Origin of the sequence: Exiguobacterium sp. SL-10 (assembly GCF_004337025.1) — a bacterium.
Taxonomy (GTDB): domain Bacteria; phylum Bacillota; class Bacilli; order Exiguobacteriales; family Exiguobacteriaceae; genus Exiguobacterium.
Window position 1 is genome coordinate 1 of sequence record NZ_SJUP01000001.1, and the last position, 230,686, is coordinate 230,686.

Annotated in this window: 230 protein-coding genes, 1 other RNA gene, 2 pseudogenes and 4 other annotated features (1 of these 237 cut by a window edge); of the genes and pseudogenes, 167 read left to right on the top strand and 66 right to left on the bottom strand. The window is 50.8% G+C overall.

All coding sequences use genetic code 11. The annotated features are described in order from the left end of the window. Both EVJ33_RS00005 and trhA read right to left on the bottom strand, forming a co-directional pair. Window positions 1-849 (bottom strand): transposase (locus EVJ33_RS00005; protein WP_131433327.1); only part of this gene is annotated, 849 nt, incomplete at its 3' end. A gap of 342 nt (window positions 850-1,191) precedes the next feature. Further along, a complete protein-coding gene (gene trhA, locus EVJ33_RS00010; RefSeq protein ID WP_021066766.1) occupies window positions 1,192-1,836 on the bottom strand; it encodes a PAQR family membrane homeostasis protein TrhA in 645 nt (214 codons plus the stop codon). Between the two features lie 124 nt (window positions 1,837-1,960). Between trhA and EVJ33_RS00015 the strand changes: the two genes are divergently transcribed. Beyond that, window positions 1,961-2,485: a DUF1836 domain-containing protein gene (locus tag EVJ33_RS00015; protein ID WP_131433328.1), complete on the top strand. Its 525-nt coding sequence runs from the start codon at window positions 1,961-1,963 to the stop codon at window positions 2,483-2,485. A gap of 39 nt (window positions 2,486-2,524) precedes the next feature. Here EVJ33_RS00015 and EVJ33_RS00020 read toward each other — a convergent pair whose 3' ends face one another. The 4 genes from EVJ33_RS00020 to EVJ33_RS00035 form a co-directional block, all read right to left on the bottom strand. Continuing rightward, window positions 2,525-2,803: a hypothetical protein gene (locus EVJ33_RS00020; protein ID WP_131433329.1), complete on the bottom strand. Its 279-nt coding sequence runs from the start codon at window positions 2,801-2,803 to the stop codon at window positions 2,525-2,527. A 14-nt stretch (window positions 2,804-2,817) separates the two neighbouring features. Beyond that, the gene (locus EVJ33_RS00025; RefSeq protein WP_131433330.1) at window positions 2,818-3,432 is read right to left on the bottom strand and encodes a PH domain-containing protein; all 615 of its coding nucleotides are present in this window, start codon (window positions 3,430-3,432) and stop codon (window positions 2,818-2,820) included. A 13-nt stretch (window positions 3,433-3,445) separates the two neighbouring features. Further along, window positions 3,446-4,279 carry an aldo/keto reductase gene (locus EVJ33_RS00030; protein WP_131433331.1) on the bottom strand — a complete coding sequence of 278 codons (834 nt, stop codon included), beginning with the start codon at window positions 4,277-4,279 and terminating at the stop codon, window positions 3,446-3,448. 63 nt (window positions 4,280-4,342) lie between these two features. Next, window positions 4,343-5,254, bottom strand: coding sequence for an MBL fold metallo-hydrolase (locus EVJ33_RS00035; RefSeq protein ID WP_131433332.1), 912 nt, complete (start codon window positions 5,252-5,254; stop codon window positions 4,343-4,345). 363 nt (window positions 5,255-5,617) lie between these two features. On the opposite strand from EVJ33_RS00035, the gene abc-f reads away from it, so the two are divergent. The 3 genes from abc-f (at window position 5,618) to EVJ33_RS00050 (ending at window position 9,123) form a co-directional block, all read left to right on the top strand. Further along, on the top strand, window positions 5,618-7,312 hold the full coding sequence (gene abc-f, locus EVJ33_RS00040; protein WP_131433333.1) for a ribosomal protection-like ABC-F family protein: 1,695 nt from the start codon (window positions 5,618-5,620) through the stop codon (window positions 7,310-7,312). A gap of 12 nt (window positions 7,313-7,324) precedes the next feature. After that, complete coding sequence (locus EVJ33_RS00045) at window positions 7,325-8,101, top strand: hypothetical protein (RefSeq protein ID WP_131433334.1); 777 nt, start codon at window positions 7,325-7,327, stop codon at window positions 8,099-8,101. 113 nt (window positions 8,102-8,214) lie between these two features. Further along, window positions 8,215-9,123 (top strand): cation diffusion facilitator family transporter, encoded by a 909-nt coding sequence (locus tag EVJ33_RS00050; protein ID WP_131433335.1) that lies wholly within the window; start codon window positions 8,215-8,217, stop codon window positions 9,121-9,123. A 42-nt stretch (window positions 9,124-9,165) separates the two neighbouring features. On the opposite strand, the gene EVJ33_RS00055 is transcribed toward EVJ33_RS00050, so the two are convergent. The 3 genes from EVJ33_RS00055 to EVJ33_RS00065 form a co-directional block, all read right to left on the bottom strand. After that, entirely contained in the window at window positions 9,166-10,305 is a 1,140-nt protein-coding gene (locus EVJ33_RS00055) for a zinc-dependent alcohol dehydrogenase (protein ID WP_131433337.1), read from the bottom strand. Window positions 10,306-10,411: 106 nt separating this feature from the next. Continuing rightward, on the bottom strand, window positions 10,412-11,269 hold the full coding sequence (locus EVJ33_RS00060; RefSeq protein WP_131433339.1) for a metallophosphoesterase: 858 nt from the start codon (window positions 11,267-11,269) through the stop codon (window positions 10,412-10,414). Window positions 11,270-11,364: 95 nt separating this feature from the next. Beyond that, entirely contained in the window at window positions 11,365-11,778 is a 414-nt protein-coding gene (locus tag EVJ33_RS00065; RefSeq protein ID WP_131433341.1) for an organic hydroperoxide resistance protein, read from the bottom strand. Window positions 11,779-11,896: 118 nt separating this feature from the next. Between EVJ33_RS00065 and EVJ33_RS00070 the strand changes: the two genes are divergently transcribed. Both EVJ33_RS00070 and EVJ33_RS00075 read left to right on the top strand, forming a co-directional pair. Beyond that, window positions 11,897-12,343: a MarR family winged helix-turn-helix transcriptional regulator gene (locus EVJ33_RS00070; RefSeq protein WP_131433343.1), complete on the top strand. Its 447-nt coding sequence runs from the start codon at window positions 11,897-11,899 to the stop codon at window positions 12,341-12,343. Between the two features lie 20 nt (window positions 12,344-12,363). After that, window positions 12,364-13,290 carry a CAP domain-containing protein gene (locus tag EVJ33_RS00075; protein WP_131433345.1) on the top strand — a complete coding sequence of 309 codons (927 nt, stop codon included), beginning with the start codon at window positions 12,364-12,366 and terminating at the stop codon, window positions 13,288-13,290. Window positions 13,291-13,332: 42 nt separating this feature from the next. Here EVJ33_RS00075 and EVJ33_RS00080 read toward each other — a convergent pair whose 3' ends face one another. Further along, entirely contained in the window at window positions 13,333-13,806 is a 474-nt protein-coding gene (locus EVJ33_RS00080) for a glutathione peroxidase (protein ID WP_029595900.1), read from the bottom strand. Between the two features lie 162 nt (window positions 13,807-13,968). On the opposite strand from EVJ33_RS00080, the gene EVJ33_RS00085 reads away from it, so the two are divergent. Both EVJ33_RS00085 and EVJ33_RS00090 read left to right on the top strand, forming a co-directional pair. After that, entirely contained in the window at window positions 13,969-14,490 is a 522-nt protein-coding gene (locus tag EVJ33_RS00085; RefSeq protein ID WP_131433347.1) for a VanZ family protein, read from the top strand. A 290-nt stretch (window positions 14,491-14,780) separates the two neighbouring features. Continuing rightward, window positions 14,781-16,082 (top strand): murein hydrolase activator EnvC family protein, encoded by a 1,302-nt coding sequence (locus EVJ33_RS00090; protein ID WP_131433348.1) that lies wholly within the window; start codon window positions 14,781-14,783, stop codon window positions 16,080-16,082. A gap of 36 nt (window positions 16,083-16,118) precedes the next feature. Here EVJ33_RS00090 and EVJ33_RS00095 read toward each other — a convergent pair whose 3' ends face one another. The 3 genes from EVJ33_RS00095 to EVJ33_RS00105 all read right to left on the bottom strand — a co-directional run bounded on the left by EVJ33_RS00095 (window position 16,119) and on the right by EVJ33_RS00105 (window position 18,514). Continuing rightward, window positions 16,119-16,325, bottom strand: coding sequence for a hypothetical protein (locus EVJ33_RS00095; protein ID WP_131433350.1), 207 nt, complete (start codon window positions 16,323-16,325; stop codon window positions 16,119-16,121). 42 nt (window positions 16,326-16,367) lie between these two features. Continuing rightward, a complete protein-coding gene (locus EVJ33_RS00100; RefSeq protein ID WP_131433352.1) occupies window positions 16,368-17,213 on the bottom strand; it encodes a GNAT family N-acetyltransferase in 846 nt (281 codons plus the stop codon). A gap of 86 nt (window positions 17,214-17,299) precedes the next feature. After that, window positions 17,300-18,514 carry a dicarboxylate/amino acid:cation symporter gene (locus EVJ33_RS00105; RefSeq protein WP_131433354.1) on the bottom strand — a complete coding sequence of 405 codons (1,215 nt, stop codon included), beginning with the start codon at window positions 18,512-18,514 and terminating at the stop codon, window positions 17,300-17,302. Between the two features lie 211 nt (window positions 18,515-18,725). On the opposite strand from EVJ33_RS00105, the gene zapA reads away from it, so the two are divergent. The 11 genes from zapA (at window position 18,726) to EVJ33_RS00160 (ending at window position 28,128) form a co-directional block, all read left to right on the top strand. Continuing rightward, window positions 18,726-18,947, top strand: a complete 222-nt coding sequence (zapA, locus tag EVJ33_RS00110) for a cell division protein ZapA (protein WP_021066785.1) — start codon at window positions 18,726-18,728, stop codon at window positions 18,945-18,947. Window positions 18,948-18,955: 8 nt separating this feature from the next. Further along, window positions 18,956-19,492: a CvpA family protein gene (locus EVJ33_RS00115; RefSeq protein ID WP_034776712.1), complete on the top strand. Its 537-nt coding sequence runs from the start codon at window positions 18,956-18,958 to the stop codon at window positions 19,490-19,492. Between the two features lie 69 nt (window positions 19,493-19,561). Further along, a complete protein-coding gene (polX, locus tag EVJ33_RS00120) occupies window positions 19,562-21,271 on the top strand; it encodes a DNA polymerase/3'-5' exonuclease PolX (RefSeq protein ID WP_131433356.1) in 1,710 nt (569 codons plus the stop codon). After that, window positions 21,272-23,626: an endonuclease MutS2 gene (locus EVJ33_RS00125; RefSeq protein WP_131433358.1), complete on the top strand. Its 2,355-nt coding sequence runs from the start codon at window positions 21,272-21,274 to the stop codon at window positions 23,624-23,626. Between the two features lie 13 nt (window positions 23,627-23,639). Continuing rightward, the gene (locus EVJ33_RS00130; RefSeq protein ID WP_131433360.1) at window positions 23,640-24,050 is read left to right on the top strand and encodes a DUF350 domain-containing protein; all 411 of its coding nucleotides are present in this window, start codon (window positions 23,640-23,642) and stop codon (window positions 24,048-24,050) included. A 283-nt stretch (window positions 24,051-24,333) separates the two neighbouring features. Then, window positions 24,334-25,146 carry a bacteriochlorophyll 4-vinyl reductase gene (locus tag EVJ33_RS00135; RefSeq protein ID WP_131433362.1) on the top strand — a complete coding sequence of 271 codons (813 nt, stop codon included), beginning with the start codon at window positions 24,334-24,336 and terminating at the stop codon, window positions 25,144-25,146. 282 nt (window positions 25,147-25,428) lie between these two features. After that, the gene (locus EVJ33_RS00140; protein WP_131433364.1) at window positions 25,429-25,893 is read left to right on the top strand and encodes a hypothetical protein; all 465 of its coding nucleotides are present in this window, start codon (window positions 25,429-25,431) and stop codon (window positions 25,891-25,893) included. Between the two features lie 32 nt (window positions 25,894-25,925). Then, window positions 25,926-26,393, top strand: a complete 468-nt coding sequence (locus EVJ33_RS00145; protein WP_131433366.1) for a hypothetical protein — start codon at window positions 25,926-25,928, stop codon at window positions 26,391-26,393. A 307-nt stretch (window positions 26,394-26,700) separates the two neighbouring features. Beyond that, window positions 26,701-27,513 (top strand): bacteriochlorophyll 4-vinyl reductase, encoded by an 813-nt coding sequence (locus EVJ33_RS00150; RefSeq protein WP_131433368.1) that lies wholly within the window; start codon window positions 26,701-26,703, stop codon window positions 27,511-27,513. A 75-nt stretch (window positions 27,514-27,588) separates the two neighbouring features. Continuing rightward, on the top strand, window positions 27,589-27,792 hold the full coding sequence (locus tag EVJ33_RS00155) for a hypothetical protein (protein WP_034776722.1): 204 nt from the start codon (window positions 27,589-27,591) through the stop codon (window positions 27,790-27,792). Window positions 27,793-27,801: 9 nt separating this feature from the next. Then, on the top strand, window positions 27,802-28,128 hold the full coding sequence (locus EVJ33_RS00160) for a nucleoside triphosphate pyrophosphohydrolase (protein WP_131433370.1): 327 nt from the start codon (window positions 27,802-27,804) through the stop codon (window positions 28,126-28,128). 43 nt (window positions 28,129-28,171) lie between these two features. On the opposite strand, the gene EVJ33_RS00165 is transcribed toward EVJ33_RS00160, so the two are convergent. Genes EVJ33_RS00165 through EVJ33_RS00180 form a run of 4 tightly spaced genes read right to left on the bottom strand, consistent with a single transcriptional unit; the run spans window position 28,172 to window position 32,253 of the window. After that, window positions 28,172-28,636: a hypothetical protein gene (locus tag EVJ33_RS00165; protein ID WP_058763136.1), complete on the bottom strand. Its 465-nt coding sequence runs from the start codon at window positions 28,634-28,636 to the stop codon at window positions 28,172-28,174. After that, window positions 28,636-30,654 carry an AAA family ATPase gene (locus EVJ33_RS00170; RefSeq protein WP_131433372.1) on the bottom strand — a complete coding sequence of 673 codons (2,019 nt, stop codon included), beginning with the start codon at window positions 30,652-30,654 and terminating at the stop codon, window positions 28,636-28,638. The genes EVJ33_RS00165 and EVJ33_RS00170 overlap by 1 nt, the downstream gene beginning before the upstream one ends. A 1-nt stretch (window position 30,655) precedes the next feature. Continuing rightward, entirely contained in the window at window positions 30,656-30,844 is a 189-nt protein-coding gene (locus EVJ33_RS00175) for a hypothetical protein (protein WP_058763140.1), read from the bottom strand. 20 nt (window positions 30,845-30,864) lie between these two features. Beyond that, window positions 30,865-32,253 (bottom strand): DNA phosphorothioation system restriction enzyme, encoded by a 1,389-nt coding sequence (locus EVJ33_RS00180; RefSeq protein WP_131433373.1) that lies wholly within the window; start codon window positions 32,251-32,253, stop codon window positions 30,865-30,867. Window positions 32,254-32,374: 121 nt separating this feature from the next. On the opposite strand from EVJ33_RS00180, the gene dptF reads away from it, so the two are divergent. Genes dptF through dptH form a run of 3 tightly spaced genes read left to right on the top strand, consistent with a single transcriptional unit; the run spans window position 32,375 to window position 40,125 of the window. Further along, window positions 32,375-34,675 (top strand): DNA phosphorothioation-dependent restriction protein DptF, encoded by a 2,301-nt coding sequence (dptF, locus tag EVJ33_RS00185; RefSeq protein WP_161566881.1) that lies wholly within the window; start codon window positions 32,375-32,377, stop codon window positions 34,673-34,675. Window positions 34,676-34,697: 22 nt separating this feature from the next. Continuing rightward, the gene (dptG, locus tag EVJ33_RS00190; protein ID WP_131433377.1) at window positions 34,698-36,107 is read left to right on the top strand and encodes a DNA phosphorothioation-dependent restriction protein DptG; all 1,410 of its coding nucleotides are present in this window, start codon (window positions 34,698-34,700) and stop codon (window positions 36,105-36,107) included. Next, on the top strand, window positions 36,088-40,125 hold the full coding sequence (dptH, locus tag EVJ33_RS00195; RefSeq protein ID WP_131433379.1) for a DNA phosphorothioation-dependent restriction protein DptH: 4,038 nt from the start codon (window positions 36,088-36,090) through the stop codon (window positions 40,123-40,125). The genes dptG and dptH overlap by 20 nt, the downstream gene beginning before the upstream one ends. A 62-nt stretch (window positions 40,126-40,187) precedes the next feature. Here dptH and EVJ33_RS00200 read toward each other — a convergent pair whose 3' ends face one another. From EVJ33_RS00200 to dndD (EVJ33_RS00245), 10 genes are all read right to left on the bottom strand, one after another. Then, window positions 40,188-41,975: a DUF262 domain-containing protein gene (locus tag EVJ33_RS00200; protein WP_131433381.1), complete on the bottom strand. Its 1,788-nt coding sequence runs from the start codon at window positions 41,973-41,975 to the stop codon at window positions 40,188-40,190. 149 nt (window positions 41,976-42,124) lie between these two features. Further along, window positions 42,125-43,042: an IS3 family transposase gene (locus EVJ33_RS00205; protein WP_131433383.1), complete on the bottom strand. Its 918-nt coding sequence runs from the start codon at window positions 43,040-43,042 to the stop codon at window positions 42,125-42,127. Then, window positions 42,970-43,287: a helix-turn-helix domain-containing protein gene (locus EVJ33_RS00210; protein WP_131433385.1), complete on the bottom strand. Its 318-nt coding sequence runs from the start codon at window positions 43,285-43,287 to the stop codon at window positions 42,970-42,972. The genes EVJ33_RS00205 and EVJ33_RS00210 overlap by 73 nt, the downstream gene beginning before the upstream one ends. Window positions 43,288-43,477: 190 nt before the next feature. After that, window positions 43,478-44,596 carry a cysteine desulfurase family protein gene (locus tag EVJ33_RS00215; RefSeq protein WP_131433387.1) on the bottom strand — a complete coding sequence of 373 codons (1,119 nt, stop codon included), beginning with the start codon at window positions 44,594-44,596 and terminating at the stop codon, window positions 43,478-43,480. 1 nt (window position 44,597) lies between these two features. Then, window positions 44,598-44,978 (bottom strand): DndE family protein, encoded by a 381-nt coding sequence (locus tag EVJ33_RS00220; protein WP_131433389.1) that lies wholly within the window; start codon window positions 44,976-44,978, stop codon window positions 44,598-44,600. After that, on the bottom strand, window positions 44,962-46,986 hold the full coding sequence (dndD, locus tag EVJ33_RS00225; protein ID WP_131433391.1) for a DNA sulfur modification protein DndD: 2,025 nt from the start codon (window positions 46,984-46,986) through the stop codon (window positions 44,962-44,964). Before dndD (EVJ33_RS00225) ends, EVJ33_RS00220 begins: the two co-directional genes overlap by 17 nt. After that, window positions 46,976-48,631, bottom strand: coding sequence for a DNA phosphorothioation system sulfurtransferase DndC (gene dndC, locus EVJ33_RS00230; RefSeq protein WP_131433393.1), 1,656 nt, complete (start codon window positions 48,629-48,631; stop codon window positions 46,976-46,978). The genes dndD (EVJ33_RS00225) and dndC overlap by 11 nt, the downstream gene beginning before the upstream one ends. A gap of 28 nt (window positions 48,632-48,659) precedes the next feature. Further along, window positions 48,660-49,760 (bottom strand): DNA sulfur modification protein DndB, encoded by a 1,101-nt coding sequence (dndB, locus tag EVJ33_RS00235; protein WP_131433395.1) that lies wholly within the window; start codon window positions 49,758-49,760, stop codon window positions 48,660-48,662. A 156-nt stretch (window positions 49,761-49,916) separates the two neighbouring features. Beyond that, complete coding sequence (locus EVJ33_RS00240) at window positions 49,917-50,312, bottom strand: hypothetical protein (protein ID WP_131433397.1); 396 nt, start codon at window positions 50,310-50,312, stop codon at window positions 49,917-49,919. Between the two features lie 4 nt (window positions 50,313-50,316). Continuing rightward, a complete protein-coding gene (gene dndD, locus EVJ33_RS00245; protein ID WP_131433399.1) occupies window positions 50,317-52,563 on the bottom strand; it encodes a DNA sulfur modification protein DndD in 2,247 nt (748 codons plus the stop codon). A gap of 150 nt (window positions 52,564-52,713) precedes the next feature. Between dndD (EVJ33_RS00245) and EVJ33_RS00250 the strand changes: the two genes are divergently transcribed. Both EVJ33_RS00250 and EVJ33_RS00255 read left to right on the top strand, forming a co-directional pair. After that, window positions 52,714-52,962 (top strand): hypothetical protein, encoded by a 249-nt coding sequence (locus EVJ33_RS00250; protein WP_236634512.1) that lies wholly within the window; start codon window positions 52,714-52,716, stop codon window positions 52,960-52,962. 127 nt (window positions 52,963-53,089) lie between these two features. Beyond that, on the top strand, window positions 53,090-54,628 hold the full coding sequence (locus tag EVJ33_RS00255; RefSeq protein ID WP_131433402.1) for a hypothetical protein: 1,539 nt from the start codon (window positions 53,090-53,092) through the stop codon (window positions 54,626-54,628). Between the two features lie 44 nt (window positions 54,629-54,672). On the opposite strand, the gene EVJ33_RS00260 is transcribed toward EVJ33_RS00255, so the two are convergent. Continuing rightward, window positions 54,673-54,945: a CPCC family cysteine-rich protein gene (locus tag EVJ33_RS00260; protein WP_131433404.1), complete on the bottom strand. Its 273-nt coding sequence runs from the start codon at window positions 54,943-54,945 to the stop codon at window positions 54,673-54,675. Window positions 54,946-55,176: 231 nt separating this feature from the next. Here EVJ33_RS00260 and EVJ33_RS00265 point away from each other — a divergent pair, with 231 nt between their 5' ends. Both EVJ33_RS00265 and EVJ33_RS00270 read left to right on the top strand, forming a co-directional pair. Next, a complete protein-coding gene (locus tag EVJ33_RS00265; RefSeq protein WP_131433406.1) occupies window positions 55,177-56,523 on the top strand; it encodes a PepSY-associated TM helix domain-containing protein in 1,347 nt (448 codons plus the stop codon). 12 nt (window positions 56,524-56,535) lie between these two features. Then, window positions 56,536-56,997, top strand: coding sequence for a hypothetical protein (locus EVJ33_RS00270; RefSeq protein WP_131433409.1), 462 nt, complete (start codon window positions 56,536-56,538; stop codon window positions 56,995-56,997). 44 nt (window positions 56,998-57,041) lie between these two features. Here the strand turns inward: EVJ33_RS00270 and EVJ33_RS00275 are convergent, their stop codons facing one another. From EVJ33_RS00275 to EVJ33_RS00295, 5 genes are all read right to left on the bottom strand, one after another. Next, window positions 57,042-57,398, bottom strand: coding sequence for a DUF1304 domain-containing protein (locus tag EVJ33_RS00275; RefSeq protein WP_131433410.1), 357 nt, complete (start codon window positions 57,396-57,398; stop codon window positions 57,042-57,044). A gap of 1 nt (window position 57,399) precedes the next feature. Then, the gene (locus EVJ33_RS00280) at window positions 57,400-57,693 is read right to left on the bottom strand and encodes a putative quinol monooxygenase (protein ID WP_131433411.1); all 294 of its coding nucleotides are present in this window, start codon (window positions 57,691-57,693) and stop codon (window positions 57,400-57,402) included. Window positions 57,694-57,708: 15 nt separating this feature from the next. Beyond that, window positions 57,709-58,347, bottom strand: coding sequence for a nitroreductase family protein (locus EVJ33_RS00285; RefSeq protein WP_131433412.1), 639 nt, complete (start codon window positions 58,345-58,347; stop codon window positions 57,709-57,711). Between the two features lie 23 nt (window positions 58,348-58,370). Continuing rightward, a complete protein-coding gene (locus EVJ33_RS00290) occupies window positions 58,371-58,781 on the bottom strand; it encodes a MarR family winged helix-turn-helix transcriptional regulator (RefSeq protein WP_131433414.1) in 411 nt (136 codons plus the stop codon). 121 nt (window positions 58,782-58,902) lie between these two features. After that, complete coding sequence (locus EVJ33_RS00295; RefSeq protein ID WP_131433416.1) at window positions 58,903-59,655, bottom strand: hypothetical protein; 753 nt, start codon at window positions 59,653-59,655, stop codon at window positions 58,903-58,905. 178 nt (window positions 59,656-59,833) lie between these two features. Between EVJ33_RS00295 and EVJ33_RS00300 the strand changes: the two genes are divergently transcribed. The 16 genes from EVJ33_RS00300 to mnhG all read left to right on the top strand — a co-directional run bounded on the left by EVJ33_RS00300 (window position 59,834) and on the right by mnhG (window position 73,566). Next, window positions 59,834-60,235 (top strand): GntR family transcriptional regulator, encoded by a 402-nt coding sequence (locus EVJ33_RS00300; protein ID WP_131433418.1) that lies wholly within the window; start codon window positions 59,834-59,836, stop codon window positions 60,233-60,235. Then, a complete protein-coding gene (locus EVJ33_RS00305; protein ID WP_131433420.1) occupies window positions 60,210-61,091 on the top strand; it encodes an ABC transporter ATP-binding protein in 882 nt (293 codons plus the stop codon). The genes EVJ33_RS00300 and EVJ33_RS00305 overlap by 26 nt, the downstream gene beginning before the upstream one ends. Beyond that, window positions 61,081-62,208: an ABC transporter permease subunit gene (locus EVJ33_RS00310; protein WP_131433422.1), complete on the top strand. Its 1,128-nt coding sequence runs from the start codon at window positions 61,081-61,083 to the stop codon at window positions 62,206-62,208. Before EVJ33_RS00305 ends, EVJ33_RS00310 begins: the two co-directional genes overlap by 11 nt. Before the next feature lie 13 nt (window positions 62,209-62,221). Then, entirely contained in the window at window positions 62,222-62,689 is a 468-nt protein-coding gene (locus EVJ33_RS00315; RefSeq protein WP_131433424.1) for a DUF4825 domain-containing protein, read from the top strand. A gap of 137 nt (window positions 62,690-62,826) precedes the next feature. Continuing rightward, on the top strand, window positions 62,827-64,500 hold the full coding sequence (locus EVJ33_RS00320) for an AMP-binding protein (RefSeq protein WP_131433426.1): 1,674 nt from the start codon (window positions 62,827-62,829) through the stop codon (window positions 64,498-64,500). 80 nt (window positions 64,501-64,580) lie between these two features. Continuing rightward, entirely contained in the window at window positions 64,581-65,159 is a 579-nt protein-coding gene (locus EVJ33_RS00325) for a fatty acid metabolism transcriptional regulator FadR (protein WP_131433428.1), read from the top strand. 80 nt (window positions 65,160-65,239) lie between these two features. Then, window positions 65,240-66,013 carry an electron transfer flavoprotein subunit beta/FixA family protein gene (locus tag EVJ33_RS00330; RefSeq protein WP_131433430.1) on the top strand — a complete coding sequence of 258 codons (774 nt, stop codon included), beginning with the start codon at window positions 65,240-65,242 and terminating at the stop codon, window positions 66,011-66,013. A 13-nt stretch (window positions 66,014-66,026) separates the two neighbouring features. Beyond that, window positions 66,027-66,992: an electron transfer flavoprotein subunit alpha/FixB family protein gene (locus EVJ33_RS00335; RefSeq protein ID WP_034776767.1), complete on the top strand. Its 966-nt coding sequence runs from the start codon at window positions 66,027-66,029 to the stop codon at window positions 66,990-66,992. Between the two features lie 106 nt (window positions 66,993-67,098). Continuing rightward, entirely contained in the window at window positions 67,099-67,413 is a 315-nt protein-coding gene (trxA, locus tag EVJ33_RS00340; protein ID WP_021066822.1) for a thioredoxin, read from the top strand. A gap of 370 nt (window positions 67,414-67,783) precedes the next feature. Continuing rightward, a complete protein-coding gene (locus EVJ33_RS00345; protein ID WP_131433432.1) occupies window positions 67,784-70,213 on the top strand; it encodes a Na+/H+ antiporter subunit A in 2,430 nt (809 codons plus the stop codon). Beyond that, the gene (locus EVJ33_RS00350) at window positions 70,197-70,634 is read left to right on the top strand and encodes a Na(+)/H(+) antiporter subunit B (RefSeq protein ID WP_131433434.1); all 438 of its coding nucleotides are present in this window, start codon (window positions 70,197-70,199) and stop codon (window positions 70,632-70,634) included. The genes EVJ33_RS00345 and EVJ33_RS00350 overlap by 17 nt, the downstream gene beginning before the upstream one ends. Beyond that, window positions 70,634-70,975, top strand: a complete 342-nt coding sequence (locus tag EVJ33_RS00355; protein ID WP_021066825.1) for a Na(+)/H(+) antiporter subunit C — start codon at window positions 70,634-70,636, stop codon at window positions 70,973-70,975. Before EVJ33_RS00350 ends, EVJ33_RS00355 begins: the two co-directional genes overlap by 1 nt. Beyond that, the gene (locus EVJ33_RS00360; RefSeq protein WP_131433436.1) at window positions 70,968-72,452 is read left to right on the top strand and encodes a Na+/H+ antiporter subunit D; all 1,485 of its coding nucleotides are present in this window, start codon (window positions 70,968-70,970) and stop codon (window positions 72,450-72,452) included. Before EVJ33_RS00355 ends, EVJ33_RS00360 begins: the two co-directional genes overlap by 8 nt. A 7-nt stretch (window positions 72,453-72,459) precedes the next feature. Then, on the top strand, window positions 72,460-72,939 hold the full coding sequence (locus EVJ33_RS00365) for a Na+/H+ antiporter subunit E (RefSeq protein ID WP_131433439.1): 480 nt from the start codon (window positions 72,460-72,462) through the stop codon (window positions 72,937-72,939). Continuing rightward, window positions 72,939-73,229, top strand: a complete 291-nt coding sequence (locus tag EVJ33_RS00370; protein WP_021066828.1) for a Na(+)/H(+) antiporter subunit F1 — start codon at window positions 72,939-72,941, stop codon at window positions 73,227-73,229. Before EVJ33_RS00365 ends, EVJ33_RS00370 begins: the two co-directional genes overlap by 1 nt. Beyond that, window positions 73,207-73,566, top strand: a complete 360-nt coding sequence (gene mnhG / locus EVJ33_RS00375) for a monovalent cation/H(+) antiporter subunit G (RefSeq protein WP_131433443.1) — start codon at window positions 73,207-73,209, stop codon at window positions 73,564-73,566. Before EVJ33_RS00370 ends, mnhG begins: the two co-directional genes overlap by 23 nt. Before the next feature lie 42 nt (window positions 73,567-73,608). On the opposite strand, the gene EVJ33_RS00380 is transcribed toward mnhG, so the two are convergent. After that, window positions 73,609-74,922, bottom strand: a complete 1,314-nt coding sequence (locus tag EVJ33_RS00380) for a dihydrolipoyl dehydrogenase family protein (RefSeq protein WP_131433445.1) — start codon at window positions 74,920-74,922, stop codon at window positions 73,609-73,611. Window positions 74,923-74,993: 71 nt separating this feature from the next. Here EVJ33_RS00380 and uvrC point away from each other — a divergent pair, with 71 nt between their 5' ends. After that, entirely contained in the window at window positions 74,994-76,778 is a 1,785-nt protein-coding gene (uvrC, locus tag EVJ33_RS00385; protein WP_131433447.1) for an excinuclease ABC subunit UvrC, read from the top strand. 36 nt (window positions 76,779-76,814) lie between these two features. Here the strand turns inward: uvrC and EVJ33_RS00390 are convergent, their stop codons facing one another. Further along, window positions 76,815-77,207 (bottom strand): YslB family protein, encoded by a 393-nt coding sequence (locus EVJ33_RS00390; RefSeq protein ID WP_236634486.1) that lies wholly within the window; start codon window positions 77,205-77,207, stop codon window positions 76,815-76,817. A 223-nt stretch (window positions 77,208-77,430) separates the two neighbouring features. Between EVJ33_RS00390 and EVJ33_RS00395 the strand changes: the two genes are divergently transcribed. The 22 genes from EVJ33_RS00395 to EVJ33_RS00500 all read left to right on the top strand — a co-directional run bounded on the left by EVJ33_RS00395 (window position 77,431) and on the right by EVJ33_RS00500 (window position 102,041). Beyond that, window positions 77,431-78,048 (top strand): succinate dehydrogenase cytochrome b558 subunit, encoded by a 618-nt coding sequence (locus EVJ33_RS00395; protein WP_131433451.1) that lies wholly within the window; start codon window positions 77,431-77,433, stop codon window positions 78,046-78,048. 16 nt (window positions 78,049-78,064) lie between these two features. Continuing rightward, the gene (sdhA, locus tag EVJ33_RS00400; RefSeq protein ID WP_131433453.1) at window positions 78,065-79,822 is read left to right on the top strand and encodes a succinate dehydrogenase flavoprotein subunit; all 1,758 of its coding nucleotides are present in this window, start codon (window positions 78,065-78,067) and stop codon (window positions 79,820-79,822) included. After that, window positions 79,819-80,619: a succinate dehydrogenase iron-sulfur subunit gene (gene sdhB, locus EVJ33_RS00405; protein ID WP_131433455.1), complete on the top strand. Its 801-nt coding sequence runs from the start codon at window positions 79,819-79,821 to the stop codon at window positions 80,617-80,619. Before sdhA ends, sdhB begins: the two co-directional genes overlap by 4 nt. A 9-nt stretch (window positions 80,620-80,628) precedes the next feature. Beyond that, window positions 80,629-81,069 (top strand): acyl-CoA thioesterase, encoded by a 441-nt coding sequence (locus tag EVJ33_RS00410; RefSeq protein WP_131433457.1) that lies wholly within the window; start codon window positions 80,629-80,631, stop codon window positions 81,067-81,069. Between the two features lie 70 nt (window positions 81,070-81,139). Beyond that, on the top strand, window positions 81,140-81,403 hold the full coding sequence (locus EVJ33_RS00415; RefSeq protein WP_024369826.1) for a phosphocarrier protein HPr: 264 nt from the start codon (window positions 81,140-81,142) through the stop codon (window positions 81,401-81,403). 116 nt (window positions 81,404-81,519) lie between these two features. After that, a complete protein-coding gene (gene racE, locus EVJ33_RS00420) occupies window positions 81,520-82,326 on the top strand; it encodes a glutamate racemase (protein WP_131433460.1) in 807 nt (268 codons plus the stop codon). Then, a complete protein-coding gene (gene rph, locus EVJ33_RS00425) occupies window positions 82,319-83,068 on the top strand; it encodes a ribonuclease PH (protein ID WP_131433462.1) in 750 nt (249 codons plus the stop codon). Before racE ends, rph begins: the two co-directional genes overlap by 8 nt. Beyond that, window positions 83,065-83,655 carry an XTP/dITP diphosphatase gene (locus EVJ33_RS00430; protein ID WP_131433464.1) on the top strand — a complete coding sequence of 197 codons (591 nt, stop codon included), beginning with the start codon at window positions 83,065-83,067 and terminating at the stop codon, window positions 83,653-83,655. Before rph ends, EVJ33_RS00430 begins: the two co-directional genes overlap by 4 nt. Before the next feature lie 5 nt (window positions 83,656-83,660). After that, on the top strand, window positions 83,661-84,173 hold the full coding sequence (locus EVJ33_RS00435; RefSeq protein ID WP_131433466.1) for a metallophosphoesterase family protein: 513 nt from the start codon (window positions 83,661-83,663) through the stop codon (window positions 84,171-84,173). Between the two features lie 541 nt (window positions 84,174-84,714). Further along, window positions 84,715-85,620: a hypothetical protein gene (locus EVJ33_RS00440; protein WP_131433468.1), complete on the top strand. Its 906-nt coding sequence runs from the start codon at window positions 84,715-84,717 to the stop codon at window positions 85,618-85,620. Window positions 85,621-85,708: 88 nt separating this feature from the next. Further along, window positions 85,709-87,001 (top strand): trigger factor, encoded by a 1,293-nt coding sequence (tig, locus tag EVJ33_RS00445; RefSeq protein ID WP_131433470.1) that lies wholly within the window; start codon window positions 85,709-85,711, stop codon window positions 86,999-87,001. Between the two features lie 210 nt (window positions 87,002-87,211). Continuing rightward, on the top strand, window positions 87,212-88,480 hold the full coding sequence (clpX, locus tag EVJ33_RS00450) for an ATP-dependent protease ATP-binding subunit ClpX (protein WP_131433472.1): 1,269 nt from the start codon (window positions 87,212-87,214) through the stop codon (window positions 88,478-88,480). Between the two features lie 70 nt (window positions 88,481-88,550). Continuing rightward, entirely contained in the window at window positions 88,551-90,851 is a 2,301-nt protein-coding gene (gene lon / locus EVJ33_RS00455) for an endopeptidase La (RefSeq protein WP_131433474.1), read from the top strand. Continuing rightward, complete coding sequence (gene yihA / locus EVJ33_RS00460; protein WP_131433476.1) at window positions 90,852-91,448, top strand: ribosome biogenesis GTP-binding protein YihA/YsxC; 597 nt, start codon at window positions 90,852-90,854, stop codon at window positions 91,446-91,448. A 113-nt stretch (window positions 91,449-91,561) separates the two neighbouring features. Next, window positions 91,562-92,740 (top strand): AI-2E family transporter, encoded by a 1,179-nt coding sequence (locus tag EVJ33_RS00465; protein WP_131433478.1) that lies wholly within the window; start codon window positions 91,562-91,564, stop codon window positions 92,738-92,740. A 185-nt stretch (window positions 92,741-92,925) separates the two neighbouring features. Beyond that, window positions 92,926-94,269, top strand: a complete 1,344-nt coding sequence (gene hemA / locus EVJ33_RS00470; RefSeq protein ID WP_131433480.1) for a glutamyl-tRNA reductase — start codon at window positions 92,926-92,928, stop codon at window positions 94,267-94,269. A gap of 59 nt (window positions 94,270-94,328) precedes the next feature. Then, window positions 94,329-95,246 carry a hydroxymethylbilane synthase gene (hemC, locus tag EVJ33_RS00475; protein WP_131433482.1) on the top strand — a complete coding sequence of 306 codons (918 nt, stop codon included), beginning with the start codon at window positions 94,329-94,331 and terminating at the stop codon, window positions 95,244-95,246. Next, window positions 95,218-95,904 carry a uroporphyrinogen-III synthase gene (locus EVJ33_RS00480; RefSeq protein ID WP_236634487.1) on the top strand — a complete coding sequence of 229 codons (687 nt, stop codon included), beginning with the start codon at window positions 95,218-95,220 and terminating at the stop codon, window positions 95,902-95,904. Before hemC ends, EVJ33_RS00480 begins: the two co-directional genes overlap by 29 nt. Beyond that, on the top strand, window positions 95,901-96,881 hold the full coding sequence (gene hemB / locus EVJ33_RS00485) for a porphobilinogen synthase (RefSeq protein WP_131433484.1): 981 nt from the start codon (window positions 95,901-95,903) through the stop codon (window positions 96,879-96,881). Before EVJ33_RS00480 ends, hemB begins: the two co-directional genes overlap by 4 nt. After that, window positions 96,878-98,182, top strand: coding sequence for a glutamate-1-semialdehyde 2,1-aminomutase (gene hemL, locus EVJ33_RS00490; RefSeq protein WP_131433486.1), 1,305 nt, complete (start codon window positions 96,878-96,880; stop codon window positions 98,180-98,182). The genes hemB and hemL overlap by 4 nt, the downstream gene beginning before the upstream one ends. 47 nt (window positions 98,183-98,229) lie before the next feature. After that, window positions 98,230-98,450 (top strand) — a binding site (T-box leader). A 55-nt stretch (window positions 98,451-98,505) separates the two neighbouring features. Then, the gene (locus EVJ33_RS00495) at window positions 98,506-101,157 is read left to right on the top strand and encodes a valine--tRNA ligase (RefSeq protein ID WP_131433488.1); all 2,652 of its coding nucleotides are present in this window, start codon (window positions 98,506-98,508) and stop codon (window positions 101,155-101,157) included. A 95-nt stretch (window positions 101,158-101,252) separates the two neighbouring features. Next, a complete protein-coding gene (locus EVJ33_RS00500) occupies window positions 101,253-102,041 on the top strand; it encodes a hypothetical protein (RefSeq protein ID WP_131433490.1) in 789 nt (262 codons plus the stop codon). Between the two features lie 191 nt (window positions 102,042-102,232). Here EVJ33_RS00500 and EVJ33_RS00505 read toward each other — a convergent pair whose 3' ends face one another. The 3 genes from EVJ33_RS00505 to EVJ33_RS00510 form a co-directional block, all read right to left on the bottom strand. Then, window positions 102,233-102,433, bottom strand: a complete 201-nt coding sequence (locus EVJ33_RS00505; RefSeq protein WP_131433492.1) for a hypothetical protein — start codon at window positions 102,431-102,433, stop codon at window positions 102,233-102,235. Next, window positions 102,430-102,606, bottom strand: coding sequence for a hypothetical protein (locus EVJ33_RS15390; protein WP_161566882.1), 177 nt, complete (start codon window positions 102,604-102,606; stop codon window positions 102,430-102,432). Before EVJ33_RS15390 ends, EVJ33_RS00505 begins: the two co-directional genes overlap by 4 nt. A gap of 89 nt (window positions 102,607-102,695) precedes the next feature. After that, window positions 102,696-104,132 (bottom strand): protein adenylyltransferase SelO, encoded by a 1,437-nt coding sequence (locus tag EVJ33_RS00510; protein ID WP_131433494.1) that lies wholly within the window; start codon window positions 104,130-104,132, stop codon window positions 102,696-102,698. Between the two features lie 108 nt (window positions 104,133-104,240). Here EVJ33_RS00510 and EVJ33_RS00515 point away from each other — a divergent pair, with 108 nt between their 5' ends. From EVJ33_RS00515 to EVJ33_RS00525, 3 genes are all read left to right on the top strand, one after another. Further along, entirely contained in the window at window positions 104,241-105,455 is a 1,215-nt protein-coding gene (locus EVJ33_RS00515) for a bifunctional folylpolyglutamate synthase/dihydrofolate synthase (RefSeq protein ID WP_131433496.1), read from the top strand. 532 nt (window positions 105,456-105,987) lie between these two features. Then, a complete protein-coding gene (locus EVJ33_RS00520; protein WP_161566883.1) occupies window positions 105,988-109,281 on the top strand; it encodes a DUF5057 domain-containing protein in 3,294 nt (1,097 codons plus the stop codon). After that, window positions 109,281-109,889: a hypothetical protein gene (locus EVJ33_RS00525; protein WP_131433500.1), complete on the top strand. Its 609-nt coding sequence runs from the start codon at window positions 109,281-109,283 to the stop codon at window positions 109,887-109,889. The genes EVJ33_RS00520 and EVJ33_RS00525 overlap by 1 nt, the downstream gene beginning before the upstream one ends. Window positions 109,890-110,006: 117 nt before the next feature. Here the strand turns inward: EVJ33_RS00525 and EVJ33_RS00530 are convergent, their stop codons facing one another. From EVJ33_RS00530 to EVJ33_RS00540, 3 genes are read right to left on the bottom strand one after another with little or no spacing between them, the layout of a single operon-like run. Then, the gene (locus EVJ33_RS00530) at window positions 110,007-111,662 is read right to left on the bottom strand and encodes a hypothetical protein (RefSeq protein WP_131433502.1); all 1,656 of its coding nucleotides are present in this window, start codon (window positions 111,660-111,662) and stop codon (window positions 110,007-110,009) included. 18 nt (window positions 111,663-111,680) lie between these two features. After that, on the bottom strand, window positions 111,681-112,244 hold the full coding sequence (locus EVJ33_RS00535) for a prepilin-type N-terminal cleavage/methylation domain-containing protein (RefSeq protein ID WP_236634488.1): 564 nt from the start codon (window positions 112,242-112,244) through the stop codon (window positions 111,681-111,683). Next, window positions 112,183-112,635 carry a prepilin-type N-terminal cleavage/methylation domain-containing protein gene (locus EVJ33_RS00540; protein ID WP_131433504.1) on the bottom strand — a complete coding sequence of 151 codons (453 nt, stop codon included), beginning with the start codon at window positions 112,633-112,635 and terminating at the stop codon, window positions 112,183-112,185. Before EVJ33_RS00540 ends, EVJ33_RS00535 begins: the two co-directional genes overlap by 62 nt. A 163-nt stretch (window positions 112,636-112,798) precedes the next feature. On the opposite strand from EVJ33_RS00540, the gene EVJ33_RS00545 reads away from it, so the two are divergent. From EVJ33_RS00545 to EVJ33_RS00600, 12 genes are all read left to right on the top strand, one after another. Beyond that, window positions 112,799-114,025 carry a G5 domain-containing protein gene (locus EVJ33_RS00545; RefSeq protein ID WP_131433506.1) on the top strand — a complete coding sequence of 409 codons (1,227 nt, stop codon included), beginning with the start codon at window positions 112,799-112,801 and terminating at the stop codon, window positions 114,023-114,025. Next, a complete protein-coding gene (locus tag EVJ33_RS00550) occupies window positions 114,022-114,303 on the top strand; it encodes a hypothetical protein (protein WP_131433508.1) in 282 nt (93 codons plus the stop codon). The genes EVJ33_RS00545 and EVJ33_RS00550 overlap by 4 nt, the downstream gene beginning before the upstream one ends. Before the next feature lies 1 nt (window position 114,304). Next, on the top strand, window positions 114,305-115,963 hold the full coding sequence (locus tag EVJ33_RS00555) for a GspE/PulE family protein (RefSeq protein ID WP_131433510.1): 1,659 nt from the start codon (window positions 114,305-114,307) through the stop codon (window positions 115,961-115,963). A 4-nt stretch (window positions 115,964-115,967) separates the two neighbouring features. Then, on the top strand, window positions 115,968-117,002 hold the full coding sequence (locus tag EVJ33_RS00560; RefSeq protein WP_131433512.1) for a type IV pilus twitching motility protein PilT: 1,035 nt from the start codon (window positions 115,968-115,970) through the stop codon (window positions 117,000-117,002). A gap of 4 nt (window positions 117,003-117,006) precedes the next feature. Beyond that, the gene (locus EVJ33_RS00565) at window positions 117,007-118,224 is read left to right on the top strand and encodes a type II secretion system F family protein (protein WP_131433513.1); all 1,218 of its coding nucleotides are present in this window, start codon (window positions 117,007-117,009) and stop codon (window positions 118,222-118,224) included. 142 nt (window positions 118,225-118,366) lie between these two features. Continuing rightward, the gene (locus EVJ33_RS00570) at window positions 118,367-118,846 is read left to right on the top strand and encodes a prepilin-type N-terminal cleavage/methylation domain-containing protein (RefSeq protein ID WP_131433515.1); all 480 of its coding nucleotides are present in this window, start codon (window positions 118,367-118,369) and stop codon (window positions 118,844-118,846) included. A gap of 97 nt (window positions 118,847-118,943) precedes the next feature. Next, on the top strand, window positions 118,944-119,696 hold the full coding sequence (locus EVJ33_RS00575; RefSeq protein ID WP_131433517.1) for a prepilin peptidase: 753 nt from the start codon (window positions 118,944-118,946) through the stop codon (window positions 119,694-119,696). Window positions 119,697-119,708: 12 nt separating this feature from the next. Further along, the gene (gene pilM / locus EVJ33_RS00580) at window positions 119,709-121,337 is read left to right on the top strand and encodes a pilus assembly protein PilM (protein WP_131433519.1); all 1,629 of its coding nucleotides are present in this window, start codon (window positions 119,709-119,711) and stop codon (window positions 121,335-121,337) included. Continuing rightward, window positions 121,334-122,041: a hypothetical protein gene (locus tag EVJ33_RS00585; protein ID WP_131433521.1), complete on the top strand. Its 708-nt coding sequence runs from the start codon at window positions 121,334-121,336 to the stop codon at window positions 122,039-122,041. The genes pilM and EVJ33_RS00585 overlap by 4 nt, the downstream gene beginning before the upstream one ends. A 138-nt stretch (window positions 122,042-122,179) precedes the next feature. After that, on the top strand, window positions 122,180-122,767 hold the full coding sequence (locus tag EVJ33_RS00590) for a Maf family protein (RefSeq protein ID WP_236634489.1): 588 nt from the start codon (window positions 122,180-122,182) through the stop codon (window positions 122,765-122,767). Between the two features lie 29 nt (window positions 122,768-122,796). Next, on the top strand, window positions 122,797-123,420 hold the full coding sequence (radC, locus tag EVJ33_RS00595) for a RadC family protein (RefSeq protein ID WP_236634490.1): 624 nt from the start codon (window positions 122,797-122,799) through the stop codon (window positions 123,418-123,420). Between the two features lie 580 nt (window positions 123,421-124,000). Beyond that, window positions 124,001-124,699, top strand: a complete 699-nt coding sequence (locus tag EVJ33_RS00600) for a hypothetical protein (RefSeq protein WP_131433526.1) — start codon at window positions 124,001-124,003, stop codon at window positions 124,697-124,699. A 242-nt stretch (window positions 124,700-124,941) separates the two neighbouring features. Here the strand turns inward: EVJ33_RS00600 and EVJ33_RS00605 are convergent. Then, a pseudogene (locus EVJ33_RS00605) lies at window positions 124,942-125,100 on the bottom strand (IS3 family transposase); the annotation flags it as partial. Between the two features lie 64 nt (window positions 125,101-125,164). On the opposite strand from EVJ33_RS00605, the gene EVJ33_RS00610 reads away from it, so the two are divergent. The 14 genes from EVJ33_RS00610 to EVJ33_RS00675 all read left to right on the top strand — a co-directional run bounded on the left by EVJ33_RS00610 (window position 125,165) and on the right by EVJ33_RS00675 (window position 136,835). Then, window positions 125,165-125,608 carry a hypothetical protein gene (locus EVJ33_RS00610; RefSeq protein ID WP_236634491.1) on the top strand — a complete coding sequence of 148 codons (444 nt, stop codon included), beginning with the start codon at window positions 125,165-125,167 and terminating at the stop codon, window positions 125,606-125,608. 649 nt (window positions 125,609-126,257) lie between these two features. Then, on the top strand, window positions 126,258-127,094 hold the full coding sequence (locus EVJ33_RS00615; protein ID WP_131433528.1) for a DUF2785 domain-containing protein: 837 nt from the start codon (window positions 126,258-126,260) through the stop codon (window positions 127,092-127,094). Between the two features lie 205 nt (window positions 127,095-127,299). After that, on the top strand, window positions 127,300-128,337 hold the full coding sequence (locus EVJ33_RS00620) for a rod shape-determining protein (protein ID WP_021066877.1): 1,038 nt from the start codon (window positions 127,300-127,302) through the stop codon (window positions 128,335-128,337). A gap of 13 nt (window positions 128,338-128,350) precedes the next feature. Then, the gene (mreC, locus tag EVJ33_RS00625) at window positions 128,351-129,241 is read left to right on the top strand and encodes a rod shape-determining protein MreC (protein WP_131433530.1); all 891 of its coding nucleotides are present in this window, start codon (window positions 128,351-128,353) and stop codon (window positions 129,239-129,241) included. Between the two features lies 1 nt (window position 129,242). Continuing rightward, window positions 129,243-129,737 (top strand): rod shape-determining protein MreD, encoded by a 495-nt coding sequence (gene mreD, locus EVJ33_RS00630; RefSeq protein WP_131434278.1) that lies wholly within the window; start codon window positions 129,243-129,245, stop codon window positions 129,735-129,737. Between the two features lie 5 nt (window positions 129,738-129,742). Next, a complete protein-coding gene (locus EVJ33_RS00635; protein WP_236634492.1) occupies window positions 129,743-130,411 on the top strand; it encodes a septum site-determining protein MinC in 669 nt (222 codons plus the stop codon). Window positions 130,412-130,416: 5 nt separating this feature from the next. After that, a complete protein-coding gene (minD, locus tag EVJ33_RS00640; RefSeq protein ID WP_131433534.1) occupies window positions 130,417-131,274 on the top strand; it encodes a septum site-determining protein MinD in 858 nt (285 codons plus the stop codon). Window positions 131,275-131,316: 42 nt separating this feature from the next. Then, window positions 131,317-132,642, top strand: a complete 1,326-nt coding sequence (locus tag EVJ33_RS00645) for a ribonuclease E/G (RefSeq protein WP_131433536.1) — start codon at window positions 131,317-131,319, stop codon at window positions 132,640-132,642. 55 nt (window positions 132,643-132,697) lie between these two features. Then, window positions 132,698-132,769: a sequence feature (ribosomal protein L21 leader region), on the top strand. Between the two features lie 15 nt (window positions 132,770-132,784). Next, window positions 132,785-133,093: a 50S ribosomal protein L21 gene (gene rplU / locus EVJ33_RS00650; RefSeq protein WP_015881153.1), complete on the top strand. Its 309-nt coding sequence runs from the start codon at window positions 132,785-132,787 to the stop codon at window positions 133,091-133,093. Window positions 133,094-133,096: 3 nt separating this feature from the next. Next, a complete protein-coding gene (locus tag EVJ33_RS00655) occupies window positions 133,097-133,432 on the top strand; it encodes a ribosomal-processing cysteine protease Prp (RefSeq protein WP_131433538.1) in 336 nt (111 codons plus the stop codon). Between the two features lie 12 nt (window positions 133,433-133,444). Next, on the top strand, window positions 133,445-133,726 hold the full coding sequence (gene rpmA / locus EVJ33_RS00660; protein WP_016508537.1) for a 50S ribosomal protein L27: 282 nt from the start codon (window positions 133,445-133,447) through the stop codon (window positions 133,724-133,726). A gap of 76 nt (window positions 133,727-133,802) precedes the next feature. Then, window positions 133,803-134,243, top strand: a complete 441-nt coding sequence (locus EVJ33_RS00665; protein WP_131433541.1) for a Spo0B domain-containing protein — start codon at window positions 133,803-133,805, stop codon at window positions 134,241-134,243. Continuing rightward, window positions 134,244-135,533, top strand: a complete 1,290-nt coding sequence (gene obgE / locus EVJ33_RS00670) for a GTPase ObgE (RefSeq protein WP_131433543.1) — start codon at window positions 134,244-134,246, stop codon at window positions 135,531-135,533. Window positions 135,534-135,548: 15 nt separating this feature from the next. Beyond that, window positions 135,549-136,835, top strand: coding sequence for a hemolysin family protein (locus tag EVJ33_RS00675; RefSeq protein ID WP_369122209.1), 1,287 nt, complete (start codon window positions 135,549-135,551; stop codon window positions 136,833-136,835). A 44-nt stretch (window positions 136,836-136,879) separates the two neighbouring features. Here EVJ33_RS00675 and EVJ33_RS00680 read toward each other — a convergent pair whose 3' ends face one another. The 4 genes from EVJ33_RS00680 to EVJ33_RS00695 all read right to left on the bottom strand — a co-directional run bounded on the left by EVJ33_RS00680 (window position 136,880) and on the right by EVJ33_RS00695 (window position 140,114). Next, a complete protein-coding gene (locus EVJ33_RS00680) occupies window positions 136,880-137,656 on the bottom strand; it encodes an NUDIX domain-containing protein (RefSeq protein WP_131433547.1) in 777 nt (258 codons plus the stop codon). Between the two features lie 124 nt (window positions 137,657-137,780). Beyond that, on the bottom strand, window positions 137,781-138,362 hold the full coding sequence (locus tag EVJ33_RS00685) for a DedA family protein (protein ID WP_131433549.1): 582 nt from the start codon (window positions 138,360-138,362) through the stop codon (window positions 137,781-137,783). A 104-nt stretch (window positions 138,363-138,466) separates the two neighbouring features. Further along, complete coding sequence (locus EVJ33_RS00690; protein ID WP_131433551.1) at window positions 138,467-139,006, bottom strand: transcription repressor NadR; 540 nt, start codon at window positions 139,004-139,006, stop codon at window positions 138,467-138,469. Continuing rightward, on the bottom strand, window positions 138,984-140,114 hold the full coding sequence (locus EVJ33_RS00695) for a cysteine desulfurase family protein (RefSeq protein WP_236634494.1): 1,131 nt from the start codon (window positions 140,112-140,114) through the stop codon (window positions 138,984-138,986). Before EVJ33_RS00695 ends, EVJ33_RS00690 begins: the two co-directional genes overlap by 23 nt. A gap of 95 nt (window positions 140,115-140,209) precedes the next feature. Here EVJ33_RS00695 and EVJ33_RS00700 point away from each other — a divergent pair, with 95 nt between their 5' ends. From EVJ33_RS00700 to yajC, 8 genes are all read left to right on the top strand, one after another. After that, window positions 140,210-141,649 carry an L-aspartate oxidase gene (locus tag EVJ33_RS00700; protein WP_131433555.1) on the top strand — a complete coding sequence of 480 codons (1,440 nt, stop codon included), beginning with the start codon at window positions 140,210-140,212 and terminating at the stop codon, window positions 141,647-141,649. Beyond that, window positions 141,603-142,472 (top strand): carboxylating nicotinate-nucleotide diphosphorylase, encoded by an 870-nt coding sequence (nadC, locus tag EVJ33_RS00705; RefSeq protein WP_131433557.1) that lies wholly within the window; start codon window positions 141,603-141,605, stop codon window positions 142,470-142,472. Before EVJ33_RS00700 ends, nadC begins: the two co-directional genes overlap by 47 nt. Beyond that, window positions 142,435-143,514, top strand: coding sequence for a quinolinate synthase NadA (gene nadA / locus EVJ33_RS00710; RefSeq protein WP_131433559.1), 1,080 nt, complete (start codon window positions 142,435-142,437; stop codon window positions 143,512-143,514). Before nadC ends, nadA begins: the two co-directional genes overlap by 38 nt. A gap of 83 nt (window positions 143,515-143,597) precedes the next feature. Next, window positions 143,598-144,185, top strand: coding sequence for a Holliday junction branch migration protein RuvA (ruvA, locus tag EVJ33_RS00715; protein WP_021066894.1), 588 nt, complete (start codon window positions 143,598-143,600; stop codon window positions 144,183-144,185). A 10-nt stretch (window positions 144,186-144,195) separates the two neighbouring features. Next, window positions 144,196-145,191, top strand: coding sequence for a Holliday junction branch migration DNA helicase RuvB (ruvB, locus tag EVJ33_RS00720; RefSeq protein WP_131433561.1), 996 nt, complete (start codon window positions 144,196-144,198; stop codon window positions 145,189-145,191). Between the two features lie 20 nt (window positions 145,192-145,211). Further along, window positions 145,212-146,255, top strand: coding sequence for a tRNA preQ1(34) S-adenosylmethionine ribosyltransferase-isomerase QueA (gene queA, locus EVJ33_RS00725; RefSeq protein WP_131434280.1), 1,044 nt, complete (start codon window positions 145,212-145,214; stop codon window positions 146,253-146,255). After that, window positions 146,252-147,397, top strand: coding sequence for a tRNA guanosine(34) transglycosylase Tgt (gene tgt / locus EVJ33_RS00730; RefSeq protein WP_131433563.1), 1,146 nt, complete (start codon window positions 146,252-146,254; stop codon window positions 147,395-147,397). The genes queA and tgt overlap by 4 nt, the downstream gene beginning before the upstream one ends. An 83-nt stretch (window positions 147,398-147,480) precedes the next feature. Then, window positions 147,481-147,759, top strand: coding sequence for a preprotein translocase subunit YajC (gene yajC, locus EVJ33_RS00735; protein WP_021066898.1), 279 nt, complete (start codon window positions 147,481-147,483; stop codon window positions 147,757-147,759). Window positions 147,760-147,784: 25 nt separating this feature from the next. Here yajC and EVJ33_RS00740 read toward each other — a convergent pair whose 3' ends face one another. Beyond that, entirely contained in the window at window positions 147,785-148,939 is a 1,155-nt protein-coding gene (locus EVJ33_RS00740) for an NAD(P)-binding domain-containing protein (protein ID WP_131433565.1), read from the bottom strand. 177 nt (window positions 148,940-149,116) lie between these two features. On the opposite strand from EVJ33_RS00740, the gene EVJ33_RS00745 reads away from it, so the two are divergent. Continuing rightward, entirely contained in the window at window positions 149,117-150,901 is a 1,785-nt protein-coding gene (locus tag EVJ33_RS00745) for a methyl-accepting chemotaxis protein (RefSeq protein WP_131433567.1), read from the top strand. A 3-nt stretch (window positions 150,902-150,904) separates the two neighbouring features. Next, window positions 150,905-151,213, top strand: coding sequence for a hypothetical protein (locus EVJ33_RS00750; RefSeq protein WP_131433569.1), 309 nt, complete (start codon window positions 150,905-150,907; stop codon window positions 151,211-151,213). 102 nt (window positions 151,214-151,315) lie between these two features. Here the strand turns inward: EVJ33_RS00750 and zupT are convergent, their stop codons facing one another. After that, the gene (gene zupT / locus EVJ33_RS00755; RefSeq protein ID WP_131433571.1) at window positions 151,316-152,170 is read right to left on the bottom strand and encodes a zinc transporter ZupT; all 855 of its coding nucleotides are present in this window, start codon (window positions 152,168-152,170) and stop codon (window positions 151,316-151,318) included. Between the two features lie 219 nt (window positions 152,171-152,389). Here zupT and secD point away from each other — a divergent pair. The 7 genes and pseudogenes from secD (at window position 152,390) to aspS (ending at window position 163,722) form a co-directional block, all read left to right on the top strand. Further along, a pseudogene (secD, locus tag EVJ33_RS15860) lies at window positions 152,390-154,607 on the top strand (protein translocase subunit SecD). A gap of 102 nt (window positions 154,608-154,709) precedes the next feature. Further along, a complete protein-coding gene (gene recJ, locus EVJ33_RS00770; RefSeq protein WP_131433577.1) occupies window positions 154,710-157,001 on the top strand; it encodes a single-stranded-DNA-specific exonuclease RecJ in 2,292 nt (763 codons plus the stop codon). 1 nt (window position 157,002) lies between these two features. Then, complete coding sequence (locus EVJ33_RS00775; protein WP_034776883.1) at window positions 157,003-157,521, top strand: adenine phosphoribosyltransferase; 519 nt, start codon at window positions 157,003-157,005, stop codon at window positions 157,519-157,521. A gap of 188 nt (window positions 157,522-157,709) precedes the next feature. Next, on the top strand, window positions 157,710-159,899 hold the full coding sequence (locus EVJ33_RS00780) for a RelA/SpoT family protein (protein ID WP_131433579.1): 2,190 nt from the start codon (window positions 157,710-157,712) through the stop codon (window positions 159,897-159,899). A gap of 16 nt (window positions 159,900-159,915) precedes the next feature. Continuing rightward, window positions 159,916-160,359, top strand: a complete 444-nt coding sequence (gene dtd / locus EVJ33_RS00785; protein WP_131433581.1) for a D-aminoacyl-tRNA deacylase — start codon at window positions 159,916-159,918, stop codon at window positions 160,357-160,359. A 38-nt stretch (window positions 160,360-160,397) separates the two neighbouring features. Then, window positions 160,398-160,633 (top strand) — a binding site (T-box leader). A 39-nt stretch (window positions 160,634-160,672) separates the two neighbouring features. Next, the gene (hisS, locus tag EVJ33_RS00790) at window positions 160,673-161,953 is read left to right on the top strand and encodes a histidine--tRNA ligase (protein WP_131433583.1); all 1,281 of its coding nucleotides are present in this window, start codon (window positions 160,673-160,675) and stop codon (window positions 161,951-161,953) included. Further along, window positions 161,950-163,722 carry an aspartate--tRNA ligase gene (aspS, locus tag EVJ33_RS00795; RefSeq protein ID WP_131433585.1) on the top strand — a complete coding sequence of 591 codons (1,773 nt, stop codon included), beginning with the start codon at window positions 161,950-161,952 and terminating at the stop codon, window positions 163,720-163,722. Before hisS ends, aspS begins: the two co-directional genes overlap by 4 nt. A 40-nt stretch (window positions 163,723-163,762) precedes the next feature. Here the strand turns inward: aspS and EVJ33_RS00800 are convergent, their stop codons facing one another. The 3 genes from EVJ33_RS00800 to EVJ33_RS00810 all read right to left on the bottom strand — a co-directional run bounded on the left by EVJ33_RS00800 (window position 163,763) and on the right by EVJ33_RS00810 (window position 165,509). Further along, window positions 163,763-164,620: an alpha/beta fold hydrolase gene (locus EVJ33_RS00800; protein ID WP_330857548.1), complete on the bottom strand. Its 858-nt coding sequence runs from the start codon at window positions 164,618-164,620 to the stop codon at window positions 163,763-163,765. Window positions 164,621-164,979: 359 nt separating this feature from the next. Continuing rightward, window positions 164,980-165,162: a hypothetical protein gene (locus EVJ33_RS00805; protein ID WP_161566884.1), complete on the bottom strand. Its 183-nt coding sequence runs from the start codon at window positions 165,160-165,162 to the stop codon at window positions 164,980-164,982. Beyond that, complete coding sequence (locus EVJ33_RS00810; protein ID WP_131433591.1) at window positions 165,159-165,509, bottom strand: iron-sulfur cluster biosynthesis family protein; 351 nt, start codon at window positions 165,507-165,509, stop codon at window positions 165,159-165,161. Before EVJ33_RS00810 ends, EVJ33_RS00805 begins: the two co-directional genes overlap by 4 nt. Window positions 165,510-165,627: 118 nt before the next feature. On the opposite strand from EVJ33_RS00810, the gene EVJ33_RS00815 reads away from it, so the two are divergent. Continuing rightward, window positions 165,628-167,340, top strand: coding sequence for an ABC transporter ATP-binding protein (locus tag EVJ33_RS00815; protein WP_131433593.1), 1,713 nt, complete (start codon window positions 165,628-165,630; stop codon window positions 167,338-167,340). Window positions 167,341-167,428: 88 nt separating this feature from the next. Continuing rightward, window positions 167,429-168,463: a zinc-binding dehydrogenase gene (locus EVJ33_RS00820; RefSeq protein WP_131433595.1), complete on the top strand. Its 1,035-nt coding sequence runs from the start codon at window positions 167,429-167,431 to the stop codon at window positions 168,461-168,463. A 42-nt stretch (window positions 168,464-168,505) separates the two neighbouring features. Here the strand turns inward: EVJ33_RS00820 and EVJ33_RS00825 are convergent, their stop codons facing one another. Beyond that, entirely contained in the window at window positions 168,506-169,150 is a 645-nt protein-coding gene (locus EVJ33_RS00825; protein ID WP_131433597.1) for a YczE/YyaS/YitT family protein, read from the bottom strand. Window positions 169,151-169,495: 345 nt separating this feature from the next. Here EVJ33_RS00825 and EVJ33_RS00830 point away from each other — a divergent pair, with 345 nt between their 5' ends. The 3 genes from EVJ33_RS00830 to EVJ33_RS00840 all read left to right on the top strand — a co-directional run bounded on the left by EVJ33_RS00830 (window position 169,496) and on the right by EVJ33_RS00840 (window position 171,835). Next, on the top strand, window positions 169,496-170,710 hold the full coding sequence (locus tag EVJ33_RS00830) for a DASH family cryptochrome (RefSeq protein WP_131433599.1): 1,215 nt from the start codon (window positions 169,496-169,498) through the stop codon (window positions 170,708-170,710). Between the two features lie 75 nt (window positions 170,711-170,785). After that, a non-coding RNA gene (gene ssrS, locus EVJ33_RS00835) (6S RNA) lies at window positions 170,786-170,972 on the top strand. 95 nt (window positions 170,973-171,067) lie between these two features. Then, window positions 171,068-171,835 (top strand): tRNA threonylcarbamoyladenosine dehydratase, encoded by a 768-nt coding sequence (locus EVJ33_RS00840; protein WP_021066918.1) that lies wholly within the window; start codon window positions 171,068-171,070, stop codon window positions 171,833-171,835. A gap of 24 nt (window positions 171,836-171,859) precedes the next feature. On the opposite strand, the gene EVJ33_RS00845 is transcribed toward EVJ33_RS00840, so the two are convergent. Then, window positions 171,860-173,167 carry a replication-associated recombination protein A gene (locus tag EVJ33_RS00845; protein WP_131433601.1) on the bottom strand — a complete coding sequence of 436 codons (1,308 nt, stop codon included), beginning with the start codon at window positions 173,165-173,167 and terminating at the stop codon, window positions 171,860-171,862. Between the two features lie 60 nt (window positions 173,168-173,227). On the opposite strand from EVJ33_RS00845, the gene cymR reads away from it, so the two are divergent. From cymR to EVJ33_RS00865, 4 genes are read left to right on the top strand one after another with little or no spacing between them, the layout of a single operon-like run. Next, complete coding sequence (gene cymR / locus EVJ33_RS00850) at window positions 173,228-173,635, top strand: cysteine metabolism transcriptional regulator CymR (protein ID WP_131433603.1); 408 nt, start codon at window positions 173,228-173,230, stop codon at window positions 173,633-173,635. An 11-nt stretch (window positions 173,636-173,646) separates the two neighbouring features. Next, on the top strand, window positions 173,647-174,789 hold the full coding sequence (locus tag EVJ33_RS00855; RefSeq protein WP_201739643.1) for a cysteine desulfurase family protein: 1,143 nt from the start codon (window positions 173,647-173,649) through the stop codon (window positions 174,787-174,789). Between the two features lie 3 nt (window positions 174,790-174,792). Continuing rightward, entirely contained in the window at window positions 174,793-175,914 is a 1,122-nt protein-coding gene (gene mnmA, locus EVJ33_RS00860; protein ID WP_131433607.1) for a tRNA 2-thiouridine(34) synthase MnmA, read from the top strand. A 10-nt stretch (window positions 175,915-175,924) separates the two neighbouring features. Then, window positions 175,925-176,584 carry a tetratricopeptide repeat protein gene (locus EVJ33_RS00865; protein ID WP_131433609.1) on the top strand — a complete coding sequence of 220 codons (660 nt, stop codon included), beginning with the start codon at window positions 175,925-175,927 and terminating at the stop codon, window positions 176,582-176,584. Between the two features lie 44 nt (window positions 176,585-176,628). Here EVJ33_RS00865 and EVJ33_RS00870 read toward each other — a convergent pair whose 3' ends face one another. The 3 genes from EVJ33_RS00870 to EVJ33_RS00880 form a co-directional block, all read right to left on the bottom strand. Further along, a complete protein-coding gene (locus tag EVJ33_RS00870; RefSeq protein ID WP_131433611.1) occupies window positions 176,629-177,075 on the bottom strand; it encodes a hypothetical protein in 447 nt (148 codons plus the stop codon). Beyond that, entirely contained in the window at window positions 177,072-177,347 is a 276-nt protein-coding gene (locus EVJ33_RS00875) for a hypothetical protein (protein WP_131433613.1), read from the bottom strand. Before EVJ33_RS00875 ends, EVJ33_RS00870 begins: the two co-directional genes overlap by 4 nt. A gap of 62 nt (window positions 177,348-177,409) precedes the next feature. Continuing rightward, on the bottom strand, window positions 177,410-177,958 hold the full coding sequence (locus EVJ33_RS00880; protein ID WP_236634495.1) for a VOC family protein: 549 nt from the start codon (window positions 177,956-177,958) through the stop codon (window positions 177,410-177,412). Window positions 177,959-178,076: 118 nt separating this feature from the next. Here EVJ33_RS00880 and EVJ33_RS00885 point away from each other — a divergent pair, with 118 nt between their 5' ends. The 15 genes from EVJ33_RS00885 (at window position 178,077) to EVJ33_RS00955 (ending at window position 194,630) form a co-directional block, all read left to right on the top strand. Then, window positions 178,077-178,763 carry a magnesium and cobalt transport protein CorA gene (locus EVJ33_RS00885; RefSeq protein ID WP_131433617.1) on the top strand — a complete coding sequence of 229 codons (687 nt, stop codon included), beginning with the start codon at window positions 178,077-178,079 and terminating at the stop codon, window positions 178,761-178,763. Between the two features lie 70 nt (window positions 178,764-178,833). Then, window positions 178,834-181,041 (top strand): SF1B family DNA helicase RecD2, encoded by a 2,208-nt coding sequence (gene recD2, locus EVJ33_RS00890; RefSeq protein WP_131433619.1) that lies wholly within the window; start codon window positions 178,834-178,836, stop codon window positions 181,039-181,041. A 310-nt stretch (window positions 181,042-181,351) separates the two neighbouring features. Then, on the top strand, window positions 181,352-183,991 hold the full coding sequence (gene alaS / locus EVJ33_RS00895) for an alanine--tRNA ligase (protein ID WP_131433621.1): 2,640 nt from the start codon (window positions 181,352-181,354) through the stop codon (window positions 183,989-183,991). Between the two features lie 37 nt (window positions 183,992-184,028). Further along, the gene (locus tag EVJ33_RS00900; RefSeq protein WP_029595797.1) at window positions 184,029-184,295 is read left to right on the top strand and encodes an IreB family regulatory phosphoprotein; all 267 of its coding nucleotides are present in this window, start codon (window positions 184,029-184,031) and stop codon (window positions 184,293-184,295) included. Window position 184,296: 1 nt separating this feature from the next. Next, window positions 184,297-184,719 (top strand): Holliday junction resolvase RuvX, encoded by a 423-nt coding sequence (gene ruvX, locus EVJ33_RS00905; RefSeq protein WP_034776916.1) that lies wholly within the window; start codon window positions 184,297-184,299, stop codon window positions 184,717-184,719. Window positions 184,720-184,731: 12 nt separating this feature from the next. Then, window positions 184,732-185,031, top strand: coding sequence for a DUF1292 domain-containing protein (locus EVJ33_RS00910; RefSeq protein ID WP_021066932.1), 300 nt, complete (start codon window positions 184,732-184,734; stop codon window positions 185,029-185,031). A gap of 71 nt (window positions 185,032-185,102) precedes the next feature. Continuing rightward, window positions 185,103-186,245 (top strand): endolytic transglycosylase MltG, encoded by a 1,143-nt coding sequence (mltG, locus tag EVJ33_RS00915; RefSeq protein WP_131433623.1) that lies wholly within the window; start codon window positions 185,103-185,105, stop codon window positions 186,243-186,245. A 66-nt stretch (window positions 186,246-186,311) separates the two neighbouring features. Continuing rightward, window positions 186,312-186,953 (top strand): O-methyltransferase, encoded by a 642-nt coding sequence (locus EVJ33_RS00920; RefSeq protein ID WP_201739645.1) that lies wholly within the window; start codon window positions 186,312-186,314, stop codon window positions 186,951-186,953. Window positions 186,954-186,969: 16 nt separating this feature from the next. After that, window positions 186,970-187,605 carry a uridine kinase gene (gene udk / locus EVJ33_RS00925; protein ID WP_131434282.1) on the top strand — a complete coding sequence of 212 codons (636 nt, stop codon included), beginning with the start codon at window positions 186,970-186,972 and terminating at the stop codon, window positions 187,603-187,605. A 66-nt stretch (window positions 187,606-187,671) separates the two neighbouring features. Further along, window positions 187,672-188,145: a transcription elongation factor GreA gene (gene greA, locus EVJ33_RS00930; protein ID WP_029595793.1), complete on the top strand. Its 474-nt coding sequence runs from the start codon at window positions 187,672-187,674 to the stop codon at window positions 188,143-188,145. Between the two features lie 55 nt (window positions 188,146-188,200). Further along, entirely contained in the window at window positions 188,201-188,905 is a 705-nt protein-coding gene (gene mtnN, locus EVJ33_RS00935; RefSeq protein WP_131433627.1) for a 5'-methylthioadenosine/S-adenosylhomocysteine nucleosidase, read from the top strand. Between the two features lie 75 nt (window positions 188,906-188,980). Continuing rightward, complete coding sequence (locus EVJ33_RS00940; RefSeq protein ID WP_131433629.1) at window positions 188,981-189,940, top strand: beta-ketoacyl-ACP synthase III; 960 nt, start codon at window positions 188,981-188,983, stop codon at window positions 189,938-189,940. Next, entirely contained in the window at window positions 189,937-191,169 is a 1,233-nt protein-coding gene (gene fabF / locus EVJ33_RS00945) for a beta-ketoacyl-ACP synthase II (RefSeq protein ID WP_131433631.1), read from the top strand. Before EVJ33_RS00940 ends, fabF begins: the two co-directional genes overlap by 4 nt. A gap of 66 nt (window positions 191,170-191,235) precedes the next feature. Further along, the gene (locus EVJ33_RS00950; protein WP_131433633.1) at window positions 191,236-192,768 is read left to right on the top strand and encodes a peptide ABC transporter substrate-binding protein; all 1,533 of its coding nucleotides are present in this window, start codon (window positions 191,236-191,238) and stop codon (window positions 192,766-192,768) included. Between the two features lie 203 nt (window positions 192,769-192,971). Continuing rightward, the gene (locus tag EVJ33_RS00955) at window positions 192,972-194,630 is read left to right on the top strand and encodes a peptide ABC transporter substrate-binding protein (RefSeq protein ID WP_131433635.1); all 1,659 of its coding nucleotides are present in this window, start codon (window positions 192,972-192,974) and stop codon (window positions 194,628-194,630) included. 117 nt (window positions 194,631-194,747) lie between these two features. Here EVJ33_RS00955 and trpS read toward each other — a convergent pair whose 3' ends face one another. Both trpS and EVJ33_RS00965 read right to left on the bottom strand, forming a co-directional pair. Further along, entirely contained in the window at window positions 194,748-195,749 is a 1,002-nt protein-coding gene (gene trpS / locus EVJ33_RS00960) for a tryptophan--tRNA ligase (protein WP_131433637.1), read from the bottom strand. Window positions 195,750-195,796: 47 nt separating this feature from the next. After that, window positions 195,797-196,004, bottom strand: a binding site (T-box leader). Window positions 196,005-196,050: 46 nt separating this feature from the next. After that, window positions 196,051-196,419, bottom strand: a complete 369-nt coding sequence (locus EVJ33_RS00965) for a DUF3899 domain-containing protein (RefSeq protein WP_131433639.1) — start codon at window positions 196,417-196,419, stop codon at window positions 196,051-196,053. Between the two features lie 272 nt (window positions 196,420-196,691). Between EVJ33_RS00965 and EVJ33_RS00970 the strand changes: the two genes are divergently transcribed. The 5 genes from EVJ33_RS00970 to EVJ33_RS00990 all read left to right on the top strand — a co-directional run bounded on the left by EVJ33_RS00970 (window position 196,692) and on the right by EVJ33_RS00990 (window position 202,610). Further along, entirely contained in the window at window positions 196,692-198,308 is a 1,617-nt protein-coding gene (locus EVJ33_RS00970; RefSeq protein WP_131433641.1) for a peptide ABC transporter substrate-binding protein, read from the top strand. A 302-nt stretch (window positions 198,309-198,610) separates the two neighbouring features. Beyond that, window positions 198,611-199,537 (top strand): oligopeptide ABC transporter permease, encoded by a 927-nt coding sequence (gene opp3b / locus EVJ33_RS00975; RefSeq protein WP_131433643.1) that lies wholly within the window; start codon window positions 198,611-198,613, stop codon window positions 199,535-199,537. Beyond that, window positions 199,537-200,562, top strand: coding sequence for an oligopeptide ABC transporter permease (gene opp3C / locus EVJ33_RS00980; protein ID WP_131433645.1), 1,026 nt, complete (start codon window positions 199,537-199,539; stop codon window positions 200,560-200,562). The genes opp3b and opp3C overlap by 1 nt, the downstream gene beginning before the upstream one ends. A 24-nt stretch (window positions 200,563-200,586) precedes the next feature. Further along, window positions 200,587-201,660: an ABC transporter ATP-binding protein gene (locus EVJ33_RS00985; RefSeq protein WP_131433647.1), complete on the top strand. Its 1,074-nt coding sequence runs from the start codon at window positions 200,587-200,589 to the stop codon at window positions 201,658-201,660. After that, the gene (locus EVJ33_RS00990) at window positions 201,660-202,610 is read left to right on the top strand and encodes an ABC transporter ATP-binding protein (protein WP_131433649.1); all 951 of its coding nucleotides are present in this window, start codon (window positions 201,660-201,662) and stop codon (window positions 202,608-202,610) included. The genes EVJ33_RS00985 and EVJ33_RS00990 overlap by 1 nt, the downstream gene beginning before the upstream one ends. Before the next feature lie 73 nt (window positions 202,611-202,683). Here EVJ33_RS00990 and EVJ33_RS00995 read toward each other — a convergent pair whose 3' ends face one another. After that, entirely contained in the window at window positions 202,684-203,214 is a 531-nt protein-coding gene (locus tag EVJ33_RS00995) for an HD domain-containing protein (protein ID WP_131433651.1), read from the bottom strand. A 223-nt stretch (window positions 203,215-203,437) separates the two neighbouring features. Here EVJ33_RS00995 and EVJ33_RS15490 point away from each other — a divergent pair, with 223 nt between their 5' ends. From EVJ33_RS15490 to EVJ33_RS01010, 4 genes are all read left to right on the top strand, one after another. After that, window positions 203,438-203,575 carry a hypothetical protein gene (locus EVJ33_RS15490; RefSeq protein ID WP_201739646.1) on the top strand — a complete coding sequence of 46 codons (138 nt, stop codon included), beginning with the start codon at window positions 203,438-203,440 and terminating at the stop codon, window positions 203,573-203,575. Window positions 203,576-203,754: 179 nt separating this feature from the next. Continuing rightward, entirely contained in the window at window positions 203,755-204,153 is a 399-nt protein-coding gene (gene spxA / locus EVJ33_RS01000; protein ID WP_131433653.1) for a transcriptional regulator SpxA, read from the top strand. 180 nt (window positions 204,154-204,333) lie between these two features. After that, window positions 204,334-204,990, top strand: a complete 657-nt coding sequence (gene mecA / locus EVJ33_RS01005) for an adaptor protein MecA (RefSeq protein WP_131433655.1) — start codon at window positions 204,334-204,336, stop codon at window positions 204,988-204,990. Window positions 204,991-205,058: 68 nt separating this feature from the next. Beyond that, window positions 205,059-206,291, top strand: coding sequence for a DUF2254 domain-containing protein (locus tag EVJ33_RS01010; protein ID WP_131433657.1), 1,233 nt, complete (start codon window positions 205,059-205,061; stop codon window positions 206,289-206,291). Window positions 206,292-206,333: 42 nt separating this feature from the next. Here the strand turns inward: EVJ33_RS01010 and EVJ33_RS01015 are convergent, their stop codons facing one another. Further along, window positions 206,334-207,056, bottom strand: coding sequence for an SDR family NAD(P)-dependent oxidoreductase (locus tag EVJ33_RS01015; protein WP_131433659.1), 723 nt, complete (start codon window positions 207,054-207,056; stop codon window positions 206,334-206,336). 81 nt (window positions 207,057-207,137) lie between these two features. On the opposite strand from EVJ33_RS01015, the gene cls reads away from it, so the two are divergent. Genes cls through pepF form a run of 3 tightly spaced genes read left to right on the top strand, consistent with a single transcriptional unit; the run spans window position 207,138 to window position 211,543 of the window. Next, window positions 207,138-208,649, top strand: coding sequence for a cardiolipin synthase (gene cls, locus EVJ33_RS01020; protein WP_131433661.1), 1,512 nt, complete (start codon window positions 207,138-207,140; stop codon window positions 208,647-208,649). Window positions 208,650-208,661: 12 nt separating this feature from the next. Beyond that, window positions 208,662-209,723, top strand: a complete 1,062-nt coding sequence (locus EVJ33_RS01025; protein ID WP_131433663.1) for a competence protein CoiA — start codon at window positions 208,662-208,664, stop codon at window positions 209,721-209,723. Window positions 209,724-209,740: 17 nt separating this feature from the next. Next, complete coding sequence (pepF, locus tag EVJ33_RS01030; RefSeq protein ID WP_131433665.1) at window positions 209,741-211,543, top strand: oligoendopeptidase F; 1,803 nt, start codon at window positions 209,741-209,743, stop codon at window positions 211,541-211,543. 218 nt (window positions 211,544-211,761) lie between these two features. Here pepF and EVJ33_RS01035 read toward each other — a convergent pair whose 3' ends face one another. Together EVJ33_RS01035 and EVJ33_RS01040 are read right to left on the bottom strand one after the other, a co-directional pair. After that, window positions 211,762-212,535: a DsbA family protein gene (locus EVJ33_RS01035; protein WP_236634496.1), complete on the bottom strand. Its 774-nt coding sequence runs from the start codon at window positions 212,533-212,535 to the stop codon at window positions 211,762-211,764. 84 nt (window positions 212,536-212,619) lie between these two features. Further along, window positions 212,620-213,201 carry a CYTH domain-containing protein gene (locus tag EVJ33_RS01040; protein ID WP_201739647.1) on the bottom strand — a complete coding sequence of 194 codons (582 nt, stop codon included), beginning with the start codon at window positions 213,199-213,201 and terminating at the stop codon, window positions 212,620-212,622. 108 nt (window positions 213,202-213,309) lie between these two features. Here EVJ33_RS01040 and yjbM point away from each other — a divergent pair, with 108 nt between their 5' ends. Genes yjbM through EVJ33_RS01055 form a run of 3 tightly spaced genes read left to right on the top strand, consistent with a single transcriptional unit; the run spans window position 213,310 to window position 215,633 of the window. Next, window positions 213,310-213,954, top strand: a complete 645-nt coding sequence (gene yjbM / locus EVJ33_RS01045) for a GTP diphosphokinase (protein ID WP_131433667.1) — start codon at window positions 213,310-213,312, stop codon at window positions 213,952-213,954. Window positions 213,955-213,965: 11 nt separating this feature from the next. Further along, the gene (locus EVJ33_RS01050) at window positions 213,966-214,763 is read left to right on the top strand and encodes an NAD kinase (protein ID WP_034776962.1); all 798 of its coding nucleotides are present in this window, start codon (window positions 213,966-213,968) and stop codon (window positions 214,761-214,763) included. 3 nt (window positions 214,764-214,766) lie between these two features. Next, window positions 214,767-215,633 carry an RluA family pseudouridine synthase gene (locus EVJ33_RS01055; RefSeq protein WP_131433669.1) on the top strand — a complete coding sequence of 289 codons (867 nt, stop codon included), beginning with the start codon at window positions 214,767-214,769 and terminating at the stop codon, window positions 215,631-215,633. Between the two features lie 40 nt (window positions 215,634-215,673). Here EVJ33_RS01055 and EVJ33_RS01060 read toward each other — a convergent pair whose 3' ends face one another. Then, a complete protein-coding gene (locus EVJ33_RS01060; RefSeq protein ID WP_131433672.1) occupies window positions 215,674-216,840 on the bottom strand; it encodes an FtsW/RodA/SpoVE family cell cycle protein in 1,167 nt (388 codons plus the stop codon). Window positions 216,841-216,989: 149 nt separating this feature from the next. Here EVJ33_RS01060 and fabI point away from each other — a divergent pair, with 149 nt between their 5' ends. Together fabI and EVJ33_RS01070 are read left to right on the top strand one after the other, a co-directional pair. Next, window positions 216,990-217,763, top strand: coding sequence for an enoyl-ACP reductase FabI (gene fabI / locus EVJ33_RS01065; RefSeq protein ID WP_131433674.1), 774 nt, complete (start codon window positions 216,990-216,992; stop codon window positions 217,761-217,763). An 85-nt stretch (window positions 217,764-217,848) separates the two neighbouring features. Further along, entirely contained in the window at window positions 217,849-218,037 is a 189-nt protein-coding gene (locus tag EVJ33_RS01070) for a hypothetical protein (protein ID WP_021066964.1), read from the top strand. A gap of 2 nt (window positions 218,038-218,039) precedes the next feature. On the opposite strand, the gene EVJ33_RS01075 is transcribed toward EVJ33_RS01070, so the two are convergent. Continuing rightward, complete coding sequence (locus tag EVJ33_RS01075) at window positions 218,040-218,549, bottom strand: YjcG family protein (RefSeq protein ID WP_131433676.1); 510 nt, start codon at window positions 218,547-218,549, stop codon at window positions 218,040-218,042. Window positions 218,550-218,723: 174 nt separating this feature from the next. Here EVJ33_RS01075 and EVJ33_RS01080 point away from each other — a divergent pair, with 174 nt between their 5' ends. The 7 genes from EVJ33_RS01080 to EVJ33_RS01110 all read left to right on the top strand — a co-directional run bounded on the left by EVJ33_RS01080 (window position 218,724) and on the right by EVJ33_RS01110 (window position 224,321). Then, window positions 218,724-219,269, top strand: a complete 546-nt coding sequence (locus EVJ33_RS01080; RefSeq protein WP_131434288.1) for a phosphatidylglycerophosphatase A family protein — start codon at window positions 218,724-218,726, stop codon at window positions 219,267-219,269. Next, window positions 219,269-219,853, top strand: a complete 585-nt coding sequence (locus EVJ33_RS01085) for a phosphatase PAP2 family protein (RefSeq protein WP_131433678.1) — start codon at window positions 219,269-219,271, stop codon at window positions 219,851-219,853. The genes EVJ33_RS01080 and EVJ33_RS01085 overlap by 1 nt, the downstream gene beginning before the upstream one ends. Then, window positions 219,850-220,383: a hypothetical protein gene (locus EVJ33_RS01090; RefSeq protein ID WP_131433680.1), complete on the top strand. Its 534-nt coding sequence runs from the start codon at window positions 219,850-219,852 to the stop codon at window positions 220,381-220,383. The genes EVJ33_RS01085 and EVJ33_RS01090 overlap by 4 nt, the downstream gene beginning before the upstream one ends. Next, the gene (locus tag EVJ33_RS01095; protein ID WP_131433682.1) at window positions 220,370-220,567 is read left to right on the top strand and encodes a hypothetical protein; all 198 of its coding nucleotides are present in this window, start codon (window positions 220,370-220,372) and stop codon (window positions 220,565-220,567) included. The genes EVJ33_RS01090 and EVJ33_RS01095 overlap by 14 nt, the downstream gene beginning before the upstream one ends. Window positions 220,568-220,737: 170 nt before the next feature. Next, the gene (locus EVJ33_RS01100; protein ID WP_131433684.1) at window positions 220,738-222,756 is read left to right on the top strand and encodes a BglG family transcription antiterminator; all 2,019 of its coding nucleotides are present in this window, start codon (window positions 220,738-220,740) and stop codon (window positions 222,754-222,756) included. A gap of 3 nt (window positions 222,757-222,759) precedes the next feature. After that, entirely contained in the window at window positions 222,760-223,026 is a 267-nt protein-coding gene (locus EVJ33_RS01105; protein ID WP_131433686.1) for a PTS sugar transporter subunit IIB, read from the top strand. Window positions 223,027-223,058: 32 nt separating this feature from the next. Further along, the gene (locus EVJ33_RS01110; protein WP_131433688.1) at window positions 223,059-224,321 is read left to right on the top strand and encodes a PTS ascorbate transporter subunit IIC; all 1,263 of its coding nucleotides are present in this window, start codon (window positions 223,059-223,061) and stop codon (window positions 224,319-224,321) included. 53 nt (window positions 224,322-224,374) lie between these two features. Here the strand turns inward: EVJ33_RS01110 and EVJ33_RS01115 are convergent, their stop codons facing one another. After that, the gene (locus tag EVJ33_RS01115; RefSeq protein WP_029595769.1) at window positions 224,375-224,662 is read right to left on the bottom strand and encodes an FHA domain-containing protein; all 288 of its coding nucleotides are present in this window, start codon (window positions 224,660-224,662) and stop codon (window positions 224,375-224,377) included. A 273-nt stretch (window positions 224,663-224,935) separates the two neighbouring features. Continuing rightward, window positions 224,936-225,667: a hypothetical protein gene (locus EVJ33_RS01120; protein ID WP_131433690.1), complete on the bottom strand. Its 732-nt coding sequence runs from the start codon at window positions 225,665-225,667 to the stop codon at window positions 224,936-224,938. Between the two features lie 151 nt (window positions 225,668-225,818). Between EVJ33_RS01120 and EVJ33_RS01125 the strand changes: the two genes are divergently transcribed. From EVJ33_RS01125 to nadE, 8 genes are all read left to right on the top strand, one after another. Then, window positions 225,819-226,391: a GNAT family N-acetyltransferase gene (locus EVJ33_RS01125; RefSeq protein ID WP_131433692.1), complete on the top strand. Its 573-nt coding sequence runs from the start codon at window positions 225,819-225,821 to the stop codon at window positions 226,389-226,391. Then, window positions 226,388-227,101, top strand: coding sequence for an alpha/beta fold hydrolase (locus EVJ33_RS01130; RefSeq protein ID WP_131433694.1), 714 nt, complete (start codon window positions 226,388-226,390; stop codon window positions 227,099-227,101). Before EVJ33_RS01125 ends, EVJ33_RS01130 begins: the two co-directional genes overlap by 4 nt. Then, on the top strand, window positions 227,094-227,654 hold the full coding sequence (locus tag EVJ33_RS01135; protein WP_131433696.1) for an NADPH-dependent FMN reductase: 561 nt from the start codon (window positions 227,094-227,096) through the stop codon (window positions 227,652-227,654). The genes EVJ33_RS01130 and EVJ33_RS01135 overlap by 8 nt, the downstream gene beginning before the upstream one ends. Before the next feature lie 69 nt (window positions 227,655-227,723). Beyond that, window positions 227,724-227,963, top strand: a complete 240-nt coding sequence (locus EVJ33_RS01140; RefSeq protein WP_034776991.1) for a hypothetical protein — start codon at window positions 227,724-227,726, stop codon at window positions 227,961-227,963. 71 nt (window positions 227,964-228,034) lie between these two features. Beyond that, complete coding sequence (locus EVJ33_RS01145; RefSeq protein WP_131433698.1) at window positions 228,035-229,126, top strand: virulence factor; 1,092 nt, start codon at window positions 228,035-228,037, stop codon at window positions 229,124-229,126. 242 nt (window positions 229,127-229,368) lie between these two features. Beyond that, on the top strand, window positions 229,369-229,563 hold the full coding sequence (locus EVJ33_RS01150) for a hypothetical protein (RefSeq protein WP_131433700.1): 195 nt from the start codon (window positions 229,369-229,371) through the stop codon (window positions 229,561-229,563). A 100-nt stretch (window positions 229,564-229,663) separates the two neighbouring features. After that, window positions 229,664-230,473, top strand: a complete 810-nt coding sequence (locus EVJ33_RS01155; RefSeq protein WP_236634497.1) for a BsuPI-related putative proteinase inhibitor — start codon at window positions 229,664-229,666, stop codon at window positions 230,471-230,473. A 117-nt stretch (window positions 230,474-230,590) separates the two neighbouring features. Next, window positions 230,591-230,686, top strand: the beginning of a protein-coding gene (gene nadE / locus EVJ33_RS01160; protein ID WP_131433702.1) for an ammonia-dependent NAD(+) synthetase. Its footprint extends 720 nt past the window's final position; 96 of the gene's 816 nt are visible here — the first part of the coding sequence; its start codon is at window positions 230,591-230,593; its stop codon lies off the right edge, out of view.

Genomic DNA, 230,686 nt, shown 5'->3' on the forward strand with positions numbered 1-230,686 from the left:
TGCCGCCTCGCCAGATGTGACGATGACGGCCGTAATGATTCCCTCCTCCGTCATCGCGAGATGATGCTTGTAGCCGAAAAACGAGGAGTCGGCACTCTTGTGCCCGGTCCGGGCATCATTGTCTTTGGATACCTGCAGCTCGACGTGCGCGTCCTCCGCGAGCTCACGCACCCGGTTCACCTGGTCTCGGATGTGTTCGCGAAACATCAGCTCGGGCATCACGGTCTCGACGGTCTCGGCGACGGCGAGCGCATAGGCGAGGAGTTGGTCGATATCCTCCTCGTCAACCTTTTCCGGGAAGCGACCTTTCGCATCGACCGATGATTGATAGCACGCTTGTCGCAGGCGTTTCGTCTCGTCGATGATCGCCTGCCCAATCGGTTTCTGCCCGTACCGGGCCCGTGAATGGGTCGCGTCGACAATCAATGTTCGTCCTTTGAGCAGCCCCATCCCTTTCGCGACCTCGACCGTGTGCGCAATCAACTTGTCGAGCAGCTCGTCGTCGTCCATGCGCTGACGACGGAACTTTGTGAGCGAGGAGGGGTTGATGACGTCATCTTCCGGTGCGAGGTCCAGAAAATATTTGTAAGTGAGGTCGGTCTTCGCCCGTCTGACGAGGTCGACGTCGGACAGGTTTGAATGCGCCTTCAGGAACAGATACTTGAACATCCGGACAGGATGGACGGCCATCCGACCGTTGTCGTGGCAATACGTATCCTCGAGCAGGCCGGTGATGAAATCGAACGAGACGAGGTCATGGATGAGTCGCAGCTCATCATCGGCCGGGATCAACAGGTCATAGAGGGCCGCATACGGGCTCGGCGGCATGTTCGGCAGGTCGGGCATCATCGGGATCGCCTCCAAATTGGTTGGTTACAGCCAGTATATTCCGGAATGGAAGGCGCGTACAGCGCCGCCCGAGGGCACGCCGACTCCCGGGGAATCAGCGGGCAAAGCGAGACCCAGCAGCGACAGCGTCGCGATGCGGCTCGCAGCCCGCCCCCAGGAAAGCGGCGTGCCGGACAGGGCGGCTGAAGGGCGATGAAAACAGAGGAGCGCCATCCCTTCCGGGACGGCGCTCCTCTGTTCAAAAACATTTGAAGTTTTTCAGTGCCCTCCAGTCAGTGTAGGATGTCTTTAATTCGAAGTAAATCAATGTGCTCAACAAAAAAAGCCCTCACGAGGGAGGACTTAGAAAACGTACCAGAACACGCAGACGAAGTGGGCGAAGCTGCCGAACAAGATGAATAAGTGGAACACCTCGTGGAAGCCCCAACCGCGCCAGTTGACGAATTTCGGCTTAAATCCGTAAATGAGTCCGCCAATCGTGTACATGACGCCACCGAGGATGAGCCAGAAGATGCCGGCGTTACCGATGACGTTATGGAGCGGCCCGATGAAAAAGACTGACAACCAACCCATGCCGATGTAGAGCGCCGTCGACAAGAAGCGCGGGGCGTGGAACCAGACGAGCTTGAAGACGATGCCGAACAAGGCGAGGGCGTGAACGGTACCGAACAATACCCAGCGCGTCGGTCCTTCGAGCGCGAGCAACGTGAGCGGGGCGTACGTCCCGGCAATCAAGGCGTAAATCATTGCATGATCGATTCTCCGGAAGAAAGCGATGACATTCGGTGAGGCGATGATGCTGTGGTACAGACCGGACGACAAATAGAGAAACACGAGGCTGATACCGAATAAAATTGCAGCCATAATGGCGAGCGGCTCGCCGAGCAGTGACGCTTTCACCGTCATCGCAATCAACGCGACGAATGCGAGCACGGCACCGGCCAAGTGGGTCAGTGCGTTAATCGGTTCCCGAAAAATCGAATTCATGTAAAACACTCCTTATTACGTCATGTAGTATCCATAACTACATGATAAGCTGTATACGGAAAAACAACAAGGTTTTTGTTTCGACAAATCCGGTTTGTCCGTATACTGAAGGGGAGGTGATTTAATGAAACCGCACGAGATTATAGAGACGGAAGGGACGCTGCCGAAGCAGGTGCTCCCGACGATCGACTTATATATGGACCAAGTTATCCAGCTGTTCGAGCAACATTACGGCAAGATGAAACGGAGTGACGACGAGACGATTTTGACGAAGACGATGATCAACAACTACGCTAAAGGTAAGTTGTTCCATCCCGTCAAAAACAAGAAGTACACGAACGAACACTTGATGTTGCTCAGCTTGATTTACGAGATGAAAGGATTGCTCTCAATCAATGACATCAAAGAGACGCTCCGGCCGCTGAACGAGTCGGACGAGGGCTTCTCGCTCGAGGACTTCTATGACGCGTACCAAGTTCAAAAAGAGCAGAACATGCAGGCGTTCGAGGCGCAAGCCGAGACGCTCCTCGCCAACGTTCGCACGAACGAGACGAACGGCAGCCAACAGTCGCTCGCCATCGCCTCGGCCGTCCATATGAGCCACTTGTTTCAACGGCTCGCCGAACAGTTGATTGATGAAGGTAAATGAAAATGTCCCCTAGAATCAGATTGGAGTCTAGGGGACATTTCATTTCAGACGTTCGCGTTCGAAGCGCTCACCTTTATTGTACAGTTTGGCGATGAGAAGTGGTACGGCATAACTTACGGTCACAAGAGTTGTGATAATCCAGATGAGATTATAATCAAACATGAGACGTTCGTAAGTGACAGCTAAGATCACGATGGCGACAAGATGGACAAACGGGTGCAATTGTCTGAACAAAGCGTTGAGCACACTGCTGATGAACACTGTCAAAATCACGAGCATGAACAAGCTGAACCCGACCAATAGCCCCATATAGTCCATACGTCACCACCTCATCAATTGTTGATGTACTTCTCGAACACGTCACCGAAGTCTTTCTGATTCCACTCGTGGTAGTGACCTTTGAGCCAATCAAAGCTCTGCTCGTTCAATTCTTTGAACGTCGACGCGACGTTCATGTCGCCTTCACGCAGCCCGCTCAAAATCGATACCGAATGCGTGAGTGAGGCGTTGGCGTACTCCATCATCTTCCGGCCTTCGCGTTGTTTCTCGGCGATGGCAAGGAGCGATTTGTACAAGTCTTTCACATGCTCGATTTGTTTCTTGTTCACGTCAATCGAATACGGCTTGTCGCCAATCGTGAACTTGATCTCGACGTCCATGTCGACCGTGCCGGCCGTCTCGAACATGACGTTATTTAATGGGAAGTGGGCATACGGATACCGGTACAAGACGCGTTTCGAACTCATCGCGCTCGTCCCGTCGAGGTGAATCATCGCCAAGTTCGTGAAGCAATATTCGTCTGATTTCGATTTGATCAAAAAATAAATCTTCTCGTTGTCCTCATGCAGGACGTAATCATCCGAATCCGCTTTATCAAAATCTTTCGGGTCGATGACTTCACCGATATCGCTGAAGCCCGTCAAATCAGAAGCTAGTTTTTTGAACATGTACAATCTCTCCTCAGTAGTGGATTTTGTGCATCTCGTTCGGGTCAGACCCGGTCCGCTCGTTTCGGTTGAGTCCGTCGATCGCGTGCATCTCTTCTTTCGTCAACGTGAAGTCGAACACCTCTATATTCTCGCGAATTCGACTCGGCGTGACCGATTTCGGGATGACGGCGACACCGTTCTGCAAGTGCCAACGCAAGATGACTTGAGCTGGCGACTTCCCGTGCTTGGCCCCGATCTCAGTGATGACCGGATCCTCAAGAGCCTCGCGTCCTTTCATGAGCGGACTCCACGCCTGGATTTGAATATCGTAGCGCTGACAGAATGTGATCAACTCTTTTTGGGACAAGTATGGGTGGATCTCGACTTGGTTCACCGCCGGGACGATCGAGCACGACTGGATGATCTGCTCAAGGTGGCTAATCTCGAAGTTTGAGACGCCGATGGCCCGGACCTTGCCTTCCTCATACAACTGCTCGAGCGCTTTATACGTCTCGACGAACTTGCCGAAGCGCGGCATCGGCCAGTGAATCAAGAACAGGTCGACATACTCGAGACCGAGCCGATCGAGGCTGTCTTGGAACGCTTGGAGCGCCTCGTCATAGCCGTGGAACTCGTTCCATAGCTTCGTCGTTACGAAGATGTCTTCCCGCGGCACGTTTGACTCGCGAATCGCTTGCCCGACACTTTCCTCGTTTTGATAGACAGCAGCCGTATCGATCAACCTGTAGCCGGCATCAAGCGCCGCTTTGACCGTGTCGACCGTCACCGCACCGTCTTCCACTTTGTACACGCCGAGCCCGAGCATCGGCAGTTTCACATCATTGTTGAGTGTTGTCCATTCCATAAATTGATTCCCTCCCTCTCACCTCTTACGTTACCGAAAATCGTCCGGAAGTGAAAGCGAAAGCTACAGTCGAATGCTTTCGCCGTGGGCTTTGATCACGATTTGGTCACGTTCGAGCTTGGCCGCGGCAACGAGTCGCTCATACGGCTCTTCGACCGGTTCGTACGATAAGACGAACGTGTCCCAATGCATCGGGAAGAAACGCTTCGCGCCGCTCTGCTTGAACATCGTCCACGCCTGTTCCGGCGTGCAGTGCGCTTCCTCGAACGACTCCGGTTGATAGGCGCCGATCGGGAAGAAGGCGAGGTCGATCGGTTCTTTGTTCGCGAGCCCGTTGAACGAATCGGTATACGCCGTATCCCCGGCGAACAACATGCGGACCCCTTTATATTTCAAGACGTAACCGTTGTAGCCCATATGTTTGTCCCATGGGAAGCGATTGCCCCAATGGGCGACGGGGATGGCTTGGACGTGGAGCCCGTTCGCGAGCGTCAATTTATCGTGCGGATGCATCTCGAGTGTCTGCAGGCTCGGATACTTGCGTAATAGCTTGCTCGTGCCGGGGGCCGAGATGACGACCGTATCGCGAGTGATGAGCCGTTTCAAGCTCTTATGGTCGAAATGGTCCATATGGGCGTGACTGAGCAAGATGACGTCGACGTGTCCAATCTCCTCGATCGAGAGGGCGGGGGCCGTGTGGCGTTTCATCCCGAACGTGACGGGCCCGACATGGACCCCGATCCGGTTCGAGAACACCGGGTCGGTCAAAATCTTTAACCCGTACCAATGGATGAGCACGGTAGAGTGGCCGACCCAGATGGCACCGACCATCGTCTCATCGAACGAGGCGAGGTCCGGTTTGACCGTCGGGACTTTGAAGGCGGGGCGAGGCAGTTTTCGTTTGAATCGTGTGTATAGGAACGTACCGACGCTCGCTAGGACAGCGCTCGGGACGAGTAGGTTTCGTAATCGCATAGTAGTCACCTCATCATCTAAGATACTTTCATCATAACGCTCACGTGAGGAGGTTACATCCGCCGGAAGGTGTAGAAAAAATGGGAGATTGTGGGGCAACGCTTGCGAATCCGCTTACAATTTGGTACGGTGGCAGTAACTTAGGAAAGGAAGGTACACGGTGCCATGAAAAAGTCACACGCACTCAACTGATGAAACGAATCATCACTGTTCGCACGAACAGTCACGGGTGAAGTGTGTCCAATTTCAGGCTAAGGGGTGACCCTTCTTTCCGCTTGACCGGAACTCTTCACACCATCGCTTTTGGGCGGATGGTGTTTTTTGTTTCATCGCGTATCGGAACAATCAGCGAGGTGAAACAATATGTTATCAATCCAACAAGTCCGGTTCGATCACGACCGGCAACCATTATTGAATGACGTCTCGTTCGAGGTGGCGGCAGGGGAACGGGCTGTCTTGTTCGGCCAAAACGGGTCCGGCAAGACGACGTTGTTCAAACTGCTCGAAGGCGTTCTGACCCCGCAGGCAGGCATCATCGACGTCTTCGGTACGGTCGGTGTCGTCGAACAGACAGTGTTTGACGGAGAAGAGACTGTCCTTGACTACGTCATGCAAGGCGACCCGCAACGCTATCCGCTCTACATGGACGTCACATCGGGTGACACGGCGCGGGTGCTCGAGGCGTATGATAAGGCGCTCGTATCCGACGCCTTCGGACTCGAACTTGAAGCGAAACAAGCACTCAAACGGCTCGGCCTTGACGCACACGATTTGACACGACTCCGAGAGTTGAGCGGCGGTGAACAGACGCGGGCCCAACTTGCCCGGCTGACGATGCGACCAGTCGACATCGTCCTGCTCGACGAACCGACGAACCATCTCGACGTCGACTCCATTAAGTGGCTGACGCGCTGGGTGAATGAGTATCCGGGGACGGTGCTCGCCATTTCCCACGACCGCCAGTTCATCGACGATGTCGCGACGGTCATCCTTGAACTAGATGAAGGGAAAGTCGTCCGTTATCCGGGTAATTATACGGCCTATAAACACCAGAAGGCCGAGGAACGAGTGCGCGACGAGCGGGCCCATGCCCGCTATGTGGCTCGGAAGTCGGAACTGCTCGACATGATCGCCCAATATAAAGGCTGGCATTTGAAAGCGAAAGCGACGGCGAGCGTACGGAGTCCCGGCGCCCAAAAAGGAGCGGCAAACCTCGCCATCAAGATGAAGGCCAGGGAACGTAAACTTGAACAGCTCGAAGGGGCGCGACCGGATCGGCCGAAAGACAAGGAATCCATATCGGTCCGCTTTCAAGCCGACCCGCTCGAGGCGAAAACATGGATCTCGGTCGACGACGTCTCGTTCGGTTACGAGGACCTTCTTTTGGAGCGACTCTCGTTCACGGTGAACCGGAGTGACCGTATCTCCATCGTCGGACCGAACGGGAGCGGGAAGACGACGCTCTTGAAACTATTGATCGGTGAGCTCGTCCCGACATCAGGGGAGATTCGGCGTCACCCAAAACTGAAGATTGGCTATTTCTCGCAAACGCTCGCCCGATTGCCAAAAGACGGGACATTGCTCGACGCACTCCTCGCGGGCAGTGAGATTACGGAGACGGAGGCACGGACACTTCTGGCGCACTTCTTGTTCCGTCGTGACGAGGTATATAAGCCGATCCATGACGCGAGCATGGGGGAAAAATGCCGCATCGCCTTCCTCATCCTCTACTTTTCGGATGCGGATCTGCTCGCGCTCGATGAGCCGACGAACTATTTGGACGTGGCCACACGCGAGCAAATCGAAGCCGCACTCGATGTGTACCGGGGCGGGTTGATTCTCATCTCGCATGACCGGACGTTCCACCGCTTGACGAATCGGACGATCGAGCTCGGGGAGACGGTACGTGTCTTTGAAGCGGGAGAGGGTATGCCGCCGGTCGACGTCGATGCGACGCTCCGGACGCTCGAGACGCTGACGAGCGAGCCGCAAATTTTCTTCGACGAGGCAGGAAACGGGATCCCCCTTGCCGAATCCGAGAAGGGACGAAACAAATAGGGGTGGAAGATCATGAAAGAAGAAATACGGGTATCACGGGCGGCATCACGAAAACGGAAACGGTTTTGGCAATCGGTGACGGTGGTGTTATTGATCGCCTCGCTCGTCGGCGTCATCGCTTTCGCGGCGCTCATGGACTCGAAGAAGTCGGCGCTGCCGGAGACGGACGACATCGCGACCGAATCGGTCAACAGTGACACGGAATCGACGGATGAGACCGAGGATGAAGCAGAGGCTGACGAGAAAGATGGGACGTACGTCTATATCATGGCACCATACACAAAAGTGTTCGCCGATGACCGCGTGACGGTCATCTATGAGGCCGACCTCGGCGACCGTTTCGAGCAACTCGAGGCCGTCAGCGGTTTCGTTAAACTCCAACTGAACGAGCAGACGACCGGTTGGGTGACGGAAGAACAAGTGACGGGTGAAGCGACGAGCGTCTCGGATGAGGACCTGGCGGAGGCGTGGAAAGCGGTCGTCCCGTCGGCCGATCCTACGACGCTTGAATGGCTCGGGCAAGACATCGCGAGCGTCCGCGCCACGCTCGGTGCCCCGAAAGCGGTCCAGCGCGACCAAGTGAACGAATATCATTTCTATGACGGTTTCTTCCTGATGGTGCGTGACCAGCAGGTGAAGGCGATCGACTGGGACCGCCAAGCGGTCGCGACGCCGGATATGACGGCGACGAGCGGTCAAAACGCCGGAAGTTGGTATGAAGGGGAGACACGTCAATTGAAATTGTTCCCTTATGACGGGGTCATGCGGGTCCGGGTTGAACAAAAATGAGATGAATCGTCGAGAGGGTGTTCCTTTCGGCGATTGTTTTCGTTCTTCATTCAAACGAATGTTTGAATGTTGAGAGGGAAAGGTATAGAATGAAAGGGAGAGGAGGGGATGGTATGGGTGCACATCACGACCACCACGGACATGACCATCATCATCATTCGACGAATCAACGGGCATTATTCTGGTCCTTTTTGCTGATTGCGACGTTCATGGTCGTCGAGGTCATCGGCGGATTGTGGACGAACAGTTTGGCATTGTTATCGGACGCGGGCCATATGCTCAGTGACGCGGCCGCGCTCGGACTCAGTTTCCTCGCCGTCCGGTTCGGGTCACGGCAGGCGACACCGGAGCGGACGTTCGGCTATCGGCGGTTCGAGATTTTGGCGGCGTTCGTCAACGGGTTGACGCTACTCGCCATTTCCATTTACATCATCATCGAAGCATATCAGCGGTTATTCGCACCTCCTGAGATTTTAAGCGGCGGTATGCTAACGGTCGCCGTCATCGGGCTGCTCGTCAACGTGCTCGCGGCTTGGCTGCTCATGCGGGGAGAACGCGACAACTTGAACGTTCGCAGTGCGTTGTTGCACGTGTTCGGTGATTTACTCGGCTCAGTCGGTGCCATCACGGCGGCCGTGTTGATCATGGCGTTCGGCTGGACGCTCGCCGATCCGATCGCAAGCCTGTTCGTCGCCGTTTTGATTTTGTTGAGCGGTTATCGCGTGACGCGAGAGGCGATTCACATCTTGATGGAAGGGACGCCTGACCAAATCGACGTCGTGGCGATGCAGCGAGAACTCGGTGGTGTTGACGGCGTCAAGGAAGTCCACGACCTACACGTCTGGTCAATCTCGTCAAATGAACTCGCCGTCACGTGTCACGTCTTGATTGAAGCGGACACGGACGACCAACGCGTCTTGCGTGAGGTGACGAAACGGATTCGTCAGTTCGCCACGTTCAATCGCTCGACCGTTCAAATTGAGCGGGAAGCGCAGTGTTGTGAGGAACGAACGATCTGGTGAACAAACAAGCGGTCCCTGACAGTTGTCGGGGACCGCTTGTTGTTATGGCTTCAAGACGACTTTGACACAGTCGTCCAAATGATCGTTAAAGATTTTGTACGCGTCGGCCGCTTGTTCGAGCGGCAAGCGGTGCGTGATGATGTCGGTCGGATCGAACTTTTTGTCGACGATCATTTGGAACAGTTCGGGCATATAGTGAATGACCGGGGCTTGTCCGGTCTTCAAAGTGACGTTACGTGTGAAGAAGTCACCCATCGGGAACTGGTTATAGTTCATCGGATAGACGCCGGTCAATTGCACGGTCCCGAACTTGCGGACGGCTTCTTTGGCGACTTTGATGGCGCTGAGCGTGCCGCCTTGGACCATGAGTTTCTGCTCGACTTTCTCGATCGGTGATTTCTTCCCGTCAATCCCGACACAGTCGACGACGATATCGGCCCCGCCACCTGTAATCTCGCGGATGTATTTGCCGGTCTCGACCGGGTCTTTCAACAGGACGGTCTCGACGTTGTTCGACAGCTTGGCCCGATTCAAACGATAAATCTCTGGATCGACGGCGATGACACGTTTCGCACCGCGCACCCAGGCGAGCTTTTGCGTCATCAGACCGACCGGCCCCGATCCGAGAACGACGACGGTGTCGCCGGCCTTCATACCCGCGTTGTCGAGACTCCACCACGCGGTCGGGATGACGTCCGATAAGAACAGAAGCGCCTCATCATCGAGCTCACACGACTCGGGGATGACGAGCGGCATGAAGTTTCCATATGGCACTTTTAAATATTCGGCTTGGCCCCCAGGATGGTTCCCGAACTGCTCGGTGTAACCGAATAAGCCACCTGCGTCTGTATGCGGGGCATGGTTCGAGTTGTCGCACTGGCTCTCCATGTCGTTCTCACAATAGAAGCAATGACCGCACGAGACGTTGAACGGCAAGACGACCCGGTCGCCTTTTTTCACTTTCGTCACGTCGGACCCCACTTCTTCGACGATGCCCATCGGCTCGTGGCCGATGATGAATCCGTGTCGGGCCGGCATGTTGCCTTGATAGATGTGCAAATCCGAGCCGCAAATGGCCGTCGACGTGATTTTGACGATAATCTCTTCCCGGTTCTCGATCTCCGGGTCCTTCACATCCTTGACCTCGATGTTCTTCGTTCCTTGATAGGTGACAGCACGCATATGTCCACTTCCTCCTTTTTTCAAAAACAGGTAAGTCACAACATGAGTACTGTACCCGCACGCCGTGCATGCGAATCCGATTTTTGGGGAAAATAGGAAAAGGGGCTCACTGAGGAGCCCCGGTCCCAGCGACGTCGATGACGACGATCTCCGGTGGATTGAACACGCGCGGTACGCTGACGCTGTAGTTGAAGCCGCGCCCGATGACGTGGGTGAACGTCTCATGTTCATACAGTCCGCCGGCGTACTTCGGGAAGAAACCCTGATCCGGCGCGTACAGTCCGTTCAATAGATAAGGGATTCGGACTTGCCCGCCGTGGGCGTGGCCCGAGAGGACGAGGTCGAACGGTAAGGCGGCATATGTGTCGACCTTTTCGGCCCGATGTGACAAGAGCAGGCTGAACGCCGATTCGGTGTCGACATCACCGAGCGAGGTCATGGCCGTCTCTTCCCAGCTCGCATGAATATTTTCGGTGTATGTCCGGAGTGGGTCTTCGAGCCCGCCGACGAGGACGTCGACGCCGTTGATGTTGACCGAGGCCGTCTCGTTCTCGAGCACCGTTACGCCATAGGAACGGAACACGTCTTTGACGTCGTGGCGGACGAAATCGTCCGAGCTATCAATCTCATGGTTTCCGGTCACGAAATACATCGGTGCGATCCCTTGTAGCCCCTCGATCAATTCGAACGAGGCGTCGGGTGAGCGGAAGCGATCGAGGATATCGCCGGGCAGGGCGATCAAATCCGGTTCTTGTTCCCGTACTTTGTCGATTAAGACGCGCTGGTCGTCCCCATACGAGTACCCGTGTAAGTCCGACAACAAGACGACCCGGAACGATTGACCCGTCTCGAGCTTATCGGACTCGACCGCATAATTGCGGACGGTCAGACCGTTATAGAAAGCGGCGAGGAGAAACGCCACCCCGAGGCCGAACGTCACATATTTACGTTTTCCTTTGAACATCGTCCGCCTCCTCTCATTACTGTCGTTCGTTTCTTCAGTTTACTCTGTTGATGCTCCGGACGCAAAAAAAGCCCGCTCGGAAGCGGGCCATCGAATTATGCTGCTTTTGCTGTCAACTTGACGTCGACGTTGCCGCGTGTCGCTTTCGAGTACGGGCAAACTTGGTGTGCCGCTTCGACGAGGCGATCCGCTGTCGCTTGATCGACACCTTTGATCTCGACTTCGAGTTCGACCGAGATGAAGAAACCTTCATCGTTTTGGTTGAGCGTGACGTGACCGGTTACGCTCGTGCCGTCTGTCTTGACGCGTTCTTTGCCGATGACGAGGTTCAAGGCGCTACCGAAACATGCCGCGTAACCTGCTGCGAAGAGTTGCTCCGGGTTCGTCGCTTCGTCAGCGTTTTTAGAACCAGGCATAGAGACGTTCAAGTCGATCACGCCGTCCGTAGATGTGACGCGACCTTCGCGGCCACCGATTGCAGTTGCAGAAGCTGTGAATAATGATTTCATGATTCAATTCCTCCATTTCGTTTTTAGGCAATTAAGTTGTGCACAATTCAATTATAGGGCAGTCAAACAGATAAGCAAATGATATGCTTGTCCTAAGACTATAGCCGGAGGAAATGACATGAAAAGTTCGTTAACATTAGAGCATCAAATCTGTTTTCAGCTCTATACCGCTTCAAAAGAGCTTACACGATTATATCGCCCAATCTTAGCACCGTTAAACCTGACATACAGCCAATACTTGGTCATGCTCGTCTTGTGGGAAGAGGACGGGATCGACATGAAGCAACTCGGCGACCGACTAACGCTTGATTCGGGCACGCTGTCACCGCTCGTCAAGCGATTGATGCAACTCGATTACGTGGAGAAGGTCCGGGCGACCGATGACGAACGTCGCGTCCTCTTATCTCTTACCCCGTCCGGTAGCGCACTTCGTGAGCAGGCCGAGGACGTACCGGTCAAAGTGAGTGGTATGCTGAATATAGACGAAGCGACGTATATCGCTTATATGGAGATGCTCATCGATATAAAGGCGCGACTGCGTGACTTCGGTGAGCGACAGGAGTAGGTTTCTCGAAAGGAGACGCGATGTTTCGTAAACTAGTGATTCTATTGCTCGCGATCGGCATGTACGCGGCCTGGAAATTTGAAGTGCCGAACGTGTCGGCGCCGACGAGCATTCAAGTGAAGTCGACAGAAGTGGCAGAAGAACAGCAGGAACGTTCGACCGACGCGCCACGCTTCACGAGCCAATATGCCGGGCATGACTGGTACTTGCTCGAGAAGAACGGGGACCGTAGCCTCGAGTTGATCGATGAAGATGGTTCAAAGCAAGGCTACTATCAATTCGAGACGGGAAGCGTCTATGAAGGACTCGTCGTCGGTGAGACGACACGGCAACAAGTCGAGCAGATCGGTTTCGACGAGGTCAAGTCGTACAATAAGGGACTCAAACGCTATTTGATCCCGGATGACCCTTCCTTCAACGTCTATGCGATTGACGACGATTACGTGACGTTCTTCTTCGATCAGCACGATGAGGACAAGCTCAAGGCCGTGCTCACCGTCGACCGTGACGTCGAGGAGTCGAGTGATGGCTACTACGGCGACGTGTCGGAAGACAACCTCGTCGCGAACGAGCAGTTGATGCGGATGCTCATGAACTGGGACCGTCAGAAGTTCGGTTTGTCGGCGCTCGCCGACTATGAACCACTGCTCCCGGTCGTGCGCGCCCATAGCGAGAATATGGCACGAAACAACTTCTTCAGCCATACCGATCCCGAGGGCCGTGACCCGTTCGAGCGGATGGACGAGGCCGGCATCGCTTACTCGCTCGCCGGGGAAAACTTGGCGATGGGGCAGATGAGCGTCTTCCACGCCCACTGGGGACTCATGAATTCGCTCGGTCATCGGGAGAATATTTTGAAAGACGGGTTCACACATGTGTCGGTCGGCCTCGTTTACAACGAAGAGTCGAGTCCGTTCTACACGATCAACTTCATCACGCCACGGTAAAAAAGGATGGCCCGCCGGATTTTGGCGGACCATCCTTTTCCCTTATAACAGGCGTTTGACCGCCGTCTCGATCTCATCCGGTGTCGTCTGTGGCGAGAACCGTTCGATGACGTTGCCGTTCCGGTCGACGAGGAACTTCGTGAAGTTCCATTTGATCGTCTTCGAACCGAGGAGGCCAGGTGCTTCTTTTGATAAGTATTGGAAGAGCGGGTGGGCGTCTTTCCCGTTCACGTCGACTTTGGCGAACATCGGGAACGTCACGCCATAGTTCAATTGACAGAACTCGCTGATTTCCTCGTTCGAGCCCGGATCCTGATTGCCGAACTGGTTGCACGGGAAGCCGAGGATATGGAACCCTTGCCCTTGGTAACGTTCATATAATTTCTCGAGCCCGTCGAGCTGTGGTGTGAAGCCGCACTTGCTCGCCGTGTTGACGATCAATAGGACGTCCCCTTCGTATTTTGATAGCGGTTGGAGCTTGCCGCTCATGTCGGCCGCTTCATATTGATAGATCATGCTGATTCCCCCTTTTTGTATGTATTATACCAAGCAAGCTTTGCAGACACGACTTTGAACCGGTTGTTCGCAATCAAATTGTCACGAAACGATGAAGTCGTTGTTACAATGAAATATGTCGGACGGCGTATAATGAGACTCGTTGTAGAAAGGAAAGGTGTTATGTACATACTGAAAAATGAATTTATATGGATCGGTTTGATCCTGATTGGCTTATTCTTCTCAAGCGCGACCCCATACTCGGACCAGAGTATCGTCTCACCGCTCGAACAGTTTGACTGGACGTGGGCCGAACCGGTGCTGTCGACCGTAGACTTCGAGTACGCCGGTGGACCGGTGTCGCTCGAGGCGAAAGGGAGCGTCGGATTGATTGAATTCTTGATCCGAAAAGCGGCGCACTTCACCGTCTTCTTCGTCCTCGGAGCACTTCTCGTCAAAGCGGTGTCACGGACGCGACTTCATGTCGGGCTGACCTTATTGTTTGCATGGGCGCTCGCGAACACGGTCGCCATCTTCGATGAGTTCCATCAAAGTCTGACACCTGAGCGGACACCGCTCATCCAGGACATCCTGCTCGACAGTTTTGGGGCGGCTTGTGGCGTCCTTCTCGTCGGCGGTTATTATATGTGGAAACACGGTCGGACGAAACGATTACGGTCGGGCTACGTCTCCCCGAGACGGTAAATAAATGATAGAGGTAGTTATGTGAAAAGCACTTTCGAGAAGTGCTTTTCTTTTTATTTATTACGTATTTGTGACTGAGGTAAATGAAAAATCCCTTTATACCCCCGTTTTTAAACGTATAAAACCTAAATCAGGTCAATGTAACGCGAATGAAATATAAGTGTAAAATAACTTTAGGTTTAGATTGCTATAATGAGTCACAGAGCGATATCGAAATTCGCCTTCTAACTTTAGAAATTATTCGATCTATATGATATAGAAATTCAAAGAACTCAGCGGAGGGAAGCACATTGGTTAACTTGAAGAAACTTGCAGCAACCGTCACTTTAGGAGCTCTTCTCATTAGCGGCACGACACCTGGCTATGCAGCGTCATTGACAGACAAACAGAAAAAGGTGCAGCAGCAACAACAAAAGAATAGCAGTGAACAGAGCAAAGCGAACGCTTCGATCAAAAACCGTGATCAAGCGATTAGCAAAGAACAGCAAGAAATCAACAAGTTAGATGCTGAACTCCAAGACGTCATCAACGACGTCGCGCAAAAGAAAGCTGAGATTCGTGCGACACAAGAAAAAATCGCAGCCCTTCAAAAGCAAATCAAACAATATGAAGCGAAGATGAAGGCACAAGAAGAACTCATGAAAGAGCGCATGGCCACGATGCAAAAAAATGGCGGCGGCTCGATCGACTGGGCAGAGTTCATCTTCGGATCGAAAGATTTCGCTGACTTGCTCACACGCATGATCACTGCGGGTACAATCCAAGAGAACGACAAGCAGATCTTTGAAGAGTACCAAGCGACAAAAGAAAAATTGGCGAAAGCGCAAGCTGAATTGAAAGCTGAGCGCGACGCTCTCGTGAAACAAAAAGAAGAACTCGAACAACGTCAAAAGACGCTCAACAAGAAAATGAAAGAGCGCGCAGCGAAGATCAAGAAACTCAACGCTGAAAAAGTGAAGTTCGAATCAAAATTGGTGAGCCTCCAAGAAATGGAGTCAACACTCAAGTCACAAGAAAAAGCGATCAAAGCTGAAATGGAAGCACAACGTCGTGCGGCCGAAGAAGCGAAACGTGCGGCAGCGGCAGCAGCGGCTGCGAAGAAACAACAGAGCTCGAACTCGTCTGCGAACGCGGTCAGCACGCCGACAGCAGCGCCTACAACTTCAGTTCCTGCAAGCGGCGGCATGTTCCAACGTCCGTCAGGCGGTCGTCTCACGCAAGGATGGGGACCGGCGAGCGGTGTGAACGGCTATACGTTCCACAACGGGATCGACTTGGCAGCACCAGTCGGTACGCCGATCAACGCAGCGCAAACCGGTACGGTCACACGTGCTGGATGGGGCGGTGCCTACGGGAACCACGTCATCATCACGCACGTCTTGAACGGTCAAGTATGGACGACTGTATACGCGCACATGAGCTCGGTGTCGGTATCAGCCGGCCAACGCGTGACACAAGGTCAACACATCGGCGGCATGGGTAGCACAGGCAACTCGACTGGCTCACACTTGCACTTCGAGATTCACCGTGGCGGTTACTCGTACTCATCTTCGAGCGCGGGCAACACGGTTAACCCAGCTTCATTCTTCTAATAAACGTATACAAAAAGTGATCGACGAACGCGTCGATCACTTTTTTGTTGCCCTGTACGCGATAAAGGTCAAGAGGGCGGCGCCGATCACGCTCAACCAGAGCGTGTCCCAGTTCGGGTCGTCGAGCATGCTCCGCCCTCCGAGGAACACCATATAGCCGAGTACGGCGAGCGTGACGAGCGTCAAGGCGGTCACCCGGATCCGGCGCGGGATGCGGAGCCACCAACCGAATAATCTGTTCATCAAAAATCGCCTCCATCTATAGTATAGGGGAGGCGAAACGAATCAGCTAGGCAATCGAATCCATGCCGAAGTGAAGATTTTTTGATAACCTACTTCTTTGTAAATCTTGTTCGATGTCGGGTTACTCAAATCCGTATAGAGCGTACAATACTGTTTCGACGTCAAGAGCTCCCGGCTCAGCTCGGCGACGAGGGAGCGGGCATAGCCGCGCTTCCGCAACGCTTTCGGGGTGTAGACGAACGAGACGGTGACGCCGTTCGCGGTCTCACGCGACTTTTTCGCACAAGAGACGACCTTGCCGTCGACTTCCCAGACGTACACTTCATTCTTGTCGAGCATTACGGCGATTTTGTGCCGCGCCTCGTCTTTCGAGGAGGCCGGAAGACCGGTTTCCTTTTCAAACGCGTTATACGCCTTGACGAGGAACGTCTCATCGTCCTCGGTCGCAAGTCGCATCGACCCTTCCGACAGCGGGATGTCGTTGACGTGATCGAGACGATACAGCCCTTGCTCCATGAAGACTTTCGGCTCTCGCGCCGTCAGGATGTACCAGAGTGTGTAGAAATTCATCGCTAGATCAGCTTGCGAGACGACCTCGGTGAATGGGATATCACCATTTAATAGTTCAGGCACGAGCAGACGAAGGACGTCATCCTCTCGCTCAGGCTTCACGAGCACATAGTTGAGCGGATGAGGCGGAGTCACTTGCAGGATCGCGAGCACATCACCGTTATCTTCGACGGTGAGTTGATGATACGTCTCGTATCGACCTTGCTTGATGGCATCGAGCACGCCAATCATCAAGCTGTTCTCGGCCTCATGTTCGAGCAGGTGGGGCATGACACGTTCTTCAAATCCGGATAAGTCGTTCCAACGAATCAGTTCCATGTAAACACCCTTTCAGCGTATGTATGCAAAACGGGCAAACCGTATGGCCTGCCCGTTTTCCTCATTCTATCAAATGTTGGAGCGAATTATGCGATTTCTTCGCGCGCTTTCGCGTCGTCGAGGAGTTTCGTGTTGCGTTTGAAGTAATGAACGATCTTGGCGATGGCCCCGTCTCCCGTGACGTTCGTCGCCGTACCGAAGCTATCTTGTGCCAAGTAGAGGGCGATGACGAGACTTTGCATCGTCGCGTCGAACCCAAGGATCGAACCGAACAAACCGAGTGAGGCCATAACGGCTCCACCTGGTACGCCTGGTGCCGCGATCATCGTGACGCCGAGGGCGAGGATGAACGGGAGCACGATCGCGTAAGACATCGGCATGCCGTTCAAGTACATGAGAGCAACACCGACCGATGTGAGTGTGATCGTCGAGCCTGACAAGTGGATCGTCGCACAGAGCGGGACGACGAAGTTCGCGACGCCCTCGTCCGTGTTGTTCGCTTTCGCTTGACGAAGCGTGACTGGGATTGTCGCCGCTGACGACTGTGTGCCGATGGCTGTGAAGTAAGCCGGCATCATTGTCTTGAGCAGTTTAAGCGGGTTCTCTTTGTTGAGGCCCCCTGCGATCGAATATTGAATCAAGAGCATCGTCAAATGAAGGACGATGATTGTGACGAAGACGAGCGAGAACACGGAGAGAATCTCAGCGACTTGTCCGGCGTACGTCATGTTCATGAAAATTCCGGCGATGTGAATCGGTAATAGTGGAATGATGACTTTGCTGATGAGTAGTTCAATGATATCGCGGAAATCCATAGCTAGGTCGAGCGAGCGCTTGCTTTCGGTGGCGGCAATACCGATGCCGATGACGAATGCGAGCACGAGTGCCGTCATGACGCCGAATACAGGTGGAATCTCGAATTCCAAGAAACCTTTCAAGAGAGCCTCTTCCGGACTTTCGGCTGACGCGTTCGTGCGTGTCAAAATTTGTGGGAACAGGTTGCTCGTCGCGAAGTAGGCGAGCGTCCCGGCGACGATTGTTGATACATAAGCGATGGCGGCCGTCAAACCGACCAATTTCCCGGCGCCTTTTCCAAGTTCCCCGATTCCTGGAATGATGAAGGCGAGAATGATGAGTGGGATGGCGAAGCCTAGGAACTGTCCAAAGACCGTGTTGAACGTGACGAATGTCCGGACAATCCAGTTCTGGCTTTCTGGTACGATGCTACCGAGTAAAATCCCGAATGCGATAGCAATGATGATGCGACCTAGAAGGCCAATGCGTAATTTCAAAAAAATCATCCTTTCTTAATGTTTGAATTGTTGCTATTTTCGCACATTTCATGCGAGGTTGCCACCCTATCTTTCATTTTTCAATGAAGATTGACGTTTGACAACTTTGAAATAGGGTATCACAAAATGTTGGAGTGGAAAAGGGAGGGACCTTCTTCTTTTCCTAATATACAAACGATGTTATGATTAATTTTGAATAGACGGAAAGGAGGGGTGACGCGTGCAGGTACAACGAACAACAATTCATATCGCGGGTCAAGACTATACGATCGTTAGCGAAGAGCCAGCCGATCATGTGAGGGAAGTGGGCTTTCTGGTCGATAGCAAGATCCGTGAGATTCGTGAACAGTCCCCTCATCTAGACGCTCGTCAGGCGGCGGTGCTCGCCGCTATCCAAATCGCGAGCGATCACGTCAAAACTAAACGAAATACGGGAGAATAAATCACTCTATGGTTACTCTACTTATACTGTTTTTCTTGTTCATCGGGATCGTCAACGGATTCCGTCGCGGGGCGATTTTGCAGCTCGGCCATTGGGTCGCGCTCATCATCAGTTTCCTGGTCGCCAATGCATACTATCGTGATCTTGCCGAAGCGTTCAAGCTTTGGATTCCATATCCGTCGCAACTCGATGGGACGCTTCCGAAAGGTGTCATCGATTTAAATGCGCTCACAGGTCTCGAGATGACGTTTTATAACGTCTTTTGGTTCGTCGTCTTGTTTGTCATCACGAAACTCGTCCTGCATCTCATTTTGTCGATGCTCGATTTCTTGACGGACTTGCCGATCTTGCGCCAATTGAAAGGCATCATCGGTGCCGTCCTCGGGTTCTTCGAGGCGTACGTGATCACGTTCTTCATTTTGTGGGTCATTGCCTTCGTACCGATGGCCAGCGTCCAAAGTGCGGTCGACAACTCGTCGCTCGCCACGTACATCATTCAAGACACGCCATATCTCTCTGAATGGTTCTCGAATAAGATGTTGTAACACGACAGGCCGGAATGCAAGCTAGTGCTTGTATCTCGGCCTTTTCTGTATGGAAAAGGGGGAAGCATGATGAATAAAGTCGAAGCAATGATGCTGTTAGAAAAAATCGCGCAATACATGGAGATTAAAGGGGAGAACCCGTTTAAAATCAACGCCTTCCGCAAAGCCGCGACGGCACTCGAGAACACGGAGCTCGAACTCGAGGACATCGAGGACTTGACGACGATTTCTGGCATCGGCAAAGGGACGGCCGCCGTCCTCGAAGAGTGGCGGGACACGGGGCGGAGCGAGGTGCTCGAGTCACTCCAAGAAGAGATTCCGTACGGTCTCATGAAACTGCTCAAAATCCAAGGGCTCGGCGGCAAGAAGCTCGCCAAGCTCCGCGAAGTCGGCGTCGTCGACCTCGAGACGCTGATCACGGTATTAGAGGACGGTACGGCCGCGAGTCTCCCGGGCTTCGGAGCCAAGAGTGTCGAGAAGTTGCTCGCAGCGGCACGGAACCTCGAGTCACGTCCGGAACGCCTGGCGTACGCCATGATGCGTCCGGTCGTCGAAGAGATTGAGGCGGTACTCGAAGCGGAACCGCTCGTCTTGCGTCATTCGGTCGGCGGCAGTTTCCGCCGGGCCGAGGAGACGTGTAAAGACCTCGACTTCATCATCGCGACCGAAGAGCCTGTCGCCCTCCGTGACAAACTGCTCGCCCTCCCGTTCATCAACGAGGTGATCGCGGCCGGCGAGACGAAAGTGTCGCTCGTCCTCGAACGTGAGGAGATGGTGTCGGTCGACTTCCGCATGGTCGAACCGGGCGCCTTCGCCGCGACGCTCCACCACTTCACCGGCTCGAAAGACCATAACGTGCGCATGCGCCAGCTCGCCAAAGCAAAAGGTGAGTCGATTTCTGAATACGGTGTCGAGACGGCGGACGGCCTCTGGCAACCGGAGACGGAAGCCGAGCTGTTCGAACGTTACGGCTTGCCGTTCATCCCGCCGGAACTCCGGACCGGAAACGCGGAATTCGAGTACGATCTTTCGAAGCTTGTCACACTCGACGACATTAAGGCCGACGCGCATATGCACACGGTCTGGTCGGACGGGAAGCTGACGGTCGACGAGCTCGTCGCAGCGATGAAAGCACGTGGCTACGAGTGGATCGCCATCACCGACCACGGTAAATACATGTCGTTCGTCAACGGTTTGACCGAGGAACGGCTCGAGGCGCAAGGGGAAGAGATTCTCGCTGCCGCGAAGAAACACGACATGCACGTCCTACGCGGTGTCGAGATGGACATCCGTCCGGACGGGACGCTCGACTATGAGCCCGAGTTCTTGGCGACGCTCGATTACGTCGTCGCCTCGATTCACTCGAAGATGGACCAATCCGTCGACGAGATTATGGCCCGGCTCGAGAACGCCTGCCGCTCGCCGTACGTCAACGTCATCGCTCATCCGACCGGTCGCCTCATCGGGCGCCGTGACGGCTATCCGATTGACGAGGAGCGTTTGATCGCCCTCGCCAAAGAGACGGGGACGGCGCTCGAGTTGAACGCGAACCCGAACCGACTCGATTTGACGGCCTCGACGCTGAAGAAGGCGAAGGCGGCCGGCGTCAAACTGATGATCAACACCGACACGCACCACCCTGATATGATGGAAGATATGGCACTCGGCGTCCTGCATGCCCGGAAAGCCTATCTCGAACCGTCAGACATCATCAACTGCCTCTCGTTCGAGGACGCCAAGGCGTTCATCGACGCGAAGCGACAGAAAGGAACATGCTAGATGGATCACGCGTTACGCGTTTTAGAATATGAAAAACTCCGCCAGCAGCTCGCCGCCCACGCCGCGAGCTCGCTCGGGAAAGAACGGGCGCTCAACATGCAGCCCGACTATACGTACGACCGGGTATTGTCGAACTTGAACGTCACCCGTGAGGCGACCGAGGTCGTCCGTCTCCGTGACCGATTGCCGCTCGGCGGATTGACCGACGTCCGCAGTGAAGTGAAACGGGCCGCCATCGGCTCGGTCCTGTCGACGAGTGAACTGCTCGCCGTCGCCGCCGTCATGTACAGCGGCCGCCAAGTGAAGAACTTCTTCGAGAAGCTGCATGAGGACAATGAAGACCTCCGCATCCCGCGCCTTGACGAATACGCCGAGCGTTTGACGAAATTGATCGAGGTCGAACAGTCGATCCGTCACGCCATCGACGACCAAGGCACGGTCCAAGACTCGGCGAGCGACCGGCTCCGTGGTCTCCGGACCCAGCTGCGCAGCTTTGAAGGCAGTGTCCGCTCACGGATCGACAACATCCTTCGCAACAACGCGAAGATGCTGTCAGACGCCATCGTCACGATTCGGAACGACCGTTACGTCGTCCCGGTCAAGATGGAGTACCGCCAAGCGTTCGGCGGGATTGTCCATGACCAATCGGCATCGGGTCAGACGCTCTTCATCGAGCCGCAGGCGATCGTGTCAATCAATAACGAGATTCAAGAAGTTCGTTTGAAAGAGCGCGCCGAAATCGACCGCATCTTGAGCGAACTGTCGAACCTGGTCGGCGGTGTCGCCGATTCGGTCGTGATCAATCTCGACGTCCTCGCCACGCTCGACTTCGTGTTCGCGAAAGTCGCCTACGGCCATCAGCTCAAAGCGACGGAACCGAAACTGAACGACGAACGCGAGATCAAGTTGAAACAAGCGCGTCACCCGTTCATTCCACAAGATGAGGTCGTGCCGATCACCGTCGAACTCGGTGAGGCGTTCACATCGCTCGTCATCACTGGACCGAACACCGGCGGGAAGACGGTGACGCTCAAGACGCTCGGACTGCTCCAACTGATGGTGCAGTCAGGTCTGTACGTGCCGGCCGAGTTCGGGACGGAGCTGTCCGTCTTCGATGCCATCTATGCCGACATCGGCGATGAGCAGTCGATCGAGCAGAGCTTGTCGACGTTCAGCTCGCACATGACGAACATCGTCAGCATGCTCGACAAGATTGACTTCATGTCACTCGTCCTATTCGATGAGCTCGGTGCAGGGACCGACCCGCAAGAAGGGGCAGCCCTTGCCATCGCCATCCTCGATGAAGTGAAACGTCGTGGCGCCCGCGTGGCGGCGACGACGCACTATTCGGAACTGAAAGCGTACGCTTATAACCGTGAAGGCGTCATGAACGCCTCGATGGAGTTCGATATCGAATCGCTCAGCCCGACGTATCGCCTGTTGATCGGCGTACCGGGCCGTTCGAACGCGTTCGAGATCAGTCGACGTCTCGGCTTATCGGAACAAGTCATCGACAAGGCGCGAAGCCACGTCGGCACCGACGCCGAGTCGGTCGAATCGATGATTAATGAGCTCGAGGCGGCGAAGCATCGCGCCGAGCAGCTCGAGAAAGAATTGATTGTCAAACGCCACGACCTCGAAGCTGAACAGGCTGCGTTCGAAGCGAAGCTGACCGATTTCGAGCGTGAGCGCGACACGATGTACGGCGAAGCCGAGGCTCGTGCCGAAAAGGCCGTCGAACAGGCAAAGCGCCAAGCGAACGAAGTCATCGACCGCTTGAAGAAGCTTCGTGAGGAAGGCATCGTCAAAGAGCATGAGATTATTGCCGCGAAGAAACAGCTCGAATCGGCGAAACCGACGCTGCAAGATAAAAAGATCCAAAAAGTGAAACAAAAAGCGCAACAGAAACGTACGTTCAGTAAAGGCGAAGAAGTGAAAGTGACGACGTTCAACCAAAAGGGCTATATCGTGAAGCAATTGAACGATAACGAGTATAACGTCCAAGTCGGGATTATGAAAGTGAACGTCAAAGCGGACGACCTTCAAAAGATTGGCCCTTCGAAAGAGCAGTCGCTCCAGTCGAAAGGCAGCTCGCTCAAGCGTCAAAGCTCGACGAAGTCGGAGCTCGACTTGCGCGGCGTCCGGGTCGAAGAAGGGCTTTCCCGCCTCGACAAATATATCGACGAGGCACTCGTCTCCGGGTACGATAACGTCCGCATCATCCATGGTCTTGGGACCGGGGCGATGCGACAGGCGACACAAGAGTACCTAAAAGGACATCGTCACGTGAAGAGTCAGCGCCCCGGTGGGATGGGTGAAGGCGGACTCGGTGTCACGGTCGTCGAATTGAAGTGAGGGGAACAGACGGATGGGGCATGTGAACGTGAACGTATTGCTTGAGTCGCTCGGCTTGTATTCCATCGCCGGACTCATGATTGTCGTCGGTCTCGCCATCTTTGAGGTGACGACGCCGTACAGCAATTGGCGTGAAATTCAAAAAGGAAATATCGCCGTCGCGCTCGCGACCGGTGGGAAAATCGTCGGTCTCGCCAACATCTTCCGTGTCGTCGAGAGCCATCACGACCAGACGATGGACGTGTTGGTCGGAGGAAGCTTCGGTTTCTTGCTTTTGTTGGTAACGTATTGGCTATTCGAATTTTTGACGCCGTCGCTCAAAGTGAACGAGGAGATTGGGAAAGGGAATATCGCCGTCGGACTGATGGCGTTCCTGCTCTCGATTGGGGTCTCGCTCGTCGTCGGCGCGGCGTTGGTGAGGTGAAGACATGGTATATGAGAGACTAGCGAAGATTCTCTTCATCGGGGCCGGCCTGTTTTTAGTGGCAGCGGCACTGTGGTTTATCTTTTATTGATTTGAAGCACGGAGCGTCCGAGATGGGCGCTCCTTTTTTAATTTTATGTAAGGCTGTTAGATTAACTAAGCTTAAACTGAAATATTTTACCAAATGACCGACGGAAGATTTATACTGATAGTGTAAGACTCAATTATGAATGTGATCGATATATAGAATATGTATTTAAACAAGATAAAAGAGGTGTCGAGGTTGTCGAGTGGATCAGATTTGTTTGAGGTTTTGATTACCAACACGGTAAAGTTGCCTGGCGTGAAAGTGGATCGGAAAGAGTTTTTAGCGAAGAGCTTCAGTAAACATGTCCCGTCTGCGCTACTCGCTGAGATTGTCGAGAAGGGACCAATCGAAGCGAATGTGTCACGAGCATTGATTCGTAAAGTCGCCAAAAAAAATATTATGAATCAGACCATGAAGAGCTCCTCAGCATCATTTGCGGCCGAGTTTCCGGGTGGGATTGCCCTTGCGGCGACGATACCCGCGGACACAGCCCAATTCTTTGGGGTCGCACTCCGTTTGGCGCAAGAGATTGGATATTTACATGGTTACGAAGATTTTTGGGATGAAGACGAATTGGACGTCGACCGTGTGAATGGCGACTTGATTCTCTTTTTAGGGGTTATGTTCGGTGTCGGGGGTGCAACGGCGACAATCAAAGTCTTATCGTCGCAACTGTCGAAACAGGCATTAAAGCAATTGCCGAATAAAGCGCTCATGAAGACATTCTACTACCCGATTATCAAGAAAGTATCTAGCTTTATTGGGGTAAAAATGACCCGCAACACGTTTGCGAAAAGTGTATCAAAATTTATTCCGATTGCGGGCGGTGTCATTTCTGGTGGCCTCACGTATTCATCGATGTCACAAATGGGAAATCGCCTATTGGATGCACTCGAGCAGAGCGTCGAGGTGTCTTATGAGGAACTTGTCTCAAGCTATAAAGAGATGAAAAAGCTAAATCCCGATATCATCGATGCCGATTTTATCGTGTTAGAAGAAAACGCTTGAACCAAATCAAAGGACCTGTGACGTCAATTCATCTGACGTCACAGGTCCTTTTTCATTTCATGCTCACAAAGAAAGGCGTGTTCAGTATTCTTTCTTGTAGCGGACGATATTGTTTCACTTAGGGTATATTGTTTTATAGTTGGTTTCTGAGAATCGTATTGCCGAAATGTTGAATTTTCTTACAAACCTCAATCAGCTTTCAATTATAATTATCCCAATCGATGAGTTTGTATGGTGTTACGTATTGAGGGACTATATAAAGATTGCTAGGGGGATTCATGAATGGCGATTGGTTTAGAATTTTTGATGACAACGGAAGACTATGTGCTCGAGACGGAATCGTTTCAGATGAAAGGTGTCACCTATTATCCACTCGAATGGACGTTTTTCGGGGCAAGTGACCCGACGATGTTGCTGACGTGGGACGCGGAACGCGACCGAATCAGAATCCGTTTTGAGCAATATGCAGTGTTTCTCGGGACAATCGAGGACCATAGCATACATGAAGAAGGGTTACGTAATGCTTACCCAATCGTGAAACTGAAGACGTCCCGATTTACACAATTCGCCGCAGAGAACATGGGTACTGAGCGGATCAACACGTATCGAGGCGAACTAGCCCATTATGTCATTCGGACTTTCGAACAAGAGTTTCACGTCTTGGCATATGAAGATCCGACCGTGCTCGACTTGGGGAAAGTCGGGGATACAGGGGTTGTGGTCGAAATCACAGATGAAATTTCGTGAGAAAATCTAACAGATGCGAAGGAGAATCGATGATGAAAAAGTTACTCTTATCCGTCTCTCTTTTCGCAGGAGCAACAATCGCTTTAACTGGTTGTGGAGACACGGCCACGGTTGAACCGGTTGACGACAGACCCGTCATTCATTTCGATGCCGCTTCCATCCTCTCATCTGCGCGCGACCATCACATCAAGATGCTCACGTTATCGAGCATTCCGAGAGATGACGTCAATGTTCCTGGAGCGGTTGAAGAATTGAAGGGCATGCGGGCAGGCAACGACACGTATTTAGCCGAACTGGAGGGCTTGCAGCATGAAGATTCTGCTACCGATGAATATAAAGACCTCGTCGTCGAATATTTAGAAGCGGAAAACGCATATATCGATCAAACCATCGAGAATGTGTACGCGGGAAGCATAAGTCTCCCTAGCCGATTCTCGATGGATACTCTCTACTCAAGAGCAAATGACAAAGTATCAGATTTCCGATATGAGCCCAAATAAACGGCTATTGCATGAAATCATAATACGAAAACGTGTATGCAGATGATGTGATACACGTTTTCAGTCTCTATATCAACGTATTCCAAAAGCCTCAAGCTACAGATTACATCTCACAGCCCTAAACGCAGCTATGTGACGTAATTCGTAGTGAGGTTTTTTTGTTTTTTAGTTGGTGACAGAAATCAACTCTTAAGAAACAATCAATCTAAGCTGAAATGTTTCTCTAGACGTGCTTAAAGGAAACAGTATATAGCTGAGTAGGGCTTAAGTGATGATGAGGGCTATAGAAGGGGATGAAGTGTGAACCATGTTACACGGTGCAAAGTTTTTCGAACAGTTAGTGATCAATGTCGTGAAATTACCAGGGGTGAAAGTAGATCGAACAGAGTTTTTAGCAAAAAGTTTTAGTAAGCACGTGACCGCGAGACAATTAGCAGACATCCTTGAAAAAGGACCGGTTCAATCAAATGTTTCCCAAAAGTTGATTAGACGAGTCGCAAAGAAGACTATTTTGAATCGAACGATGAAAAGTTCATCGGCATCGTTTGCTGCGGGGTTACCAGGAGGGGTGGTCATGGCGGCCACTGTTCCAGCGGACACGGCTCAATTCTTTGGCGTAGCGCTCCGAGTGGCTCAAGAAATTGGTTATATCTATGGATATGAAGATTTTTGGAGTGAGAATGGCCTAGATGTCAATCGAGTGAGCGGAGAATTGATTTTGTTTCTCGGTGTCATGTTTGGTGTCGGCGGAGCGACGGCCACCATTAAAGTGTTGTCTTCGCAATTATCCAAACAAGCATTGAAGAAAATTCCGAATCGAGCAATGATGCAGACAATTTATTATCCGATTCTAAAGAAAATGGGAAGCTACATCGGGTTGAAGATGACGAGAAAATCTTTCGCGCAAGGGATTTCGAAAGTGATTCCTATCGCTGGAGGTGTGATTTCAGGTTGGATCACGTATTCATCCATGCATCAAATGGGGAATAGACTACTGACAGCACTTGAAGAAAGCATTGATCTCTCTGATGAGGAACTTGTAGCGAGTATCAAAGAGATGAAACAAGAAATTCCGAACATGACTGAAAAAGATTTGAGGATGTTGCAAGCGAGTGTGTAAACAAGGAGACCAAATATATCTGGCAGACGGTGACGAGCGGTAGAAGGACATCATGAGTGTAACGGAGGAGACTACATGAAATCGTATGAAATTGAATTCCATATGATCAATGATGAAGTGTTGACGCAAGTGGTGGAAGCGGAGAGTCGCTATGCGGCGCTCGAATCGATTTATCAGTCGTTCCGTCATGCGACGGACGGATTCGTCCAGTTCGAGGATGAATGGATTATTTTCCTCGACCATGTTGTGTATGTGAAGGCGTTTGAGATTGTGGAGTAGGAGGCAGCTATGGTGAAGCATAACAAGTTGATTCGAGACCGGGTGCCTGAATTGATTCAAGCAGAAGGAAAGCAGGTCATCGTCAAACATTTGAATCAGGCCGAACATTTCGAACAAGCACGACTGAAGCTATATGAAGAATTAAAAGAGTATGAAGATGCGAATATTGATGAGGAGTGCCTCGAAGAGCTGGCAGATATTCTTGAACTCGCGTATGAGCTAGGTAAGATGCATGGGGCCTCGTTTGAAGAGATGAATGCGATTCGTGTTGAGAAGCGGGAACGGAAGGGCGGGTTTGAGAAAGGATTGTTTTTTGAGGAGGTTATCGAGGAGTAAAAAACTGCCTACAAGCTCATTTCGAGTTTGTAGGCAGTTTGAGTTAATTGAATGGGAGTTCGTTGATTAAATCTTCCGTGTTAAACTCCTTTTGTTCATACTTCAACATTAAATCTAAATAAGCATTTTGAGCGGATTCCGAATCGGTTAGGAAAACTTCTAACTCGTGATATAGAGCATCCAATCCTCCTGCAGCGTATTCTTCTATGATATCGAAATTTTCAAGAGGAGCGTCCGCATCATCTTCTGCATCGTGGTCTACTGAGAAGCTTTCAAATGCATTCTCTAAATGCATGATTAGTTTGATGAGTTGCAAATCTTGCTCTGAGAAAACAGATAGAGGTATTTCTGAACCGGCTTTGATTTTCTTTCTTCGTTCGTTGCTATAACCAAATAATAACGCTGCCATAAAGATATCTTTGTAAGTATCAAATAATTGTGCATCTTCTTTTAACGTCATGTACATATGATCTTGTGTGCCGTCACGGCGTAAAGAACGTTTTGCCATTACATTACCTCCGCAATTTCCGTATATTCACCCGATTCATCATTCGTATGGTTGAGTAATTTATATGATTTTCCAATACGATGATTGATTGCTTCATCCACCTCACCACGCCACTGCGATGTGGACACGATGACGACAACTTGATCCGATAATTTAGGAAGATTTGTCGCCACACGAGAGCGGTGGTCTGCATCAAGAGCCCCAAAAGGAGAATCCATGACAAGCGGGAAAATGTTTCCGAGCTTTAGCTCTTCATCTAAAGCATGACCCTTTTCTTTGTCTTTGTATTCACGTGTCAAATCGACAATGGCTCCGATGAAAGCTAAGCTCGTGATTTGCGATTCACCCTGTGATAATCCAATACTTCCGCCGTTTACATCAGAAACAAGAAGTTCATAATTTTCCGCTAACGAAATCGGATAATCTTTTCTTAACAATTGTGAATAGGTCAATTTAATTTTCTCTTCTAACTCCGATTTAACCTGAGATTCTCTTAACTTCAGAAGACCAACCAAAGTGTTTTTTACTTTTGTCGCAGAGTCTAGCGCAAGTTGGAGTTTAAGCTGTCGCTCTTCTGCCTTGGTCAATTTACTCACTTCTTTATTCAGTTGTTCTTCTTCCTTTGAAATTTCTTCAATGGAGCGAAGTAAGTCTTCGATATTAGCCTCTGCTTTTACAATGGCAGTACGAACTGAAGATTCTCTTTCAATTAAATTAGTAGAGTTTTCAATATTGCGTGAACTCGCCTTCATTCGCTCTTCGATTTCACGTAACTCTTCTTCCAAGCCTCTAAGTGTCTCTCTTAATTCCTCACGCTCTCCAACGAGACGTCTAATTTCAGCATAGAAATGCGTTCTCGCAACTTCCCAACCGCTTAATTGGAAATAGAGGTGGTCCATTTCATTTTTTGAACTTGATAAGTCTAATACTTCATGCTGAACTTTTTCTAATGTCGAGATTGTAGCTGTTTCAAGTTCGTGCCCACAAAGACATTTACCACTTGAAAGTAGCGTTGGAATTAATTCGGGATGAATTAATTTTTCAATCGTGTCTCGACTGTCAGAATGAGCAATTCGTTGAAATCTTTTCAATGGCAAAGTCGAAAAAGCTAAGTGACCTGAACGAGACAATAAACTTCTTAACTCTTTTAATTTGTCATCAAAAGCATTTTTCGTTTCAATGATGGATTCGACAAGATAATCTCGAGTGACTTGAAACGTTCTTGTCTCCTCACCGTTACGAAGTGCATTTTCGATACTTTTCAATTCATTTTGAGCGGCAGTTAGTTCTTGTTTTGTTTCAGCGAGGCGATGTTTCTTTTTACCTTTGTCATCCTCGAGTTGGTTAATACGTACATATTTCTCACTCAGTTCACTTTTAACGTTTTTAGAAACTTCGTCACGCAATTTAATAATGGTTTTGCTTAGATGCTCGATTGAGTTATCAAATAATTCTAACCCCATCATCCGTTTAATTGAATCTCGAATTTCCGTGTAAGCTTCTTTTTTCCCTAGGTGATCCATGCGTTCACCATCGAAGAAAAAGAATGTATGCAGTTTGTATGGCAAGATTCGATTGATTTCATATGAGATATCTTTAATTTTTGTTGATTGATTCGTATCTACGTTTCGTTTTGTCAGTTCGACTTTTTGATTGATTGTTTTATTTTTAGGTAAATTCAGTACATTTTTTTCGTCATCAAATTTTGCATATAATACCCTGCACAGTTCATATTCGTATTCATTATGTTCGAATTTGATTTGAACTGATGTGCTTAAATCGTTACGATTATTTGTACTTTCTTGAATGGCTTTATTGTTGAAAATGGACTCAGGGTTCGGTAATTTAAGTTCTCGACCATAAAATCCCCAAATTAATGCAGTTAATAGAGCGGTTTTACCACTACCATTTTCTCCATGAATGACAGTAACGTTTTTACTAGATCCATGTGCAAATTCAACTTCGTTCTGCCCATAGTATTGGCGGAAATTTTCAATGACGATTTGCTTAAGAATCATGTTAGATGTACTCCTTTTTGATTAGTCTAGAGAATTCATCAGGGAGCTGTGCAGCAGTAAATGATCCTTCTTTGTCTAAGTAGTCCTTCTCTAAACGAATAATATTTTGCAGAATCTGTTGTTCAGTTTCTGATAGTTCACTTAATAATGCATATACATCTTTTTCGTTGGTTGATTGATTCGGATTCATTGTATTCACCTCATAATTCATTATAGGTCGACAAGATTAAATGCCTCTTTTATTGGGTTTAAAACACGAAGTGCTTGATAATGGTTTTCTGAGATTGATGCAAATTCATTCACTCGTTTAAGTTCATTCATTAATAGTCGTCTTTCAATGTTAAATTCTTTATCCGTGAGCAAGTCGATTTCAGACAAGGGACGAGGAATCACGATGTAATCGTGAATATAAGCATACTCTTTTCCTGGGTGCTTTCTTAAAATACGTCCGCGGCGTTGAATGAACTCTTTTGGGTTGGTTGTACTGGCTAAAATGTAAGCGGTCTCAGCAGAAGGGACGTCTACACCCTCATCTAAACAACGGATGGCAACGAGTGCCTGAATGTTATTCTCTGAAAAATCTCTTAACAAGGTCTGTCTAAGTTCTTTTGTTTCAGTCGAAGTAAAGGTTTTGGCGTTTATTTTCAGATCATCGTTTAAAAATTGAGCAATGTGGTCGACATGTCGTTGGTCTTCCTTAGAGTGATCACCACAATACACGATGGTATGAGTCAAATTATCTTGAGTGCTAAGTTGTTGCTTCAACAATATATCTTTCTCTTGCGCTGCATTAATTAAACGGGCCCGCTTAATTAACAGCATCTCTAACATTCCTGTATCATTCCCTGACGATTCGATTGATTTATCATCAGACAGGTTAATCAATTTCGAAATTTTATTTGTAAGCTCATGATAAATCTCAAGTTCTTCTTCAGTAAGTGACACTAAATGAGGGTAGTAATAATACTTCGTCAAAAAGCCTTTTTTAATGGCTTCTTCCAAAGTAAACTTATATATTGATCCACCAAAATAATTTAACAACTGCTCGGTTCCGATTTCATCGTGATGCCGAATTGGAGTAGCGCTCAATGCTAATCGATTTTTAAATTGTACAGGAAGCGACTGCAACGATTGCTTCGTTCCTAAATTGTGAGCCTCGTCGGCGACAAGCATGCCTGCATCTGCAATTCGATTAAGTTGAGCCTGGAAATGCGCATTTTTGAATGTACTGTTGGTGGTGATGACACACATGAAATTTTTGATTTTGAAATTATATTGCGTGATTTTTCCTGAAAGAGTAGCACTCCATTGAGATTTTGAACCGTAACAAAGGATTGGATCCATCCCAAAGGCTTTAGCATCTTTAGCCCATTGATCGACCAAGTGCTGATAAGGACATAAAATAATCACAGCTAAACGACCGCTTTCCTCAAATCGTTTTGTGATAGCAGTGAGAGCCGTAAGAGTTTTTCCGGTGCCGGTGGCCATCTCTAATAGACCCTGATAATTATTGGCTCTCCATTCTGAAATGGCTTCAAGTTGATAGTCTCGAGGTGTGAACCATGAAGGTAAAGAAGGAAATTGAATGGTTGAATCCATATTATAGCTCCTTTATCATATATAGGAGTAGGTAAAACCTACCATATACTCTTATTATAGATATAATAAAGAATATAGTTAATAAAAAAGTTGTTAAGGTTGATTGAAAGGAATGAATGACATGGAATACTTTTTCTCATTTCTAAAACCCATTAATTCAAAGGCAGAAGAGTTAGGGCAAATAGTTCAAGATAAGTACTATACTGACCCTGAGAGCGCCTTATTGAATTCACGGAAAATGATTGAAGCCATCGTAAATGGATGGTTAGAAGTTTGTGGTCTCCAGAATACATATAATTTGAATGACAATATTCGAATTCTTTTAACCGAAGAAATTATTGACCGCACGATTGCGACCGATCTTCATTATGTACGTAAGAATGGAAACAATGCGGCTCATGAATTATTCACGAAAGAAGCACATGAAATTCTACCGAAAATTTGGTCAAGTCTATATAATATTGTCGATTCATACGTCTTAAGTTACGAAAATCCACCTGCAGTTCCTAAGTATGCGCCACCTAAGCCTCCTACTCCCAAGAACGATGGGGTGAGTCATGACGATATTCTGAAAATCGTAGAAGAACAGCTCAAGGCTAAGCTTCAGGCGCTAGAGGTCAATAACAAAGTGGAAGAATCACCCGTAGTGACAATCGAAGAAGAAACAAATAGATTGTACGAGTTTGTTCCTCACATTGAGAGTCGCAACGAGAGTTATCTTTACAGCCTTTTATCAAGATTAAACGAGTCTTCAAAAGAGGCAGTTGAAAGTGCCGAACTTCCATTAAGTTCTCTAAAGAAATATCTACACGTTGAACGGCCAATCGAGAAAAAGTTAGTTCAGCTTTTACAGCAACCTGAACAAAAACGATTAACGCTCTTGATTGGAAGTGTAGGCGATGGAAAGTCACACATCCTATCTCACCTACAGTCTGCTGAGCCTGAATTGATGAATCGATATAAAAATAAAATTTGGAATGATGCGACGGAAAGTCTTTCTCCACATAAGACAGCGATGGAAACCTTATATGAGAAGCTCATTCCATTTTCTGACCAATGTTTGACGGAAGGCTCAGATGAGTTTGTTCTGGCTATAAATCTAGGTGTATTACATAAGTTTTTATATGATTACGTGAATTCATTGGACGGTGACTATACATTCAACGAGTTAATAGCATACGTCGAACAATCAGAAATCTTTGAGAATGAAATTTCTCAAGCCGTAGAGCACGAGTATTTTTCAATGGTTAGTTTTTCGGACTATCCAATGTATGAACTCACGAAGGGTGGGGTGGAGTCGAACTTCTTGATGCAAATTTTATCGAAGATGTTCGATCAGAACGATGACAATCCATTTTACTTAGCATATGAGGAGGATATGAAGCAAGGCATTGACTCCATCGTCCATCGTAATTTTTTACTTATGAACAATTTGAATGCACGGCGTAACCTTGTGAATCTAATTGCTCGTTCTCTTTTAAAGGAAAAAGCGGTTTTATCGATGCGCCAATTTTTCAATTTGATTTATGAAGTGATGGTTCCAGGAAATTGGGCGAACATTAGTAAACAGAAAATTGTGCTTGAGACGTTACTCATACACGGTCTTCATCAAAAAATCTTTACGAGTCAAAACGACTCTCCGATTTCGGTCATGTTAAGAAACGAGGATCCAATTGCTTATCGCTCTGAAGAAATTGATCAAATCATTCTTCAAATTAATCTTGAAGCTGACGTAAGTGGTTTCGTTTCTAGGTTCGATGAGTCGACTAGACAAACGTATCAACTTGATTTATTGGATCGAGAGCTCATCACTGAGCATACGCAATCGCTGTTGCGGTTACTTTATCTATCTAACCCTCGAGAGATGAACATTTCTCAAACAACGATTGAAACATTTTCAAAATATCTTTACGCCTATTACACGGGACAAAGATATGAGCTCAAGTCACTTTATGAGAAATTCGAAAATGCGCTCATGTTATGGTTTGGTTTCAAAAAAGACCAAAAGAAATATCTGTTCGATACAAGTGCAAAAGTTTCAAAGCGTTATCGCATCGCAAAACCGGTCAGCTTCACATTAGACCCAATCAGCATGGTGGCGAAGAATGAAGAACAAGTCGTTCAGTTCCGTAACTCGTTATTTATTCAGTTCGCTGTAGGTGAAAATAAACAACGAATCAAACTTGAAATCGATTATAAAATGTTCAATTTGATTACGAAAGTTGATCAAGGTTACCAACCATCCAAAATTGATTTTGATGATGCAATTCGATTCAGCGAATTTGCAAATGCTATCCGCACGTATAATTCAAACAATGAAGAAGTGTTGATTTATATAATTCAAACGGGAGAAACATTTATCTTAAAACAAGAAGCAGATCCATTTAGTAGTGAAGAAAAAATTGTGTTCAGTAAATTGTAAGTTCTGAAAGTAGGTGTAAATGATGAGACTATTACCAGAAAAAATATTTGATGAGAAACAAGTGATTGTTCTAGATAAAGATCGAAAAAAAATAGCAAAACGCCAAACCTCAAATTTTTATCAAGTTCTTCCTTTTACTACAGGGAAGAGTGATTCGATTAAAAATGCCCTTTCAGATTGGGAAAAGGAAGTCGGGGCTTTCTCTAGAAGACTTCTCAATCGAGATTTATCAGCCAAATCATTCAATACAGACCATATTTTAGAAGGGGTGTTGGATCGAGTCGAGAGTTTACCTGAACATGAAGATGAAATTCATACCTTTTTCAGTGATTTGCTTCTTCAAAGAGATGGCGGATTGAATGTTACTCATCCGAGTATGTTTATGTACATTCAAGGAAACCCTGCTACAAAGAAAAAGTTAGGTACGTTTTTAGCAGACTTGACGCACCATGCTTTGGATGAAGAACAAATCGAAAAGATTAGACAAATTTTTATGTCTGAGCAAAATGAGACGTTGTTAGACAAAATGATTGTGAATTTATTACCTAACCTTACTGAGAAAAAGTATAACGTGGAGCATGCTTTATATTCTTCGTTACCAATAAAATTATTGGGCGAAGATTTGATCTATTTGGCACAGCATCCTCAATATTTTTTGAAAGAAATCAACCATTTACTTAAGTACTACTTACACTATGTTGTTTCCCAGACGACAATTAAGATTAATAATTTTGAAACTTCTAATTGGCATCAGCCGTCTAAGTTGTTTTATACCATTCATCACGAAACGACTGTTACCTCAAGACGTAAGACAATGAACTCTGGTATGGGCTTATTAAATAGTGCTAGTGAGAATATATTTGTACATGAATTGACGATGGCACAGTTAAGCTGTAATTCTCATAACCCATCATTAGAGCAAGATAAGTCTAAAATCATGACTTACGATGAGGTTTATAAGTATTTTGAATCCCTAGAAGAGACTGACCAAATTCAATTTTTAAGTGATATTGATTTGCAAAGTGAACGGATTCTCACATATGCGGGTTTAGAAAATCAAGTGAAGAGAAGTGAGACATTCAACGAAGCGGTTAAACAATTATTTAACACGATGAAAATTACTACTCCTAAAGAGGCACAGTCACGTTATGGCGATCACGTAAAGAATATTGCAAAGTCGCACTTTACGAAACGTCGAGGGCGTTTAGGGTACGTATTATCGTTGAACCAAGAAATGTTGATCCTGATGTGTGCCGTCAGTTGTAAAGATGATCGAATCACATTTGTAGAGCTGCTGGAACGTTTGAGTCAAAGAGGCATCAATTTTGATACCGAATCATCAACAGCACTTTTACAATTATTAGAAAAAATAAACGTCATTGATAAGAAGAGCGATAGTGGGGAGGCGCAGTATGTCAAACCAATTTTATGAGTACGTCACCAAGAAAATAAACGGTCATTTTTTAGTAAACACTCCGCAACCTGGAGATAAATATTACTTGCAGCTAGAAGAAGAAAGTCATGTTAAATATTTGAAAGACTATCTTGAACAAGAAGCAAGCGAACGAGTTAACATGTTTGAGTACGAGCTGAACGGTGTTACTGAATACCGCACAATTGCAATTGATTACGGGACAAGCGAGTTGATTATTGCGACTCAAATCGAGGGAATTCAACCAGATTTTTTCGTTAGGCTTCGCAACTTGGTCAGTGAACAAGAAGGGGAAGGCGTGAACCGTTCACTCCTTGTGATTTATCATGGACAGCTCGACAGTATTGATGGTGGTGGCGCCAACCTTCAAAAAGAAGGAATGCCTTTGAACCCACAAAAAATTCTAGAAGAACTTAAGAGTGAATTAAAACAGATGGCCGAACGTAAGGGCGCGTTGGTTGAAGTGATTGATTTTCATTTGAAAGAAATTGAAGAAGAGTTCAGTTCGTTCAAAGGTGTCTCGTTCTTTGATTTTGAAGAAATCTTATCCCTCATGCAAAAATCAGAACTTTCAAAGTCTGATTTTCTAACGCTACGATTCTTCCATGATCAAGAGCTCGAATCATTTGTGCAGACATCTTCCAAAAAAGAAATACGAGAAAGACTGCGTGAAAACAGAGATTTATTTGAATTTGTTCAAGACAGTCATTTTAACGAAACAGTTGAGACGCAATTACCTAAAAAATTTAATGAACAAGGTGTCAATAAACTGAAGCATGACCATTGGAATGAACTCACGTTACAAGAAGTCATCAAGCTTAAAGCTGAAAAGAGTAATAAAGTGTTTGAAATTGATGAAATTACAGTCGTCAATGAACATTCGTCGGTAGTCGTTTGGGATCGACCACATAAAACAACTAAGACGGGAAAACGTACGCGCTATGTCGTGATTTTCAATCCGTCTAAAGAGCAGGAAATCAAATTGCGAGCTAAGTATGTAATTGAAGGCAAAGGTGTTCGCAAGAGTTTAGAAGAATCACAAGTCAAAATTGAGTATTGCAATCCATTACTCGAAGTAACGCCAAGTGTGAAAACAAATAATTTATATGTGACGCTGACTTCTACTCAAACCCAAAGCGCTACACAATGTACGGTGAAATATAAAGTGAAAAATGAAAATACACTTTATTCAGAGTTAAATATCATGGTGTTACCATTCTCAAGTGAGGTCTTTAAAGACTACGCTGGAACTTATGAAGTAAAGCGGATGAAAGGGAACGATATCGAATATTTGATTTTAGGGAATAAAGAAGGCGAGCTGCGATTAGGGGACGGTTCACAAATCCCTGTCTCTCAAGAGAAAGCGCTAGTAAAAGTAGATGATGAACCGAACCTCACGTATCATTTTGATCAAGATTTGTTTGAAGAGGATCAATTTTTGCAGTTAAGTGTTGGAGAATCAAATCCAATTAATATCAAGCTTAGTGTTGATGCCTCTAAACCGCATCCAATCGCAAATATTAGATTGTATAAAGAGAAACGTGAGAAGCGTTCTTCGATTGTCCACGGTACAGATGGGAAATTAATTTTAAAGAACCAAATTTACTATCCACAGAATGAATATAAAGATTTTTTAGAGTATGAAATGGAATGGCTTAATCAAAGTATGCAAACAGCTGTGTTGTCTTCCGGTGTCATCAGTCCTGTCAATCTAGAGTTTGGTGCTTTCTATGAGCTAAGAGAAGCGTACAATCTATTCCTAAATCACTTTAAAATCAAAAAGACTGTCCCGATGTTAGCATATTGGGATGATGAATATAAGCGAGTCGCTTTGAATTATGTGCAAGCTTATGTAAAAGCGATTGAATCGATTCAAGAGGCCGATCGGTTATTTGAAGTCGGACATTCGATTTTAAAATTAGGCGTGTTGTTTAACAAAAAAGAAGAAATCGTCTATTTCACTCCATTCCATCCGGTTAACGTCGCGTTTCAATTAGAGTTGAATACGCAACTTGGAGATGAAGAAGTATCAGAAAGTGTGCTTAAACGTTTACGCGCAGATGCACTGGCTCCATACCTATGGTTTGAAGGTAAAGCATATAAAGCAGAAGCTCAGTCGAATTTACCAGAGTGGATGATTTATCGAGTAAAAGAAGAAGTTGTTGTAGCTGAGGCTGACCGCTTCCTATCAGAAGTGGTCAAAGAAAAGTTAAATCAATTTGTAGACCACTTCACCTCACTGTTTTATCAGACAAATCAAGTCGTTAGAGCGCCTTTATATTTAAATGTGATTGAAATTCGAAATGATGAGATGGTATTAAAAGGTGTTGTTGAATGGATTTTCCGTCAACTGAAAGACAGCTACGAAAAGAATAAGGATGAAGTGATTCCTGTTGAAGTAAAACTTTATTGCGATTCCGGTCGATACAGAAGTGCATTCGATCAATTTGCAGCTAAAGATTTCATGGAAGAGGATTGGGAGCAGTTTGAGTATTTATATACGCTCATTCCAAAAAACTTTATTCTTTCTCCACAAGAAGTGGCAGAGAAGATTCAATCGTTCATCAATCACTATCATATTCAAAATGAGCAATTTAATGATTTTGATTATGCTCACATTAGTTTCTATAAAATGAGTGGTGAGGAGCAAGTCATTACCGATAAAATGGAATACATTAAGAGCGGTAATGCGATGAATGGTTTGTATTCGACACTTGCTCCGACCATCAAAGACGGACAATTTAGTATGGGGTTTGGACTTCGCGGTTATGAAATTGAAGACAACGATTTACTCTTACGCTGTGCTAAGTCGTTTAATGAATTGAACGTTCATATGAAAGACAACGGTAGTAGTTCATTCGCACATGGTGTCACGGCACTGGCTAGTATTACTGATGCTAGAGATGGCTACAAGTTGCAGAATATCTATGAAAGTTCTCATTGGGTCACGTTAATTGAACCGACTGTTGACCTTGGATATTTTTCATCTAAGCAAGGAAATCCCGATAATGAATTGATTATCATTCACTATAACGATCAATCTTCTTCTTATCGGTATGATGCGATTACTGTTACGAAAAAAACAGCGCAATATCAAGCGGTCATTAAAGATTATTTGAATCATGAAAAACCTGATTTGAATACAGATGAGAGTATCAAAGAGATTATTCAAACGTTCAACGTCATCAACGGTGAATGGTTGCTCTCGATGATTCAACAAGGGCTTAGCAATGAAACAGCTCGAAATATCCATAAGAGTCGAGAAAAATTCAGTTTGTTGGCCGCTGTGAAATATTCGTTAGCTATGTTCACAACCGACGACATCACGTGGGTTCCAATCTCTCTAGAGGAGATTTTACGTGTGGCAAAAGCGATTGGATTGAACCATGCGAGTTCGCCGTTCACCGTGAAAGCTTTAGGTAAGTCAGGAAGCTACTCAGACGATTTACTCTTGATTGGTATTCAAGAGACGCACGGTAGATTGAAAATGCACTTCTATCCGATAGAAGTGAAAATCGGTAGAAACTTGAGCAATGTATTAGATAAAGCTCGGAATCAAGTCGTCCGCACGAAATCCCTCTTTGACTACGAATTAGGTGTTGGAGAGACGGAGACTACATTCTCGCAACAGTACTATCGGATGTTCTTTGCCCACTTATTCTTAGCGAATGCCAAGAAATTGTTCGAAGGGAACTTGTGGTGCGAAAAAGATAACGACTATGATTTTGAAAATAAACGCCTTTCTGTCGTCGAGAAGTTGATGAAAGGCGACTATGAGATCTCTAACGAATTAGCCGAGTACTTCAACAAAGGTGTAGTAGTATCGTTTAAAACGGAAGAGACCATTTCGTCAATAGAACGAGTGGAGGATGACATCCTGTTGCTCAATTTACCAGAACAATATGGAATCAGTGGTGGTTCATATTCAATAGAGGAAATTCATAAAGGGATTTTAAATAATGAGAAGGATTTGTCTAGAGAAGAATTGTTGACAACGTTTCTAGTTAAAGATATGTAATAAAAATACTCGCCAAAGAAGCAAAAATCTTTGGCGAGTATTTTTATTACAACAATTATTACTTAATATACTTTAAAAACCAAGAGTGCTAAATCAATGTACTTTTGTTTTCTTGATTCTAAAGAATCTAAATCCCAATCAGCATATTGCGTCAATTCATTAGTTAGTGAAATACTTGAAGTTTCATAAAATGTTTTTTTGTTTTGAAAATCTAAATTACTCGCACTCTTGTTATCAGCTGGAGACCAGAAAGTCAGATTTGATATGGAGTGCTTAAGTGGTTCTATATTTTCATCCAGGTGTCTAGGATTTTGAGGGTAGATGTGTTCAAGGTCTATGCTATCTATATTTGTCGTAAGATGCATTTGGGCTTCAGGAATACCGGTTGCCCCACTAGTGAACCAATGATTATAATCTTCTAATGTAGTTAAGAAGTACCTTATTTTTTTGCGATTACTACTTGTATTTTTGTAAATTAATTTACTCTCAAGTGAACTTGCAAATAAAGCATCGCTTCTATTTACATCAAGAAGAGCCTTTAAATCAAGTTTAAGTTCGTCTAAATTATAGTGATTAGTCCTTCTCATTGATAATATATGCTTATTATAGATTTGAGACAGATTATTTGCTCTAAGATTTGAAACGACTATATATCTAAATGATACTTTTTCTAATTCTAATACAGTTTTTTTGAAATCAATTTCAGAACCAGTTTCATATATTGCCATTAACAATGGAATACACAAAGTGTGACCTAATTGTTTAATTAATAAAGATAATCGATTTTTTTCCCAAGCTAAAGTTGTTGAATCGTTATATGGCCATGAACCATCAATTAAATATTCATAAATGTCAAAAGTATTTTTTATATTTTGAATTCTGTCGTACGTTAGGCGTCCAATATCTGTAGCATCATCAGAAAATCTAAAAAATTTTGTTTGAAATTTTCTATGAATATTATTTCTAGGAGCTTGAGCATTGTGAGAAATTAGATAGGTTTTAAGAAATTTTTCCGCCCCTTTCCTAGATAAAATATTATCCCAATAATCTGAAGCTCTATTTTGAAGGTCTGAATTAGTTTCTAATATTTCGAGAGTAAATGATCTTAAATAATCACCAGTTGCAAGCTCTTTACCTCTATCGTTTAGGACTTCAAATAACTGATAAGCCTCATCTAAATTATCACAAACAATATGTATCAAGACTGACTGTTCCAAAATTTTATCTTTTAAAGTGTTTAAATTATCCAACTTTTCGCTAGTAGAAATATCTTCATTGTTTATAATAGGTTCAATTAGCTTTCGATTTATCATATTCCATGAATTCACAATTTTTTTATGAGATTCTGCAATATCCCTTTCAATCAAATTGTTATTAGTTAATAACAATTGTTTAAAAAAATCACTATCTACTTTGGATAGAGTCAATCTATTTTCTCTAACAGGAGGTCGTTTATGGGTATCCATATATGTTAAATAAGTATTGTTAAGATCATCAGCTAGTGATTTTGCAGTGTCCTCACTAGTTTGATCATCTGCTTGACGTGCTTGTGATTCTAAAAAAATATATCCATTTCTCAATTGAGCAATTAGCATGGTAAATGTAGCTAAACGTTGCTGGCCATCCACAACACGATAAATTCTCCCCGGGGCATTGTCTGCAGGTTCATGAACACTGACTAAACCTCCAAAAAAATACTCTTCATTAGTAATATCTTGTAAATCATCACAAAATGTTTCTACTTGCTCGTCTTCCCAACTATATGCTCTTTGGTGCTTAGGAATAACGAATGGATTTCGATTACTTAATAAGGATCCTATGAAAATTTTATCATTTTGGATAATTGACATAAATAGCACATCCTTTTACTTTAATATCCTTATTCAATCATTTAAGACATGTTAACACAACATAATTTGTTGATATTGGAATAAATCGAATAAAAAAACAAGTAGCTAGACTGACCTAGCGAAATGAGACACTAATAAAAACACCTTGATTAGGCTGCCATCCCACCGTATTTTATCGGTGTGAGGTAGCCTAATTTTTCTTGGATACGTTCTTCGTTGTAGTAGGTTAAATAATGGTTCACCCGTTCATTCACTTCCTGGTCGCTTAACGAGTTGAACTTGACGTACTGGAAGCCCTCAGACTTCAAATTCGAATGAAATGATTCGATCACCGCATTGTCCCAACAGTTGCCTCTTCGAGACATGCTGCTCGTCAGATGGTTCCTCTTGACGAAATCTTGAAAGGCATATGAGGTATAGACACTTCCCTGGTCCGAATGGATGATGACCCCTTCGGGGTTGTTCCGACTCTCCAACGCCTTCTTTAACGTATCGATGACGAGGGGCGTCTGTTGATGCTCGTACAACTTATAGGCGACGATCTCATTATTAAAAAGGTCGATGATGGTAGAGAGATATTTCGTCGTGCTCCCGTATTGGATATAGGTGATGTCCGTCACCCACTTCTTATACGGTTCACTGGCCGTGAAGTCTCGTTTAAGAAGGTCAGGTGCGATGATGATGCTCTCACCCTGAGATCTCCATTTTCGTTTAGGTTTGATTCGACACTGTAAATGGTGTTTCTTCATGATTCTCTGTACGGTGTTCCGGTTTGCTATTAACTCATAGTTTTGCTCTAACAGGGCCTTTATCTTTCGATGTCCATAGCGATATTTCGTATGCTTACATACTTCGACGATTGCTTGCTCTAGCACCGAAGGGTGCTTCACCGGTTCTTTGACCCAACGGTAATAGGTTGCCCGTGGCACGTCCAGGACACGTAGGATCGTCGTAACCGTATATTTCCTCTTCAGGAGCTCTACAGTCTTTAGGGCTACTTCTTTCTCAACTCTCTTTCGATCTCCATGAATTTTTTTAAGATTTCGTTCTCCGTCTTCAGATGGGATAGTTGACGCTCTTTCTTGTCATCCTCGCTGGCGGAATCAGGACCGAGTCCGTAGGTGTATTGCTTCCCGATTGGCTGGTCAAATCGATAGATTTCATTTGACCGATACCATCTCATCCATGTGTGGATTTGGGATTCACTTTTGATTCTGTGTTTCTCCATGATTTCTCTATTCGTCAACTCACCGCTCAGTTTGTCTTTCACCACTGCCCATTTCACTTCACTTGAATATACGTTTTTGCCCACGCAAAAACACCTCCGATGCTAGCACTTTTTTAAAGTGTACCACTGCGAAGGTGTTTTTATATTGTCTCAAAAATTTAGGTTAGCCCATAGCATTTTAAATCGCTACTTGTTTTTTTATTCATTATTTATTTGATATTGCAAAATATATAAAGCATTTGATGTGAAAAAACTAAATACTAAAAACGTCTTTTTATAAATGCTTAAAGATTTCTAATTTTTCACAATTGGTTTGATGAGATAAGGAAAACCTTACAGATGACCTTACTTCTTCAAGAGATAATCCAATCGCCTGTAACACATGGCTTGGCTTGCTAGAGCTACAAGCTGATCCGGTAGAAACAGCCATTATCGGAGCTAACTGTTTCACGAGTACCTCATTGTTAATCCCGATAAATTGAACATTAACAATTCCAGGTACTTTATCAGTGTGGTCACTGTTAAAGCGAATGTTCGATCCGAATTTTTGGGATAGAAGTTGAACCAATTGGTGTTCAAGTTTTTGCAATTTTTGAATGTTCTTAGACAAGGATGCCTGATGCATTTCAGCGGCTTTCCCCATCCCTACGATTAAAGGAACCGCTAACGTTCCACCGCGCACGCCTTGTTCTTGGCCACCACCGTGTATTAATGGTGTCAACTTTCTTGGAATGCCATCTTCATCTTTTTGCACATAAGCTACGCCGATACCTTTTGGACCGTTGAACTTATGCGCAGAAGCGGATAAGAAATGAACGTTCGTCAGTTCTGACAGGTTGATTTTCATCTTCCCGACGACATGTGTCGCATCGGTGTGGAAGAGTGCACCATATTGAGCAGATAGTTCAGAAGCTCTCTGAATGTCATTTAACGACCCTAACTCGTTATTTCCCCAGATGATTGAAACGAGTGAAGTAGGGCGTTTTTTTAGTAGGGATTCTAATTCAGAGAAATTGATTCTTCCGAACTGATCAACAGTTAGATACTCGACGTGAATTTTCAATTGTTCACTCAAATACTTTGCAATTTCCAAGTTAGATGAATGTTCGGCTACCGTTGTAATGAATTGATGGTCCGGTAGGGAAGAACTCACACTTTTTAAAATCCAATTGTTACTTTCCGTAGCTCCCGAAGTGAAATAGAGCTCTGAAGAAGAACAGTTAAAAAACTTACTTAGCTGTTCTCGAGCCTGTTCAACAGCATTCTTGGAGTTCTCTGCGAGAGAGTAATACTTACTAGAAGGATTTCCGAACTCTTCAAGAAAGTAGGGGAGCATCGCTTCAAGTACTTCAGGATAAACAGGTGTCGTCGAACTGTTGTCTAGGTATAGCATGTTACCCCTCCTGTAGAGCTAATAACTCTCTTAAGAATTGATTCGTACTTCTTGAGAACTGAAACATTTGATAAAGCTCTTCAGCGCCTCTAGTAATGTGTGCGTTGAAATGGTCAGGGAAGTAATGCTCTTCCTCAATATGCTTATTTGCATGTTGGAGAATCATCATTTTGAACATCTCGTCTTGCTCCCCGGTTAACGTCGCACGATTTATTTCGAAATTTGAAATCGTTTGGCCCTTAATGCTTGATGGAGCTTGATTGTTCTTTAGTGAAATACCAACGGCAAAACGAGCCAATATATTTGGCGTGATATGAGTCGAGTTTGAAATCTCCTTAAAATAGAGATGAGTTTGCTCTGTTAATTTAAGACGGTAATTCATTAGTTTTCACCTGCGCGTTTTCAAATTCAAAATACGATGGAATGACTTGTGTTTCTAAAAGCTCGTTATCAAATTGGAGACTATACTCTCTAGAAATAGACGGTTTGAGTACGTCATAATAATCTTTACTGATTTCTGAGTCAGTAGATAGCACTAAGACCTGTTCACCGAAGTTAGGCAGCAAGTTGCGAAGAATATTATAACGATGGTCTCGGTCCAATCGCCCTAACAACGTATCAAAAATAAATGGCATTTGGTTTTCAGAAACTTTAAAGATTGCCCAAATCAATGAAAGCAATAAAATTTGTTTCTCACCAGAAGATAAAGTGGCGACCGAAATTCGAGATTGATCTTTAGAGAGTAGAGTCAGCGAGAAGTCTTCAGGTAAAATCGACAACTTCTCAATATAGTCTTCTTTGCGCATCAATGTTTTCAACATCCGTAAAGCATTTTCTTCAACATTACGAATAACTTTGTAGCGCTGTTGTAGTCTAAAGTCTTCGAGCAAAGCTAATGTAAGATTTGCGTTTTGCGAAAGTAGGCTCGATTTTGAAGTGATTTTCTCAATCTCTTGCTTGAGCAGGGCATTTTCTTCTACCAAATTTGAGTATTGCGCATGAAGTTCATCTTCATCTTGAACGATGTGTTCGAAACGTTCTTTCAAGTGAAGGTGATTTACTTTTAATCGATTCAACTCTTCAAATTGCTTTTCGAAATCGACATGATTCTCTTCTCGGATGACCAGCTTTTTTCGTAACGTTTTCAATTCATGGATGATTTCATCATCTCGATTGAGGTTTGACAATAGGTCTGAAGATGAATGAGCATTTACAAGCGAGAGCATATTTTCCACTTTTGCTTTTGAACTGAATGAAGCGTCATGAATGATTTCTGTTGCTGGAACCGCTTTTTTTATAGCGGAATCAAATTCGTTTTTCAACAATGCATGTGATACGGTGCCACCTAAATTATTCGATACATTTTTATAGAACTCATCATTGAATACCTTCTCTAAATCTTCAACGCTGCGTACTAATAATTCTGCTTCTACTTGCTCAGCAGCTTGTTTAAGTAAGTTGTGATTAATCGTAAAGGCATAGTACTCACTAAAGAATTCTGAAGTCGATTGCTTCAACGATTGACGCTCATGTTCGAGTCTTCTAATATCCTCTTTTAATTTTGCTTCTTCTTCCTTACTAATCACATCATGGGCTTGTAGAGACTCAGAGAAAGAAGCGACTTCAGCTTCACTGATTTCTATTTTCTGAAGAGCTTGTGATTTTTCAATCTGAATTTTTTGAAGCTTTTGTTCGGCCTTAGTCAAGTCATTTTTGATTTCGTCCAAACGCTTTGATTTTTCTTTACTCAGTTTTGTCTTCGCTTCGTCGCGAACAAGCGTTTCAATGGTTTCCGTTAACAAATCAGGAATTTCCAACTTAAAGGCACTTTTCATTAAGTCATCAAGGTATTCCGAAAGTTTTCCTTCGTTGATGATTTGGTTAATTGTCTCCCCATCAAATAAAGAGACATTGAAGAGGTATAACGGAGTTCGTTCCAAGAATAATGAATAGACTTGGCTCTGATCTTTTTCTGCTAACGGTAGGGTACTCCCGTCCCGATAGATATTAAAATATTCTTTAATATTTTTTGCGTCGATTCCCCAAGACCGTTCAAACAGATAGCGAGCCATTGTTTGATTCGTAGTCGTAGTGAACGTGATTTGAATCTTTGAAATCACTTTTTTCACGTTATACCATTCACGTTGGTCTCGAATTTCGCTGTTGATTAACTTTTCAATCTCACGGAAGTAAGAGGGAGTTGGCGCTTTGATTCCAAACGCCTGACTCCCGTATAAACCTGTGCGGAGAGCATTCAAAAATGTCGTTTTACCTGCGCCATTCTTCCCTCCGATTAAAACAACATTTTTATTAGAATTTTGATTCGTAAAATCAAACGTTTGATTCTTATAGGCTCCAATGTTTTTCAGGACAATCGATTCAATCTTCATAGTTCTTTAAATCTCCTTGCTCTTTATACAGATTCAAATAATCTTGGCTCAATAATGCAGCGACATCTTTATTGAATCCACGCTTTACTTTTACACCTAGAAAATCATTTGCCGTCGTAAATAATTTTTGAACCATGTTGAAATCAAGACCATGCTTTTGAGAGAGTAGCTCCAAGTCATTTGCTTGGTCACTCGTCAAGATTTGGCGATCGTCTTGTTCCCAATCCAAATCGACACCGAATACTTCACGATATAGTCCAGGTAACGTGTCTTTCCAATCACCCTCACGAAGCCATAAACGACGAATTGCTCGTAGTTCATCGTTTTGAATCAACTTATACTCCACCGAGTTTGGAACTTTTAAATCACGTTGTAGGATGAGCAAATCACGCATCAGTTCAATTCGAGTAGCTAACGTGAACGGTCCGAGTCCAAGATGTGAGTACACAGCTTGTCCGTCTTCATTCGTTTCAAGGACGACAAATTGAATATTGAATTCCTCTGGTTTACTCAAATCAATATTATGTGTCGCAATGAACTGACTTAATTGACGTTTCGGAACTGCAAGAACGCTCTCGTCTGTTAAGTCTTCAATACGATTTACAACTTTATGAGAAGTGGCTGCACGACCACCTTTTTTCTTTTGAGCGATATAGATACCATCTTCTTTAATCTCGTGTTGGACTTCTAACAAGTAGAATGCACCGTTCATCCGCTTATGCATCCGTTTCGAACGGTCGTCTCGAATAAGTACCATCTTATTACGGAATTTCAATAAAGGCTTCAACCAGTCATGTTCACCAGTTTGAATGAAACCAGTCAGCGATTTGTCTTGGTTGACGACGGTACATGTCCAACAGCCGAAGCGACTGTTCCCACATGAACCAGCGCTCTCTTTTATGTTTTGGTCGACTACTAACGGACATTCGCTACTTGAGTCCATGTACATTTTTTGAAGTTTATGATGATCTTCTCCCCAAGGGGCAGGGTTTTGAAGAAGGTAGCTCCAAACATCATCTAACACAAACTCTTTGATTGGTGCGAAAACATATGCATTAGCCAATGAAGTGTGTCGCATCAATTCGCTACCCATGATTTCATGGTCTTTAATAGACTGTCCCCGGCTTGTACTCTCAGATGAGCGGACACCAAGTACCATGATGATTTCACCATACTTCGAAACTTTATCTTTAATAAAACGGTTGGCTGGATCGATTTTTAATCGATCGGTACACCATCTAAATGTTTGGTTAGGGGTAGGGTAGCCACGTCCGATAATATTGGTCCAAAACGTCTTTTCGGTGAGCGGTTTTACTTTTTGAGTCTCAATCGGGAGATTATATTTTCTCGCAGCTTCCTGCATTCGATGGAGCGATCCGTTAATCATTGAGACGACAAGCGGATTTTCTACCAACGTGTCAGAAGAAATAATAAATACTTTTTTATGAAGCTGTTCTGGTGTGAGTTCAAGTAAAGCTTCGAAAATAAGTTGAGTTGTCAATGTAGAGTCTTTACCACCACTAAAGCCAACAACCCAAGGGCGCGAATCATTTAAATAAACACGCTTAATTAAATCAATCGACCGCCTGGAGACAGTGTCCCCATCATGTTGAGTAAATAGATTACTAATAATACCTTGTGTCATAAATCATCATCCTCTCGTGCCAAAACAGTTATATAATGTTCATGCTAGATTTTTGTTGGTCAAAGTCTTTTTCTTCTTTAGTAAGTTCGATGCCAAGTAAAGATTTAATGCGAATGGCAGTTAAACGAATCGTATAGTTGTTTTTTAAAATTCGTCCGTTTTCGTTAAAGGCACGGCCTTTCCAGTCTTTCTCATTCGACCGACTCCAGTCAATGTCTTTGAATTTCGAAAGATAAATAGTCCAAGTGTCAGGCTTTTGCTCAATCAATGCACGAGCTACTTCTGCAGCCGCCTCGATGAATAGACCTTGACCGGCAATTGAAATCATACGGAGATCACGGGGAGAGATTTCTTTATTGAATACCTGCTCCCATTCATGAATACTATTGCATAGAGTCATCCAAAACGTTTTAATGTTCAATGCGTCTTCTTCAGTTAAAAGCGCACCTTTTTTCTTGTTGATTAAGCGCTTATTCGCATTGTAAATATGATTCAATGCCAATAGTTTTGGCGAGTTTTTAGACAGCGAAGTCTTTTCCATTTCTGTATAGCGCTTTAAAAGCGGTATCTCTTCGACAAGTTCCTTTGTCAAAAGTGACAATTGGTCCCGGTGATCGTATAAAATCCCAATCGAAGACGTAGTGTTCACGGCATGACGGTTCAAATCCGAGAAGATTTGTTGAGAACGTTCTAATCCTTCATCATGGAAAAAGACGACCGAAATTGTTTCATTACCTAACTCAGGCATAATTTTCAAAGCTTCTTCAATGGCGGCTCGTCGATGTTGACCATCATTGATTAAAAAGCGTGAATCTAACGCGATGGCGAGTTTTCCTAAATCCTTAAAATTCGGTTCGTCTGAAAATGGAGTAAATTGAATCTCACCATCAATCGATGCAGTCAAAGAAGAAAAGACGTAATCTTTTGATTGGTCGACAATATAATTTGTAATTTCAGGAACACGAGATTTATTCAATATACGCTGTGAGCGGTATTGTGGAGGAACTTCTTCCTCATCAAATAGAAAGATTTTTGGAATCAATTTAAGAGGGCACATTACCACAAAGTATTCTTTTTCGGCTTGATGGCCTCGCAAAGCAGGGAAGTTATAACTGAAATTAGGATCCATATCCAATCTCCTTTAAAATAAATTACGTACGTAATTTAAAGAAAGTACAATGTTTTATTAGGTAAAGTTTATCATATGCTTCTTTTCAAAAATAGCGAACAGCTCAATTAAATTAGAAATTTTCGCAATAAAAATCTCAGCGATAATTCGCTGAGATCATGCAGATAGTAGTTTGATTAAAAACTCTTCTTCAAAAATGTCATCATCGGATTCGAGAAGGGAAGCAATATGTGCTACGCCTAATTCGATGAATCGTTTCATATGGTCACGGATGATTTTTTCATCTTCTACTTCTTCTTGCAACTCATTGATAATGAGATGTTTGGCAAGCAGGTAGTCGTTACCATTGATGATTGACCCCATATCCCATGCCCCAGAACTTAGTTCAGAAGGGAGCTCGGATGTGACAGAGTAGTTTTCGATTCCATGCATCAGACTGAGCTTAACGACAAACGGTCTCGGCTCCTTCGGTATATAGTGCTCCAAGTGGTTGATGATGGTATCGATTCTGTCTTTACTTACTTGTGATAGCTTAATTCCTTTTGAGTCCATGATTTTATCCTTTCACTAGTTCGAAGTAACCTTCACGAATCAATGTGTACTTCTCTTTTTGGTTATAGTCCAACATGATTTGCTTAGACGTGTATTCTTTCATCAGTTCCACATACTCCGGTGTGATTTCCGTATCTGTCGACAGGATCACAACTTGTTTACTGAGATGCTTGTAAAAATGTTCTACTAAGTTTTTACGGTGATAACTGTCCAAACGACCGAGCGGGGTGTCAATAATCATTGGCAAGTCCAAATCGGCTGCTTTAATCATTCCCCATATAAATGCAGATGAGATGATTTGCATTTCGCCGGCTGAACGTTCCTCAACTGAAATTTCAGCACCGCGTTCATTCTCGATTCGAATGATCATTTTATGGCGATCGACGAAGGCACGACCAAACTCATCTTGTTTTCGCATGAGCGTATTCAGCATTTTATCGAATTCGCTACTAATCACATCGATTTTCCAGCCTAAAACTTTTTCTGCGTACTCATCGATGGCTTCTTTGATTTTACCGTAGATCTGAACATCATCTGCCAACTCAACAGCATTTGAAGCTGTAGATTTAGTTCCTTTTAACTTCGCTTCTAATGAACGAATCTCTTGGATGCACTCTTGTTCTTTTTTCTTGATATTCATATGAATGCTCTTCGTTCTTCCGAGCACTTCAGTAATTTCTTGAATTTTTTTATCTTCTTCATCGACACTAATTGCCGAAGGAGCCAAATCGATTTTTTGTTGTAACGACTCGATTGAATGTTTAATGTTGTTCGCCCTCTTAATCAAGTCAAAAATTTGTTGTTTAACAGAAGAAGCATTAACACCCATGATAAATCTGCGATCATTCGGAGACAGGTCGTGCCAAGTTTGTTGATTCTCTGTTGAAGTTGAAGCCTTATAGTTCTCTTTTGACAACCAAATTGCTTTTCCGATTTCGTCTACCTGGTGTAATTGCTCTTCGGTCAAAGGCGGATTGATTGGCTCAGAAAGAAGCTTCGACATAAATTGATGATAAGGCGTCAAAATTTGTTCAACTCGCTGCTGATCAGTTGCATATTGTTGTTCCAAATTTAAGCGTTTCTTTAAAGCGTCAATCTTTGTAAGGGCAAAAGACGGAATTCCTTGCTCGCCAAACAGTTTGGAGATTTGCTCCATGATTTGAGAATGCTGTGCTGTTAATGAACTCATAGTTGAGATGAATTTTTCTCGTGATTCGTTGTTTTGCATCAGCTTCTCATTGCGAAGCTTTTTGAATTGATCAAGTTGTTTATTATATGTGGAAACGCGCCCTTCGGCTTTGGTTCTTTTTTCCGTCAGTTCACTTAATTGATCTTTTAATTCAGAGATTTTTTTATTGAATTTTAATAGCTCAGTGCTCTTTTGAGCAGTAGCCAGTTCATTGACTTTTCGTGAATAGATTTTGTCCAAATCGCCTTTAAGTTCATTAAAGTATGACATCCCGTTCATCCGCCGAATTGTTGCTTTAAAGTCTGCTGAATTACGAGACGAAATAATCCGTCGAATTTCTTCACCATCAAAAATCAAAAATTGCGACGCTTCAAATGGAATCAATTTGTCGATGGTGCGGTTGAAGTCGTCAACATTGTGAGACCCGATTTGTTCATTCCGTTTAGGACGAGCTGCGCCAATGGTACGTTTGCTGAACGTCTTACTTTCCGAGACAACCTGTTTCTTACTATTGTATTGCCACACGACTTTTATTTCGTAGTGGTGGCCATCACCAGGCTCGAACACAAGAGAGGCACTAGCTTCACGTCCACCTTGTTCAAAGAATGAATTATTTATGGTGTTCGTGAACTGTTGTTGAAACTCAGCATCAGTCATGCCCCGCTTACCATATAATAAGTAGCGAACGGCCTTCAAAATCGTTGTTTTCCCGGCACCGTTCAAGCCACCGATGAGAATTATGTTTTTATCGTCCGAGTGTGTATCGAAATTAATTGTTTGTGAATTTAAGTATGTTTTGTAATTATTTAATTGAATGCGAACTAACTTCAATCCGGATCTTCTGCTTGATGAAGCCGAGTGGGTTAAAGAGTCCCCTTTTTTGATTAAATATTTAAGTTCTTCTTCCAGCTCTTTTTGGCGTTTAGTAGGGGATATTGCTTCACCGTAATAATTAGCCTTCGAAGTGGTGAGAACGTTTTGAAGTAAGTTAGAAGATAGTTGATGATTGGCAGAAACTTCTTTTAGAATGTCTTGCTCATTCTCATAAATCTTGTGGTTCATAGTAAAATCCTTTCTAGAAAATAATATGTTGAGACTATATTGTTATTATAAAGGAAAATAACTTAAAAACCTGTAACTTTTTTAGAAGGGGTATGGATAAATAAACCATGTAGTGATACATACATAAAAGGGGAGATTACATTGAAAAGAATGTTACTTCGCAAAATCCAATTCGCCCTCCAGCATCATGGCGGCACGGCGTCATTGAAAGAAATCAACGCATATATCGAACGGTCGTACTATCAACTCGAACTCGATCGCTATAAAGATTGGAAGGCTCACGTCAATAAACAGATTCGGGCCCATTCGAGCGATTCGGCCAGCTTCACGGGTAAAGAAGATTTGTTCTATTCCACGGGAAATAAAGGTGTTTGGGGCCTTCGCCAACCGAATAAGTAACCGAAAGCGGAACCATTTCAGTTGGTTCCGCTTTCAAAGTTTACAATACGTCACACCCCCTTGTCACAGAATGTTCAATCCTGTAAACTTCGAAACAGTGTGAAAAAAATGTATAAGGGGTTTATCCATGGAAATCGTTCAGCAATTATCACAAGTACAATTACTCAACCAATTCTGGTTGCTCATGGCCTTCGTCATCCCGATGGTCATTTTATCACGGATGGTCGTGGCCGGTTCACGGTTCTCGCCAATCCTCGTCATCGTCATCTTCGGTCTCGGACTTGGCTTCGCCATGGTCGAGATGGGCATCGCGACACCGGGTCTCCCTGAGTTCCCGCTCGTCGACTTCATGTCACGGACGACAATCATCGCCCTCGTCGTATCGTTCTTCGTCGGTGGACAAGAACTTCGTAAGATTTTAAGCAAGCAAGAGCTCGACGTGAAAGACATCGTCGTGCCATCGAAAGAAGAAATGTTCCTCGGAACAGGACGGACACAGTTCATCTTCATCGTCCGTTCGTTCTTCTTGCTCGTCGGTCTCGAAGGGTTCTTCCGCATGATGATTCAACCGGGCGCGGCAGAGGGCATCATGCTCTACTACCCGATCCTCGCGTTGATCGGTCTCGCGGCATCGTTCCTCTTGATCGACCACAAGGCGCAAATCGACGATAAGAAGATCTACATGCGTAAAGGCGTCATCGAGACAGTCTTAATGCTCGTTATCTTGTTTGTTTCGTACGCAATCGCTATGGCGGTTCAACCGGTCATCGCATTGCCGCAGATTTTCTTCGCCATGTTGCTTTCGTCAGCACTCGGTGCCATCTTCCACAACTGGACGTATGGACCGACCGTTCGTGCACTTCTGTTCGCCGGGATCCCGGTCGTCTTGGCCGCCAACTTCATGGTCGGTGGTTCACGAATCGGTGATGCGTTCGCCATCGAAGGCATGAACTCGATTCTCGTGTACGGTTTCTTCGGTCAATTGTTCTGGATGTTCGGTGGGATTGCGCTCCTTATGTGGTTCGCCCGCACAGGACACATCCGCAACCTCGCACCAGGTATGGCCGGCTCGCTCTCGCACAGTGGTCTCACAGGCGCATGTACAGCTGGTGACTTCGGTCAAGTGGCAGCGAAACGTGCCCCAATCATGATCAACATCCCGTTCTTCGGTCACATCTTCGTGTTCTCGATTCTCGCGGTCAGTGCCGATAACGGGGCGCTCTGGATTTGGCCGACAGCAATCATCGTCTTGGTCGGTCTCACGTTGACGGCGCTCTCGCTCAAAAACTTGCGCGGTGCCAACGGAGAAGACTTCAAAGAAGTGAAGGCGCTCATGCAGTTCTCGTTCGGTTGGCAGATGATGGCGGTCTTTGGTGGACTCGTCATCCTCAGCTTCAGCACGATCGCGTTCGATTACACGACGATGGCTCAATCATCAGCCATCTCGCACTTTGGTCTCTTCGCAGCCGTCCAAGGTGGCATGTTCGGGACAGAAGCGTCGCTTCTCATCCCACTCATCTTCTCGATGCCGTTCCTCGTTCACCCGATCGTGTTCTACATGTTCGGGAAGGCGCTCGATAACAACGGTGAAATGCCACGCGTACCGGTTTACGCGATGGCGCTCATCGGTGTCGTCGGCGTATCGTTCGCGATTCTCGGCGTATAACAAACAGCCGCTTCTACAAATGCGTAGAAGCGGTTTTTGTATGCTTATTTTTCTGCGAACGGTCGCCACTTCGGGTCTTTAACATCGTGGTCAGTTGGTTGACGGACAGAATCGCTAAAGAGGAGCTCACTCACTCCGAAGCGGGCGTAGTTTTGTTGCGCTTGCCGGAGCGACACCGTATTGGCACCACCCTCATAATCCGGGTCGTTGAACTGAACGCCGTCATCTTCCCAAAAACAGATGCCGCAAATGTCATACGTGCCGGGTGGTTCTTCGTTAAGCGTCTTGTACCCGCAGCAAGGGCATGTGTATGTCATCGAATATCACCTCATCATTTTTAAAGTGCGAAACAAAGAGCTCATGCTGCTTCATTAGGTTCATCTTACAGTCAATCACGTCCGGTTGTGTGATTTTGATGAATCGAACTTCACGTTTATTTCGCCGGATTGACAATGAACAGACACAAAGAAAGCGGTCACAAAAAAGTGTGAGTGAGTACAATTAGTCTGTTCACATAATGGACACAATACATAACCGGGGGAACGTTCATGACATCATCTTCATCGAGTCGCGATTGGTACCGTGCCGTCTGGCGCTGGCACCTCTACGCAGGACTCATCATCGCACCGTTTCTATTGATGCTCGCGGTGACAGGAGCCATCTATTTATTCAAGCCACAGATTGAGCAAGTCATCTATGCTGATTATTATCAAGTCGAACCGACCGGGGAGCGATTGAGTGCGACCGAGTTGTACAATCGGGTCCAAGCCGAATATCCGGACACGCCCATCACACGCTATCGGCCCGGAGAGAGTGCGGATCGCTCGACCGAATTCCGTGTCATGACAGAAGAGGGAGCGACGACGGTGTTTGTCGATCCCTACAACGGAGAGGTCATCGGGAGTCAATTGAATGCTGACCGATTCATGAGCCAAATCGAACGGATTCATGGTGAATTGATGATTGGTCCGCTCGGTGACCGCATCGTCGAACTCGTCGCCTGCTGGACGATTGTTCTGATGGCGACCGGATTATATCTATTTTGGCCACGAAACGGGCTACGGGTGTCTGGGACGGTGTATCCGCGACTCCGGAAGGGGAAACGGATTTTGCGCCGTGACCTGCATGTCGTCCCTGGTTTTTGGGTGACGGCAGGACTGTTGTTTCTCGTCTTGACTGGTCTGCCATGGTCCGGTTTTTGGGGAGCGAACTTCCAAGCGATTGCGACGAATGCAGGCGTCGGCTATCCACCGTCGATTTGGGGTGGAGAGGCTCCGACTTCAACCGTGAAGACTGAGGATGTCGCCGACGTCCCGTGGGCGGCCGAGACATTGCCGGTGCCGAACTCGGAAGTCGCCGGGTACGTACCGCTGTCGCTCGATCAAGTCGACACGATCGCCAAAACGGTCGGGATGGACCCGAGTTATACGATCAGCTTACCGAGTACACCAGATGGCGTCTATACGTTATCCGCTTATCCGGACCGGGCCCAGGACGAGGCGACGATGCATGTCGACCAATATTCCGGTGCCGTCCTTGCCGACTATCGTTACGACCATTACGGTATCGTCGGGAAAGCCGTCGCGCTCGGAATCACGCTCCACAAAGGGACACAGTTCGGGCTTCCGAACCAATTGATCAGTCTCGCGATTTGTCTCGGTGTCATCCTCGTCGTCGTGAGCGGGGTGTATCTCTGGTACTCGCGTAAACCTGTCGCGAAAAGTGGGGCACCATCGGCTCCGAGTCGGACGAGACGAAACGTATTGATCGTCTTGCTCGTCGGCTTCGGAATCATCTTTCCACTCGTCGGGCTGTCGCTGCTTGTCGTCGCTCTGCTCGATTGGTTGATTGTTCGTCGTTCGACGAAATTGACACGCTTTTTGAACGCAGGGTGAGGGGGAATGACGATGAAACGAATCATACTAGGCATCAGCCTCGTTGCCGTCACGGTGTTATCCGCCTGTTCGGTCAAGGAAGAGGCGGTCGAACTCTATAAACAAGAGACACCGCTCCAAGCGACGTTCGATGTTCCGGAAGTCATTGAAGCAGGAGAGGCGATCACGTTCGAAATCGGTTTGTCGGTTCAAGGCGATGTCGAACCTGACTTCGTGCATTTGGAGTTACAAAAGGCAGACGGGACGATTTCCTATGGTATGCAGGAAGCGACACGAATCTCTGACGGTACGTATGAACTGACGACACGTGTCGAAGCGGACGGGCTCTATATTGCTCGGATCCATGCGCAGGCGAACGGCTCGACCATCTTTCCGGCCAAGCAGTTTATCGTCGGGGAATTGACGGAAGCCGAATGGGACGCTTTATATGACGGAGCTGCACCAGTCGAAGCTGTGACGGAACCACACCACTAAAAAAAGTTCTCCCTCCAATTGTTTGGAGGGAGAACTTTTTGGTTTCACACCAACATGGACAACAGCGTCAAAATCGCCAAGCCGCCTTGAGTGAGGATGATTTTCTTGTTGCTCGTCACACTGCCGTACAAGGCGACAAGCACGATATAGACGAGGAGCATCGTGACGATCTCCGTCGACTGGCTGACGAACAGGCCGTACAGTAAGCCGACGCCGATCAACCCGTTATAGACGCCTTGGTTCTTGAACAGCACCGACACGGAGTCGCGCGCGAGCTCTTGTTCCGTCATATTGAAGACACGGGCCGTCGTTTTTGAACGAGTGGCGAACGTCTCTAAATACATGATGTAGAAGAACTCGAGTGCGACGAGCGTTCCGAGGACGAGGGTGAGCCCGGACATATTAGTTGGCCGTTGCGACTTCCGTCACATGGATGACCGGCTTCGCCGTCACGTAGTTGCCTACGCTTTGAGCGAACGCGATGAGATCCGGGTTTTGGTTGTGTTGCTCGACGGCCGCTTGGTCGGCCCAATTCTCGATCATAACGAAGCGGTTCTCCGCCGTCGTTGATTGGAAGAGCTCATAGCTCAAGCAACCGGCTTCTTGTTTTGATGAGTCGATGAGCTTGTTGATGTCTGCCAAAAAGTTGTCAAATTCCGTTTCTTTTACTTCGAAAATAGCATTGATTAAGATCATGTAGGTGTCCTCCGATTATTTGAATGATGTGATTTTTTCAGCGTCGAGACGTACCGATTGGTAGCCTTCTTCTGCAGCTTTACCGACCGAGAGAATCATGACCGGCACGTAACGGTCTTTGTCTAAGCCGAACGCTTCCGCGAGTTGATCTTTCTCGAAACCGCCGATTGGGTTCGTGTCATAACCGTGGGCACGGGCGACGAGCATGAATTGCATCGCAGCAAGACTCGAGTCGATTTTGACGATGTCGTTCATCTCTTGTTTTGACAAGTTTTTGTAGTACGGGAGAATGGCCGCGAGCTGTTGATCGCGTACTTCTTGCGGCATCTTGCCTTCTGCGACGGCTTGGTCGTAGATGTCTTCACCGAGCTCGTAGCATTCCATATCGCCGAAGATGAGGACCATCGCGGCCGACGTGTCGTTTTGACGGACGTTGAAGCGGATGAGCGGCTTGAGCGTTTCTTTCGCCTCAGGGCTCTCGACGACGACGAAGCGCCACGGTTGCATGTTCACTGAAGAAGGAGCCGTTGTCGCTTCCTCAATCATTTGAAGCATTTCAAGTTGTGAGATTTTGACATTCTCGTCGTAGACACGGATCGATTTACGACCGAGCATCACGTCAGTGAATGTGTTGTTTTCGAATGTAGTTGCCATGGTTATTACCTCTTTCTCTCTTGTTATAGTTGGTTCAACTTTTGTAGCAGACTCGACAGCTGATTGATTTCTGACTCGGACAGCACCTTCGTGATCAAGTGCTTGCTGCGGTCATGGTCTTGTTCACAGCTCGTCAAGTCGTGCTTGGCTTCGTCGGTCAAGTGGACGAACACTTCGCGATGGTTCGCCGTGTTCCGCTCCCGTCGGACGTAGCCTTTTTCTTCAAGGATCTTCAAATGGCGGGTGATGGCCGCATGATCGATTTTCATCGTCTGCTGAATCTCACTTTGCGGACAGACGCCTTTGTCATGCACGATCATGAGCATCTCGTATCTGGTCAGGCTGAAGCCCGTCTCTTTCTCGAACGAGGTTGCCACGCGTTGGTCCGCCAGTTTAATTTGGTACAGCAGTCGGCTGATATCTCGTAATTCCATCTGTGATGTTTCACCCCTCTCATTTGATAAGTCAATTGTTGACTCGTCAAATGTAAAACATTCACGACGCGTTGTAAAGGAGAATGCTCACAAAAAAACCATCCGCTTTGGCGAATGGAATTTACTCTTCATATTTCGTGCCATCAAAGTGATAGTCATAGATGAACGTCGCCTCATCGAATCCGTACAGTCGATCGTGGCGATTCAAGTCGTCAATCGTCTGCAGCTCATGCATCGCCGGTTCGCCGGGGAACGAGTCGTGAGAGACGTTCATATACCGCTCGGTGAAATCGTCGTCTTCGTTCGGTGTGCCGTCGAATGAGAAGTGAATCGAGTAGACGTCATCTTCCAAAGCGCGTATCACGCCGAGCATCCGCTCTTTCTGGGCGTCCGTGTTGGACCACTTCTCATGGAACATGATGGACACGTCCAAAAACTCTTTCGACTCGACGTCGAAGACGGACGTCGGGGTAGGGGTAAGCGTCGTCTCATACTCTTCATCGACCCCTGAGGCGATACTTGCGCGGACCGTCTCCGCCTCGGTTAACAAGTCGAGCTGTTTGAGCCGCTCCTTGACCGTGTCTTCAGCCTCTTGTTGCCAGACGTGTTCGAGCACGTCATCATGGATCGACTCGTCGCTTCCATACGTCTCGGCCCAATAGTCACCAGCGAGCTCTGGGCTCGTCAACGTAAACTCGGCCGCATACCCGCCCATCTTCCAATCACGCCTTAGTGTGACATCTACGTTTTCTCCATATGTATCTTCGACGTATGTTTCATACCGTGTCTCTTCTTCTTGTTTGGCGCCTGTCGACCAGACGACCCCGATTACTGTCATCGTACCTAAACCTGCTAATAGCCATCGTCTCTTCATGTTCAATCACCTCTATCCCAATTTACCCGAAATGGGAGTCGTCCACCTCGGTCCAAAGTCGTATTCAATTTATTCCCAATTCCCTGTAAACTGAAAGTGCCCTTTAAGAACTATTGTCTTTACGTGTACTAATACATATAATACACTTATACTACGTACACAAGAGAGGGTGTGACCCATGTTATATAAGATTGATATGAAAAGCGCGGAACCTTTGTATGAACAAATCGTCAATCAGACGAAGGCGCTCGTCATCCGTGGGATTTTACGGCCAGGCGATAAGGTGATGTCCGTGCGCGAACTCGCGACAGACCTCGTCATCAATCCGAATACGGTCAGTAAGGCGTATCAGGAGCTCGAACGACTCGGCTTGCTCGAGATGCACCGCGGTCGGGGGACGTTCGTCTCCGAGGACTGGATCGACCAGGACTCGCCGCGCGCACCGATCCTAGAGGCGATCAAGAAGCTCGCCATCGATTGCCATTATGCGAACATCGCGCTCACCGAAGCGCTGACGCTATTTGAGATAGAATATAAGAAAGTAGGGGAGAACCATGCTGACAGTCCAGCAACTGAGTAAGAAAATCGATCGACAGCAAGTCCTAGATGATATCGATTTCACCGTCGGCGCCGGGGAAATCATCGCCCTCGTCGGACGGAACGGCGCTGGTAAGACGACGCTGCTCCGGACGATGGTCGGCATCATCCGACCGGACACGGGCGACGTCCGCTACGGTCCATCGAGCATCTTTGAAAAAGCAGAGTTGAAACGCGACGTCATTTTTGTCCCGGATTCGGCCGACGCGCTCAAACATTATACAGTCAACGAGGCGGCCGCGCTCTACGAATCGATTTATCCGACGTTCAACCGGTCAACGTTCAGAGAGTCGCTCACGCGTTACAACATCGATAACAAGAAGATTCGCCAGCTCTCGAAAGGACAGAAAGCGATGGTGACATTGTCGCTCGCCTTCGCCGTCCAAGCGAAATACTATTTGCTTGATGAGCCGACCGACGGACTTGACGTCGTCGCCAAATCCGACATCTTGAAACTGATGATCGCCCAAGTCGAGGCACGCAACTGCTCGATTATCGTCTCGAGCCACCAGTTGCACGAGCTCGAGCGGATCGCCGACCGCATCATCATGATTGAGAAGGGTCGCGTCAAAGCGATCATGTCTCTCGAAGAGGCGCGCGAGACGAGCGTCAAACTGCAAGTCGTCTTCAACGACCAAGTTCCGGTCGAACTGCTCGAACGAAAAGATATCGACATTATCAACGTCACAGGTCGGGTCGCCTTGTTTATGGCAAAAGAACGGACGAAAGAACTCGATACGTTCGTCGACGCGCACGACCCGATGCTCGTCGAAGAAATCCCGATGTCGCTCGAAGACATCTTCCGGGTCCAATTAGGAGGTGAGGCAAGTGTCTTTTAAGGTGCTGCTAAAGAAAGATTGGAAACAAGTGTCGTTGTTATGGATGTTGCTCGTCTTCCTCGGAATCGTCGCCCATACGCTTCCGGTATGGACACAGATTCAATCGTTCGACGAACAAGTTCGGGAAATCCAAGAAAATCCGGCGGATTATGCCGAATGGTATGGCGACAACGTGACGAATCCGTCGCTTGAAGAGTTATTCAGCCCTGAGTATAGCTATTTTATTGGTGACTTACAGACACTCATCCCGTATGGTGGCGTCATTTTCCTCTATATCATCTTCGGTTTCTTGATGGCGTCCGTCTTGATTGGAAGTGAACGCAATAGCCAAATGTCTGACTTTGCGATGTCCCTCCCGTTCAACCGCAATCAGCTATACATATCGAAGTGGTTGATCGGAGTGAGCGGGATTGTCGTCTCGTCGCTCCTCGGCAGCCCGCTCATGCTTTGGGTCATCCAGACATCTCGCTATTCGTTTTTGATGGAAGGACATGCGTTGCAAGTCGCAGGGCTAGCCGGCTTTATGTTGTTGACTGGCATTGCCGTCTTCTCGCTGGCGTTATGGATGGGTTCATTCGGTGGGGAGGCCGTCTCGCAAGTGCTCTGGTCGGTCGTCGCCCTGTTATTCCCTGTCGGCATCTTACTGTTGATTCAAGGATCAATTTATTCGATCACTCAAAATACAGCAGGAGTCTACGATTTATTCGAACGTGCCATGGAAAGTGTGTTTTTACGATTGATTTCTCCGCTCGCGAACTTGTTAAATGTCGATACGTTCAACATGTTCACGGACGATACAGTGTGGGAAAACTTTATGACGGTAGCGATTATTAGCTCCCTCGGATTCATCGTCCTCTCGTTCGGGATCGGCTTATGGACGTTCAACCGGGTCCCACAAGAAAACAACGGCCGCTTCTTCATGTTCACGAACTGGCTTTGGCTCGTCCATGTCATCATGGTCATCTGTTTCGCCATGCTCGGTGGGATCGTTCTGGCTAATCTCTCCTACCCGACGAATAGCATCCTCTATTTTGTTGGATTTGCAATCGGTGGCTTCCTCGCGCATTTGCTCGCGAAACGTCTGCTCTATCGCTTCAACTTGAGACTAAAAGTGTAAAAGGAGAATTCTCATGAAACGACTCAGTTTGCTCATTGTCATGCTCATCGTTCTCGCAGGATGCGGGGATACCCAACAACCGAGAGCGTTCCAATACAAAGGGTCTTATGTCGGTGACAACAGCGCTGTTGCCGGCATTGCCCAGACGTTGCCGATGCATGACTGTTACAAGTCGATCGAGCTCCAGACGAAAAAACGTCCATACGGCTTGACCGTTCGATACGATGATCCTGAACTCGAGCGAATCGAGCAGGAGCGGCTCGCGATTCGGAACGCGGCGACGTACTTCACGCTCGTGCAAAACACGGAGATCGTCCGCTTCGCTTTCCCGAACCGGACGTATTCGTTCTCGCGCCCAGAGATGGAGGCGTGGCTCGACATCGATTTCTCGACGATCAAGTGGGAAAAAGATTTAAATGAGCACTTGGACGAGAAAATTAGCAACAAAGAGCAGACTGAAGCCTATTTCAAGAGAATCTGAACGTGTGCGGAAACTTTCATCCGCACACGTTTTTTCGATATTTTCTGAAAATTATTGGGTAAAGGGTAGATGAAAGCGTTTTCTTGGCATTATAATAGAGGTAACTGAATGACTATTCATTTCAAGGAGGAGAATCGATGAACAAACCGTGGTTGCAAGATTATCCAGCTGACATGCCAGAAACGATTGATTATGAGGTGAAGCCGCTCTATGAGGCGCTCTCCCGGGCCGCTACAGACTATCCGGACCGGACCGCCGTCTCCTTCATCGGCAAAGAGTTGACGTTCGCCGAGGTCGACGATGCGGCAAAACGGCTCGCGACGATGCTCCAATCGAAAGGGCTGCAAAAAGGAGACCGCGTCAGCCTGATGCTCCCGAACTGTCCACAATACGTCATTTCGTTCTACGCCGTCCTGTACGCCGGTGGGACGGTCGTCCAGACGAACCCGCTCTATACCGAGCATGAGCTCGAGAACTTGATCACCGACTCAGGTGCGAACATCCTCATCACCCTCGATCTGCTCTATCCGAAGTCGCTCCGTGTGAAACAGAAGACGGACATCAAGACGATTATCACGACAAGTATCGCCGACTATCTGCCATTCCCAAAGAACAAGCTGTACCCGATCAAAGTGAAACGTGAGAACAACATCGTCATCGACACGACGGGTTCGGTCGCGTTCAAAGACTATAAAAACTTCGGACCAATCACACCGGTCTCAATCGAGCCGAAAGAGGATGTCGCTGTCTTGCAATATACCGGCGGGACGACAGGGCTACCGAAAGGCGTCATGCTGACCCACTTCAACTTGACGGCGAACGTCGATCAAATTTCGAACTTCTTCTATAGATATAATCGAGGTGACTTAAAGCGTGTCTTGAGTGTCGTCCCGTTCTTCCACGTCTACGGCATGACGTGCTGTCTGAACTTTGGGATGGCGAACGGATATGAGCTCGTCCTCGTCCCGCGTTTCGACGTCACTGACGTCCTGAAGACGATCCACAAGAAGAAGCCACACTTCTTCCCAGGTGCACCGACGATGTATGTCGGTATCCTCAACGACCCAAAATTGAAAAAATATGACCTATCATCGATTGAGGCGTGTATTTCCGGATCGGCGCCACTACCAGTCGAAGTGCAGGAACAGTTCGAAAGCATCACGGGCGGTCGTATCGTCGAAGGGTACGGGTTATCAGAGACGTCACCGGTCACGCATGCGAACTTCCTATGGGATAAACGGATTGTCGGCTCGATCGGGGTGCCGTTGTCGGACACTTCTGCTAAAATTGTAAAGGCAGACGGGGAGACACCAGCCGATGTCGGTGAAATCGGGGAAGTCATGCTCTACGGCCCGCAAGTGATGAAAGGGTATTGGCAGAAGCCGGAAGAGACGGCCGCCGTCTTGAAAGATGGATGGCTTGCGACCGGTGACCTCGGCTATATGGGCGAGGATGGTTTCTTCTATATTGTCGACCGGAAGAAAGACATGATCATCGCCGGGGGCTTCAACGTCTATCCGCGCGAAATCGAAGAAGTGTTATACGAACATCCGGCCGTCAAGGAAGCGGTCTGTATCGGCGTCCCGGACCCGTATCGCGGCGAGACGGTCAAGGCGTTCATCGTCATGCGTGATGGCGTCAGCGTGACGGAAGAGGAGCTCGACAAGCATTGTCGTGAGAAGCTCGCGGCGTATAAAGTGCCGAAGTTGTACGAGTTCCGTGACGAGTTGCCGAAGACGTTCGTCGGTAAGATTTTACGTCGCGTCCTCGTCGACGAAGAGAAGGCGAAACAAGTGAAACAAAGCAGTTGACACAACCGTGTCACATGATAGAATAATAAATGAATGAACCATCATTCATTTTTATGCAGCGGTAAGGAGCTTGGGTGTTTATGACAAAGAATGGATCAAAAAGTGACCGCATTATCGATGCGGCAGTGAAAGTGATTGCGAATCATGGCTATCACGGTGCAAAGGTGACGGCCATCGCCAAAGAGGCGGGCGTCGCCGACGGAACGATTTATTTGTACTTCAAAAACAAGGAGCATCTGTTGATTGAATTGTTCCAGACGAAGATGGGCTTGTTCATCGACTACTCGAAGCAACAAATCGAGCAGGAGACGACGGCCGGCGACAAACTGTATCAGTTGATCGAGTCGCATCTCAAACAACTGTCGGCCGATTACGACCTCGCCGTCGTGACACAAATCGAGCTCCGGCAGTCGAACTTGGCACTCCGTCAAAAAATCAGCGAAGTGTTGAAACCGTATTTGAACTTGATTGACGCGGTCGTGCAACACGGGGTCGATACCGGCGAATTCGATCGCGAGCTCGACTATCGCCTGGCTCGGCAAATGATTTTCGGCACGATCGATGAAGTGGTCACGAGTTGGATGGCGAGCGGCTTTAAATATGATTTGATGTCGACGCTACCGAAAGTACACCATATGTTAAAAAAAGGGCTTGCTTAACCGTAAGCCCTCTCGCTAGCTCAAAAAATGAACGCTGATTCATGAATGATGGTGCGAACAACTTATAAGGGGGAACTACGATGAATATTTTTGTATTGCTGAAGCGTACGTTCGATACAGAAGAAGCGATTCAGCTCGAGAATGGGGAAATTCAAGAAGACGGCGCTGAGTTCATCATCAACCCGTACGACGAGTATGCGGTCGAGGAGGCCATTCGCAAGCGTGACGATCTCGGGGGAGAAGTCACGGTCGTGACGGTCGGACCGGAAGACGCGGACAAAGAACTCCGTACGGCGCTCGCGATGGGTGCGGACAAAGCGGTCCGGATCTCAATCGAGGATGACGTCGAGGACGCCGACCACGTGACGATTTCAAAAGTACTCGCCACGTACTTGAAAGAACAAGCACCTGACCTCGTCTTCGCGGGGAACGTCGCCATCGATGGCGGCAGCGGTCAAGTCGCACCACGCGTCGCCGAACTGTTAGACATGAACTACGTGACGACGATCACGAAGCTCGACATCGATGGCACGACGGCGACGGTCACACGTGACGTCGAAGGGGACACCGAAGTGATCGAAGTGCCGCTCCCGCTTCTCGTGACGGCGCAGCAAGGATTGAACGAACCGCGTTATCCGAGCCTCCCAGGCATCATGAAGGCGAAGAAGAAGCCGCTTGAAGAACTCGAACTGTCGGACATCGACCTCGATGAAGACGAGATCGAAGCGAAGATCGAGACGATTGAACGGTTCTTGCCGGAAGAGAAGAAAGCAGGACGCATCCTTGAAGGGGATACGTCGTCACAAGTGAACGAGCTCGTTCAATTACTTCGCACGGAAGCCAAAGTCATTTAAGGGGGACACATAGATGAAAGCTTTAGTACTCGCAGAAGCGCGCGAAGGCGCGTTACGGAACGTATCATTTGAAGCGATCGCCGCGGCGAAGCAATTGACGGACGACGTGACGGCGGTCGTCATCGGGGATGACGTCAAAGCACTCGCCAATGAACTCGGGGAGTACGGCGCGGGACGCGTCCTCGTCATCGAGGACGAGCGTCTCAAGCACTACACGCCGGACGGCTACGGGCAAGTGCTCCGCCAAGTCATCGACCAAGAGTCGCCGGACATGATCGTGCTCGGTCATACGGCGCTCGGGAAAGACATCGCCCCGAAACTCGCGGCACGACTTGACGCAGGACTCATCAGTGACGTCGTCTCGATCGAAGGGTCAGGCAAAGACGCCGAGTTCGTCCGCCCGATCTATTCAGGGAAGGCGTTCGAAAAAGTGAAATTCAAAGACTCGGTCATGTTCTTCACGATCCGTCCGAACAACATCGACGCGCTGCCACGTACGGCAGGGGCGAGCGTATCGGTTGAGACACCGAGCGTGGAACTGAAAGACCTCGCCATGATCGTTAAAGAAGTCGTCCGCAAGGCGACAGGGAAAGTCGATTTGACGGAAGCGAAAGTCATCGTCGCCGGTGGGCGCGGTGTCAAGAGCGAGGACGGCTTCAAGCCGCTCGAAGAGCTCGCCGAACTGCTCGGCGGAGCCGTCGGTGCTTCACGTGGAGCATGTGACGCCGACTATTGCGACTATGCCCTTCAAATCGGTCAGACCGGGAAAGTCGTCACGCCGGACCTGTATATCGCGTGCGGCATCTCAGGCGCGATTCAACACTTGGCTGGGATGAGCAACGCCAAGGTCATCGTCGCCATCAATAAAGACCCGGAAGCGAACATCTTTACCGTGGCCGATTACGGCATCGTCGGTGACTTGTTCGACGTCGTCCCACTCTTGACAGAAGAGTTCCGCAAACACCTCGTCAATAGCTGATATGCAGAACGTTTGGGGAAACGTACCCTCCGTGGTATACTCTGAACATGAAATGCATGAGAGTTCCTAATCGGCTCTCACATCTTATTGGGGAGGTATTTACCAAATGGCTATTAAACACGCAACGACTCAAACATTTGAACAAGAAGTAAAAGAGGGCGTCGTCCTCGTTGATTTTTGGGCAGCATGGTGTGGACCGTGCCGCATGATCGCACCGGTTCTTGAAGAACTCGATCAAGAGATGGGCGACCAAGTCCAAATCGTGAAACTCGACGTTGACGAGAACCCAGAAGTAGCGGGCGCTTTCCAAATCCAAAGTATCCCGACACTCATGATGTTCAAAGACGGACAACCTGTCTCGAAAACAATGGGCTTCCAACCAAAAGAAGCACTCAAAGAGTTTATCGCGACAGCACAATAATGCGTACAGCCGACCGGGGAACTGGTCGGCTGTTTTTTCTTAGGCGCAATCGGGAAGAAGGAGTTTAGTCGCTTCGCATGGAATAACAACGGTTAAGGTTCGGTCTGGATGTAGCGGAGAATTCAGAAAAAACTCCATTTGAAAACGGATACATACATTGCTTGATTCAATTTTTTTTCGTGGATTTTTGTCGACTCCCTTCATATTTAATAGTTCGGGATTTTTTGACGAGCCTCTAAAAAGTGGGAAGGTTTTATCATGGAAACAGACTGAAAATTTACGCTATACTCATGAAGAAGACGTGATGGCGTCAAGTGACCTTAATAATTGGCCCATCGTTTGTAAGACTCTGTTCGAAGGAGGAATTTTCTTGTCGGTGTTACATTTAGCTATCTTATTGCCGCTTCTCGCGGCACCGTTCATCCCGTTCTTGTTCCGGGCACTGAAGCGAATCCATACGGGTTGGTTCGTTTTAATCGTTCCGGTCGTCCTGTTCGTTTACTTCTTCCGCTTCATCGGAATCACGAGCGCGGGGGACGTCGTGACGGAAACGGTCGAATGGATGCCTTCGCTTGGCATCAACTTCACGGCCTACGTGGACGGGCTCGGACTATTGTTTGCCCTCCTGATTACAGGGATCGGGGCGCTCGTCGTCCTGTATTCGATTTACTACTTGAATAAAGATAAAGAGTCGCTCGGGCACTTCTATGTGTACCTGCTCCTGTTCATGGGTGCGATGCTCGGTGTCGTCCTCTCGGACAACATGGTCGTCATGTACATGTTCTGGGAACTCACATCGATTTCGTCGTTCCTGTTGATCGGGTATTGGTATGAGAAAGAGCGTTCACGCTATGGGGCGCGTAAGTCGATGCTGATCACCGTGTTCGGTGGTTTGTCGATGCTCGGGGGGATTGTGATCCTTGAGTCGATCGTCGGCTCGTTCAGCATCCGTGACATGGTCGCCAATCAGGCACTCATCGCGGACAGCCCGTTCTTTATCGCGGCGATGATTCTCATCTTGCTCGGCGCCTTCACGAAGTCGGCGCAATTCCCGTTCCACATCTGGTTGCCGGATGCGATGGAAGCACCGACCCCGGTCAGTGCGTACCTCCACTCGGCGACGATGGTCAAGGCCGGTCTCTATCTCGTCGCACGGATGAGCCCGGTATTCCAAGAGTCGTCACTCTGGCTATGGATCATTGCCTCGGTCGGGACGTTCACTTTGTTCTGGGGTTCGTTCAATGCGGTCAAACAGACCGATTTGAAAGGAATCCTCGCATTCTCGACGGTCAGTCAGCTCGGTCTCATCATGTCCCTGCTCGGCCTCGGTGCCGCGGCGCTTCATTATGACGGCATGGATGACAACATCTATATGGTCGCGACGATTGCGGCGATCTTCCACTTGATCAACCATGCGACGTTCAAAGGATCGCTGTTCATGATGGTCGGGATTGTCGACCACGAGACGGGGACACGTGACATCCGCAAACTCGGTGGACTGATGACCGTCATGCCGATTACGTTCACGATCGCCGTCATCGGCTCGCTGTCGATGGCAGGTCTACCGCCATTCAACGGCTTCCTCAGTAAAGAGATGTTCTTGAAGGCGACGACAAAGGTGTTCTCGATGGACTTCTTCGCGCTTGATACGATCGGCATCTTGATCCCGGTCGTCGCATTCATCGCGAGCGTGTTCACGTTCATCTATAGCTTGATCATCTTCACGCGGACGTTCATGGGCAAAGCCCAGTTCGACCAATTGCCAAAACAGCCGCACGAGGCACCAATCGGGATGCTCATCCCGCCAGCGATTCTCGCGATCCTCGTCGTCGTGCTCGGTTTCGTGCCGAACGTATTATCGAACTCGCTCATCAAGCCGGCCGTCGAATCGATTTATCCGACGCTCGTCGCGAGCGGTCAGGACGTGAAAGTCGACATCTACTTCTGGCACGGATTGACACCTGAACTTTATATGACGATCGGGGTCATCCTGCTCGGGACGCTCATGTTCTTCACGATCAACAAGTGGATGGGCATTTACAACCACATCCCGCATCGTTTGACGCTCAACGGCATGTATGATGGGACGCTCGTCTGGTCGAACAAGGCGGCGTACCGCTTCAAAGATAACTATATGACGGGCTTCATCCGCTCGTACTTGGTGTACATCTTCTTGTTCTTGTCAGGCATGATGTTGTTCTCGATGTACCGCTTCGATTTGTTCGACTTCTCGTTCGGCGAGATGGAAGCCGTCGCACCGTATGAATACGTCCTCGGGGCCGTCATCATCTTGGCGTCGCTCGCGATTCTGTTCATGCGTTCGCGTCTGCCGTCGATCATCTTGCTCGGTGTTGTCGGGTATTCGGTCGCGTTGTTCTTCGTCTTCTTCAATGCACCGGACCTCGCTTTGACGCAGCTCGTCATCGAGACGGTATCGGTCGCCTTGTTCTTGCTCGTCTTCTACCATATGCCGGAGATCAGCAAGAAAGAAGTGCGTGTCAAATTCAAGGTTGAAAATGCGATCGTCTCGATTTTCGTCGGGGTGACGGTCATGCTCCTTAGCTTCATGGCGCTGTCGAACCGTTCGCTGTCGTCAATCTCTGAATACTATAAAGAAAACGTCTATGATCTAGCAGCCGGGAAGAACATGGTCAACGTCGTCCTTGTCGACTTCCGTGGCTTTGATACGTTGTTTGAGATCGTCGTCCTTGCCATCGCGGCCATCGGGATCTACACGATGATCAAATTTAGAACGACAGAACGTACGAAAGGAGCACGTGAACATGAACCGAAAAAATGATCAAGTCAATGACGTCATCTTACAGACGGCCGCGGTGATCATCTTCTTCATCATCATCGTGTTCTCGATCAACTTGTTCTTCGCCGGGCACTACTCGCCGGGCGGAGGCTTCATCGGTGGTTTGATGACGGCGGCGGCGCTCGTATTGTTGCTGCTCGCCTTTGACTCGAAGACGCTCGCTGCCGTGCTCCCGTTTGATTATCGGAAGATGACGGCGCTCGGTCTCGTCATCGCGATGCTCACATCGCTCCATAGCATCTTTTGGGGCCGTCCGTTCTTGACGCACGCCTATGATAAATTCGATTTGCCGCTTCTAGGCGAACAGACGCTTCACACGGCAATCGCTTTTGACCTCGGCGTCTACCTTGTGGTCATCGGTGTGACGATGACGATCATTCAAACGATTGGAGAGAGTGAATAATGGAAATCTTCGTTAGCATCATCATCGGTGTCCTGACGATGAGCGCGGTCTATATGATTCTCTCAAAGAGTTTGTTGCGCATCATCATCGGCACCGGGCTACTCAGCCACGCGGCCCACTTGCTCGTCTTGACGATGGGTGGACTGAAGACCGGAGCGGCGCCTGTCCTCGTTGACGGCGTCACGGAATATACCGACCCGCTCCCGCAAGCGCTCGTCTTGACGGCGATCGTCATCAGCTTCGGGGTGACCGCGTTCTTCCTCGTGCTCGCGTATCGGGCTTACCAGGAACTGAACACGGATAATATTGAGGAAATGAAAGGAACGGAATCGAATGATTAACTTACCGATCTTTCCGATTGTCATCCCGGCGCTTGCGGCTATCTTCCTCCTCTTCGCACCGAAGCAGGTTCGCCTGCAACGCGGAGTGGCACTCGGGGCTTTACTTGTAACGTTTGCAGTGACGGTGCTGCTCATTTTCACCGTATCTCAAGACGGCATCATGACCGTCAACCTAGGGAACTGGCCGGCGCCGTTCGGGATCACGCTCGTCTCGGACATGCTGTCGGCGCTGCTCGTCGCCACGTCGACGTTGCTCGTCTTCTTCATCGTCTGGTTTGCGACGTATTACTTCTCAGACGCTTATGAATCGAACTACGTCTACGTCGCGATGTTGTTCCTCCTCGTCGGGGTGAACGGAGCCTTCACGACAGGCGATATTTTCAACTTGTTCGTCTTCTTTGAAGTCTTCCTCATCTCGTCGTACGTGTTAATCGTACTCGGCGGGAAAGGCGTTCAGTTACGCGAGTCGATCAAATACTTGCTCGTGAACGTCATCGCCTCGGCGTTGTTTGTCATGGCGGTCGCGCTCCTTTACGGGACGGTCGGCACGCTCAGCTTGGCGGACCTCGCGCAAAAGATCCCACTCGTGGAGAATCAAAGCGTCATCACCGTCATCGGTGTGTTCTTCGTCATCGTCTTCGGCTTGAAAGGGGCACTCGTGCCACTGCACTACTGGCTCCCGGGCTCGTACGTCGTGGCACCGACGCCGATTCTTGCCATGTTCGGGGCGTTGTTGACGAAAGTCGGCGTCTACTCGATTTTACGGACGTATACGCTCCTATTTGATGGCGGCAGTGCGTTCATGCAGAACTTCTTGATCATCCTCGCCGTGTTGACGATCGTCATCGGCATGACCGGGGCGATCGCCTACAACGACGTCAAACTGATCATCATCTACAATATCATGATCGCTGTTGGTGTCATCCTGTACGGGATTGCGCTCAACACACAGACGTCGCTTGAAGGGGCGCTCTACTATTTGATTCATGACATGTTGATCAAGGCCGCCTTGTTCATGCTCGTCGGGATGATGATTGGCATCACCAAATCCGGTCAACTTCGCGACATGGGTGGCTTGATCACCCGCTTCCCGCTGTTCGGATGGACGTTCTTCATCGCAGCGTTGTCGCTCGCCGGGATTCCGCCGCTCAGCGGATTCTTCGGGAAACTGTTGATCGTTCAAGGTGGGGTCGGGGAAGGCAGCCTGTTTGGACCGCTCCTCATCTTGCTGTCGAGTTTGTTCGTCCTCTTCTCGGTCATCAAAATCTTCTTGTACGGATTTTGGGGAGAAGAGAAACGAGTCTATGACGGTCCGCTCGTACCGTATATGAACCGCCTTATCGTGCCGACGTTCTTGCTCGTCGCTGTCGCCGTCGCCTACGGGTTCGGCGCCGAGGCGATGCATCCGTTCATTACCCAGGCAATCGAACCGCTCGTGCAACCCGAAATCTATATCGATGCCGTGATTAAGGAGTGATTTAGAGATGGCTTACCAACTACTCATCAACTTTTTCCTGGCGTTCATTTGGATGTTCTTCACGGGTACGTTCACGACGAGCGGATTCATCATCGGTTACTTGCTCGGATTACTCGTCATCTTCATGATGCGCCGCTTCTTCAAGAACACGGATTTTTATTTCACCCGCGTCTTGAAACTGTTTAAACTGTTCTTGATTTTCTGTCGTGAGCTTGTCGTGGCCAACATTGAAGTGCTCCGGCTCGTCTTGAGCCCGAAACTTAAAATCCAACCGGGCATCTTTCGGTATCACACCGAACTCGATGCCGGTTGGAAAGTGAGTTGGTTGTCGATGCTCATCACGCTGACACCGGGTACGCTTGTCGTTCAAGTGTCAGACGACAACAAGACGCTCTATATCCACGCATTGCATATGCCGGATAAAGAGTCGCTCAAACGAGACATTTACGATAACTTTGAGTCGAATATTAAGGAGGCGACCAGCTAATGTTAGATATTATTATTTACGTGGCGCTCGCCATCCTCGTGCTCGCCATGCTCGGTATGCTGTATCGGGTCGTCAAAGGGCCGACGACAGCAGACCGTGTCATCGCGCTCGACTCGATCGGCATCGGCTTGATCTCGGTCGTATCGTTGTTATCGATTTTGCTCGATACGACGATGTTCTTCGAGGTCATCCTCTTGCTCGGGATTTTAGCCTTTATCGGAACGGTAGCGTTCTCGAAATTCCTCGAGAAGGGAGAGATCATCCAACATGACCGCAACAATGATTTATGACATCTTGACCGGTGTCTTCACGATCATCGGTGTATTCTTCACCGTCGTCGCGGCCATCGGTCTGATCCGGCTCCCGGACATTTATTCCCGCGCCCATGCCGCTTCGAAGAGTGCGACGCTCGGTGTCATGTTCGTCCTATTCGCGGCGCTCCTGCACGTCTGGGTCGACCAGCGCATCTTTGACGCACGACTCCTGCTCGGACTGTTCTTCGTCTTGTTGACGGCACCGGTCGGCAGTCACTTGGTCGCCCGTGCAGCCCACGCCCAAGGTGTCCCGCTTTGGAAGAAGTCGCTCCAAGACGCGCTTCGAGAAGATAAAGATAAAGGGATTGAATGACGAAAGGCTCCTCCAAGTCAAATTGGAAGAGCCTTTTTTGTGTCAAATCAGATACGTCACGTCAGAGGCCGACGTCGGATAGGCGAACTCTAAGTGTTTGACGTGTTGATGGGTGATATTGTTTTGTATAATGAACGAGAACAAGTTAATCAGTTCCGGTGCGTGCTGTCCGATCAAGTGGGCGCCGAGCACGTGCCCGTCCTTGCTGAGTAAGATGCGGGAGAACGCGGTCGTGTCGTTAATCCGCTCATACGTCAGGAAGTGGGACAAATCATTGTCCTTACACTCAAAGTCGATGCCGCTCGCTTTCGCCTCATCGACCGTCAGCCCAACTTTGGCGATCGGTGGTGTCGTGAAGACGACCGTCGGGGCAGGACGCTCAGGCAAAAGACGGGTGTTGTTCCGCAACAGGTTGAGCGCGGCGATGCGTCCTTCCTGCCCAGCGAACGGCGTGAGGGCCGGGTTGCGGCTCTTGGCGACGTCCCCGGCCGCATAGACGTTCGCGTTCGTCGTCTGCAAGTACTCGTTGACGAGGACGCCCCCGTGATCGGACTCGACACCGGCCGCGTCCAAGCGGAGTCGTTCGATGCTCGGAATCCGCCCGGTGGCGTTAAGGACGACGCCTTCTAGGGTAGAGTCATCTGATAACGTCAGCACGTTCCCGTCGAGTCGGACGGGCTCGATTCCGTAACGGACATCGATGCCGATCCGGCTCGTCTCATCGACGAGTCGTTTGACGACTTTGCGATCGAATTGCTTCAATGCCCGCGACCGGATGAGGAGGGTCACCTCGCACCCGAAGCGGCGGAGGATATGGGCGAACTCGAACGCGATGTAGCCGGCTCCGATGATGATGACGTGTTTTGGCAAGTCATCGAGGTCGAAGACATCGTCGCTCGTGATGGCCCCGTCGCCACCCGGGATGTCGAGCGGACGCGGAATGAGGCCAGAAGCGACCAAGAACTGATGCGCCGAGATTTCATGTCCATCGATGACAATCGAGTCTTCATCGATGAAGTGGGGTTCGCCTTCGAACAAGTCGATGTCGTGCTCTTTCCAATGATGCATTTTCGTCGTCGGGACGGCGAAGCGATATTCGTCGATGCGCCGCTTGAAGGCGTGCCAATCGAGTGTGAGCTCGCCGTGGACCCCGAGCGGTTGCATTCGTTCCGCACGGGCGATGAGCTCGGCACCTTCCGCGAGCATCTTTTTCGGGTCACATCCGCGTTGCGGGCACGTCCCGCCGAACGTCCGGTTCTCGACGATGGCAATTTGTTTACCGGCGTCGCATAATACGTTAGCGGCTTGGCTCGCGGCCGAGCCGCTGCCGATGATGATGACATCGTACCGTTTCATAACAAACCCTCCCTCTAAGACTTCATCAACTTTTTCCCGTCTGGAAGGAACCTAAACTGAGGTGATTGAATTTGAGTCATTCTGACCACATTAAACATAAATTGGCGCTCCTCCCGGACGAACCAGGCTGTTACTTGCATAAGAACGAGTACGGCGAGATCATCTACGTCGGGAAAGCGAAAAATTTGAAGAACCGGGTCCGGTCGTATTTTACCGGGGCGCATGACATCAAGACGATGCGGCTCGTCGCCGAGATTCGTGACTTCGAATATATCGTCACGGCGAGCGAGCTCGAGGCGCTCCTTCTCGAGATGACGCTCATCAAAAAGCACGACCCGAAATACAACATCCGCTTGAAGGACGACAAGTCGTATCCGTACATCAAAATCACGAACGAACCTTATCCGCGTTTACTCACGACGCGGAAGCTGAAGCGGGACGGCGGCTTCTATTTCGGTCCGTATCCGAACGCCTATGCCGCCAACGAGACGAAACGGTTACTGGATAAACTGTATCCGCTCCGGAAATGCCAACCGATGCCGCGCAAGCTCTGTCTGTATTACCATATCGGGCAGTGTCTCGGACCGTGCGAGCTCGCCGTCGACACGGACGAGCAAAAAGACATCGTCCAGGAGATTCGCCGCTTCCTGAACGGGGAGACGAGTGAGACGCTCGCCAAGCTCCAAGTCGATATGGGACGAGCGGCCGAAGACATGCAGTTCGAACGCGCCGCCGAGCTCCGTGACCAAATCCGAGCGGTCGAGTCGATCATGAACAAACAAAATATGATCACGGCCGACCCGACAGCACGCGACGTCTTCGGCTATACGCTCGATCGTGGTTGGATGTGCGTCCAAGTGTTCTATATGCGGGGTGGCAAGATGATTGAGCGCGACGTGTCCCTGTTTCCGCTCCATGGCGAACCGTCTGAGGAGCTCGAGAGTTTCATCGTTCAGTTTTACGAGCAGAACGTATTGCCGAAAGAAGTGCTCGTCCCTGAGATCGTCCGCATCGAGCTGTTGAACGAGGCGATCGGGACGAAAGTGATGCAACCGAAGCGTGGCGCGAAGCGGCAGCTGCTCGACCTGGCGACGAAAAACGCCAGCATCGCCTTGAACGAGAAGTTCGAGTTGCTCGCCCGAGATGAAGAACGGACGCTCCTCGCCATGCGTGAACTCGGTGAGGCGATCGGGATCCCGAACTTGTCACGCGTCGACATCATCGATAACGCCAACATCCAAGGGGCTGACGCCGTCTCAGCGCTCGTCGTCTTCGAAGATGGCAAACCGCTCAAAAAAGAGTATCGCAAGTATAAAATTCGGACCGTCCAAGGGCCGGATGACTATGAGACGATGCGCGAAGTCGTCCGGCGTCGTTTCCGTCGCCTGTTGACAGAAGAGAAGCGTCTGCCGGACCTGCTGTTGATCGATGGCGGGATTGGACAGTTGAATGCCGCCCTCGACGTCCTGCAAAACGAGTTCGGACTCGACGTACCGGTCGGCTCGCTCAAGAAAGATGATCGTCACCGGACGAGCCAGCTCTTGTTCGGGGAAGGCGGCGGCGTCATCGAACTGAACTCGCGTTCGAGCGCGTTCTATTTGCTCCAACGTATGCAAGACGAGGTCCACCGCTTCGCCATCACGTTCCACCGCAGTTTGCGGACGAAGAAGATGACGAAGTCGGTGCTCGACGATATCCCGGGCGTCGGGCCGAAGCGGCGTCAACAGTTGATCCGCCATTTCGGGTCGATGAAGCAGATCCGGCTCGCCTCGCTCGAACAGTTGAAGGAAGCGGGCCTGCCTGAGAAACTGGCAGAGACCGTGATCCAATACGTCCATGAAGAGACGGACGAGTAAAAAAAGAAGAGCCGATGCGGTCGCATCGGCTCTTCGTCATTCATACGTATCTTTTCGGTCTAGTTGGACGGTGATCTGGACGGCCTTGCGCGCCACATCGGCGTAGCCCTCGGCGACGCATTGGAAACGACCGGCAATCTGCTCGGCTAAAAAGCCAGCTTCAAGCTGGAAGTAGCCGGTTGCCTTTTCTTGGGTCGCGGGTGGGGGAATGAGTTCGAACAAGAACTTATTTCCTTTTTCTTTCAAGAGCGTCAATTGCCCCCAGCCGGCCTCGGTAAAGAAGGCGCTCAGTTCATCGTTCGTCATGACCGGGAACTTGCGTGCGACCCGTTTGCCCGACCAATAGATGACTTGGGCGTAGTCGTCCCCGAGCAAATCCGTCAACACATAATCGCGAAGCAGTTCGATCGCGAAAGTGGGTTGGCTCATCGTTTCCATCTTCTTCCATCACTCCATTCTCTCTATACCATTATAACGACGAATCGCCTTTTGGTCACCGGGTATTTTGCAAAAGAATGTGTCACAAATCGGTCGGGTTGTCTTGTCATACAAAATTCACAAGAGTAGAATAGGAGACAGAAAGCTATATTTACATTTGAAAACGCTTTTATTTACAAAACGAGCCAAGGGCTCGTACAAAGGGGGAACTAGAATGGCAACGCGTCGTGACTACTTCAGTCGTAAAGTCCATTCGCTACTTGGGGTCATTCCAATCGGCCTGTTTTTGATCGTTCACTTGTCGGTCAACTACTATATCGTCGATGGGGTGGAATCGTTCAACAAGGCAGCAAAATTTATGGAGAGCTTACCGTACTTGTACTTCCTTGAAGTAACCATCATCGCTTTGCCGATGATTTTCCACGGTGTGTATGGCGTGTATTACGCGTTTCTCGGTTCGATTAACACGAACCGTTACTCATACGCCCGCAACTGGATGTACATGCTCCAACGCTTCACGGGCGTCTTCCTCGTCATCTTCATCGCATGGCACGTTTGGGAAACGCGCTTGGCGAAGTTGCGTGGCGTCGAGGTGAACGCGGAGATGATGCAAAACATCGTCGACAATCCGCTCATGCTCATCTTCTACATAGTCGGGATCCTCTCGGCTACGTTCCACTTCGCGAACGGTCTTTGGTCGTTTGCCATCACGTGGGGCATCACACAGTCGCCTCGTTCACAGCGCTTCATGAGCTATGTCTCAGGCGCCGTCTTCTTGGCACTATCTTTTGTCGGCATCCGTTCAATCTTGACGTTCGCGGGCATCTTGTAATTAGGGGGAAAAGTTCATGGCAAATCAAAGTTTGATCGTCATCGGTGGCGGTCTGGCTGGACTCATGGCGACAATCAAGTCGGCTGAGATGGGTGTTCCGGTAAAACTATTCTCGCTTGTACCGGTCAAGCGTTCACATTCAGTTTGTGCACAAGGCGGCATCAACGGTGCCGTCAACACGAAAGGGGAAGGGGATTCTCCTTGGCAACACTTTGATGACACGGTTTATGGGGGCGACTTCCTCGCCAACCAACCGCCGGTCCAAAAGATGGCGGAAGCGGCACCGAAAATCATTCACATGTTCGACCGGATGGGTGTCATGTTCAACCGGACGCCAGAAGGTCTCCTTGACTTCCGTCGTTTCGGCGGCACGCTCCATCACCGCACGGCTTATGCCGGTGCGACGACCGGACAACAGCTCCTCTACGCGCTAGACGAGCAGGTCCGTCGCTATGAGGCACAAGGTCTCGTCGAGAAGTATGAGGGCTGGGAGTTCCTCCGGGCCATCATCGACGAAGAAGGCATCTGCCGTGGCGCGGTCTGTCAGGATTTACGCTCGATGGAAATTAAAGCGTTCCCATCGGATGCGGTCATCCTCGCGACAGGCGGCCCGGGTGTCATCTTCGGCAAATCGACGAACTCGGTCATCAATACCGGTCAAGCGGCTGGAGCGGTCTATCGTCAAGGTGCGGTATACGCGAACGGCGAGTTCATCCAAATTCACCCGACGGCAATCCCAGGGGACGACAAACTTCGTCTCATGAGTGAGTCGGCACGTGGAGAGGGTGGACGTGTCTGGACGTATAAAGACGGCAAGCCATGGTACTTCCTTGAAGAGAAGTATCCAGCTTACGGAAACCTCGTGCCGCGTGATATCGCGACGCGTGAAATTTTCGACGTCTGTGTCAACCAGAAACTCGGCGTCAACGGCGAGAACATGGTCTACCTCGATCTTTCGCATAAAGATTCGAAAGAGCTCGACATCAAGCTCGGCGGGATCCTTGAGATTTACGAGAAGTTCGTCGGCGATGATCCACGGAAAGTTCCGATGAAAATCTTCCCGGCCGTTCACTATTCAATGGGCGGACTCTGGGTCGACTATGATCAAATGACGAACATCCCAGGGCTATTCGCAGCCGGCGAATGCGATTACTCGATGCACGGTGCGAACCGTCTCGGCGCGAACTCGCTCTTGTCTGCCGTATACGGCGGAATGGAAGCCGGTCCTGCGGCGGTCAACTATATGCGCGGTCTCGACCAAGCGACGGAGAGCGTGCCAGAAGCGCTCTTCAACTTCAACGAGCGTGAAGAAATCGAGCGGTTCAACGACATTCTCGCGATGGACGGTACGGAAAACGCCTACCAAATCCACCGTGAGCTCGGCGAACTCATGACCGATAACGTCACGGTCGTTCGTTACAACGACAAGCTCGAGGCGACGGACCTCAAACTCCGTGAGCTTCGTGAACGCTTTAACAACATCTCCGCGACCGATACGGCCCGCTGGAGCAACCAAGGGGCATCGTTCATCCGACAGCTCGACCACATGCTCGACCTCGCGCGTGTCATCACGCTTGGCGCTTTGAAACGCGACGAGAGCCGTGGTGCCCATTACAAACCGGACTTCCCGGAACGTGATGACGAGCGCTTCATGAAGACGACGATGGCACGTTACAACGAAGGGGAAGTCGATATCTCGTTCGAAGAAATCGACGTTTCGTTAATCCCGCCACGTAAACGGGATTACTCGAAGAAAGGGGCGAAGACGAAATGACGACGCCGATGCAAGCAGAGCAAAAAGACATTCGTTTTATCATTGAACGCCAGGACGGACCGGACCAAGCCGCTTATACGGAAGAGTTCACCGTTCCTTACCGTCCGAACATGAACGTCATCTCGGCGTTGATGGAAATCCGCCGGAACCCGGTCAATGCGAACGGGGACAAGACGACACCGATCAACTGGGACATGAACTGTCTCGAAGAAGTGTGCGGTGCCTGCTCGATGATCATCAACGGCAAGCCGCGCCAATCGTGTACGGCACTCGTCGATAAGCTCGAGCAGCCGATCCGTCTTGCACCGATGAAGACGTTCCCGGTCGTCCGTGACCTTCAAGTCGACCGTCAGCGCATGTTCGACGCGTTGAAAAAAGTGAAGGCATGGGTTCCAATCGATGGGACGTACGACCTCGGACCAGGACCGCGGATGCCAGAGAACAAACGTCAATGGGCGTATGAACTATCGAAATGTATGACGTGCGGTGTCTGCCTCGAGGCATGCCCGAACGTCAATGACAAGTCGAACTTCATCGGACCGGCCGCGATCTCGCAAGTCCGTCTCTTCAACTCGCATCCGACCGGCGCCTTCCACGCGGAGGACCGTCTCGAAGCGCTCATGGAAGACGGCGGCATCATGCAGTGCGGAAACGCACAAAACTGTGTCGAAGTTTGTCCGAAAGGCATCCCGCTCACAACGTCGATCGCTGCGATGAACCGTCAGACGACGCTTCATTCGTTCAAGTCGTTCTTCGGTAGCGACAAAGGCCGCACCGGTTCTGCGGTCGAGGCGTAAGGGGTACGGATGACGAAGTACTTCCGGGAAGCCGATTGGGAAACACGTGTCAGAGCAGGGGTCGCGCTAGATGTCAAAGTCCGATTCTCGGAGTGCGACCCGTACGGTCACATGAATAACACAATTCCGTTCATCTATTTCGAAGATGCACGAATTGAGTTGCTAGAGGAGACAGGATTTTCGTTGCAAGACGGGTTCGTCGTCGTGGCGGATGCCCAGTGCGACTATGTTCGCCAAGTGATGCCGCGCCAGTCGATCAAGGTGTATGCCAATGTCTTGACGGTCGGAAACACTTCATGTGATATTCATTACGGGGCATATGATGGAGACCAACTCATGTTCGCGGGACGTACGAGCCTCGTACACTTGTCGAAATCCGGGCGTCCGATCGAATGGACTCCAGAATATAAAAATCGCTTGCAGAATTTTTGCGAATCCGCTATCATTTGATAATGAGTTCACAAACAATTATTCTGCGGGTTCACCTGCAGAATTGAAATTTGAAGGGAGACCTCACGTCATGGAAAAAACGTTCACAGTCGTTGCAGATTCAGGAATTCACGCTCGTCCAGCTACACAGTTGGTAAACACAGCTTCTAAATTCCAATCAGATATCAACCTTGAGTACAACGGTAAGACAGTAAACCTCAAGTCGATCATGGGTGTACTTTCACTCGGAATCGCAAAAGATTCTACAATCAAAATCACTGCAGCTGGTGACGATGCAGAAGAAGCGATTAACACGCTTTCTGACATGCTCACAAGCGAAGGTCTTGCTCAGTAATTGAGCGATGGACGAGGCGGCCAATCGGCTACCTCGTCTTTTTTGTTTGTCACGAGACCGTTTCTTTTTCACAATCGGCTTTTTTGGTAAGATAGATAGGAATGGAAGTGATGATCATGAAACGAGCGATTGGAGTACTCGATTCAGGAGTTGGCGGCTTGACGGTGGTCAAAGAACTGATGCGCCAACTACCGAAAGAAGAAATCATCTATATCGGCGACACGGAACGGTGCCCGTACGGCCCGCGCCCGCACGATGAGATTGAAGCCTATACGTGGGAACTGATCGAGTTCCTGTTAAGTAAAAACGTGAAGATGATCGTCATCGCCTGTAACACGGCGACAGCGGTCGTCTTGAAAGAGGCGCGCAAACGCCTCAACATCCCGGTCATCGGGGTCATCGACCCGGGAGCCCGGGCGGCCGTCAAAGGGACGCGCAATAAACATATCGGCGTCATCGGCACGAAGATGACGATCGAGAGTAACTCGTACGAGACGGCACTCCGGCACGTGGCCGGCGAAATCGATGTGTATTCGCTCGCCTGTCCGCCGTTCGTTCCGCTCGTCGAGGCCGGCGAACTAGACGGAGAACGAGTCCGCGACATCGTCGCTGAGACGATTCGTCCGCTCCAGTCGTCCGAGATGGACACACTCATCCTTGGGTGCACCCACTATCCGCTACTCGCGCCGGTCATTCAAGACGTCGTCGGACCAGACGTCCACTTGATCTCGTCCGGTGATGAGACAGCGCTCGAAGTGGCGGCCATCCTTGACTTTAAAGAGCTTGAGAACGACCTCGACACGGTCCCGGCGCATCAGTTTTATGCGACGGGGGATGTCGTCATCTTTGACCGTCTCGCGACAGAATGGCTCGGTCAGCCCGTGAAAGCGGAGAAAGTAGAGGTGTCCGGTGTCGATGCGTAACGAACGAAAACATGACGAGCTCCGGCCCGTCGAGATCGTCCCCCATGTGAACAAACATGCGGAAGGGTCGGTCCTCATCTCGATCGGTGATACGAAAGTCATCTGTACGGCGACCGTCGAAGAACGGGTCCCGAACTTCTTGCGCGGCAAGAAACAAGGCTGGATCAACGCCGAGTATTCCATGCTTCCACGCGCGACCGGCAACCGTACGGTCCGCGAATCGGTCCGCGGCAAACAGTCGGGACGGACGATGGAGATTCAACGGTTGATCTCGCGCGCGCTCCGCTCGGTCGTTGACTTAGAACGTCTTGGTGAGCGCACGATTTGGATCGACTGTGATGTCATCCAAGCCGATGGCGGGACGCGTACGGCTTCCATAACGGGTGGTTTCTGCGCCCTCGTCCTCGCGGTCGATGCGCTCATCCGTCAAGGTAAGCTCGACGACACGCCGATCAAAGAGGGCATTGCCGCCATCTCGGTCGGACGGACCGACGAACTGCTCCTCGACTTGAACTACGAAGAAGATGCGGCGGCCGAGGTCGACATGAACGTCGTCATGACGGCGAGCGGTCGCTTCGTCGAAGTGCAAGGGACAGGGGAAGAAGCGACGTTCACGTTGCTCGAGATGAACGAGATGCTCCACATGGCCCAAAGCGGGATCGAGACGCTGTTCAAAGCAGCAGAAGACGCGCTCGGTGCCTCGTGGTGGTATGTCGGGGAACAATTGGAGGAAACAACATGAAACTCATTGTCGCAACACGCAACAAAGGAAAAGTCGCAGAAATCGAAGGGATGCTCACACCGCTCGGTTTTGACGTCGAATCACTGTTAGATTATCCGGACGCACCTGAGACGGACGAGACGGGCACGACGTTCGAAGCGAACGCCGAGCTGAAGGCGACGGAGGCGGCTCGCTATTTCGGCCACGCCGTCCTCGCCGATGATTCAGGGCTCGAAGTCGATGCGCTCGACGGGGCACCTGGTGTCTATTCGGCCCGTTTCGCCGGACCGGAGAAGTCGGACGAGGCGAACAACGCGCTTCTTCTCGAGAAGTTGAACGGAGCTACAGATCGGACGGCCCGTTTCGTTTGTGCCCTCTGTCTCGCCAAACCATCAGGAGAGACGTTGACGGTTCGCGGCACAATCGAAGGGACAATCGGCTACGCGCCGCACGGGGAGAACGGTTTCGGTTACGACCCGCTCTTCATCGTTCCGTCACTTCACAAAACAGCAGCAGAACTTGAGCGCGACGAAAAGGCGGCGGTCAGTCACCGCGGCCAAGCATTACGAAAGTTAGAGGCAGAAATTATTCCGTTTATGGAGGGGTGACCTGTATGCGTTTTCTCGTAGTCAGTGACAGTCACGGATTGACAGAAGAACTATCGATCATCTTCAACCGGCACGAACAAGACATCGACGACGCGTTTCATTGTGGGGATTCCCAGCTCGCGCTCGTCGACGAGCACTTGCTCCCATATCGAACGGTACGCGGCAATTGCGACTTTGGTGGTGACCTTCCGCTCGAGCGGGTCGAGGAGACGGCTGAAGGGACGATTCTGATCGTTCACGGTCATCACCACGATGTGAAGTACGACTTGAACCGATTGCGTTACCGGGCCGAAGAGATTGGGGCGAACGTCGTCTTGTTCGGCCACTCGCATGTCGCCGGAGCCGTGATCGAGGGCGGGGTGCTCTACGTGAACCCGGGCTCGATTCGGATGCCGCGCGGACGGAGTGACAAGACGTATGCGCTGATCGATCTTGAGAACGGGCAGGCAACCGTCCGCTTTTATCGGTCGGAGGACGGTGCGGCCGTCGAAGATCTCGATGTGAGCGGAAAGCTTTAACGGAATGAAAAGAAGGAATTGACAGCAAACCATTTTTCTATTATAGTTTTCTTGTCAATGTCCCAATAGCTCAGCTGGATAGAGCAACGCCCTTCAAGACAAATAGGAGCCTTTATAGGGAAACAAAAACCTATAGAGTGGACGACACTATATCGGTGAAGCCTTAACAGATCATGCTGATGGTAATACCGAGGAAACTTATTTCCTTTCGGGGACAAGATGGTTCGAAGGACTAAAGGTCATTCTTTAGAGGTAGAGCCGTTGAAGGAGCAATTTGCTCGTGAGGTTCCGTAGAGACTACACGTGTCGCACCTGAAATGGTGAAGATATAGTCCAGACTACAAACAACACACGTTGGTGGCGAAAGCCATGGTGGTAAGCTAAGGCGTCGGTCGGGGGTTCGAATCCCTCTTGGGACACTTCCATTTAAAATAGAGATAGCCTCCACGGAGGTTGTCTCTTTTTTCGTTTTTCGGGGTATTGATTGACAACGAATCGATTCCTAAAGGAAGATGGAGATGAATGGAAAGGGTGTGGGGAGATGGCAAAAGAGCAAGCGTATCCGTTTCCAGGGAACTGGTCGCGGCTTCAGAAGATGATTCAAGAGGCTGACACGTCCGGGGAGCGGCAACGGGTCGAACCGATTCTATGGGATTGGTACGAGGCAGTGCCCGGCGATCCATTTATTTTCATGGAAATATTCCAATGTCTGATGGAACGACCGGAAGAACCGGAGACGCTCGAGAAACTCGAAGAGCTCGTCACGACACAGATGACGGTGGCAGAAGAACCTGCAGCCGGCGGGCTTCAAATCGCCCAGTACTTCATCATGCGTGACCAACCGTTCGAGGCGGCCCATTGGATCAACCTGTATCTCGAGTGGCAAGAAAAGACCGATCACGTCAACACGCAAGCGCATCAAGTACTCCAAGTGTTGAAATTGACCGAGTTCCCAGCCGCGATCGCCAAAGTGAAGCGCATCCTAAACCGAGGCGGGATCGGAGAACAAATCGAGACGCTCGAACACGTCCACTTCAATATCGATGATGTCCTCGACAACGTCTTGAGAGAGCTTCTCGTCGCGGAACGACCGAAGTTGATGAAGTTGATTGTGCTCCAAAAAGCGTTCGACGAGCTGCCGGTCATCGAATGGACGGACCTCGGGACGCGTCACCGATTGACGCATGACGAGGCGAAAATCCACACGGAAGCGTGGGAGACGATGGTCAACGGGTTGCAGCGGGCCGTATATGGCGACGAGATCGCGACGCAGCTACTCATGAACTACATGTATACGCACTATCCGTTCACGCCAAGGGAGGCGTCTGAGGTGGAGACAGCGATCGCTCAAGCGAAAACGGCCATCTTACAACATGAAGAAACAGACGGCCTTGCCGCTGAAATTCTTGAGGCGGACATGCGTTTCACCGAGGCGTTTCTAGACTAAATCCTTGTGTGCAGTCGTCGGATTTATGCTATAATACGGATTGTTGTACATTTTTGTACGTATAAACGAATTGTTGGAGGGACTTAGCATGACAGCAAAATGGGAAAAAACATCAGGTAGCCAAGGCGTACTCACGTACGAAGCACCTGCAGAAGCTTTTGATAAAGCAGTTGACGCCGCATTCAAAGATGTCGTCAAAACTTTGAACGTGCCTGGCTTCCGTAAAGGGAAATTGCCACGCCCAATGTTCAACAAAATGTACGGAGAAGAAGCACTCTATCAAGATGCGCTCGATATCCTCTACCGTGACACAGTTCAAGGTGCGGTCGAAGAAGCTGGTTTCGAACCAATCGCTCTCGAAAACATCGATGTAGACGGCACGCTCGAAAAAGGCCAACCTGTAACGTTCAAAGTAACGTTCGTTGTTGAGCCAGAAGCTGAGCTTGGCGAATACAAAGGTCTCGAGTACGAAGCTGTTGAAACAACAGTCACTGACGAAGAAGTTGCAGCTGAACTTGACGCGCTTCAACAGCAAGGCGCAGAGCTTGCTGTCAAAGAAGGCGCAATCGAAAACGGCGATACAGCTGTCTTTGATTTCGCAGGTTTCGCTGACGGAGAGCAATTCGAAGGCGGCACGGCTGAAAACTACACGCTCGAAATCGGTTCAGGCCAATTCATCCCTGGATTCGAAGAGCAAATGGTCGGCTTGACGGCTGGCGAAGAAAAAGACGTTGAAGTAACATTCCCTGAAGAGTACCACGCTGACAACTTGGCGGGTAAACCAGCGACATTCAAAGTCAAACTTCACGAAGTCAAAGCGAAGCAAGTTCCTGAGCTCGACGACGAGTTCGCAAAAGACATCGACGAGTCAGTTTCATCACTCGACGAGTTGAAAGCGAAAATCCGTGAGCGTTTAGAAACTGCGAAGAAACAAGAAGCGGAAGGCACAATGCGCGACCAACTCGTCGAGCAGGCAACAGCTAACGCAACAATCGACGTACCTGCAGTACTCGTTGACCAAGAAGTAGACCGTATGGTTCAAGAGTTCGGCACACGTGTTTCTTCACAAGGAATCGACCTCAACATGTACTTCGAACTCACTGGTACTTCTGAAGAAGCGATGCGCGAAGAGATGAAAGAGCAAGCTGAAGAGCGCGTTAAAGCTCGTCTCGTCTTGAAAGCAATCGCTGAGAAAGAAGCGATCGAAGTGTCTGACGAAGATGCTGAGAAAGAACTCGAAGAAATGTCTAAACTTTACAACATCGCACCGGATCAACTCCGCACGATGCTCGCGCCACAAGGCGGAATCGAGACACTTAAAGGTGACCTCAAATTCCGTAAAGCGATCGACGTTCTCGTTGAAAACGGGAAAGCGAAGTAATCGGATGACAGAAGGACGGCTGCTCAGCAGTCGTCCTTTTTTGCGTCACGACACTTTGCATGTGTTTATCTTTGATGAAGTGATTTGTTCATGCTACAATTATTGCAACGCAGAGATGTAAATGTTTTTTCGAGAGTGCTTTGCACCTGAAAATACAAATAGGCGATTTATCGCACTTACATCCATTTTCATTCAGAAGGGGTGTACCGAATGTTCAAATTTAACGAGGAAAAGGGACAACTTAAATGCTCGTTTTGCGGGAAATCGCAAGAACAAGTCCGTAAACTAGTCGCCGGTCCTGGCGTATACATTTGTGACGAATGTATTGAACTTTGCAATGAAATCGTTGAGGAAGAGCTCGGTGTCGAAGAAGAAGTCGAATTCAAAGACATTCCAAAACCACAAGAGATCCGCAACACTCTAGACGAGTACGTCATCGGTCAAGACCGCGCGAAACGTGCGCTTTCGGTAGCCGTTTACAACCACTATAAACGCATTAACGCCGGTGGCCGTTCTGATGATGTCGAGCTTTCGAAGTCGAACATCGTGATGATCGGACCAACTGGTAGCGGTAAGACGCTTCTCGCTCAAACGATGGCTCGCGTTTTGAACGTCCCGTTCGCAATCGCGGACGCGACGAGCTTGACGGAAGCCGGTTACGTCGGGGAAGACGTCGAGAACATCTTGCTCAAGCTGATCCAGTCAGCAGACTACGATGTCGAGAAGGCTGAAAAAGGGATCATCTATATCGATGAAATCGATAAGATTGCCCGTAAGTCGGAAAACCCATCGATCACGCGTGACGTGTCAGGTGAGGGTGTCCAGCAAGCCCTTCTCAAAATCCTTGAAGGTACGGTCGCGAGCGTACCGCCGCAAGGTGGACGGAAGCATCCGCATCAAGAGTTCATCCAAATCGATACGACGAACATTCTCTTCATCGTCGGCGGCGCATTCGCTGGCATCGAATCGGTCGTCAAACGCCGGATCGGGAAGAAAGTCATCGGATTTGGGAACGATCAAGAAAACCGCGAGTTGACGCAAGAAGACTTGCTCGCCCGCGCCCTTCCGGAAGACCTTCAGAAATTCGGATTGATCCCTGAATTTATCGGTCGTCTCCCGGTCATGGCGACGCTCACGACACTTGACGAGGAAGCACTCGTCGAGATCTTGACGAAGCCGAAGAACGCCCTCGTTCGTCAGTACGAGAAAATGCTCGAACTCGACGATGTCGAACTCACGTTCACAGACGAGGCGTTGGTTGAAATCGCCAAGCTTGCGATCAAACGTAAGACAGGCGCACGCGGTCTCCGCTCGATTATCGAAGAAATGATGCTCGATGTGATGTTCACTGTCCCATCGCGCGACGATATCGAGAAAGTCATCATCACGGATGAAACGATTACGGGTCTTGCCGGTCCGAAATACGTGCTTCGCGATGGCACTGTCGAACAGACAGGCGACAATAAAGAGACAGCATAATTTTTAACGAAAAAGGCTCAAACACTCGGCACATCCGAGTTTTGGGCCTTTTTGCACAGGAGGCGTTGTAATGGAACAGTTACCAATTCTTCCTTTGCGTGGAGTCGTCGTGTATCCGCTCATCGGCGTGACAATCGACGTGGGGCGTCCGCTTTCGCTGCGGGCACTCCTTGCCGCAAAGGAACACGAGACAGATTTGATTGTCGTGACCCAAAAAGAGACAGGCAAAGAATCACCTGACCCAGAAGACTTGTATGCGATCGGGACGCGCGTCCATATCGCCAAGATGAGCGAGCTGTCGAATGAGACGGTCCGCGTGCGTCTTGTCGGAAAAGAGCGCGTCAAGATCAACTCGATTGAAGAGACGAAAGAAGGCTGGTTCGCTGACGTCGACACGATTGAAGTCGTTGAAGGGGAAGAAGTTGAACGGACGGCACTCGTGCGCCTGTTGAAAGAACAGTTCGGTAAGCTCGTCGGGACGATCAAAGGGTTGTCACCGGACGAACGGCGCCGTTTTGAGATGTATGAACGGCTCGAGTCATTGACCGATTATATCGCTTCCAAACTCGACGTCGATGTCGACATCCGCCAAGCGATGCTCGAAGAAGCAGATGCGGTCAAACGTGGCTTGGAGCTGCTTGAGATCATGACGCATGAAGTCGAAATCATCGAGCTCGAGCAAGAGTTGCGCGAACGGACGAAGAAGACGATCGAGCAAGCGCAGAAAGAATATTATTTGCGTGAACAGATGAAGACGATTCAGCAAGAGCTCGGCGACCAGTCGCAAGAGTCTGAGCCGAACCGTCTCCGTGAGAAACTCGAGGCGCTCGATTTGCCGGAGACGACACGGAAGAACGTCATGCGTGAAGCCGAGCGGTTGAATGTCGTCCCGGCGACGTCACCCGAATATGCGGTCATCCGCAACTACCTCGACTGGATCGCCTCGCTCCCATGGGGCATCGAGACGGAAGATAAACTCGACGTCAAACATGCGGCCGACGTTTTGGATGACGACCATTACGGGCTCGAGTCGGTGAAAGACCGAATCCTCGAGTACTTGGCGGTCCGTCAGTTGACGAACTCGCTACGTGGTCCGATTCTTTGTCTCGCCGGACCTCCAGGGGTCGGGAAGACGTCGCTCGCTCGGTCGATCGCGTCGGCGCTCGAGCGTCACTTCGTCCGTGTCTCGCTCGGCGGGGTACGTGATGAGGCCGAGATTCGGGGTCACCGCCGCACGTACATCGGGGCGATGCCAGGCCGCGTGATCCGTGGCTTGAAACAGGCTGAAAGCAAAAACCCGGTGTTCTTGCTCGATGAGATCGATAAGATGGCGTCAGACTTCCGGGGCGACCCGGCGTCGGCCATGCTCGAAGTGCTCGACCCGGAACAGAACGTCTCGTTCTCGGACCACTACATCGAAGAACCGTTCGACTTGTCGAACGTGCTCTTCATCGCGACAGCGAACGATGTCTCGCAAATCCCGGCACCGCTCCTCGACCGGATGGAACTCATCCAGATTGGCGGCTACACGGAACTCGAGAAAGTCGAGATCGCCAAGCGCCACTTGGTACCGAAGCAATATAAAGAGCACGGCTTGAAGAAGAGCCAGCTTACGATCAAAGAGGACGCACTGTATGAGGTCGTCCGCCGTTATACGCGCGAGGCCGGCGTCCGGAACTTAGAACGGGTCATCGGTTCGCTTTGCCGGAAAGCGGCGAAACAAATCGCGATCGGCGAGAAGAAGCGCGTCACCGTCTCGTTGAAGAGCCTTGGCGATTACCTCGGGAAACCGAAGTACCGCTACGGGAAGGGTGAGACGGAAGATTCAATCGGAGCCGTCACTGGACTCGCCTATACGGCGTTCGGAGGCGACACGCTCACGATTGAAGTCGCGCTCGCGCCAGGCAAGGGCAAGTTGCAGTTGACGGGGAAACTCGGTGACGTCATGCAAGAATCGGCGCAGACGGCGTACAGCTACGTCCGTTCAAACGCGGAACGGTTCGGGATTGACCCGACGTTCTACGAGCGTCAAGACGTGCATATCCACGTCCCGGAAGGTGCCGTCCCGAAAGACGGCCCATCGGCCGGGATCACCATCGCGACGGCGCTCATCTCGGCCTTGACCGGGAAGAAAGTCCGCCGTGACATCGGCATGACCGGAGAGATCACCCTCCGTGGCCGTGTCCTGCCAATCGGTGGATTGAAAGAGAAAGCGCTCGCCGCACACCGGGCTGGCTTGACGACGATCGTCATTCCGAAAGACAATGAGCGGGACATCGATGACATTCAAGACACCGTCCGTGAGAAACTGACGTTCGTCCCGGTCACGACGCTCGATCAAGTATTAGAAGTAGCATTTGGAGGAAATTAAATGAAAATCACTAAAGCAGAATTTGTCACGAGTGCCGTCGCACCGGACCATTACCCGATTCACGAGTTGCCGGAAGTCGCACTCGCCGGACGTTCGAACGTCGGGAAGTCATCGTTCATCAACAAGATTTGTCAGCGCAAAGCACTCGCGCGGACGTCTTCAAAACCAGGGAAGACGCAGACGCTGAACTTCTTCAACATCAACGATGAGATCATGTTCGTCGACGTCCCGGGCTACGGTTACGCGAAAGTCTCGAAGACGGAGCGGGAGAAGTGGGGCGTCATGATGGAGCAATATTTGACGTCACAGAGCGCGCTCCGCGGCGTCGTCCTGTTAGTCGATATCCGTCATGAGCCATCAGGCGATGACGTGACGATGTACAACTTCTTGAAGCATTACGAGATCCCGGTCATCGTCGTGGCGACGAAGCTCGATAAAATCAAGAAAGCACAGCGTCAAAAACATGAGGCGGCCGTCAAGCGGAAGCTTCAGTTTGAATCGACGGACCGATTCGTCGCGTTCTCGGCGGAGACGGCCGAAGGGAAAGACGAGGCGTGGAAAGCGATTTACGATTTACTGACACGCGAAGAAGATTGATCGAAGACGAGGAATCTCCTCGTCTTTTTTGTTTTCAGGGTTACGCGAGCGGGTAAGTATCGTATAATTGTCCTAATTACATAAGACAAGAGAATACAGAACGAGGTGGAAAGATGCAAATCATGTTTCAAAACAAATGGTACCGCTTCTTATTTTGGACGCTGACGATTTTCTTGGTCATCTTGGTCGGGACGGAAATTTCTTTCGTGTTCGAACCGATTCAAGTTATTTTGGCGCTCGTCACGGTACCGCTCATCATTGCTGGACTTTTCTATTATTTCTTAGTCGGGATTGTCGACTTCTTAGAGAAACGGATGGAAGGTAAACGTCCGCTCGCCGTCGGCATCACGCTCGGGGGGCTCGTGCTGATCTTTACGCTCGTCTTCAGCATCCTCGGACCGGTGCTCGGGGAGCAGGTCACATCGCTCGTCAATGCGATGCCGAGTATCGCCAAAGAGTTGCAGGAGCAGGCGTTCGCCGTCCGTGACTCACTCATGCAAAACGAGTTCTTATCACGCTTCATCGCCGAGAACGATGATATGTTCACCGACTTCACGAACAACGTCACGACGTACCTCGGTGATATCTTCGGGAACATTGCCTCATCGCTCGGCCAATTCGTCGGCTTCATCACGTCGGCCGTCATCACGATTGTCGTCATTCCGTTCATGCTTCTATACATGCTTCTCGATGGAAAACGTCTTCCGGACTCAATCGTCAAGCTGTTGCCGTCGAGCTATGAGAAGGAGACGCGTAACATCCTGCATGACATGCATACGACGGTTAAAAACTACGTCCATGCCCAGTTGATCGTGGCGTTCTTCGTCGGAATCACCTCGCTCATCGGGCTCTGGATTATCGGCGTCGATTATGCCATCTTGCTCGCGCTCTTCATGATGGTGACGAACATCATCCCGTACGTCGGACCGTTCCTCGGTGCGGCACCGGCTGTCGTCGTCGCCTTCATCCAAGACCCGATCAAAGTACTCTGGGTCATCGTCGTCATCATCATCGTCCAACAGATTGAAGCGAACGTCATCTCACCGCTCATTCAAGGGAAGACGCTGAAGGTGCACCCGTTGACGATCATCATCGTCTTGCTCGTCGCCGGAAACTTGGCCGGGATTATCGGGATGCTGATCGCCGTTCCGTTCTATGCGGTGGCAAAAGTCGTCGTTCAAAACATCGTCCGGATTTACAAGCTGAGGGAACGAAAGCATTACCTTGAAGCGGAAGAGGAAGATGAGAAGCCAGAGAGTCAAATCATTACCGATCCATCCTCTTTAAAATGAGGAATCAAGTAGAAATGGTCTTCATGTCCGTTTCTACTTTTTTTTGTCACAAAAAGTTCTTAAATTATTTCACAAAAATCGAACAGAAGATTATAGTTCCTAAATAAAAATTGTTATAATGTACGGTAGAGATGTAAAAAAGAAGAGACAACCGTCGGTGGATTTTGGATGAGGGGAAGAGGTACATGCATATTGTCGTCGTTGGACTAAATAACAAGACAGCCCCTGTCGCGATTCGGGAGCAGTTCTCGTTTGGGGAGCAAGAAATCGTGGACGCGATGATTGCGCTTCGCGAAGAGAAGAGCATATTTGAATCGGTTATTTTGTCGACTTGTAACCGGACGGAGCTATACGTCGTCACAGACCAGCTCCACACCGGACGTTATTATACTAAACGCTTTTTAGCGAACTGGTTCGATTTAGAGATGGACCAATTCACACCGTATTTGTCGATTCGTGAAGGAGAAGAGGCGATTCGCCACTTGTTCCGTGTCACGTCTGGACTCGATTCGATGATTATTGGGGAAACACAGATTTTAGGTCAAGTGAAATCGAGCTTCTTCCGCGCCCAAGAGAACGGGACGACGGGAACGGTGTTCAACAAACTGTTCAAAGAGGCCGTGACGCTCGCCAAACGCGCCCATACCGACACACAAATTGGGGAAATGTCGGTATCGGTCAGCTCGGCGGCGGTCGCACTCGCCCAAGAGATGTACGCGTCGCTCGACGACAAACAAGTCGTCGTCGTCGGTGCCGGTGAGACAGGCGAGTTGACAACGCTCAACTTGTTCGAGGCCGGTGCGAAACAGATTGCCGTCTTCAATCGGACCGAGAGCAAAGCGAAAGCAGTTGCCGATAAGTTCGAAGGGCGGGCCCATTCGATTCGTGAGATCGCCTGCGGCTTACTCGACGCCGATATTTTGATCAGCTCGACCGGTGCGAAAGATGCAGTCATCGCCTATGATGACGTCGCCGCAGCGCAATTGCTCCGCCGAGAACGTCCACTTTTGTTAATCGACATTGCTGTGCCGCGAGATATCGATCCAGCGGTCCGGGCACTTCCGGGTGTCCATTTGTTCGATGTGGATGACTTGAACGGTATCGTCAACAAAAACTTGGCGGCCCGTCTCGTCGAAGCGGAGAAGATTGAAATCAAAATCGACGAGGCGATCCAAGAGTTTCAAACATGGCTCGTCACGCTCGGTGTCGTCCCGATTATGAACGAGTTGCGCGCCCGCGCCCTCACCGTTCAAGAAGAGACGATGGAAAGCCTCGAACGCAAGCTTGACCATCTATCGGACCGGGATAAAAAAGTCATCGGCAAACATATGAAGTCAATCATCAACCAAATGCTTCGTGAACCGATCGATTATATCAAAGACGCGGCCGCACAACCGGATGCGAACACACGCATCAACCAGTTCGTCGAGACGTTCGGCCTTGAAGTCGACGTCCCGGACGTCGAACCAGAAATGGAAGAGACGGAAGCGATGTCAGCGAAAGCACCACTCCGCGCCTTGATGCGCTAATACAAAATCAAAAAAGGCGGCGAATCTCGTCGCCTTTTTCTATGAAGGGGATATGGACTATGCGTAAAATTATCGTCGGCTCACGCCGCTCACAACTTGCGATGACACAGACGAAATGGGTCATCGACCAATTGAAGAAAGCTGGGGCGCAAAACGAGTTCGAAATCAAAGAGATCGTGACGAAAGGCGACCAAATCGTCAATGTCCAGTTGTCAAAAGTCGGCGGCAAAGGATTGTTCGTCAAAGAAATCCAACAACAGATGATTGCCGGGGACATCGACTTCGCCGTCCACAGCATGAAAGACGTCCCGGCCGAGTTGCCGGAAGAACTCTATATCAGCTGTATGCCGAAGCGGGTCGACGCTCGTGACGTGCTCATCTGCGAGAACGGCTATACGTTCGAGACGCTCCCGGAAGGTGCCGTCATCGGGACGAGCTCACTTCGTCGCGGTGCCCAAATGCTCGCCGCCCGCCCGGACTTCGAGATTCAATGGATCCGCGGCAACATCGACACGCGTCTCAAAAAACTCGAGACGGAAAACTTCAACGCCATCTTGCTCGCCAAAGCTGGGCTCGAACGGATGGGGTGGACGGACCGTGTCGACTTCGAGGCGCTTGACGCCGACATGATGGTCCCGGCCGTCGGACAAGGTGTGCTCGCCATCGAGAGCCGGAAAGAGGATGCTGAAGTGACGGCGATTCTACAATTGCTCCACGATGACGTGACGGCGAAAGCCGCGACGGCGGAGCGGACGTTCCTCAAAGCGATCGAAGGCAGCTGCCACGTTCCGGTCGGCGGTTACGCGACGGTCGACGGGGACGACGTGACGCTCACTGGGCTCATCGCTTCAGTCGACGGCAAAGAAGTGCTTCGCGTGACGAAGACGTCATCTGACGTGATCGCACTCGGCAACGACGTGGCAGACGATTTGCTTGGACGCGGCGGGCGTGAAATTCTCGCCTCGGTCAATGCGTGACGTCTGGTACACAGGGACAAAACGACTGACCGCTACGCAACGAGCCCGGCTCACCGCGAGCGGTCTTTCCGTTCATCACGTCCCGCTCATCGAGACGAGATTGACGTACAATCAGATGCCGATCAGCCGATTCGATTGGCTCGTCGTGACGAGCCAGACGGCGGTGCCAGCGCTCCGTGACGTCCCGCGCGACGTCCGGGTCGCGGCCGTCGGGGAGAAGACGAAACAAGCACTCGAGGCCGTCGGCTTCACCGTCGCGCTCATGCCGGATACATTTACGGGCGAGGCGTTATTCCGCGATTTGGCGAGTGCCGTCGATGAGGGTGATATCGTCTTGTTCGCCCGAGGCGATTTGGCGAACACGGATCATATGAAGCAACTCGCAAACGTCCACGACTGGGTCGTCTATGAGACGATTGGCCGTGAACTGACGGGGACGGAAGTCGAGGCGCTCGAAGGAATCGAGGCGCTCCTCGTCCTCAGCCCATCCGCCGTTCGAGCACTCACGCCGTACCTCGAGCATTTCCATGGGACGTGGTACGCCATCGGTGAAGTGACCGAGCGCGCCGTCCGGGAAGTGTCGACGTTACCGGTCCGAGTGCCTGAGTGTTATACTATGGATGCATTAATACAGTGTATAGGGGAGGATTTTTCATGAACCAGTTCGACCGTCACCGTCGCCTTCGTTCATCGAAGTCGATGCGTGCACTCGTACGTGAAAACCATGTTCGGAAAGAAGATTTGATTTACCCGCTCTTCATCATCGAAGGGACAGACATTAAACGTGAAGTCAGCTCGATGCCAGGCGTCTTCAACTTCTCACTCGACCGCCTCGAGGATGAGATCAAAGAAATCGTCGACCTTGGCATTCAATCGGTGCTCTTGTTCGGGGTACCAGAACATAAAGACCCGGAAGGTTCAGAAGCGTATCACGACCACGGCATCGTCCAAGAAGCGATCCGCAAAGTGAAAGAGTGGGCGCCACAGCTCACGGTCATCGCGGACACGTGCCTATGTGAATATACGTCGACAGGCCATTGTGGCATCGTGAAGAACGGTGACGTCGATAACGACGCATCACTACCGCTTCACGTCCAGACGGCGATCACGCAAGCGCAAGCTGGCGCTGACATCATCGCACCGAGTTCGATGATGGACGGCTTCGTCGCCGCCATCCGTGAAGGGCTCGACCAAAACGGATTCAACCATATCCCAATCATGAGTTACGGTGTCAAGTACGCATCGGCGTACTACGGACCGTTCCGTGACGCAGCCCAATCGGCGCCTGGCGAAGGCGACCGCAAAGGCTATCAGATGGACCCGGCCAACCGTCGTGAAGCGTTCCGTGAATCACAGTCGGACGTCGAGCAAGGCGCCGACTTCATGATCGTCAAACCGGCGTTAGCGTTCATGGACATCATCCGTGACATGCGCGACTCACTCGATATGCCGATCGTGGCGTATAACGTGAGCGGCGAGTACGCCATGGTCAAAGCGGCTGCTTTGAACGACTGGGTCGATGAGCAACGGATCGTCATGGAGACGATGGTCGGCTTCAAACGGGCCGGCGCGGACCTCATCGTCACGTATTTCGCAAAAGACGTCTGTCGCTATTTGGAAGGAGACTACGCATGACCTACAAACAAACACGCTCAGAAGCGGCGTTCGAACAAGCACGTCCGCTCATGCCGGGCGGGGTGAACAGCCCGGTCCGTGCCTATAAATCAGTCGGTATGACGCCAATCTTCGCTGAACGCGGTGAAGGCTCACGCGTCTACGACATCGATGGCAACGAATATATCGACTACGTCCTCTCATGGGGACCACTCATCCTCGGCCACCGTGACCCGGTCGTCACGAAGGCGATTCAAGAGCAAGCCGAGAACGGCTGGACGTTCGGGACACCGACCGAGCTCGAGACGAAAATGGCCGAGCTTGTCATCGAGCGCGTTCCGTCAATCGAGATGGTACGCATGGTCAACTCGGGTACGGAAGCGACGATGGCGGCACTTCGCCTCGCACGCGGCTACACGGGCAAGACGAAAATCTTGAAGTTCGAAGGTTGCTACCACGGTCACGGCGACTCGCTCCTCATCAAGGCTGGTTCGGGCGTCGCGACGCTCGGTCTCCCGGACTCACCAGGTGTGCCGAAAGACTTGGCGAGCCAGACGCTCACGGTGCCGTATAACGATTTGGAGGCGCTCCGCATCGCGTTCGAGAAGTTCGGCGACGACATCGCTGGCGTCATCGTCGAACCGGCGGCCGGCAACATGGGCTTCGTGCCACCGCAACCTGGCTTCCTCGAAGGACTCCGCGAAATCACGGAACAGTACGGCGCACTCCTCATCTTTGATGAGGTCATGACCGGGTTCCGGGTCGGCTATAACTGTGCCCAAGGTTACTTCGGCGTCACGCCGGACTTGACGTGCCTCGGGAAAGTCATCGGCGGCGGCCTTCCGGTCGGTGCCTATGGCGGGAAACGCGAGATCATGGAACAAATCGCACCGCAAGGACCGATTTACCAGGCGGGTACGCTCTCAGGGAACCCGCTCGCGATGATTGCCGGCTACACGACGCTATCGCAACTCAAGCCTGAGCACTACGCTGAGTTCGAACGCAAAGCGGACCGTCTCGCCGAAGGCTATACGAAAGCGGCCGAGAAGTATAACATCCCGCACGACACAAACCGGGCCGGCTCGATGTTCGGGTTCTTCTTCACGAACGAGAAAGTGACGAACTTCGAGAAGGCGAAGACGGCGAACCTCGACTTGTTCCGCGCTTACTATCAGAAGATGGCGGCGCGCGGCGTGTTCTTGCCACCGTCACAGTTCGAAGGCTTGTTCCTCTCGACCGTGCATACGGACGAAGATATCGACCAGACGCTCGCAGCGGTCGACGCGACGTTCAAAGAGCTGCAACAAGAGTTTTCACTGTAATCTTGACGGAAACATCTTCTGTCGCTACAATTGTTTAACAGATACGATTAAAAGCTACGATGAGGAATAGTACGCAATCAACATCCTTTTTCAGAGACGCGGCCGCTTGGTGCGAGGCCGCGAAGGATGGTGCGGAAGTCGCCTCGGAGCTGACCTTTTGAATGAAGTAGGAAGGTCCGGTCCATCGACCGTTATTCGATTTTGAGGGCGCCACCTGTTGGCGAACTAAGGTGGTACCGCGGAAGATACGGCTTCTTTCGTCCTTAGCGTTAAGGACGAGAGTAGCCGTTTTTTTGTCCACATTATTAGAGGAGGTTGGGCATATGGCCAACGAGACAAACGAAATCACCATGCCGACGAAGTACGATCCAAGTGCGACGGAAGCGAAATGGTATGACTACTGGTTAGAGAACGACGTATTCAAAGCAGACGAGGACGATTCAAAACAGCCTTACACGATCGTCATCCCGCCACCGAACGTCACGGGGAAACTTCACCTCGGACACGCGTGGGACACGACGCTCCAAGACTTATTGACGCGCCTCAAGCGCATGCAAGGGTATGACGTCCTCTGGCTCCCAGGGATGGACCACGCCGGAATCGCGACGCAAGCGAAAGTCGAACAGAAGCTCCGTGAGGACGGCATCATGCGTTACGACCTCGGACGCGAGAAGTTCCTCGAGAAGACGTGGGAATGGAAAGACGAGTACGCCGACACGATCCGTGCCCAGTGGTCAAAACTTGGCCTCGGTCTCGACTACTCACGTGAGCGCTTCACGCTCGACGAAGGACTCTCGAAAGCGGTCCAGGAAGTGTTCGTCCGTCTCTATGAGAAAGGCTTGATTTACCGCGGCGAATACATCGTCAACTGGGATCCGGCGCAAAAGACGGCCGTCTCGGACATCGAGGTCATCTACCAAGAAGTCGAAGGCGCGTTCTACCACATGAAGTATCCGCTCGCTGACGGCTCAGGCCACATCGAGATCGCGACGACACGTCCGGAGACGATGCTCGGCGATACAGCCGTTGCCGTCAACCCGAAAGACGAGCGTTACGCGCACCTCGTTGGCAAGACGATCATGCTTCCGGTCATGAACCGTGAGATCCCGATCGTTGCCGACGACTACGTCGACATGGAGTTCGGTACAGGTTGCGTGAAGATCACGCCGGCGCATGACCCGAACGACTTCGAGATCGGGAACCGCCACGAACTCCCGCGCATCCTCGTCATGGACGAAGGCGGCAAGATGAACGAGAACGCCGGCAAGTACGAAGGGCTCGACCGCTTCGAATGCCGCAAGCAACTCGTCAAAGATTTAGAAGCGGACGGCACGCTCGTCAAGATCGAGCCGCACACGCACTCGGTCGGTCACTCGGAACGTTCAGGCGCAGTCATCGAGCCGTATCTTTCGAAACAGTGGTTCGTCGACATGGAGCCGCTCGCGAAAGCAGCGCTCGAAGCGCAAGGACATGACGACACGAAAGTCAACTTCGTCCCAGAGCGGTTCGAAGGCACGTACCTCCGTTGGATGGAGAACATCCGCGACTGGTGTATCAGCCGTCAACTTTGGTGGGGCCACCGCATCCCGGCTTGGTACCATAACGAGACAGGTGAAATCTATGTAGGGAAAGAAGCACCGGCTGACAGTGAGAACTGGCACCAAGACGAAGACGTGCTCGACACATGGTTCTCGTCAGCGCTCTGGCCGTTCTCGACGATGGGCTGGCCGGACACGGACTCAGCAGACTTCAAACGTTACTTCCCGACGAGCGCGCTCGTCACGGGTTACGACATCATCTTCTTCTGGGTATCGCGCATGATTTTCCAATCGCTCGAGTTCACTGGGAAGCAGCCGTTCAACGACGTGCTCATCCACGGTCTCATCCGCGACTCGGAAGGCCGCAAAATGTCGAAATCGCTCGGAAACGGCGTCGACCCGATGGAAGTCATCGACCAATACGGTGCGGACTCGCTCCGCTGGTTCCTCCTCACGGGATCGACACCAGGGAACGACCTTCGTTTCTATTGGGAGAAGATTGAATCGACATGGAACTTCGCGAACAAGATTTGGAACGCGAGTCGTTTCGCCCTCATGAACATGGACGGCATGAAGTATGAGGATATCGATTTGTCAGGTGAGAAGACGCTCGCTGACAAGTGGATTCTCACACGCTTGAACGACACGATCGACCAAGTGACGCGTCTCGTCGACAAGTACGAGTTCGGCGAAGCTGGCCGTTACTTGTACAACTTCATCTGGGAAGAGTTCTGTAACTGGTACATCGAGATGGCGAAACTCACGCTCTACGGTGAGGACGAGACGGCGAAAGCGACGACACGTTCTGTGCTCGCGTATACGCTCGACTCGATCATGCGTCTCATGCATCCGTTCATGCCGTTCCTCACAGAGGAAATCTGGCAGCACTTGCCGCACGAAGGCGACTCGATCGTCCGTGCGAGCTACCCGACACGTCGCGACGAGCTCCACTTCGCGGACTCGGTACCAGCGTTTGAAGCGGTCATGAACGTCATCCGTTCGGTCCGTAACATCCGTTCGGAAGTGAACGCACCAATGTCGAAACCGATTCAGCTCTTCATCGCGACGAGTGACGACACGACACAAGGTTACTTGAGCGAAAACGAAGCGACGATCGGCAAGTTCACGAACGCGACCGAGCTTGAAATCGGACGCGGCTTGACGGCTCCTGATAAGTCGATGTCGGCCATCATGACGGGTGCAGAACTGTTTATCCCGCTTGCTGACCTCATCAACTTCGAAGAAGAGATCGCCCGTCTTGAGAAAGAAGTGGCGAAGTACGAGAAGGAAGTCGAGCGCGTTCAGAAGAAACTCGGCAACCCAGGCTTCACTGGCAAGGCACCGGCTCACGTCATCGACGAAGAGAAGGCGAAAGAGAAAGACTACCTCGACAAGCGTGACGCGGTCCGCGCGCGTTTGGAAGAGTTGCGTAAGTAAGACATCAACCTTCTTTGGAGACTTGTTCTCCGAAGAAGGTTTTTTTGTCGTTTGGGAGAATTTAGGGAGGGAGACTAGGTAAAGGTGGACGTACCATGAGACGAATCGGAATGATATTAGGTTTGGCTGTGATGGGATTGAGCGGGTGTGTGGCGGAACGAGCTGCACCCATCGAACCGACGGAATCAAAAATCACGGTTAGCGTAAACAAAGAAGAAATTGATTCATCCGTTTCCGATGTTGAGGAAACGACGGCGAAAGAAGTGTTCGGCTCGATGATAGAGGACGTGCCGAAAGGGACCGTTCGACTACTCGATGCGGTCACGGCCCAATACACGCTTCAATATACGGACGGCACGTCCGAACGACCTTCGAGAGACGGCGTCTTCTATGAAATGGTCATCGATGACCTCGGGCTCATCGCCATCCAGTTACCAAACCGCGACGATGCGTTCGGTGTGTTCAACTATTCACGGGGCGAGGAATGGGTGTTGCATGGCATCCAAAACGTTACGATTCCCGAGACGGCCGAAAAAGTCCGGCACGGGTTGGATTTGTCCGAAGAGGAGCTCTTTGTCGCCTACCTCAACATGGATCAGCTGGAGCGACCGGTAGAGATGTGGACGTTGTATGATGAGACACAGCACATCACGATTTTAGCGACCGATGCGTTCAGTGTGGCGGACGGAGAATTGATTGAGCGGCGAGACGATTCAAATGCGCGGTATCGCTTGGATCAACCGGAAGGGAGAGGCTTGTTTTATCTGAATCAAGGCAAGCTCATCGTTTTGACGGGTGATGTGTCAGAAGAAGTATTGCTCAACCTCTCAGACTCGTTGCCGGAGGCGTCGTCGGCTGATTTTCCGCTGAAGCAATCCGAATAAAGTAACGAACCCCCGCCATCAAGAATGATGTTCGGGGTTTCGTTTGCGTCCAACGTAGATGATGCCAAATAAAACAATAACAATCATAGCATGGAGGAGTAACGGTTGAGGATGTCCGATGCGGAATAGATGAATCGCATAGACGACATAAAGGATGCTACCGAATCCTAGCAAGATGGAATAAAGAACCTTCATACGTCCTCTTCCTCCGGTTCTGTCCAAAACGGAAGGCGACCGGTTGTCACGAAATAAGATGACGTGAGCAGGACGCCGATTGCAAGTCCAGTTACTTGAGGCTGAATCGACTGACCCATCAACGACAAATAAAAACTGTAGACGAGATATGACGTGGACACGACGATAAGCGTCATGAGTAAGATAGTCATCTTCATTTTGTTTCACTCCATTCGAGCTCGTTCAAATGCTTCATAAATTGGACGAATGAGACACCCAGGAAGAAGGACGGCATCGCCCAGACCCAGTTGCTGAGAAACGGACCTTGCCAGAGTTCAAGCGAAATCATGCAGGCAAAACCTAACGAAATGAGTGAGGCGAGTAAGCGCATTTATAAAACCTCCAAACAGATTTTGTCTATTCTACGTGGCGAATCGCAAAAGGTTCCTACAAAAAACCATCCCGCAAAAGCGAGATGGTTCATGTGCCACAAAATGTCTGATACGGATATGATCGCGGAGGTCCCGGTGAGACGTAGCGCCCGTAGTCGGCTTCGTAATCGTACGGATTTCGTAAGACATCGAGCAGAGCATGGGTCGGTTCAAAGTCACCGCGTTCGGCTGCCGTGAGGGCAGCCTCGACGTGATGGTTGCGCGGGATGACGGCCGGATTGTGCTGACGCATAAGCCGGGTGACGTCTTCATCCGGGAGACCTTGCTCCCCGAGTCGTTTCCGCCAAGCGGCGAGCCACGCCTTGCCGTCGTCCTGTTTAGCAAAAACGAGCGCGTCCGTGTCACCGAGCGTGAGCGCGCGGAACGTGTTCGTGAAGTCGGCCTCGGACTCCAACATGAGCCGCAGCAGTTCGTCCGTCAGTGCATCATCCCCGTCTTTACGGACGTAGAGCCCGATTTTATGGGCCAGACCGGTGAAGTACGCGTCTTTATACGTTTCCGTGTAGTCGTTCAACAGTTTGTTGGCGATATCGACGGCTGCTTCTTGTGTGTCAGCGAGGAGCGGGAGCAACGTTTCGGCGAGGCGGGCCAAGTTCCATGACCCGATATACGGCTGATTCGCATAGGCGTAGCGTCCCTTGCGGTCAATCGAGCTAAAGACAGTGTTCGGGTGATACGTATCCATGAAGGCACACGGGCCGTAATCAAGCCCTTCACCGCTTAGGAATGTGTTGTCCGTATTCATGACGCCGTGGATGAAGCCGACGAGTTGCCAATCCGCGATCAGTTTCGCCTGCCGGGTGATGACGCGACCGAGGAACTGTTCATAGCGATTGGGTTGTCCTGCAAGGTCCGGGTCGTGGCGCTGAATCGCATAATCGGCGAGCGCAACGACGTCATCGATTGATCCGGCCGCAGCGGCGTATTGGAACGTACCGACACGTAAATGGCTCGAGGCCACGCGTGTCAAGATGGCCCCATGCTTCGGTCCTTGGCGCATGATCGGCTCACCCGTCGTGACGACGGCGAGCGCCCGGTTTGTCGGGATGCCGAGGGCGTGCATCGCTTCACTGATGAGGAATTCACGCACCATCGGGCCGACGGCGGCCCGTCCATCGCCGCCACGCGAATATTCGGTCGGGCCCGAGCCTTTCAATTGAACGTCGACACGTTTCCCGTTCGGGGCAACGTGTTCCCCGAGCACGAGCGCCCGCCCGTCCCCGAGCATCGTGAAATGGCCGAACTGATGACCGGCATACGCTTGCGAAAACGACGTGTCGGTTTGACGATTCCCGGCGAACAGTGCGATGTCTTGAGACGTTTCGGCGTCGAGGCCGAGCGTCTTAGCGAGTGTTTCGTTCCACAGGACGAGCTCGGGCTTGTCGACCGGATGGACCGGTCCCCGGTCGTAAAACATATCACGGAGATCGAGGTAGGTCGCCTCGAAGTTCCAATTCGTTGTCATGGTCATTCCCCCTTCTTCGCCTCGAGTATAGCACAGCCGATTCCTTGCGTCGGTCTTCAGGAATTTTGGTAAGATGAGAGGGAAGTGTGAAAACAGGAGTGATGGAAGATGGAGACGAGACTAGACGTATTGGAATGGCTGAACGGGCAGCTACGGTTCGGGATCAAGCCCGGACTGGAACGCATGGAGTGGATGTTAAACGCGTTACAAATCGAGGAGTTGCCGTCGATTCACGTGGCGGGGACGAACGGGAAAGGGTCGACGGTCGCTTTCTTGCGAGCGATGGCACTTGCGGAAGGATTGAACGTCGGGACGTTCATTTCGCCGTACATCATCCAGTTCGAGGAGCGGATCATGTTGAACGGGGAACCGATCCGAGAAGCCGACCTTGTCCGGATCGCCAACCGGGTCCGTGACTGTGCGAGCGCATCACCGGAGACGTTGACAGAGTTCGAACTGTTGACGGTCATGGCGTGGCTCTATTTCCATGAACGACAGCCTGACCTCGTCATCTGGGAAGTCGGACTTGGCGGCCGGCTTGACTCGACGAACGTGTTGACGCGACCGCTCGCGACGGTCGTGACGTCGATTGGACACGACCATCAAGGAATTCTCGGCGACACGCTCGAAGAGATCGCGCTCGAGAAGTTCGGCATCATGAAGTCGGGCGTGCCGATGTTCCATAGTTTGACCGAAAAACGGTTGATTGCGTTGCTCGAAGAACAAGGAAACGATATGGACGCGTGGGTTCACGACGTCACATCGTTCGTCGCTTCCATCGAGGACGGGGCGCAGACAGTGGTGACCTATGATGGGTTGTCGACGGTGACGCTCGGGTTGACGGGACACCATCAAGCGTATAACGGAGCATGTGCCGTCGCCGTGGCCCGTCATCTCGGTTGGAAAACGGAAGCGATTCGGATAGGGCTCGAATCGGCACAACATCCGGGCCGCTATGAGCTCGTCTCGAGACAGCCGCGCATCGTGCTTGACGGGGCACATAACGCGGAAGGTGTCGCCGCGCTCATCGAGCAGCTGAAACTTGAGCCTGACGTGACCGTCCTCGCAGCCATCCTTGTCGATAAGGACCGGGAAGCGATGATCGCGTCGCTCCAGACGGTCGCGGACGTCTATGAGACGACGTTCGATTTCCCGCGCACCCGGACGAAAAAAAGTCTGATTGCCGACGGGGCCCGGTACGTGGACTGGCAGGAGTGGTTGGCCGCATGGCTGGAAGCACCGAAATCTGAGACACTCGTCGTGACGGGGTCGCTCTACTTTATCAGCGAGGTAAGAACCTATTTCCAAAGTTTGAAAAAATGAACTTGTTTTCAAGTTGGTTAAAGAGTATGAATGAGTATGAGAACGTATGTCCATATCATTTTATATTCCAAGGAGGAAACGCATCATGCTCAGTCAACGAAGATTGAAACGACCCGTAGCGGCACTTACCGCAATCGTCTTCTTAGCATCACTCCTTATTTCAACTATATTTGAAGTATATACAACGGTGTCAGCTGATACAGTAGTGAAACCGGTCATTTTAGAATTAACTGACATAGCGGAAACAAATAAAAATACAACGAGCGTGACATACAAAATTCCTTCACAACTTGATTTAGGCACAGGATACACCGTTCAGACGATGACGATGAAACAATTCAATGCCTCTCGCGAAGATTTACTAGGGAAATACGATGCGGTCGTCTTCGGTCCATCACGGGCTACAGCTACCCAAGAGAAGTATAGCGCTAGCACTGTCACGTACGATGCAGAGTTAAAAGGAGCCAATGCGATCCGACCGATTACGAGTCAATCGCATAACACGACTGAACATGACAATGACATCACCGAATTGAAAGTGCAACAGCTGCAACGTGAACTCCTTGCGAATGGCGTTCCAGTATTGCTTCATGAGGATGTATTCGTCACCACAAGTAATCAATCGAAAAAGTTTCATTTGTTAAAGCAGACTCAAGCGACCGTTTTCACAACGATAGAAGAAGCGAAGACATTATTGAATACATTTTTCAATTCAAACAAACCGAATAAAGTAAAACAAGTTGTGACGACACAAGGAGCCAATACATTGACGTCTTTAGTCGATGTGAAATCGGTTTCTTCAATCGTTCCAGCTGAGCGTGGGAAAGAAATCACGTTCAAATATGAGCTTGAGAACGCCCCTTCAGCCGACGCGACAGTCGAACTATTCATCGACCTAGACAGCAACGATCGATTCACTTCGAATGAACGTGTCGAAACGTTACCAGCTGAAGAAGCAGGCTCCCTTAACTATCAAATCGATGCACCAAGTTATACGAGCCCGAGGTATTGGAAGTTAGTATTGAAAGACTCTAGTGTCAATACGTATTCCTATCAAACCGGTCGATTTTTGTTGAAAGATGAGAAGGCGGTAGCGAAAGTGTTGCAAGTCACAGCCGATACATCTGACACAGCGACGACCGGGAATTTACGAAATACGTTTACAAACAATGAGATGCTCGAGGTTAGAGACCTCTATGAATTTGAATTAGAAACAATCAGTTATAAAAAACTCATTGATCGCGTTTGTGGACAGAATATGAAGGGAAATGAGGCATGGCTTTATTCAAAAGACTTGATTATCTTCGGATTTAAAGATTCGTATATTTCAGGATTGACGAATGACTGTTTCCACGCAGAGCTTCTTAAATTCATGGATCAAGGTCGTGGTGTCATGTTCACCCATGACATGTTATATCGAACCGAAACGAACGGACAATTCAAATCAATCAACCGATGGGAATCAAACTTTGCCTCTCGCTTTGCAACGCGTGAATATACGAATATGGGGATTTATGCGCAAAACACTTCGACGTCGGTCGTCCCAACGGCGACTGGATTATTCACAGAATATCCTTACAAATTAAGTGGTAGTGCGGGAGCTACGAAAAAAATAAAAACAACCCACAATCAATATTTTTCATTGGACTTAGAAAATGAAGAATTGACGACGTGGTTCAACTTGGTCGGTAATAACCGAACAGCTGGCGATAGTGCCAATCATTATTATATGTACACGGTCGGTAACTTAACGTATTCTGGTGCAGGCCACGTCCAGACGTTTAACGAACAAGATGAAAAAGAGATTTTCATTAATACAATGTTCCGCGCCTTTATCGGTTCGAACCACGCTCCAAAAATTGAAGTGCTCGCACCAGTCGCGAATGAGGCGAAGGAGCGGACCGTATATGACATTGAACCACTCTACTTGTCTTGGAAGTCTATCGACTATGATTTTGCAGACCAGTTTTTAGAAACTCGCGTTCTTGTAGACGGTGAACAAGTATATCCGAAGGAAAAAGGTGAGTTCGCCAGTGTACGAAACGATGAGGCGACAGGTTTCTTTTACGACCACACAGCTCCGGCTGGCTCTACATTGAACGTTCGTATTGAAACGAGAGAGAAACGCGAAAAAGGTGCAATCACTTCTTCTGAAACGTTTGCGGTAGATGTGTTAGCATCAGAGGAAGCCGCGTTTGTTTCTCGGACGATTACTCCATTGACGACAGAAGTCGGATCTGATGTTACGCTCACTTATAATCTCAATCGTATGGTTCCATTCATTCAGTCTCCGAATGGAAATGCCTATAAGCAGTTTGCCTGGGAAATCAGTATTGAAGAGAACATTCCAACCGGTTATTCTGTCGTCTCAAATGCTTTGCCGAAAGGCTGGCGTGTCGTCGATAACAAAGTGATCGGCTCTATTCAGGCATCATGTGTGATTGAACGAGGTGATCGAAGCTGTAAAGTGAACGACACAGAAATGGAACTTCAATTGAAAGCTGACCAGGTAGGAACGTATTCGTTTGACAAAGGAACATTCAGTTACGTATTTGATGCAGAACATAGTTCAAAAGGTAATGATAAACATGACGTTCAAAAGCGTGGAGGAGGTAATTTGACGGCCGTCAATACAGCCATTCTTGAAAAAGAGATTGAACAACTCCGACTTGATGGTCCCGTTTATTTAAATATGAACGAGATTCGTCAATTGACGCCAATCATCACGCCAAAGACAACGCGAAAACTAGATTTGAAATGGCGCATTGGTTCCGATGTTGTTGAATTGACACCGAGCTATGTGGACAATAGTGCGACGTTAAAGGGACTCAAGCCTGGTAGATCTAGTGTTCGTGTAGAATACACGTCACCTGTCACCGGGAAAACGGTTCAATCAAATGAAATTGAAGTCATTGTCGACGATCCACCGACACAATTTAATGCAAATTCATTAAAATTACTTGTTGGAGAAAATGGTACTATACAACCCTCAATCAAGACAGCGAATGAAAACTATCGCAACTTCCAGTTTGAGGTTGTAGCTGGTCAAAATGTGGTTGCGATTGCGGAACAGTCAAAGCGAACACTTACACTGAAGGGAAATACGCCTGGAACCGCACAAGTGAAAATTTCACTTGAGAACCAACCGATGACTCGAGAGGTTGCACCGATTACAGTGACTGTTGAAGTCGGATTACCATCGCTCAGTGTTGCTCCGACGCAAGATACGTTATGGGTCTATCGAGACAAAGATGGAGAGATGATTCGTCAATCAACAGAGCTTACGATGACACAGACGGGCTTTGTGAAATTGCCGGTTCGATGGACGCTCCCAGCTGATACGAGAGAGTTGACGCTCATGAATCCGCAAAATGATGGAGTGACTGTTCAAGCGGTTCACGGGACAGGGCAGGTGAGTCGTCTCATTCCAGTCATAGGTGTGCTAGAGCGATTTACATCGCAACAAGTGACCGCGATGCTTGCTATTAAAGAGTACCCACAAGATGTATTGGCACCGAACATCGAGCTATACATGGAAAATTCTCCATACGTGTATGAACCGACCTTCTTACCAGAGACAGCCAACGTTCGAGGATTTGGGATGAAAGTGGCTGAAGGCACAGACGTCATTGAAGTCGTTGATCAAACGACACTCAAGTTAAAAAAACCAGGGTTAGCTAAAGTTCAAATCGCTACTGAAGATGTGAGTCGTTTCTTCCCCGATAATCAAGGTCCATCCGTTTTGTATCGTGAATTTTATGTACGGGTACGTGAAGGAAATGACCCGAATCCAGGTTCGCCCGATGACGCAGGAGACTACTATTGATGAATGTGAAGATTTCTATAATTCTCGCCATTTTGCTAGTAGTCGGTTCAAGTGTGTGGGGGTATACCTTTTTTCAAAATCAACAAGCGGTTCATGCATTGGAGCAGGGTGATGTGGAGCAACTAGAAAAAACGCTCAGCCGGCCGTTTGTAACCGTGCATGCTGAATGGATGAACGTAGCGATTGACCAATTTGATGTGCAGTCTTCGCTTCTGCTCTACGAACATGGGGCGGCGTTATCGGATGAACAATGGGTATATCTTGCAGATTTGATGACATTCACAGAATTCAAACAGATTATTGAGGCTGGGGCGAAACTCGAAGTAGCGAGTCCGTCGCAGACGTTAATCGAGGGGTTGTACAGTTTAAACGATGAACCTGAAAAGTGGCGTTTTGCTCATGAACGAATTGACACCTCATTTTTGAATGACCACCCTCAAATACTGATGCGTACCGTTTATGATGGAAATACAGAGGCGTTCATCGACTTGCTGGGACGGATGGAAGCAAGCGTAATCCCGTTTGAAGCACTGAAGCCCATCGTTTCAGAAATGGATCAACAACTTATGTTAGAGGCGCTACTGAATAAACAGAATGAACTGAATTAACAAACAAGGACAGTCCGAAATGGACTGTCCTTGTTTTAGTCTAATTATGCTAGAAATCACCCATCTCTAAGTGTCTAAGGGCATGGCCCAGCACAGGCTTTGAGTAGTGCACGGTTTCTATTGAATTTGAACTGGATTGCTCACAAAAAATTGAAGTTGATTCGTTACAGGGAGCGTGTTTAATTGATTAAAGACGGCATCGTTATAAGTTAGATTTAGACGGGACAATGTAGCATCGTGACTAGGAATATGGCTGTCAAAATATGCTTCAGGAGTCAATGCATCTTCATTACTAAACGAGCCACGGAAGACGTTAACATACATCGGACCTTTGCTGTATAAACCTCCATTAATTTGTAATGTGGAACCAACAGCGTATACAAAGGTCGGTTCCATTGAATCGCTATATAGGAAAGCCTGGAGTGTCGTAGGTGTTTCATCGAATTCGTTGATACGGTTCAATAAAATTTTTCCTTTCGACAATAAAACAAGTGAGTTTCCTTTTGATTCATTAATCGGTAGGATGTTGGCGCGATCGATGAATGTGTCGCCTAGTGTATACACCGTTGAGGCAAATGAAACATCTCCACGGATGGTCAAGTTACCTTGAACGATTAACGGGCGTTCAATCGTCAGCTGGCTCGTCGACTCGATAACAACATCCCCCTTGAACAATAATGGCGTCGATTGAGGCGCAATGGATTCTGTGACATACATTGGGCGATCCGATAAGTTGGACGGTAATTGAATGATTGTTGGTTCTGAAAAACGGTTATATATATTAGCATCCACATAAGATGTCGGACGCTCGACGACCGTCAATCCATCTTCAGACAGTACTCGTTCGACCTCAAAGGCTCTGTCGGTCGATGCAATTATATTTTTATCAAAAATAGCGGTTTTCACATCATTCGTATATTCGATTGCACGGTCGATATGACGATTTAGAAACTCGATGATGGAGTACTCGTATTGAAATGGAGAAAATTGACTTTGTGAAATTCCGAAGTCGGCTGTTTCTCCCGCGATTTCTTGGCCGGTAGTAAAGTAACTTTGCGCGCTACAGCTCATACAGTCATTTACATTTTGCAAATCAATTCGACCATCTAAATGTAATAAGCTTGAGGATATATTCGATAATTGTTTCTTCTCCCCGTTCAATTTGTATTCGGCAGTACGGCTGAACGATAGTGGCCCCCCAGAATAGACATTCCCTTTCACAGTCGGCATCCCATTTACCGACAGCTGTTGGTCTGAACCAAGTACGTAATATAAAAATGATGGTAACGCGGTCAAATATAAATCTTGAGTGTATTCGACCTTTAAACGTGGCTGTTCAGGGTTCGTTTGGCGGCTAGCCACGACGTTCACTTGTAATATTTTAGTGAATGGTGCGGTGTTGAGGAGATTAGCTTCGTCATCCTCTTTTAATCGGATTGAGTACGTAATCGCACTGTCACTCGTTTCATTAAACTGCACAAACGGTTCGTCGGAAACAAGTGTCTCTTGAATCGCGTCATTAAAAGCAGTCTCAGAAGTCATATGATCCGGTACGCGATTTGCATCATGAAGCGGAAAACGATTCCGCACGTCTGCTGCAATTAAGTTAAGCGCACTTCTTGCGTCTTCGTTTAGTTGTGTATCTTCAGTCCGGATGTTCGTCAATTTATTTGTCACAAGGTTGACTTGCATGGCGGCGAGTGATAACACAGCGAGTGCCGCCATCGTCACAAGGACGAGGACGAGGACGTATCCTTCTTCTCGCTTATGCATAATGAGGACCTCCTTCTTTTAAAATGGGATAGCACTTTTAAACGTTCTGGTTGAATCAGGGTTCTCAGCCAAAGACAATACGAGCTCGATCTCAAACAGTCCACTGGTCATATAACGTGGACGACGCGTGTCATAAACGGGATCAAGTAGCTGAATCGAGATTCGCTCGAGTATAACGTTTGGGTTACTTGGTGTATAAGATGAATCAGATAAGTTCAATGCAATCGATTCATAACCGGCTTGGCGATAAATCATACCTGCCGATGAAATCTTTGGTTCGGAAAGTCGATGAAACTGATAAGTGTCATCGATCATTGTGACCGCGTCGAATTCACTGCGGTTCACTTCTGATAAGATGGAAGAGACTAAATAGTCGGCTTCACTTCGCAGTTCACTCGTCTCGTTTGTCAATCTAAACCCTAGAGTGCCTGATAGAAAAGCTGTAATAATTGCCCCGCTCAAAATTGATGCCACGACTACTGTCACAAGCAGTTCAACTAATGTAAAACCATCTGATTTTTTACTGAACGTCTTCACTTTCTGGAACAGCTGTTTCGGGGAACGGTTCACGTAACGTGGCATTTGATATCACTCCTTTCAGACTTACAGGTGTGGTCATCGTGTCCGTCATGACGGACACTTCAATTTCAAGCGTATTGTCGAGTTGAATCGATTGCGTTTCGTTTACGTCAACTTGGAACGTTTGTCCGTTAATCTCTGTACAAAATGGACAAGATGCCCCACTCGGGACAAGTTTTGATAGGGACAACTCGTCTTGTAGCGTTGAAGCTCGCCGATCAAGTGTATGTAACGTGTTTTGTGCGACTTGGTTGGCAATGGTTCGATTCAAACTATCGTTTGTGGTTTTCAAACTTTGACTAAAAATGTTCAATAAGGAAAAGGAGACGATAGATAGAATGACAATCGAGACGAGCACTTCGACGAGCGTGAAACCTTGTTCGGAACGGTCCACCGCGTTGACCTCCTTTTCAAAAATAATTTAAGGATAGGAAAAAAGAGACTTTTAACCTGAAATAATTGTTATTTTCTGTACAATGCATATTATACTAAAGTTACAGTGGGAACGGATAGTCATTCAAAAGTCTCATTTGACTTGAAATAGAGGGGGAAATGGAATGAAGCGATATGGGATGCACCTGTTCATCCTAGCCGGGTTAGTCCTACTCGTGTCATTGCCGACGATTGGGCTCGTGAACTATCTCGACGCCTCAGCAAAGACGAGTGTTACATATAAAGAGACGACTGTAGCCGGTATCGATGTGTCGGGAATGACGAAAGAAGAAGCGGTCGTTCGGCTCGATAACGCCATCAAAGACTTCAACAACGCGCCGTTCACGGTGACGCTCGTCGATGGGACGGCACTCGAAGTCGGAAAAGACGTCGTCTCGTTCAACGTAGACGCGACACTCGAGGCGGTCACTGAATCGGATACATATCCGCTCATCACGACGGTCGACGAAGAGCGGTTGACGCCATACTTAACTAACCAACCGGTGACGCTTTCGATGGTGACACCGCCGCTCATCGAAGCGGCCTCGAACTTAAATTCAGACGTGATGCTCGAGATGACGGCAACAGAGAGCGACGTCGTCGCCTCGATCACGGTCAGCCCGACGCCAGCGATGCGATCGGCGCTCGACCGGATGAACGGCTTCGAGATGGAAGCCGGTGACATCTTCAGCTTAAAAGCGTTTGGGGAGGATTTTGAGGCGCTCAGCACGCTCGGATCCTCCATGTATCAATTGTTCGCGGCGACACCGTTTCAAATTTTGGAACGCGTGCAACATGAGACGCTGCCGGCTGATATCGAGCTCGGCTATGATGTCAAAGTCGACGAACGCTCGAACTTCGCCGTGCAGAACACGGAACAGACACCATACGCGCTCATCGTGTTAGAGGAAGGGAACGCCGTGACGGTGCAGTTACTCGGTAAACCGTTTGTCGGCGCTTATGAATCGCGCGTCGAAGACGTGTCGACTGTCCCCTATCAAAACATCGTCCGCTTCTCGCCGTCGCTCACGGCAGGCAGTTCATCTGTGACACAGTCCGGGCAGACCGGGGAGTCAGGAAAATTGTATCGCGTCCGCATCACGGACACTGGCGAGTCACTTGAGCTGCTCGGATTTGATTTTTACGAGCCAATCCCGGAAATCGTGACGAAAAGTTCCGTCCCGCTCCCGCCTCCTGAACCGGTCGAGCCGGTGATTCCAACTTTTCCGGACGAATCACTGGAAGATGACCCGTTCGATGACGATGTAGAGGATGACGGATTGAATGAGTTTGAAGAACAGCCACCGGTGTATGAAGATGACCCGGTGCCAAGTGAGGGGGCAGTCGGATGATCGGGTATTTGATTTTGATTGTCTTTTGGGTACTCGCCACATTGACCGTGTTCGCCTTGTCGATTCCATACATTCGGAAGCGTGAGACGAAAGGGGTCATCTCGTTGCTCGTCGCTGTGCTCTCGCTCGGCGTGTATAGCCTGTACGTCGAAGGGCTTGAACGGGTATGGTGGGCGTGGGCTCTCCTCGCCATCGGTTTTTCCGGCGGTGCAGCGATCAGTACGTTCATCGAACAGCGAGACGTCGAACAGGAGGTACCACAGAGGATGGTGAAGTAAGTTGAGACGAACGAAAAAACGGCTTGGCGAGATGCTCGTTGAGGCGGGGATGATCACGCATAACCAGTTAGACGAAGCACTTACTCAAAAGCGGACCGGAGAGAAACTCGGGGACGCACTCATGCGATTGAACTATTTGACTGAGACGCAATTGATTCAAGTGCTACACGAGCAGTTGAACGTGCCGATCATTTCAATATATGCGCAAGACATCAACGTGACCGTGACGAAGCTTGTCCCGAAAGTCATCGCCCAAAAACATGACATTATGCCGATTTCGTTGCAAGGCAACACGTTGTTCATCGCGACGGCGGACCCGCTCGATTTGATTGCCATCGATGACGTGCGTCTCCAGACGGGAATGAACATCGAGGTCGGCATCGCTACGCGTGAACAGATTCGTAAGACGATTAGCCGCTTTTACGAGATGGATGCGTCGCTCATCGAGATTTTAAAAGAAGAAGCACCTGAACTTGAACGGGAAGAGACGGCGTCGCGTGATGACGCTCCGGTCATCCGGCTCGTCAATCAGTTGTTCTTGAGCGCGATCGACCAGCGCGCATCGGATATCCACTTCGACCCGCACGAGAAACAGCTGCACGTCCGTTTCCGGGTCGACGGTGATCTTCGGACCGAGACCGTCTATCCGAAGAAAATCCAAAGCGTCATGCTGACGCGCCTCAAGGTCATGAGTAACCTCGACATCACGGAGAGTCGCTTGCCACAGGACGGACGTATCAAATATACGCTCCGGGGCCGCCCGTACGACTTCCGCGTCTCGACGCTCCCGACGATGTATGGGGAGAAAATCGTCATCCGGGTGCTCGACTCTTCGGAAGGGTTGACGGATTTGACGAAACTCGACTTCGGCGAGGAGAACGAGGTCGTATATCGCGACATGTTGAAACGGCCGAACGGGATTATCCTCATCACCGGGCCGACAGGGTCAGGGAAATCGTCGACGCTCTATGCGTCGTTGCGAGAACTGAACGAAGAATCGAAAAATATCATTACGGTCGAAGATCCGGTCGAGTACCAGCTCGATGGCATCAACCAAGTCCAAGTCAACGCCAAAGTCGGTTTGACGTTCGCGTCCGGTCTTCGGTCGATTTTGCGACAAGACCCGAACATCGTCATGGTCGGGGAGATTCGGGACACCGAGACGGCCGAGATTGCGATCCGGGCGTCGTTGACGGGTCACTTGGTTCTCTCGACACTGCATACGAACTCGGCTATCAGCTCGATCACCCGCTTGATTGACATGGGGGTCGAACCGTTCCTCGTCGCTGCCTCGACGTCAGGGCTTGTCGCCCAGCGGCTCGTCCGCCGCGTCTGTCGTGACTGCGGGCACGAACAGCCGGTCTCGAAACGGGAGCAGGAACTGTTTAGTGCTGAAGGCGTCCCGGTCGAGCGGATCATGCGCGGCAACGGCTGCGCGTCGTGTAACTTCACGGGCTATCGTGGACGGCTCGCCATCCATGAGGTCGTACCGATCGATGAAGGGCTGCGCCGCCTGATCATGAACCAGGCGACGGAGGCCGAGATGGTCGCCTATGCGAAAGCACAAGGCGTACGTTTCCTCCTCGCCGACGGGCTTGAGAAAGTCGCGCTCGGATTGACGAACACCGAGGAAATATTGAGAACAGTGATAACGGAGTGAGTTTATGGTCCATCAGTCGATTGAAGTGATTTTAACGAAAGCGGTCGAACAACGCGCCTCGGACATCCACTTGACCGCCGGCTCACCGCCGATCATCCGGGTCGACGGGAGCCTCATCACGATGGGTGACGAGAAAGTGTTGCCGCTCCATATCGAAAGCTATTTGAAAGAGATTATGACCGACGAGATGCGCGGTCGGCTCGACATGCAGCGCGATCTCGACTTCTCGTTCGGTGTCCCGCGCGTGTCGCGGTTCCGCGTCAACGCCTATTACCAACGGGGCACGGTCGCCATCGCATTCCGTTCCATTTCCGGGGAAATCCCGACGATGAACGAGCTCGATTTGCCGCAAGTGTTAAAGCGGTTGATTGAGAAGCCGTACGGCCTCATCCTCGTCACCGGACCGACGGGGTCTGGGAAATCGACGACGCTCGCCGCGATGATTCACGAGATCAACCGGACACAGCGGAAACGGATCATCACGCTCGAGGATCCGATTGAATATCTCCATTCGCACGACCAGAGCATCGTCGATCAACGTGAGATCGGCTCGGACGTCATGAAGTTCGTCGACGGTCTTCGCGCCGCGCTCCGGCAAGACCCGGACGTCATCTTGCTCGGGGAGATGCGTGACCTTGAAACGATCTCGACGGCGATGACGGCTGCCGAGACGGGGCACCTCGTCATGGCGACACTTCACACATCAAGTGCGATGTCGACCGTCAGCCGTGTCATCGACGCCTTCCCGGCCGAGCAACAGGACCAGATTCGGACCCAGCTCGCCAACGTCCTGCTCGGTGTCGTTAGTCAGCGTTTATTCCCGCGCGTCGACGTGCCGAAAGGGCGTGTCGCCGCGATGGAGATTATGATCGGCAATCCGGCCGTCGCCAACTTGATTCGGAACGAGAAGGAGTTCCAACTCCCGACCGTCATCCAGACGAACCGGCAGAACGGGATGCAGACGATGGACATGGCAATCGAACAGCTCGTTCGTCAAGGTGTCATCAACCCGAATGCCACACCAAATGAAGAGAGGTGACTAGATGGCCATCTTTCAATACGAAGGCAAATTGCTGAACGGAAAGCGTAAAAAAGGACGAATCACCGCCGTCTCGCTCCGCGAGGCGAAAGAGAAATTACGTCAAGAATCAATTCTCGTCACCGAACTCACTGAACTCGAATCGACAGGCTTGAATAAAGAAGTCAACTTGCTCCCTGAGCGGGTCAAGATTGAACATTTGATTATGTACGTGCGCCAGTTCGCGACGCTCATCCGGGCCGGCGTGCCAATTGTCCGGGCGACATCCATCTTGCGTGTCCAAACGGAATCAAAAGTGTTGAAGAGAACGCTCAGCCAAGTCGAGGACGATTTACGCGAAGGGATTGCCTTCTCGGAGGCAATCAAGAAACATCCGCGCGTGTTCTCAAACTTTTTCAGCTCGATGGCACTCGCAGGCGAGGCGAGCGGAAATTTGGAGGAGGCGCTCGATCAGATTGGGCTCCAACTCCAAAAACAATATGACGTCAAACGGAAAGTCATCTCGGCGTTGACGTACCCGCTCGTCGTGTCGATCGTCGCTATTGGCGTCGTCGCGTTCCTCATGGTGAACGTCGTCCCGACGTTCGCGAGTATTTTCGGACAGCTCGGTGGGGAACTCCCGCTCATCACGCGCATCGTCGTCGCCGTGTCGGACTTCGTCGCCGCCTATTGGTGGCTCATCTTCGGTGGGGCATTCCTCGCGCTGCTCATCTTCACCTGGATGCTCAAACGGGACAAGGAACGGTACGTGATTGACGGGTTGTTGTTAAAGCTACCAATCTTTGGACCGATTGTCCTGAAGTCACAAATCGCATTGTTGACGCGAAGTTTGGCCGTCTTGCTTCAAGCGGCCGTTCCGATTTTGTCGGCGATCGAGATTACCGAGAAAATCGTCTCGAACCGGGTCATCCGCAAAGGGCTTGGACAGGCGCGCAAGATGATGGCGCAAGGGATCCCGCTCCATGAACCGCTCGAACGAAACGACAGCTTCCCGCCGCTCATGACACAGATGATTGCGGTCGGCGAGGAGAGCGGAGATTTGGACTCGATGTTGAATGAAGTCGCGGAGTTTTATGAGACCGAGGTTGAGACGACGACAGACCGTCTGAAATCGATTATCGAACCGTTGTTGATTGTCGTCTTGGCAAGCATCGTCGGCGTCATCGTCATCGCGATTGTCGTGCCGATGTTCCAAATTTATGGAGATATCCAAAATCAGTAGAAATTTTTTATTTATTTGCAGATTTCTATCTGTTCAATCCTATTTATTGAAGGTATAGTAAAATTGTTCTACTTATACTTAGGTCAAAGGTAATGCATGCAGCACACAACGCAGCAAAACACACAAAAGGGGAGAATCAGTCATGTTAGAGAAAATGAAAATGATTTGGCAAGATGCCAAACAATTGAAAGATGAGCGCGGACTCACACTCGTCGAGTTGCTCGTCGTCGTCGTAATTTTAGGGATTATCGCAGCCATCGCCGTTGTCGCGATTGGTGGGATTATTGAGAACTCGAAGAAAGATGCGATGGTTGCCGATGCGAAGCAGATGGTGAGTGCGGCGAAATTACATACGGCGTCGAATCCACAAGCTGGAACTTTAACTTTCTTATCTACTTCTACAGGTGCAACACCTACAACAACATCTGGTACCGGAATGGATTATATTTCGAACTTAAAAGATCCTTTTGGCGATGGTCAATACAAAACTGCAACTGTAACTATAACCGAGGATTCAGGTAAATTTGCATATGCTGTAACATTAGAAGGCGCCGTACCAACGGAATTTGCTTTTAACCTAACTCCTGAAAAAGACCTTAATAAAGATACATTAACTAAATAAACATTTACATTAATCCTCCGGCTGGCGCTGGGCACTCGCTCAGCCTAGCCGGTTTTCTGTTTATGGCATATACTTACAAGTAAGGAAGTGACCTTGATTGGTTGAACTTATTGGACTCATTTATAGCCTCGTCCTCGGGGCCGTCATCACGTCATTCACGAACGTCGTCGGGCTCCGCGTGCCACACAAACAATCCATCGTCACGCCGCGCTCCCACTGTCCGTCATGCGGACATGTCTTATCCGCTTGGGAACTGATTCCGGTCTTCGGTTACGTGTTCCTGCGCGGGAAATGCCGCGGCTGTGGCGGGCGGATCGCGCCGACGTACCCGCTGTTTGAATTGCTCGGGGCGGTCGGTTACGCCTATAGCTTCTGGCTATACGGCTTCAGCCTCACGACGCTCCTTGCGTTCGTCTTCTTATCGACGCTCCTCGCCTTGGCGATGTCGGATTTGTCGACGATGCTCGTGCCGAACGTCATCTTATTGTTCACGGCACCGGTCCTCCTATTGCTCGCCTATAGTGCGGGTGCGGCATGGTGGACTCCGATCGCTGGAGCGGCACTCGGCTTTTCTGTTCTCGCCACCGTTTTTTTCGTCTCCAAAGGGGGACTTGGGGCCGGCGATGTCAAACTATTTACAGTAATCGGGCTCGTTCTCGGGCCGCGCGACGTCCTCGTCGCCTTATTTTTATCGAGCTTGATTGGCGCGATCGTTGGACTGACGTTGATCGGTTTGAAACGAATGGATCGCAAACAACCAATCCCGTTCGTGCCGTCGATCGCACTCGGCACGATGCTGACGTTTTGGTACAGCGAACGCTTTTTTGAATGGTATTTTGATTTGATGTAGGGGGAAACCAGCATGAGCCGGTCTATAGAGAAAGGAACGGTCGCTTACTTTTCGTTCGATGCACTCAGCATCCACGGGGCCGTGATCAAACAAGGCGTGTTCAAGCGCAGCGCTTCCGTCCAATTGGCGAAAGGGGCATACATAGGCGGACGAATTGAAGACGAGAACGCATTTGGTCTCGCTTTCGATGAGTTGTGCCGCAAACTGAAAGTCCGAAAAGGGATGGTCTGTGCCGTCGATATGGCCGAGACCGAGGTGTTGTCCCGTAAAGTCGAGATCCCGTCGACGATCCCGAAAGATGAGATTCGGGGTTATCTGTTCATGGAGATCGGCAGCTCGATCATCTTGCCGTTCGACGATGTCGCTTTCGACTATGAAGTGCTCGGCGAAACCGAGATGAAGACCGAAGTCATGCTTCACGCCGTCTCGGTCGAGTTGACGAACGCGATTCGCGCCTACATGAAAAAACGCGGGTTCCAATTAAGGAAAATCGTTCCGCGTCCAGTCGCAATCACGAACGGGGTTTCCCGGATTGAGACGATCGACCCGCTCAAGTCGACGCTTCTATGGCACGTGACGCCGTTCGCGCACCAGTTGCTCGTCCTTGAAGAAGGCCAAGTCCGCTTCATCCGTGCCATCGAGACCGACCTCCCGTATCGTGCTGAGACGACGGACGACCTTGTCACGTATACATATAGCGGCTCCGAGGAGACGTTCGCCAATCAGACGGACGAGTGGCTGAACGAACTCGCCCGTTTCCTCGATTTCTATCGCTACTCGCTCCGGACGGATGGCCGCCCGATTGACGAATTGCTTGTGTCGGGGACGGTCCCGAACCTTGATGACCTCGTCCAGGCAATCGAAAGTGAGGCGCTGGTGCCGGTCAAACGGATCGTCGACCCGCTTCCACTGTCACATGCGACGCCGTTGTCGCATCAGATGCTGCCGCTCCTCGGCATGGCGACGCTCGATAAGGAGCATGACGCCAACTTCATCAATTCGACCGATGTGACGTTACGCTGGCCGATCATCGCGAGTCTGCTCGCCTTGTTAATCGGTGGTGGGGCGACCGGCTATTTGTTCTATGAAGTGAACGAGTTGAAACGGAACGAGGCCCAAATCGAAGAGCAGTTGCAGCTCGTCCGGATTTACCAGACCGAGCAAGTGAACTCGAAAGGTCAGCAAGTGTTGTCGCTCGACCAGACGGTGACCGCGCTCACGGCTGAGGAACGGTGGGCCGTGCCGGCACTCCGGGCGTTGACCGAACAATTGCCGCCGACGGGTTATGTGTTGACGTATAACTACGCCGACGGATCGCTCATGAGCGTCCGTACCCAGTTCGAGACGCTCGCTGAATTGAACGCGTTCCAACGGTCGCTCTTGAACGACGTGCGCTTTGAGAACGTCAAACTGCTCGGCGTGACGACCGAGACGAAAGCGGAGACGGAGCAGGAAGAGACCGATACCGATACCGACGAGCCGCTCAGTCCGGACGTACTTGATTCGACGAACGAACCGCTCCCGCGCTACATCGGCGAGTTCACCTTCACATTCACCGATGTCGAACCGGAGACGCCGGAAGGGGAGACACCTGAAGGCGAGACCGAAGAGACGACCGATGAGGAGGTGGTGAGCGAATGAAACGCTCGACGATTTATTTGATCTTTACAATCTGTTTGTTCGCGGCCATCGCCGTGCCGTCTTATTTCGGCTACCAGTACTTCATCCATCAAGGCAACGTCAAGGCGCTGGAGCGGGAACTGTCGCTCGAGCAGACGAAACTCGAACTGTTGCGTCAAGAAGGGGAAGTCGTCGACGTCGCCGACTCGCAGCGGCTCCAGACGCGCGTCCCGACTGAAGCAGCACTCGATACGGTCGTCGAGACGCTGTCGCAAGCGAGCCAATTGTCGGACGTCCGCGTGACAAGCATCGCTTTCGCTGACGGTATCATCGCCGAATCGGAAGTGCCGGAAGACGTCGATGAGCCAGAACCGAACGACGCGAGCGCGACGGCAGAACCGGCAGAACCGGTCGCAATCACGCCGGTCAACGCCTCGTCGGTCCGCTCGACGGTGTCGCTTCAAGCGGACACGTACGAGTCGCTCGTCTTGTTCCTTGAGTCGGTCGAGTCGATGAACCGGATCCATATTTTGCGCACGGTCCAGTTCACCGGACCGACCGAGACGGGCCCGAACACGACCGAGACGGCTGAACCGCTCGACTTCACGGTCGAACTTGATGCGTTCTATCGCCCGGACCTCGATCAACTCGTTGAGGACCGCTACGTGCCGGCGCAGACGTTCACCCCGAAAGACATCCCGGTGTACGACTATACAACGCCATGATTCGAACGTCCCTTCAAAAGAAGGGGCGTTTTTTTGAGGCGTCGCGCATTGTGTTCGTGTGCCGGTTTGCCTACAATCGACAGTGAAGTGTGATACGGGAAAGAAGGCCGTTACGCACATATGGAAGGAGTCGTTACAATGAAACCAACACAGAAACGTGTCATCCTCGCCTCGATGTCGCCGCGTCGGACCGAGCTGTTGACCCAGGCCGGTATTTTGCATGAAGTCATTCCGTCAAACGTCATCGAAGGAACGAACGGACGGGAACATCCGGACGAATATGTCGGACGCCTCGCCCGCGAGAAAGCGATGGACGTCGCTCGAAACAACCGTGACGCCATCGTCATCGGCTCAGATACGGTCGTCGTCTTAGACGGTGCGATTTTAGAGAAGCCGAAAGACCGGGAGGACGCACGAGACATGCTGAAGCGTTTGTCAGGGGCGACGCACGAAGTGCTCACCGGCGTCAGCATCATCGGGCCCGAGCGGCAAGACTTGTTCGTCACGGCGACGCACGTCACGTTCATCGAGATCCCGGACGCGTGGCTAGATGGCTATCTCGATTCGCCGGAGCCGTACGATAAAGCTGGCGCCTATGGCATCCAAGGGTCGGGTGGTCTGTTCGTTGAACGGCTCGAAGGGGACTTTTATAACGTCGTCGGTCTGCCGATTCGTCCGCTCGTCGAGACGCTCGAGCGACACGGGGTAGCGCCGCGCTTTCTGTGAATGAAGCGAAAGTTGGTGAAGGAATGACCATGGTGCTCGACCGAAGTGTTGAATCCGCGATCGCCCGGCTACTCCAAATCGGGGGCAGGGGTGGCGACCCGCACGAAACGGCCCGACGGCTGTCTGATGTGTATCCTTCGCTTCGGGCGCTGTCGCAGGCGTCCGTGAGCGACCTCTGTCAAATCGAGGGCATGACGAAAAAGAAAGCCGAGCAGTTGCTCGCAGCGTTCGCAATCGGTCTCCGCTATGTCGAGGAACCGAAAGTAGAGACGCCGACGATCCGTTCGCCACAGGACGCCTATGAACTGCTCCGTGACGAACTCCGGCTGTTGAACCAGGAGCATTTCATCTGTCTATATCTCAACACGAAAAATCAGCTCATCGCGCGAAAGACGCTGTTTGTCGGCGGGCTCAACTCATCAATTGTTCACCCGCGCGACGTGTTCCGCGAAGCACTAAAATTGTCGGCAGCGTGCTTTATCGCGGTCCATAACCACCCGAGCGGCGACGCGACTCCGAGCCGGGAAGATATCGAGGTGTCGGAGCGGCTCGTCGAGGCGGGCCATATCATCGGTATCGCGTGTCTCGACCACGTCATCATCGGGGAAGATCATTACGTCAGCATGAAGCAGCGTGGGTATATGAATGGGTAAAGAATGGAGAGCAGGCATAGATATGTCTGCTTTTTGTTTATAGAATGGCTTTAATTCATTTCTTGCTTTTTCTAGAGACTCATAATTTTTTTCTTGCTCATGATCCCTTCAGGGTACTTTCATAGACCTCGTCAGTTCATTGCATGGGGCCATAAAACATGTATTATGCTAAAGGTCTAGCAAAGATGCTATGTGCCATTTATAGTCTCTGCGTGGTTGAATTCAAAGATGGACAACTTTTGAGTGTAGTGGAAGTGTATCTGATGGCGTGACGACAGACATTTATGATAGAAGTTATGAGCTTGAAGAGTTACTTGAGACATACAAGAATGAAAAGTTTAATTCTCAAACTGTAAGTGCAAGCAAAAAACCACCTTGTAACGGGTGGTTTTTGTTTGCGCTCATTTAGTTATTCAATAGCATAAGCTAATTAGTCCGTTAGGGTGAGATAATTATTTTATAAGTATCTCAAGCCCGATAAAAAGAATCAGAAGGTTGAAATAAATGGTAATTAAAATTATTGTGTAAAAGTAATTCACCTTTTATTTGGTAACGAAATAGAGATGTAGGGGGAAAAGGAATGAAGAAATTAATCGGATTTTTTTGCGCTGTGATGCTGATAATAGGAACCTTAATTCCGTTCCAAAAAGCATCTGCAGAAAATAATTTAGAAGGAACTTTAGAGGAAACAGTTCAAGTTGTACTATATTCAGACGACACAAAAGTAATTATGTCTGAAGTTCCAAAGGCGCATGTGTTAGAGTACCAATCTAAGCTCGAAGATCCAGTATTCAGAAACTCAGAAATTCAAAAAAGTGTCGGACCAGAAGAAGACTTAACTGATCCTACAAAATTAGCTGCCTCTTTATCGAAGTCTAGTATCTCACCAATGGCTGTGGTTCAACCACCAGATGGCGGTACTACTAAAGGTTATGTAAGATATATGACTAGAAATGATATCATTAAAATTATTAATAAATTTGATAATTCAAGAGACTGGCCAAGATTACTTTCTAATCCAGGGGCTGATTATGTGATTGCTAATAGTCCCAATGTTCTTGCTGCTATCAAAGTTATAAAAAAAATACCGAACTTTGTAACAGTGGCGACTACAGTTACTCTCTGGACAGCTGGCGACCTAGCTAATCGCCAAACTGCATGGTGGAAAGATTCGGCCATTCTGATTCTTAAAAAATCAATTACTGGAGTTAAATTGACAGTAAAGCCGAATACGACATCTAATTATCCTGCTGCGTACATTACATTAGTGAGATACTAACAATAACTCTCGTTCAAGTATAAAGGGGGACTTCCATTGTCCAAAAAAATAACGATTAACGTTCTAGGATGGTTGTTTTTAATCTTCTTAACAATTAGCAAAATGTTCTTTGATGATCAACTTTCAGTAGTCACAACGGGTCTTGGAGGATTGATTTGTTTGATTATTTCTCTGACGATGATTGTTTATGGCACAGGGAGAAAACCTAATCACGCCAAAAATTAAATTTAAAAAGAAACTCATCAAACTGAACTGCTCCCCGTCAAGTAGACAGGGCTCAAGCCGCCTAGTCGTTTCTGGAAACGATCATGGTTGTAGAACGATATGTAAGTATCGATGGCCGATTTGAGTTCGCTATCGGCCTGGAACTCACGCAAGTAGTACATCTCCACTTTCATGGTAACGACTAGGGGAATTTACCAGCTAGAGTAAAGGTCTGATATACTCATCCTTGAGGTGCTTTATATGGAAAAAATAATTTGGTTATTGATGCTTGTTGTCGCGATTGTCGCGAGTTTCGTCCCGCTCGAGCCACGCATGTTGTCGCTTCTCGTATTCGCGTTGTTTGTCTTCATCAGTGTGGCTCTGTTTCAGCGGTTCCAACGTGAGGACCATTGGTTTGACCGCGTCTCACCGCTCGTCGGTGTCGGTGTCGGTATTGTCGCGTTCATCCTGTACGCCCTCGTATTCGTCGCCTGGTTCAACTCATCGAACGATGCTCAAGTGTGGCAGGTCATCCCGCAACTCATCTTTATGTATGTCGGGATTTACTTGTTCGTCGTGACGACAGCGAGCTTTATGGCAGGGGCGACTCGCCAAAAACCATCACGGTTCTTTCGACCGGTGTTGATTTTCACTGTATTTTTCTACGGGGCGATGCTTTTGCTCCCGCTCCAACCTGGGCTCTAAATTAGTAGTAGAAAAAAGCAGGCGCATCCGCGTCTGCTTTTTTGTTTAAAACATCGTTCTCTCGAACGCTTTGTCTCCGACGTATCCTGTCAAGTTGCCTTCTGCCATGTAGATTTTGAACGCTCTTCTACATTCGGATACAACAACACCCCACAAACGTTGGATATTCGTGTCCAACGTTCATGGGGTAGCTCACGGTCGGTGGTTCTGGCTTGTTCTCATGTATTCGATGACGTACTCGAAACGGACGACCTACGCCGAGTCCATATGACATACATGATCGCAATCGCTGCGGTCATCAACATGTACATCACAAACGTATTTACGTTGAAGAGCTGATTGCTCATATATGTATGTTTAATACCCGTCACCCTATCTAGATAGAGCGGGTCGGAGATCTTATATTCTCGTTCTAGGACGACTTGCTGCACGTACTCTTTACGTTCTTGAAATTCATCCACTTGCTATTCATATAAGAAACATAAAACGATTCCAACGATGAACAGCAGGACAAATATAGAAGATAATCAGCCTACGTCATATACATTTTTTGGTTGTTGTCAGTCCATTACAGGAATCGTTTGACTAGTCGTCGAACACCGAGAGTATACATTTTTATACGACCTACCATGAAGGAATGTGATTAGACATGAGTGAAGAGACCATCTATCAAGAACAAGGTTTGAAGCGGGTGTTGACAGACATCAAGGATGGGAAAGTACGATTGCACGAATTGGACGAGGAGCGGGTCATCCAATCGATGCTCCATCATATCGGCTCGACGGACCCTGAACTTCGAGATCAGTTGATTTATACGCTCTTTTACCGGTTCATCATCGAAGACGAGCAGCTGACGAACGAGCAGTTGACGGAGATGTTCCAGACGACGCTCAAATACCACTTGTTCTACGGCATCGGAGAAGCGGCATCAGATAACGTCTTCACGCGGGCGTTCTCGACGTTATTGATCGCCTTGATCGTGCATCAAGACCGTCAACAAGGATTTTTATCGGAATCGGATCTTGAGATGTTGAAAGCGAAGCTCCTGGCGTATCTCGATTGTGAACTCGATACGAGAGGGTATGTGCCCGGCAAAGGCTGGGCCCATGCGATTGCCCATGTGGCCGATACCTTCGACGAGCTTGCCTTGCATCCGTACCTCGATGAGACGGAGTTCAGTGAGATCCTCGAGGCGTTGTGGGACAAGGTAATGTTTCCGACCGTTTACTTGCACGACGAGGATGAGCGCTTGCTGAATCCCATCTTCGCCTTGCTCGGTCGTGGGATGGACGAACATGAGATCATCGTTCTGTTAGAAGGCTTACCTGCCCGATTGAGCGTCCAAAAACAACAACTTGAGCCCGAACAGTATTGGCACGTCGTTCATAACACGAAAACGTTTCTAAAGAGTTTCTTCATGAAATTGTACGATGTAAACCGACCGATGCTTCAAACCGCCGTATTCGAGACGTTAAAGCAGATTTGACGAGAACCCATAAAAATCTAGGCAGGCGCTTTCACATGCTTGCTTTTTTGATTTGCCTTTTTGTCGAAAAGAAGGCACACTAATATACGGTGAGACAGGACTGAGATGAACGTTATTGTAAATAACCTGTAATCGAATGAACGTTTTCAAACATGATTTTTCCGTTATAATAAAAAATAGTGTAACCAAGAGAGGAGCAGCACGTATGTTTCGTAGTTTTAACCGAGAAATCGGAATCGACCTTGGAACGGCAAATACGCTCGTTTATGTAAAAGGTCAAGGCATCGTTGTTCGTGAACCGTCCGTTGTGGCGTTCCGCACAGATACAGGTAGAATTGAGGCCGTGGGTAACCAGGCCAAAGATATGATTGGACGTACGCCGGGCAACGTCACGGCACGCCGTCCGATGAAAGATGGGGTAATCGCTGATTTCGAAACGACAGCGACGATGATCAAATACTTCATGGAGCAAGCACAGAAATCAAAGAGCGGTTTGTTCTCTTCGAAGACGAACGTCATGATTTGTGTGCCAAGCGGCATCACGTCAGTCGAAAAACGTGCCGTCGAAGACGCGGCCAAGCAAGCGGGCGCGCGTGAAGCGTACACGATCGAAGAACCGTTCGCGGCAGCAATCGGCGCCGGTCTCCCGGTTTGGGAACCGACAGGCTCGATGGTCGTCGATATCGGTGGCGGTACGACCGAAGTCGCAGTGATTTCACTCGGCGGCATCGTGACGAGCCAATCGATTCGTGTCGGCGGTGACGAAATGGATGACGCCATTATTCGTTACATCAAAAACAAATACAACCTCATGATCGGGGAGCGGACGTCAGAGACGCTCAAGATGGAAGTCGGTTCGGCTCGCATCGATGCTTCGAACGAGAATGAGAAAATGGAGATTCGCGGTCGCGACCTCGTGACGGGTCTTCCAAAACAAATTGAAGTCTCGGCAGCTGAAGTGTGCGAAGCACTTTCGGATACGGTCGAAGCGATTCTCGCAGGCGTGAAACAAACGCTCGAGCAGACGCCGCCGGAACTTGCGGCTGACGTCATGGACCGCGGCATCGTCCTCACAGGCGGTGGAGCACTCCTTAAAAACTTGGATGACGTCATCTCGGACGAGACACACATCCCGACACTCGTCGCGGATGAGCCGCTCGATTGCGTCGCCATCGGGACAGGCAAATCTCTTGAAATGATGGACGTCCTCCGTTCAAAATCAGGCATCTCGTCGCGTCGATGAGTGGTGACACACGATGAGCCGGTTCGTACGCAATAAAAAGCTCATCATCACGCTGATCGGTATCATCTTATTCGTTGTGATTTTAGGGGTTTCGATTCGAGGACGGTCGGAATCCGCCTGGTACCAAGACGTCACGCGTGATGTGGTCGGAACGTTCCAACGGGTGTTCACGGTGCCGATCGGCTGGATGGACAGTACCGTGTCCTCGATTTCGAACGTACGAGATATTTATGAAGAGAACCGTCAGTTGAAACAACATTTGACGAAATACGCGGAAGTGTCGGTCGAGGCCGATGACCTGCGCCGTGAGAACGAAGAATTACGGCAAATGGTCGAGGCGTCCGACACGTCGCTCCGTGACTTTGACTTGATTCCCGCTGAAGTGATCGGGCGTACGCCGAACGACTGGCAACGCTACGTGACGGTGAACGTCGGGGAAGAGCGCGGCGTCGAGAAAGGCATGGCCGTCACGGCCGCCGGCGGAATGGTCGGTCGCGTCATTCAGACGAGTGCCTATACGTCGCAAGTGCAGCTCCTGTCTGACAACAACCGGACGAACAACGTCTCGGCTGTCGTCAAAGACGCTGACGGCAAGGCAACGTATGGGACGATCGACGGCTTCGACAGCGAGACGAACGAGCTCTTCTTCACGAAGGTGTCGAACAGCGTCAAGTTGAAAGAAGGCGAGATTGTGTCGACGTCAGGTCTCGGCGGACGTTATCCGGCAGGCCTCGTCATCGGTACGGTCGAGTCGATTGAAACCGACGAATACGGCGTGTCTCAAGTCGCTCGCATCAAACCTGAAGCGGACTTCAACGAGTTTTCGCAAATGTTTGTCATCGATCGAACGCTCGAAGAACCGTTTTTGACGGGTCCCGAGGAAGGAGGAGCAGCGGGTGAGTAACATGAAAGTGTTCATCGCCCTGTTCCTCCTCTTTCTTATTGAAGGGACATGGGCCGCCATCTTCTCATGGCACTATGTGACGCCGTTCTTGTATTTGACGTTGATCGGCTTGATGTACGTCAGTTTGTATGGCCGTTGGGAGTCGGCGCTCGGATTCGGTCTCGTCTTCGGGCTGTTGTATGACATCGTCTACACCGACTTGCTCGGAATTTACTTATTTACTTTTTCACTCATTCCTCTCATAGTCAGCTTCGTGTTAAAATATATAGGTGAGAATTTCTTCTCGGTCGTCATCACGTTCACATTCATGATTCTCGTGTTTTCCTTCGGGATTTTCAGTGTCATGACGGCGGTCGGTGGGACAACCATGACCATTCAAACACTATTAGTTGAACAGATTCCAGGGACGCTCGCCGCCAACGCTGTCGCCATCGCACTATTATATGTGCCGATGACGAAGTATGTGGCGCCGCGGCCTGTAGCGAAAAGAGGGTAGCCATGATGGAGCGTAAACGACATATTACGATAAAAGGACATCGCAACGGGATTGCAATCCACTTCAATCCACGGAGTGGCATCGATGAGGTGCTCGGAGAGCTTGAGGCCACGTTACAAGAGATGGAGCCCCCCTCTGGGCAGATTGCACTCAAATTGCACGCGGGTACTCGTTACATCGACGAGGAGCTGTCACGTCAAATTCGTGAAGTCGTCGCTCGTCATGGCGTTTTTTATATCGAGGAGCTCTCGAGCGAGGTCATGTTGACCGAAGAGGCGAAAGCGACTTACGGCAAAAAGACGTTCCACTACCATAGCGGGACGATTCGAAGCGGACAAGTGCTCGACTTCGATGGTTCGGTACTCATTATCGGGGACATCAACCCGGGGTCCGAAGTTCGGGCGACGGGCAGTATATATTGTTTAGGGACGATACGAGGAAATGTGCGTGCTGGTGTCGAAGGATGGGAAGAAGCGGTCATCACCGCCAGTCTGCTCCATCCGAAGTTTTTAGCAATTGGTGAACACGTGCTCACGTCAGACGACGACGAAGAGCTTCCGGAGATCGAGATGGGATGCGCGTATCAGACGAATCAGGGCATTGAAATGACGCGTCTCCGTCAAATCATGACAGGGCTTAAAGACGCATATGCAATGGAATTACAGAGAGGGTGAGTTTGATGGAGCAAGTAGTAGAGCCTGTACATACAGCGAAAGAAGTGAAGAAAGGTCGGGCCATCGTCGTGACGTCGGGGAAAGGTGGCGTCGGGAAGACGACTACGACCGCGAACCTCGGGACGGGTCTCGCATTGTCTGGCCACTCGGTCTGTCTCGTCGATACGGATATCGGTCTGCGGAACTTGGATATCATCTTAGGACTCGACAACCGGAGCATCTATAACCTCGTTGACGTCATCAACGGCCAGTGCAAGCTGCATCAGGCGCTCGTCCGTGATAAGCGGTTCGAAGAGATGTATCTCTTGCCTGCGGCCCAGTCGAAAGATAAGACGTCGGTCCAACCGGAGCAAGTGAAAGAAATCATCGACCAGTTGAAGACGGAATACGACTTCGTCTTGATCGACTGCCCGGCCGGTATCGAGCAAGGTTTCATGAATGCGATTGCCGGTGCCGACGAGGCTGTCGTCGTGACGACGCCTGAGAAGGCGGCTGTCCAAGACGCGGACCGCATCATCGGGATGCTCGAGCAAGCGGAACACGTCGCTGCACCGAAACTGATCGTGAACCGTGTCAAGAACCACCTCGTCGAATCAGGCGACATGCTCGACATCGATGACATCATGCGCATCTTGTCGATCGACCTGCTCGGCGTCGTCGTAGACGATGAAGAAGTCATCGCCGCCGCGAACCGCGGGGTGCCGGTCACGATGAATCCGGACAATCACGCCGGACAAGCGTACCGCAACATCACACGCCGCATTCTCGGTGAGTCGGTGCCGCTCATGTCCATCCAGACCGAACAAAAACCGGTCGGCTTCTGGGCACGGCTCATGATGAAATTTGGAATGAAAAAAGCCTAAGGCAACGCAAGTTGCCTTTTTGTGTCGAAAGGAGAGATCTGTGTGCGATTGATTTATGAACGGACCCCATCCATTGAGCGGGCCATGCTCGTCGATGGGGAACGCCTCCTTGAGGTCGAGGAACGTTTCATCGACCAACTTTCAGTCGGGACGATTCTCGAGGCCGCGATCGAACGGATTCACCCGTCGCTCGGCGCCGCGTTTTTGACGACCGGCGAGACGACGTTCTTCCTGCCGATTGCCGAGACGCTCAAAGCGCTCGAGGCATATCCGAACGTGCCGGGCATCGGCCAAGCGGCCGTCGTCGGTGACAAACGCCTCGTCCAAGTGACGAAAGAAGGTATCAACGGCAAACACCATAAAGTGACGGAAAACATCCGCTTCGGCGGACGTTACATCGTCTACTTCCCATACGGCCGGCGCAACCTGTATAGCCGCAAGCTCGACCTCGTCGCCCAGGACCGCTTGTCGAAGGTGTTTGAGCTCGAAGAAGCGGAAGGCGTCTTGTTCCGCACAGAGTCGGGGCAAGCGAGCCCGGACACGCTTCAAGAAGAACTCACCTTGCTACGGGCGCGTGCGAGCGACGTCATCACGGCACGTTGCGGACAGGATGAGCTGTTATGCGAACAGTTCGTGCGCCGTCATGCGGTCGATTCGGTCATATTGAACGACAAGGAAGCACAAGAGCGATTGACGCGGCTCGAGGTCGACGTCGAACGCCATGTCGGTAAAGGTCGGATGAAAGAAGCGGCCCGGCTCGACGGGGCGATCGAGAAGCTCGGACAGCGCGTCGTCTGGCTCGAAGGCGGCTCGTACGTCTTGGTCGAACAAGTCGAAACGATGACCGTCATCGACGTCAACAGCGGCAAGAATGTCGCCGTCAAGGACAAGGGACGGGCGGCCGACACGATTAACGAGGCCGCACTCTATGCGGTCATGGAGCAACTTCGGTTGCGCAACATCGGCGGTATGGTCGTCATCGACTTCTTACGCGGTTCAAAAGATGGACAGGCCCGGCTCTTGAAGAAGATGAAAGAGCTCGGGGCCCGCGATCCACGCCGCGTCGAAGTATATGGCTTCACGCGCATGGGCTTGTTCGAGCTATCGCGGGAGCGCACTGGACGTTCGATGCAAGACCGGATGACGCACGACGGGAAGCCGTCGAAGCTCGCCGTCTTCTCTCGGATCGAGCGCGCCTTGATGGAGCTCGTGCCGGAAGTCGAAGCGGTCGTCGTAAGCCTTCCGAACAAGTGGCACGACACGTCATGGGACGGGTTTGACTGTGCGGTCCTCCTCGTCGAAGGGGAAGCGGACGTGGCGTTCTACGGGACGCTCGAGGAATGTCAGAATTTCGTATCTCGTCATTGACAACGATTGAACGAGAGTGGTATTATCTATAACGTTAGTTCGTTTGGAAGCACCCAAATGGCTACAACCGCACAGAACGGGTTGAAACGGTTTCGCCCTGCCCTGGATGGCGAGTCTGAGTTTAATAAGGAGGTGCACGTATATGTACGCAATCATCAAAACTGGTGGTAAGCAAATCAAAGTTGAAGCAGGTCAAGAGATCTACATCGAAAAACTCGATGCTGATGTCGAGGGTACTGTAGAATTCGGTGAAGTTCTTTTCGTTGGTGGTGACGATGTTAAAGTCGGAGCTCCACTCGTAGAGGGCGCTAAAGTTGTCGGTACTGTGGTAAAACACGGCCGCGCTAAGAAGATCACTGTCTTCAAAATGAAAGCTAAGAAAAACTACCGTCGTAAGCAAGGTCACCGTCAGCCTTACACGAAAGTTCGCATCGAGAAAATCGAAGCGTAAGCTATGATTCGAGTAATGGTCAGACGAGACGAGACGAAGTCGATTCGTTCCGTCGAAGTGACAGGTCACGCCAACTTTGCTGAACCCGGTTCTGACTTGGTATGTGCCGGCGTTTCTGCCATCATCTTTGGGGCATACAACGCTGTCGAGGTACTCGCCGGTCAGTCGCTTCTTGTAGAAATGGCAGACAAAACAGAGGGTGGCTACTTTTATGTCGAGACGTATCCTGACGTATCACCGGAGGATATGACTCGCACCCAATTGTTATTAGAAGGGATGCTCGTGCAACTAGACACGGTCGCCCATAGTTACGGTGATTATATCCAAATTGAACAATAGGAGGTGGACCTCATGTTACAATTGAACCTTCAGTTCTTCGCATCGAAAAAGGGAGTAGGATCGACTAAAAACGGTCGTGACTCGATTTCGAAACGCCTCGGCGCTAAACGCGCTGACGGACAGACTGTTTCAGCTGGATCGATTCTCTACCGTCAACGCGGTACGAAAATTCACCCAGGTGAAAACGTCGGCCGTGGTGGCGACGACACATTGTTTGCAAAAGTTGACGGCGTAGTACGCTTCGAGCGTCTTGGTCGCGACAAGAAACAAGTGAGCGTTTACCCAGTTGCGTAAGTAGAACCACGCAGAAGACTCTAGCCACTTATTTGGTTAGAGTCTTTTTTACTAGTTTTACCTAGGAGAGGATTGCATGAACTCACAGGCAGCACTGAAACTATTATCGACCGTCCGTCACGAATGGATGAATCGGCTTCAGATGATCTCCTTGTATGCGGCGCTCGAGCCTGATAGACTCGAGGAGCTGTACGAGCGATATCGTCAGCACGCCGACGAGGAGAGTGCGCTTATTCGCTTGGATTTGCCGACGACGAGTCTCGTCCTCATGCAAGCGAATTGGGAAGGACGGTTGACCTACAAGGTGTCGGCTGACCGCGTGTCACTTGACGACGCGCGCGTGGCGGACAAGCTTGTCCGTCTTCTGTCAGGAACGGATGGACCGATTCATGTGACGTTCACGGACGGACTGATGGTCCGCGTCTTCGGTCATGTGCCGGATGGCGTGTTCACGTCAGACGAAGTGTACGAGCAGACAGTAGAATGTTCTACGTTCGTTATAAAGGAGGGGAATTAAATGTTTGTCGATCAGGTTAATATTTTTGTAAAAGCTGGAGACGGCGGTAAAGGGATGGTTGCGTTCCGCCGCGAGAAGTATGTTCCAGACGGTGGACCAGCAGGAGGAGACGGCGGTCACGGTGGTGACGTCGTATTCGAAGTAGAAGAAGGATTACGCACGCTCGTAGATTTCCGCTTCTCGAAAAAATTTATCGCCCACGATGGTGAAAAAGGGATGTCGAAAGGCATGCACGGACGAAAAGCGAAGCCGCTCGTCGTCAAAGTCCCACCAGGCACAATCGTGTTCGATGCATCGACCGATACGGTCATCGCCGACCTTACCGAGCACGGCCAACGGGCAACAATCGCTAAAGGCGGCCGCGGTGGTCGCGGGAACTGTCGTTTCGCGACACCAGCCAACCCGGCACCAGAGATCGCCGAGAACGGCGAGCCAGGTCAAGAACGCGAATTGCGTCTTGAGTTGAAATTGCTTGCTGACGTCGGTCTCGTCGGATTCCCGTCAGTCGGGAAATCGACGCTCTTGTCAGTCGTTTCGTCGGCACGCCCAAAAATCGGCGCGTACCACTTCACGACGATCACACCGAACCTCGGTGTCGTCAAGACAGCGGACGACCGTGACTTTGTCATGGCCGATCTTCCTGGACTCATCGAAGGGGCGAGCCAAGGCGTCGGTCTCGGTCACCAATTCTTGCGTCACATCGAGCGGACGAAAGTCATCGTCCACATGATCGATATGAGCGGCATGGAAGGACGCGACCCGTTCGAAGACTACACGACGATCAACCGCGAGCTCGAGTCGTACAACTTACGCCTCCTCGAGCGTCCGCAAATTGTTGTCGCCAACAAGATGGACATGCCGGATGCGCCGGAATTATTGGAAGAGTTCCAACAAAAAATCGGAGATGACGTCAAAGTCTTCCCGATTTCGGCACTCGCCAAAGAAGGACTCCGCAACCTACTCATCGAAGTAGCTAATCTCGTGGACTCGACACCTGAGTTCCCACTCGAAGAGCTCGAAGAGAAAACGGCCACACCACGTGTCGTTTATCGTTACGAGAAGGAAGAGAAAGGGTATCAGATTCATGTCGATGAATACGAACGCTTCGTGATCACGGGGCCTCGTATCGAGAAGCTCTTCAAGATGACGAACTTCGATCACGACGAATCGATTAAACGCTTCGCGCGTCAAATGCGTCAAATGGGCGTCGATGACGACCTTCGCAAGTTGGGTGCCGAAGACGGTAGCGTCGTCGCCATCTTAGACTTTGAATTCGAATTTGTCGAATAATCTTTTATTAATGAAATGGAGTGTGAAGTAAACGTGGACCCTGTGCCCTCGTCTAGTTTAATTCTTTATGCAGTTTTAGTTATGTTGTCAGCTTTCTTCTCTTCTGCCGAGACCGCGCTCTCGAGTGTGAACCGTGTTCGAATGATTCGCATGAGTGAGGACGGGGACAAGGGCGCCAAGCGCGTCCTCCACCTCGTCGACCGGTTCGACGACACGCTCTCGACGATCCTCGTCGGGAACAACATCGTCAACATCGGTGCCGCGACAGTGTCGACGGCGATCGCCACGAGCATCTACTCGGGCGGTACCGGGCTCGTCATCTCGACGTTCGCGACGACCATCGTCATCTTGATTTTCGGTGAGATTTTACCGAAGTCGCTTGCGAAAGAGTTTGCGGAGAAGTACTCACTTCTCATCAGTGGTATTCTCATCTTCCTCGTCAAAGTCTTGAAACCGGTGACGATGATCTTTACCGGGTTGAAGAAGTTGGTGCTCCGTATGATCGGGATGAACGATAAAGAGCCGTCAGTGACGGAAGAAGAGTTGAAAGTGCTCGTCGATATGGGAGAAGAAGAAGGGGTGCTCGGCGAGACCGAAGCGGAACTCGTGCATAGCGCCTTTGCCTTCAACGACATCACCGTCGACGACGTGTTGACGCCGCGGATCGATATCCTCGCCGTCGACATCGACGATACGCTCGAAGAGATCAAAGACACGATCTTTAGCGGTGGACATTCGCGTCTACCGGTGTATAAAGACTCGATTGACAACGTCATCGGGGTGTTGTCAGAACGTGATTTCCTTCGTTCGATGATGCGTGATGAAGTGACGGACGTGCGTTCACTCATTCGTCCGCTCACGTATGTATCGCCGCAGACAAAATTGATTGAGCTGCTTCCTGTGCTCCAGCAAAAACAATCGCACATGGCTGTCGTCCTCGACGAATTCGGCGGGACGGCCGGCCTGATCACACTCGAAGATATGCTCGAGGAGCTCGTCGGAGACATTTGGGACGAGCACGACGAATCGATCGTCTATTTAAGACGACTTCGTGACGGCGTCTACGAGTGTATGGCCGACATGGATGTCGATGAGTTTGCTGATGAGATGGGAATTAAAGAACCTGAAGTAGATGCCAACACGATGGGTGGTTGGATCGTCGAACTGTTAGGTGACATTCCAGAGAAAGGTGCGCGTGTCACGTATGATGACATGACGTTCACCGTTCTCCACGTCGAAAAGCGTCGGATTCGCAAATTGCTCGTCGAGACGGGTCAATCCGAACCGGCCGAACAAGCGTAAACGAATAAAAGGAGGGATCGCCATGTGGCGGTCCCTCCTTTTGTTTAAACGGTATGATGGCGCTCGACACGTTCGAGCAACTCGTATGGCCGGACTTTGTAGATGGCGTGCGGCATATACGTCGGGTCGATCGCATCGACGAGACGCATCTGGAAGTGATCCCGTTTGATATAGTCACCGACGTTCGACGCATCGACTTTGAAGAAGCCGACTTCTTGTGTCTCGCCTGCTTGTGGTTGCAAGTCGCCGGAGACATAGCGGGCGCGGAATGTGACGCAGAGGACGCGCGAGGAGACGTTTTGGTAGATGCCGGTGATGCCCTCGACTTCGATGTCGACCCCGGTCTCTTCTTTCACTTCGCGGTGCACGGCCTCGACAATCGACTCATGCTCTTCGACTTGACCACCTGGCATCTCGTACGTGTCGCTCCGGTGCGTGTTCTGGACGAGCAACACTTCGCCGGCCTCGTTCGTGACGTAAGCCGTCACGGAGACGATCGTGCGCGGCGGCGTGTAGTGACCGGTCGGCATCATGAACTCCTCACTCGACTTGATGTATAAATCTTTTCCGAGACGGGCCCGCTTCTTCATCGCTTCGCGACGTAAGCCGCTCGAGCGATAATCGCGTTCGACTTGTTCGTAGTGCTCGCGGTCACGGTATTCCCATAGGGCCATGACCTCGCTCTTGTCGTCGGTCACCCAACGACCGACGAGACGGGCGCCGTGCGATACCTGAATCGGATACAGGTATGTATGGAAAAACTCGGTGAATTCATCTAAGCGTTCAGGACGGATGGTGTACGTTTTTCGACGATGGAACATGGTAATTCCTCCTTTGAAGGTGGTATCTCTATTCCGAGAAAAAAACGCTTTCCTCACTACTCTCTATTCGGTACCGTATCCGTTTTTCCCTCTATTCAAAAAAAGTCAGCTCGAGCGCATCTGCTCAAGCTGACTTTTTAAATAGACGCGGATTCGTGCGGACGTAGCGGACGAGGAAGAACAGCCCGATCCCGATCCCAACATACGGCAAGAACCCGTGGGTGACCTCGCCGATTTGACGCCAATTACTGCCGAGCATCATCCCGAGTTTGACGAAGAGGAACGACCAGACGGCGAAGATGACGACGGTCACCGTCAAAAACTTACGGAACGATAACCGCATGACGCCGGCGCTGACTGCGAACAGCTGACGCCAAATGACGCTCAGACAGACAATCCAGGCACCGTACGTCTCGAACCAAATCTCGGCGCGGCGTTGTTTCGCCTCGCTGATGCGGAACGACCGATAGAGACGGAGCGCGACAGGGCGTCCCCCGTAGCGGCCGATCCCATACAGGACGATTTGACTGATGACGAACGCCGACCAGGCAAGCAGGAAGACGAACAGGAACGAGACGTCGAGGGAACCGGTCAAGTAGCCCCCGTAAGCGAGCACGAGCTCGTTCGGGATGAGTTGGATGAAGATGCCGAGCGGGACGCTGAAGACGCCGCACCCGAGCAACAGTTGCTCGAGAAAGTGCCACATGACCGTTTCCCCCTTTCCAAATTTTGTACAGGATGCATTCCATCCATCAGTATAACGAACATGAGGCGAAAGCAAAAGAAAAGATGTCACGTATTTGTGACATCTTAGTCGAGCTCGGAGACGAGGACACCGAGCCGCTCGAGTTCCGAGACGGCGGCATCGATGGCGTCTTCACTATCGGCCTCGAGCGTATGGATATGCAACCCACCCGTCAAATGCGACAGCGGGGCGGCCTGGTTCGCCTCGACCCGTTCGAGGAAAGCACGGACGTCGCGGCGGCTCTTCACCATCAGTTGGCCCGTCAATGACCCGTAGACCGGATGATCGATGATGACGTCGCGAATGGTGACACCTTCGTCGACGATGGCGTTCATTTCGGTCTCCATGGCCTCGGCCTCGTGACGACAGACGATTTTACGGGTGTAGGAGGACGGTGACGCCTCACCCGCTAAATAGACGTACCCGCGGGCGGTCGCGACGATTTGATGACCCTTCGCCTTCAAAAGCGACAAGTCTTGGACGACGACTTGTCGACTGACGGCGACGCGGCGGGCGAGCTCGGAGCCGGTGATCGGCTCGGAACTCTGTTCAATCATTTCCAGTAACGTGCGCCGGCGTTCTTCACCGGCTAAGCGTTTGTTCATAAGATCCAACTCTCCTTGCTAAAGTGACGATGGCTTCGGCGAGTGCCGTCGTAGCCTCGACGGTCGTATCTTCGCCGAAAGAAATGCGGACGAGTCCGTGGCAGGCGCTCGTTTCATAGCCGAGCGACTCGAGCATCCGGTTCGGTCCGTTTTGGCCGGCCCGACAAGCTGACCCCGCTGAAACTTGGAACCCGAGTCCGTCTAGTTCGGTCATCCACCATTGTCCGTCCCGCTTGTTCGAGACGAACGAGAAGATGGCAGGGCTCTGCTGGTCGAACTCGAGCCATTTTACGTAAGACGATGTCTTCTCTTTCAAGATAGCACGAAACGCTAAGAAATTTCTTTCATGACGTGTCCGTTGTTCATGACGGTCAGTGAACGCTTTGACAAAAGCGCAGATGCCGGGCACGTCGACCGTCCCGGGTCGGATGCCGTACTGATGATGTCCCGGATAATAAGGTGGGGGTAACAGCCGTTCCATATAGAGTCCCCCGACGCCTTTCGGTCCCCCGACTTTATGGGCGCTGAACGAGTAGGCGTCGATGCCGTCGACGGAAACCGGAATCTTGCCGAGCGCCTGGACGCCGTCGACGTGGAACAGCACTTTCTTATATTTCAATTGGCACAGGATCTTGTGGAGCGGCAGTGTCCAACCGGTGTCCGAGTTGACGTGTTGGAACGTGACGAGCCCGATATCCCGGTCGAGCAGATGCGTGAACGTCTCGTGGTCGAACCACCCGTCCTTCAGTTTCAGGCGGTGGACGGTCACGCCTTCGGCTTCCCACTCGTCGAGGAGGAGCGCGACCGAGTCGTGCTCTTGCCACGATGTGATGACTTCACGTCCTTTCATACGCTTCCGGAGACTCGTGAGGGCGATATAGTTGCTCTCGGAGCCGCTCCCGGTGAAGAGGAGCTTGCCGCGGAGCATGTCGAGTCCGAGCGCCTGCTTCAACAACCGTCGGGACTCGGTCAAGTAATCCTCAGCCATATAGCCGTGTGTGTGGAGGGAAGACGGGTTACCGTATACGTTTCGTGCCATCGCCACGTAATGGTCGAGAGCGGATTTTGTCATCGGGTGCGTCGCCGCATAATCAAAGTAACGGTTCATCGTAAGTTCCCCTTTTCTCATGTTGTCTTCTTCACAAAATTATGCGAAACTAGTTTACAAGTCAACATTACATATGAAAAACAGGTGATATACAGATGTCTTTACAGTTAGAAAGGGTCGATGTGTTGATTATCGGGGCCGGTTTGGCCGCGGTGACAGTCGCGCTCCATTTGCCTCAAACGTTGAACGTCTTGCTCGTCTCCAAGCACGAAGTAACAAGTGCGAACTCGGACATGGCCCAAGGGGGGATCGCGAGCTCGTATTTGGAGCCGTCGAGCGTCGATCATGAGCGGGATACGCTCGTCGCCTCAAAGATGGCAGCCATTCCTGAACGAGTGTATACGCTCGTCGAAGAAGGACGGAGCGCGATTGGCGATTTGGAGCGCTTCGGAGTCGTCTTTGATCGGGACGGTGCTGCATATGCCGTCGGCCGTGAAGGGGCACATGGGATGAACCGAATCTTTCACGTCGGTGGGGACGAGACCGGGCGTCACGTGATGGCGACGCTTCGTCGACAATTGCCAGACAACGTGACCGTCATGGAACACGTCTTGATTGATACGTTGGTGAAGACAGATGGCTGCGTCAGTGGGGCGACCGGTTACAACGGTGAGACGCGCCTTCACGTCCAGGCCGGCGCCGTCGTCTTGGCGACTGGGGGGATCGGTGGACTCATCGACTGGACGTCGAATTGTCGCTCGGTCACAGGGGACGGGCTCGTCTTAGCGGATGAGGTCGGGGCCCGACTCACAAACTTGTCGCGGATTCAGTTCCATCCGACGCTGCTCGCGGTCGATTCGCCTCATCTCGTGACGGAAGCGCTGCGCGGAGCTGGGGCGATGCTCGTCGATTCGTCAGGACGTCCTGTGATGGCCCACCATCCGCTCGGAAGCCTCGCTCCGAGAGACGAGGTCGCTCGGACACTCACGCGTCATGACGGTCCCGTCTACTTGGACACGAGCCGCGTCGAGCGGATCGAGGAACGGTTCCCGAAACTGGTGGCGACATGTGACATGAACGGAATCGACATCCGCCGCATCCCGGTACGGCCCGGACTCCATTTCCATATGGGTGGTGTCGACGTCGATGCCGACGGTCGTACGTCCGTCGCTGGGTTGTATGCGGTCGGTGAGGTCGCCGATTCGGGTGTCCATGGGATGAATCGACTCGCGTCAAATTCGTTACTCGAATGCTGGGTGTTCGGGAAGCGGGTGGCGGCAGCGGTGACGGTAGAGGAGAAGGAGAAGCCGTTCACGGTAGACGAGACGACCGTATACGAGATATCGGTTGATCTGTTCAGCCGCTATCGGCAACAGATTGGGAAATGGTTGACCATCTCGCCTCAGATTGGCGACATCACAAGTTTCTTAGAAAATACCCATGAACTGCCACAGACGAAACACGTGTCAAGACAATTAAGTGAACAGACGTTGAGTCTGAAAGCGGCACGCCTTTTGGCCCATGCCGTTATGAGAACGGAGGCTTCTAATGAACAAAATCGCATTACGCGAACAGTTGATAGCAATTTTACATGAAGACATCGGTTTCGGGGACGCCTCGAGTGCATTGATTGACCACCGCGAGACGTCCCTCGCCACGATCAGCGCCAAAGCAGACGGCGTCTTCTGCGGCATGGACGTCGTCCTTGAACTAGCGCAGTTACAGCGTCTCGTCGTCGAGTCATGTCAGCCGGACGGTACGGACGTTGTGGCCGGTGACACGCTTTTTGTTTTGCGAGGCAAAACGCGAACGCTCCTTGAGACGGAGCGTGTGCTGTTGAACCTTGTCCAACACTTGAGTGGGATCGCGACGATGACCCGTCGTTGCGTTGAACGGCTCGCCGACCCGACGATTGCCGTCACGGACACGCGGAAGACGACGCCGGGGCTCCGCATGCTCGAGAAGCATGCCGTTCGCTCGGGCGGCGGAAAGAACCATCGACTCCGTCTCGATGATGCCATCATGATCAAAGACAACCACATCACGGCACTCGGCGGGATCACGAATGCGGTTGAGCGCGCACGGACGCTTGCCGGTCATACGACGCCTGTCGAAGTCGAGGTCGAGACGCTCGATCAGTTACATGAGGCGATTGCGGCGAACGCGGACATCATCATGTTCGACAACCGCTCACCGGAAGAACTGAAGGCGTGGCGCGCGCTCGTCCCAGAGCATATCAAGACGGAGGCGTCCGGCGGCATCACCGTCGAGACGATCGCCCAGTATCGCGGTTCGGGAGTCGACGTCATCTCGATCGGGCAGTTGACCCATTCAGTGACGGTGCTCGATTGTAGTCTAAATCTTGTAGGGGGAATCAAACATGCAATTACTCGGAACGATGCCAGCACAATACGCTGACTTGACGATTGAACAGATGGAATCACGGATTGAAGCCATCAAAGCACGGCTGGGCAGTCGCTTATTTTTGCCGGCCCACCACTATCAAAAGGACGAGGTCGTCCAATTCGCGGATGCGACCGGAGATTCGCTCCAACTCGCACGGCTCGCCGAACAGATGAGTGACGCTGAATTTATCGTCTTCTGTGGCGTCCATTTCATGGCCGAGACGGCGGACATGCTGACGCGCGACGACCAGGTCGTCATCTTGCCGGACATGCGGGCCGGATGCTCGATGGCAGACATGGCCGACATCGATCAGACGGAGATCGCGTGGGAAGAACTGACGGATACGTTCGGCGACGGTATCATCCCGATCACGTACGTCAACTCGACGGCAGCCATCAAGGCGTTCGTCGGAAAGAACGGCGGCGCGACGGTCACGTCGTCAAACGCGCATGACATCGTGCGTTGGGCGCTCGAGGCGGGAGAGCGGGTTCTGTTCTTGCCGGACCAGCATCTCGGACGGAACACGGCGTTTGACTTAGGTGTGCCGCTCGAAGCGATGGCCGTCTGGGACCCGCTTCGGGAACGGCTCGTCTATGAAGGTGACAGCGAGGACGTCCGCGTCATTCTGTGGAAAGGGCACTGTTCGGTCCACGAGAAGTTCAACGTCGCCCAAATCGAGGCGCTTCGGAAACACGACCCGGAGCGGCGCATCATCGTCCATCCTGAATGTACGTTTGACGTCGTACAGGCGGCGGACGAGGCCGGGTCGACGTCATACATCATCGACCAAATCGAGGCGAGCGCGCCGGGGACGAAGTGGGCAGTCGGCACCGAGATGAACTTGGTCAACCGACTTGCGGCGACGCACCAGGAGCAAGATATCGTCTCGCTTAACCCGTACATGTGCCCGTGCTTGACGATGAACCGCATCGATTTACCGCATCTGCTTTGGGCGCTCGAGTCGCTCGAGACCGATCCCGTCAATATCATTCGCGTCGACGAAGAGACGACAAAGTGGGCGACACTCGCCCTTGAACGGATGCTCGCACGCTAAGGACAGGCAACCGCCTGTCCTTTTTTCGTGGCGGCGGTTATGGTACAATGAATGCAGTTTTCCTATGAAGAGGAGATATGACCGTGATTGAATTCGTAAAAGGCTCCGTCGCCTATGTGTGCGCGGAATATATAACGTTGGATGTTTCGGGCGTCGGCTACAAAGTACATGTGCCTAACCCGTTTTTTTATCGTGAACAAGACGAACATGTAATCGTGTTTACGCATCATTATGTGCGGGAAGATCAACAGACATTGTACGGTTTCCGCTCACGCCGGGAACGCGAACTGTTCAATAAACTGCTCGGCGTCAACGGCATCGGTCCGAAAGGCGCGCTCGCCATCGTCGCCTCGGGCGATATGGATGCCCTCATCGACGCGATCGAGACCGAGAACGAGAAGTACTTGATGAAGTTCCCGGGTGTCGGCAAGAAGACGGCCAAACAGATGGCGCTCGACTTGAAAGGCAAGCTGTCCGAGCTCGCCCCGGACTATGTGCCGAACACCGGCTTATTTGCCCAAGGCGCGTCCGAACTCGACGAGGCGTGCGAGGCGCTCGTCGCACTCGGATACTCGGAGCGTGAGATTACCCGTGTCCGCAAGGAATTGAATTCAGAAATATTGACGACAGACGCTTACATAAAGCGCGCCCTGCAATTGCTATTGAAATAAGGAGGAGACCATGGACGAACGATTGTTGTCACAATCCCATCAACAATATGAAGACTCAGAAGAGTGGAGCTTGCGTCCGCAAAGGTTCGAGCAATATATCGGGCAGGAGAAGGCGAAAGGCAACTTGTCAATCTTCATCCAAGCCGCGAAGCTACGAAGCGAGACGCTCGACCACGTCCTCCTTTACGGTCCCCCGGGACTCGGAAAGACGACCCTCGCCCAAATCATCGCTAACGAGATGGGCGTCGGCATCAAGACGACAGCCGGTCCGGCCATCGAACGACCGGGTGACCTCGCCGCGATCCTGTCGACGCTCGAACCGGGCGACGTCCTGTTCATCGATGAGATTCATCGCTTGAGCCGCACGATCGAAGAGATTCTCTATCCGGCAATGGAAGATTACTGTCTCGACATCGTCTACGGACAAGGCGAGATGGCGCGAAGCGTCCGCATCGACTTGCCGCCGTTCACGCTCGTCGGCGCGACGACGCGGGCCGGCATGTTGTCGGCGCCGCTCCGTGACCGCTTCGGTGTGACGTTGAAACTTGAATACTACGAGACGCATGAGCTCGCCGCCATCGTCAGCCGGACGGCCCAACTGTTCCGCCTGTCAATCTCACCAGAGGCGAGCGGTGCCATCGCGAAACGTTCACGTGGCACGCCGCGGATCGCCAACCGGCTGTTACGCCGGGTCCGTGATTTTGCCCAAGTGGCAGGTACGAAAGAAATCGACCCAGAGCTCGCTTCAAGTGCGCTCGACCGGTTGCACGTCGACGCCCTCGGACTCGACGAGGTCGACCACCGGCTGTTACGGGCGATGGTCGAACGGTTCGGCGGTGGCCCGGTAGGACTCGAGACGCTCGCCGCAACAATCGGGGAAGACGCCCAGACGATTGAGGACGTGTATGAGCCGTACTTGTTGCAGCAAGGTTTCCTGCAACGGACACCACGCGGCCGGATGATTACCCAGTACGCAAAGACGCATTTTGGCTATGAAGAGGAGTAAACGATATGCAAGACATTCAATTGAACGTAAACGATTATGATTTTGACTTACCAGAAGAACTGATCGCCCAAGTACCGCTTCTCGATCGGACAAGCTCACGACTGCTCGTCCTCGACCGCGACACGGGCGACATCGAGCATCGTCATTTCCGCGACGTGCTCGACTATTTACAGGCAGGCGACGCGCTCGTCGTCAATGACTCGCGCGTGCTCCCGGCCCGACTGTTCGGGGCGAAGCAAGAGACAGGCGGGAAAGTCGAACTCCTTCTCTTGAAACAGACGGAAGATGATGTGTGGGAAGCGCTCGTCAAACCTGCGAAGAAAGTCCGCGTCGGCGCCATCGTCGAGTTCGGCAACGGGTTGCTCCGGGCCGAATGTGTCGAAGAGCTCCCGGAAGGCGGTCGCCGCTTCAAGTTCGATTACGACGGCATCTTTTATGAGATTTTAGATGAGCTCGGCACGATGCCGCTCCCGCCATACATCCGTGAACAGCTCGACGACCAGGACCGTTATCAGACGGTGTACGCCCGTGAACGCGGGAGTGCGGCCGCACCGACGGCAGGCCTTCACTTTACGGAAGAACTGCTCGCGGCGGCGGAGGCGAAAGGTGTCAAGTTGATCCCGCTCACGCTCCATGTCGGGCTCGGCACGTTCCGTCCCGTCACGGCCGATACGATTGAAGAGCACACGATGCATAGCGAGTATTTCGAACTATCGGCCGCTTCGGCTGAAGCGCTCCGCGACGTCCGTGCAAATCACGGACGCGTCTTCGCGGTCGGGACGACATCGACCCGGACGCTCGAGACGATCGTGCGCGACCATGGGGATTTCGTCGAGTCATCGGGCTGGACGGACATCTTTATCTACCCAGGCGTCGAGTTGAAGGCGATTGATGGATTGATCACGAACTTCCATCTGCCGAAGTCGACACTCGTCATGCTCGTTTCGGCGTTCGCGTCGCGCGACATCATCTTGAACGCGTACCGCACGGCGGTACAAGAACGTTACCGCTTCTTCAGCTTTGGGGACGCGATGCTCATCACGAGGAAGGAAGAGAACAAATGACCAAACACGCAGTCACATACGAACATATCCATACATGTAAACAGACGGGAGCGCGGCACGGAATCGTCCATACGCCGCACGGGTCGTTCGAGACACCTGTCTTTATGCCGGTCGGCACACAGGCGACCGTCAAGACGATGGGACCGGAACAAGTCAAGGCGATGGGAGCGAACATCATCCTGTCGAACACGTACCACCTTTGGATCCGTCCAGGACACGAAGTCGTCAAACAAGCCGGCGGCCTTCATAAGTTCATGAACTGGGACGGTGCGATTTTGACGGACTCGGGCGGCTTCCAAGTCTTCTCGCTCGCCGACCTTCGCAACATCCAAGAAGAAGGCGTCCATTTCCGCAACCACTTGAACGGTGACAAGTTGTTCTTGTCACCGGAGAAAGCGATGGAGATTCAAAACGCGCTCGGTTCGGATATCATGATGGCGTTCGACGAGTGCCCGCCGTTCCCGGCGACACACGAATACATGAAGAAATCGGTTGAACGGACGAGCCGGTGGGCAGAGCGTTGCCTCGCGGCACACGAGCGTCCACAAGATCAGGCGTTGTTCGGCATCATTCAAGGTGGAGAGTACGAAGATCTCCGTCGTCAAAGTGCGGCTGACCTTGTCTCGCTCGATTTCCCAGGTTATGCCGTCGGTGGATTATCAGTCGGCGAACCGAAGGACGTCATGTACCGCGCGCTCGAGTTTACGACACCGTTCATGCCGGAGAACAAGCCGCGCTACTTGATGGGCGTCGGTTCACCGGATGCGTTGATCGAAGGTTCGATTCGTGGGATCGACATGTTCGACTGCGTCTTGCCGACACGGATCGCCCGCAACGGGACACTCATGACATCGAAAGGTCGCGTCACGATTAAACATGCGAAACATAAGACGGACTTCGGCCCAATCGATGAGAAGTGCGACTGCTACACGTGTAAGAACTATTCACGCGCGTACGTCCACCACTTGATTCGTGCCGACGAGATGTTCGGACTTCACCTCTGCTCGACACACAACCTTCACTTCCTCGTGAACTTGATGAGTCAAGTACGTCAAGCCATCCGCGAAGACCGCCTCTTGGACTTCAAGGAAGAGTTTTTCGAAGAATATGGGTATAACAAACCGAACGCCAAGAATTTCTAATTGTTCTGACAGCGATTATGTGACAACGTTTCAGTTTCACGGTATAATGAACCTGATATTGAAGGAAAGGGTGAATTTTACGCATGGAAACTCTCGTAGCACTATTACCGATGATCCTTATTTTCGTCGTGTTCTACTTCTTGTTGATCCGTCCGCAGACGAAACGTCAGAAGGAAGTACAATCGATGCAAAACGCGCTTGAGCGTGGGGATCACGTCGTAACAATCGGCGGCCTTCACGGCGTCGTCCACCAAATCGAAGACACACAAGTCACATTGAAATGTGACCAGTCACTCCTCAAGTTCAATCGCAGTGCGATTGCTGAAGTGACGAAAAAAGGCAACTCTTCATTCGCCGAGTAACCAAACAACGCCTGACCATCACTGGTCAGGCGTATTTTTGTGCAGAAAATAGTTGGGGGATGATCCGTCGGGCCGCCTCTTGTCCGCCATAGATGGCACGGGCGAACGGTCCGACGATTAAATCGGCATAGGCACCGGTCATATAAAAATGATCGGTCCAAGCGAGTGTCTCATCGAGTACCGGAGTCCCGCATGGGGTGAGCGGCAAGTCGAGTTGCTCGAGGAGCGGGCGGAGAAACGACTGGTTGACATCGAGCGGGCGAATCCCGGTGCAACAAACGATCTCAGACGACGGGAGAGCACGTCCGTCGACAAATAGCTGGTCGTCACGCCGGACCGCTTCCCCGATCACGTGATCGATCAGGCCTTGGCGGATGAGTCGTTTCACTTTGAGGACGAGGTCGTTCGGAGACGTACCGGGGCGACGCTCGGCTTTGACGAAGGAGCGTTTCCCGACCCAATCGTCATCAAGTTGATGGAACGCACGCAAGCCTTTCGGTCCCATAAAGCTACGGTCGGCGTCGAACTGACTCACCTCGAGCGGTCGTTTCGTGACGAGCGTGACGCGATGTCCTTTGTGATGCCGAGCCAAGGCGTAATGGAGCGCTGTAATCCCACCACCGACAATCGTCACTTCTTCTTGCTCTAGTGGCTCATCAGCTGAAAAGATATGTCGGCAACCTGGAAGTCCGGCCCATTCTGGAAGACGGACGACGTTCGACTGTCCTGTCGCGACGATGACTACGTCGGCTGTGATCCGGCGATTTTTCGTCTCAATGATGTAGACGTCATCGAGGCGCGACACCCGTTCAACAGGGGCGTTCCCGATGAAGCGGGACGTTAGCTGCCAGTCGTCAATCATCTGGTCACAGTGATCGTTGAACAAGGCGAGCGAAGGACGTCCGAACGTGTCTTTAAAGTGATGGGAACCGTAATCATAATTGGCGGCAAACTGCTTCAGCGCGTGCGGGTTGGACGAGAGGTGATGAACACGCGTCGAGCGTAAATGCGACATCGAGATGCGTCCGGTTTGTGTTTTCCAATTGCTGAGCGGGGACTCGTTCGCGTCGATCATCATCAAGTCGTCGAGTGCTCCACCTTGTTCTAAGTAGGAGACGGCGATCGTCATGCCATGAATGCCGCCGCCGACTATCAAAATTTTTGTATGTGAAGAAATCATTGTTCCACCTCATAAGTAGTAATCATTACGATTTGTATCATAGCGGAAATGACGTCTTTTTGTCAAACTGTGTCAATACGACGAATCATCCACCTGTTTTCTAAAAATCAAATTGAATCGTGAAAACGTTTGCATTATTGTCAAGTTGAGAAGAATTGGAAAGAAGGAGAAGAAGACATGGATGTGAAACGATTGCTACGCCCGCTATATAAATGGAAGGTCCGGCGTCGCCCTGACCGCATGACAGGACGTTCGTCGATGCGGCGCAAGATGGCGATGGCGCTCGTACCGACGTTGATCGCTTTATTGATCGTCGGGGCGCTCGGCTCGTACCAATTACAGAACGCGACGTCAGAGTATGACCGGGTGTTGAACGAGCGGCTCCAAGACATGCTCGTCGCCGAAGACTTAGCGCTGACCGTAACGGATGCCGAGCGCTACTTGAACTACTACTTGCTCGTCTCGAATCCGAAGACATTGATCAGCCTTGAGGCTTCCCAGACGAAACGGGATGAGTTGATGACTACGCTCCAACAGTCGACGGAAGACCCGAAAGTGCTCGCGTCGCTTGACGATCTCGAGAAGTTCAATCAACATCTCGACACGGAAATGGCGCGTGTGATCGACCTGCGTCAGCAGCAAGACGAAATCGGTTATAAGACGGTGCTTAATACGAGCGTGACGCCGACGACGGACCGTGTCCGGATGACGGTGACCGATCTCGTCACGTATCAAGGTGAAGCGCTCGCCGCTGAGTCGGAAGCGGTCCAGGCGAGTGCCGGGCAATCAATCATTTGGATGATCGTCATCAGCGTCATCGGTGTCGCTGTCGGTCTACTTTCGCTAGTGGCGCTTCAAAAACTGTTCTTGAAGCCAATCAATCGTCTCGTCCGTGAAGCCCGAGTCGTCGCGGAAGGGGATTTGACCGGAGGCGATATCGAGGTCGGTTCGAACGATGAACTCGGTGACCTCGTCACGGCGTTCAACGATATGAAACGCAACCTCGTCGGACTGATTCGGCAAGTCGGAGCGGCCTCGGATAAAGTGACGGCCTACTCAGAAGAGCTTTACGCCAGCACGGACCACGTCGCCACGACGACGCAAGGCGTGGCCGGGTTGTTCGAACAGATGAACGTCAACGCTCAAGTCTCGGCAAAACGGGCTGAAGAAGGGACGTCCGGCGTCAACCAAGCCGTCGTCGGCTTGAACCAGATCGCCGCGGCCTCGCAAGGCGTGAACGAACAGACGATCCATACGCTCGAAGCAGCGAGTGGGGGACTTGAGACAATCCAGTTGGCCGAACGACAAATGCGTGAGATTCAACAAGCGAACGACTTGACGCAACAGATGGTCAAGCGTTTGTCGAACCAGTCGCTTGAAATCGAGAAAATCACGCGTTCGATCACCGCCATCACGGAACAGACGAACCTACTCGCCTTAAACGCCGCCATCGAAGCGGCCCGGGCCGGTGAACATGGGAAAGGGTTTGCTGTCGTCGCGGCCGAGGTGCGAAAACTCGCCGAAGAGTCAAAACAGTCGGCAAAACAAATCCAAGCGGTCGTCGTCGATATCCAGCGTGATACGTCAGAAGTTGAGTCCGCGTTTGACGTCACGAGTCAACACGTGACGAGCGGCGTCACCCAAATGGGAGAAGTCGCCGGTGCGTTCCGTGAAATCGTCTCCGTCATCCAAGAGACATCCCGTCAAATGAGCGAGATCGCGGCGGCAACAGAAGAAGTGAGTGCGAACACGACCGAGGTCGCGGTCTCGGTCGAAGATATGTCGACGAATGCCGTGTCGACGCAACGAAGCGTGGAAGAGGCGGGTGCGAACGTCGAAGAGCAACTTGCCGCCATCCAAGAAATCAACGGCATCGCCGAGACGATGAGCCATATGTCGGTCGAACTGAAAGATCTCGTGCATTTGTTTAAGACGTCGACTACTCCATCTCAAGAGGTCTGAAAAGTGAACCATATACTTGCATGGATTGAGATATTACTCGATCAAATGGCGAGTGATGCAGAAAGGGACGACGCTGCCATGGATTTAGGGTTTTCCTTAAATGAAGAGGCGGTGGAGGTTGCATTATTGACCGTTGCAAATGATGAGACGGTTGATGAAATGATTCGAGCGAGTTGCGGAGAATCGTTGGCCCAAATCTGGATTGCCCAAAATCAGGTAAGCCATGAAAAGTTAGCATTACTGACTGGAATCGCTAGGGATGAAGCAATGGCGTTAATCAAGAATGAAGACTTGGAGGATATGCTAGAGTAGGCAACGGCTCCATATCGTTCGTTCAAACCCAAAAAGAGGCCGTAGAAACGAATTGTTTCTACGGCCTCTTCCTATTTACGATTTTTTTGAGCGTTCGGTTCATCACATTAACAAAATCAGACTCGCTGCCATGACCATCATACCGGCGACCATTCCGTACACCGCGTGGTGGGCCCGACCGTATTCACGAGCGGCAGGAAGGAGTTCATCGAGCGAGATGAACACCATGATGCCACCGACAGCCGCGAACAAGAGGCCGAACACCGTGTCGCTCAAGAACGGCATCAAGAGAAGGAAGCCGACGACTGCTCCTAGCGGTTCCGCGAGCCCGGACAAGAAGGACAGCTTCAACGCCTTTTTCCGAGAGCCGGTCGCGTAATAAATCGGGACCGATACGGCAATCCCTTCCGGAATATTGTGTAACGCGATAGCGACGGCAATCGCGAGACCGACGGCCGGGTCATCAAGAGCTGACACGAACGTGGCCAGACCTTCCGGGAAGTTATGGATGGTGATGGCGAGCGCCATGAACAGCCCCATCTTATGAAGCCGTTGTTTCGTCTCTTGGTTCAACGGGACGCGATCGGTCGCCGTCGTCGCAAGCTCTTGTGATGATGGGTCATTTTGCATCGTCTCGACGAATTTGACTTCGTGGGGGTTCTCGAGAGATGGGATGAATTTGTCGATCAAGGCGATCAACAACATCCCGCCGAAGAACGCGAGGACGGTGTAGAGTGTCCCAGCCTGCTCGCCATGGGCCCCGACGAGTTCATCGAGCGCTTTAGGGAAAATCTCGATAAAGGATACGTAAATCATGACCCCACCTGAGAAGCCAAGGGACACCGACAAGAATGCCGTATTGGTCCGTTTGGCGAAGAAGGCGATCATACTTCCGATCCCCGTCGCGAGTCCAGCGAACAGCGTCAGTAAAAAGGCATAGAGTATCGTACTATCCATTGGAAAGGACTCCTTTACTTGTAGTGTGTAAGTTGATAACCACATCATAGCTCAAGTTTTGCCCTAATGCAACTTTTAGTCGCAAGCGCAAAAAAACGTGGGAAATCAACGTGTGGGTGTTACAATTTTAGGAAAACGATTGATAAATGTTTAGAATATTTGTAATGTTAACGAGAGAAGTTTTTTAACAGAACAGGTGTTTAGAAAGGAAATAGTCGTATGTACAAAAAAGGGAATATTGCGATCTTTGCGGTCATCATGATCGCAACGATCTTGCTCGCCGCCTTGACGACGCCATGGGTCGTGAAAAACACGAACCTCGGCCTCGACCTCAAAGGCGGATTTGAAGTGTTGTACGAAGTCCAGCCGCTCGAAGACGGCGATGTCATCGATCAATCAGCGATGAATGCAACCGTTCGCGCCATCAACAACCGGGTCAACGTCCTCGGCGTCTCGGAACCGGACATCCGGATTGAAGACGAGAATCGCATCCGCGTCCAACTCGCAGGCGTAGAGAACCAAAACGATGCCCGCGAAGTGCTCTCGTCGACAGCCCAGCTCACATTCCGTGACATTGATGACAATGTTCTTCTCGATGGAAAGGACCTAGCGCCTCGTGGGGCTGCTCTTGGTTTCGATCCGAATAATGGGAGTCCAGTTGTGGAATTGACCCTGCAATCAGCAGAAAAATTCGGTGAAGTCACGTCGCAGATCGCCCAGCGTCCGGCTCCGGAAAACCGTCTTGTCATCTGGCTAGATTTTGAAGAAGGCGATTCATATGAACAAGAAATTCAAAAAGAGAACTCGAAAATCGTGTCAGACGCGACAGTCAGTGGACCGATTGTCTCAGATAAAGCCATCATCTCGGGTGGCGATATTACTGCCGACAGCGCTAAACAGCTGGCTGACATCTTGAACGCCGGTGCGCTTCCGGTCAAACTCGAAGAAATCTATTCGACGTCGGTCTCGGCCCAGTTCGGTCAAGACGCACTCGATAAGACCGTGTTCGCGTCACTCATCGGGATCGCAGCCATCTTCTTGTTCATGTTGTTCTTTTATCGTTTACCTGGTCTCGTCTCGATCATCACGCTCATTTTGTATATCAATTTGATTATGTTGTTCTTTAACGGGATTAACGCCGTCTTGACGCTTCCTGGGATTGCCGCCCTCGTCCTCGGTGTCGGGATGGCGGTCGATGCGAACATCATCACGGCCGAGCGCATCAAGGATGAACTCCGGTCAGGGAAGTCGGTCCTATCAGCATTCCGTGCCGGGAACCGACGCTCGCTCAGTACGATCATCGATGCTAACTTGACGACCCTCATCTCGGCAGCGGTCTTGTTCTATTTCGGGACGAGCTCGGTCCGTGGGTTCGCCATCATGCTCATGATCTCGATTGCGATGACGTTCATCTCGAACGTCTTCATCTCGCGTTATTTGATGCACCTCCTCGTCTCGAGTCGTCTATTCGACAAACGAAAAGGCTGGTTTGGTGTGAAGGAGAGTGAAATCCGTGAACTTTAAGCTCACTGAATTAAACTATGTGAAACATATGCGCACGATGTTCATCGTCTCGTGTGCCATCGTCATCATCGGTCTCGGCATCTTGTTCTTCCGCGGCTTGAACCTCGGAATCGACTTCGCATCCGGGACACGGGTCGAAGTCTCGACCGAGTCACAAGTGTCGCAAGAAGAATTGGCGTCGGCGTTTGAAGAAGCCGGTGTCGATGAAGAGATTTCGTCGGTCCAATACGCGGAAGGCGGAACGCTCGCCAACGTGACGTTCGTCGGCCAGCTCGCTCAAGACGAAGTCGCCTCGGTGAAGACCGTGTTCACGGAAACGTTCGGGAACGATCCGAACATCAGCACCGTATCGGCCGAGGTCGGTCGTGATATCGCTCGGAATGCCATCTATGCGGTCGCACTCGCGTCGCTCGGGATCATCCTCTATATCACGTTCCGCTTCCAATTCTCGTATGCGGTCGCAACGGTCGTCGCCATGCTTCACGATGCGTTCTTCATGATCGTGGCCTTCTCGATTTTCGGTATCGAGGTCAACTTGTACTTCGTCGCCGCCGTCTTGACGATCATCGGTTATTCGGTCAACGATACGATTGTGACGTTCGACCGCGTCCGCGAGAACATTCAGGCGTATGAGAAGGAACGGAAAATCAAATCGATGGACGTGTACCGTGACATCGTCAATACGTCGATTCAAGAGACGATCGTCCGCTCGGTCAACACGGTCATCACTGTGCTCTTGACGGTCATCGCCTTGTACGTGTTCGGTGCCGAGTCGATTCGCGGTTTCTCGATCGCATTGCTCATCGGTCTCGTCATGGGGATGTACTCATCGATTTTCATCGCCTCGTACTTGTGGATGCTCCTCAAAGGCATGTCGCTCAACAAAAAGAAAGAAACCGCCCCAGAGGCGTAACAGCAGGTCTCCCGCATCGTTCGGGGGACCTTTTTTGAATGTCAAGACGGCACTTCACTCGCTCGTTCTGATATAATCAACAATTGATTGGAGTGAAGGACTATGTATCATGCAAAGAAACGATGGGTGTATCCGGAGACGGATACGACCGCGGTTGAACAGCTACAGACAGAACTGAATATATCGGAGCAACTCGCGACGCTCCTCATGCAACGGGGGCACCGCGACGTCGAGGCGGCGAAGGCGTTCCTGCACGTCGAGGATAAGCTTGAGTTCCACGACCCGTACTTATTTGAACAGATGAACAAAGTTGTTGATCGTTTGAAACGCGCGGCCGATGACGGCGAGATGGTGCTCATCTACGGCGACTATGACGTCGATGGTGTCAGCGCTTCGGCGGTCATGTGGCACGCTTTGACCGAAATCGGTGTCATGGCAGAATGTTACATCCCGAACCGTTTCACAGAAGGATACGGTCCAAACAAAGAGGCGTTCAGCTGGGCGGCGGGTGAAGGGTTCACGCTCATCATCACGGTCGACTGTGGGATCTCCGGGATCGAAGAAGCGGCGCTCTTAAAAGAGCTCGGTGTCGATTTGATCATCACCGACCACCACGAGCCGAAAGAGACACTTCCAGACGCGTTCGCCATCATCCATCCTCACATCGATCCGTCGTATCCGTACGACAAACTCGCCGGGGCAGGCGTCGCGCTCAAAGTGGCTCATGCCGTGCTCGGTCGGATGCCGGAAGAGTTGCTCGACTTGGCCGTGCTCGGTACGATCGCCGACCTCGTCCCGCTTGACGGGGAGAATCGCTTACTCGCGAAGCTTGGTCTGAAGGCGCTCGATGATTCGAAACGTCCTGGAATCCTCGCGCTTCGAGAAGTGTGTGCGTTGACGGACGGGACGTTGAACGAGGAGTCGGTCGGTTTTGCGTTCGGACCACGGATCAACGCCGCCGGTCGTCTTGATTCGGCGATGCCAGCACTCCAGATGTTGCTCGCTGAGAGTGTCGAGGAGGCACTCGAATTGGCCCAGAAGCTCGACAAACAGAATAAAGAACGCCAAGACATCGTCAAAACGATCGCGAAAGAAGCGACAGAACTTGTCGAGGCCTCGATGACGGACGACCGCGTCCTCGTCGTCGCCAGCGAACGCTGGAATCCGGGCGTTGTCGGAATTGTCGCATCACGACTCGTCGAGGCGTACTATCGTCCGGTCATCCTGTTGTGCCATGACCCGAAAACGGGGAAGGCGAAAGGTTCTGGCCGTTCGATCGACGGGTTCGACTTATTCAAAGAACTATCACAAAATGAAGACATCTTGCCGCACTTCGGTGGACACCCGGCCGCAGCCGGAATGACACTGTTATCGGAGAACGTCGCCGAACTGCGCCGACGTCTGAACGAACAAGCCGAATCGATTCCAGACGAGACGTTCGTCGCTCGTGTCAATGTCGACTTGAAGCTCGACGTGAACGACGTATCGCTCGATTTGATTGCAGAGATCGGGAAGCTCGCCCCATTCGGGATGGGCAATCCGTCACCGCGAGTCGTCGTGGCGGACGCAAGACTTCGTGATATCCGTCAAATCGGACGTGACAACACCCATTTGAAAGTTCAACTCGCTGGGGACAAGCGAGAACTCGACGGCATCGGCTTCGGCTTCGGTCACGTCGTGTCCGAGATTTCGAAGATGGCCAACGTTTCGGTCATGGGCAGTCTGCAGGTCAATGAATGGAACGGGATGCGCAAACCGCAGCTCATGATTCAAGACATCCGTGTCGACGGGTTTCAAGTGTTCGACTACCGCGGCAAGAAAAATTCGCTCGACGAATTGAAACAGCTCCCGGGCGACACGACGTCATTCGTGTCGTTCCAAGGGCGAGACGACTTCCCGCTCCACGACCTCGATACGCCGCTCAAACCGTTCGTCGTCTTGCTTGATTTACCGGACGAGGAAGAGGTGCTTGCGGACATGTTGACCGAGGATGTCGAGCGTGTGTACTGTGCGTTCGGACAAGGCGGATCGTTTTTCGAGAAGTTACCGACGCGAGAAGATTTCCGAACATATTACGTCCATATGGCGACGTGCGAACGGAAACACTTGCGTGAAAACTTGATTCGTTTGTCAATTGAGCGAAAATGGTCAAAAAATACGATTCAATTTATGCATCAAGTATTCTCTGAACTCGAATTTCTTGTTACAATGGAAGACGGACTGCCTGGAGTGAATCCAGAAGCGCCGAAACGTGATTTGACCGAAGCGCCGTGTTACAAGCGCCGGGTCGGACGAGTCCAACTCGAGGAGCGTTTCACCTATGCGTCGTTGGCAGAACTGAAAGAGCGGTTACAATCATTGCGATCGAACAAGATGCAGGAGGCTTACACATAAAATGGATTTCAAACAGCATATTAAAGAAGTAGCGGATTACCCGAAAGAAGGAATCAGCTTCAAGGACATCACGTCACTCATGCAAGACGGCCCGGCTTATAAAAAAGCGGTCGATGAGCTCATCGCTTACGCACAAGAGCGCGGTGCTGAACTCATCGCCGGTCCAGAGGCACGCGGTTTCGTCGTCGGTTGCCCGGCAGCGTATGCACTCGAACTCGGGTTCGTCCCGGTCCGTAAAGAAGGCAAGTTGCCACGTGAGACGGTTCGCGTCTCTTACGGACTTGAATACGGTACAGACATTTTGACGATGCACAAAGACTCGATCAAACCTGGGCAACAAGTCGTCATCTTGGATGACTTGCTCGCAACAGGCGGTACGATTGAAGCAACGATCAAAATGATCGAACAGCTCGGTGGCGTCGTCGCCGGAATCGGATTCTTAATCGAACTAGATGGACTTGGTGGACGTGAGCGACTCGAAGGATACGACGTGTTCTCACTCATCCGTTACGAAGATTAATCAAAGGGAAGCGATGGCTTCCCTTTTTTGAATAGTTTTTGAGGAAAATAACCCGCAACCTTTGACAGGTCGTCAGATTTTTTCGATAATAGAAAGTAAAATTAGAATATACACATGTACGTTAACTACTACCATGCTTCGACTTGTCCGAGTCGATTGGAGCGGTAAGAAAAAGGGTGTCGAATGTTATGACCAAAAAACAAATCGTAAGTATTGAGGACCTTCTCGACGCGCTCGGGGAGTATATGGGTGAAGACGAGATTGCCGAAGTGAGACGCGCTTACGAATACGCCAAACTGCATCATACCGGTCAGTTCCGACGTTCCGGCGAACCCTACATTCTGCATCCGGTCCAAGTGGCCGGTATTCTCGTTGATATCGGGTTAGACGCGACGACGATTATCGGTGCGCTTCTTCACGATGTCGTTGAAGACACGGACATCACGCTCAAACAGCTCGCTGACGAGTTTGGGGTCGAGGTGGCTATGCTCGTCGATGGGGTGACGAAACTCGGTAAAATCAAATATAAATCGAAAAAAGAAGAACTCGCCGAAAATCACCGCAAGATGATTATCGCGATGGCAGAAGATGTGCGCGTCATTTTGATCAAACTCGCCGACCGTCTGCATAATATGCGGACGCTTCAACACATGCCAAAAGAGAAACAAGTTCAAAAGGCGGAAGAAACGCTCGAGATCTTCGCACCGCTTGCCCATCGGATGGGGATTTCGACGATCAAATGGGAGCTCGAGGATATCTCGTTACGTTATATCAACCCGCAGCAATACTACAAGATCGTCTCGATGATGAAACAGAAACGCACCGAACGGGAAGCGCTCGTCACATCGGTCATCACAGAAGTGAACGCCGTCCTTGAGGATGTGAGCATTGAAGCCGACGTCAACGGCCGCCCGAAGCATATTTACTCGATTTACAACAAGATGGTGAAGCATAAGAAAGAGTTCAATGAAATTTATGACTTGATGGCGGTCCGGATCATCGTTGATTCGATTCGTGACTGCTACGCGGTCCTCGGCATTATCCACACGCAATACAAGCCGATGCCAGGCCGATTCAAAGATTATATCGCCATGCCGAAACCGAACATGTATCAATCGCTCCACACGACGGTGATCGGACCGAAGGGTGAGCCGCTCGAAGTGCAAATCCGGACGAAGGACATGCACTTCATCGCCGAGTTCGGGATTGCAGCGCACTGGGCGTATAAAGAAGGAAAGAACGTCGCGACGAACGGATTCGATGAGAAAATCGCCCACCTTCGCGAAATTTTAGAGTTGCAAAAAGATACGACCGACGCCGAAGAGTTCATGGAGTCGCTCAAAGTCGATTTCTTTAGCGACATGCTCTACGTCTTCACACCGAAAGGGGACGTTTTCGAGTTGCCGAAAGGCTCGGTCCCGATCGATTACGCCTACCGCATCCATACCGAGATCGGTCACCGGATGACGGGCGCAAAAGTGAACGGACGGATGGTGCCGCTCGACCATAAACTCGAGACAGGTGACATCATCGAAATCATCACGTCGAAACATAGCTATGGACCGAGCAAGGACTGGCTCAAACTCGCCGTCTCGAGTCAGGCGAAGAACAAGATTCGCCAATGGTTCAAGCGCCAACAGCGTGAAGAGAACGTCGAGAAAGGCAAAGAACTCGTCGACGTCGAAATCAAGAAGCTTGGCTTTGAGCCGAAAGAAGTGATTGATGACCAGTCGCTCGCCGTCGTCGTCGAGAAGTTCAACTTCGGGAACGAGGAAGAGATGTACGCCGCGGTCGGCTATCATGGCATCACGGCCGCCCAAGTCGCCCATAAGTTGACGGAGAAGCAGCGCAAAGAGCCGAAACTCGAGTTGTCGGATGCGATCAACGAATTGAAAGTCAGTCAGTCACCGAAGAAGAAGACGGCAGAGGCCGGCGTCTCGGTGAAAGGGATCGACAACATGCTCATCCGCATGAGCCGTTGCTGTAATCCAGTACCGGGCGACGAAATCGTCGGGTATATCACGCGCGGACGCGGCGTGTCGATTCACCGGAAGGACTGCTTGAACATCATCAATGAGCAGCATCCGGAGCGGCTCCTCACGGTCGAGTGGGAAGTCGGTCAGGCGAAAGAGAAGAACTATAACGTCGATATCGAGATCACCGGATACGACCGTTCAGGGCTCTTGAACGACGTGCTCCAAGCCGTCTCGGCGACGAACACGAACATCGTTGCCGTCAGCGGACGCGGGGACCAGAACAAACAAGCTCGTATCTCGATGACGATCTCGATTCCGAACGTGAACCATCTGCAAAAAGTCGTCGACCGGATTAAGCAAATCTCGGACGTGTATTCGGTCAGCCGAGTCATGATGACGTAACGAAAGGAAGATATCAGTGCGTGTATTGTTGCAACGAGTGAAAGAAGCGTCCGTTACCGTCGATGAGGAGACGATCGGTCAAATCGAGGCCGGCTATCTGCTCCTCGTCGGGGTGACCCACGAGGACACCGAGACGGAAGTGAACTGGCTCGCCGATAAGGTGGCCGGACTTCGTGTCTTCGAGGACGCGGACGAGAAGATGAACTTATCGATTCAAGACGTCGACGGCAAAGTGTTGTCCGTGTCGCAGTTCACGCTTTACGGGGACACGCAAAAAGGCCGCCGTCCCGCATTCACGCAAGCGGCGAAGCCGGACATCGCGGAACGACTTTATGAGAAGTTCAACGATCGTTTACGGACGCACGGTCTCGTCGTCGAGACCGGGAAGTTTGGGGCGATGATGGATGTCGCGCTCGTCAATGATGGACCGGTCACGCTCATGCTCGAAAAAAACGCTTGACAGAAGCGGGCGAGATTCGGCATCATGAATCATATAACCTAACACCTACGATAAAGAAGAGTACGGTCACCCCACCAGCAAAGAGAGCGATGCCGAGGCTGAAAGCATCGACTGGATGATGACCCGAACGACACTTTGGAGGTGCTTCCTTGAACTTTTAGTAGGGGGAGCCGTTTCATCGGGCGTTAACCGATTTCGAGTGGCAGAGTTTCAAGTATTGGCTCTGCAACGAGGGTGGTACCACGGGAAACTTTAACAGGCTCTCGTCCCTTTGCGGACGAGGGCCTTTTTGTATTCTAAGGAGGGAAATTGGATGAAAGCACCACGCGGCACACAAGACCTGCTTCCGGGCACGGTCGAGACGTGGCAGTATGTCGAAGAGAAACTACGCGACATTAGCGCCCGTTACAACTATAAAGAGATTCGTACCCCGATTTTTGAAACGACCGACCTGTTCACACGCAGCGTCGGCGAGACGACGGACATCGTCCAAAAAGAGATGTTCACGCTCGTCAAGAAAGGCAAGGACGAGTATACGCTCCGTCCAGAAGGAACGGCCTCGGTCGTCCGCGCTTTCGTCACGAACAAGCTGTTCGGTAGCCCCGACCAGCCGACGAAATTGTATTACATGGGACCGATGTTCCGCTACGAGCGTCCACAAAAAGGACGCTTCCGCCAATTGCACCAATACGGTGTCGAGGCGATCGGCAGCAGCGACCCGGCCGTCGACGCGGAAGTGATCAGCCTCGCCTACACGATTTACAAATCGTTCGGCCTCAAAAAAATCAAAGTCGTCGTCAACTCGCTCGGTGACGCCGAGAGCCGCAACGCTCACCGCGAAGCGCTCATCCGCCACTTTGAGCCGGTCCAACACGAACTTTGCCAAGATTGCCAGACGCGGCTTCATCAGAACCCGCTTCGCGTCCTCGATTGCAAAATCGATCGCGACCACCCGTCGATGAAATCGGCACCTTCGATTCTCGACTTCTTGAACGAAGAGTCGAAGACGTACTTCGAAAAAGTACTCGCGCACTTGGATGCGCTCGGCGTCGCCTACGTGGTCGACCCGACGCTCGTCCGTGGTCTCGACTACTACACGCACACGGCGTTCGAGATCATGTCGGAAGCAGAAGGCTTCGGCGCCATCACGACACTATGCGGCGGTGGACGCTATAACGGTCTCGTCCAAGACATCGGTGGACCGGACATGCCGGGCATCGGTTTCGGGATCGGGCTCGAGCGTCTCATCCTCGCTCTCGAGAACGAAGGGGTGCTCCCATCACTCGAAACGGGACTTGACGTCTTCGTCGTCGCCCAAGGCGGGACGGAAGTCGAAGTGACGGCGACACGCTTGTTGCAACTGCTTCGCATCGAAGGCTTCAAGGCGGACCGTGACTATCTCGGCCGCAAGTTCAAAGGACAATTCAAACAAGCCGACCGTTTGAACGCGAAGTTCACCGTCATCCTCGGAGACGATGAAGTCGAACGCGGCTCGGCATCCCTTAAGGTCATGGCGACCGGGGAACAAGTCGACGTGCCACTCTCGGCCGTCGCAGACAAAATTCGTGAACTATCGGAAGGAGCAGGACAATGATCGGACGCACACATATGAATGGCCGCGTGACAGAGTCACTGATCGGTCAAGACGTACAATTGAAAGGATGGGTCCAAAAACGTCGCGACCTCGGAGGCCTCATCTTCATCGACCTTCGTGACCGCACAGGTATCGTCCAAGTCGTCGTTCGCCCGGAAAACGAAGCGGTGCACAAGCTCGCCGAGTCGATCCGCAGCGAATACGTACTCGATATTAAAGGGACCGTCCTCGAGCGTGAGAATAAGAACCCGAACATGCCGACCGGAAACATCGAAGTCATCGCCTCTGAAATCAACATCTTGAACGCGGCGAAGATGACACCGATTCCAATCGGCGACGAGGCCGAGAACGTATCAGAAGACCTCCGTCTCAAATACCGTTACCTCGACCTCCGTCGTCCGGCGCTCCAAGAGACGTTCCGTCTCCGTTCGAAGGCATCGAACACGATCCGTAACTTCTTGACGGAAGAGGAGTTCCTCGAAGTCGAGACACCGATTTTGACGAAGTCGACACCAGAAGGCGCGCGTGACTATCTCGTCCCGAGCCGTGTCCACGGCGGCGAATTCTATGCGCTCCCGCAATCACCGCAGTTGTTCAAACAACTCCTCATGGTGGCCGGATTCGATCGTTACTTCCAAATCGCACGCTGCTTCCGTGACGAAGACCTTCGGGCCGACCGTCAACCGGAATTCACACAAGTCGACATCGAGACGAGCTTCATGGACGTCGAAGACTTGATGACGATGATGGAATCGATGATGGCGCAAGTGATGGAAGCGACGCTCGGTCGCACCGACACGCCTGCTAAGTTCGAGCGGATGACACACGCGGAAGCGATGCGTCGTTTCGGTTCAGACAAACCGGACACACGTTTCGGTCTCGAACTCATCGACGTCGCGGACGCTGTCACAGGTGCCGGCTTCAAAGTGTTCGATATGGCCCTCGAGTCAAACGGACAAGTGAAAGCGATCAACGTCAAAGGCGAGGCGGACAAGTTCTCGCGTAAAGACATCGACAAGCTTCAAGAATTCACGGCCGTATACGGTGCGAAAGGTCTCGCTTGGCTCAAAGTGACGCCAGAAGGCTTGAACGGACCGATCGCCAAGTTCTTCGACGAGACGTATGCGCAGAAGTTGATGGACGCGACGAACGCAGAAGCGGGCGACCTGCTCCTCTTCGTGGCGTCAAAACCGACTGTCGTCGCCGACAGCCTCGGCGCACTTCGCGTCAAACTTGGTCATGAGCTCGGGCTCATCGACGAGTCGAAGTTCAACTTCCTTTGGGTGACGGACTTCCCGCTCGTCACGTTCGAAGAAGAAGACGGCCGTTTCTACGCCAACCACCACCCGTTCACGATGCCAAACCGTGACGACCTCCACTTGCTTGAGACGGACCCGGCGAGCGTACGCGCCCTCGCCTATGACCTCGTCTTGAACGGGTATGAGCTCGGCGGCGGATCGCAACGGATTTATGAGCGTGACATTCAAGAGCGCATGTTCAAATTGCTCGGCTTCACAGAACAAGAAGCAGTCGACCAGTTCGGCTTCTTGCTCGAAGCGTTCGAATACGGCACACCGCCGCACGCGGGTATCGCGCTCGGTCTCGACCGTCTCGTCATGATCCTCGCGGGTCGTTCGAACCTTCGTGACACGATCGCCTTTCCGAAAACGGCGTCGGCGAGCTGTCTGTTGACGCAAGCACCAAGCCCGGTCGCAGACGCACAACTCCAAGAGTTGTCGATTCGGACAGCGGTGAAAGAGAAGAAATAAGTAAGCAAAAGGAGGTTCGCCGCGGCGAACCTCCTTTTGCTTACAATGAGACAGATGTGACCCAGTTTTCTTTGATTTCTTGAACGACACGATCTGGATTTTCCCAATGTAGCATGTGAGATGCTAGTGGGATGGCTTTTACGGTCGCACCGGTCAATTCAGCGAACTGACTCGATGCATCGATTTTAAAAGGCTCATCCGATTCCGGAAGCGTCGCCCGCAACAGGATCATCGAGTTTGATTGCACCTGGCTCAAAAACTCGAGCACTTCGTCACGATACATCGATCGAATGATGGCTGCACCGGTTTTACCTCTCGCGTGCCAATAGTAGCGATTGTTATAGTGCAAGGCTAGATCTTGAGCGGCCAAGTCTAAAAGTGGGGACCGTCTCGATATGCCATCGTATACTGCAATTGATTCGAATTCGTCCCATGACTCACAAAAGTCCTCAAAGTCTTTCTCGTAAAATGCAGCTTCGTTTTCAGGAGAATCTCCGCGAAGTCTTTTGCTTTGATACCCGCCATCAATTAAGATGGAGCCGTCGACACGGTGACCTTGATCAATCAAATAGTAGAGGTGAATGAAAGACCCCCAGGAATGGGAGAGGAAATAAAAACGATTCACATTGAGCATGTCGAGCACTTGATTCAGCCACTCACAAAAACGCGGGAAGTCATATGAATGGTCATCAAGGAAAGATTGGGACATCCCATGACCCGGTGCATCAATCGCGAGGATGCGGAAGTCATATTTCAATTTGTCCGCGACTTCGATGAAACTGAGTGCTGTACTGCCGAGACCGTGCAAACAAAAGATGACGGGTTTGTCACGCTCGCCCCATTCGGTGACGCGGACATCGATGTCTTGGCAGTGAATCATATAGCGTTTCAATATCACGTTCCCCCAATCGTATGTATTAAAAAAGAAGGGTCGAACAGATAGAACGACAGCTTCTCTTAGTTGTTGATAAAAACAACTCTAACGGTTCGTCCGATCAATACTAGTTTTAGATTTCCTTGACATTGTCACGACCACTACGAAAAGAATGATAGCAAGGCCAAAGCCAATATACGTGAAGTTTACAAAAAATGAAGATAGGTTATCTTGAAAACGCATACTGAACCAAACCCAAACCCCGGTGATGAAGACGCCCCAAATCGCTGTAGGATAGTTAAGAAATTTATTTTTGAACCACATGATCCATCCTCCTTTTCAAGATTGTATCATGCCGAATTAAGAGAAATGCCTTTTTTTCCTTAATTATCCATGTGTTTGCTTGTTTGTTGAAGCGCAAATCCGAACGCGAACAACGAGGCGATTACCGCCGTCATCGTATAGACAGAATCGGTGAAAGCGAGATAGATGCCGAATAGGCCGAGCCCGAAGCTGAAGATGAACAATAGCCATAGGCTCGGATGGTCTCGTAACGCTTGTTTCATGCGCTCGGCACGTTCAACTGGCAACCGGTCCCGTCGGTCACGAGCAAGTTCGAGTTGAACACTTGGCCGTTGCTTTTCAAGACGAGTGACCGTTTATCGTCTCGGTAGTCGATGATCATGTCTTCGTCTAAAAAAATCTTCGTCCAGTTTTTGATGAGGATCGGACCGACGTTCGAGTCGATCTCGACGTCTTCAGGCGTCGTCTCGGTCACGTAGCGAATCTCGAAGATGCCGCTATTGCCGCAGCCGCAACCTTCCGTCTCATAAAACAAGTGCATCTGTCCGTCACGGTCGCCTTTTAAGGCGTTAATGCGCTCTTTCGCGCGTTCTGTAATTTGTACGTTCATATGAATCACTCCTTAACTCTATTATACCCTGCTTGAAAAAAGATTGAAAAAGACGTGCTTCCCGTTTTCCACTTCCTGCAAAAAGGCGTAAACTATTTGTTTAGAAGGGGGAAACGACATGATGTCACGTTTTTTTAGTTATTACCGTCCACATAAGAAGTTATTCATCCTCGATTTCTCGTTCGCCATCCTCGTCGGCCTGCTCGAGCTCGGGTTTCCGCTCGCCGTGCAATGGTTCATCGATGACCTGTTGCCGGGTGGGGAATGGAACTGGATTATCATTATCAGCATCGGCTTGCTCATCCTTTACATACTTGCCATGATGATGCAGTACGTCGTCAACTATTGGGGACATAAGCTCGGGATCAATATCGAGACCGATATGCGAGAAGAGCTGTTCACCCATATCCACAAACAATCGTTCCGTTTCTTTGACAACCATAAGACCGGCCATTTGATGAGTCGGGTGACGAACGACTTGTTCGATATCGGCGAAGTGGCGCACCACGGGCCTGAAGATTTCTTCATCGCCATCATGACGCTCCTCGGTGCGTTCGGGATCATGTTCTCGATCGACCCGCAACTCGCGCTCGTGACGGTCGTCGCCGTCCCGTTCCTCGTCATCATGATCACGTATGCCAACAAAAACATGAATAAGGCGTGGCAAAAAATGTACACAAACATCGGCGAAGTGAACGCCCGCGTCGAGGACAGCGTCTCTGGAGCGCGCGTCGTCCAGTCGTTCACGAACGAGACGTTCGAAATCAACCGCTTCCAGAAAGATAACAACTTCTACCGTGGTTCGAAAATCGAGGCGTACCGGGTCATGAGTAAGTCGCTCGCCGGGATTTACATCACGACGCGGCTCATGACGTTGCTCGTCCTTGTCTATGGTGCCTATTTGACGTATCAAGGGCAACTGTCTTACGGGCAGCTCGTCGGGTTCATCCTCTATATGAACTTGCTGATCAAGCCGATCGAGAAAATCACGGCGCTTCTCGAGATGTACCCGAAAGGGATGGCCGGCTTTAAACGATTCACGCAGCTGCTTGACGAGGCACCGGACATCGAGAACCGTCCGGACGCCGTCGACGTCACGACGCTGAAAGGCGATATCGCCTTCCAAAACGTCTCGTTCGGCTACTCGGACTATCGGCAAGTGTTGACCGACATCGACCTCGACATCAAGTCGGGTACGACGGTCGCCCTCGTCGGGACGAGCGGAGCCGGGAAGACGACGATTTGTTCGCTCATCCCGCGTTTCTATGACGTGACGAGCGGTGCCATCACGATTGACGGCATGGACATCCGCAATATGACGAAAGAGAGCCTGCGCCGTCAAATCGGCATCGTGCAACAGGATGTGTTCTTGTTCGCGGGAACGCTCCGTGAGAATATCGCTTACGGGAAATTGGACGCGACGGACGAAGAAATCCTTCATGCGGTCGAGAAGGCGCATTTGAACTCGCTCGTCGACGAATTGCAGTACGGTCTCGATACACAAATCGGGGAGCGCGGCTTGAAACTGTCGGGCGGACAGAAACAACGGATCGCCATCGCCCGGATGTTCTTGAAGAACCCACCGATTTTGATTTTAGATGAGGCAACGTCCGCGCTCGATACGGAGACGGAAGCGATCATTCAAGACTCGCTCAATGAGCTCGCGGCCGACCGGACGACGCTCATTATCGCGCACCGCTTGGCGACGGTGAAAAATGCCGACCGTATCCTCGTCGTCACCGCTGACGGCATCGTCGAGGACGGGACGCACGATGAATTGAGCACAAAAGGCGGCGTGTTCGCCGGATTGCTCAGACGCCAACAACTATAAACGTCGAACAGCCACCAGATTTTTGGTGGCTGTTGTGTGTGAGTGGGGTATAGACAAGGAATGATTGTAATGAGGAGGAAAACAATTGATGAAAGCTGTACAGGTCATCGGTTATGGTGACGTCGATCAATTACAAGTCGTCGATGTTCCGATTCCGAGCCCGAAACAAGGAGAAGTGCTCGTGCGCGTGAAGGCGTGCGGGGTCAACAATACAGAGATATGGATGCGAGAAGGCGCGTATGGGACGGACAAAGAGTCCGGCTGGCGACCGGAAGGGGTCCAGTTTCCACGGATCCCGGGTTCCGATATCACGGGCGAAGTCGTGGAGGTCGGCAGTGGGGTCGAGGAGACGATGGTGGGCCGTCGTGTCATTTTGTTCCCGTTCACGTCGAGCGGAGCGGGCGGAGAAGAGCATATCGCTGACGATATGTCGTTCATCGGCTCCGAATACGACGGCGGCTATGCCGAATACGTCGCTTGGCCGGCCACGCTCTGCTACGACATGCCGCTCGACAGTTTTGTCGATAGCGCCGTCTTCACGGTGAGCGGGTTGACGGCGTGGCATATGAACGAACAGATTGAGATTCAGCCGGGGCAGACGATCGTCGTCACCGGTGCGAGCGGCGGGGTCGGGTCGTTCAACGTTCAAATCGCGGCGAATGTGCATGGCGCGAACGTGTTCGCCGTCGTCGGTGACTTGAAAGATGAAGCGAAGCTGAAAGAGCTCGGGGCGAGTCATGTCTTTTCATACCGGTCCGAGACGCTTGCCGATGAGATTCTGGAGACGAACGGAGGACCGGTCGATGCCGTACTTGATGTCGTCGGTGACGCCTTGTTCGCAACATCGCTCGAGGTGCTAAAGAACGGGGGCAAGTTCTGCATCTCTGGTTCGGCCGGGGGACAACAGACCCACCTCGATTTTCGGACGATGTATTTGAAACATATCACCATGTACGGCTCCGTGCTCGGCACACGGTCCGAGTTCCAAGCGATGCTCGAGGCGATTGAAGCCGAGAAGATTCGCCCCATCATCGATCGGACGTTCCCGCTCGTTGAGGCAAGGGACGCGCAGACATACTTCAAGCAACGAGGCAAGTTCGGAAAAATCGTACTCGTCCCATAACGAAAAGAGAGGAGACCGGACTTTGTCCGATTTCCTCTCTTTTTATGCCACGACCTTCGCCCGGTCGATGACCGAGACGAGGCGCCGGAACTGTTCGAGCCAAAACTGGAAGAACGGGCCGATCAAAAAGATCGACAGTACCGTTCCGAAGAAGACCGGTCCACCAAGTATCCAGCCGATCAAGCAAGCCGTTAGTTCCATCCACGTCCGCATCATGCGGACCGACGTGTTGAAGCGGTCGGCCAAGGCGAGTGTTAATCCGTCCCGTGGGCCGGCCCCGTAACCGATGGCGACGTACAAACCGGCACCCATGCCGATGACGAAGATGCCAAGAATGAGCCAGGCGATATTGAGCGCGATGCCGTCAAGCTGCGGCAACCAATGATGGTCGAGGATCAAGTTCATGAACACCCCGACGAAGACGGCGTTGACAAGCGTCCCGAACTGGGGTCGGATCCGGTCCAGTATGTACTTGCAGAGGACGAGCAAAAGACCGACGAGCAAAATGATCGTCCCGACAGAGATCGGAGTATGGCGGGCGAGGCCGAGATGGAGCACGTCCCACGTCGAGACGCCGAGGTCGGCCGTGATCATCATCGACGACCCGAGGGCGAGCAGGAACAGACCACTCATGAATAACGCCCACTTCAAACTGATTCGTAAAGATTGTACCCATACCGCGTGCATGATGGTCGCCTCGATTCCCTAAAATGTTCCATCATCATATCATATCTGGTTTCAACGGAAGAAAAAAACGCCTCGGACGAAGTCCGAAGCGCTTTGCTCACTTTTTAGGTGTCGATGCTTTTTTTGCTTTGTTCTTTTTATAGTAATCGTAGACGAACGGTGCGACCGCCGTCGCGACTTTAATGAGTGTACCGAATTTACCTTTTCTAGCCATGTTGCTGCACCCCTTTCTGTTTCTAATGATGTATATTCCACCCGTTGCGGAATTGAAAACATATTTTGGACAGCTTCATCTTATGTATGACCAGCATCTATGACCCATAATGAGGTCAGGAGGCGAAATCAATGAAGACGATTATCTGGTATCAAAACGATTTACGGGTCGACGACCATCGTCCGCTCGAGGAGGCGCTCCGGCACGAGGATACGATTGAAGGGCATTACTTCATCCGCGAAGATGAGCTCTCGGAGAACCGATTCGGACATACCTCGCTAGGACCACGGCGGCTCCAATTTTTGAACGAGTCACTCGACGACTTGGCCGGTTCGCTCACAGCGCTCGGTATTCCACTGTTCGTCCATGTCGGCCATCCGCTCGACGTACTCGACTTGACCGACCGGCTGTTGTTCCAACGGTCGATCGGTTATAACGAACGGCTGCGCGAACAAGAGGTCGTGTCCGCGTGGCAAGGCGAACGTCAGGCGTTCGACGGATTCACGCTCTATCCACGGGAAGAGGTTCCGTTCGAGAAACTGCCATTTCTGTTTACCGAGTTCCGCAAGGCGATGGAACAAAAGGCGCGTCCAGAACGATTGATTGAGCGGTCGAGTGAAGGCCTTCCGTGTCCTGTCAATTTTCCGGTCGCCTATGAGCGCAAGCAATTGGACGAACGGTCCGCGTTCCCGTTCAAAGGAGGGGAACTGGCCGGGCGGGAGCGTCTCGCCGTGTATTTGGCAGGCCCGGTCCGGACGTATAAAGAGACACGGAACGGCTTCGGGGTTGACGACTCGTCGAAGCTGTCGGCTTACCTCGCCAACGGCTCATTGTCACCGCGCCGTATCCTGTCTGACCTAGAGGCGCATGAGCGGGGGAACGGGTCGAACGAGTCGACGTATTGGCTCTATTTTGAACTGCTCTGGCGCGAGTTCTTTCAATGGGTCGCACTCGAGCAAGGCAAACGACTGTTCCGCGCCCAAGGCATCCGTTCGAAATCGAAGACATGGCGCGTCGATGAGGACGTCATCGCACGTTGGCAAGCGGGTGAGACGGGCGTTGATTTCGTCGATGCGTTCATGCGTGAATTAAATGAGACGGGGTGGATGTCGAACCGGGGCCGTCAAATTGTCGCGAGTTACTTCGCAAAAGAACTCGGACAAGACTGGCGCATCGGTGCGTCCTATTTCGAATCGATGCTCATCGACTATGACGTGGCGAGCAATACCGGTAATTGGGCGTACCAGGCAGGTGTCGGCAACGACTCACGAGATCGCCGTTTCAACATCGCGCGACAACAAGATACGTACGACCCGACTGGTGCGTTTCGTAACAGCTGGTTGTGACGAAACTGTCATGCAAAGTCAGCGTTTCTGATTGACTTCTTTTTACAGACAGTGCTATAGTAAGGTCAACAGATGGGATACCTGAGGTGTACGAGAGCCGCCTTCGTTATTTTGAGCCAACACTTTGAATACGGGAGACCGAACTGCCATCCAGATCAACTGCCTCATCACGTGCAGGAGGACTTGTGAAGGGGACGCTAGGTCACCCACCTGCTTAAGCAGGTTCAAAAGCAGGGCATCGTCACGGCACTCCGGGCCCCATCGATTTTATTTGTAAAACGTCGCTAGACGTCTTTTTTTTGATTATAATTCCGAGTAAAATAGTGTGAGAAAATAGAATTAATTTGGAGGAAGAGTATGTTACACCAGTTTTCACGTAATGAGTTAGCCATCGGTCAAGAAGGTTTAGAAGCATTAAAAGGAAAGACGGTCGCCATCCTCGGTGTCGGCGGTGTCGGTTCGTTCGCGGCCGAAGCACTCGCCCGGAGCGGTGTCGGACGCATCGTCCTCGTCGATAAGGACGACATCGACATCACGAACGTCAACCGCCAAATCCATGCGCTCTTGTCGACGGTCGGGCAACCGAAAGTCGAGGCGATGGGAACACGTCTCCTCGATATCAACCCAGAGCTCGAACTCGTCAAACTAAAAATGTTTTATACAGAAGAGACGTTTGAAGAGTTCTTCGCCCAAGACCTTGATTTCGTCATCGACGCCTCGGATACGATCATCTATAAGATTCATTTGATTGTCGAGTGCAAACGCCGGGGCATCCCGGTCATCTCAAGCATGGGTATGGCCAACAAGATGGACCCGACGCGTATCAAAGTCGTCGACATCAAGGACACGACGTATGACCCGATCGCGAAGATGGTCCGGACGCGTCTCCGCAAAGAGCGCATCCATAAAGGCGTTCCGGTCGTCTTCTCCGACGAGTCACCGATCGTGACACGCGAAGATGTGAACGAGGTCGTCGGCAAAAAAGACGCCCCGATCCGTAAAGCCAAGATGCCACCGAGTTCGAACGCGTTCGTCCCGTCGGTCGCAGGGCTCGTCGCTGCCGGCTATGTCATCAATCAAATGCTCGAGACAGCGGGTGTCGAGATCAACCGCATCCAGAAATGAAAAAACGACGCCGGCTCAAAAGAGTCAGCGTCGTTTTTCCCAATAGTCGAGCCGTTTTTGGAGCTGTTGCTCGAAGCCACGGCTCGTCGGCGTATAATATTTAGGACGTTTCCGGGCCAAGTTCTCCGGCCAATAGTTTTGCGGGACGTACCCGTCTTTCTCGTCGTGCGGGTATTTGTAACCGGCGCCGTTGCCGAGCTCGCGGGCACCCGGGCTGTGCGCATCGCGGAGATGGACCGGGACCGGACCGCCTTCGACCGTGCGGACGTGATGCATCGCCTTGTCGATGGCGGTGATGACCGCATTCGACTTTGGTGCCGTCGCGAGATAAAGGACGGCCTGGGCCATCGGGATGCGTGCTTCCGGGAAGCCCACATGTTCGCTCGCGCGAGCGGCGGCATCGACGATGACGAGCGCGTTCGGGTCGCTAAGACCGATATCCTCGGCCGCATGCACGTAGAGACGGCGCATGATAAAGCGCGGCGATTCGCCGGCCTCAATCATGACCGCGAGCCAGTATAGGGCCGCATCCGGGTCAGAACCACGGATCGACTTGATGAACGCCGAGATGACGTCGTAATGTCGATCACCCGTCTTGTCGTATTTGATCGCCTTTTGTTGAATCGACTCTTCGGCGACTTCGAGCGTGATCTCGATTGCCCCGTCGACTTCAGGTGTCGTCAACACGGCCAGTTCGAGCGCGTTCAACAATACACGGTAGTCACCGTCCGCCATTTTGATATAATGGTCCACGGCGGCTTCTTCAATCTTGACCGGATAATTGCCGAGTCCTTTCTTGTCGGACAAGGCTCGCTCCAAGACGACGCGCAGTTCGTCTGGTCCAGGCGGTTCGAGCCGAAACACGGTCGCGCGCGATAATAACGCCGCGTTGACCTCAAAACTCGGGTTTTCGGTCGTCGCCCCGATCAAGATGAGCTTGCCGGCCTCGAGTGCCGGGAGCAACGCGTCTTGTTGCAGTTTATTGAAACGATGAATCTCGTCTAAAAATAAAATCGTTCGTTCTTGTTCAAAGTCGAACCGGGACTCGGCCTCACGGATGACGCTTCTGAGCTCATCGAGTTTGGCCGTGACGGCGTTCAATTGGACGAACGTCGCTTTCGTATAATTCGAAATGACGCGGGCGAGCGTCGTCTTGCCCGTTCCCGGCGGTCCGTACAAGATAATCGTGCCGAGGCGGTCGGCCTCGATGGCCCGGCGCAACAACTTGCCTTCGCCGATGATGTGGCGTTGACCGATGACTTCGTCTAACGTTTCAGGCCGCATCCGGTTGGCGAGCGGGCCGCTATTCGATTGCTGAAATAAATCACTCATACGTACACATTCCTTTCGACAAACGTTTGTTCGATTAGTATAGCAGAAGGAGACATGAAGATGAAAATATCTACAAAAGGTCGTTATGGATTGACGATCATGATCGCATTGGCCCGGGAAACGGACAATAAACCGCTCAGCCTGAAAAAGATCGCGGCCCGTCACGACTTGCCGGAACATTACTTAGAACAGTTGATCGGTCCACTCCGCAATGGCGGACTCGTCAAGAGCGTCCGTGGGGCGTACGGCGGTTATCAGCTCGTCAAACCGGCGACAGACATCACGGCAGGGGAAATCATCCGCCTGCTCGAAGGGCCGCTCATGATCGTCGAAGACTCGGAAGCGGACGATGCCGTGAAACGGAAGCTTTGGGATAAAATCAAAGCCGCGATCGAGAAAGTGCTCGAAGAGACGACACTTGCCGATCTCGCTGAAGAAGATTCAGACGGCTATATGTTCTATATTTAAAGGTGAGGTGAATGAACATGAATTACTTTGATCATGCCGCAACGACGCCGATGCGCGCCGAAGTGCTCGAAGCGATGACACCCTATTTGCTCGAGCAATACGGGAACCCGTCAAGCATCCACGGCATCGGCCGGACGGCTCGCGCCGCGTTAGACGCTTCGCGCCGGACACTTGCCACGTGGATCGGGGCGACCCCGAACGAGATCGTCTTCACGTCGGGTGGGACCGAGTCGGACAATTACGCATTGTTTGGTACGGTGTACGCGAATCAACATAAAGGCAAACATGTGATCACGACGAAAATCGAGCATCACGCCGTCTTGCACGCGATGGAGCAACTCGAACGGGAAGGTTTCGACGTGACGTATCTCGATGTCGATGAGACGGGTGCGGTGACGCTTGAGTCCGTCCGCGATGCGCTTCGAGACGACACGATCCTCGTCTCGGTCATGTACGGAAACAATGAGGTCGGCACGATTCAGCCGATTGAACAAATCGGAGCGCTTCTCGCCGACCATCAGGCTTATTTCCATACGGACGCTGTCCAAGCGCTCGGTACGGAAACGATTGACGTCAAGGTGCTCGGTATCGATTTATTGTCGGCCTCGGCCCATAAAATCAATGGCCCGAAAGGTATCGGTTTTCTTTTTATAAAAACAGGTGTAAAATTAGCGACGCGTTCTTTTGGAGGACAACAAGAACGGAAACGTCGAGCCGGCACGGAAAACGTCCCGGGTGCCGTCGGGTTCCAACAAGCAGCCGAACTGGCCAAAATCGAACGGGCCGAACGGGTGAACGTCTACCAACAGATGGCTGAGGCGCTCTTCGGGCGACTCGATGAACTCGGAGTCGAGTATGACGTGAACGGGGCGAACCGCTTGCCGCACATCGTCAACTTGTATCTCCCGGGCATCGAGCTCGAACCGTTCCTCATCATGATGGACATGCGTGGCTTCGCCATCTCGAGCGGCAGTGCCTGTACGGCCGGGTCGATTGAGCCGTCACACGTATTGACGGCGATGTTTGGGACGTCGGACCGGACGAAACAGTCCGTCCGCATCAGCTTTGGACACGGTAACTCGGTCGAAGACGTGGAGCGGCTCGCCGAACGACTTTCTGAAGTCGTCTCGACATTCACGAACGGAGTGAGATAAAACATGAACTTACGCACAAAAGCCCCTGCCGAGACGACGGTCGTCGTCGGGATGTCAGGTGGCGTCGATTCATCGGTGACGGCCCATTTGCTCAAAGAGCAGGGCTATAACGTCATCGGAATCTTTATGAAAAACTGGGATGATACGGACGAAAACGGTGTCTGTACGGCGACGGAAGACTATGAAGACGTCATCGCGGTCGCGAACCAAATCGGAATTCCGTATTATGCGGTCAACTTCGAGAAAGAATATTGGGATCGCGTCTTCGAATATTTCTTGGCCGAGTACCGCCTCGGACGGACGCCGAATCCGGACGTCATGTGTAACAAGGAAATCAAATTCAAAGCGTTCCTTGATCACGCACTACGCCTCGGGGCCGACTTCGTTGCGACCGGACATTATGCACGGGTCGAGTACGTCGACGGTGAGCATCGACTCTTGCGTGGGAAAGATGACAATAAAGACCAAACGTACTTCTTGAACCAATTGTCACAAGATCAACTCGCGCGGACGATGTTCCCAATCGGACACATGGACAAAAAAGACGTCCGTGTCATCGCTGAAGAAGCGGGACTCGCGACAGCGAAGAAAAAAGATTCGACGGGCATCTGCTTCATCGGAGAGCGCAACTTCAAAGAGTTCCTCTCGGAGTATTTGCCGTCACAACCAGGCATCATGCAGACGCTCGATGGAGAACAAAAAGGAAACCATGACGGGCTCATGTATTACACGCTCGGTCAACGCCACGGCCTCGGCATCGGCGGCGACGGGGACCCATGGTTCGTCGTCGGCAAAAACGTCGAAGAAAATATTTTGTACGTCTGCCAAGGGTTCCATCACGACGCGCTCTATTCGGACGCGTTGCTCGCATCGAAACTGTCATGGACAGGCGCCGTCCCAACAGGGGAGTTCCGGGCGACGGCGAAATTCCGCTACCGTCAACAAGACGTGCCTGTGACGATCGCACCACTTGAAAATGGCGAAGTGCTCGTCAAATTTGATGAGCCACAACGTGCAATCACGCCAGGCCAGGCGGTCGTCTTCTATGACGGCGACATCTGCCTCGGCGGTGCGACGATTGACGAAGCGTATCGAAACGGAAAACGACTCGACTATATCGGATGAGGTGATGAGGATGAACGCAAACGAATTAGGCATCCAAGCGATGCAAGAAGGTGAGTTCGAACAAGCTGCCAAGCAGTTCAACGCTGCCATCGAGGCGAACCCGACGGACCCGACCGGTTACGTCAATATGGGCACGCTCTTGCAAGCAATCGGTGACCATGAACGGGCTGTCGTCTTTTACGACAAAGCACTCGAACTCGACAACGCGTTCGGCGCGGCCCATTATGCGAAAGGTGCGCTCGCCTATGAGCTCGAACAGCTCGACTTGGCCGAGGCATCGCTTCGTCAGGCGCTCCTTGCCGGGATGGATGACGCCGACCTGCATTTCATGCTCGGTTTGACGTACAAGGCGATGGGCGACTTCGTCCGGGCGTTGCCACGTCTCCGTGAAGCGATGAAGCAGGCACCGGAAGACGTCGAGATTTCATTCCAGCACGGGCTCGCGCTCGCACAGAACGAACAGCTCGACTTGGCCGTCGAAGCGCTCGAGCATACGCTCGACCTCGACGCGAGCCATACAGACGCCCGCTACAACTTGGCGATCGCCTACGCGTTCCTCGGTGAACAAGACAAGACGTACGCCGAGCTTGAGCGTGTGCTCGAGTTGCAACCGGACCATGCGCTCGCGTATGACGCGAAAGCGAAAATGGATGAATTGCTCGGTAACTAAATGAATAAAGCGCTTCTCGCAGTTTTTGCGAGAAGCGCTTTTTGTTAGTCCCAATAATGAAAAATGACGTTACCGACCGTCTCTGGTTTCCAATATTTGATTTCTCCGCGTTCCGCTTTGTTCAGAAACGGCTGTAGCGACAAATCGAACCGCTCATTCAACTCCGCCGCTGACGGAATCTGATAGGTGTCAGGAAACATGTCGGTCAGTTCGGGTACATCGATGTACTCGTACTCAAATGGTTCGAGTTTGGAGATGCCGATGACAGGATAGTTTCTGCTGAGAAGCACATACATAGTTTGCTCACTCCAGGTGATCGTCGCCTGGTGATAATTCGGAGTGATTTCGTCCCCAATAGTAAAGGAACAGATTCCTCGTTTCATTCGAGTGAACTCAAAACAAATCGATTTGAACGTCTTCCAATCCGACCCTGGGGCGGAACAGTCGCCGTATGAAAAGCCGGTGATACATTCCGGTAGAGTGAGCGTCATGTCGACACCTCCCCGATGACCCAAATCAAAAAATTAAAAGTCATCAATACCAGTGTGCCGGCGAGCGCGATGTAGTTCCACAAAACACCTTTTCCGGATTTAGCTTGTCGTACACCATCGATCAAGATCAGGAAACTCGTCCCGAATGAGACGAGCGTCAACGCTGCAAACGAAGTGGGGCGGTCGAGCGTAGGAAACGCATCGATGACGAAATAGAGTCCGAGCGTAAGCAAGGTTAACCCAATCATGATCAGAAGTGGGAAGAAACGCATAAGGCACAACCTTTTCCATTTTCTCTCATCTTATCATGTGGATTGTCGAGCGTACATGTGAATCAAAGTTGCTTCGTTGTGATTTTTACCGGCTCGCCAGCAAATTCGCCGTACGCTTCGTCCATGTTTTTCGTATACAGTTCGATGACGTTCTTGCTCGGGTCTTTGAAGTAAGCCGAGCGCTCTTTACCGTTGGCCGTCTCGTCCTCGTCCCACGTCCGTAGTTTTGTCGGGATGTTCGACGCCTCTAACACTTCGAGCGCTTGGTCAAACGACTCCATCGGAACGAAAAATGCGCAGTGGACATGGGCGCCACCCTCGTCATAGAGCGTATCCCACTCGGTCACGTCCTCTTGGCGATTCGATTCTTCTTCTGAAGTGAAATCTCGTTTAAGCCAAAGGCCGAGGCGCGTGTTCCCGCCGACGTAGAGCCACGTCGCCCAAGGTTCGTCCGCGTGCTCCTGTGCCGCACTCGGCTCGGCATCATCACCGACCCATTGCTCGACGACGGGCAGTCCGAGTTTGCCGTGCCAAAAGTCGACGGCCTCCATCATGTCGGTCACTTCTAATACAAGCTCACATAAGCCACTGATTGGAATACGTTTCGTCATACATAGTCCCTCCTTCATAGGTTCACTCGAACAGTTCCCGCTTTGATTCGACGAAAAACGTGCATAGCCGTCCGAATGTTCGGGAAATGGATTAGCAATGTGAGAGGGGAGAAGATTTATGCGGATGTTTAGTTTGATCAGTGTCGTTATCTTTTTCATCATCGAATGGTTCATGCTCGGTCGTCTGTTCGCGGCCATCGACGAACGTTTAGCGACGGGCGAATGGACAAACAATCTCTTGTTCCAAGTCGTCGTCGAGTCGGAGCGGGCGATGACCGTCTTGTTTCTCTTGTTCGCGACGTTTTTCGTGCTCAGCATCATCATGCATTGGGTATTGTCGGCGAACAAGTCCTGGTCTGTGACGTTTGGTACGGTCGGTGTAGCCTGGGTCGTCCCGGCCCTGCTCGCACTTGTAGCTTGGTTCATCCCGAACCCGTACGTCCAGCTCGTGATGGTCCTATTACAACTGACGTTCATCCCGCTCATCCCGTTCATCGGACAGACGGTACGGCTCGGCCATGTCCTGCTCAACTGGGGCGTCCATGTCGTGGCCACAGCCATCGTCCTATTCGTCCAATGGTCATCGATCGAGCAATTGTTTCGCATCGAGCAGACTGAGCTGTTTGAACGGCTCGAAGGATACGTCAACTCGGGAGAGTTGGAACGGTTCGAGCGGTTACTTGAAACCATTGATGTGGAACAACTCGAACGAATCTTGAACCGGATTGATGTCGATCAATTGATTCGGATTCTCGAACGGGTCGATCTCGACCAGCTTGAGCGCATCCTTAACCTGTTCAGTTAGGCGATTTGTCCTATCGTTTCAACTCGGGCTATAATGGGGGATGGAAAACTAGCTGGAGGTGGCTCGAATGATGGCAGCACCTTACGAGTTGACAGGAAAAGTCATCCGCGTCCTGTTTCAATCGGAAGAAGAAGCGCACACGATCGCGCTCGTACGTATAAAAGAAAAGAATTTTGAGACAGACGAGACCGAGATGGTCATCGCTGGCGTCGGTGTCGGCATCGAGAAAGGCGAGACGTATAAGGCGCACGGTCGACTCGTCGATCATCCCCGGTTCGGAAAACAAATGAAGGCCGAATGGATTCGCCGCGTCGTCCCGATGACGAAGCGCGCGGCCGTCCGCTTTTTGACGAACGGTTCGTTCCCTGGAATCGGACAAAAGACGGCCCAGAAGATTGCCGACGCACTTGGAGATGACTGTATCGACCAAATCGTCAAACATCCGAGCCTTCTGTCGAACGTCGACGGGTTGAAAGAGAAACAGGCCCGCGTCATCACCGAACGGTTAAACGTCTTGTATGGGGTCGACCAATTGCTATTGTTTTTGGCGCCGTTCGACGTGACGCCGCGTCTCGCCTCGAAGATTCATAAAGAATACGAAGGGCGGGCGATGGAGACGATTGAGAAAAATCCATACGCCCTCATGTATGACGTGCAAGGCATCGGCTTCAAGACGGCCGACGCCATCGCCGCCCACTTTGGCATCCAAGGGATTCATCCAGAACGGATCGCAGCGGCCGTGTTATACGTGCTCGAGCTCGAGCAAGGGAACGGCCACTTGTTCGTCACGGCCGACCAACTCGCGAACGAGATGCCGCGCATCATCGGCGGCGATCCGGGCGAGGCACTCGTCTCGGCACTCGAGACGCTCGCGACCGATGAACGTGTCATCGTCGAGGACGGGGTCGTCTATCATCCGCGTGTGTACCGGGCCGAACAAAAAGCGGCAGAGGAACTCGCGCGCATCATGTCGACCTCGACGACAGAAGACGTCGATATGACGACGATTTTTGATGCGGTCGGACGCGTCGAAGAGATGTTCTCGATCGAGTATGCGAAACAACAACGGGAAGCGATCGAGCTTGCCTTGAAGTCCCCGCTTATGGTGCTGACAGGTGGACCCGGGACCGGCAAGACGACCGTCGTCCGTGGCATCATCCACGCACTCAGCGACGTATTTGATTGGAAGCTCGAACCGGTCCAGAACCAACCGTTCCCGTTCGTGCTCGCCGCACCGACCGGCCGGGCCGCGAAACGGCTCAGTGAGTCGACGGGCTTGCCGGCCTCGACGATTCACCGGTTGCTCAAATTTGACGGTAGCTCGTTCCAAGTCGATGACACGAATCCGCTCGTCGGAAAAGTGCTCATCGTCGACGAGGCGTCGATGATCGATATCTTCTTGTTCCGCAGTCTGCTCCGGGCCGTGCCGAACGGGATGAAAATCCTCTTCGTCGGGGACCGGGATCAACTGCCTTCGGTTGGACCGGGCCAAGTGCTCGCCGATTTGATGGCGACCGACGGCATCCCCGTCGTCCGTCTTGACGTCGTTCATCGACAGGCGTCCGAGTCGAGTATTCTGCGTCTGGCGCATGCACTTAACGCAAAACAGATGCCGGACGATTTACTGGCGGCGCTTCCGGACCGCCGCTTCTATACGGCCAACCAAGAGACGGCACTTCAGGCGATCTGTCAAATGGCCGGGGCCGCGCTGCGAAAAGGTTATTCACCGTTCGACATTCAAGTGCTCGCCCCGACGTACCGTGGGGTATGCGGCATCGACGGATTGAACGAGGCGCTCCAAAATGTGTTCAATCCGAAATCGGCGGCCCGGGAAGTGAAACATGGCAACCGGACGTATCGGAACGGGGACAAGGTGCTGCAGCTCGTCAATAACGCCGAGGAGAACGTCTATAATGGCGATATCGGTGAAATCACGAACATCTTTTACGCGAAAGAGAACGTCGACAAGGTCGATAAAATCTATATCCGCTTCGATCAGACCGAGGTCGAGTATAATCGGAGCGAATGGGACCAGTTCACGCATGCCTATGCCATCACCATCCATAAGTCGCAAGGGTCCGAGTTCCCGATCGTGCTCATGCCCGTCTTCTTCAACGGCGGCTTCCGCTCGTCGCGCAACTTGATTTATACGGCCGTCACACGGGCGAAGAAGAGTTTGCTCTTGTTCGGGGACGTGCGCGCGCTCGAGGCGGCGACACGGGAAGAGGAACCGGTGCGCCGGACGAAACTCGTCGAACGGCTAGGCGGCAAGTCTTGACGTCTTCCGATTGACGTGTGATAATGACCAATAGAAAACTGAAACGATTAAAGACGATGAAGGAAATGAGTACGTCGTAACCGCCTCACCAGAGACATCTTCCTAGGCTGTGAGAAGATGGGGGTCCGGTCGACCGAAGCTAGTCTGGAGTCCCCACTCACACTGGGCGCCTCATCCGCGTTATCGGATGTTCGAGGCACGGCTTTGCCGTGCGAACGAGGGTGGTACCACGAAGCGATGCTTTCGTCCCTTTCCACAGGGATGAGCATCGCTTTTTTTCGTTTCGTTTAAACTGAAGGAGGAATTGTTGATGAAACCGCTCAAACCATTAACTGGCGCACAGATTCGCCAAATGTATTTAGATTTCTTCAAATCGAAAGGACACAGTGTCGAGCCGAGTGCCTCGCTCGTACCGGTCGAGGACCCGACGCTTCTTTGGATTAACTCAGGCGTCGCGACGCTTAAAAAATATTTTGACGGCCGTGTCATTCCAGCCAACCCGCGCATCGTCAACGCGCAGAAGTCGATTCGGACGAACGATATCGAGAACGTCGGAAAGACGGCGCGTCACCATACGTTCTTCGAGATGCTCGGGAACTTCTCGGTCGGTGACTACTTCCGCGAAGACGCGATCAAATGGGGCTGGGAACTCCTCACGAGCGACGAGTGGTACGGGCTCGATCCGGACCGCTTGTCGGTGACGATCCACCCGGAAGATGAAGAAGCGAAACAACTTTGGCTCGCACTCGGCGTGCCGGCTGACCGCATCATCCCGCTCGAAGACAACTTCTGGGAAATCGGCGAAGGCCCGTCTGGCCCGAACACGGAAATCTTCTTTGATTGTGGCCCTGCATACGGCGACGACCCGACCGACCCGGAACTGTACCCGGGTGGCGAGAACGAGCGTTACCTTGAGGTTTGGAACATCGTCTTCAGCCAGTTCAACCATGACGGGCACGGCAACTATACCGAGCTCCCACGGAAAAACATTGATACAGGGATGGGTCTCGAGCGGATGGCTAAAGTCATGCAAGACGTGCCGACGAACTTCGACACGGACTTGTTCATGCCGATTATTCGTGAAACGGAAAAAATCAGCGGTGAAACGTATCGCACCGACAGCAGCAAAGACGTGGCGTTCAAAGTCATCGCCGACCATATCCGCACCGTCTCGTTCGCGATCGGTGACGGGGCACTCCCATCGAACGAAGGACGCGGCTACGTCCTTCGTCGTCTGCTCCGCCGTGCCGTTCGTTATGCGAAGATGTTAGGCATCGAGCGTCCGTTCATGTATGAGCTCGTCGACGTCGTCGGCGACATCATGATTGACTTCTATCCAGAAGTCCGTGAGAAAAAAGACTTCATCAAAAAAGTCGTCAAAAACGAAGAAGAACGTTTCCACGAGACGCTTCATGACGGTCTTGCCATCTTGAACGAAGTCGCGAAAGCACAAAAAGCAGCCGGTTCGAACGTCATTAGCGGAGAAGATGCGTTCCGTCTTTACGATACGTACGGGTTCCCGCTCGAGTTGACGATTGAGTATGCGGAAGACCATAACCTCTCAGTCGACGAGGACGGCTTCAAACAAGCGATGAACGCTCAGCGTGAACGTGCCCGGACAGCCCGCGCCGACGTCGAGTCGATGCAAATCCAGTCAGGCGTACTTGCAGACATCACGCTCGCGTCATCATTCGTCGGGTATACGAACCTCGGTACGGAAGCAAAAATCATCAGCTTGATTCACGACGGTGAGCTCGTCGACGTCGTCGCAGCCGGCGAAGAGGCGCAAGTCATCCTCGACCAGACGCCATTCTATGCAGAGAGCGGCGGACAAATCGGTGACAAAGGTCAAATTGTCGGGTCGGACTTCGTCCTTCACGTAAAAGACGTCTCAAAAGCACCGAACGGCCAAAACTTGCATACGGTCACGGTCACATCGGGTGTCGCCAAGGCAGAAGTCGCGGTGACGGCGACGGTCGACTTCGACTCACGTCAAGCGATCATTAAAAACCACACAGCGACGCACTTGTTGCATCGCGCGTTGAAAGACACGCTCGGAGAGCACGTCAACCAAGCGGGTTCACTCGTGACACCAGATCGTCTTCGCTTCGACTTCTCGCACTTCGGTCAAGTGACGGCTGAAGAGCTTCAGTCAATCGAGCGTCAAGTGAACGAACGCATCTGGGCGTCGATTGCTGTCGATATCGAAGAGATGAACATCGCCGATGCGAAAGCGAAAGGTGCGATGGCACTCTTCGGTGAGAAGTACGGGGACGTCGTCCGTGTCGTCGCGGCCGGTGACTCGGTCGAACTTTGCGGTGGCTGTCACGTCGGCAACACGGCTGAAATCGGTCTCTTCAAAATCTTGTCGGAGTCAGGAATCGGAGCCGGTACACGTCGCATCGAGGCGGTTACGGGCGCAGGGGCTTACGAAGTGATGAACCAGCACATCGAGACGCTCGAGACGGCAGCAAAACTGCTCAAGACGAAACCGCTCGAAGTGCCGACGCGTGTCCAAGCGCTTCAAACTGAAATGAAAGAACTCGAACGCGCGAGCGAGTCGCTCAAAGCGAAGCTTGCGAACATCGAAGCGTCGTCACTCACAGACGCCATCGAGACGTTCGGGGATGTTCAAGTGATCGCCAAACGCGTCGACGGACAAGACATGGACGCCCTCCGTGGCATGGTCGACGAGTTGAAAGGCAAACTCGGTTCAGCTGTCATCTTGCTCGGCTCGGCGAACGGCGACAAGGTCAACCTCGTCGCAGGGGTAACGAAAGACTTGAACGACCGTGGCTTCCATGCCGGGAAATTGATTAAAGAAGTAGCGACACGTTGTGGCGGAGGCGGCGGTGGCCGTCCTGACATGGCGCAAGCCGGTGGCCGTGATGCGACAAAACTGGATGAAGCATTGAAGTTTGCTTCACATTACGTTCAATCACTGGCATAATAGAGTGTGAAGTGCAAACGGAAAGAGGTGGATTCTTGTGAGCCAAATGGATCGCACGATGCAATTCAATTTTCCAGAAGATGATAATCGAGCCAACACTCGGGAGACGCTGATCACGGTGTATCAAGCACTCGAGGAGAAAGGCTACCAACCGATCAATCAAATCGTCGGATACTTGTTGTCAGGTGACCCTGCCTACATCCCGCGTCATAACGATGCGCGAAACTTAATTCGCAAAATCGAACGAGATGAACTGCTCGAAGAGCTGGTCAAATCGTATTTGAACGATCGTAGAGAGGATTAATATGAAGCGAGTCATGGGGCTCGATGTCGGTTCGAAGACGATTGGGGTCGCCGTGAGCGACCTCATGGGATGGACGGCGCAAGGTGTGGAGACGGTCTACTGGACCGAGCCGGACTTTGAGGAAGCTGTCCGTCTGCTTCAACCGATTATTGAGCAGTACGATGTGAAAGAAGTCGTTGTCGGTCTCCCGAAGAACATGAACGCGACAATCGGACCTCGGGGCGAGGCGTCACAGGCGTTTGCCGCGGCCCTCACCGAGGCGACCGGTTTGCCGACGGTTCTCGTCGACGAGCGCCTGACGACGATGCAAGCGGAGCGGATGCTCATTTCAGCAGACGTCAGCCGAAAAAAGAGAAAGGCCGTCATCGATAAGATGGCAGCCGTCATGATTTTACAAAACTACCTGGATCGCGCAGGAAAATAAGGAGGAATTACTATGGCAGAACTTAGCCGTAACGAAGAAGAAATGTACCGAATTCCAGATGAAAATGGAGACGAGCATTTATTCGCAGAAATTTTCCGGATGACGAGTGACCGCACGAACAAGACGTTTGTCGTTCTTGAGCCGGTCGGTAACCCAGAGACGGAAGACGAAGACACAATCGAAGTATACGCGTTCGAAATCGAAGAACTTGAAGATGAAGAGTTCGTCTTGAAGATCGTCGAAGACGACGCTGACTTCGAGGAAGTCATGGAAGCGTTCGATATCGTCAATGACGAAGTTGGATTAGACTAATACGTGGACGGGCGGCTAGGGGAAACCCTCGTCGCCCATCTTCATAACAGAAGAACAGGGGAGAAATGCGCATGAACCATCCATCGATGTTTGATGAGAAGCGTGCACGTAACCGGATCGTTCGGCGAATTACGGTCATCATCCTTGCTGTCTTTCTTCTAGTGATCGCCACAGGTGCCGCGGTATCGTATGCGTTCGTGAAACGATCGCTTGAACCCGTTGACCCGTCTTCGAGCGAAACGGTCGAGGTCGAGGTTCCGCTCGGTGCAGGTTCTGGTTATATTGGCGAACTACTCGAAGAGAATGGCCTCGTGAGGAATAGCACGATTTTCCGTTTTTACACACGGTTTAAAAATGAATCATCGTTCCAAGCGGGGACGTATACGTTGTCTCCGTCACAATCACTTGACGAGTTGATCGCCACGTTGAAAACGGGGAAAGTCATCGTCGTCCCGGATATCAAATTGGTGATCCCGGAAGGCTTTACGATCGACCAAGTCATCGCGCGTCTCGCCAAACAGGCTGATATTCCGAAAGAAGAAATCTCGGACCAACTGAGCGACGAGGAGTATATCCGCTCGCTCGTCAATGAGCATGAGATGTTGACGGACGAAGTGCTTGCCGACGGGATTTATCACCCGCTCGAAGGGTATTTGTTCCCGGCAACGTATGAGTTCGACAAAGGTGTGACGCTCACTCAGATTATCGATGAGATGCTCAAGCCGACCGAACAACTCTATCTCGAGTACGGGGATGCGGTCAAAGCGTCGGGACGCACGTTCCATGAGACGCTCTCGCTCGCCTCGGTCGTCGAGAAAGAGGCGGTCTCGACGGAAGACCGTCAAGAGATCGCGGGTGTGTTTGAAAATCGTCTGGCCGATGGCATGAAGTTGCAGTCCGACCCGACCGTCTGGTATGGTACCGGGGAGACATCGATTTTCACATCGTTCAACGACCTTGAAAACGACTCGCTCTATAACACGTACCGCTACGAGGGCATCCCGATCGGACCGATCGCTTCGGTCAGTCGTGACGCGCTCGTCGCCACACTCAATCCGAACGATACGGATAACGTTTATTTCTACGCCCGACCACCGCGGGAAGGATTCCCGAACGGGGAAGTCTTGTTCGAAGTGGAGTACGAGGCGCACCAACAGAACGTTAACAAGTATCGTTCAGAATGGGAAGCGTTCGAAGAAGCAAACAACAATTGACGGATATGCGACCGGAAGCCTTGGCTTCCGGTCGTTTGAATGATTAGAGAGGTTGAGGTGTACGACGTGGAACATTCATCCTATGAAGGTTACGTGGAGAACTTGGTCACGCCCCGGTCGCCGCTATTGGCGGAGATGGAGGCGTTCGCCCGAGAACATCACGTGCCGATCATGGACTTGACCGGATCAGAAGTGTTGCTGTCGCTTCTCGCGATGCAACGTCCGAAACGTATTCTTGAGGTCGGTACGGCAATCGGATACAGTGCGATTCGAATGGCTGAACTGTTGCCGGACGCGGAAATCGTCACGATCGAACGAAACGCACGACGTCACGAAGAGGCACTCGGCTTTATCGGACGCTCGAACGTATCGGACCGGATCACTGTCATTCATGGTGATGCGGTTGAATTGATTGGGACGATTGAAGGAGAATTCGATGCGGTCTTTATCGACGCGGCCAAAGGTCAGTATCAAAAATTCTTTGATGGGTATGGCGCTTTAGTACCAATTGGTGGTACGATTTACAGCGATAATTTATTTTTACGAGGGGACGTCCTGCTCGAGGATGTGTCAGTGCTTGACCGTCGACGCCGCCGGCTCGTTCGTCTCGTAAAAGAGTTTACTGAGCAATTGATGGCACGGACCGATTATCATACTGCAATTTTGCCCCTTGGTGATGGCCTAGCAATCAGTCGTAAATTACGATGAGGAGGATTTAACTTTGATGCAACATAAACCCGTCATTATCGGCGTGGCCGGGGGGACCGGATCAGGAAAGACGACCGTGGCCCGCGCGCTCGTGGATGCGTTCAAAGGACAATCGGTCGTCATGATCGAGCAAGACGCGTATTATAAAGACCAGTCAGAGATGACGATGGAAGAACGATATAAGACGAACTATGACCATCCGTTCGCATTCGACAACGATCTATTGATCGAGCATATCAAACAGTTACAAGAGCATCAGGCCATCGAGAAACCAGTGTATGACTATGCGGCGCATACGCGCTCGGACAAGACGATTTTGATCGAGCCGGTCGACGTCGTCATCGTCGAAGGCATTTTGGCGCTCGAGGACGACCGTCTTCGGGATTTGATGGATATTAAAGTGTTCGTTGACACGGATGCGGACGTCCGGATTTTGCGCCGGATGCAACGTGATCTCAATGAGCGGGGCCGCTCGATCGACTCGGTCGTCGCCCAATATACGAACGTCGTCCGGCCGATGCATCTTCAATTTTGTGAGCCGACGAAACGCTATGCGGACATCATCGTGCCTGAAGGCGGAGAGAACTTTGTCGCCATCGATTTGCTCGTGACGAAGATTCGCTGGGTGCTCACAGAACGCAACCGGGCGTAAGGGAAATAAACGTTTTCAATTTAACCTGGCTGTAATATACTAGGAGACAATGAAGGAGTGACAGAAATGGCTGAAAAACAACATTACATGACGTTAGACGGAAAAGCGAAAATCGAAAATGAATTGAACGAACTGAAGACGGTGCGCCGTAAAGAAGTCGTTGAGAATATTAAGATTGCCCGCGATTTCGGAGACTTGTCTGAGAACGCTGAATATGATGCAGCGAAAGAAGAGCAAGCAATGGTCGAAGGACGCATCGCTCAATTGGAAGAGATGCTTCGCAACGCCGTCATCATCCAAGATGACGTGGCCGACAACTCGATGGTCGCTATCGGAAAAACGGTAACGTTCTTCATCCAAGAAGATAACGAAGATGAGACGTACACAATCGTTGGTGGCGCCGAGGCAGATCCGTTCACAGGGAAAATCTCGAACGAATCACCGATTGCTAAAGCACTTCTCGGCCGTACGGTCGGGGACGTGGTCAACGTTCAAACGCCAGGCGGCGACATGGTCGTCGAAATTAAAGAAATCAAGTAACACAAATGAGCGACATCCATCTGGAGGTCGCTCTCTTTCTGAGGAGGCATATACAATGAAAATCGGAATCATCGGCGCGATGGAAGAAGAAGTGAACTTGCTCCGCAACGAATTGACGGAGCGGACTGACACAGAGATTGCCAATTATCACTTCTATGAAGGATACCTCGGCAACGTCGAAGTCGTCATTTTGAAATCAGGCATCGGTAAAGTGAACGCTGCCATCGGGACGACGCTCTTGATCGACAAGTTTAAACCGGACGTCGTCATCAACACCGGTTCAGCCGGTGGCTTCAAAAAAGGAATGAAAGTCGGCGACGTCGTCGTATCGACCGAAGTTCGACACCACGACGTCGACGTGACGGTATTCGGCTACGAGTACGGTCAAGTTCCAGGGATGCCGGCGGCTTATCAGGCTGACGCGCACTTGATGGACGTCTGTAAAGAAGTCATTGAGAGCCTTCATGATGTGAACGTCCATACCGGTCTCATCGTGACGGGCGACTCATTTATCAACGACTCGAAGCGAGTGGCCGACATTCTCGGACATTTTGATGGCGTTGCCGCCGTTGAGATGGAAGCTGCACCGATCGCGCAAACATGTTATCAATTTGGGGTACCGTTCGTCGTGACCCGTTCGATCTCGGACAGTGCCGATGAAGAAGCGAACTTATCGTTCGACGAATTTTTGGAGACGGCATCGATCAACTCGGCGAAAATGGTCATGGCCGTCACGAAACGACTCGGTCAAAGTGAATAATCGAGAGGGATGCGTTGACATCCCTTTTTTATTCCCTTATATTAGTACCAGATACTAAGAATAGGGGTCATCAATATGAACATTGGAATCATTGGCATCGGTTCGTTCCTTCCGGACAACCGGGTCACGAACATCGATTTGGAAAAACGAATGGATACAAGCGACGAATGGATTCGGACCCGGACCGGAATCGAGGCGCGCCATTTGGCCGACGCTGACTTGAGTGTTGCCGATATGGCGACGCAGGCTGCTGAGCGAGCGCTTCAAAGCGCAGGGGTGTCGATTGAAGAAATTGACGCGATCATCTGCGCGACGGCGACGGCGCCATCGTTCCCGGCGACAGCGTGTCTCGTCCAAGCCAACCTCGGCGCCAAGCAAGCGGTCGCCTTCGACGTCAGCGCCGCGTGTAGCGGCTTCATCTTCGCGATGGATACGGCGAAGAGCATGATGCTCGCGAAAGGGTTGAAGCGCACACTTGTCATCGGAGCTGAGAAGATGGGCAACTTGATCGATTGGGACGACCGTTCGACCGCTGTTCTATTCGGTGACGGGGCAGGCGCCGTCGTGCTCGGCGAAGACGACGTCGCCGCCATCGAGTCGGTCGTACTCGGAAGTGACGGAACCGGCGGAAAGTTCTTATATGAGAACGAAGAAGGTAAGATTGTCATGAACGGTCGGGAAGTGTTCAAATTCGCGGTCCGTAAGATGCCTGATATCGTGCTAGAAGCGCTACAAGGGGCCGGGAAGACGATTGAGGACCTCGATGTGCTCGTGCCGCACCAGGCGAATCGACGCATCATCGACGCAGCGATTGAACGGTTAGGCATTGACGAAGAGAAAGTTGTCGTCACAATCCAAGACCATGCGAACACGTCAGCCGCTTCAATCCCGCTCGCTTTGGCTGAAGCGATCAAGCAAGGGAAAATTTCAAACGGGCAAACGATTGTCGTCGCCGGTTTCGGTGCCGGGCTCACATGGGGAGCGAGTTGTCTAACATGGAATAACGCTAACATCACGGAGGAGATTAACGCATGAAACGAGTAGTCATCACAGGATTAGGAGTCGTTTCCCCACTCGGGAACGACGTTACGGCAATGTGGGAGCGACTGTTGAACGGGGAAAATGCAGTCGATACGTTAACAAAGATTGATATTAGCCAGTATCCGGCGAAAGTCGGGGCGGAAGTCAAAGAGTGGAACATCGATCACTTGGTCGAGCCAAAGGAAGCACGCAAGATGGATTCGTTCATCCAATACTCGATTTTAGCTGCTGACGCCGCACATCGGGATAGCGGTCTAGATGTGAAAGCGATCGCGGACGATGTCGGGATTTGGATCGGAAGCGGAATCGGTGGTGTCGAGACCATCGACAAACAAGCGAGCATCTTGCATGAACGGGGACCACGCCGCATCAGCCCATTCTTCATCCCGATGATGATTCCGAACATGGCGAGCGGTCAAGTCTCGATTTACCTTGGGGCGAAAGGGCCGAGCAACTGCTCGGTCACAGCTTGTGCATCTGGAACGAACTCAATCGGGGAAGCGTTCAAAGTCATTCAACGCGGTGACGCGCTTGCCATGTTCGCGGGTGGGGCCGAAGCGCCGATCACACCGCTCTCGTTCTCAGGATTTTGTGCCAACAAGGCGCTATCGACGAATCCGGATCCGAACACGGCATGCCGCCCGTTCGATGCGAACCGTGACGGTTTCATCATGGGTGAAGGTGCTGGCGTGCTCGTCCTCGAGGAATATGAGCATGCGAAAGCGCGAGGAGCCAAAATGTATGCGGAAGTCGTCGGGTACGGCATGAGCTCGGACGCTTACCATATCACGGCACCGTCACCAGAAGCGGAAGGCGGTTCGAAAGCGATGAACGAGGCACTTCGGGACGCGGGGATTCGTCCGGAAGACGTCCAGTACATCAACGCACACGGGACGAGCACACCACTCAACGATATGCTCGAGACGAAAGCCATCCACAATGTCTTCGGGGACCATGCGCATAACTTGGCCGTCAACTCTTCGAAATCGATGATCGGGCACTTGCTCGGTGCAGCCGGCGGAGTCGAGGCCGTCATCACGGCGCTATCGATTCACGAGGGGCGGATTCATCCGACAATCAACTGTGAGACACCGGCAGACGATTGTGATTTAGACTATGTCCGTGACGGAAATCGGGAACTTGATATCCAGTACGCACTGAGCAACTCGCTTGGCTTCGGGGGCCACAACGCGACGCTCGCCTTCGCGAAAGTGAACGACTAATAGTAGAAAAAAGTGATAAAAACGGGTAGGGTATAAGGGTTGGTCTAACAGAGAGGAGAATGCTAGATGAAACGATTTTTCATCGGTGCCGCCTTGTTGGGTTCAGTCCTTATCCTTTTTTTCGTTATTTGGTACGGACAACGAGAGCAGGCACGAGAATTACTACCACCAGAAGAACAGATCGTGACGATCCATGGGGAGACGTTGCCGGAGCAGCCGAACACGTTGCTCGCGATTGATCCGAGTTCACAAACCGTGTTGTCGCATATTTATGAAGGATTATATCGCTTTGGAGCAAACGGTGAGATTGAACCGGGACTCGTCGAGACGATGACACGTTCCGAGGACGGGGCGACGTACACATTTAATTTGAAAGCAAGTCAAACCGTGAACGGGAACGCGATCACGGCTGAAACGTTCGTCGATCATTTTCGGATGCTCGCCGATGACGATACGAATTCCCCGTTCAGTTTCCTCCTCGGTGACGTATTGAACGCGAAAGCGATCAGTCTCGGGACGAAAGAACCCGAGATGCTCGGTGTGAAAGCAATCGACGAACAGACGCTTGAACTCACGCTCGAGCGGCCGATGGAAGGGTTTGAGCAAATCTTGGCGATGCCAGCTTTTTTGCCTCAGACGATGATTGGGGAGTGGCGAAATCTCGATGTGAACGGACCGTTTCAAGTCGAATCAATCGACGCGGCCCAGACGACGTTAATAAAAAATGAAACATACTATGACGCGGATCGAGTCACGCTTGAGAAGGTTGTCATCTGGACGGATGAGGGGTTAAGTTCAGAGCCCGACGGTATTCATCCGATTCCTTATGGTACGGATGAAGGGACGCTGGAGTCACTCGAAGGCAAGCTCGTTGATATCCCGCGGAGCGGTGTCTTCTATTTAAAACCGAACGTCGACGAGTATCCGTTCGATGATGCCGATTTCCGGCGTGCGCTCGCGCTCGCCTTAGACCGTGAAGCAGTAGAAGAATCGCTCGCACGGGCCGAACGGACGACCGAACGCTTGCTCGTCACCGATCAAACGAAGATGGAAACGACGCTTGAAGGTGAAGCGGCGACACTATTCAAAGACGTGCTTGATCGGCTCGAGGAAGAGGAAATCGAGATTGAGTTGCTCAGTTTTGTTGATGAAGAGGCGAGACAGATTGCCCGGACGATTGAAACCGAACTCGAACAACTTCCCGGTCTTCAAGTGAACGTCGTCGAGTTACCGCTCGGAGACAAAGTTAGGAAAGAAGTCGCAGGCGACTATGCGCTGTCGCTTTCAGGATGGCAGCCAGATTATCCAACCTTCAGTGCATATTTGACCCAATTCGAGACAAATAACTATTTGAACTCGAGCGGGTACACCGACGAAACGTTTGACCGGCTGATGAATGAAGCTCGGTCGACAGAAGCACTTGCAGACCGGAATGAGACGTATCGACAAGCGGAAAAACGATTGTTGGAAGAAGCTGTCGTTATCCCAATCTATCAAGCTGGAAGATCTTACGCTGTCGATTCCAGATATGCGGAAATCGGGTTTCCGGTCATCGGTCCTTCGTACGTCCTAACTTTTTCTAAAGTTTTTGAAAAATGAGCTAAAAGCCCGTCTCCCTAGGCGGGCTTTTAGCCTATAATAAAAATTTTTTAGAAAAATCAAAATAAACACTTTGCAAAATTATCAGAATATTGTATTATTGCATCAACGGGATTGTGGTAGCAAAATTTGTAAAGTGAAATATCAGAATTTTCTACCATCGTTCATTTCGTTAAACCGAAAAAAATCAGGGGGTCATCGCAATGAATAAGAAAAAAGGTTTTGCTTTAGCAACGTCGGTAACGCTTCTATCTAGCGCATTCCTAGCAGCTTGCTCGGGTGGGGAAGAAGAGACACCATCAAACGGAGAAGGTTCAGAAGGTTCAGCTGATGAAGCGCAAGTCCTCAACTTGCTCGATAGCTCGGACATCCCTTCACTTAACCCAACACTCGCGACTGACGCGGTATCGTTCAACGTGTTGAACAACGTTAACGAAGGTCTTTATCGTATGAACGACGAAGATAACCCGACACCAGGGATCGCGGAAGATCATGACGTCTCTGAAGACGGGAAAACGTACACGTTCAAAATCCGTGAAGGCGCAACTTGGTCTAACGGTGAGCCTGTAACAGCGAACGACTTCGAATACGCTTGGAAAGAAGTCCTTAACCCGGACAACGCTTCACAATATGCTTACGTCATGTCAATCATCGAAGGTGCTGAAGCCTACAACACTGGTGAAGGCGAGCGCGACGCTGTCGGCGTCAAAGCACTTGATGAGCAGACACTTGAAGTTAAATTGACTGCACCAGCAGACTACTTCCTCGGCCTCACAAGCTTCGGCGTATTCATGCCTAAACTTGAATCGTTCGACAAAGAGCAAGGCGAGAACTTCGGTACGTCTGCAGAGACAACGCTCTACAACGGACCGTTCAAACTCGAAAGCTGGGAGCGCGAGCAAGGCTGGAAAATGGTCAAAAACGACGACTACTGGGATGCTGAAGCCGTCAAACTTGACGAAATCAACGTTAAAGTCGTTAAAGAAGTTTCAACAGGCGTCAACTTGTACGAAAACGGCGACGTTGACCGCACTGGTTTGACTTCTGAACTCGTTGCGCAATACCAAGACAACGAAGACTTCTCTACTGTCGTCGAGCCAACACTCTTCTACCTCCAGTTCAACACTGCGGTTGAAGCACTCGACAACCAAAACATCCGTAACGCGATTGACGCGGCATACGATAAAGCAGCGATCTCTGAAACGCTCCTTGCGAACGGTTCAATCCCTGCCAACTACCTCGTACCAAAAGACTTCGTAACTGGACCAGACGGCGCGGACTTCCGTGAAGCGAACGGCGACATCGGCGGCTACGACGTGGATAAAGCGAAAGATCTATGGGAAAAAGGACTTGAAGAAATCGGTCAAGACTCTGTCGAAATCGAGCTCCTCAACTACGACTCAGAATCTGCGAAGCAAATCGGTGAGTTCATCAAAGGTGAACTTGAGAAGAACCTTCCAGGTATCACGCTTACAATCAAGCAACAACCGTTCAACAACAAACTTGACCTTGAGAACAAAGGTGAGTTCGAGTTGACATTCGCTGGATGGGGCCCTGACTACCAGGATCCAATGACATTCGTTGACCTCTTCGTCACTGACGGACCATACAACCGTGGTAAGTGGTCGAACGAAGAATTCGACAAACTCATCGAGTCTGCGAAATCAAGCACAGATGCTGAACAGCGTTGGGCTGACCTTCAAGCTGCAGAGAAAATCGTTCTTGAAGAGAATGCGATCTCGCCAGTTTACCAACGTGGATCGGCTCGCCTCACGAAGCCATATGTTAAGGACATCGTTGAACACGCGTTCGGCGCTGACTACTCATACAAGTGGGCTTACATCGAAGGCAAAGAGCAATAAGAAACAACACGTATACAAAAAAGAGACGGGGACGCCTGTCTCTTTTTTTGTGTCATCAAATTAAGCTAACACACTACACAAAAAAGCCGCCCTTTGAACGCAAAGGGCGGTTTCATCTTATTTTTTCACTTTGGCACGTTTTCGGTTGAGGCCCATCGCTTTCTCGATTTTGGCGAGATTTTTATTGGCGACAGCTTCTGCCTTTTCACGACCAGCATCGAGGATGGCGTCGAGCTCAGGCGAATCGACGAGTTCATGATAGCGATTCTGGATTGGCTCGAGCAAAGCGACGACGGCTTCGGCGACATCTTGCTTGAACGTCCCATAGTTCGAATCTTTGTAACGCTCGACAAGTTCATCGATCGGCGTATCGGTCGAGAGCGAGTAAATCTCAAGCAAGTTCGAGATGCCCGGTTTGTTCTCCCGATCGAAGCTGATGATTCCGCTCGAGTCCGTGACCGCACTCTTGATTTTCTTGCGGATGATGTTCGGTTCATCGAGCATCGAGATGAAGCCTTTCGCGTTCGTGTCCGATTTCGACATCTTTTTGACAGGGTTCGTCAAACTCATGATGCGAGCGCCTTCTTTTTGAATGAGCGGCTCAGGAATCGTGAACGTCTCATAATATCGTTTGTTGAAGCGTTCAGCCAAGTCACGCGTCAATTCGACGTGTTGTTTTTGGTCATCGCCGACCGGGACGAGCTCTGTCCCGTACAAGAGGATATCGGCTGCCATGAGCGTCGGATAGACGAACAGTCCGGCGCCGATGTTTTCACTGTTTTGTGATTTGTCTTTATATTGCGTCATCCGGCCCAGTTCACCCATTCCCGCAATACATGTCAACATCCATCCGAGTTGGGCATGCGCCTTCACTTCAGATTGGACGAAAATCGTCGACTTTTCAGGGTCGAGACCGCAGGCGAGATAGAGTGCCGCAAGTTTGCGCGTATTGTCCATCAACTCGACCCGGTCGAGCTGGACCGTGATCGAATGGAGATCGACAACGCAGTAGAACGCTTCATGTTCTTCTTGGAGCTCGACGAATTGTTTCATCGCGCCTAAGTAGTTACCGAGCGTCACGACGCCGGTCGGTTTAATGCCAGAAAAGATTTTTGCCATGATTGCACCTCCAGAGAATATAAAAAACCGCGGTTCCCCGCCCGATAAATCGGGACGAATAACCGCGGTGCCACCCAAATTTGCATGAAGTTCATGCCACTTGATCGCGTTAACGGGCGTACCCGTCTCGCCGTACTACCGTTCAGGCGAGCCACTCCGAAGTCCATTCGCTCGACGTTTTCCATCTACTCGCAGCAACGTAGACTCTCTGGGGGAAAGGGGATTCGAGGTACTTGTCTTCTTCTCTGTGTTTCCTATTGTTCTAGCCATAGTGTAGCATATCGCCCATGAAATCGGAAGGTCAAACGAAGGTGATCACGTAGGAGAGAATGATGCTACCGACACCTACATATACCCAACGCCAAGCCGATTGTTTTTGAGATGCGCGTTCTTCTGGTGTCGCTTCTTCGTCTTCTTCGTAATCCGGGTCAATTTCTTTCAATTTGGCGCGTCGGTTCCGTTTAAACCCGTACATGATGCCGTCAAAAAGTCCAGACGCGCTCATTTGAGAGAACATACCAATCGCAAAGACGAGCATCCCGGCGACGAACAAACCGCCACTCAAATGAAACAATAACGTTTCATCTTTGTAATAAGATACGCTCGACCAGACCGTATAGGCAATTGTGACAATTCCCCAAACGATTAATATACTTCTAAAATTTTTCAATATGACAAACTCCTTTCAGTGTGGATGGACTCCAGCGAGTCATCCGCCCTATGGCTCTATGATACCTGTTGATTAGTGAAGAAGGCGAGAAGTTCGTGTTGAAAATGACAGCGGTTTAATAGGGAGTTGACAGTTTCATTAAAAATTTTTTACAATAGCCCTAACGTTCTTTCGTCGGATACAAAATGAAATATTCAGAAAATTAAAGAAAAAGTAAGATGTTATCGTCCGACGAAACGCCATGCTTCACGATTCAGAAAGGGGACATCGCAATGAAGAAAAAATCGATTTTGCTCATGATGACACTCATCTTGGCACTCGGTTCAGTGCTCGCCGCTTGCTCGACTGGCGGAGACTCTGACGGCGGTTCGTCTTCGAACGGAGAAAAAGTTCTCCGCTTGACGGACACGTCTGATATTACAACGGCTGACCCGGCGCTCGCGACGGACGCAGTCGCGTTCAACTTGATCGCCAACACGATGGAAGGACTTTACCGTCTAGATCAAGACGGGAATGCCGTTCCAGCCATCGCCGAAGGAGAACCAGAAGTGAACGAAGACGAAACGGTCTATACGTTCACACTTCGTGACGCGGAATGGTCAAACGGCGAACCTGTCACAGCGAACGACTTCGTCTACGCTTGGCAACGCGCCGTGGATCCTGAAACAGGTTCACAATACGCGTACATCATGAACACAGTTAAAAATGCTGAAGCGATCAACACAGGAGATCTTCCAAAAGAAGACCTTGGTGTGAAAGCAATCGATGAGAAGACGCTTGAAGTCACACTCGAACGTCCAGACCCATCATTCATCTCACTCACGTCGTTCGGTACGTTCACACCGATCAACGAAGCGTTCGCCACTGAAAAAGGTGCGGATTTCTCGACGACTCCAGAGAACCACATTTACAACGGTCCATTCACATGGTCGGAGTGGGATCGTGAGCAAGGGTACGTGTTGACGAAAAACGACGCGTATTGGGATGCAGAAAATGTATCACTTGAGAAAGTCGACGTTCGTGTCGTCAAAGACACGTCGACTGTCGTCAACTTGTATGAAGCAGGAGAAGTCGACTACGCTGGCCTCTCATCTGAACAAGTTGCTGCTTTCCAAGAGAACGATGACTATAACACAGGCCTTCGTTCAAGCGTCGGTTACTTCAAATTCAACCATGAAGATGAAGTCTTCGCTGACGTCAACGCTCGTAAAGCGATCGCTCGTGCAGTCGACCCAGCCGGGATTATCGACCAACTCTTGAACAACGGTTCAATCGCCACGACTTCATTTATCCCGAAAGACTTCATCAAGTATGAAGACGGCACGGATTACACAGAAGGCGTGACACACTTTGAGACGAACGCTGATGAAGCGGCATCACTTTGGGAAGAAGCGACTGGCGGCGAAGCTGCTACAATCGAACTTCTCTCATTCGACAGCGAAGTATCGAAACAAATCTCAGAGTATATGAAAGGCCAAATCGAATCGAACTTACCGAACGTGACTGTGAACATCTCACAACAACCGTTCAACAATAAGCTCGAACTCGAAGCGAACGGAGAGTACCAAATGTCATTCGCCCTTTGGGGACCTGACTATCAAGATCCGCTCACTAACCTTGGCATCTTCACGTCTGACAACGGTCAAAACGACATCAACTACAAGTCTGCTGCCTATGACAAGTTGATTGATGAGGCATCTGCTGAAACTGCAATCGATGCTCGTTATGACAAATTTAAAGAAGCTGAGACGCTCTTGATCGAACAAGATCAAGCCATCATGCCGATTTATCAAGCTGGTGTGGCTTACTTGCTCCGTCCAAACGTCGAAAACTTCAACCGTCAACTATTTGGTGCTGATTACCAGTATAAATACGTCGACATCAACTAAAAGAGAAGGGGGCATGCATCATGCATGTCCCCCCTTTTCTAAAAAAAAACCGGAAATGAGAGAAAATACTATTCAAATGTTTTGTTGGTAAAGTATAATGTAGTAACAGTGAAAATTCAGAATACTTTACAAACTAAGGATTCTTTAATTTTCATGTGCTGTGCTAAGAGCCTTGAGATGACGTTTGACCTATTCTTTCAGAAAATTCCTTTCATTTTGTGAATTCAAGAAAAGGGCAATATGTCATAATGACGCTGTTGGTGCAAGCATAGACACATTAGAAAAACAGGGGGTATTTATTTATGGGACGTTATATTCTGCAACGGCTGACTTACGGCCTCATCACGTTCTTCTTGATTGCGACGTTCACGTTTTTCCTGATGGACCTGCTTCCAGGTTCGCCTTACCAAAACCAGGAGAAATTGACGGAGACACAAATTCAGCTCTTGAACGATCGTTACGGACTCAATGATCCGCTTCCAGTTCGTTATGCGACGTACTTAGGGAACCTTGTGCAAGGTGACCTCGGCGTGTCATTCCGTACGGCCAACCGGCCAGTGACGGAGTTGATTATGGAACGAATTGGACCTTCGGCACAATTAGGTATTCAAGCATTAGTCCTTGGTACTTTTGTTGGGTTGTTGCTCGGAATCGTAGCAGCCATCCGTCATAACACGTACATCGACTATGGTTCAATGTTCATATCGGTTATCGGGATTTCTGTCCCATCATTCGTATTTGCCGCCCTCCTTCAGTACTATGTAGGGGTTAAGTTGCAAATCCTCCCTGTCGCGTTTTGGGATTCACCGGCGCATACGATTTTGCCGACCATCTCGCTCTCGCTCGGTGTTACGGCGGCGATTGCTCGTTTCGTTCGTACCGAGATGCTAGAAGTGACCGGACAAGATTATGTCACGCTCGCGAAGGCGAAAGGATTGACCGGGAATGCCATCGTTTGGAAACACATGGTGCGTAACGCGATGATTCCTGCGATCACGATTCTTGGACCGATGACGGCAGGCCTATTGACAGGGACGTTCGTTATCGAAAAAATCTTTGCGGTTCCTGGACTTGGTGAGTTGTTCGTCACGTCTATTACATTGAATGATTACTCGGTCATCATGGGCACAACGCTCTTCTTCTCGGCCTTGTTCATTATTATCATTCTACTTGTCGACTTGCTCTACGGAGTCGTTGACCCACGTATTCGTCTTGGGGGGGATAACTGATGATTGAAAATAAAAAGAATTTCGAGCAGTTCGACCAAGACATGTTCCAACGTGTCGAGATGAATGAACAGCTCGGTGAACGAATCGCCGGTAAAAGTCTTAACTTCTGGCAAGACGCGTGGATGCGCTTAAAGAAAAACAAAGCGGCGATTTTCTCGTTGTCGATCATTGTCATTCTCGTATTACTCGCATTGTTCGGTCCGATGCTCTCAGGCCGCGATGCTTACGAACAAAATATCTCTCAAGCAAAACTCCCGCCTAAAGTCACTGGACTCGAATGGGCAGGATTTGATGGCATGGCCAATCTTGGTGGCCGTGATATCGACTTCTATGAACAGAAGAATGTCGAAGAGAACTTCTGGTTCGGTACGGACTACCTTGGACGTGACCTTTGGTCCCGTGTTTGGGAAGGGACGCGCATCTCACTCTTCATCGGTTTGATGGCCGCCATCATCGATACGGTCATCGGTGTCGCTTACGGTGGAATCTCGGCTTACTTCGGTGGGCGCACAGATAACATCATGCAACGGATCGTTGAAATTTTGACAGGTGTTCCGAACTTGATTTTAATTATCTTGTTCATTCTGATCTTTGATCCAGGGGTATTCACCATCATCCTCGCGATGACGATTACCGGTTGGATTGGGATGAGTCGACTCGTCCGTGGTCAGATCTTAAAACTTAAGAACCAAGAGTTCGTGTTGGCCGCTCGTACACTCGGTGCGTCAAGCAACCGTTTGATTTTCAAACACTTGATTCCGAACACGCTCGGCGCCATCATTATCACGCTCATGTTCACGATTCCATCTGCCATCTTCTTCGAGGCGTTCCTCAGTTTCATCGGGATCGGGCTTCAACCGCCGCAAGCGTCACTCGGTACGTTGATCAACGACGGATACAAAGAGCTACGGACGTTCCCGTACTTGCTCGTCATCCCGTCAGTCATCATCGTCTTGCTCATGGTCAGCTTCAACTTGCTTGCCGATGGCTTGCGTGATGCGTTCGACCCGAAAATGCGTAAATAATTATAGAAACAGGGGGACTCGTGAATGGAAACGATTTTATCTGTCCGAGACTTAGCGGTCTCGTTCCATACGTATGCTGGAACGGTACAAGCCGTTCGCAACGTATCGTTTGATTTGAAAAAAGGCGAGACGCTCGCCATCGTTGGTGAATCGGGTTCTGGTAAATCCGTCACATCGAAAGCGATTATGCGTCTGATCCCAAACCCGCCAGGTGAAATTACGAACGGAGAGATCTTGTTCGAAGGTAAAGATTTGGCGAAGTTGTCGGAAAAAGAAATGTTGAAAATTCGTGGCCGTGATATCGCCATGATTTTCCAAGACCCAATGACATCACTCAACCCGACGATGACGATCTTTAAACAGATTGCTGAAGGATTGAAGCAGCACCAAGGTCTCACGGGTGAGGATGCGAAGAAGCGTACGCTCGAATTGCTCACACTCGTTGGGATCCCGAACCCAGAGGCACGTCTCAAGCAATATCCGCACCAACTTTCAGGTGGTATGCGTCAACGGATCGTTATCGCGATCGCACTCGCATGTAACCCGAAAGTGTTGATTGCCGATGAGCCGACGACGGCCCTCGACGTAACGATTCAAGCTCAAATTTTGGAGCTCTTGAAAGATATTCAACAAAAGACGGGCACAGCGATCATTTTCATTACGCACGACCTTGGTGTCGTGGCGAACATGGCAGACCGTGTTGCCGTCATGTACGCCGGAAAGATTGTTGAGAAAGGGACGGTCGATGAGATCTTCTACGAGCCACGTCACCCATACGCATGGGGCTTGCTCGGATCGATGCCACGTCCGACCGACGACCCGAATGAGGCGCTTCCGGCGATCCCGGGAACACCGCCAAACTTGCTCAACCCGCCTAAAGGCGATGCTTTCGCACCACGTAATCCGTATGCGATGAAAATCGACTTTGAAAAAGAACCACCGATGTTCCAAATTAGTGACACGCACTATGCGGCGAGCTGGTTACTGCACCCACAAGCACCGCAAGTGACGCCGCCACGAGCCATCCGTGACCTTGCTCTCAAGTACCGTCCGGACAGCGCGTTCGCGAAATCGATTTTGAAAGGTGGTGCTGAATAATGGAACGCGAGAAATTACTCGAAGTAAAAGACCTGAAGCAGCACTTTAAAATTGGCCGAGGTCGCGTCGTCAAAGCGGTCGACGGTATCTCGTTCGATATTTATAAAGGCGAAGTACTCGGTCTCGTTGGCGAATCAGGTTGTGGGAAATCGACGACAGGTCGTACCATCATCGGACTGTATGACGCGACCGACGGAGACGTCATCTTCAAAGGCGAGAACGTCCACGGGAAAAAGAATAAAGCTGAAAAGCTGAAGTTCAACCGGGCGATGCAAATGATTTTCCAAGATCCATACGCATCGCTCAACCCACGGATGACAGTCGCTGATATCATTGCTGAAGGTATTGATATCCACGGCCTCGCTAAGACGAAAGAAGACCGGATGAATCGTGTCTATGACCTCCTTGAAACAGTTGGTCTTACGAAAGAGCACGCGAGCCGTTACCCACACGAATTCTCGGGTGGACAGCGTCAGCGGATCGGGATTGCCCGCGCTCTCGCGGTCGAACCAGACTTCATCATCGCCGATGAGCCAATCTCGGCTCTCGACGTATCGATTCAAGCCCAGGTCGTCAACTTGATGAAAGAATTGCAACGCGACCGTGACTTGACGTACTTGTTCATCGCTCACGATTTGTCGATGGTCAAGTATATCTCAGACCGGATCGGTGTTATGTATCAAGGTCATCTCGTCGAACTCGCTCCTGCAGCGCGTTTGTATGAGAACCCAATCCACGCTTACACGAAGTCGCTTCTCTCAGCGATCCCGCTTCCGGATCCAGAGCATGAGCGCACACGTAAGCGGATCGTGTATGAGTCAAAATCACTCGGTGCCGTCGGACGTTCGGATGAAGATTCAAGCATCCCGCCGCTCCGCGAAGTCGAGCCAGGTCATTACGTCTCGTTGACAGACGAAGAGTACGAAGCGTATAAAGCGCAACTCGTATAACCAGAAAGTCCCGAATCCAAAAGGATTCGGGACTTTTTTGAAGGCAAATAAAAACACCGTCAATCAGACGGTGTCAGGCGTTGGAGATGCGTGGCAAGTTCGAGAGCCGTTCGACGACCGCGTCAATCAAACGGACACGGGCCAAGGCGTCTTCGATGTCCATCGTCTCGTAGTGGTGGAGACCGCCTGGTTGTTCGACGTACGTATCGGCATCATGGACGAGTTGTTGGAGCGGTGTCCGTTGAATTCGGCTAGGCGGTAAATAAGAATCGGTATGAAGTAAAATCATAACCGAGACCTCTTTTGCACGTGCCGGATCTTCTCCGAGTCGAATCAATAGTTTATGAGCGCGTTCGGCTCCTTTAATGGCGTGGATATCGTTTTGGCGATACAAGTCGTAGTTCCATTTTCCTTCGGTATACCATTCGTAATGACCGATGTCATGGAGTAGGGCGGCTTTCGTTGCTAAATCCGTATCGAGTCCTCGTCGCGTCGCCAATTCGAGAGCGCGTTCACACACATCGACGGCGTGTTTTAGACCGGAACGGGTCAAGTATTTCTGGGTGACCGGGTGTTGCATAATCGTCTCTAACGTAATTCTCATATTCGCTCTCCTCCTTGGTGATTTCAAAGGTTATTTCTATTAACTATACGGGAATTGAATAAGAAAAGCAAATTTGGAACATGTGAAATGATGAAAAACAGTAAGATTGTTCAACCATTTTCATAAGAATGTGCTATAATTTAATTGTAGATTAGTGCAAGTTCAAGATTTTCAGATTCAGTAACGGTCGGTCGAGTCCTTATGACGTTGGGGGTGAGAGACCATGAAAGAGCGTGACAAAGTATTGCAAAAGAAAAAGAAACTTCTAAAGGAAGTCCTGAAGAAGAAATTGAAAGACTTACAAGTGAAGCCTGGCAAAGAGACGGTGTCCCAACCGGTTTCTCGGATGCCGGCGTCCTAAAACGGTCGATCAAGGGTCGCATTCTCCTGAATGCGTCCTCTTTTCTTACTTGAATGAGAAAAGTTATCATTGAAGTTTCAATAATTAAGAATTATTATAATTAAGTGAACGATTTTTTGGGTATACAAATAGAGTCACTTGAAAAAGATGAACGAACACTTGATCAGGGAGGAACGAAAATGGTCACACTGTACACGTCTCCGAGCTGCACATCGTGCCGAAAAGCACGCGCATGGCTCGAGGAGCATGATATCCCATTCACGGAACGGAACATATTTTCAGAACCACTCTCACTCAATGAGATCAAACAAATCTTGCGTATGACAGAAGATGGGACGGATGAAATCATCTCGACTCGATCTAAAGTTTTCTCGAAAATCGACGTATCGGTCGATGCGCTTTCACTCCAACAACTATACGATTTGATTCAAGAATATCCTGGACTGCTCCGCCGTCCGATTTTGATTGATGATAAACGTCTTCAAGTCGGGTACAACGAAGATGAGATTCGTCGATTCTTGCCGCGCAAGGTCCGGACGTTCCAACTTCAAGAAGCGCAACGACTCGTCAACGAGTGAGGAAGCATACTGTCTAAGCAGTGTGCTTTTTATTATTCCGTTTTTCCGATAAAATAATAGTATCAACCCCATCATCAATAGATTGACACGTTAAAAAAAGGGTACTATGATAACAAGACAATTTCCCCTCTCCTCCTTAATTGTTGAAGTAGGAGTGAGGTGAGAAGGGAGTGGACAATCGTGAAAATTGAGCGCATCAACGACAACACCGTCAAATTTTTCATTACGTATGTCGATATCGAGAAACGCGGTTTCGCTCGTGATGAAATCTGGTATAACCGAGAACGTGGTGAGCAGCTGTTCTGGCAGATGATGGACGAAGCGCACGAACGAGAAGATATCTCGTTTGATGGTCCACTATGGATACAAGTACAAGCGTTTGAAAAAGGACTTGAAGTGACCGTGACAATCGCGAAGAATGTGATTGACTCTGAAGACGACTCTGAGCTCGGTTCACTACTGCGCTCGGCAATCGATGAGGCACGCGATCAGCAATCGGTACTTGATCAATTGAGTGAACTTGATGAAATCGAAGCCGAACCGGAGGCGTGGGCTCCGCTCGCTATGGAGACGGATGACTTTGAGGCGATCATCTCGCTTAGTAAACGCGCAGGCGAGGCGTTGAATAACGTCAACCTCAAGTTATTCCATTACGAAAATCGGTATTACTTGTGGATTGACTTCCCAGACGAGATGGAACCGGAAGAAGAAGAGAACGTATTGAGTCTCTTGGCCGAGTATTTGACGTTCAGCACGCAGACGTTAGCGATGCTTGAAGAATACGGTAAACTCATTCTCGACGGGGATGTCTTCTCGAAAGTCCGTCACTATTTCTAAACCCCAATCGCCTGTTCATATGGACAGGCGATTTTTTTACCAACTTATACATACGAAGAGGTGTCTTGATGCTCAAGCGTTTACAACTGATGTTAGCCGATAGTGCCTGGTTCGTCCCATTCTTGTACGGGGTGGGAGGAATCGTGTTGACGTTCCTTACCCAATATTTTGGAAGTTTTTTTCGAGAACTGTTACCGGAAATCATTTATTTAGACAAGGATTCAGCGGCTTCCGTTCTATCCTCGTCATTCACTAGCCTCATGACGATGATGACGTTCAGCTTTTCGACGATTCTCGTCGTCTTGACAACGTATTCGTCGCAATTCTCGCCCCGGACGATCAATAACTTTTTGACGAACTCGGCGTCGAAGCATACGCTCGGCTTGTTCATTATGACGACAGTATACGGCATTACGAACTTATTCCTCATCCGGACGTCGGAGGAGGATGCCGTGCTCGCGTCAGGCATCAGCGTCCTGCTCGTGGTCAGCTCGATTTGGGCGTTCGTTAAATTCATTCAAACGATCAGCGTCTCGATTCAAGCTGAACGCCTGTTATCATCGTTGCATCGTGAGGCATTATCCGTCATCGAAAACCAAAGACGTGCGATCGAAGAGGAAGATATGTACATCGTCCCGAAACGTGCGATTCACATGTTCGAGGGTCAGGCGGTCTACGCTTCTCGGACGGGCTATGTCCAACTGTTCTCCAGCGAGAAGCAGGAAAACCACGACATCGACTTCGAATCGGTCGTCGCCGTTGGGGACTTCGTGGCGAAAGGAGATATTCTCGGCTATTGGCTCGCGGAAGAAGTACCTGATCTCGACGTTTTTCAAATCGGCGAAGTCCGCTCCTCGATTCAAGACCCGGCGTTCGTCATCGAAAAGTTGAGTGAGATTGCATTGAAAGGCGTTTCACCAGGTATCAATGATCCGAATACGGCGATTCACGCGATCCACTACATCGGGGATATTTTACGTGAACTGAGCCGATTGCCTGCAGGTGACTTTTTATTCTCAAATGACAAGAGTAACTGGCATGCGAAACGTAAAACGATGGAAGCGACGCTATTTGAGGCGTTTGCCCCGGTCAAGACGTACGCGAGCCATGATATCTTTGTGATGGCTTCCGTCTTCGAGGCGATTCGGATTGCCCGACTCCAAGCACATCCGTCGCTCGATGAGACGTTCGAAGACTTCATCGATTACTTTGAGGAGGCACTCGACCTGGATGAGTTTCATCCACGAGAGAAAGCGTTCTTGACGAATCAAATGACACAAGCACGGAAAATACAAGATTGACGAAAATGGAAGGGGCCCGAGAGGACCCCTTCCTTTTTTACGTCATGAGAGGGTGTAACCCCCATCGACGGTGATGGCTTGGCCATTGATGTAGCTTGACGCCTCGCTCAATAAAAACGTCACGACCGGCGCCACTTCATCCGGTTTGGCGGCATGTCCCCGGAAATGATGCGCCATCGCCTCTTGAAACTTGGCCTCACCACCGTACAACTTGTGACTGAGTGGGGTGTCGACCGGCCCAAAGCAGACCGCATTGAAGCGGACTTTCCCTTTCATTCGATGGGCGAACGTCTTCGTCAAGGCGATGACGGCCGCTTTGGATGCAGCATACGGCCCGAGCATCGGCGGGAATTTAACGTGACCGACGATTGCGGCGTTATTGACGACGCTCGCTCCATTGGCAAGGAGCGGGATGGCGCGTTGGATGAGTCGGTTCGTCGCGAGCACGTTCAGTTCGAATACGTCATCGAACGCGGACGTCGGCAAGCGTTCCGGTGTCCCAGGGCGTCCAAATGTCGCTGCGTTATTGAATAGTCCATCTAACGTGATGCCCTGGTTCTTGAGTTCGTCCATCATCGCCTCGATCTCGTCAGGTTGAGACAAATCGCATGCCACGAACGTGATGCGAGCTGATGCCGCCTCGATTTCTTCGCCTCGTGCCTCATCCCGACCGACGCCGATGACGTCATGTCCTGCTTCTGCTAACCGTAAGGCGACGGCCCGTCCAATCCCGCTCGTCGCTCCTGTAATCAAAAATGTGCCCATATTTCGTTCGCTCCCCTCAAAAGATAGTGTTAAGTTGTATAATTATGATAATACAAGATAGAAACGGGGTCAGTTTATAATATGTTGCGACGCATACAAGTCCTTTTATCCCTGATTTTGCTCGCAGGTCTCATTGCCGTATTATCATATTACTGGAGCTCTCAAGTGATCGGCTTGTTTTCAGTGCTCGTATTTTTGACGACGTTCAGCATTTTGCTCGTCATCTTGCTCGAGAACCGCAATCCGCAACGGACGCTCATTTGGGCGATCGTCATGCTTGGATTCCCGGTCGTCGGTCTGTTCGCTTATTTCGTGTTCGGACAGAACTACCGCCGAAAGCGGATGTTCAAAGAAAAAGCGATGCTCGATGAAGAGACATACCTCGCATATCGTCAGAAGGCGATGACGCTGTCACCGTCGCTCATGTTCTCCCACGACGATTATGAGAAACTGCTTCATTTGACGTCGTCACTTAATCAATTACCCGTCTCGTCGAATACGTATACGCAAGTGCTGACGAACGGACAAGAAAAGTTTTCGAAACTGTTGCCAGCCTTGAAAGGAGCGACTCGCCACATCCATCTCGAATATTATATTTTCCGGGAAGATCGTATTTCTCGGGAAATTCAACGTGTTTTGATCGATAAGGCGAGAGCGGGAGTCGAGGTCCGCTTTTTGTACGACGCCGTTGGATCGATTCATACGAGCGGGACATTTTTCGACGAGATGCGTCAAGCGGGCGTCCACGTGAAAGCTTTCTTTCCTGTCGTTTTACCGCTCGTCTCAAGTAAGACGAACTACCGGAACCATCGGAAAATCGTCGTCATCGACGGGACAGAGGCGTTCACCGGCGGCTTAAATGTCGGCGACGAGTATTTGGGCGAACACTCGAAGTTCGGCTTTTGGCGCGACACGCATTTGTACGTCAGAGGGGAAGGGGTGTCAGAGCTACAACTGATTTTCCTACAGGACTGGTACTACATGACGGGTGAGCGCCTGTTCACCCCGTTCTATCTCGAACCGCTCGAGACGGTACGAAGTGCGAGTGGGGGCGTTCAAATCGTGGCGAGCGGGCCGGATGAACCGTATGAGACGATGAAGTCGATTTATTTCGCGCTCATCAACGCCGCGAAAAAGTCGGTCTACATCTCGTCCCCGTACTTGATTCCTGATGAAGACATCATGAGTGCGCTCAAGACCGCCTCCCTCTCCGGAATCGATGTCAGGATTGTGCTTCCGAGCTATCCGGACCATAAGATTGTGTTTTATGCGAGCCGGTCGTATTTTGAAGAGCTGCTGAGCGCCGGAGTGAAAATCTATTTGTACGAGAAGGGGTTCATGCACTCGAAAGTCATCGTCGTCGACGACGGGTTGGCCACGATTGGGACGGCAAACATGGACTTCAGAAGCTTCCACCTCAATTTTGAGGTGAACGCCCTCTTGTATAACACGAACTCCGTCCATCAGCTCAAGCAAGATCTCTATAACGACTTTGAAGGATCACACGAGTTGGAGATTCGGGCGTTTTCGGAACGATCGTACTTCATCAAACTCGTCGAATCATTGGCTCGAATGTTTTCACCACTACTATGAGGGGGGAGCGGAATGCGATTTGCTATCGATCGGACAGGAGGGGATGTGGATGCCCTTACGTTGAGTCGGAAGCGAATCGAACCGTTTGCCCCTTTCGTGTGTCCTGAATGTAGGGAGCGGGTCATCGTCAAGCAAGGCGCGAAACGGCGTCTCCATTTCGCCCATGTTCATCCGTGCGGTCGTGGCGAATCGACAGGACACCACGAAGACAAATGGGGCGTCCGGCAATGGCTTCAAACGCAAGGCTATGCTGTCGAGCAAGAAGTCATCCTCGGTTCACGCCGTGCCGACTTGATTGCGACACGGGACAAGGAACGAATCGTCGTTGAGATTCAGGCGTCCTCACTCCCGGTCGAGTCGTATGGCGAGCGGACACGGTATTATACGGAACGTGGACTAGACGTCGTCTGGTTGGCGAGTGGATTAGAACCTAGCGCTTGGCCTTCATTGCAGCCGTGGATGCGTCACGAACTGTTTAGACGGCATGGCCTCCTTGTTCCTTGCAAGCAAGCACTTTATCGTTTCACCGGGTTCCCGATATCGGTTCGACGCGGCGTTGGTCATTGGCAGAGCATATCGTCATTCACTAGTTCGCCGTTCGAATGCTATTATCGTTTCGACGCCCAGCAATGGGCTCAACTCGTCCGGCGCCGCCGGATGACCCCGCCTTACCCGACGCAACAGTACCGCCGACTGGTCTTGAACCGACTGTATCCGATTGGGATGTTACCGTCCCTCCTGCCGAGTTACTGTTATTTGCCGTTGCCCTCGCTTTGGGGCGTTCATGTCCATCCGTTCACGTTTCAGACGGTGCTTTATTTAAATCGGCGTGAGCGTCCTACCGACTCCGTTGCGTGGAGCATCGAGAAGACGTGCCGCCAGTTTGGTGTGACCCCGACAAGCGACTTTCTCCAAGCGTTTGAAGTACAATGGAGACAACTCTTGAACGTGTTTGATGTGACGGAGTCGGTGCGGGATTGGCACGTCCCAAAGACGCTAGAGACGGCCCTTCTCCACGATCTTCGATTATTTCAAGGGTTTCAGCGATTCATGGCGAAATCGTATACAAACTAGGAAAAGGAAGTGGACATATGTCAGAAGTACTTACACGAAAACAAGTACCCGTCGAGGAGACGTGGAACTTGGAGACGATTTATGCGGACGATCAGGCGTGGGAACACGATTTTGAGGCATTGAAAGCAAACGTGCCGGCCTTGGTCGCGTTTAAAGGTAAACTCGGGGAATCAGCCTCTACTTTGTTTGAAGGCCTGCAACTTCGCGACGACATCTCGCGTCAATTGCATAAACTGTATACATACGCCCATATGCGTTATGACGAAGATACGTCGAACAGTCATTACCAAGCGTTGAACGACCGGGCGGGCTCGCTCGCGGCCCAAATTTCGGCTCAGCTCGCATTCATGACGCCGGAATTGCTCGCCATCGATGAGAGTCAAATCGAGGCGTTCATGGCGGAACACGAATCGCTCAACGTCTATCGCCATGCGTTCGACGAGTTGGCGCAAGAGCGTCCGCACGTGTTGACGGAGGCCGAAGAGGCGATTCTCGCTCAAGCTGGTGACGTGCTCGGCCAGTCGAGTTCGACGTTCGGCATGCTCAACAACGCCGATTTGAAATTCCCGAAAGTGAAGAACGAGAAAGGTGAAGATGTCGAATTGACGCACGGCCGTTACATCACATTCCTCGAGTCGAGCGACCGTAGCGTCCGCGAAGGGGCGTTCAAGGCGATGTACGGCACGTACGAGCAATATTTGAACACGTTCGCCTCGACATTGTCAGGCAGCGTGAAGAAGGATAACTTCTATGCGACGGTCCGTAAGTTCGAGAGTGCCCGTCAAGCGGCGCTCCATCATAACGCCATCCCGGAAGCGGTATACGACGGTCTCGTCGAAGCGGTGAACGAGCGCCTCGACTTGTTGCATCGTTACGTCGCGCTTCGGAAACGGGCACTCGGTGTGGACGAGCTCCATATGTATGACTTGTATACGCCGCTCGTAAAAGACGTGGACATGAAAATCCCATATGACGAAGCGAAAGACTTGATGGTCGAGGGGCTCGCACCACTCGGGGACGAGTACGTCCAAATCGTCAAGGACGGTCTTGATTCACGTTGGGTCGACGTCCGTGAGACGCGTGGCAAACGGAGCGGGGCCTATTCTTCAGGTGCGTATGACACGCAACCGTTCATCTTGATGAACTGGCAAGACAACGTCAACAACTTGTTCACACTCGCCCATGAGTTCGGCCATTCGGTCCATAGCCATTATACACGGGCGTCGCAACCGTATCCGTACGGAGACTATTCGATCTTCGTGGCGGAAGTGGCATCGACGACGAACGAGGCGCTCTTGAACGATTATTTATTGAAGACGCGCACCGACCGTCAAGAGCGGCTCTATCTCTTGAACAACCAACTTGAGACGTTCCGTGGCACGTTGTTCCGTCAGACGATGTTCGCCGAGTTCGAGCATATGATTCATAAAGCGGCACAAGACGGTGTCTCGCTTACGCCTGAGTATTTGAACGAGACGTACCTCGAACTGAACAAACGCTACTTCGGGGACGAGCTCGTCATCGATGGCGAGATTGCCTTCGAATGGGCACGAATCCCGCACTTCTATTACAACTACTACGTCTATCAGTATGCGACAGGCATCTCGGCGTCAGCCGCGTTGTCGCAACAGATCATGGACGAAGGGGAGCCGGCCGTCCGTCGATACATCGACAAATTCTTGAAAGCCGGGTCGAGCGATTACCCGATTGAAGTGTTAAAAGCGGCTGGCGTCGATATGACGACGAAAGCACCAGTACTCGCGGCACTCGATCAGTTCGAGTCTGTGCTCGACGAGATGGAAGCGTTACTCTTCCAATAAGAGAAGCGGGGCGTGAACATTATGTGACAATATGAACAAAGTGCTTGTCAGGTCGCGCTCGTCTCGGTATATTATAAGTGTGAAATCAATCACAAACCCCTTTATTGACCGTAAACTTTCTCCCAACCTGTGATCTGTATAGATACTCGGGTAACAGTGTTCTCCGTCCCCGCGGGGAACATTGAAAAACCCACGGCTCCCCGGCCGTGGGTTTTTTGTCATTTATTCGTCGCCCAAGCTTGGCCGCTGCAGCCCGGTACAGGCCGGCAACGTTGTTGGAGTGACAATTTTTTTAATTCTCTTTCGATGACAGGCTTGTCGAGCTCTAAAATGAAAGCGAGCTCGGTGATTGTCGAGGCATCATAACGTCCTAACACTTTCTCGACGTCCCAACCAGTCTCGCGTGTTGGCACATAGCCGAGCAGTTCGGCCATGACGGCCTGATAGACGTCATACGGGTAGAGTCCTTCAATCTTGAGCGCCTCGTCACGGGTGACGAACGTCAAGGCGGGAAGCGATTCAATCTCCCAGTCTTTCAAAATCTCGTGATCGACCGCGAGTGCGCTCAGCAGTTGATTGGATTGGATATCAGCGGCCAACTCATCGATGTCGAGTCCATAGCCGACGAACGAGCGGGCAATCTCCCATAAGTCGTTGTCGTTAGAGCTATCCTTCAAAAAGATATCGTTAATATGCAAGTGGCGCATGAAGCGCATCGCATGACGTTTCCCTTGTAACTCCATAGCCTTGATCATCGTGAGAAGGCGAACCTCTTCTTGACATCCGCCAACACAACTAGGAACCGTCGAAACCATACGGAAACGAATCAAGTGCCCGTATTCAAGTTCGAGTTTTTTAATGAGTGTCATCACGTGAAGCCCGTCAGGATCTGAGATGTCCATGAAATAGAATAACTCTAATGGCTTATATGTTACTTGGATAGAAGATTCTTCCAATGAACAGGATGACTCATTACATTGTTCAAGTTCCATTGTGTCGCCTCCTCTCGTAAACAAAATCAAATAGATTGTATGCTCATTGTAGCAACGAAAAAAAAAGGTTGGCAACGTATCTGCTCAACCTTGGTTTCGACGCATCTTTTCTTCCATGAATCGAACGATTTTATTTTTGGCGGGCCGGAGGGGGATGTCATGGTGATGGAGAAGCTGTTCAAACGCAATTTTGCCTTTCGCTTCATCGGTCACTTCAAATTCTATTTCATAGTCGTGAATCTCCAAATAATGACTTTCGTCGAGGACGAGCAGACCGTCTGGCGTCTCGATTTCCGCGCGTTTCGTCTCAAGGCGACCGAGGTGGTCGAGCGGTCCGGTCAAATCAAACGAAGCAAGCGCCTCTTTCATTTGATCGTCATGGATGATGCCGTATTTGAACAAGTTCTCGGCTTCTGTTTCATTGATTGGGGCGTGCGTCTCGAGCAGTCCGACGTCATGCGGCTGTTTGAGTGTCAACACTTGGCCGTGTTTTTTCTCCCGAATCCGGAGGGCAGCCCCATGGCTTTTCAATTCGAACGTCGGCGTGTCGAAGTAATCGTTCGCTTGCCATTTCACTTTGTCCGTTAAATCGTAGGCGGCGAGCAACGTCTCATATTCGTCTTTCGTCAACATCGATTTAAATTCAATTTCCACTTCTTGGGTCATAAATCATCGCTCCATTCTATGAACAATTGTTCGTTTATGATACCATACTATCGGATACATACGGAAAAAGCAGGTTTTTTCCGAAATGAACGAAAGTGGTGACAGCATATGCAATCAATGGATTGGGATCAATTTTTAGTGCCGTATCAAATCGCGGTCGATGAACTGAAAGTTAAATTCAAGGCGATTCGGAAACAATTTAAATCTCAAAACGACCACTCCCCGATCGAGTTTGTGACAGGCCGGGTTAAACCGGTCGGTAGCATTCTCGAGAAGGCGAAGCGAAAGCAAATTCCTAACGACAAGTTGTCGACAGAGATGCAAGATATCGCTGGACTTCGCATCATGTGCCAATTCGTGGACGATATCGTCCACGTCCTCGAACTGCTCCATCACCGGACCGACTTCAAGATTGTCGAGGAACGCAACTACATCACGAACCAAAAGGAATCGGGCTATCGCTCTTACCATTTGATTCTCGAATACCCGGCCCAGACAATCCACGGCGAATTTCCGACACTCGTCGAAGTTCAAGTGAGGACGCTTGCGATGAACTTTTGGGCGACGATTGAACACTCGCTCAACTATAAATACGATGGAGATATGCCGATCGAGGTGCAAGAGCGCTTACGTAGGGCGGCTGAGGCGGCATTTTTGCTCGATGCCGAGATGAGCCAGCTCCGTGTCGAAATTCAAGATGCACAGCAAGTGTTCCGGGATAAAGAAATGAACGTCCAAACGGACCAAGACTAGGGGGCCAAGGCATGCAGTTTGCGATTGTAGCACGGGGAGACGCGCGTTCGGCCGACATTGCGCGCGAATTGACAAATAAATTGACCGAGGCGGGTCACTCGGTTTCGAAAGAGCCGCGGATCGTCGTCTCGGTCGGTGGGGATGGGACGATGCTTCAAGCGTTCCATGAATATATCGACCGGCTTGATGACACGTTGCTCGTTGGGATTCATACGGGCCATCTCGGTTTTTACGCCGACTGGCAACCAGACGAGCTCGACGAGTTGACGGAGATGATCACGAGCGAGTCGTTCGAACCGGTATCTTATCCGCTCGTCGAGGTGCTCATTGATTACGAGGACGGGACGACCGAACGACAACTCGCCATGAACGAGTGTACGATTAAAAACTATAAACGCACGCTCGTCTGTGACTTGTCGATTCGTGATGATTACTTCGAGACGTTTCGAGGTGACGGGTTGTGCATCTCGACACCGTCCGGCTCGACGGCCTATAACAAAGCACTCGGTGGGGCCATCGTCCATCCGTCGATTGAAGCGATACAAGTGACGGAAATGGCATCGATCAATAACTTGGTGTACCGGACGATCGGTTCACCGCTCTTGTTACCGAAACATCATCAAGTGAAGATCGAGCCCCACACGAAAACCGAATTCGAACTTGCGTTCGACCACCAAGAAGCGTTATCTTGGTCGAACGTGCGCTCGATTCGCTGTGCAGTCGCGAAAGAAAAAGTGACGTTTGCCCGGTTTCGCCCGTTCCCATTTTGGCGACGAGTCCGGGAATCGTTCATCGAGGAAGGGAAGTAACCGATGTACGGATTCACATTGCATCGCGTCGCGGAGACAACCGTCCCGCTGCGCGATTTTTTAATGACAGACTGCGGCATCTCGCGCAAAATGTTGACTCAAATCAAACAAGGTGGTCTCATCCTCGTCAACGGTGAGCCACGTACCGTTCGCTATGATATTCAAGAAGGTGAAGAAGTGACTGTCCATTTCCCGGTCGAACAGCCGGCGGCGGCGATGGTCCGCTCGTCACGCCCGCTTACGATCCTGTTTGAGGACGACTATTTGCTCGCCGTCGACAAACCGGCTGGAATCGCGACGATCCCGTCCCGGCTCCATCCGGACGACACGCTCGCCAATGCGGTGCTCGGATATTACGAACGGATCGGGTTGCAGTCGGCGATTCACGTCATCAACCGGCTCGACCGTGACACGAGCGGTGTCGTCTTGTTCGCTAAATATGCTTACGTGCACCATCGGTTCAGTGAACTGCAACAGACCGGTGGCTTGTCACGGACGTATCTTGCTCTTGTCGAAGGATCAGTTTTCCCGCAGACAATCGACGCTCCGATCGGCCGTGCCCCAGACTCGATTATGGAGCGGGTCGTGACAGCGGACGGACAGCGAGCCGTGACCCACGTTCTTGAGGCGGAGGCGCACGGTGCATATACGGCATTGACGATTGCCCTCGAGACCGGGCGGACACATCAAATTCGCGTCCACCTGCGCCATATTGGACATCCACTCCTTGGGGATACGATGTATGGCGGCAAGCCTGTGATCGACCGTCACGCGCTCCATAGCGCCTCGGCGACGTTTTGCCACCCGATGACAGGGGAGAGACTCGTGATTGAGGCGGCATACCCGCATGACTTTCGACTAGAAGCGTAATACAAATAGTCCCGCACTCAGCTGAGTGCGGGACTATTGTTTAATCGTCATCAAACATATACGATTTTGATTTCGAAGCAACGTTCATGACGAGGCCGATGGCAATCATGTTCATGATAATCCCGGTCCCCCCGTAACTGATGAACGGTAAAGTCAGACCGGTGATCGGAAGGACACCGATCGTCATCCCGATGTTTTGGAAAATCTGGAACGTGAACATGGCGATGACGGCGGTCACGATGTAACTACCGAACGGACTGCTCGCTTCAAGCGCGATATGAATCATCCGGTATAAGAACAGGAAGAAGACGATAATCACGATGGCGGCCCCGATAAACCCATAATGTTCAGCGATGACGGCGAAAATGAAGTCGGTCTGTGATTCTGGCAGATAGACCAAACCTTGGCCGTAGCCGGCCCCGAACATTTGACCAGACCCAATCGCCTGAAGCGATTTGATCAACTGAAACGCCAAGTCGTCGGAATACTCATACGGGTAAATCCACGCTTGGAATCGGTTCAAGGCGTGGCCTGGCACAAAGCTTTGCAACACCTCAAAGTGGGAGAAGAACAAGTACATGAAACCGCCAATCGTCACGGCAGCAGCGCTGAACAGACCGAGCAGCCACTTCCAGCCGATCCCGGAGACGATGATGATGGCGCCGAGCATCGTGATGAGAACAAGCCCGGTCCCTAAGTCTGGCTGGGTGACAATCAGTCCGAGCGGCGGAATGGCGAGTAATACAAGTTTCATTAACAGCCACGTATCCTGTTGGGATGAGCCGTAACGTTTATTATGGTCGTAGACGATCGTGGCCATGGAGATGAGTAAAAACAACTTCATGAATTCGGCCGGTTGGAAACTGAAACCAGGCACGTTATACCAGCCGTACGCCCCGTTAATGTTTGGAACGAGCGTCGTATCCCGGAGCGGAATCAACCCAACTAGTAGCAAGAGCCCGAAGGAATAGAGGTACCAGTGAATTTTTCGCAACTGTTCGTATTCGATCGTCATGATGGCGAACATGGCCACGAACCCGAGAATGTAACGGATTCCTTGATCGAATGCGAAGTTGATATGTTGTAATCGTGTCGGCAACATCGGTTGTGCCGTGTAAATGGCACCTAGACTGATGATCATCAAGAAAAAGACGATGGTCAAAAGTGTTGTGTCTAAACTTCTTAAATAAGATTGAATGCGGTTCATGATGAAATCGTCTCACCCTTTCTATACGTATTTTATCTTACCGTAAGTTAAAAAAATCGCAATACGTTACGCGCTAGTTGACAAAACAGACACCATTCTGTAATCTGATAACAGATGTTATAACCAGGTACTAAAAAGGGGAGTTTACGATGTCAATCTATCCAACGTTAACGAATAAGACGTATGTCGTCATGGGAATTGCCAATAAACGCTCGATCGCATGGGCGATCGCGAAGACGCTTGACGCGGCAGGTGCGAAGCTCGTCCTCACGTATGCAGCCGAACGCTTCAAGTCAGGTCTTGAATCGCTTGCGGCCGATTTGAATGGCGAAGCGCTACTTTTAGAATGTGACGTCACGAACGACGAAGCAATCGATACGACGTTCCGCACGATTCACGAACAAGCGGGCCCGATTCAAGGGATTGCTCATTCAATCGCCTTTGCGGACAAAGAAGCGCTTCGCGGCGAATTCTCAGAGATGACGCGCGGTCAGTTCGCACAAGCGCTCGACATTTCGGCGTACAGTTTGACAGCAGTCGTCAAAGCGGCCAAACCGTATTTCGCAGAAGACGCATCGGTCATCACACTCACGTACCTTGGCGGTGAGCGCGTCGTCCCGAACTATAACTTGATGGGTGTCGCAAAAGCAGCTCTCGACTCGAGCGTCAAATACTTGGCGAACGAGTACGGACCGCACGGCGTCCGCGTCAACGCGATCTCGGCAGGACCGATTCGTACGTTGTCGGCCAAAGGTGTCGGCGACTTTAACAGCATCTTGTCTGAACTCGAGCAGAAGGCGCCGCTACGACGCAACGTCTCGGCAGAAGAAGTGGCCTCGACGGGCTTGTTCTTGTTGTCGAGCATGGGCAGCGGTGTGACGGGAGAAGTCATCCACGTCGACAGCGGTTATCATATTTTGTGAATCTAAGGGAAGGGCGCAGCGATGCGCTCTTTTTTGTATTATCCGGACCGTATTTCGGGTAAGGACCTGAAAAGGAGGTTGGATCATGGGTCCTTATCAGATTGATTTTACGGTCGTCCAATATGGAAATCGCCAAGTTCAACCGACAGAACGGGCGAATATCGAGCCGGTCACACGGATTCAACGCGTCCAACGAATCCGCCCGCGCCAAGAAGAATGGTTAGAAGCCGAACAACAAAACAGCCCCGGTCGATTTGTCGACCGGAGCGTATAATCTTATCCGCGGAACCGGAACGTCTCATAGACGTTCCATGTTTCGTTTTCGAGCTCATACATGACGGCCATACGGTTGACCGTCTCCTCGAAATGAACTTGCTCCATGCGCATCCGTTCGAGTACGTCGAACAGTTCGGCATCGGTCAAATCTTGCCCGATGGTGATGTGCGGAAGAAATTCATATTTTGGAGGCTGGTTGAGGAGCCCCTCGTGGAGCTTGTCCTGTAGCGCTGACAGTTCGCGCGTCGGCAACACTTTTAAGTAGAGGACGTTGTTCGTCGGTGCGAACGAGCGAACCCCATCGATTTTTAGTTGAATCGGTTTGGTCGTGTCAGCGACTTGTTGCAAATACTCGAGCACTTTCGGTAAATCGGCTTCGTCAATCTCGGTGCGCTCCTTGATCGTCACGTGTGGTGAAATCAAGGCGTACTTCGTGTCATACCGCTTCCGGTACGAGTTGGCGAAATCTTGAACTTGTTTTGATGGAAATAAGACTACCCCAATCTTCATTCCAGTTCCCCCTTTATAAAGTGGTCTACTTTTTTATGATGACCGATTTAATGAATGAAGTCAAAGCGGGCTTAGTCTTTTTTTCGAGTTTTCAGTATAATAGAGATTGAGTACTTCGAGAAGCAATCTTCTCGAGATGAAAGGATGTGTAGCGGGAGGATTCCCGCCTATATGATGAAACATGTACCACACTCAAGAGACGTACGCGAGGCCGCACGGGCTCGCTTGATTGAACGGGGCGTATCGATTGAATCGATTGCCGAGATCGTCTATCAAATGCAGGCGCCGTATTCGCCACATTTGTCATTGAAAGAATGCACGGAATCGGTCGAAGCCGTGTTAGATAAACGCGAGCTCCAACATGCGATTCTCGTCGGGTCAGAACTCGACATGCTGGCCGAGCGCGGACAGTTGTCCGAGCCACTTCTATCGATTGTGGCGTCGGACGAAGGCTTGTTCGGTGTCGATGAGACGATTGCCATCGGGGCTGTCAACACATATGGTTCCATCGCCGTCACGACGTTCGGATACTTAGACAAAGCGAAGATCGGTATCATCAAACAGCTCGATACGAAAATGGAAGACGGGCAAGTCCATACGTTCATGGATGATCTTGTCGGCGCGATTGCGGCGAACGCATCAGGTCGCTTGGCGCACCGTTTGCGTGATATGACCGACTTTGGCGAAGACGAGATGCGGGAACGGAAAGGCTTATATTAATGACACCGCGCTCAAACATGTTGGCGATCACCGGGGCGATCAGTTTCGTGCTCTTCTCGGTGGTCGTTGTTTTAGGTTGGGTGGTGCCGGTTGATCGGTTCGTCACGTCTACGCTTGACCCGCTCGCCGGTCCGCTGTTCGTCTATGTGACCGAGCTCGGCAGCGTAAAAGTATTGATCGGCCTGTCGTTGATCGGCATGCTTTATTTTTTGTGGCGGGGTAACAGGTTCGAGGCGTTCCGCTTACCGATTGTCGTCATCACGACGCTACTTGTGACGCAAGGGCTGAAACTCATCTATGGTATCGACCGGCCGTCGATCGATGCGGCGCTCGACGCGACGACGTACAGTTTCCCGAGCGGTCACGCCTCAGGGTCACTCGCGTTGTACGGACTGGTCGCCGTGTTGGTATATCGTCGCAATAAGACCGTCGCCGGCTTGATGCTGCTCGTCACCCTGACGTTAGCCGTCTCGTTCAGTCGGGTCATCTTGAACGTCCATTATTTTAGTGACGTCATCGGAGGCTGGCTCGTCGCCCTTGTCATCGTGGCGGGGTCAGAAATGGTAAGGAGGAAACAAATTTGATTCTCGTAACACAAGTCGAAACATGGTTGTTTATGGACCGTGACCGGGCTGATGCGGCGGAAATGCCGACAATCCTGGTCGAAAAGGACGCGTCCGGAGCCAAATCGTTCACCACGATGCGGACGCTGTTCCAACTGAAGAAATGGACAGGGCAACACCGCTTCGTGCCGTTTTTGTCGTGCGGTGAGGCGTCGTATCGCGCCTATGAAGTGTTTCATGTCGATGCGAAGCCCCCGTTCGCCATCCTTGAATCGGGGGGCGTATTGATGAAGGATAATGAGCGGGACGAGGCCTATGACAGCGCGCTTCAAGACGCAGGCGTCACGACAGACCGCGAGCGGATTGCGTTCGCAGTGGATTACCTTGAACGGGAACTCGGTGAACAGGTCATACTCGCCATCGATGAACCGGTCGCGTCGCATACCCGTGTCCCAGAAAATCTGTTCGTACCAGGAAACGTGATGCAGACGAGTGAACAACTGTTTGGCTGGGCGAACCGAGAACAAACGGAGAGAGGTGACGCACAATGAATGGGAACAAAAGATTCAAGAACTTCTCGACGGTTCGGTCGAAGAGGTGCTCGTGCCAAAAGACGAGTTTTTAACGGTCCGTTCGCTATTGATCGACAAGGGCTGGATGTTTGAAGTCGTTGGCGAAGCGAAACACGGAGGCGTCACCATTTATCGGAAGAACGAAGCAGGTTCGATAGAATGATTGATTTTAGATAAGGGAGAGGCGAGGGACACATGTGACCCTGCGCCTCTTTTTTCTGGACGCACGAGGAGAGACAGAAGTTTGGGGAACACGTCCCGAAAACCCTGTCGTAAACGCTTACAAATTTCGGGTGAAACTCACTTATACTAAACGTGTAGGAGGCCACTACCATGTTACTAAATGAAAAGAGCAAGCGGATTTTGAGTGTCATCATGCACGAACAACGAGTAACGATTGAATCGCTCGAGCTGATGCTCCCGTATTCACGACGGGCCATCGAGTATGAGCTGGAGCGGATTCAAGAATGGTTGCTTGATTGTGGACTGCCCGACATGAAAACGGACGGGGCGACGATTCAGTTGACGGTCACCCCTGAGCTGATGGAACGATTTGAACAGGCTGGATTGATTTGGGCCGAGGAAGAGCGAGAGTTGTTAATCGTGTTCTTCACATTAGTAAACCGTGAATTTTTATCGGCGTTTCATTTCCAACAGCTACTCGATGTCTCCAAATTCACGGTGCAAGAAAGTTTGAATAGCGTGAAACGAAGAGCGGCGCATTTCGGTCTCGATTTTGCCTATACTCGAAAGTCGGGATATCACATGAACGGACATCCGCAAACGATCGCCTTGTATTTATATCGGACGATTGAACGTCTCGTCACGCGTTCGACGAAGGAACGTCTCGTCAGTGCCGTGCTCGTGGATTGGGAGATCGAGTATGAACAGCTACTTCACCAACTGGAAACGTATGAGACGGTGAGGCAGTTCAGATTGGTCGAGATCCATCGTGAAAAGCTCGCCTACTTCCTATTGTTTGGAAGCCGAATGACGTTACCTACATCGACTGACACAGAGGACCTCGTCATGGCGGAAAATACGGATGACGTGCTTCGGCATCACTTCAGTCAAATGCCTCATCTTTGGGTAACGCTCGATATGTTGATCAAGAGCGGACCAAAAGTCGAGGAAGAGATGGATGAGGCGACGCAACATGAATTAGCTAGCGTCATGATGGATGTAATCGAACGGTTCGAATTGCTCAGTTGTACGTTCATCATCGAGCGAGAAGCGTTGTGCGAAAAACTCGTGCTTCATTCGAAAGCGACGATGCAACGCGTCTATACAGGACTCGAGGCACCCGAAGAGCTCGAACGTTATGTCATGAAAGAACACCAAGTGCTAAACGTGCTCGTGGAGCGGTCGCTCGAGCCGTTCCGGCAACGTCTCGGCAAGGACGTACCGGCGACAGAAGTCATGTATTATACGCTCCATTTTGCGGCGCATCTCCATCAACAAGGACAGCATCTCGATGACCAGATGAAAGCCATCGTCGTCTGTCCGAGCGGGATTAGCGTCTCGCATATGCTCGATCATATTTTAAAGAATCAATTCCCGGAGATCGTCTTTTTGCCGCCGATCTCTCAGCGGGACGTCGAGCAGTATGCGCCGCTCGTCGACTTGATTTTCACGACCGTCCCGTTGCCGCGAACGATTCATGAGTTGGCGAATGTCACACTCGTCCCGGCGTTGCCGACACGGCTTGAACAAATCCAGTTGAAACGTCAAATCGAGCAACGGTTTTTGAAACGGGGCGAGCCCATTGCGATTCAAATCGAGGACGTATTGCAAGTCGTGAAAAAACATGCGACCGTCACCAATGAACGACAATTGCGCCAAGATTTGCGGGCGTTGTTGTACGCTGACACGACTCAAACTGTACACCAGGGGGGACAGCCGGTGCTAAATGAACTGATCACACGTGAAAATATCCAAGTGTTGGACAAAGTCGACGATTGGCAAACGGCCATCCGACTCGCAGCCAAGCCGCTCGAAACGAATGAATCGATTGTCACGAGTTATATCGACACGATGATTGACAACGTCACAGAACATGGTCCGTATATCGTCCTCATGCCGGACGTGGCCATTCCGCATGCCCGACCCGAGGATGGTGTCCGAAAGCTAGGCATGAGCGTATTGAAAGTGGGGGACCCGGTCGTCTTTCCAGAAAATAAATCGGTGCGACTCTTCTTTGTGCTTGCGGCCATCGACCAGACGACACATTTGAAGGCGCTCGCCCAACTGACGGAATTGCTCGGCAACGAGGAAGATTTAGCGATATTATTGTCCGCTCAGGCGAGTGACGACATATTACCGGTTATCAACAAATATTCTGAGGAGGAATGAATAATGAAAAAGATTTTAGTAGTATGCGGGAACGGGCTCGGTTCAAGTTTCATCATGGAGTTGAATGTGAAGAAGGCGCTTGATCAAATGGGTGCCGAGGCAGAAGTGTCGCACACGGATATCGCGACGGCACGTACGGAACCGGCCGACATTTATGTAGGGGCCAAAGACATCATCGGCACGCTCGATGACGGGACGCGGGAAATTGTCGCTCTTGAGAACGTCATGGACATCGAAGGGATCAAGGCGCAACTAGAAGGTAAACTGTAAACGACTTCGGGGGTCGGAAGGGGGAACAATGAATGCTTGATTTAATTATGCGGGACATATTAGGAACACCTGCCATCTTGGTCGGCTTATTCGCTTTGATCGGTCTTATGCTTCAAAAGAAAGATGTGGCATCGGTCGTCTCGGGCACGTTGAAGACAATCATGGGATTCGTCATTATTGGGGCCGGAGCTGGGGTCATCATCGCGGCGCTTGATATATTCGGACAGATGTTCGACGAAGCGTTTAGTATTCGCGGGGTCATCCCGAACAACGAAGCAATCGTCGCGGTCGCCCAAGACGCGTTCGGCGTCGAGACGGCGATGATCATGGTGTTCGGGATGGTCATGAACATCGTACTCGCCCGGTTCACACCGTTCAAATATATTTTTTTGACGGGTCACCATACGCTGTTCATGGCAAGTCTGCTTGCCGCGATTCTTTCGGTGTCTGGCCTTGAAGGAGTCGTCCTCGTCGCGGTCGGTTCGGTGTTGCTCGGGTTATGTATGGTGCTCTTCCCGGCGCTCTTGCAACCGTTCGTCCGTCAAATCACGGGTTCAGACGACTTTGCGATCGGCCACTTCGGTTCACTCGGGTATTTCGTCTCGGGTACGATCGGCAAGTATGCTGGCAACAAAGAACATTCGACCGAGCAGATCCAAGTTCCGAAGCAGCTCGGCTTCCTGCGTGACACATCGGTCGCTGTCTCGTTGACGATGACGCTCTTGTTTGTGGTCGTCGCCATCTTCGCCGGGCCAGGCTTTGTCGAGAGTGAGCTATCAGGCGGTTCGAACTATATCGTCTTCTCGATTATTCAAGCGATCACGTTCGCGGCTGGTGTGTATATCGTTCTCGCCGGGGTACGGATGTTGATTGCCGAGATCGTACCGGCGTTCAAAGGGATCGCTGACAAGATGGTCCCGAACGCGAAACCGGCACTAGATTGTCCGACCGTGTTCCCGTTCGCTCCGAACGCGGTCATCATCGGCTTCTTGGTCAGTTTTGCGGCAGGATTGATTTCGATGTTCTTCCTCCCGCTGTTCGGGCTCGCGATCATCGTTCCAGGGTTAGTCCCTCACTTCTTCACGGGAGCGACGGCTGGCGTGTTCGGGAACGCGACAGGAGGGCGACGCGGTGCGATTTTAGGTGCCTTCGCCAACGGTCTCCTCATCAGCTTCTTGCCCGCCATGTTGTTGCCGCTACTCGGGAACCTTGGCTTTGAGAGTACGACGTTCGGCGATTCAGACTTTGCGCTCGTCGGGATCCTCATCAGCTGGTTCGTCTCCTTGTTCACATGAAGCTGAATCCAAACGAAAGACCACGTCCGCATGGGCGTGGTCTTATTGTTGGTTTAGGCGTTTGAAGCCAATTTGATTTTTTGGCGTTTTAACTTGTGTAATAACCAGGCATGTAACACTTCACAAGAATGGTGAGGAAGGGTCAGTTCAACGAGCGGGTGTGACTGACCGAATATAGTGAAGCGCGAATGGTCCTCGTCGAGCATCGAGACTTGAATATCGGTCGCTTCTTGAAGCGAAATCCGTTGCTCGCCGGCTACTGCATCTTTTAGTTTCAGCATTTTTCCATTCGTCGCAAACTTGGTGAACGAAGACATTCCCTGTACTTTCAGTTGTTCCATCTCATGTATCTATCCATCCGCGTGATGAATAGATTTTCACCTCGCTTTCTCTATATTGCCTTCCATTCCTCCAGAAGGTTATTCCTAGTATACCGCCCTCGCGATAAAAGAAAAGACTTAATTTAACGAAAAATTAAGACAATTTGTTATCAATTTTTAAAAATAGTGTCACAGGCGCGTCGCTGAGGGATTTAGGACGTAATTCTTATGGGCGGGATAACAAAAAAGAACCTGATTGGATCAGGTTCGACAAAGATTCGTGCATGGATGAACTCAAAAACGTTCGATCTCCCACGTGCGCCGGCGATACGTCAATTGCCCCTTCAATGCGATCGATTCTTTCTTCGCGTCGAAATCTTCCTCGAGGACGGACATGTCCTCGTAACGTCCTGCGACATAGAAGGAGATTGATACTTGGCGATTGAACAGGCTCCGTTTCGTATGGTCGAAGTCGATGATCAACCCTTGCGGCGACAACGCTAAAATCTCATCGATGACTGGTAAGGGAATCGGAACGAAACTGATGTTACGGATGTCCCGGTCGAGCTTGCTTTGCAACACGCTCTGCAGGAAGTGCGAGATTGTCGACCAGTCTCTGATGTAGAGGCTGCTGTGACGGTCATTCGATTCGTTGAAAAAAGCAATCTCATTTTGAATCGAATTGAGGAACGGTCCCTTTAAGCCACGCTCCATGTGGCTGAGGAACAAAATCTCGGCAATCTCATGGTCCGACAACGATTCGAGCAGATGGTAGTCGGGAAAATCGATGGCGGTGAAACTTGTTTGATTGTTTAAGTATTTCGTCGAGAACGTCGACAGTTCATGCGCCTCGATATAGCGGAACCGGGTCCGGGAAGACTGCCTCATCCCTTTTATGTCCGTACGACAGATAATCATCGGGCGGGCGAGTGATAGCGCTTCGGTGACATCGCTCAGCGTCACGCCGTGAAGTGTAAAACGTTGCAGTTCTCGGTCTTGTTTAATATAGAACAACTGTTTTGACATGTTTATCCCCTCAGTTCAAAGTCACTACAGTTTGATTTTAGCAAATCCCTCTCAAGAGCGCCATGTTTGAGCGGTTCTGGAAGATTGAGATGATGGTTTTTTTGAGAAAATGGTTATAATTGAGGAAAAGAAGCAGAAAGGCGGATTCCATATGTGGGGGTTGAAAAAAAGTTTTCCTGAACTCATAACGAGTCGGTTCATTTTAAGAGAACTCGAACCCCGTGACGCGAGGGCGCTCTATGTGATTCTCTCGACCGAGGAAGTGATGCGCTATTACGGGTCCGATCCTTTGCTGGCCGTCTACGAGGCGAAGAACGTCATCGCTTATTTCAAAGACCAGTTCCAACAAGGCAAAGCGATTCGCTGGGCGATCTGTGATCGCGAGACGAACGAACTGGTCGGGACGATTGGCTTTCATAACTGGACGCCCCAATACTTCAGGGCCGAAATCGGCTTTGAAGTCGCACCGAACCATTGGCGTCGGGGTGTCGCCCATGAGGCGGCATCGGCTGTCATTCGGCACGGATTCGATGAGTTCAAATTTCATCGTATCTCGGCGCTCGTCGCCCCAGAAAATGAAGGATCGAACCGGTTAGTACAGAAGCTTGGATTCACGGAAGAGGGGCTGCTCCACGATTACGCTTATAGTCATGGCCGTTTTATGGACTTGACGATGTATCGTCTCTTGAAAGAGGAATGGAATGAAAGGGAGGAAAGACGATGAGACAACTTGTACTGTTACACGGCTTATGTGGCTCACCTGACTATTTTGAGGAACTCATCCCGACGCTCGATGCGGATGTGTATGCGCTGACGTTACCGGGACATGATGGGACCGAAGCTGGACCAGAGACGATGGACCAGTTCGCAGATTGGGTGCTCGCTGAGATACGTCTCCGAGAACTCGAACGGCCAATCGTACTCGGGCACTCATTCGGAGGCTATGTCACGACAAATCTCGTCCGCCGTTATCCGACCGAGCTGTCGGGATTCGGCTTGATTCATTCGACGGCGGCGGCTGACCCGGAAGAAGCAAAAGCCAAACGGAATCAAGCGATCGAGCGAGTGATGGCAGAAGGGGTCCATCCGTTCATCGATACGATGATTCCGGGGGTGTTTGCGGCTGACTCAGCCCACACCTTAATCGAGCGCGCGAAACAAATCGGGTATGCGATGTCGAAAGAAGGAATTATTTCTGCGCAACGGGCCATTCGCGACCGGGCCGACGAAACGGAGACCGTGCGCGAAACGAGCTTGCCCGGTCTATTCCTCTACGGGGACAAAGATCCGAACATGGACGCTGACCGTGCTTTCCTCGGCGCAGAACATCATACGAAACAAACTGTCCCAGGCAGCCATATGGGAATGATGGAGCAGCCTGAATTAGAAGCACGACTCATCAACAATTGGCTTAAGGAGGTGCGACATGTCTAAATTCAAGCTTGTTGCCGTATCAGGAAGTCTTCGAAAAGCGTCGTTCAACACGGCGTTGCTCCACTCAATCATCGAGCTCGGTCGAGACCGATTTGATGTCGACATCGCTTCGATTGAGATGCCGCTCTATAATGACGACTTGATTGATCCGAACGAACCTGACGTCGTACTCGCGTTCAAACAAGCGGTACGCGAGGCGGATGGTCTGCTCGTCGTCACACCCGAGTATAATCACAGCATTCCCGGTGTCTTGAAGAACGCAATCGATTGGCTGTCACTCGAACCAGGGACACCGCTCAGAGACAAGCCGGTCATGATTGCCGGTGCATCTCCGGGGATGCTCGGGACGGCGCGTTGTCAAATCCATCTCCGTCAAGTATTTGCCACAAATCGTGCGAACGTTTTACCAGGAAATGAAATTTTTATTAGTCATTGCAAAGAAAAGATTGATGAGAGCGGATTGCATGATGAGAAGTCGCGTCAACAAATCGACCGAGTATTATTGGAGTATTATAATTGGATTGATTCTTGGAAGCGTCACGCAAAAAATTAACTTGAAGTCGCCCTGAATGTTTGATAGAAATGAATTGTGAAAACACACACAAAGGGAGCGACAGCAAAAATGGAAACGTATATTGAACTGTACAATGGCGGCGAGTTAGAGGACCGGGCAGTCATCAATGACGGGATGACGTTCGGCCGGGTCACGATTGTGGAATTATTCTATCAGACGGGCCATATTTTCGGATACGTGAAAGCCGATGGAGAGAAACGATTCTTCCTCGAGCCGGTCGCCGGGGACGATACGTTCATCGTCGAAGGAGACCGTTATTCGCTCCAGCAGTTCATCGCCCTATTTTGATGTTCACGACGCAAGCGACTCGCTTGCGTTTTTTTGTTGTTTTCGTCACGATTGAAGATGAGGTGATGAGAATGAAACTAGTAGCTATTGAACCAACTCCAAGTCCAAATAACTTGAAGATTATCGTGGAACCGGCGTTCACAGGTCGGGGTGTCACGTATGACAAGGCGAGCCGCGACATGCCTCCAATCATCGAGGACATCGTCGGGTTGCGTGGGGTCAAGTCGGTCTACGCGGTCTCTGACTTTCTCGCCGTCGAACGCCATCCAAAACACGATTGGCACGACGTCATGAACGAGATTCGTCGCGCGTTCGGGGAGGACGTGGCGGAAGTCGAGGCAAGCCAGATGGCAGCAGACTACGAACCGGTACATGTATCGGTCCAGTTCGTACTCGATGTGCCGATGCAGTTGAAACTCGTCAAAGGCGACACAGAAAAACGTGTCGGTCTGTCGAAACGGTTCGTCGACGCAGCACTCGACGTGCAAGCCCAAGTGAAAAACGTCATTCAAGACCGACGTTGGGTCGAACAAGCCCCGCGTTACGGGGAACTCGAGGACGTGAGCGTCGTCGCGCAAGAAGAACTCGAGGCGGCTTATCCCGAAGAACGAGTCGCGCGCATCGTCGCCCGTGCATTCGGGCGGGAAGCCGACTATGAGGCGAATGCGAACCAGCTGCAATCAGACGATTGGAAAGCGCGACTGGCGTTCCTAGATGAACTCGAGGTCATTCCGGACAACATGGTATATTTCCGTCGAGCGCTCGAGGATAAGGTGATGGCGATCCGTCGACAAGCGGTCGTTATGATTGGCATGTTCGAAGAGAACCGGGAAGAGTACGTCACGTATATCGAACAGGCACTCGTGGACTCGTCACCAATCGTCCGTCGTACGGCCGGCGATACGGTATCGGACTGGGCGTTGCCGCAGTCTCAGCCGTCGATGATCGAGGCGCTCAAAGATAAGAGCAAGCTCGTCCGGTGGCGGGCCGCCCGGTTCTTGTTCGATTGTGGGGATGAGCAGGCGGTGCCCGCACTAAAAATCGCCGAAGACGACCGTGAGTTCGAAGTTTCCCTTCAAGCTCGTCTCGCGAAAGAACGGATCACGAGCGGGGAAACGGCGCTTGGGACGGTGTGGCAACAAATTTCGAATCGGACGAAGTAACAATCATTCGACAAACCAATATTTATCTTTTTTACAGTTACAGGAAGAGAGACGAATCAGCACGTGATTCGTCTCTCTTTTCTCGTATACAATTTGATAATTCATCCAAATGACTAACAATCGATACCAGTTATTCGACAGTTGGGTAAGCGGGCCTTTTGGCCTGTCGAACGATGTGACGTTTTTCCTTGAGAAACGTTGATACACTATACATATCTTATACCAACAAAGGAGCCATACTCATGATGCTTTTTGCAGAAACACCAGAACTCGTAGCCTATAAGGAAGTCGTCGATGGTATGATCACGGTCATCTTTGAGTCGATTCACAGCGAGACGTTCTCAATCTCTGCACAAGTTCGTTCCGACATCGACGTCGCTGATACATTGTTCATGACCGGTTGGCAGCAATACGTCGAAAACCTCCAAGTTTCATAATAAAGGTGAATAATATACGTAAACCCATTACAAACGTCTGCACGAACGTTTACACTAGTGCTATAGACGTTTTTTTATTTTTCAGAGGAGAGTGGGATACGTGAAGAAAACTTGGTTATTGGCCCTCGTCACAGCAATGATGTTGATTGTGGCGGCGTGCAGCAAAGAAGAAGCAAAACCGAGCGATGTGGACGACACAGCGTCGACACCGCCTGCTTTATTGACGCTCGATACGGACGTAAGCTATGACGCCGATTCGAAACAATTGTCTGCGACGGTAGCGATGACAAATCCGAACGAAGAGCCCGTCAAAGTAACGTTCAACTCGTCACAACGTTTCCAAATGACGGTGATGAATGATGAGACGACCGTCTTTGATTACGGCAGCGAATATATGTTCACGGAATCAATTATCGAAGAGACGTGGGCACCAGGAGAGAAGAAAGTGTTCGATGAAGTATTCCCACTCACGCTCGAAGCCGGGGACTATACAGTCGATTTCGTCGGACTGGCCCAAGTTGACGGGGCGCCTGAAATGGCGGTCACGGATCAACAGACATTGACGGTCGAGGCGGTCGAGACACCGACGGAAGAAGAACCGACCGAAGAACCGGCCGAAGAACCGGCTGAGGAACCGAGTGACCAACCGGCACAATCGAACGGTGCGTTCCGCGATGTTGCCATCAAAGTAAACGGTAACACGATTGATGTGTCTGGCTACACGGATGTCGAAGAGTTTGAGTGGAGCGTGTCTGACGGTCATAACCTTTATGCCCAGGGAGCGGCAGAAGTGACGAGCGGCGGCTTTACGTTTGGCGTCCTATTGGACGAAGAGCCACCTGCTGGGAAGTCACTGTTCTTGGAGATGACACCAATCGGCGGAGACGTCTCTTCGTTCCGCATCCAATAATCGAACGGCGGAAACTGAGGTTTCCGTCGTTTTGTTTCGTGAATGAAACAAGTTGACGGCATTCACAGATTGTCAGACAATTAGGCAAACTGATACTTGATAGGGAGGAAGTTGAGAATGCAACAACATATTATCGATTCGACACACGTCAAACCATCCATCAATCCAGCCGAGGAGATTCGTCGCCGGATCGACTTTTTGAAGGCTTATGTC

Coding starts and splice junctions, on each gene's coding strand:
- trhA (WP_021066766.1), bottom strand. CDS start 1,836: ATGAATTCGATTTTTCGGGAACCGATTAACGCACTGACCCACTTGGCC.
- EVJ33_RS00015 (WP_131433328.1), top strand. CDS start 1,961: ATGAAACCGCACGAGATTATAGAGACGGAAGGGACGCTGCCGAAGCAG.
- EVJ33_RS00020 (WP_131433329.1), bottom strand. CDS start 2,803: ATGGACTATATGGGGCTATTGGTCGGGTTCAGCTTGTTCATGCTCGTG.
- EVJ33_RS00025 (WP_131433330.1), bottom strand. CDS start 3,432: ATGTTCAAAAAACTAGCTTCTGATTTGACGGGCTTCAGCGATATCGGT.
- EVJ33_RS00030 (WP_131433331.1), bottom strand. CDS start 4,279: ATGGAATGGACAACACTCAACAATGATGTGAAACTGCCGATGCTCGGG.
- EVJ33_RS00035 (WP_131433332.1), bottom strand. CDS start 5,254: ATGCGATTACGAAACCTACTCGTCCCGAGCGCTGTCCTAGCGAGCGTC.
- abc-f (WP_131433333.1), top strand. CDS start 5,618: ATGTTATCAATCCAACAAGTCCGGTTCGATCACGACCGGCAACCATTA.
- EVJ33_RS00045 (WP_131433334.1), top strand. CDS start 7,325: ATGAAAGAAGAAATACGGGTATCACGGGCGGCATCACGAAAACGGAAA.
- EVJ33_RS00050 (WP_131433335.1), top strand. CDS start 8,215: ATGGGTGCACATCACGACCACCACGGACATGACCATCATCATCATTCG.
- EVJ33_RS00055 (WP_131433337.1), bottom strand. CDS start 10,305: ATGCGTGCTGTCACCTATCAAGGAACGAAGAACATCGAGGTCAAGGAT.
- EVJ33_RS00060 (WP_131433339.1), bottom strand. CDS start 11,269: ATGTTCAAAGGAAAACGTAAATATGTGACGTTCGGCCTCGGGGTGGCG.
- EVJ33_RS00065 (WP_131433341.1), bottom strand. CDS start 11,778: ATGAAATCATTATTCACAGCTTCTGCAACTGCAATCGGTGGCCGCGAA.
- EVJ33_RS00070 (WP_131433343.1), top strand. CDS start 11,897: ATGAAAAGTTCGTTAACATTAGAGCATCAAATCTGTTTTCAGCTCTAT.
- EVJ33_RS00075 (WP_131433345.1), top strand. CDS start 12,364: ATGTTTCGTAAACTAGTGATTCTATTGCTCGCGATCGGCATGTACGCG.
- EVJ33_RS00080 (WP_029595900.1), bottom strand. CDS start 13,806: ATGATCTATCAATATGAAGCGGCCGACATGAGCGGCAAGCTCCAACCG.
- EVJ33_RS00085 (WP_131433347.1), top strand. CDS start 13,969: ATGTACATACTGAAAAATGAATTTATATGGATCGGTTTGATCCTGATT.
- EVJ33_RS00095 (WP_131433350.1), bottom strand. CDS start 16,325: ATGAACAGATTATTCGGTTGGTGGCTCCGCATCCCGCGCCGGATCCGG.
- EVJ33_RS00100 (WP_131433352.1), bottom strand. CDS start 17,213: ATGGAACTGATTCGTTGGAACGACTTATCCGGATTTGAAGAACGTGTC.
- EVJ33_RS00105 (WP_131433354.1), bottom strand. CDS start 18,514: ATGATTTTTTTGAAATTACGCATTGGCCTTCTAGGTCGCATCATCATT.
- EVJ33_RS00115 (WP_034776712.1), top strand. CDS start 18,956: ATGGTTACTCTACTTATACTGTTTTTCTTGTTCATCGGGATCGTCAAC.
- polX (WP_131433356.1), top strand. CDS start 19,562: ATGAATAAAGTCGAAGCAATGATGCTGTTAGAAAAAATCGCGCAATAC.
- EVJ33_RS00125 (WP_131433358.1), top strand. CDS start 21,272: ATGGATCACGCGTTACGCGTTTTAGAATATGAAAAACTCCGCCAGCAG.
- EVJ33_RS00130 (WP_131433360.1), top strand. CDS start 23,640: ATGGGGCATGTGAACGTGAACGTATTGCTTGAGTCGCTCGGCTTGTAT.
- EVJ33_RS00140 (WP_131433364.1), top strand. CDS start 25,429: ATGGCGATTGGTTTAGAATTTTTGATGACAACGGAAGACTATGTGCTC.
- EVJ33_RS00145 (WP_131433366.1), top strand. CDS start 25,926: ATGAAAAAGTTACTCTTATCCGTCTCTCTTTTCGCAGGAGCAACAATC.
- EVJ33_RS00150 (WP_131433368.1), top strand. CDS start 26,701: ATGTTACACGGTGCAAAGTTTTTCGAACAGTTAGTGATCAATGTCGTG.
- EVJ33_RS00155 (WP_034776722.1), top strand. CDS start 27,589: ATGAAATCGTATGAAATTGAATTCCATATGATCAATGATGAAGTGTTG.
- EVJ33_RS00160 (WP_131433370.1), top strand. CDS start 27,802: ATGGTGAAGCATAACAAGTTGATTCGAGACCGGGTGCCTGAATTGATT.
- EVJ33_RS00165 (WP_058763136.1), bottom strand. CDS start 28,636: ATGGCAAAACGTTCTTTACGCCGTGACGGCACACAAGATCATATGTAC.
- EVJ33_RS00170 (WP_131433372.1), bottom strand. CDS start 30,654: ATGATTCTTAAGCAAATCGTCATTGAAAATTTCCGCCAATACTATGGG.
- EVJ33_RS00175 (WP_058763140.1), bottom strand. CDS start 30,844: ATGAATCCGAATCAATCAACCAACGAAAAAGATGTATATGCATTATTA.
- EVJ33_RS00180 (WP_131433373.1), bottom strand. CDS start 32,253: ATGGATTCAACCATTCAATTTCCTTCTTTACCTTCATGGTTCACACCT.
- dptF (WP_161566881.1), top strand. CDS start 32,375: ATGGAATACTTTTTCTCATTTCTAAAACCCATTAATTCAAAGGCAGAA.
- dptG (WP_131433377.1), top strand. CDS start 34,698: ATGAGACTATTACCAGAAAAAATATTTGATGAGAAACAAGTGATTGTT.
- dptH (WP_131433379.1), top strand. CDS start 36,088: ATGTCAAACCAATTTTATGAGTACGTCACCAAGAAAATAAACGGTCAT.
- EVJ33_RS00200 (WP_131433381.1), bottom strand. CDS start 41,975: ATGTCAATTATCCAAAATGATAAAATTTTCATAGGATCCTTATTAAGT.
- EVJ33_RS00215 (WP_131433387.1), bottom strand. CDS start 44,596: ATGCTATACCTAGACAACAGTTCGACGACACCTGTTTATCCTGAAGTA.
- EVJ33_RS00220 (WP_131433389.1), bottom strand. CDS start 44,978: ATGAATTACCGTCTTAAATTAACAGAGCAAACTCATCTCTATTTTAAG.
- dndD (WP_131433391.1), bottom strand. CDS start 46,986: ATGAAGATTGAATCGATTGTCCTGAAAAACATTGGAGCCTATAAGAAT.
- dndC (WP_131433393.1), bottom strand. CDS start 48,631: ATGACACAAGGTATTATTAGTAATCTATTTACTCAACATGATGGGGAC.
- dndB (WP_131433395.1), bottom strand. CDS start 49,760: ATGGATCCTAATTTCAGTTATAACTTCCCTGCTTTGCGAGGCCATCAA.
- EVJ33_RS00240 (WP_131433397.1), bottom strand. CDS start 50,312: ATGGACTCAAAAGGAATTAAGCTATCACAAGTAAGTAAAGACAGAATC.
- dndD (WP_131433399.1), bottom strand. CDS start 52,563: ATGAACCACAAGATTTATGAGAATGAGCAAGACATTCTAAAAGAAGTT.
- EVJ33_RS00250 (WP_236634512.1), top strand. CDS start 52,714: ATGTTACTTCGCAAAATCCAATTCGCCCTCCAGCATCATGGCGGCACG.
- EVJ33_RS00255 (WP_131433402.1), top strand. CDS start 53,090: ATGGAAATCGTTCAGCAATTATCACAAGTACAATTACTCAACCAATTC.
- EVJ33_RS00260 (WP_131433404.1), bottom strand. CDS start 54,945: ATGACATACACATGCCCTTGCTGCGGGTACAAGACGCTTAACGAAGAA.
- EVJ33_RS00265 (WP_131433406.1), top strand. CDS start 55,177: ATGACATCATCTTCATCGAGTCGCGATTGGTACCGTGCCGTCTGGCGC.
- EVJ33_RS00270 (WP_131433409.1), top strand. CDS start 56,536: ATGAAACGAATCATACTAGGCATCAGCCTCGTTGCCGTCACGGTGTTA.
- EVJ33_RS00275 (WP_131433410.1), bottom strand. CDS start 57,398: ATGTCCGGGCTCACCCTCGTCCTCGGAACGCTCGTCGCACTCGAGTTC.
- EVJ33_RS00280 (WP_131433411.1), bottom strand. CDS start 57,693: ATGATCTTAATCAATGCTATTTTCGAAGTAAAAGAAACGGAATTTGAC.
- EVJ33_RS00285 (WP_131433412.1), bottom strand. CDS start 58,347: ATGGCAACTACATTCGAAAACAACACATTCACTGACGTGATGCTCGGT.
- EVJ33_RS00290 (WP_131433414.1), bottom strand. CDS start 58,781: ATGGAATTACGAGATATCAGCCGACTGCTGTACCAAATTAAACTGGCG.
- EVJ33_RS00295 (WP_131433416.1), bottom strand. CDS start 59,655: ATGAAGAGACGATGGCTATTAGCAGGTTTAGGTACGATGACAGTAATC.
- EVJ33_RS00300 (WP_131433418.1), top strand. CDS start 59,834: ATGTTATATAAGATTGATATGAAAAGCGCGGAACCTTTGTATGAACAA.
- EVJ33_RS00305 (WP_131433420.1), top strand. CDS start 60,210: ATGCTGACAGTCCAGCAACTGAGTAAGAAAATCGATCGACAGCAAGTC.
- EVJ33_RS00315 (WP_131433424.1), top strand. CDS start 62,222: ATGAAACGACTCAGTTTGCTCATTGTCATGCTCATCGTTCTCGCAGGA.
- EVJ33_RS00320 (WP_131433426.1), top strand. CDS start 62,827: ATGAACAAACCGTGGTTGCAAGATTATCCAGCTGACATGCCAGAAACG.
- EVJ33_RS00325 (WP_131433428.1), top strand. CDS start 64,581: ATGACAAAGAATGGATCAAAAAGTGACCGCATTATCGATGCGGCAGTG.
- EVJ33_RS00330 (WP_131433430.1), top strand. CDS start 65,240: ATGAATATTTTTGTATTGCTGAAGCGTACGTTCGATACAGAAGAAGCG.
- EVJ33_RS00335 (WP_034776767.1), top strand. CDS start 66,027: ATGAAAGCTTTAGTACTCGCAGAAGCGCGCGAAGGCGCGTTACGGAAC.
- trxA (WP_021066822.1), top strand. CDS start 67,099: ATGGCTATTAAACACGCAACGACTCAAACATTTGAACAAGAAGTAAAA.
- EVJ33_RS00350 (WP_131433434.1), top strand. CDS start 70,197: ATGAACCGAAAAAATGATCAAGTCAATGACGTCATCTTACAGACGGCC.
- EVJ33_RS00355 (WP_021066825.1), top strand. CDS start 70,634: ATGGAAATCTTCGTTAGCATCATCATCGGTGTCCTGACGATGAGCGCG.
- EVJ33_RS00360 (WP_131433436.1), top strand. CDS start 70,968: ATGATTAACTTACCGATCTTTCCGATTGTCATCCCGGCGCTTGCGGCT.
- EVJ33_RS00365 (WP_131433439.1), top strand. CDS start 72,460: ATGGCTTACCAACTACTCATCAACTTTTTCCTGGCGTTCATTTGGATG.
- EVJ33_RS00370 (WP_021066828.1), top strand. CDS start 72,939: ATGTTAGATATTATTATTTACGTGGCGCTCGCCATCCTCGTGCTCGCC.
- mnhG (WP_131433443.1), top strand. CDS start 73,207: ATGACCGCAACAATGATTTATGACATCTTGACCGGTGTCTTCACGATC.
- EVJ33_RS00380 (WP_131433445.1), bottom strand. CDS start 74,922: ATGAAACGGTACGATGTCATCATCATCGGCAGCGGCTCGGCCGCGAGC.
- EVJ33_RS00390 (WP_236634486.1), bottom strand. CDS start 77,207: ATGAGCCAACCCACTTTCGCGATCGAACTGCTTCGCGATTATGTGTTG.
- EVJ33_RS00395 (WP_131433451.1), top strand. CDS start 77,431: ATGGCAACGCGTCGTGACTACTTCAGTCGTAAAGTCCATTCGCTACTT.
- sdhA (WP_131433453.1), top strand. CDS start 78,065: ATGGCAAATCAAAGTTTGATCGTCATCGGTGGCGGTCTGGCTGGACTC.
- sdhB (WP_131433455.1), top strand. CDS start 79,819: ATGACGACGCCGATGCAAGCAGAGCAAAAAGACATTCGTTTTATCATT.
- EVJ33_RS00410 (WP_131433457.1), top strand. CDS start 80,629: ATGACGAAGTACTTCCGGGAAGCCGATTGGGAAACACGTGTCAGAGCA.
- EVJ33_RS00415 (WP_024369826.1), top strand. CDS start 81,140: ATGGAAAAAACGTTCACAGTCGTTGCAGATTCAGGAATTCACGCTCGT.
- racE (WP_131433460.1), top strand. CDS start 81,520: ATGAAACGAGCGATTGGAGTACTCGATTCAGGAGTTGGCGGCTTGACG.
- rph (WP_131433462.1), top strand. CDS start 82,319: ATGCGTAACGAACGAAAACATGACGAGCTCCGGCCCGTCGAGATCGTC.
- EVJ33_RS00430 (WP_131433464.1), top strand. CDS start 83,065: ATGAAACTCATTGTCGCAACACGCAACAAAGGAAAAGTCGCAGAAATC.
- EVJ33_RS00435 (WP_131433466.1), top strand. CDS start 83,661: ATGCGTTTTCTCGTAGTCAGTGACAGTCACGGATTGACAGAAGAACTA.
- EVJ33_RS00440 (WP_131433468.1), top strand. CDS start 84,715: ATGGCAAAAGAGCAAGCGTATCCGTTTCCAGGGAACTGGTCGCGGCTT.
- tig (WP_131433470.1), top strand. CDS start 85,709: ATGACAGCAAAATGGGAAAAAACATCAGGTAGCCAAGGCGTACTCACG.
- clpX (WP_131433472.1), top strand. CDS start 87,212: ATGTTCAAATTTAACGAGGAAAAGGGACAACTTAAATGCTCGTTTTGC.
- lon (WP_131433474.1), top strand. CDS start 88,551: ATGGAACAGTTACCAATTCTTCCTTTGCGTGGAGTCGTCGTGTATCCG.
- yihA (WP_131433476.1), top strand. CDS start 90,852: ATGAAAATCACTAAAGCAGAATTTGTCACGAGTGCCGTCGCACCGGAC.
- EVJ33_RS00465 (WP_131433478.1), top strand. CDS start 91,562: ATGCAAATCATGTTTCAAAACAAATGGTACCGCTTCTTATTTTGGACG.
- hemA (WP_131433480.1), top strand. CDS start 92,926: ATGCATATTGTCGTCGTTGGACTAAATAACAAGACAGCCCCTGTCGCG.
- hemC (WP_131433482.1), top strand. CDS start 94,329: ATGCGTAAAATTATCGTCGGCTCACGCCGCTCACAACTTGCGATGACA.
- hemB (WP_131433484.1), top strand. CDS start 95,901: ATGAACCAGTTCGACCGTCACCGTCGCCTTCGTTCATCGAAGTCGATG.
- hemL (WP_131433486.1), top strand. CDS start 96,878: ATGACCTACAAACAAACACGCTCAGAAGCGGCGTTCGAACAAGCACGT.
- EVJ33_RS00495 (WP_131433488.1), top strand. CDS start 98,506: ATGGCCAACGAGACAAACGAAATCACCATGCCGACGAAGTACGATCCA.
- EVJ33_RS00500 (WP_131433490.1), top strand. CDS start 101,253: ATGAGACGAATCGGAATGATATTAGGTTTGGCTGTGATGGGATTGAGC.
- EVJ33_RS00505 (WP_131433492.1), bottom strand. CDS start 102,433: ATGAAGATGACTATCTTACTCATGACGCTTATCGTCGTGTCCACGTCA.
- EVJ33_RS15390 (WP_161566882.1), bottom strand. CDS start 102,606: ATGCGCTTACTCGCCTCACTCATTTCGTTAGGTTTTGCCTGCATGATT.
- EVJ33_RS00510 (WP_131433494.1), bottom strand. CDS start 104,132: ATGACAACGAATTGGAACTTCGAGGCGACCTACCTCGATCTCCGTGAT.
- EVJ33_RS00515 (WP_131433496.1), top strand. CDS start 104,241: ATGGAGACGAGACTAGACGTATTGGAATGGCTGAACGGGCAGCTACGG.
- EVJ33_RS00525 (WP_131433500.1), top strand. CDS start 109,281: ATGAATGTGAAGATTTCTATAATTCTCGCCATTTTGCTAGTAGTCGGT.
- EVJ33_RS00530 (WP_131433502.1), bottom strand. CDS start 111,662: ATGCATAAGCGAGAAGAAGGATACGTCCTCGTCCTCGTCCTTGTGACG.
- EVJ33_RS00535 (WP_236634488.1), bottom strand. CDS start 112,244: ATGCCACGTTACGTGAACCGTTCCCCGAAACAGCTGTTCCAGAAAGTG.
- EVJ33_RS00545 (WP_131433506.1), top strand. CDS start 112,799: ATGAAGCGATATGGGATGCACCTGTTCATCCTAGCCGGGTTAGTCCTA.
- EVJ33_RS00550 (WP_131433508.1), top strand. CDS start 114,022: ATGATCGGGTATTTGATTTTGATTGTCTTTTGGGTACTCGCCACATTG.
- EVJ33_RS00560 (WP_131433512.1), top strand. CDS start 115,968: ATGGTCCATCAGTCGATTGAAGTGATTTTAACGAAAGCGGTCGAACAA.
- EVJ33_RS00565 (WP_131433513.1), top strand. CDS start 117,007: ATGGCCATCTTTCAATACGAAGGCAAATTGCTGAACGGAAAGCGTAAA.
- EVJ33_RS00570 (WP_131433515.1), top strand. CDS start 118,367: ATGTTAGAGAAAATGAAAATGATTTGGCAAGATGCCAAACAATTGAAA.
- pilM (WP_131433519.1), top strand. CDS start 119,709: ATGAGCCGGTCTATAGAGAAAGGAACGGTCGCTTACTTTTCGTTCGAT.
- EVJ33_RS00585 (WP_131433521.1), top strand. CDS start 121,334: ATGAAACGCTCGACGATTTATTTGATCTTTACAATCTGTTTGTTCGCG.
- EVJ33_RS00590 (WP_236634489.1), top strand. CDS start 122,180: ATGAAACCAACACAGAAACGTGTCATCCTCGCCTCGATGTCGCCGCGT.
- radC (WP_236634490.1), top strand. CDS start 122,797: ATGGTGCTCGACCGAAGTGTTGAATCCGCGATCGCCCGGCTACTCCAA.
- EVJ33_RS00600 (WP_131433526.1), top strand. CDS start 124,001: ATGAAGAAATTAATCGGATTTTTTTGCGCTGTGATGCTGATAATAGGA.
- EVJ33_RS00610 (WP_236634491.1), top strand. CDS start 125,165: ATGGAAAAAATAATTTGGTTATTGATGCTTGTTGTCGCGATTGTCGCG.
- EVJ33_RS00615 (WP_131433528.1), top strand. CDS start 126,258: ATGAGTGAAGAGACCATCTATCAAGAACAAGGTTTGAAGCGGGTGTTG.
- EVJ33_RS00620 (WP_021066877.1), top strand. CDS start 127,300: ATGTTTCGTAGTTTTAACCGAGAAATCGGAATCGACCTTGGAACGGCA.
- mreC (WP_131433530.1), top strand. CDS start 128,351: ATGAGCCGGTTCGTACGCAATAAAAAGCTCATCATCACGCTGATCGGT.
- mreD (WP_131434278.1), top strand. CDS start 129,243: ATGAAAGTGTTCATCGCCCTGTTCCTCCTCTTTCTTATTGAAGGGACA.
- EVJ33_RS00635 (WP_236634492.1), top strand. CDS start 129,743: ATGGAGCGTAAACGACATATTACGATAAAAGGACATCGCAACGGGATT.
- minD (WP_131433534.1), top strand. CDS start 130,417: ATGGAGCAAGTAGTAGAGCCTGTACATACAGCGAAAGAAGTGAAGAAA.
- rplU (WP_015881153.1), top strand. CDS start 132,785: ATGTACGCAATCATCAAAACTGGTGGTAAGCAAATCAAAGTTGAAGCA.
- EVJ33_RS00655 (WP_131433538.1), top strand. CDS start 133,097: ATGATTCGAGTAATGGTCAGACGAGACGAGACGAAGTCGATTCGTTCC.
- rpmA (WP_016508537.1), top strand. CDS start 133,445: ATGTTACAATTGAACCTTCAGTTCTTCGCATCGAAAAAGGGAGTAGGA.
- EVJ33_RS00665 (WP_131433541.1), top strand. CDS start 133,803: ATGAACTCACAGGCAGCACTGAAACTATTATCGACCGTCCGTCACGAA.
- obgE (WP_131433543.1), top strand. CDS start 134,244: ATGTTTGTCGATCAGGTTAATATTTTTGTAAAAGCTGGAGACGGCGGT.
- EVJ33_RS00675 (WP_369122209.1), top strand. CDS start 135,549: ATGGAGTGTGAAGTAAACGTGGACCCTGTGCCCTCGTCTAGTTTAATT.
- EVJ33_RS00680 (WP_131433547.1), bottom strand. CDS start 137,656: ATGTTCCATCGTCGAAAAACGTACACCATCCGTCCTGAACGCTTAGAT.
- EVJ33_RS00685 (WP_131433549.1), bottom strand. CDS start 138,362: ATGTGGCACTTTCTCGAGCAACTGTTGCTCGGGTGCGGCGTCTTCAGC.
- EVJ33_RS00690 (WP_131433551.1), bottom strand. CDS start 139,006: ATGAACAAACGCTTAGCCGGTGAAGAACGCCGGCGCACGTTACTGGAA.
- EVJ33_RS00695 (WP_236634494.1), bottom strand. CDS start 140,114: ATGAACCGTTACTTTGATTATGCGGCGACGCACCCGATGACAAAATCC.
- EVJ33_RS00700 (WP_131433555.1), top strand. CDS start 140,210: ATGTCTTTACAGTTAGAAAGGGTCGATGTGTTGATTATCGGGGCCGGT.
- nadC (WP_131433557.1), top strand. CDS start 141,603: ATGAACAAAATCGCATTACGCGAACAGTTGATAGCAATTTTACATGAA.
- nadA (WP_131433559.1), top strand. CDS start 142,435: ATGCAATTACTCGGAACGATGCCAGCACAATACGCTGACTTGACGATT.
- ruvB (WP_131433561.1), top strand. CDS start 144,196: ATGGACGAACGATTGTTGTCACAATCCCATCAACAATATGAAGACTCA.
- tgt (WP_131433563.1), top strand. CDS start 146,252: ATGACCAAACACGCAGTCACATACGAACATATCCATACATGTAAACAG.
- yajC (WP_021066898.1), top strand. CDS start 147,481: ATGGAAACTCTCGTAGCACTATTACCGATGATCCTTATTTTCGTCGTG.
- EVJ33_RS00740 (WP_131433565.1), bottom strand. CDS start 148,939: ATGATTTCTTCACATACAAAAATTTTGATAGTCGGCGGCGGCATTCAT.
- EVJ33_RS00745 (WP_131433567.1), top strand. CDS start 149,117: ATGGATGTGAAACGATTGCTACGCCCGCTATATAAATGGAAGGTCCGG.
- zupT (WP_131433571.1), bottom strand. CDS start 152,170: ATGGATAGTACGATACTCTATGCCTTTTTACTGACGCTGTTCGCTGGA.
- recJ (WP_131433577.1), top strand. CDS start 154,710: ATGTATCATGCAAAGAAACGATGGGTGTATCCGGAGACGGATACGACC.
- EVJ33_RS00775 (WP_034776883.1), top strand. CDS start 157,003: ATGGATTTCAAACAGCATATTAAAGAAGTAGCGGATTACCCGAAAGAA.
- EVJ33_RS00780 (WP_131433579.1), top strand. CDS start 157,710: ATGACCAAAAAACAAATCGTAAGTATTGAGGACCTTCTCGACGCGCTC.
- hisS (WP_131433583.1), top strand. CDS start 160,673: ATGAAAGCACCACGCGGCACACAAGACCTGCTTCCGGGCACGGTCGAG.
- aspS (WP_131433585.1), top strand. CDS start 161,950: ATGATCGGACGCACACATATGAATGGCCGCGTGACAGAGTCACTGATC.
- EVJ33_RS00805 (WP_161566884.1), bottom strand. CDS start 165,162: ATGAAACAAGCGTTACGAGACCATCCGAGCCTATGGCTATTGTTCATC.
- EVJ33_RS00810 (WP_131433591.1), bottom strand. CDS start 165,509: ATGAACGTACAAATTACAGAACGCGCGAAAGAGCGCATTAACGCCTTA.
- EVJ33_RS00815 (WP_131433593.1), top strand. CDS start 165,628: ATGATGTCACGTTTTTTTAGTTATTACCGTCCACATAAGAAGTTATTC.
- EVJ33_RS00820 (WP_131433595.1), top strand. CDS start 167,429: ATGAAAGCTGTACAGGTCATCGGTTATGGTGACGTCGATCAATTACAA.
- EVJ33_RS00825 (WP_131433597.1), bottom strand. CDS start 169,150: ATGCACGCGGTATGGGTACAATCTTTACGAATCAGTTTGAAGTGGGCG.
- EVJ33_RS00830 (WP_131433599.1), top strand. CDS start 169,496: ATGAAGACGATTATCTGGTATCAAAACGATTTACGGGTCGACGACCAT.
- EVJ33_RS00840 (WP_021066918.1), top strand. CDS start 171,068: ATGTTACACCAGTTTTCACGTAATGAGTTAGCCATCGGTCAAGAAGGT.
- EVJ33_RS00845 (WP_131433601.1), bottom strand. CDS start 173,167: ATGAGTGATTTATTTCAGCAATCGAATAGCGGCCCGCTCGCCAACCGG.
- cymR (WP_131433603.1), top strand. CDS start 173,228: ATGAAAATATCTACAAAAGGTCGTTATGGATTGACGATCATGATCGCA.
- EVJ33_RS00855 (WP_201739643.1), top strand. CDS start 173,647: ATGAACATGAATTACTTTGATCATGCCGCAACGACGCCGATGCGCGCC.
- mnmA (WP_131433607.1), top strand. CDS start 174,793: ATGAACTTACGCACAAAAGCCCCTGCCGAGACGACGGTCGTCGTCGGG.
- EVJ33_RS00865 (WP_131433609.1), top strand. CDS start 175,925: ATGAACGCAAACGAATTAGGCATCCAAGCGATGCAAGAAGGTGAGTTC.
- EVJ33_RS00870 (WP_131433611.1), bottom strand. CDS start 177,075: ATGACGCTCACTCTACCGGAATGTATCACCGGCTTTTCATACGGCGAC.
- EVJ33_RS00875 (WP_131433613.1), bottom strand. CDS start 177,347: ATGCGTTTCTTCCCACTTCTGATCATGATTGGGTTAACCTTGCTTACG.
- EVJ33_RS00880 (WP_236634495.1), bottom strand. CDS start 177,958: ATGACGAAACGTATTCCAATCAGTGGCTTATGTGAGCTTGTATTAGAA.
- EVJ33_RS00885 (WP_131433617.1), top strand. CDS start 178,077: ATGCGGATGTTTAGTTTGATCAGTGTCGTTATCTTTTTCATCATCGAA.
- recD2 (WP_131433619.1), top strand. CDS start 178,834: ATGGCAGCACCTTACGAGTTGACAGGAAAAGTCATCCGCGTCCTGTTT.
- alaS (WP_131433621.1), top strand. CDS start 181,352: ATGAAACCGCTCAAACCATTAACTGGCGCACAGATTCGCCAAATGTAT.
- ruvX (WP_034776916.1), top strand. CDS start 184,297: ATGAAGCGAGTCATGGGGCTCGATGTCGGTTCGAAGACGATTGGGGTC.
- EVJ33_RS00910 (WP_021066932.1), top strand. CDS start 184,732: ATGGCAGAACTTAGCCGTAACGAAGAAGAAATGTACCGAATTCCAGAT.
- mltG (WP_131433623.1), top strand. CDS start 185,103: ATGAACCATCCATCGATGTTTGATGAGAAGCGTGCACGTAACCGGATC.
- udk (WP_131434282.1), top strand. CDS start 186,970: ATGCAACATAAACCCGTCATTATCGGCGTGGCCGGGGGGACCGGATCA.
- greA (WP_029595793.1), top strand. CDS start 187,672: ATGGCTGAAAAACAACATTACATGACGTTAGACGGAAAAGCGAAAATC.
- mtnN (WP_131433627.1), top strand. CDS start 188,201: ATGAAAATCGGAATCATCGGCGCGATGGAAGAAGAAGTGAACTTGCTC.
- EVJ33_RS00940 (WP_131433629.1), top strand. CDS start 188,981: ATGAACATTGGAATCATTGGCATCGGTTCGTTCCTTCCGGACAACCGG.
- fabF (WP_131433631.1), top strand. CDS start 189,937: ATGAAACGAGTAGTCATCACAGGATTAGGAGTCGTTTCCCCACTCGGG.
- EVJ33_RS00950 (WP_131433633.1), top strand. CDS start 191,236: ATGAAACGATTTTTCATCGGTGCCGCCTTGTTGGGTTCAGTCCTTATC.
- EVJ33_RS00955 (WP_131433635.1), top strand. CDS start 192,972: ATGAATAAGAAAAAAGGTTTTGCTTTAGCAACGTCGGTAACGCTTCTA.
- trpS (WP_131433637.1), bottom strand. CDS start 195,749: ATGGCAAAAATCTTTTCTGGCATTAAACCGACCGGCGTCGTGACGCTC.
- EVJ33_RS00970 (WP_131433641.1), top strand. CDS start 196,692: ATGAAGAAAAAATCGATTTTGCTCATGATGACACTCATCTTGGCACTC.
- opp3b (WP_131433643.1), top strand. CDS start 198,611: ATGGGACGTTATATTCTGCAACGGCTGACTTACGGCCTCATCACGTTC.
- opp3C (WP_131433645.1), top strand. CDS start 199,537: ATGATTGAAAATAAAAAGAATTTCGAGCAGTTCGACCAAGACATGTTC.
- EVJ33_RS00985 (WP_131433647.1), top strand. CDS start 200,587: ATGGAAACGATTTTATCTGTCCGAGACTTAGCGGTCTCGTTCCATACG.
- EVJ33_RS00990 (WP_131433649.1), top strand. CDS start 201,660: ATGGAACGCGAGAAATTACTCGAAGTAAAAGACCTGAAGCAGCACTTT.
- EVJ33_RS00995 (WP_131433651.1), bottom strand. CDS start 203,214: ATGAGAATTACGTTAGAGACGATTATGCAACACCCGGTCACCCAGAAA.
- EVJ33_RS15490 (WP_201739646.1), top strand. CDS start 203,438: ATGAAAGAGCGTGACAAAGTATTGCAAAAGAAAAAGAAACTTCTAAAG.
- spxA (WP_131433653.1), top strand. CDS start 203,755: ATGGTCACACTGTACACGTCTCCGAGCTGCACATCGTGCCGAAAAGCA.
- EVJ33_RS01010 (WP_131433657.1), top strand. CDS start 205,059: ATGCTCAAGCGTTTACAACTGATGTTAGCCGATAGTGCCTGGTTCGTC.
- EVJ33_RS01015 (WP_131433659.1), bottom strand. CDS start 207,056: ATGGGCACATTTTTGATTACAGGAGCGACGAGCGGGATTGGACGGGCC.
- cls (WP_131433661.1), top strand. CDS start 207,138: ATGTTGCGACGCATACAAGTCCTTTTATCCCTGATTTTGCTCGCAGGT.
- EVJ33_RS01025 (WP_131433663.1), top strand. CDS start 208,662: ATGCGATTTGCTATCGATCGGACAGGAGGGGATGTGGATGCCCTTACG.
- pepF (WP_131433665.1), top strand. CDS start 209,741: ATGTCAGAAGTACTTACACGAAAACAAGTACCCGTCGAGGAGACGTGG.
- EVJ33_RS01035 (WP_236634496.1), bottom strand. CDS start 212,535: ATGGAACTTGAACAATGTAATGAGTCATCCTGTTCATTGGAAGAATCT.
- EVJ33_RS01040 (WP_201739647.1), bottom strand. CDS start 213,201: ATGACCCAAGAAGTGGAAATTGAATTTAAATCGATGTTGACGAAAGAC.
- yjbM (WP_131433667.1), top strand. CDS start 213,310: ATGCAATCAATGGATTGGGATCAATTTTTAGTGCCGTATCAAATCGCG.
- EVJ33_RS01050 (WP_034776962.1), top strand. CDS start 213,966: ATGCAGTTTGCGATTGTAGCACGGGGAGACGCGCGTTCGGCCGACATT.
- EVJ33_RS01055 (WP_131433669.1), top strand. CDS start 214,767: ATGTACGGATTCACATTGCATCGCGTCGCGGAGACAACCGTCCCGCTG.
- EVJ33_RS01060 (WP_131433672.1), bottom strand. CDS start 216,840: ATGAACCGCATTCAATCTTATTTAAGAAGTTTAGACACAACACTTTTG.
- fabI (WP_131433674.1), top strand. CDS start 216,990: ATGTCAATCTATCCAACGTTAACGAATAAGACGTATGTCGTCATGGGA.
- EVJ33_RS01070 (WP_021066964.1), top strand. CDS start 217,849: ATGGGTCCTTATCAGATTGATTTTACGGTCGTCCAATATGGAAATCGC.
- EVJ33_RS01075 (WP_131433676.1), bottom strand. CDS start 218,549: ATGAAGATTGGGGTAGTCTTATTTCCATCAAAACAAGTTCAAGATTTC.
- EVJ33_RS01080 (WP_131434288.1), top strand. CDS start 218,724: ATGAAACATGTACCACACTCAAGAGACGTACGCGAGGCCGCACGGGCT.
- EVJ33_RS01085 (WP_131433678.1), top strand. CDS start 219,269: ATGACACCGCGCTCAAACATGTTGGCGATCACCGGGGCGATCAGTTTC.
- EVJ33_RS01100 (WP_131433684.1), top strand. CDS start 220,738: ATGTTACTAAATGAAAAGAGCAAGCGGATTTTGAGTGTCATCATGCAC.
- EVJ33_RS01105 (WP_131433686.1), top strand. CDS start 222,760: ATGAAAAAGATTTTAGTAGTATGCGGGAACGGGCTCGGTTCAAGTTTC.
- EVJ33_RS01110 (WP_131433688.1), top strand. CDS start 223,059: ATGCTTGATTTAATTATGCGGGACATATTAGGAACACCTGCCATCTTG.
- EVJ33_RS01115 (WP_029595769.1), bottom strand. CDS start 224,662: ATGGAACAACTGAAAGTACAGGGAATGTCTTCGTTCACCAAGTTTGCG.
- EVJ33_RS01120 (WP_131433690.1), bottom strand. CDS start 225,667: ATGTCAAAACAGTTGTTCTATATTAAACAAGACCGAGAACTGCAACGT.
- EVJ33_RS01125 (WP_131433692.1), top strand. CDS start 225,819: ATGTGGGGGTTGAAAAAAAGTTTTCCTGAACTCATAACGAGTCGGTTC.
- EVJ33_RS01130 (WP_131433694.1), top strand. CDS start 226,388: ATGAGACAACTTGTACTGTTACACGGCTTATGTGGCTCACCTGACTAT.
- EVJ33_RS01135 (WP_131433696.1), top strand. CDS start 227,094: ATGTCTAAATTCAAGCTTGTTGCCGTATCAGGAAGTCTTCGAAAAGCG.
- EVJ33_RS01140 (WP_034776991.1), top strand. CDS start 227,724: ATGGAAACGTATATTGAACTGTACAATGGCGGCGAGTTAGAGGACCGG.
- EVJ33_RS01145 (WP_131433698.1), top strand. CDS start 228,035: ATGAAACTAGTAGCTATTGAACCAACTCCAAGTCCAAATAACTTGAAG.
- EVJ33_RS01150 (WP_131433700.1), top strand. CDS start 229,369: ATGATGCTTTTTGCAGAAACACCAGAACTCGTAGCCTATAAGGAAGTC.